Here is a 230,686-nt window from a genome sequence, read left to right on the forward strand (position 1 = left end):
CATCAGGATGCGGGTGAGCTGCAGACGACGGCGCTCGCCACCGGAGAGATCACCGACCGGGGTGCGCTGCCTTGCCGGGGTGAAGCCGAGCCGTTCGGCCAGCTGACCGGCCGAGATCTCCTTGTCGCCGAGCATGATTCGCTGCGCGATCTGCTGAACGGCCTCGAGCACCCGCAGCTCGGTCGGCAGGTCGTCCAGTTCCTGGCGCAGCCAGCCGATCTGCACCGTCTGCCCCTGGATGCGCTTGCCCGCGGCCGGTTCCGCGGCACCTGCCAGCGCGCGCAACAGGGTGGTCTTGCCCGACCCGTTGACACCGACCAGGCCGACCCGCTCGCCCGGCGCGAGCCGCCAGGTCAGGTCGTCGACCAGCACCCGGCCGTCGGGAGTGGTGAGGCGGGCGTCCTCCAGCTCGATCACCACGCGCCCGAGCCGCTTGCGCGCGAACGCCGCCAGCGATACCGCATCCCGCGGCGGCGGCACGTCGGCGATCAGGGCTTCGGCGGCCTCCACCCGGTAGCGCGGCTTGGACGTGCGGGCCTTGGCCCCGCGACGCAGCCAGGCCAGCTCCTTGCGGGCGAGGTTCTGACGGCGGGCCTCGGTGGCGTCGGCCTGGCGGGCCCGTTCGGCGCGGGCGAAAATCCAGTCGCCGTAGCCGCCCTCGTAGGTCTCCACCTTGCCGCCGACGACCTCCCAGGTGCGGGTGGCGACGGTGTCGAGGAACCAGCGATCGTGGGTGACGACGACCAGCGCGGTGCGCCTGGCAACGAGGTGTTCGGCCAGCCACTGCACGCCCTCGATGTCGAGATGGTTGGTCGGCTCGTCGAGGACGAGCAGATCCAGGTCACGCACCAGAGCGGCGGCGAGCGCGACCCGGCGGCGTTCGCCACCGGACAGGTTGGTGACCGGGGTGTCCAGTCCGAGGTCGGCGATGCCGATGCCGTCGAGCACCGCGCGGATGCGGGCGTCGGCGGCCCATTGGTGCTCGGCGATCTGGGCGGTGGACAGGTCGTCGGACAACCCGGCGAGCACCACCGATCCGACCGTCGCGTCATCGGGCAGTACGCCGCGCTGGGTGACCACAGCCATCCGCAACCCACCGACCCGGCTCACCCGCCCGCTGTCGGGCTCCTCCAGGCCGGTCAGCACTTCGAGCAGGGTGGTCTTACCACCACCGTTGAGCCCGACCACCCCGATCCGCTCCCCCGCGTGCACACCGAGGGAGACGTCGTCCAGGAGCGGCTTGATGCCGAAGCTCTTGGAGACTTGTTCGAGGTTGATCAGGTTGGACATGGATGTTCTTCGCCCGCCTTCCGCGTGGGTGTTCGGCCCCGGCGAGCCTACCCGTGGTCAGCGCTTGCCCTGCGACTCCGGGTCGAGCACGCGAGCGCCGGGGACCGGGCCGGTGGCGGTGCGGACACTGCGGCAGACGCCCGCGCCCGCCAGTTCGGCGGCGACCGCGATCGCGGATTCCTCGGACTCGCACAGGAAGGCGCAGGTGGGGCCGGAGCCCGACACCAGGCCGGCGAGTGCGCCCGCGCCGACACCGGCGCGCAGGGTGCGACGCAGGTCCGGTTTCAGCGAGAGGGCCGCGGCTTGCAGGTCGTTGCCGAGCAGGGGGGCGAGGGTGTGCGGGTCGCCCGCGGCGAGTGCTTGCAGCAGTCGCTGCGGGTCGCCGAGGCGCGGCGGCTCGCCCTCGGCGCGCAGCCGGTCGAGCTCACCGAACACCGACGGGGTGGACAGCCCGTCCTTGGCCAGCGCGAGCACCCAGTGGAAGGTGTTGCGCGACAGGACGGGGAGCAGCCGCTCGCCGCGTCCGGTGCCGAGCGCGGTGCCGCCGTGCAGGGCGAAGGGCACATCGCTGCCGAGTTCGGCCGCCACCGCGGTGAGCTCGTCGCGGCCGAGGCCGAGATCCCACAGTTCGTTGAGCCCGACCAGCGCCGCCGCGGCGTCGGCACTGCCGCCCGCCATCCCACCCGCCACCGGAATACCCTTGGTGATCGAGATCTCCACCAGTGGCGCGCGCCCGGCCAGGTGGGCCAGCCGCACAGCGGCCTTCCACACCAGATTGGTGCGATCGGTGGGCACCTCGGCGGCGCCCTCGCCGGTGACCCGGACGGTGAGCGAGGCCGACGGCGCGAGTTCGAGCTCGTCGGCGAGGGAAAGCGCCTGGAAGACGGTGGTCAGATCGTGATACCCGTCGGGGCGCAGATCACCGACTCCGAGATGCAGGTTCACCTTCGAAGGCGCGCGCACGACGACCGGGCTGGGCACAACTGACAGCACGATCACCAAGCGTAACGGGTGAGACCGATGAGTACGTGCGTCGAATCCCGGACCCGGCCGCCGCGCCGGGATTCCCGGCGGCGCGGGGTTGCGCAACATACCCATGGGGGGTATTTTGGCGATATCGGGGAACGCCCCCGGACCGGAGGATCGAACAGCGAAGGAGGCGGCCATGGCCACCAGCACCTACACCGTGACGGGGATGACCTGCGGGCACTGCGTGAGCTCGGTCAAGCAGGAGATCGGCAAGATCGACGGTGTCACCGGCGTCGATGTCGATCTCGCGAGCGGGCTGGTGCGCGTCGACAGCGCGGGCGAGCTCGCACCGGCCGATGTCGCGGCCGCGGTCGACGAGGCCGGATACGCCCTGGCGGCATCCTGACGCCTCGCGCCGATCATCGCCGGGCCCGAGGTGACACCGATTCCGGTGGCACCTCGGGCCCGAGTCGTTCACCAGCAGTTCACGCGCGGACCGCGCAGCCGAATCATCCACAGCAACATCCACATCTGCGTGCGGACGGCACCGGCACGCGATCGTGCCACGCAGCCGGGTACGCGCCGCCGCGCATCATGATCAACTCCGGAACCCGCGAAAACCGGTTGTCCACAATCGCTTTCACAGGCCGCGCCGCGGTCGCCCGGTGAACAGCCGATGTACTGCGGGTTCAGTCCTGCCCGGCCAGCCGGACGAAGGCCGCCGTGTCGAGGGTCTCGCCTCGCGCGGTCGGGTCGATTCCGGCCGCCACCAATCTGCGCTCAGCCGCCGCCGGCGAGCCCGCCCAGCCGGACAGCGCCGCGCGCAAGGTCTTTCGGCGTTGCGCGAACGCGGCGTCGATCACCTCGAACACCCGCCTGCGATGCGCGTCGTCCATCGGCCACGGCGGCTCGGCGTACCGATCGATCCGCACCAGTCCCGACTCGACCCGCGGCACCGGCCAGAACACCTGCGTACCCACCGCGCCCGCCCGCCGGACCGTGCCGAAGAAACCGGCCTTGACACTCGGCACGCCGTACACCCGGCTGCCCGGTTCGGCGGCGAGCCGGTCTGCCACCTCGGCCTGCACCATCACCAGCGACACCGCGATACTCGGCAGTTCGGCGAGCAGGTGCAGCAGCACCGGGACCGCGACGTTGTACGGCAGGTTCGCCACCAGCGCGGTCGGCGCGACGGGCAGCTGATCCGGACGCACCCGCAGCGCGTCGGCCTGCACCACCGCCAGCCGATCGGCCAGGCCGGGCGCGCGATCGGCGACGGTTTCCGGGAGGTGACCCGCGAGCACCGGATCGATCTCCACGGCCACCACCCGGTCGACCACGTCGAGCAGCGCCAGGGTCAGCGAGCCGAGACCTGGACCGACCTCGACCACGATGTCCGCTGGGCCGACACCGGCGGCCGACACGATGCGGCGCACCGTGTTCGCGTCGTGCACGAAGTTCTGCCCGAGCTGCTTGGTCGGCCGAACGCCGAAACGCTCGGCCAGCGTCCGCACCTCGGCGGGACCGAGCAGCGCGGCGCTGCCGCGCGCGGGAATCTCAGGTTCTGGCACCGCTAGAACCTACCAACCTCGCCGATCCGGCGACGTCAGCGCTGTGGTGGAGCGGCGTGCACCCTGGCGACGAAGGCGTCGAGCGCGTCCGACATCTGCTGATTCAGCACAGTGTGCTGCCCGAGCCCGGTGACCGTCTCGAACTCGACACCACCCGAACTGACCTACCAGTGCGGCGTGCAGCGGCGAGGGCACCACCACGTCGGCCGCGTTGAGCAGCAACAGGATCGGCGCGTCGTATCCGCTGGTCGGCAGGGCCATGTAGGAGGTGAGCGCGGCCCGCAGCGGACCTTCGGCGGGCGGGCCGGAGAACATGTCGCCCATCGCCAGGCCCTTGACGTTGCCCACCGTGTCATCGATGCATTCGGTACCGATCGCGTCGACGAGCTCGCGGCCGAGCGGGGTGAGGTAGGAGTCGACCTCGGCCTCGGGGTGAGTCTCGCGCAGTCCGGCGAGGATGCTCGGCGCGCCGCACCCGCGACAGGCAGCGCTTCGGTAACCCACTCACACCGCCTGGTCGAGGAAAGCGTCGATGGCATCCCACATCGCCGGATTCAGCTCGCAGTGGCTCCCGGTGCCGACGACCGACTCGAATCCGACCCCGTTCGCCGCGAACTGCGCGGCCAGCGCGGCGTGCAGCGGCGAGGGCACCGTGCGGTCGGTGGCGTTGAGCAGCAACAGGATCGGCGCGTTGTAGCCGCTGGTCGGCACGGTCATGTAGTCGGCCATCACCGACCGCAGCGGTTCCTCGCCGAGCGAGCGGGTGAGCATGGCTCCGAGCGTGAGGTCGGCGACCCGGTCGTCGATGGCGTCCTGGCAGCGGGTGCCGATGTCGTCGAGCACCGCGCGGCCCACCGGGGTCAGGTACTCGTCGACGTGCGCCTCGGGCCTGGCCGCCCGCAGACCGGCCAGGATGCTGGACGAGAAGCCGAGGACGCCGCCGCGCACCCGGTCGGGATTGCCGGGGCCGAGCAGCGGCGCCACCTTCTCCACATCGGAGGCGGGGTCGATCGCGATGGTGCCGCGGAAGTCGAGTTCGGGGGCGTAATCGGGCTGCCGGTGCGCGGTCGCGAGCGCCGCGTGCCCGCCCTGCGACATGCCTGCGGCCAGCCACACCGGCGACAGGTCGTCGCGCACCGAGCGCGCCGCGCGCAGCATGTCCAGGGTCGCGGTGGCTTCGGTGTCGATGTCGAGGTAGGGGTGCGGGCCGGTGTCGAACCGGCCGAGCCCCAGGTAGTCCGGCGCCACCACCGCGAAGCCCTTGGCCACGAGATGCCGCAGGAACACGTCCTGCGGCTCCTGCGATTCCGGCCACGGCGCGCCCGCCGGATCGGACTGCCCACCACACCCGGCACCGAGCCCGGTCGTGCCGTGGTCGTAGGTGATCACCGGCCAGCCACCGGCGGGCGCCTCCCCGCTCGGCAGATACAGCGCACCGCTGGCCGGCTGGGTGACCCCACCGACCCCGCGCGTCCAGTACTCGATGACCTGCGCCCCGGACATCCCGTGGAAGCCATCGGCCTGTGGGATCACCGAGATCGCTACCCCCGGCTCCGGCGCCTGCGCCTGCGCGACCGGCAGCCCCCCACCGATCCCCGTAGACAATGCCAGCGCGGCGACCACCCACCGCCAAGCCGAAACCGCACGCATCACAGCCACCCTCCGACTCGTCATCGAGCCGAGGCCACCGCACGAGCACAGCGGACCCGGCGAAACGCAAGCACGGTACCCCTCCCGCCCGAGCCCACCCCACCCGACAAGCCGAAACCCGACGGCACACCACCCCGATCCCGCCCGACTCGTGCCCAGGCACCGCAACGAAAGCGTCACCACTCAGCCAGCCCCCCCCCCCACGACCCGAGCCCGACAGAACCCCCGCCACGTCAGCGGCGATAACCGCCCGTCCCATCGATCAGGCGCCACTACACAAGCGACGAGAGAGTAAGCAACGGTGCCGGACCGACGAGACCAAGGAAGCCGCACCCCGAGCAAGCCAGCGGCCCACCAACCACCACAGCTCCACACCCCACCCAGCCCCGCACGACCCGACCTCGAGGAGGGTCACGCCGCGCAGCGGCGGTCGCGGCCCACCCCGTCGACCAGGCACCGTGGCGCATGCGACGAAGGAGCAAGCCAACGGCGCACGACCGACGAGCCAAAGACACCGCACCCCCAGCAGGCCAGCGGCTCAACCAAAACCTCGCAGCTCCACACCCCACCCAGCCCCGCACGACCCGACCCCGAGGAGGGTCACGCCGCGCAGCGGCGGTCGCGGCCGTCCCCGTCGATCAGGCGCCGTTTCGCAAGCGACGAAGGAGCAAGAAACGGCGCCTGATCGACGGGGACCAAGGGGCCGCGACACGAGCGCGCCAGCGCTCCAATCAACTCAGCCCGAGGCGTCCGGTGCAGGCGGGCCAGGCGCCCCAGCCCTGGCGGGCGCGGGTGATCTCGGCGATGGCGATCTGTTCCTCGCGGGTGGCCAGGTCGGCGCGCGGGGCGTACTTGAGGCCGCCCTGGCGCTCCCACGTGCTCTGGTCGAACTGGATGCCGCCGTAGTAGCCGTTGCCGGTGTTGATCGACCAGTTGCCGGTGGACTCGCAGCGGGCCAGCGCGTCCCAGATCTCGCCGTCGCGGACCGGCGGCACCTCGGTACCGGGCTTGGCGCCCTTGCGGATGACCTTGGGTTCGGCCGGGGTGATGACGTTGGAGTTGGTGAGCACGCGGTTCGATTCGACGCCGTTGGTCATGGTGACGGCGAAGGTGGCCTCGTGCAGGCCGGGTACGCCGGGGTTCTCGACGACGGTGCGGCTCATGTTCAGCGTCACGTCCTCGATCACCTGCTCGTCGGGTTCGAGCGGCAGGGTCTCGGTGCGTTCCTCGACGTGCTGCCGGGTGACGGTGACCCGCATGTCCGCGTCGAGCGGGGTGTCGGCGGCGGGCTCGGCGAAGTCCTCGTTGCGCAGTGGGACGCCGGCGGCGGCGAGGAACTCGCCGACGGTCGGGGCCGCGAGACGCACGTCGACGGGGTCGCCGCCGCCGTCGACCAGGGTGATCGTGCGCGGGGTGTAGACGCTGAGTTCGGCGCCGGCCAGTGGCAGTTTCTCGGTGCGGGTCGGCACGACGTGGGTGTCTGCCGGGATCTGCATCTGGGCGAGCGCCTCGCCCGCGGTGCTGCCGGTGGTCCATACCGTGCGCTCGGCGCCGTCGACGGTGATGGTGATCTCGCGGCCGCGGTTGAGGGTGATGGTGGCGCCGTCGCCCACCGTGGTGTCCGCGGCCGGGCGCACGTCGTCGTGGTCGGAGATCTCGTAGCCCGCGTCGGCCAGGATCGCGCGCACCTCGCGGGACATGGTGCTGTGCTCGATCCGCTCGCCGTCGACGACCAGCGCGACAGTCTTGTGGTTGACGATCGCCAGCGCCCCACCGACCAGGAGAGTCAGCAGCATGGCCGCCACCGCCGCGTAGAGCAGCGGCGAGCGAGACGAGTTGATCCGCGCGAAAGCCGACATGGTTACAGAACGATAACGGCAGGCTATGCGTGAGACAACACCCAGCCGTCCGATCAGCGGGATCCCGGATCACGATTCGGTATAGACATCGCTGGTAGATAACGGTCTGAGCGGCGACGTTGTGAACCGGAGCACGAGGATGTCCAGTCCCCTACCGACCGGACGAACCGGACTACCGGATGCGGTACAGCCGCCGCGCGTTCGCGGTGGTGAGCTCCGCGAGCTCGGCCGGGTCCTGCTCGCGCACCTCGGCCAGCGCGCGCACGGTGTACGGCAGGCAGTACGACTCGTTGGGCGCCCCGCGATACGGGTGCGGGGTCAGATAGGGCGCGTCGGTCTCGACCAGGATCTGCTCGTCGGGCACCAGCCTGGCCGCCTCGCGCAGCTCGTGCGCGTTCTTGAAGCTGACGGTGCCGGAGAAGCTGAGCACATAGCCCTCGGCCACGCAGGCCTGCGCCATGACCGCGTCGGAGGAGAAGCAGTGGAAGATCACCGTGTCCGGCGCGCCCTCGTCGAGCAGCACGGCGAGCAGGTCGTGGTCGGCCTCGCGGTTGTGGATCATCAGCGGTTTCCGTGCCCGCTTGGCCAGGTCGATATGCCAGCGGAAACCCTCGATCTGGGTCTCGATATCGGCGCAGCCGTCGAGTTTGCCCGGCCAGTAGTAGTCGAGCCCGGTCTCGCCGATCGCCACGACCCGCGGATCGGACGCCAGCTGTTCCAGTACGTCCTTCGCCTTGTCGTCGAGCGCGTTCGCCCTGGTCGGATGCAGTGCGACGGCGGCGTACACGCGCTCATCCCAGTGCGCGGCCTCGACCGCCCACTGCGCGGCGGCCAGATCGTCGGCGACCGTCACCACCTGGCCGACGCCCACCTCGGCGGCCCTGTCCACGATCGCCGCGGTGGTTGCGGCATCGGTCGCACCGCAGGCGTCGAGGTGGGTGTGTGCGTCGATCAGCGGCGCGAGCGGCGGCGGAAGGGGCGGAGCCGGACGATTCTGGTTTGCCACGCGGATTACAGTAGTGCTCATCATGAGCGAGCGAAGCGAGCGGCAAGCCTTCTACATCACCACGGCCATCGCATACCCCAACGGTGCGCCGCACATCGGCCATGCCTATGAGTACATCTCGACCGACGCGCTTGCCCGGTTCAAGCGGCTCGACGGCTACGACGTGTTCTTCATGACCGGCACCGACGAGCACGGCCAGAAGATGCAGCAGACCGCGGCCGCCGAAGGCATCCCGGTTCAGGACCTCGCTGCTCGCAACTCCGACGTCTTCGAGGCGATGGACAAAGCGCTCGACATCTCCTTCGACCGCTTCATCCGCACCACCGACGCCGATCACAAGGCCGCGAGCATCGCCCTCTGGGAGCGCATGCTCGCCAACGGCGACATCTACCTCGGCAACTACTCCGGCTGGTACTCGGTGCGCGACGAGGCCTTCTACACCGAGGAGGAGACCACCCTCCTCGACGACGGCACCCGCGTATCCACCGAGACGCAGACCCCGGTCACCTGGACCGAGGAGTCGAACTACTTCTTCAAGCTGTCGGAGTATCAGGACAAGCTGCTCGCGCTCTACGACGAGCGGCCCGAGTTCATCTCGCCCGCGACCCGGCGCAACGAGATCGTCAGCTACGTCAAGGCCGGACTGAAAGATCTGTCCATCTCGCGCACCACCTTCGACTGGGGTATTCCGGTGCCGGGCCACCCCGATCACGTGATGTACGTGTGGGTGGACGCGCTCACCAACTACCTCACCGGCGTCGGCTTCCCCGACACCGATTCGGCGGCGTTCCAGCGGTTCTGGCCCGCCGACGTGCACATCATCGGCAAGGACATCACCCGGTTCCACACGGTGTACTGGCCCGCGTTCCTGATGTCGGCCGGGATCGAGCTGCCGGACCGGGTGTTCGTGCACGGGTTCCTGTACAACAAGGGCGAGAAGATGTCGAAGTCGACGGGCAATGTCGTCGACCCGCTGGAACTGGTGGCCACCTACGGTCTCGACCAGCTGCGCTTCTTCCTGCTGCGCGAGATCTCCTACGGCCAGGACGGCAGCTACAGCAACGACGCGATCGCAGGCCGGATCAACGCCGACCTGGCCAACGAGTTCGGCAACCTGGTGCAGCGCAGCCTGACCATGGTCGCCAAGAACTGCGACGCCAAGGCGCCGACGCCCGGCGAGTTCACCGCGGACGACCGCGCCCTGCTCGACCGGGCGGGCGCCCTGCTCGACCGCTGCCGGACCGAGTTCGACGCGCAGCAGATGCACCTGGCACTAGAGGCGATCTGGCTGACGCTCGGCGAGACCAATCGCTATTTCTCCGCCAACGCGCCGTGGGCGCTGCGCAAGTCGGGCACCGAGGAGGATCTGGCCAGGATGGCCACCGTCCTCTACGTGACGCTCGAGGTGGTCCGCATCGTGGCGATCCTGGTGCAGCCGGTGATGCCGGGTTCGGCGGCGAAGATCCTCGACCTGCTCGGCCAGGAGGGCCGCACCTTCGCCGATATCGCGACACCGCTGGTACCTGGCACCGCGCTGCCCGCGCCGGAGCCGGTGTTCCCGCGCTACGTGGAGCCCAAGGAGTAACCCGTTGTCGTGCCGCGGCGGCGCCCCGATCAGGTGCGCCGCCGCTGTGTTGTTTCCGTCAGGCGGCTACTTCCAGCCCGCGAGCAGTGTGTTCGCCTCGGCACCGAGCGCGGCCTGCAGGAATGGGCCGAAGCTGATCCGGGCCACACCGAGTGCGGCGAAATGCTCCTTGGCCGGGGTGTCCGGCAGCCCGATCGCGTTGACCGGCAACGGCAGTTCGCCGGTGAGCCTGCGCAGGACCTCGTCGGTGTGCCTGCCCACCGGGTACAGCACGTCGGCGCCCGCCTCGGCGGCCAGGCCCAGCCGGGCGATCGCGCGGTCGACCCGGTCGGCCTCGTCACCGTCGGCCCGCAGGAACAGATCGGTGCGCGCGTTGACGACCACGTGCGCGCCCGCGGCATCGGCGGCCGCGCGCAGCCCACGCACCAGCTCGGCGTGTTCCTCGGGCGTGCGCAACCGCTTGCCTTCGCTGTGCACGGTGTCCTCGATATTGAGCCCGACCGCACCCGCGGTGAGCAGGCCCTCGATGAGCCGGGCAGGCTCGAGTCCGTAGCCCGATTCGATGTCGACCGATACCGGCAGGTCCACCGACGCGGTGACCTGGGCGACGCGCGCGAGCAGCTCGGCGTAGCTCATCCCCTCACCGTCACTGCGCCCGACCGAGTCGGCCACCGGGTGCGAACCCATGGTGAGCCCCGAGAATCCGGCGGCCGCAGCGATATTCGCCGACCACGCGTCCCATACGGTCGGCAGCACCACCGGGTTACCTGGCTGGTGCAGGGCGAGCAGGGTTTTCGCTTTCGCGTCCAAGGAGGTCATGCCGCGATCATGCCGTATCGGGCACACCGGAGCGGCGATTCCCTTCGCCGACGGCGTGGCAGATTCGCCGCGAGATAGACTGTCGCCCAGGCTATTCAGCCGCGTAAGGCGTACACACCGACCCCGCGGGCAGATCGGAATCGCCCTGGCCGGAGGCGCCGAGCGGGGGACGCGCGCAGTTCAACTGGACGTCGAGCACCCGGGCACCCGGACCTTCGGCACCGAGGCGGTCGTGTTCGTTGACGAGCTTGCAGGAGCCGAGCGAGAGGCAGCCGCAGCCGATACAGCCGGTGAGGTTGTCGCGCAGGCGGGTGAGTTGCAGGATCCGATCGTCGAGGTCTTCGCGCCAGGTCGTCGACAGGGTCTCCCAGTCGCGCCGGGTTGGCGTGCGGCCTTCGGGGAGGCGGTCGAGTGCCGAGCGGATCTCACTGAGCGGAATGCCGACCCGCTGGCTGATCCGGATGAAGGCGACCCGGCGCAGGGTCTCGCGCGCGTAGCGGCGTTGGTTGCCGCTGGTCCGACGACTCGATATGAGACCTTCGCGTTCGTAGAAGTGCAACGCGGAAACTGCGACTCCACTACGCTCGGAGAGCTGCCCTGGGGTCAGCTCCTTCGTTTGCCAATCGGCCGTCGTCATCTGCGCTCCTCCCGCTTACTCCCTCAACAATACTTGAGGTTTTTTCGTCATGGACGAAAACGGCCCGACTCCCCCCGGCGGGTCCACGCGGACTTGCGTGCCAAACACCCGCTCCCCGCATTACGGTTTTCGCATGGGAACCGCCCCCGACTCGCGTCTGGCCGTCACCTCCGAGGTCGGCACGCTGCGGACGGTGCTGCTGCACCGCCCCGGTGACGAACTGCGCAGACTCACCCCGAGCAACAACGATCAACTCCTCTTCGACGGCATCCCGTGGGTGGAGCGCGCCCAAGCCGAACACGACGCCTTCGCCGCGCTGCTGCGCGAACGCGGCGTGGAGGTTTTGCTGCTGGCCGACCTGCTCAGCGAGACCCTCGCGGTGAGCGGCGCGGCCAGGATCCAGGGCATCTCCGCGGCCGTGGACGCCCGCAGGCTCGGCCACGGCCTCGCCGACCAGCTCGCCGCCGAACTGCGCAAGGTGGACGCACCGCAGCTCGCCGACATCCTGATGGCAGGCATGACCTTCGACGAACTGCCCTTCGGCCCCGACACCACCTCGCTGGTGCGGCGGATGCATCACGGCGCCGACTTCGTGATCGACCCGCTGCCCAATCTGCTGTTCACCCGCGATTCCTCGTTCTGGGTCGGGCCCAAGGTCGCCATCACCTCCCTCGCCCTGCCCGCGCGCAGCCGCGAGACCTCGATCACCGATCTCGTCTACGCCTTCCATCCGCGCTTTCTCGGCGTGCGCCGGGCCTACGAGTCGCATACCGCGCCCATCGAGGGTGGTGACGTACTGCTGCTCGCCCGTGGTGTGGTCGCGGTCGGTGTCGGCGAGCGCACCACCCCCGCAGGCGCGGAAGCGCTGGCGCGCAGCCTCTTCGACGACGATCTCGCGCACACCGTACTGGTGGTGCCGATCGCGCAGAACCGGGCCACCATGCACCTGGACACCGTGTGCACCATGGTCGACACCGACGCGGTCGTGATGTATCCAGGCGTGCGGGACAGCCTGCGGGCGTTCACCATTCGCCGCGAGGACGGCTTCTCCGGGCGCAGCGACCTGGACCGCATCAGCATCAGCGGCCCCGAACCGTTCCTGCCCGCGGCCGCCGCGGCGATGGGAATTCCGCAACTGCGGGTGATCGACACCGGCCGCGACGGGCCCGCCGCCGAACGCGAACAGTGGGACGACGGCAACAACACCCTCGCCCTCGCCCCCGGCGTGGTCGTGGCCTACGAGCGCAACGAGATGACCAATTCCCGGCTCACCGACGCCGGGGTGGAGGTGCTCACCATCCAGGGTTCGGAACTGGGGTCCGGCCGTGGCGGTCCGCGCTGTATGTCCTGTCCGCTGGCCCGAGACGAGGTGTGAGTGTTCCACGTAGAGCTGTCCACCGATACCACTCAGCCGCCCTACGAGCAGCTGCGGATGGCGGTGATCGCGCAGGTCCGCGCAGGCACGCTCACCGCGGGCACCAAGATCCCCACCGTCCGGGCACTGGCCGCCGAACTCGGCATCGCGCCCAATACCGTCGCCCGCGCCTATCGGGAACTGGAAGCGGACGGGGTCCTCGAAACCCGTGGCCGCCAGGGCTCTTTCATCGCCTCCTCCGGCGACCCGACCCGCGATATCGCGGGCCGCGCTGCCGCCGACTACGTGGCGATCATCCGCAGACTCGGCCTCGACGACACCGCGGCCGTCGACTTCGTCCGCCGCGCCATCGACTAACGCCAGCTCGGTAGCCAGAGGTGGTCCTGCCAGTTGGCGGGACTGATCGGCTGGGCGGTGAGAATCGGCCACAGCCAGACGAAGTTCGCGATCACCAGCCCCAGATAAATGCTCACGATCAGCAAGCCGAGCGCGTACCGTTCGTGCACGGGGGCGGGAAGATAGGTGCCGTTGGGGCCGCGCGGTATCCCCGTCGGCCGCGCCGAACCGAGGATGTCGCCGAGGATCAGCGCGACGCCCATCACCAGGAACGGCGCGAGCACTACCGCGTAGAAGTAGTACATCTGCCGGTCGAGGGTGAGGAACCAGGGCAGCAGACCCGCGCCGTAGCCGACCAGGACGGCGGCATAGCGCCAGTCCCTGCGCACGACCGAACGCCACACCATCCAGCCGAGCGCGGGCAGCGCGAGCCACCACAGGGCCGGGGTGCCGACGGCCATCATGGCTTTCACGCACTGCGACTCGCCGCACCCGGTGACCGTGCCGTCGGCGTAGTAGTACAGCATCGGACGCAGACCCATCGGCCAGGTCCACGGCTTCGATTCCCACGGATGGTGATTGCCTGCCGAATTGGTGAGACTCGAGTGGAACTGCAGCGTTTCGCCCTGGTAGTACCAGAGCGAGCGCAGCGCGTCGGGCAGGAAGGCGAACGCGCCGCCGGCGCCGACCTGATCGCCCACCGCGTACCGGTACACCCCGGTCTCGCTGGCGAACCAGCCCGAGTACGACGCGAGGTACACCACCAGCGGAATGGCGACCAGCGCGTACAGTGCCGGTCCGACGTCCCGGACCAGGGTGCCCAGCCACGGCTTGCGCACCCCGTAGGCGCGCCGGGCACTCACGTCGAACGCCACACAGAGCAGCCCGAAGAACATGATGTAGTAGACGCCCGACCACTTGGTGCCGCACGCCAAACCGAGCAGTACACCCGCGCCGAAGCGCCACCAGCGCACGCCCAGCCGCGGCCCGAAGTCGGTGAGCCCCACCCGGCCTGAAAGATCGGCGCGGGCCATGCGTTCGCGCACTTCGTCGCGGTCGACGATGAGACAGCCGAACGCCGCGGTCACCAGCAGCGACATGAAGATGTCGAGCATGCCGATCCGGGAGGAGACGAAGGTGAGCCCGTCGGCGATGAGCAGGATGCCCGCGAACGCGCCGATCAGCGTCGACCGCGACATCCGCCGCACGATCCTGATCACCAGCAGCACCAGGATCGTGCCCGCCAGTGCCGCGGTGCCACGCCAGCCCCAGGCGTTGTAGCCGAACAATGCCTCGCTGATCGCGATGAACTGCTTGCCGACCGGCGGATGCACCACCAAGCCGTAGGCGGGGTTGTCCTCCACCCCGCCACCGGTCACCATCTGCCAGGCCTGTGGCGCGTAGTGCTTTTCGTCGAAGACCGGCGTGCGCGCGTCGGTGGGATAGTTCAGGTTCGTGAACCGGGTGATCGCCGCGATCAGCGTGAGCACACCGGTGACGGCCCAGCCCCGCGCGGTGTCGAGCGGACCGAAGTCCGGGGTAGGACGCAGCGGCCCCGGGGAGACCACTGCCGACACCTGGCGCGTCGCGCGAGTTTCGGTCACCGGGATCACGCCCCGATCGTATGCGGTGCGCCCGGTGAAGTCCGAGTCGACACCGTCGGGTCAGCCCGGCTCGGCCAGCCCGGCGATGAGCAGGGCGACCAGCAGGCGCGCGTCGTAGCGGGTATCGGAGTCGGCACCGATACAGAGGTTTCCGACGCCGCGCAGCAGTTGGTATGGGTCGAGGCCGGACCGGATCTCGCCCGCGGCCGCCGCCGCGTCGAGCAGTTGCGCGCAGACCGGGAGCAACCGGTCGAGGAAGTAGGCGTGCAGGGTGTCGAATCCGGCGGCGTCGTTGTGCAGGGCGGCGGCGAGGCCGTGTTTGGTGACCAGGAAGTCGACGAAGAGCTCGACCCAGCGACCGAGCGCGGCATACGGGGTCGGGCCTTGTGCCAGCAGTGCCGGGCCCGCCTCGGCACAGGCGTCGACCTGGTGCCGGAACACCGCGATCACCAGGTCGGCTCTGGTCGGGAAGTGGCGGTAGATGGTGCCCATTCCGACACCGGCCTCGGCGGCGATATCGCGGACCGGCGCGTCGACACCGGAGCGGACGAATACCACGGCGGCCGCGTCGAGCAGGGCCTGCTGATTGCGCCGGGCGTCCTTGCGTTTCGGCGCCGCGTCGTTGTCGGTGGCCACGGGTGTTCCTTTCCCAGGGTTGCAAAGCGGAGCAGCGCTCCGTATCGTTATCGGAGCGCCGTTCCGTTTTATTCATCATCGCAGACGCGGTCGCGCCGAACGAAAGGCACTCCCATGTCCGACTCCTCAGCACACACGGTGATCTCGGCCAAGCCCGTCGTCCTGCCCGCGCCGGGCCGCGGCACCGGCCTCGCGGTACGGGTCAGCGCACCCGCGTCCGGTGACGCACTGCCGGTCGTCGTGTTCTCGCACGGCTACGGCTGGTCGATGGACGGCTACGCGCCGCTGGCCGACTACTGGGCCGCCAACGGGTTCGTGGTCGTGCAGCCGACGCACCTGGATTCCAGGGCCATCGGCGTTCCGCCCGAAGACCCACGCACCCCGCAGATCTGGCGCATTCGCATCGAAGACCTGCGGCGCGCGCTGGACGGGCTCGACCAGCTGGCGGCCGCGGTCCCCGGCTTGCGCGGCCGGGTCGACCACAGCCGCATCGCGGTGGCCGGGCACTCCTGGGGCGCGCAGTCGGCGAGCACCCTGCTCGGCGCTCGGGTGCTCGATGCCGACGGCGGACCCGGCGACGACCTGTCCGATCCGCGCGTGCGCGCCGGGGTCCTGCTCGCGGTGACCGGGCTCGGCGACCAGCTCAGCCCGTTCGCCGCCGAGCACTTCCCGTTCATGCGGCCCTCGTTCGCGCGGATGACCACGCCCGCCCTCGTCGTCGCAGGCGATAGCGACGACTCGCACCTGTCCACTCGCGGCCCGGACTGGTTCACCGACGCCTACACCCACAGTCCGGGCGAGAAGTCGCTGCTCACGGTGTTCGGCGGCGAGCATTCCCTCGGCGGCATCGTCGGGTACGAGGTTGCCGAGACCACCGATGCCAGCCCGGCGCGGGTCGCGCTGATCCAGCAGCTGACCTGTGCCTATCTGCAGAGCGCACTCGGCGTCGACGACACGGCGTGGCAGGCCGCGAGTGCCGCGCTGGCAGCTGACCCCGATGCGGCGGGAGCACTGCGGAACAAGGAGACGGTGCCGGAATCGGTGTCGAGCTGACCTGACAGAATGGGCCGGCGCCACCAGCTGGCACCGCGCCGCACGCATCGGTACGGCCGAACTCCCGGAGAGGCGGAATCCCACCGTGTTGGTCCTAGCGGCAACCCCGATGGGCGATATCGGCGACGCGTCGCAGCGGCTGCGCGATGCGCTCGGCTCGGCCGATGTGATCGCCGCCGAGGACACCCGGCGGACCAGGTCACTGGCCAAGGCACTCGGGGTGGAGATCACCGGGCGGGTGGTGAGCTTCTACGACCATGTCGAGATCGCGCGGATCCCGGCCCTGCTCGACGATATCGCCGCCGGGCTGACCGTGCTGCTGGTGACCGACGCGGGCATGCCGTCGGTGAGCGACCCCGGCTACCGCCTGGTCGCGGCCGCGGTGGCGCGCGAACTGCCGGTGACCTGCCTGCCCGGGCCGTCGGCGGTCACCACCGCGCTCGCCCTGTCCGGTCTGCCGGTCGAACGGTTCTGCTTCGACGGCTTCGCCCCGCGCAAGGGCGGACAGCGCCGGGAATGGTTGCGCACCCTGGCCGCCGAACAGCGCGCCTGCGTGTTCTTCGAGGCGCCGCACCGGCTCGCCGACTGTCTGGCCGATGCTGTCACCGTCCTCGGTCCCGACCGCCGCGCGGCGGTCTGCCGCGAACTCACCAAAACCTACGAGGAAGTCGTCCGCGGCACCCTCGCCGAGCTGGCCGCCTGGGCCGTCGACGGCGCCCGCGGCGAGATCACCGTGGTCCTGGCCGGTGCCGAACCGGCCTCGGCCGACCCGGCGGATCTGGTCACCGAGGTGGAAACCCTGGTCGACTCCGGCATGCGGCTCAAGGACGCCTGCGCCGAGGTGTCCGCGGCCCGCGGCGCGTCTCGCCGGGAGCTCTACGACGCGGTGCTGTCCGCGCGTTCGGCCGGATAGCCCAGGTTCGGGTAGACCACGCTGCGCGTTCACAAATCGCTCGGATCGTCTCGTTTTCGACAGATCGGCGCAATTGTGAACGCTGAGCCCGGTCTTGGCCGTGTCACCGATCCAGCACCGCGAGCATGCCCGCGACAGCGCGGGGCCAGGTGAACTGTTCGGCACGGGTGCGGGCGGCCTCGCGGCGGCCGGAGGTCGGCATGGCGAGCACATCGGTGACGGCCTGGGCGAAGGCGCGGGGGCGGTCGGCGGCGATGGCGCCGCAGTCGGCGGTGACGATATCGGCCAGCGCCGACGAGCGGCTGGCGACAACGGGGGTGCCCGCCGCGAGTGCCTCCAGCGCGGCGAGACCGAAGGTCTCGTGCGGGCCGGGAGCCAACGAGACATCCGCGGTGGCGAGGAGTTTCGCCACCATCGCCCGATCGCTGATGAAACCGGTGAAGTGGACAGCGGGGGCGCCGCCCGGCAGCGCGGGCAGGGTGCGGGCCCGGCGTTCCAGCGATTCGCGGCGCGGCCCGTCCCCGGCGACGACCAGGCGCGCGGGCACCCCGGCACGGTGCAGCGCGCCCACCGCCTCGATGCTGCGATCCACCCGCTTCTCCACCGACAACCGCCCACAGTGCACCAGCAGTGGATGCCCGGCGACCCCGAGATCGGCACGCAATCGCCGGTCCCGCCTGCGCGGGCTGAACAGATCCAGGTCGACACCGAGCGGAACCAGCTCCACATTGGGCGCGCCGATCCGGTGGAACTCCTCACGGGCGAATTCGGTGGTGCACACCACCATGTCGTAGTCGTCGGCGGTGCGCCGGTTGGCCACGTCGGCGAAGCGCCGCGCCGTCGGACCGGGCAGGAACTGCCCGAGCAGCCGGTCGAGCCGCTCGTGCGAGATCATCACGCCTGCCACGCCACGCCGCCCGGCCCAGCGCCCGAACCCGCGCAGCGTGAGCCGGTCGGAGACCTCGAGCACATCGGGCCGCAACCCGCCGAGCACATCGGCCACCCGCCGCGGATCAGCGGCCCGGTAGCCGCCGGTGAACGGGATCGCCACCGCGGGCAGGGTGATCCGCAGGGCCCCGGTGGGCAGGACTTCCTCGCTGCGCCGCGGCCCCGGCACGATCAGCACCACTTCGTGACCCGCGGCGACATACCCCTCCCCGAGATGATGCAACGCGGTGCGCAATCCACCCGATCGCGGGCCGTAGAAGTTGGCGAGCTGCACGATGCGCACACCCTGATGGTTCAGCGACGGGGGTGCACTCCGGAACCGGCCGGGACAACGGCCGGTGAACAGCGGAGAAAGATGCGGCTAACCAGACGCCGGTTCGTCGGTCCAGACCCGGAGCAGCCCGTGGCCTGCGGCGGCGGAGCCGAGCGAGACCAGTTCGGCGGTCACGCTGATCCAGTCGCCACCGGCGAACCGGACTCGCAGCGTGAGCCTGCGCGCGGCCGCCGGCACCGCGGCGACCTCGGCGCATGCGGCGAGCAACGCGGCCAGATCGCTGGGATCGACAACGGGCCGTTCCACCGCCCATGGCGCGAGCGGCGGCGGCGGTTCGGCGACCCATTCGTAGACGAGGCCGCCGGACAATTCGATGACACCGACCCCGACGCCGACGCGCTGCGACACCGCGCGCAGCATCGCCAGTTCGGGATCCGACATCGGCTTCTCCCAGCCGTGTTCGGGCAGGGCGTGCATCAGCCCGCTCACCCGGCGCACCAGCGGCGCCGCCCGTGCCACCATCTGGAAACCGCGCAGCACCTCGTCGTCGCCGAGCATGTCGACCACGCCCTGCCAGCGCCCACCCGGTTCGAGCGAGGTGGCCATCGCGAAGTACTCCACCCGGCCGTCGAACCCCACCATGCGGCCGAACGCGTCCGGCGGCGTACGGATCACGCGCACGTCGGCCGGGTCGCGGGCGAAGATCAGCTCCTCCAGGCCGGGCCCGTGGTGCGCGAGCTCGGTGTCGGCGGCCCAGTCCCACGCGCCGACGCGACGCCGCGGCGGTACCGGCGTGTCGACCGTGCCGGTCCACACCTGCACGCCGTGGACCCCGTCGAACGCGCAGCGCACCGGCTCGGCGAGGACACGCCATCCGTCTGCCTCCTCGCGCACCGAGGCCCGCTCGGCCCGGCACCGGTGCACCGCCGCGGTCGCCAGCTGCGCGCGGGTCTTCCCGAACCTGCGGTTCAGCCAGCTCGCCCCGCTCCACTGCCGTGGCCGCGCGCCCTCGGCGACCACGGTCGGCGCCAGCTCCTCGACCAGGGTTTCCAGCAGCAGCCAGTCGCCGGTCGAGTCCGGCGTGGTCAACTCGGTGCCACGCCGCGACCCGCGCGCGGGAGATCGAGGTCGAGCGGGATCCGCCCCTGCCGCAGCTGGGCTTCGACTTCCTCGGCGGGCATCGGCCTGGCGATCAGGAAGCCCTGCGCGCGGTAGCACCCGAGCCCGACCAGGGTCCTGGCCGCCATCGGCGTCTCGACCCCCTCACCGACGACGCCGAGCCCGAAGGAACCGGCGAGCCCGATGATCGATTTCACGATCGCCAGGTCGTCGTTGCTGCTGCCGAGACGCTGCACGAAACCACGGTCGATCTTCACCGCGTCGACCGGGAGCGCCTTCAGATGCGACAGCGAGCTGTAGCCGGTGCCGAAGTCGTCGATCGCGATCTGCACGCCCATCCGCTTGAGCCCGCGCAGCGTGAGCCTGGTGCGAACCAGGTCCTGCACGACGACGTGCTCGGTGATCTCGAGGCAGATCGAGCTGCCGTCGATACCGAACAGGCGCAGGATGTCGTCGATGCGTTCGACGAAGTCGGCACTGACCAGCTGCACCGGGGACACGTTGATCCGCATCACCACATTGGCCGCGAGCCCACGCCGTCGCCAGTCGGCGAACTGGGAGCAGGCCGAGCGGATCACCCAGCGGCCGAGCTCGCCCGCGAGATTGGTGGCCTCGGCCACCGAGACGAACGCGCCGGGCGGCAACAGCCCGCGCGTCGGGTGCTGCCAGCGCACCAGCGCTTCCAGTGCCACGATCCGGCCGGTGCGCAGGTCGACCTCGGGTTGGTAGTGCAGGATCAGCGATCCGTCCGACACCGCGCTGCGCAGATTCAGCTCCACGTCGTCCTGGAGTTCGAACTGCGCGCGCATGGCGTCGGTGAACACCGCGACCCCGTTGCCACCGCCGGACTTCGCCGACAGCAGGGCGTGGTCGGCGCGGCGCAGCACGTCCGAGACCGAGGTCTCCCCCGGAATGCCGAGCGCGACACCGACACTGGCCCCTCGGCTCACCGACTCCTGCCCCACCGCGACCCGCTGGCTGATGACCTGCTGAATCCGGGTGGCCTCCAGCTCGGCGACGACCGCGTCCATCGTCGCCACCGGCACGATGACGAATTCGTCGCCACCGAGGCGGGCGATCATGTCACCGGGTTGCAGGCTCTCCTCCAGCCTGCGCGCCAGGGTGCGGATGAAGTCGTCGCCCGCGCTGTGGCCGAGGAAGTCGTTGAGCGCTTTGAGCCGGTCGAGGTCGAGGAAGAACGTGGCCACCGGGCCCGGCCGGCCGGGGCGCAGCCGTTCGTCCATGTACTCGAGCAGAGCGCGGCGGTTGGCCAGGCCGGTGAGGTCGTCGTGTAAGGCGATGTATCGCAGCCGTTCTTCGGCCACCACCCGTGCCTGTAGCTGGGCGAACAGGGCCGCGATGGCCTTGAGGACATTGAGTTCGCGATTGGTCCAGTCGCGGTCACCCATCTTCACGAACCCGAGGACACCGGTGGACACTCCGCGCGAGACCAACGGCACGCAGGCCATGGCGACCTCGGGGATGCCCGAGGACTTGCGGATGGTCTCCTGATAGTCGGCGCTGTCCCCGCTGGGGCGCACGATCAGCGGTTCGGTGGCGAATTCGAGGGCGGCGAAGACCGAGTCGGCGTGTTCGAACTCGACGGTGTGCAGCGGGTCGGGGTCGGGGACATCGGCACGATGCGGCCATTCGGCGACCAGGACGGTGGCCCGTTTGTCGCGGTCGGTGTGGCGCAGGTAGCTGAAATCGACGTCGAAATGATCGACCAGCTCGGCGAGCACCCGCTCGCTCGCCGCCACCATGGTGGTGGCGTCGACACCCATCAACTCGGAGGCGACCTGCGTCACCAGTGAGTCGAGCGTTCGCCGAGGCACATTGTCTCCGATCCGCGCTATCCGTCGTTTCTACTGCCGGGCACCGGCAACCGCCTGCTGCGCGTACTCGCAGCGGCGGCGTAGCTCAGACGAAGAACCAATGCCACGTTCTCATCATCGGGTATCCCCAGCAGGTTGTGGAAATGCCTCTGAATCCCGGCAAGTGTATCTGTGAACTCGGGAGAAACGCTCCGCAAATCCGCGCATCCGTCGGCGTAGAGGAACACCGGCGACACCGGCTGCACCGCGAGACCCAGCAGTTGGGCCCGCAACCACACCCGTTCCACCGCGGCCCCCGCCCGCGCGTAATCGGCCAGATCAGGGCCGTCACCGGCCCGCGCGCGGAAGCCGATCGCGATCAGCGCCGAGCTGGATCTGACCCGGTCGACGGTGAATTCGCCGAGCGCGGACCCGGCCGACCACTCGCGCAATCGAGCCATGACATCGGTGCGGCGACCGACCTGCAGCTTTGCCAGCTCGTCGGGGGCCGGGTCGAGGGTTCGCACGTCGATTCCGGTGCGCAGATCCTCGCCGGGCCAGCGCAACTCGGCGTAGAGCTGTGTGTGCAGCTGCGGGGTGAGATAACGCACCCGGTCGCTCGCACCGAGCAGCTCGGCCGCCGCCGCCAGCGCGTCGATGCCGGTGAGCGCGTGCACGGTGGCGTCCTCGGCGGCCGCGGCGGAGCGCAGGGCGGGCAGGACGGTGCCTGGCAGCGGCGCCGCGGTGCCGAGCCTGCGGTTGGTCTGGCGATTCAGGGCCAGCGGGTACTCGGCGGCCAGATCCGGGTCGGTGCCTGTGGCCAGCGGGAGCAGGGCCAGCAGCGGCGCCGCCGGGTCGTCGACGATCAGTTCCGGGGTCCCGAGCAGGCCGTGCGCCGCCGCCGCGACTCGCGCGTTGTGCAGCGCCGCGCCGACCGCGACGGCGCTGCCACGCAACCGCACGTCCATCGCGGTCGTGCCGCTCGGATCGAGCGCGATCTCGATCGACCGCGCGGTGCCGCGCAACCGCCACGGCTGCGCATTGCCGCCGGAGGGCGCGCGCTGGGCGCAGGCCAGGATCGCCGACAGCGGGTCGGCGGGCGGTTGCTCGACCGGGTCGGCGATGTCGGCGATGTCGTCGTCGACGTGCCCCGGTTCGGCCAGTGAGTCCAGCGCCGCTTCCAGGTCCACCCTGGTCCGGCCGGAGGACAGTTTGCCGCCGAGCCCGATCCGGCGCACCGCGGCGGTCACGATCGCGGCGCCGAGTTGCACCTCGCCGCCCAATTGCGGCCAGGTGGTGACGGTTTCGCCGATCTCGGCCAGGCTCGCGGCCATCCGCGCCGACAGCTGGCCCGGGTCGAGAATGCGCAGCACGTGCGGGGCCTTGGCCCTGGTCTCCAGGCCGGCGAGCTGGGCGCCGGTGGTCTCGCCGAGCAGACCGTGGAACGGCACCCGCCCCGGTTCGAGGTCATAGCGCTCGACGTCGAAGAGCCCGCGGTCGCTGGTGTCCATCAGCAGCGGGAGCTGCCGCCTGCGCGCGGCCTCGCGCACCGCGAACTTGATGTCGAGCGAATCGCATTCCTCCACAACGAGGGAGAGGCCGTCGAGGAATTCGTCGGCGGTGTCGGCGCGTACGCCCGCGGTCCAGATCTCCACGGGCAGGTAGGGGTCGAGTTCGGCGATCCGGCGGGCGGTCACCACCGACTTGTTCACACCTACGTCGAACAGGCCACCGGGGACCCGGTTCAGGTTCGACAACTCGATCGAGTCGAAGTCGGCCAGCCGCAGCCTGCCGCAGGAGGCCTCGAGCGCGAGGGTGAAGGCGACCGAGTGCCCGACGCTCTGCCCGACGACACCGATCGTCAGCTCGGCCAGCCTGCGCTGTTCGTCGCGGGTCAGCTTGTTGCGGTTGCGGTCCAGCCGGATCGCACGGAAGGCGGCGGGGCCGAGGATCGCGACGAGGCTGTGCCGCCACGGGTAGTAGACCCACCGTTCCGCGTCCGGGTCGAGGCCCGGCGGCGGCGCGGCGAGGGAGGCCAGCTCGGCGCGCAAGCCCGCGCGCAGGTCGACGGTGCGGATACCGGCGGTCTCGGTGAGTCGCCGCAACGTTTCCGCATCGGCTCGATCGGCCGGATCGAGCACGATGGGACGGTACGTGTTGTCGGGTGCATCCGGTTCGATCATTGCTGAGCCCGACCAGGGAATCGCGTGACCGCGTCGCATCCGCCGGCGCGGTGAACCCACCGCAACCGAGCACTGCCGCGCGCTGCTTCGACAGCCATCGTGTTCCTACTCCGTGCTACGCGCCCACGCGCGGTCCGCGTCCTACCGATGCCGACAGGTGCAGTATCCGCCATCGGCGTTCATTGCACCACAGGAGTGGCTAATTTTCCGATAACCTTCACATAGGTGTGGAGTATTAGCAGGTCAGAACCGGTAAGGTTAGGCTGAGCTGGTAAGTTCAGACCGGACGGTTTGAATTTAGCTAACACTCAGCTATCGACGGTGATCGACACGAACAGCTCGACGGTGTCGGGCCCGTGCCAGACCTCGACCTCCTCGCGGTAGGCACGCGAGATCTCCGCCGACGCCGTCGCGTCGTCGACCTGGGCCCAGACGTCCTCCGCCGGATCGTGATAGTCGCCATTGGGGACGAACCGGGCGTAGGCACCCTTGGGGACGTACACCATGAGGTCGCCGACCGGCACCTCCTCCGGCGCCGCGAACTCCCGCGCCACCAGGGCGTTCCAGTTGCCCGCCGAATCCGGGACATAGACCGTGCGCAGCGGTTCCGCGCCGCCGGGGCGGTCGCGCAGGCGATCCTTGAGGAAGTCGATGAGATCGCTGTTGCTCACCTTGAAGCTCGGATGCACGCGCGGCACGGCCAGCCCGCCGTACAGTGCGCCGGGGCGCACGACGATCGTGTAACTCATCGCGGCTCGACCGCCAGATACAGATCGATCTTGTAGGCGTGCGGGTAGCACTCGAAATCGCCGGTGTGCGTGCGTTTGATCTGGTTGTGCTCCTCGGCGTAGGCGATCTGGGTCCACAGATCCGTCATCACCTGCGGGAAGTTACCGATCGAGGAGAACCGGGCGTAGGTGCCACGCGGCAGGCGGGCCGCGAGGTGCCCGCGGGTGACCTGGGCGAGCGAATCGCACCGATAGCCGACGATCTGGGTGTTGTAGGTGCCCAGATCGCCGGAGAAGTCGGTGTAGGCACTGGCCAGCGGGCCGGCGAGATCCTGGTGCAGGACCGCCGACCACGCGGCCTCGAGATCCCGGTCGCGCAGCTCACCGAGCGCGCGCTTGGGACTGCGGACCGGTAGACCGGCCACCCATGTCTCGTCCCGCTCGACGATTTCGAACTGCATTGATGACTCTCTCGAAGGGTCGGCTCGGTGGTCGCCATGGTAGCAACTCCGAGTGGTACTGAGTCCTACCTAACCATATCTGAGCTGGTCAAACGTCCATCACCACGCCGCCGGTCTTCGGCAGCGATGTCAGGCGCCGATGGCGGCGGCCAGGTGCGGCCAGGCCTCGCGCAGATCCGTTTCGAACTGACCCCAGGTGTGGGCCCCGGTCGGCCGGTGGACGTGGACGGCTGGGATGCCGAGTTGCGCGAGCCGGCCGGCGAAGGCGGCCGTGCAGGCGCCCGCGATGGCTTCCACCGGTGGCATCGGCAGACCGTGATCGGCGGGTCCGGGGAGCCCGGTGGCGGCGGCGAGGAAGATCGTCTTGCCCGCGAGCCTGCCCGCGTTGGCGAACGCGTCGTGCGCCTGCCATCCCGGCCCGCCGGGCGCGCCCCACATGTTGCCGGGATTTCCGCCACCGCGTACCGCCTGCGCGCTCGCCAAGCCGATCCCGGCCGGGTCGGTCGACCACGGGCAACCGCTCAGTGCGGCGACGGCCGCGAACCGCTTACCACCGCGAATGGTCAGGTCAACCGCGGAGGCCGCGCTCATGGACACTCCGACGATCGCGTTGCGGCCACTCGCACCGAGCACCCCGTCGATGACGCGGGGCAGTTCCTGGGACAGATAGGTCTCCCAGCGCGGCCGCCCGAGGCTCGGGTCCTCCGACATCCAGTCGGTGTAGAGGGTGAACGCACCGCCAACCGGCATCACCACGTTCACATACTTGTCGGCGAAGAAGCCACGCACATCGGTGTTGTCCCACCAGGAGATCCCATCGGCTCCACCACCGGCGCCGGTGAGTAGATAGATGGTCGGCGCACCCGCGCCGACGGCCTTGATCACCTTGTTCTGGATCACCCGGCCCATCGCGGGCGAATACACATCGAGCTGCACCGCTCGCCCGCCGAGCGGAATCTCCCCCGCGACCCTGGCTCCCGGATCGGCGTTCGCGTCGGTCCCGCCCGACACGGCGACGAGGACACCCACCACAGCAAGCCACAGCCTCGATGCACCCATCACCCCGGTATACCCCGTGACATGGGCGAACACACCATGCCACGCCCCACCGAGGCCGGCTCGGCGATCAGCGTGACCAGGGTCACCAGCCAACCGTCCAGCTCGCAGAACACGGGCTCCACCTGTGCGTTCCCGTCATGCGTTCCGAGTACGACCGCCGAAAACCGGATGATTCTTGTCGGTGCCGACCGGAATACTGTCTCGCGCCCGATGAGTTGGACCGATCGACACCGTCACTGCTCATGAGGTGCCGAGGCCGCGCGCGTCCGCGACCAGGCATCGGGCGACCGCGCGCCCACCCGACCCCACCCGCTCCCGGAGGTACCCATGTCAGCCGATCTCTCCCCACCCGTGAAGGGTGGGACACCGACCGTCATCCGGGTACTCGTGCTCGCCACCTTCGTGGTGATCCTCAACGAGACGATCATGATCAACGCCATCCCGCGGTTGATGGCCGATCTGAACGTCACCGAGGTGACCGCGCAGTGGGTGTCCACCGCGTTCATGCTCACCATGGCGGCGATCATCCCCACCACCGGCTGGTTCCTGCAGCGCGTCTCCACCAGGCAGGCCTACGCGGTCGCGATGGGCGTGTTCATCGCGGGCACACTGCTCTCGGCACTCGCGCCGAACTTCGTCGTCCTGCTGCTCGGCCGGATCATCCAGGCCGGTGGCACCGCGGTGATGATGCCGCTGCTGATGACCACCCTGATGACGGTGGTCGCCGAGCAGGACCGCGGCCGGGTGATGGGCAATGTCACCCTGGCCATCTCGGTGGCCCCGGCGATGGGTCCGGTGATCTCCGGGCTCATCCTGCAGGTCGCCTCGTGGCGCTGGCTGTTCGTGATCATGTTGCCGATCGCGGGCATTGTCACCTGGCTGGGGCTACGGCAGCTGGAGAACGTCGGTGAACCGGAAGCGGGCGCGATCGACGTGCTCAGCGTGGCGCTGGCCGCGCTCGGTTTCGGCGGACTCGTCTACGGCCTGAGCAAGTTCCACGGTGGCGGCTACGCCGTTCCGTCGCTGATCGTCGCGGGCGGGCTGCTGCTGATCGGCGCGTTCGTGCTGCGTCAGCTCCAGCTGCAGCGCACCGGAACCCCGCTGCTCGACCTGCGGGTGCTGCTGTCGGGCACCTACACCAAGGCGCTGGTGCTCATGTCGGTCGCGTTCCTGGCGATGCTGGGTTCGATGATCCTGCTCCCGCTGTACCTGCAGAACCTGCGGCACCTCAGCCCGCTGGAGACCGGCCTGCTGGTGATGCCGGGTGGTCTGGCGATGGGCCTGCTCGGCCCGACCGTCGGCAGGCTGTTCGACAAGTTCGGCGGCCGCGCGCTGGTGATTCCCGGCTCGATCGCCATCACGGTGGCACTGGCCGGCTTCACCCAGATTTCGCTGACCACGCCGTACTGGCAGCTGCTCGCCCTGCACAGCCTGCTGATGGTCGCCCTGGCCGCGACGTTCACCCCGGTGTTCACCCTCGGCCTCGGCGCACTGCCCATGCACCTGTACTCGCATGGCAGCTCGATGCTCGGCACCCTGCAGCAGGTGGCCGCCGCCTTCGGCACCGCCCTCGTGGTGACGATCATGTCCGCCCGCAGCACCTCGCTGATCGACGCGGGCACCGATCCCACCACCGCCGCCCTCGACGGCATGCGCCTGGCCTTCGCCGTCTCGGCCGTCCTGGCCCTGGTGGTGATCGTCATGGCGGTGCTGCTGCCCAACCGGGCCGCGAATCCGCACGGTGCGCCGGAGGTCGACGAACCGAAGGCGCCGGAGCTCGCCAAGAGCTGACGAGTTCGAGCACGCGAACCCCCTGGTCACACCCGTGGCCAGGGGGTTCTTACGTGCGCGCGGAGGCAATCGACTCGCTCAGGTCCGTGGGTACGAGTACGCGAACGCGAACGCGAACGCGAACGCGAACGCGAACGCGGAGAATATGTCGCGCAATCGCGGAAAATAGTCCATGCAAACGCGGAAGAAAAATGACATACGCGCAGCATGGACGCGATTCTTACCGGGCTGGCGAAGCGGCGCCTTTGCCCTGTGATAGCAAGTCGCGTCGCGGAGGAGCCGGTGGTCGTTCTGAACGGTTCACGTACCGCGTCGGTAAGAGCACCCTCCTGAGCCATATTGCCGAGGTGACGGGGCGGCACGTCCTCGATTGCGACGATCCCGCCGTCCGCGCCGCAGTCCGCAACGACCCTGGTCGATTCGTAACCGGCCCCGGCCCCATCCTCATCGATGAGTATCAGCACGTGCCGGAACTCCTCGATGCGATCAAGTCCGAACTGAATCGCGATCTCAGCCCTGGCCGATTCGTCCTGGCGGGCTCGACACGCTACTCGACCCTGCCGCAAGCAGGCCGATCTCTGACCGGGCGGGTCGATATCGTCGACGTGCTCCCCCTGTCCCAGGGCGAGGTCGATGGGACGCGGGAAACACTCGTGCACCGGCTGCTGAATGGTGAGTCCCTGTCGGATTTCGTCATCACCAGCCGCGCTGGTCATGACGACTACGCCCGCCGGATCACTTCGGGGGAATGCCGTTGGCGTTGCGCCGCCCGGCCGGCCGATCAGGCGCCCGCTGGTATGCCAACTATCTCCAGCTCGTCCTCGATCGAGATGTGCTCGAACTCAGCCGAATCCGTCAACGTGAGATGATGCCCCGGCTCTTCGATCAGTTGGCCAGCCGTACCGGCCAGATCCTCAATATCGCCGGCGCCGCGCAGACAATCGGCCTGGAGAAGTCGACGGCCGAGAACTACCTCCGGCTACTCGAGGCTGTCTACCTCGTCTCCCGTCTACCAGCGTGGGGAACCACACTGGGTTCCAGAATCGCCCGCCAACCCAAACTGCACCTGGTCGACTCAGGTCTTGCGGCATGGCGGATGGGGCTGACCCCCGCAAAGATCGCCGCGGGTGATCCCTCGACGCTCACCGCGTATGGCCAGCTGACCGAGACCTTCGCCGTCGGCGAAATTCTCGAGCAGGTCAGCTGGTGGGACGGTCCGGTCTCCTTCGGCCACTTCCGAACCGCGACCGGCGACGAAGTCGATCTAGTCCTCGAAACCGATGACGGGCTCGTCATCGCGTTCGAGTTCAAGGCGGGTAGCCGAGTACACGGCGAGGATCTACGAGGTATCCGGAGCCTGCGAACCCGCCTCGGCCCGAGACTGTCAGCGGCAGTGGTGTTCTGCACCGGACCACGGATGTTCAGGCACGACGAAGGCGCATACATCGTGCCGCTCGATGCGCTGTGGACGGCTCTTCCCCTGACCTGACCCGGCGCCGAACGAGATCGGCGCATGCGTGCAACGCCATGGGCGCCCAACTCCGGAGCAGCCGCTCGCCGACCTCGAGATCCACGCTGGTCGGCGCAGCGATGGATCGGTACGGTTCTACTCGGGTTGTACAGCTGTTCCGAGGGGGAATCGTGGGTAGCGACGTAACGGTGATACCAGAGGAAGTTCGGGCGATCGGTCGTGTCGCCTACCAGGTAGCTACCAATCTGCGGTCCGGTGCAACCTCGCTGGACACTTCGGTCGTGCAACTGCTCGCGTCGCTTCGGACATGATTGATGGTGCGTATACATGCAAGTAGTTCGCAGGCGTAGCCTCATTCGCTGGGCAGCCTTCCTACTGCTCATTGCTACAGCTCTTGTCATCGCGATTTACCACTACGCCAGCAATACCCCAAACGCCGTCGCTCGGAGACATTCCGAAGAAATGACCGTAACTGGACACGAGCGTGTGTATTCTGGATCGATCTGTGGAAACAACGGCGGATGCGCCTACGAAGCCGTATATTTGGTTCCCGCAGTTGACGATTGGGTTAAGAGGATTTCCGGTCCCGGCTTGTCCATGGGTGGGCGATTCACTCTTGTTGGCCCAGAGCCCTACAACTGGGGCATCAGGGGAAAATACAAAGATGGCTGCCACATGACTGCTAGCCCGCTCGACCCAGCCTCAGCGGATATAGCGAAATGGGATATCGACTCCGCCAGCGTGCAGAACCTTCACGAAGGGACTATCACGGCGGTGAGGCTGGGTGTCGTCTGCGGCGAAGGATAGGATTCGATGCAGACCAGCCGGGAACCTTGGCGTCATGCGTGGCCGGTGGGCATAGGATCTCCGCAGGTGCAGGGCTGTACGGAACTGATCGGTGTTGCTGGTGGTGGGGCAGGTCGGTAGCGTGTGGGCCGAGAGGGGCGGGATGGCCCGGCTGACGTTCGGAGGGGCGCGATGAAGCGGGCTGTATTGGCTGTGGGGATGGCCTTGTCGGTGGCCGGGTGCGGGGGCTCCGGGGGCGGGGAGACGGCAGGGGGTGAGTCGACGACGAGTGGGCAGGGGATGGCTGCGGAGGTTCCCGCTGGGTTCGATCCGTGCACGGATATTCCGAAGTCGGTGCTGGATTCGGAGGGGCTGCACAAGGCCAGTTCGAACAACAACGCCGACTTCGACGGGGCGGGTGGGATCAAGTGGCGGGGGTGCAGCTGGGTGGTCTCCAATGGCTACGCGGCGGGTATCACCACAACCAACCTGACTGTCGAACAGGTTCGTGCCAATACGAAGCTGACGATCCGAGACGACTACCTCATCGATGGCCGGGCGGCCGTCGCCGCCAACCGTGCCGACCACAAGAATCCACGATCTGTCTGCACGCTCACTGTTGCGATGCAGGGGGGAAGTATCGAGTTCTCGCTGGACAATCCGGACTCGAACAGGCTCACCGGCGGGCAAGATACCTGCGTCCTGGCGCGAGGGCTCGCGGAGAAAGTCGTCCCGCTCGTTCCCGACGACGCCTGACGAGCAGATACACGAGATCGACCAGGGGAGGAAGCGAGCGATGACCGATGACCGACCGTTGCAGGATCTGCTGACGGAGGCACAGGAGGGGCGTCTGTCGGTGAGCTTCGGCGGCGGTGTCCGGTTGGACGCGGAAGAGTTCGTCTACATCGAGCGCGAATGCCAGACCTTCATCGACCTGATTCGCGAGCTGCAGCGAACAGCCACAGCGATCTCCGAGCGCGAAGTCTGGGGCCTGGGCGAAGCCGTCCCCGAACTGACTTCCGCCCAAACCCTGGTCCGCCGCTTCCGCGAAAAGGGTAGCGGTTCGGACAACAGCGTCCACGCCGTCCTCGAACAGCACTACCAGATCGTCGAAGACCTCCAGGTCCTCCACCGCACGATCGCCCAGAAACTCCAGGCGACCGACGCCGAATTCGCCACCAGGTACAACGAGATGATGGCCGAGACCCCACAACCAGGCACACCGGGCGGCGGCGACGCCCCGGAAGATCGAGTCTGAGGACGCGGCAATGGTTTTCGAGGATCCACAGATCACGGCGAAAGAATCGCCGAAAGAGTTCAGCCACGAGCAGATCAACAATGCGTTCAATCCGTTGCAGCCCACCGACAATGCGGTCGCGGCAGCCGGGCAGTATTCGCAGATCGCGCAGAAGTGGCGACAGGGTGTCACCGATTTCGCCGCGCGGATGAATCGGGCGAGCGCGGCCGCATGGGATGGCGTCGCGGCCGAGACGACGCGGACGGCGATCACCAACTACACCCAGCGTGCGGCCGAGCTGACCCCGGAGCTGGAGGCGCTGGCCACGCGGGTGGGCGAGACGGCGCAGGCGATCACCACGACGAAGGAGAATCTGCCAGAGGTGGTCGAGCCGTTCAGCTGGGGCTCGCCGACTACCTGGTTCGGGCTCAAAGACGACGAGCGTGACGACGCGGAGGAAAAGGCACGGGAGGTGATGGGCAACCACTACGTGACCCCGTTCGGCACCGCCGACGGCGGCGTCCCCAAGCTGCCGACTCCCATCAGTCCGACCAACCCGCTGCACCCCACGATCGACGACGACGGCTCAGGCGGCGGCAACACCGACGACAGCACCGGTGGCGGCACCGACGACGGTGACGATCCCGCCACCACCGATCCCGCCACCACCGAAACCCCCACCGACGAGCAGGAATCCACGACCGAGGACACCACCACCGACGACGAGTCGGAGTCGACCGACGAGGACGACACCGCAGGCGACGACGACACCACCGCGAGCAGCACCACCCCCACCGACACCTCGACCAACCCGGCCGGAACGAGCCCGACGACCCCGTCGACCCTCACCCCCGGTGGCACCACGGGTTCGCCCGGCGGCGGTGGCAGCTCGGGCGCACCCGGCTCGGGCAGTCCGTCGGCTCCCACACCGGGCGGCACCGTCGCCGGCTCCCCTGGCTCCGGCACCCCCGGGTCGAACGCGGCCGCGGCAGGTGCCGCACGCGGCGGCACGGGCCGCATGGGCATGCCCGGCATGATGGGCGCGCCGGGAGCGCGCGGCAAGGGCGAGGGCGACGACGAGCACAAGCTCCCGGACTACCTTGTCAACGCCGAGAACACCGAGGAGCTGCTCGGTGAGCAGCCACGCACCATCGCGGGCGGGGTGATCGGTGGTGACGCGCCGTCGGCGACCACCCCGGCACCCCCGCAGCACTGAGGAGCACACCCGTGGCCGAATGGGTTTGGGAGCCGGATGATTTCGCGGCGCTGTGGTACAGCGACGGTATCGACCGCTTCCCGCGGCCGCTGCACCTGCTCAGCAAGTACCGCACCGTGGAGGAGTACGAGGCCAATCGCGCTCGCGTGCTCGCCTCGTTCGACGCCGAGGAGATGGAGCTGATTCGGCTGGCTCTGCACACCCTGACCTTCGGCCGGTTCCGCATCGAGATCAGGGGCGGCTCCACCGCGACCGACCAGGGTGACCTGCGCGAGTACCGGATCGTCGGCGCCGCGAACCAGCAGCACGGCGTCGTCCTCGCACAGGCCACCGTCGACGAGGTCGACGGCCCGATCCACGCCCGCCTCTTCCCCGCCGACCAACTCGCGCAACGCCTTTCGGCACGCGTCCCGAACTGCCGTCCCGGCTCGCACTCGACCCTGGCCTTCCCCACCGCCGACCTGCAGTCCGCACCGTCGCCCACCTCCTACGCCCGGCGCACCCCGCGTGAACAGTACGAGGCCCTCACCCGCCGCCCCATCGACGGCAGCGGCTACGCCCGCCTGTTCACCGGCCACATCCTCGACCGCCCCGCCCCCTGGTTCACCACCCAGTGGATCGACGTCACCGACGACGGCCGCTACCTCCAGATCCGCACCCCCGACCGCCTCACCGTCCGCCCCGCCGCCATCCCCGACCTCACCGCCGGCTTCACCACCTGGATCGACCGCGCCGACCGCCGCCTCCGCGAGTCCGAACCCGCCACCTGGTGACCTCCCCTCACCCCTCGTCGAGCGACAACGCCCCGGACGGGCACACCGCCACCGCCTCCAGCACCGCACCGAGCTCACCCCGCGGCACCGGATCGAGCACCAGCACCCGGCCGTCACCGTCGTCCTGATCGAAGATCGAGCCCGCGAGCAGGGCGCACATGCCCGCGCCGATGCAGCGGTCGCGGTCGGCGGTGATGCGCCTGCCGTTCATCGGTCGGCGTCCGTCCAGGTCACCGGCAGTGCGTGGACGCCGTAGATGTTCATATCGCTGCGCAGCGGCACTTCGCTTGCGGGAACGGCGAGTTCGAGGTTCGGGAAGCGGCGGATCAGGGCGGCGAATCCGGCGCGCATCTCGATGCGGGCCAGCTGCTGGCCGAGGCACTGGTGCACACCGTGGCCGAAGGAGGTATGTCCGCGGGCGGTGCGGTATACGTCGAGTCGATCGGGGTCGTGGAAGCGCAGGGGATCGCGGTTGGCGGCGAGCAGCGAGATCACCACGGTCGAACCCTCGCCGATGGTCTCGCCGCACAGCTCGATGTCCTCGGTGGCGTAGCGGTAGAAGATGTCGGCCACCGATAGGTAGCGCATCAGTTCCTCGACGGCGTCGGGCACCAGGTCCGGGTCGGCGCGCAGCGCGGCCAGCTGTTCGGGATGTTCCAGCAGCGCGAAGGTCCCGAGGGCCAGCATGTTCGCGGTGGTCTCGTGGCCGGCGAGCAGCAGCAGGAAGGCGATGCCGACCAGTTCCTCGATGCTGAGATCAGCGTCGCGGGCCACGTCGGAGAGGATGTCCTCGCCGGGTTCGGCGCGTTTGCGGATGACCAGGTCGGCCAGATAGGCCGTCATCGCGCCGTAGGCAGCCATCTTCTCGGCCAGGTCCTGTTCGCGCACAAGGAATTTCGCCGTGTTCACCTGGAAGGTGGCGCGGTCCTCGTAGGGGACGCCGAGCAATTCGCAGATCACCAGCGAGGGCACCGGCAGCGCGAAGGCGGTCACCAGGTCGACCGGCGGGGTGAGTGCGGCCATCTCGTCGAGCTGCCGTTCGGTGATCTCGACGATGTGCTCCTCGAGCTGCTTCATCCGCTTGACCGTGAACGCGCCGGTGAGCTTGCGCCGCAACCGGGTGTGGTCGGGCGGATCCATGGCGATGAACAGGCCGGGGGTCTGCGGGGAGGGTTCGGTCTGGACCGGCATGCCGGGTGTCTCGTAGGGCACGTGGACGATGCCGAGATCCTGGCGCGAGCTGAACCGGGTGTCGGCCATCAGCCTGCGCACCGCCTCGTAGCCGGTGACCAGCCAGCCTGCGTGCCCGTCGGGAAACACCAGCGGGCTCACCGGGCGGGCCTCGCGCAGGCGGGTGATCGCGGTGGGCGGATCGAAGGGGCCCGCATCACGCTGCTGCGGAAGACCTTGGGGCACAGAGTATTCGGTATTCATTGCTTTCCTTTCGCGGGATACCGGCAACGGTGGACGGCGCGGCTGACACCGCCCTGATACGGCGCTGACACGGGCCGCGTCAGGTCGACGCGGCCCGTGGTCAGCCACGCGGCGGGCACTCACGCCGCGACGGTGTGCCGAATAGTGATGTCGCCGAGGGCGGTTCGCGCGTAGACCCGCACTTGGTCGTCGGCATCGGGCGACGGCACGACCGCGTCCATCAGGTTGCGCACGGTGCCGAGCGCGGTGGCGGTCTCGAGCCGCACCGAGCTGCCGGGCCGGATTCCCACCTCCAGCGCGCCCGCGCTGCTCTCCAGCCGCAGGTCACCGCGAACGGCCTCGCCGATGCGGATATCGCCCTTGGCGGTCTTGGCGACCACCGAACCCCGCGGGCGCTCGAGCACGATGTCTCCGAGCGAGATCTCCAGCTCGCACGAGCCGAGGTCACCCGTGCCGAGCAGCTGCCCAACCCCGGCGGTGCCGGTGAGGTGCGAGCCAGTCGGGACGTGCACGGTGACCTCGATCGACGGGTTGCCGCCGAACGGGGTGCTGGTGCGCCAGCTCTTCGGCGTCGTCACGGTCAACTCGCCGTCGGCGAACGCGACCAAGGTCTGCCCGGCGGCCCGCACGTCGGCCTTCTTACCGGGGTCGGTCGGCGCGATCTGAACGACGGCGTCGGCGCGGTCGGACGCGATGACGGTGACGCGGGCGGCGAGCACGTCGACGGTGACGGTGATCGGGGCTGCGGTCGGGAAGGTGTACATCTTGTGCTCCTCGGCGGGTGGTTCTGTTCGGTTGATGGCACTACTGTCGCGAGCCCCACTGATGCCGACCTGACACGCGGCTGACGCCCCCGCTGACACCGCGCCCGGTCGACTCGGACAGGTGTCCACCAGGGTGCGCGGGCCGTTGCCGTGCGAGGCACAATGGTCCAGGTGCAGATCGGAATCCTCGGACCGCTGGAGATCAGGACGCGAGACGGCGGTTCGATAGCGATACCGGGCACCCGCCTGCGGACGCTGCTGGTCGCGCTGGCGCTGGAACCGGGTCGCGCCGTGCCGAAGTCACGGCTGGTCGACCTGATCTGGGGCGAGCAGCCACCGGCCGAGGCCGCGAATGCCTTGCAAGCACTGGTGTCTCGATTGCGGCGGCTGCTGCCCGACGGCGCCGTCGAGGTGCACGCGGGCGGCTACCGGCTGACCGTGGACCCCGGCGCGGTCGACGCGGTGCGCTTCGAACAGCTCATCGACCTGGCTCGCGGCGGTGCCGACGCACGCAGGGCGGAGCTGCTGCGCGAGGCGCTCGGCCTGTGGCGTGGTGCGCCCCTGCGCGATGTCGGCGCGACCTTGGACCCGGTGAGCGCGCGGTTCGACGCCCTGCACCTGGCCGCAACGGAGGACTGCGTCGAGGCCGAGCTGCGGCTCGGTCGCGGCGCCGAACTGGTCGCCGAGCTCACCGATCTGGTGGCCGAGCATCCGGTGCGGGAACGGCTGGTCGCCGCCCTCATGCGTGCGCTCGGCGCCGCGGGGCGCGGGCCGGAGGCGCTGGTGGTGTATCAGCGTGCCAGGGAGGCACTGGCCGACGAATTGGGCGTCGACCCGTCAGCGGAGCTGTCCGACCTGCATGTCGCCCTGTTGCGCGGGGAGATCGGCACGCGGCCGACACAGCGCACCACGAACCTGCGGGCCGAGCTCACCAGCTATGTGGGCAAGCGCGCCGATATCGCGGCCGTCCGCGAGCTCCTCGCGGCGCACCGGCTCACCACCCTCACCGGGCCGGGCGGCGCCGGAAAGACCAGGCTCGCCGTGGAGACCGCGCGGACCATGCTCGGCGATCTCCCGGACGGCGCCTGGCTGGTGGAACTCGCCGGCACCGACGCAGGCGGCGATCTGGCGCAGACCGCGTTCGCGGCGCTCGGCCTGCGCGACGCGCTGCTCGGTGACGCCCCCGACGCCGAACCACTCGACCGGCTGATCGCCGCGATCCGGGACCGCGAGACGCTGCTCATCCTTGACAACTGCGAGCACCTGATCGACGCGGTGGCAGGCTTCGCCCACCGGCTGCTCGGCGAGTGCACCCGGCTGCGGATCCTCGCGACCAGCCGGGAACCGCTCGGCATCACCGGCGAGGCACTGTGGCAGGTCGAGCCGCTGACCGTGCCCGCCGACGACGCCGACCCCGCCACGATCGCGTCCGCGCCCGCCGTCGCGCTGCTGCGGGATCGGGCGGGCGCGGTGCGCAAGGACCTCGGCACCGATGCCGCCACCCTGGCGACCATGGCCAGGATCTGCCGGGCCATCGACGGCATCCCGCTGGCCATCGAACTGGCAGCGGCCCGGCTGCGCACGATGTCGCTCGACCAGCTCGCGCGCCGCCTCGACGACCGGTTCCGCCTGCTCACCGGCGGTAGCCGCACCGCGATCGCACAGCACAGGACGTTGCGCGCTGTCGTCGACTGGAGCTGGGAACTACTCACCGACGCGGAGAAGACGGTGCTGCGCAGGCTCTCGGTGTGTACCGGTGGCGCGAATCTGGAAGCGGCCGAACAGATCTGCGCGGACGGGACCGTGGTCGAGCGGTGGGAGGTACTCGACCTGCTCACCGCGCTGGCCGAGAAGTCGCTGCTGGTGGTCACCGCGGACGAGAACCCCCGCTATCGCATGCTCGAGACGATCAAGCAGTACGCGGCCGCCCGGCTCGACGAGGCAGGCGACACCGATTCCGCGCGCCGGGCGCACCTCACCCACTTCACCGCATTGGCAGACACCGCCGAGCCGCACCTGCGCCGCGCCGAACAGCTGACCTGGCTCGCCGTGCTCGGCGCCGAACACGACAACATCGCGACCGCCATGCGCGGCGCGCTCGTCGCCGCCGACGCGCAGGCGGCCATGCGCCTCGCCGCGGCCGCGGGCTGGTACTGGTGGCTGGCAGGGCACAAGGCAGCGGGCACCGAATTCGTGCTCGCCGCGGCCGCTGTCCCCGGCGAGGTGGACGACGAGACCAGCGCGACGGTGTACGGGCTGGCCGTGCACTTCCTCACCTCGGGCCGCGACGACGAGCACCGGGTCGAGGACTGGATCCACAAGGCGTACGCGCACAGCAGGAAGTCCACCGGCGGGCACCCGGCCCTGCGGTTCACCGGCGCGCTGGAACGCATGCTCGGCGGCCCCGGCGAGTTCTTGCCCGCGTTCGAATCGCTGCTCGCCGACGACGATCCGTGGGTCCGCGCACTTGCCCGGCTGCAACTCGGCAAGCTGCGCACCGTGCTCGGCCATTCCGGTTCGGCGGCCGAGGAACTGATCGCGCAGGCGCTCACCGAATTCCGGGCCATCGGCGAACGCTGGGGCATCTCGTTCGCGCTCACCGAGCTGGCCGACCGGATCGCCATGCGCGGCGAATTCGCCTCCGCGGTGGAGCTTTTCGACGAGGCGATCGCCGTGGTCACCGAGGTCGGCACGCTGGAGGACGTGGTCCGCATGCGCGCGCGGCAAGCCCAGCTGCACTGGCTGCTCGACGACGCCGAGGCGAGCGCGGCGGCCCTCGCCGAGGCGCAGCGGTGCGCTGACCGCTCCGGCTGGCCGACCGCGCTCGCCGAGGTCGAGTTGATCGGCGCGGAGCTGGCCAGATGGAGCGGCGACACCGCGCTCGCGCACACGCGGCTCGCACGCGCGACGACCCTGCTCGCCGCCGATGCCGACCAACCCGTCGTCGACGCCATGGTGCACGACCTGCTCGGCTACCTCGCCGCGGACTCCGACGCCGCGGGCGAACACCGGCGCAGAGCCTTTCGCGCCGCATCGATGGCGGGCCACGCGCCCTTGCTCGCGCAGGTCCTCGTCGGCATCGCGGACCTCGCCCTGCGCACCGGACAGGACGAGCGCGTAGTCCTGCTCTTGACCGCGGCCGACGCGATCAGAGGCATGCCCGACCGCTCCCTACCCGACGCCGCCCGCATCGAGCAGCGCGCGAGGCAGCGCCTCGGCGACGCGGAATTCGCCGAGGCACTTCGAGTGGGATCGGACGTCGATTTGGATGAGCTGGTCGAGGTCACGCTCGCCTCGTGAACAACGCTGTTGCGCTCGCCGTCCGGGCGGCATCGGGGTTCAGATCGGCCGGTGTTCGATCACCCAGCGCATCCGGGCGCGGTCACGGTCGAGCTTGCGGGCCTCGTAGGCGATCGGGAAATACCGCACACGCTCGGGCAACAGCGGGACCAGGCGCGCGATCACCCAGCCGAGCGCGCGCAATTTGCGTTCGTCGGCGGCGCTCCAGGTGAGGCCGAGCTTGCGGCGGGCCGCTTCCGGGGTGGTACCGACGGTGACGAAGTACTGCATGCGCCCGATCGGTGCCAGCAGCAGTTTCCACAGCGGGCGCAGTGGGCGGGGCAGCCAGGTCGGCGCGCCGATCGAGCGGATGGTGCGCAGATAGTCGCGGGCCGTGCCGGTGGCCTCGAGGTGGTTCTCGACCACGTCGGCGAAGAACTTCTCGAACTCGGCGTGGTCGGCCGGGATCTCCTTGGGCGCCACCGAGAAGTTGCGCATGAGCTGCAACGTCTCCTCGTAGTACGCGCGCTTCTCGGCCTCGCTGAGTGGCTTGCGGCTGAAGTACCGTGCGTTCTCGCTGAAGGCGAAGGTGCCGGTGTGCAGCACCCACGCCCACGGGAACGAGGCGAGGGCCTGATGTTTGACGCCGGTGGCGTCGGTGGTGTTGAGCGTGGCGTGCATCCTGCGCAGGCGATCGGCCTCCGCGACTCCCTCCTCGCCGCCGTAGACCCACATCATCACCGACGAGAGGCTGCGCACCGCCCGCCCGATCGGATCGGTACGGAAGGTCGAGTGCTCGTCGACGACCGCCGAGATCGTCGGCTCCATCGTCTGCAGCAGGAACGCCGACCCGGCCGTCAGCGAGAACGTGACCAGCCCGATCTCCTCCCAGGTGCGGGTCCCCGGGCCGAGGGCCCGGCGCGGGGGCAGTTCGGCCGGGGTATGGGTGCGTGCGGCGACGGACGCGGTCATCTCGATCTCCCTTGATCGGAGTCAAACAGGCAATGAGAGAAGTGTCGCTTCATTCTCTCATTTTCTCAAGTGTTCCCGGCCCGATCAGGGCAGTAACTGCTCGATCCTGGCGCAGCTTGCGCACCGGCACACCGCTGGCAGTACGAGCGACTCCGCCCTGCTCGCGTGCCGAGCAGGGCGGAGATGCCCCTCGAATTCGCTACTGGCCCAGCGACTCCTCAGGCGGGCGCCGCAACACCCGGCACCACGGTCGACGCCATCGCCGAACGCGCTGACGGACGTCCCGGCTCCGAGGTGAGCAGTGCGCGGCCCGCCAGCGCTTTGTCACGGAGCGGACGCACCGCCAAGCGCAGCAGCGCGAGGGCGTTGTCGTCGCCCGCGGTGCGGTTGACGCTCAGCTCACCACAGGCCAGGCACTGATGGACGAGCATCCATTCGCCGTCGGCACGCGCGGTCATGGCGACCGCTTCCATCCGGCCCCGGCAGGCTGCGGCACGGTCGCCGGGGATCCTGCGGTCCACGTGCAGTGAGGCCAGGCAGGTCGGGCAGTGGTTGCGGTGCGCGGTGCCCGGTGCGTGGATGGGGATGTCGAGCCGGCAAGCGACACAGCGGAAGTCGCCGTGACCATCGTGGCTGTGCCGCACCGTTTTGCGTCGCTGGGGACGGTGGCGGTCGCGGTTCGTGTGCCGTGGCATGGTCACCAACCGAGGGTTTCGAGCGGGAACGGCGGCTGCGCGAGTGGCCGTACCGCGATCCGGGTGAGCACGAGCTGGTTGTCGTCGGCGCAGACCGGGTTCGCGGTCAGCTCGTCGCAGCGGGCGCAACGGTGGATGAGCATCCAGTTCTCGCTACGCGGCACCGCGATGGCGATCGGTGACATGCGCGCCCCGCAGTCGCTCACACCGCCGTCGACCTGGTCGACGACATGCCGCGAGTACAGACAGGACGGGCAGTGATTGCGCCGCGCGCCGTCGGCGGCGTAGGTGGAGACGACAAGACCGCATCGAATGCAGCTGAACGTGTCGATGGTACGGAAGGTGTTGGTGGACACCCGGTTACTCCTTGGCTGAGGTCAGGCAATGACAGCAGGAGCAGGCCGAGCGGATCCTCGACGAAACCCGCGCGATTCACGCGAGTGAGTTCTTGGCACCGGAACACACACGTCCGGTCGCCGCCGAAGTCAGCGGCGGACAGGACGCGCGATCACACGGCGCGGCGAGGCGCGCTCGGCGCGTGCCGGGGCATCAACACCTCTTCCCGGGCAGATAGCCCGCTCACGATCAACAAGGAGAAGCGCACCATAACAATCCCCGGAAATCCCGCGCCACTCATTTTTCTCCGAGCACACGGCAAGCCACCCCAAGCGCCCCGAACCCGTACCAGGCGACAGTTCCGGGAAGCGGCGACCGAACAGGCCGAAACGAGGAAAGGCTCATGCTCTCCACGAGCATGAGCCTTTCCTGAGTGGAGCTAAGGGGAATCGAACCCCTGACCTTCTCGATGCGAACGAGACGCGCTACCAACTGCGCTATAGCCCCGTGCGGCTCTGGCGAACCGCGCTGTGACACTGTATCAGGCGTTGCGCCCGGATACCGAATCGGTACTCTGACCTGCTGTTTTAGCGTGGTTCTACCAGTTACTCGCCGACGGCGCGGCCGAGGTCTTCGACGCGGGTTCGCAGGGCACGAGCGGTGGCCGGATCGAAGGTTTCCAGGTGCTCGAACATCGGGTCCTCGTCGTCGGTGTCGAGCAGGCTGGAGCGGCGGCGCAGGGCGCGGGCGGTGTCGCGGTCCATGGTGCGCTTGGCGGTGGCCTCGGCGGGCGCGGGAACGGTTTCCTCGCGGCGCTTGCCACGGACGAGGCGGGCCGCGCGGCGGCGGCGGATCTCCTCCTCCACGTGCACCTGCTTACGCAGGTAGGCCAGGTAGCCGACCAGCACCGCGGTGGACAGGCCGCAGGCCCACCAGAACATCGAGTTCAGCAGCAGGCCGAAGGCGGCGAACAGGATGACGGCGATGATGAGGCCGAGCACGGCACGCTGGCGGAAGCTGTAGCGGGCGGCGCGGGCGATGGCGTCGGCTTCGGGGTCGTAGCCGCCGCGACCTCGACGGTTCGGCACGAAGTCGTCGTCCTCGGCCGGGGGCGGCTCGGCGACATCCTCCAACCGGGCCGGTGGCGCGGGTGGGATCCGTGCCGCCGCGACCGGCACGTCGTCGACGTCGGCGGCAACGCCGGGGTCGGTGGCCTCGGCCGGGTCGGCGGCATCCGAATCGCGCTCGGCGACAGCGTCATCGGCCTCGCCTACCGCGGAATCGGCTGCGCCGCCCGACTCCTCGGCGGCCAGGTCAGGTACCTGGTCGTCCTTGGCTGTGGCTTCGAGTTCCGGTGTGGGGGTGAGCGACTCGTCGTCAGCTTCGGTGACGGGCTCGTCGGCCGGTGTCGTCATCCGATCCTCCGAATCAGTGCGGTGGGAGCGCTTGGTCAGCACTCGGGGCCGATAGTCGGGGTCACTGTCGTGACCGCCTGCCGCCCCGATGCGAATCCGTCGCCGGTCCCCGCCACGGTGCAGCACACGCGTGGCGAGTGCGGCATCGGTGGTGCGGCGGATCCGGGGGTGCCGGTCCGCCAGGATCGGGAACAGGACGAAGACCCACAGCACGACGAGTCCGATCCACAAGATCGAATTCGGCATCGCGGTCATCACCTCCCGTCCCCGCCTGCGTGTTGTCCATCTGTGGACGCACTACCGACGTCCGTAGGTTAATTCGGGCGCGCCTGCCCGGGTGGCAGGCGCGCCGTGCACACCTGCCACATGAGTAACAGAATTTTCACGGCAGTGCCGCTCTACCCTCTCTGACCAGGCGATCGACCACCGTGGTGACGACCTCCTCGATCGTCAAGCCCACCAGCAGGTGATCCCGCCATTCGCCGTCCACATCCAGGTAGCGGCGCAGCATGCCCTCCTCGCGGAAGCCCACATTGCGCAGCACCGCCTGGCTGGCCAGGTTCTCCGGCCGCACCGTCGCCTCGACCCGGTGCAGGCCCACCGGTCCGAAGCAGTGGTCGAGGCCGAGCGCGAGCGCCGCCGTCGCCACCCCCTGACCGCCGAGATCCTTGGCCACCCAGTAGCCGATCCAGGCCGAACGCAGCGCGCCGCGCACGATATTGCCGATGGTCAGCTGGCCGCTGAACTGCCCGTCGACCTCGATCACCAGCGGGATCATCGCGCCCCGCCGCGCCTCGGCCTTCAGGCTGGTCCACAGCGACGGCCAGTTCGACGCGTGATTGCGCGCCTCCCAGCTCCCGCGCCCGGTGGGCTCCCAGCGTTCCAGGTGATCGCGGTCGCGTAGCCGGATGCGGCTCCAGGCCGCGGCGTCACGAAAGCGCACCGGCCGCAAAGTCACCTGGCCGGCCTGCACGGTCACCGGTCCGAGCCGGGCGGGCCAGCCGGGATGCTGCCCCGACCGGAAGACGTTCATCGACTCCACGTTTCAGCCGCGCTGCGCCAGGAACGCCACCCGAACCTCGTCGCCGGTGCGGAAATCGGTGTCGTCGGGGTCGACGACGATCAGGCTGTTCGCCTCGGCCAGCGTCGCGAGCAGGTGCGATGACCCACCGTTCCCGTTGCCGAGCGGCTGCACCAGATAGTCGCCGGTGGCCTCGTCGCGCAGCAGCTGCGCGCGCAGGTAACCCTTGCGGCCCGGCATGGAGGTGATCGGCGTGATGGTTCGGGCGTTGACGATCCGGCGCATCGGCTGCCTGCGCCCGAGCGCGATCCTGATCAGCGGACGCACCATCACCTCGAACACCACCAGCGCGCTCACCGGATTCGACGGCAGCAGGAAGGTGGGCACCTCGTCGCGGCCGAGCCTGCCGAAACCCTGCACCGAGCCGGGATGCATCGCCACCCGTTCGACCTCGAGCTCACCGAGCCCGTCGAGCGCCTCGCGCACCTGCTCCGACGCCCAGCCGCCGACCGCGCCCGCGATCACCACGACCTCCGAACGCACCAGCTGGCCCTCGACCACATCGCGCAACCTGCGCGGATCGGCGCTGACGATGCCGACGCGGTTCACATCGGCGCCGGCATCGCGCGCGGCGGCGGCCAGTGCGTAGGAGTTCACGTCGTAGACCTGGCCGGGGCCGGGAGTGCGGTCGATATCGATCAGCTCGCCACCGATGGAGATCACCGACAGCCGGGGACGCGGATGCACCAGCACTTTGTCCTGGCCGACTGCGGCCAGCAGGCCGACCTGGGCGGCGCCGATGATGGTGCCCGCACGGACCGCCACATCGCCGGGCTGCACGTCGTCACCGATCCGGCGCACGTAGTCGCCGGAACGCACCGGCTCGAAGACCTTGATCCTGGCGCGGCCGCCGTCGGTGAAGTCCACCGGTAGCACCGCGTCGGCGAGGGTCGGCAGCGGAGCGCCGGTATCGACCCGGACAGTCTGGCGCGGCTGCAACCGGATGGGCTGCCGCGAACCGGCCACCACCTCGCCGACCACCGGCAGGGTGAGGTCGATGAGCTCGCCCTCCTCGTCGCGCACATCGGTGCCCGCGGCGGCCACGTCGACGCTGCGCACCGCGTAGCCGTCGATGGCGGCCTGATCGAAACCGGGCAGCGGACGCTCGGTGACGACGTCCTCCGCGCACAGCAAACCCTGGGCCTCGGATATCGCGACCCGGACCGGCCGCGGTGCGACCGCGGCCGCGGTGACCTTGATCAGCTGATCCTCAACCGAGCGCATCGAGCTCCTGTGTCTATCGGCGTCTGCCTGCCTGCTGTACTACTCACTATGCGCTGGGCGACTGGGGATCCCATTCCGGGCTCAGCCGGAAGTTCAGCCACTCACGCAGTTGCGGACCGTATTCCTCCCGCTCGAGGGCGAAATCCACGGCAGCTCGAAGATAGCCGCCCGGGTTACCCAAATCGTGGCGCGACCCACGGTGCACGACCACATGGACCGGGTGGCCCTCGGCGATGAGCAGGGCGATGGCATCGGTGATCTGCAGTTCTCCGCCCGCACCCGGCTCGATCCGGCGCAGTGCGTCGAAGATCACGCGGTCGAGCAGGTAGCGACCGGCGGCGGCGTAGGTGGACGGCGCGTCGGCCAGGGCCGGCTTCTCGACCATGCCCCTGACCCGCAGCACATCGGCCTCCGAGCCCTCGGTGAGGTCTTCCACGTCGAAGACACCGTAGGCGCTGACCTGCGACTTCGGCACGTCGATGGCGCACAGCACCGAACCGCCGCGCTCGCGGCGCACCCGGCTCATCGTCTCGAGTACCCCGCACGGCAGCACCAGGTCGTCGGGCAGCAGCACCGCGATGGCGTCCTCGTCATCGTCGAGAACCGATTCGGCCTGGGCCACCGCGTGGCCGAGCCCGAGCGGCTCCTCCTGCACGACCGAGGTCACATCGAGCAGGGCAGGCGCCTTGCGGACCTTCTCGAGCAGGGCGAACTTGCCGCGCTCGGCGAGGGTGCTCTCCAGCACCAGATCCTCGACGAAGTGCGCGACCACGCCGTCCTTGCCCGGCGAGGTGACGATCACCAGCCGGTCGGCGCCGGAATCGGCGGCCTCGGCGGCGACCAGTTCGATGCCGGGGGTGTCGACCACCGGCAGCAGCTCCTTGGGCACCGTCTTGGTGGCAGGCAGAAACCGGGTCCCGAGTCCGGCCGCGGGTACCACCGCAGTGCGGAAACCGGAAGTCTTGGCTGTCATGCGTATACCCTATCCATTCAGCGTGGGGCGTCCGATCGTCTTGTCGCGACGATCCCGCGTCGGCAAGAGCTTAGGGTGGTCGCTGTGGAGATGCCCGGTGAGCGCACCAAATATGCGTGGCGTGACCGCATCCTGGCCGAACGTGCCCAGCTCGCGACCACCGAGCACGCCGCGGAGGCGGCCGCGCTCGCGGCGGCGATCGGTCCGCTGGCCGGGCCGGACGTGGTGGTATGCGCCTATGTCCCGATCCGGGGCGAGCCGGGCGATCTGCGCATGCTCGACGCGCTGCGCGAGCGCGACGCCACGGTGTTGCTGCCGGTGACCGGCGAGCCGGGGCCGCTGTGCTGGGCGCGCTACGAGGGCGCCGATTCGCTGCGCAAGGCGCGCTACGGCCTGCGCGAACCGACGACGCCCACCCTGCCGCCCGGCACGGTGGCCACGGCCGCCTCGATCCTGGTGCCCGCGCTCGCGGTGGACCGGCGTGGCGTGCGGCTCGGCCGTGGCGCCGGGTACTACGACCGCACGCTCGGGGCAGCCGATCCGGCGGCCCGACTGATCGCGGTGGTCCGCGACAGCGAGCTGGTCGATCGGCTGCCGGAGGAACCACACGACCACCGGATGGGCTGGGCGGTGACGCCCGGCGGCGGATTGCGCGAACTGGACCTTCGCCCGGAATGAAACGGCGATTGGCGAGGTTGGCACTGTCGGCGGTAGAGTGCTAGGTCGACGAGACTTGCGGAGGATCCTGTGCCAACTTATTCGTACGCGTGCACCCAGTGTGACAATCGCTTCGACATCGTGCAGTCCTTCTCCGACGACACACTGACGGAATGCCCGCAGTGCGCCGGAAAGCTGCGCAAGCTGTTCAACTCGGTCGGCATCGTCTTCAAGGGCAGCGGCTTCTACCGCACCGACAGCCGCGGCGGCGCGTCCACCGCCAGCGAGCCCGCCAAGTCCGCCGAGTCCAACGGCGGCGGCGACAGCAGTAGCAGCAGCAGTACTCCCGCGTCGAGCACGAGCACCGCGCCCGCCGCCGCAGGCTGAGCCGAGTTATCCACAGCCCGCTGGTTATCCACAACCAGCACTTTCGTGGGCTTTCACGGCCTGCCGCACTCCTAGGCTCTCGGTATGACCCGCAGTCTTGCCGATCTGGGCCGTGGTAGCTCCTGGCGCTCCGCCCTCGGTAACCGCCCCGCCTGGGCCGATGCCCTGCTCGCCCGGCGTGTGCTCGCCGCCGCCCTCGCACTCACCGCCCTCGCGCTGTTCGCGCGCGGCGATCCCGGCACGGCGCGGCAGCCGGTGGTGGTCGCCGCCCGCGAACTCACGCCTGGCACCCTGCTCACCGCCGCCGACCTGCGCGTCGACCGGCACGAATCCCGGTCGCTGCCACCTGGCGCCGTCACCGAGACCGCTCCCCTGCTCGGCGCCACCCTCACCGGCGCCATGCACGCCGGCGAGACCTTCACCGATCTGCGCGTCGTCGGACCGCGACTGGCCGCGGCCGCAGTCGGCACCCCCGACGCCAGGATCGTGCCCATCCGGCTCGCCGATTCCGCGGTGGCCGAGGTGCTGCGCGCGGGCGACCGGGTGGACGTCGTCGGCGTAGAAGACGCGGGCGCCCCCGGTGCGAGCGCACCGGCCCGCACGCTGGCCACCGACGCAGCCGTCGTCCTGGTCACCGCCCCCGGCGACCGGCGGCCCGGCGCCGAGCGGGTGGTATTGCTCGCGCTGGCCGCCGACTACGCGACCGCGGTGGCGGGCGCCTCGCTGCGGACCGCGCTCACCGTCGTCTTCCACTGACCCCACCGCGGCGAATGGCACGCATTGTCAGCGCCGTCACTCTTCGGTTCGCGGGCAATTTGCCGCACGGCTGATTACCATCAGCACGAACCAGCACGAACGTTCGCAGCTTTTTCCCGAGAATGGAGCGCAACGCCATGCTCAAAGGTTTCAAGGAATTCCTGCTCCGCGGCAACGTGATCGACCTGGCCGTCGCGGTCGTCATGGGTACCGCCTTCGTCGCGATCGTCACCGCGTTCACCGACGGGATCGTCAATCCCCTGCTCGCGGTGTTCGGTGGCAGCAACGAGATGGGCCTCGGGTTCCAGTTGGTCGCGGACAAACCGGCGACTTTCATCGAGGTCGGCCCGATCATCACCGCGGGCATCAATTTCCTGCTGATCGCCGCCATTCTGTATTTCGTGCTGGTGGTGCCCGCCGCCGCGGCCAAGAAGCGCTTCTCCAAGGAAGACGAGAAGCTCAGCGACAGCGAGGTGTTGCTGCAGATTCGCGATCTGCTCGCCGAGCAGCACAACAGCGCGGGCGGAAAGCGCGAATCCTGAATCAAGGCACGGCAATCGGGCCCCGGCCGAGACGACCGGGGCCCGAGATCGCACGCGGCGCCGTGTTCAGCCGAGGCTGAACGGCTGGCCCCACAGGGTGACCCAGCTGATCACATTGTCGGTCTCCACCTCGACGCTCACGAACGAGCGGGCCTGCGCGTAGCCGCCGCAGCCGCTCAGCGAGATGGTCTCGTCGGCCCAGGTCACCGAGCCGTTGGAACCCTGGAACTTGTTCCGTTTGTGGTGTGCTTCGTTGCCGTAGTCGTCCGGCGCCTCCAAGTCGAGGATGTAGAACGACTGGGCCTGGCCGGGGCCGAGCGACAGCTCACCACCGGTCGAGACACCACCGGAGCCCGCACCCGTGTCGTCGACCCCGCCTTCGGCTCCACCTTCCGTGCCGCCGCCGGCGATGTTCACCTGGCAGCCAACGGTGTAGCCCGGGTAGATCTTGCCGCCGGAGGCATCGCCCCCGCCGGACACCGACACCTGGGCGCTCCCGGAGACCCACGCATTGCGGTGCGCGGGAGTCGAACCCAGCGACGGATTGATATTGGCCGATTCGCCGACCAGCCGCACGGTCACCACTGTGCCGTCGGACAGCGTCCTGGTGATCTCGCCGCCGGGCAGCGGAACGAAGGTGTCGGCGTTGGCGGCCCCGGTCGAGAGCAAGCCGAACGCCACGGTCGCAGCGGCGGCGAAGCCTGCCGTCCGCGTCACGCTCTTGCGATTGATCATCTGAGTGGACCCCTCGAGGGTGAATTCGGTGAAGCGAGAATGGGATTCGGACGAGACGACTCAGCCGATGCTGAACGGCTGGCCGTACAGCGAGGTCTTGGAGTAGTGATCGCCGATGATCTCGACCACCGTGTAGGAACGCGCCTGGGCGTAGCCGCCGCAACCCTGGATCTGGATCTCGGCATCCTGGTAGTCGATGGCGTAGGTGCCGGGCTCGAGGATGTCCTTGGAGCTGATCTGGACGAAGCCGACCTGGCCAGGACCGAGATTCAGGCCGACGGAGCCACCCGCGCTGACACCGCTGGAAGAGACACCGCCGGAGAGTCCGGCACCGATCGCGTCATCGGCGATGCTCACCTGGCAGCCGACGATGTAGCCGGTGTTCAGCTGGGAGGCACCGTGGGTGGAGGAATTGTTGGAGCCGGGTCGATTGGACGGACCGTTCCACGGTCCGACCTCGCCCTCCGGAGTCTCGGTGACTTCGGCGATCGCCGTGCCGGACACCCAGGCCACCCGGCCCGCGCCGTTGGCGGCCAGGGAGGGTGAGATGGTGGCGCGCTCGCCGGTGCGGGTGATGGTCACGCCGGGGCCGAGCTTCTGGCCGTCCGGCAGCGGGACAAAGGTGTCGGCGTTGGCTGCACCGGCCGACAGCAGGCCCATCGTCACGGCGGCCACCGCGACGCCTGCGCCCACGGCGCCGCGACGCGAGCGGATGGTGCGGAACTCGCTCATACTTCCCCTCGAGGTATACGCAAATCGACCTCGACCGTCGAGGCCGATATCTGTTGCTGCGCCCGGACCCAGCCCAGACGTGTCCGCAGACAACGCCGCTGGCAACAGGGCGGATTCGCCCAGCCGGAAGGTCTATCGAGAAGCTGAAAACTGCGAGGCAGTCGATTCGCCACAAACATAATGAGCGGGTCCGTCGATGTCCAGCGCATACGGATCGACGACACAACGAAAGCGGGCCGGTCGCCACTGCGACCGGCCCGCGATACTTCGGGTTCGAGCAGATCAGCCCAGGCTGAACGGCTGACCCCACAGCGTCACCCAGCTGATGACGTTGTCGGTCTCGACCTCGACGCTCACGAAGGCGCGAGCCTGCGCGTAGCCGCCACAGCCGGTCAGGCCGATGGTCGAATCAGACCAGGTCACCGAGCCGGAACCGTTCGTGAAACCGTTGTTCGAGCTGTGCGATTCGTCGCCGTAGTCGTCGGGCTTCTCACGGTCGAGAATGTAGAACGACGCCGCCTGGCCGGGGCCGAGCGACAGCTCACCGCCGGCGCCGACGCCGCCGGCGCCGTTGCCTTCCCAGTCACTCTCGACCGAGCCGTCGCCGGAGACACCGCCACCGGCGATATTGACCTGGCAACCCACGGTGTAGCCCGGGTAGATCTTGCCGCTGCCGCCGTCGGAGACGGTGACCTGCGCGCTACCGGAGACCCACGCGTTGCGGTGGACCGGGGTGGAGCCCATCGACGGGCTGATGAGCGCCGACTCACCCACCAGGCTGATGTCGACGACGGTGCCGTCGGACAGGGTCTTGGTGATGTGGCCGCCCGGCAGCGGAACGAAGGTGTCGGCATTGGCCGCGCCCGTGGAGAACAGGCCGACGGCCACGGTGGCCGCGGCGCCGACGCCCGCCATCCGCGCCATGAACTTACGGTTGATCATAGGATTTGTCCCTCGAGGATTGAGTTCGCCGCAGCGAGAAGAAGATTCGTCGTGTCCGAAAGACGTCAGCCGATGCTGAACGGCATGCCGTAGAGGGTCGTCTTCGAGTAGTGGTCGCCGATGATCTCGACCACCGTGTACGCCCTGGCCTGCGCGTAACCCGCGCAGCCCTGGATCTCGATTTCCGCGTCCTGGTAGTCGATGGCGTAGGTGCCCGCCTTCAGGATGTCCTTCGAGCTGATCTGGACGAACTTGACCTCGCCGGGGCCGAGGTTGACGCCGATCGAGCCGCCCGCGCTGATACCACCGGTGCTGACGCCGCCGGACACACCGGCGCCGATCGCGTCATCGGCGATGCTCACCTGGCAGCCGACGATGTAGCCGGTGTTCAGCTGGGAGGCGCCGTGGGTGGAGGAGTTGTTCGAACCGGGGCGGCCGGACGGACCGTTCCACGGTCCGACCTCGCCCTCGGGGGTCACAGCGACCTCGGCGATCGCGGAGCCGGAGACCCAGACGACGCGACCAGCGCCGTTGGCGGCCAGGGACGGCGAAATCAGGGCGCTCTCACCCGTGCGGGTGATGGTCACGTCGGGACCGACCTTCTGACCGTCCGGCAACGGCACGAAGGTGTCGGCATTGGCGGCGCCGGTCGACAGCAGGCCGAAAGCCACGGCGGCCGCGGCAGCGCCGACGCCCGCGGCACGGGCGCCGCGGCGCACACCGGTGGTGCGGTTCTCGCTCATACTTCCCCTCATCAGGTGTAACAGCCGGCCCCGACTTTCGAGACCGGACGGTGGACCTCACAGGCCCAGCTCAGTGTGTCGCCCATTTGTTGCCGTTACGTAACCAACTGTTATTTCAACGATACGGCTGGGGCCGGTGTGGTGAACCCGAGCCACGGCTCCACCGGGTGGTTCAACGCATAGAAGTCAGGTACTGCGGGGACCAATAGTTGATGGCTCGCTGGCGAACATTAAACGCTCCATTGGTGGTCCAGCAACAAAACAGTTCGTAAATTTCATTGTGACGCCAGTCACAGAATCGACCCGACTCACATGCCCTGACGTGCATTTATCCCGCCAGTAACAAGGGAGTCAAGGGGTATCGACCAGCACAGTTCACGGCGGGCGTGCCGCCCGGAAACGACAAAGGACCACGCTTTCGCGTGGTCCTGGGGAATTGTCGGCGGGGCACCGGCGGGCCGGAACCGGCATTTCAGACGTGGCTTATTACGTAGCGGCTACGTAGATAACGGAATGGTCACCCGTGATGCGGTGGAACCTGCGAGCGTAACCATTCGTCGTTGTCCGCGGGCCCGGCGCCGCGTTCGTCGCCGGTGGTTTCGGGCAGCACATCACCGAAGATCCGGGCCAGCCGGGCGGCCTCGGCGGCCTTGCGCCGGGCGGCCTCGGGATCCGGCGGTGACGCGCTGTCCGACGGGTTCATCGCACGACCCTCACTCGTCCAGACCGGACAGCTCACCGATCACCCGGCTCGCCAGCGGGCCGAGTGTCGCCATGCCGTCGCGGATCGCCGAGCGGGTGCCGGGCAGGTTCACCACCAGGGTGCTGCCGGAGATCCCGGCGACGCCACGCGAGAGGCCCGCGTCGAGCGAGCCCGCCACCCGGCCGGACGCGCGCAGCGCCTCGGTGATGCCGGGCAGCTCCCGGTCGAGCACCTGATTGGTGGCCTCGGGGGTGACATCGCGCGGCGACATCCCGGTGCCGCCGACCGAGATCACCAGATCGACACCACCGATCACCGCGGTGTTGAGGGCATTGCGGATCTCGACCTCCTCGGCCTGCACCGTCACCGAGGCGTCGACGAGGAACCCTGCCTCGCTGAGCAGTTCGGTGACGAGCGGGCCGAGCGAATCCACCCCGCCATGCGCCGTCCGATCGTCGACGACAACAACCAGTGCCCGCCCTGCCACGGGAGCATCGATGTCCATGCTCATCACCGTAGCGCTTACACACGACAGCGCCGCGCTCGAACGCATCATCGCCCGCCTTCCGCCGCCGCGGCGGTGAGGGTGACCTCGACCGTCGTGGCGTTGCCGCCCTGCTCGTCGGTGTAGGTGAGCGACACCGTGTCGCCCGGTTGGTGCGAACGGACCGCGGCGATCAGCGCGTCGCCGGAATCGATCGGGCGGTCGCCGAGCCGGGTGACGATCGCGCCCGCGGGCACGCCCGCCTTTGCGGCCGGGCCGTCCTGGGTCACCTCGAGTACTCTGGCCGCGCTGTCCTGGGGCCGCAGTTTGATGCCGATCTGGGCGTAGGTGGCGCGCCCGGTCTTGATGAGTTCATCGGCGACCCGGCGGGCCTGATCGACCGGGATGGCGAAGCCGAGGCCGATCGATCCGCTCTGCGCGCCGGTCAGCTCGCCGCCGAGGCTGGCGATGGCGGTGTTGATACCGATCAGCTTGCCCTGCCCGTCGACCAGCGCGCCGCCGGAGTTGCCCGGATTGATCGCCGCGTCGGTCTGGATCGCGTCGATCACCGGGTTCACCTGGCTCGGGGTGCCCTGGCCGCTGGTGGAGACCGGGCGGTTGAGCGCGGAGACGATGCCGGTGGTGACGGTGCCCGCCAGGCCGAGCGGCGAACCGATGGCGATCACCGGCTGACCGACGGCCAAGCCCTCCGAGGTGCCGAGTTCGATCGGCGTGAGCCCGGTCTTACCACTGACCTTGATGACCGCCAGATCCGACACCGGATCGGCGCCGATCATGGTGGCGGGCGCGGAACTGCCGTCGCTGAACACCACTTCCATCTTGGCGCCGTTGCCCGCACCCGCCGCGACGTGATTGTTGGTGAGGATCAGTCCGTCGGAGGACAGCACGACGCCCGAACCCTCGCCCGAGGCGCGCGCGCCCGCCACCTTGATCATCACCACGCTCGGCAGCACCCGCTGAGCTACCGCCTGGGTGGACCCGGCAGGCGCGTTGGCGACCGAGTTGACATTCGGCTTCGGCGCATCGAGCGCGTTGGTCACCGTCCCCGGTTCCGACCCGGTCGCCAATACCCCGACCGCTCCGCCGACGCCACCGCTGACCAGCGCCAGCGCGACAGCACCCGCCACCAGGCCGAGCCGCATCGGCTTGCGCTGTGTCGACGCATCGGGGGTGTAGGGCGCCGCGGGCCCACCGTGATAGCCGGGGCCTGGCTGACCGCCGAACGACGGTTGCCCTGGACTGTGCCCGTATGCCGCGCCGTAACCGGGCAAGGCGGCCGTGCTCGCGGGCCCGGCGGCGCCGGGGTGCTGCTGCGCACCGGTTCCGTACGGCGGCGCGGCACCCTGCTGCGGCGAGCTCCCCTGGTACGGCGCCCCGGCCTCGGGTGCCACCGGGTACGGCGGCTCTGCCTCGCTCGCCGGGCCGCCTCGGTTCGGCGCCGCGGCGTGCGGCTGCGCGGCCGGGAACTGGTCCTGCCGGGCGGCGCCGGGATGATCCGCGCCGCCCGAACCGGGATCGGCGGCCTGATCGGCGGGTCGGTGCTGGGGATCGTCGGTCATGGTTGCTGTCTCCTCACGCTCGCTCACCAGCTTCGTGACGCGTACTGAGAGGCGGCTGAGATCGGCCCGTCAGTTCGCCGAGACTCGCCTGGCCGCTCATTCCTGGTCGGCCTCGTCCGGCACCGTCGGCGCCTCGCCGGGCAGCACTATCCGCACCAGGGCGCCGCCGCGATCGGAGGTGTCCACCGCGATGGTGCCACCGTGCTTGGTGACGACCTGCTTGACGATCGCCAGCCCGAGCCCCGAACCCGGCATCGAGCGCGAGGCGGTGGTGCGGTAGAAACGCTCGAACACCAGCTCGCGCTCACCGGCCGGGATGCCGGGGCCCGCATCGGCGACCGTCAGTTCCAGCAGGCCGGGCCCGGCCGGGCGCATGGCGATCCGCACCTCGGCATCGGGCGGGCTCCATTTGGCCGCGTTGTCGAGCACATTGAGCACCGCGCGTTCCAGCCCGGCCTCGTGCCCGTAGACGAACCACGGGCGCAGTTCGGCGGCGAAGGTGATGCCGGTGCCTCTGCGCCGCGCACGTTCCAGCGCACGCTCGGCCACCTCGCCCAGATCGACCCGCTCGTAGACGGTTTCGGGCGCGTCCTCCCGAGCCAGGTCGACCAGGTCGCCGACCAGCGTGGACAGCTCCTCGATCTGGGCGACCACATCGGCGCGCAGCTCGGCCATGTCCTCGTCGGGTAGCCGCGGGGCACCCGGCCTGCCGGAGGCGATGAGCAATTCCATATTGGTACGCAGCGAGGTGAGCGGGGTGCGCAGCTCATGGCCCGCGTCGGCGACCAGACGGCGCTGCCGGTCACGCGATTCGGCCAGCGCCCGCAGCATCGTATTGAAACTCTCGGTGAGCCGGGCCAGCTCGTCGTCACCGGTGACCGGAATCGGGGTCAGGTCGTCGGTGCGGGCGACGCGCTCGGTCGCCGCGGTGAGCCGGGCGATGGGGCGAAGGCCGGTGCGTCCGACGGCGGTGCCGGCCGCGGCGGCGAGCACGACACCGCAGGCGCCGACGACGAACAGCAGCCAGGCCAGCCGATCGAGCACCTCGCGGGTGCGGTAGAGCTTTTGCGAGATGATCAGCGTCGCGCCGCTGTTGGTGCGGGCCGCGAGCACTCGCTGGTCGCCGACGGTGCGCAGCGAGGAGCTGAGTTTGCCGTCGGCGACGGCGAGTTCCTGGGCCCCGACGGGGGGAATGGTGAGCTGCGGCGGCATATACGGCTTGTGGTCGGCGTAGATCAGCGCGACGCCGACGTCATTGGAGAACAGCCCGGCCAGGATGATCGACTGGAAACCGAGCGTCTCGAAGTTGTTGTTGATCATCGTCGCCGCCCGCGCCTCCAACTGGGCGTCGACATCGGCGTAGAGCGCGCGGGCCACCATCGCGTACGCCGCGATCGAGGTGACCGCGACGGCGATGAGCACCACCGAGGCGGCCAGCAGCGTCACCCGCCAGCGCAGCGAGATCGACCTGGTCAGCGGCATCGGCGGACGCATCTCGCCCGCGTCGGGCGGGCGCCGAAGGACCGCGACGGTCGGTTCCTTGTGTGCCATCCCGGCCGCCTAGGGAGGGGTCTCGCGCAGCACGTAACCGACGCCGCGCACGGTGTGGATCAAGCGTTCCTCGCCGTCGGCCTCGGTCTTGCGGCGCAGATAGCCGATGTAGACCTCGAGCGCGTTGCCCGAGGTGGGGAAGTCGTAGCCCCAGACCTCCTCGAGGATGCGGCCGCGGGTGAGCACCCGGCGCGGGTTGGCCATCAGCATCTCCAGCAACGAGAACTCGGTGCGGGTGAGGCTGATGGCGCGGTCACCGCGCGACACCTCACGCGTCACCGGATCCAGCGACAGGTCAGCGAACACCATGGCCTCGGAGGTATCGCCCGGATCGGGGGCCCTGCGGCGCAGCAAGGCGCGTAAACGGGCCAGCAATTCCTCCAACGCGAAAGGCTTCGGCAAATAATCGTCGGCGCCCGCGTCGAGCCCGGCCACCCGTTCGGAGACCGAATCGCGGGCGGTCAAAACGAGAATCGGCAGATCGTCGCCGGTGCTGCGCAGCCTGCGGCACACTTCGAGGCCGTCGAGCCGGGGCATCATCACGTCGAGTACGAGCGCATCCGGCCTGGCAGCGACCACTTTCTCCAACGCGTCCATACCGTCCACCGCCAGGTCGACGGTGTAGCCGTTGAAGCTCAGCGACCGGCGCAGTGATTCCCGCACCGCGCGGTCGTCGTCGACTACCAGAATGCGCATACGCCCAGTTTGCCGTGGCCGACTGAGAACGCACTGAGAGGGTGTCCCGGCGCGCCGGTCACAGGGTTCGCGGAGCGTCTTTGTGGCAGCGCATATTCGGCGAATTTCGAACTGGTGGGCCGGATTGCCGATACCTACCCGGCACGGTATCTTTCCTGCGGTAAATGAAGACCTCCAGTTGGTTCTGCGCTGCATCGCTCCGCGACCTCCCCGCGCGGGCCGGGGTCACACGTGGAAGCAGAGGCAACGCACGCGGATGGAACCTGCATCGCGCTCCTGGCAATTCAGCCTGTCGAACTGGTCGGTGACGCGCAAGGTCGGTGTGGTGCTGGTACTGCCGGTGATGCTGGCTACCACGTTCGCCGTCCTGCGGATCAACAACGAGCTGCAGACGATGTCGCAGCTCGGCGCCGCCACCGAGCAGGCGACCGTCATCCGTCCCGTGGTCAAGTTCGCCACCGCGACCGAGCAGCTCGCCATCGCGGCCACCGCGAACTGGGGTGCGATCGCCGACCCGCAGACCGACGCCGCGCTCACCACCTACGACCAGGCGCTCGCCGAGGTCCAGAACGCGCTGCGCTCGGCCAGGATCGATCCCGAGGTCGAGAAGGAACTGACCGCCGCCACCACCGCGGGCGCCAACCTGCGCAGTATCGTGCGCGGTGGCTCGCCGACGATGGTCGGTGAGCAGACCGACGAGATCGGCGAGCGGATCGGCAACGCGCTGTCGAAGACCCCGCAGGTCGACGACTTCCTCGTGCAGCGCTACTTCCTCCAGCTGACCGCGCTGCACCAGGCCCGCCGGGTGCTCACCCGCGAGCGCACGCTCGTCGTCCTGCCCGACGCGGGCAGCAGCCAGAGCGCACGGGCACAGATGCTGGTCGAGCTCGGCTCCGAATCGACCATGATCAAGACCTACGGCATGATCCTGCCGCAGAACGCGGGCAGCATGGCCTCGCTGCTGGACGCGGTGCAGACCAGGATCAGCGTGTTCAGCCAGAACAACGGCGATCCGACCACCAACGCCGCGGTGCTCAACACCCTGCAGGTCAGCGCCGACACCTACGCCTCGAGCATCGCCTCGCTGCTCGACCTCATCGATACGACGCTCGAGGAGAACACCGCGACCGCGCAGACCGGCGCGCTACGCGAGACCACCCTCGTGCTCGGTATGCTGCTCGCCGGCCTCGCGCTGGCGCTGGCCGTGGCCCGCACGCTGGTGGTCCCGGTGCGCAGGCTGCGCCGCGACGCGCTGGAAGTGGCGCACGTGAAGCTGCCCGACGAGCTGGCCGTGGTGCGCAGCGGCGGCGCGACGCCCGAGATCTCGCCGGTCGGCGTGCATTCCACCGACGAGGTCGGCCAGCTCGCGCGCGCGGTCGACGAGATCCACGAGCAGGCGCTGAACCTGGCCGCCGACCAGGCCAGGTTGCGGCTGCAGATCGGCAACATGTTCGAGACGCTGTCGCGGCGCAGCCAGTCGCTGGTGGAACAGCAGCTCGCGCTGATCGAGGAACTCGAGCACGAGGAGGACAATCCGTCCCGGCTGCAAACGCTGTTCCGGCTCGACCACCTGGCCACCCGCATGCGCCGCAACGGCGACAACCTGCTGGTGCTGGCGGGCACGGTGCTGCGCCGCGGGCACCTGCCGCCGGTGCCGCTGTCGGACATGCTCTGGAGCGCGGTCTCGCAGGTGGAGGACTACCAGCGCGTCGAGATCGGCAATGTGCCCGACGGCGTGGTCGCCGGTGAGTCCGCGGTCGACATCGAGCATCTGCTCGCCGAGCTGATCGACAACGCGCTGCGCTATTCGCCGCCGAGTACCTCGGTGGCGGTACTCGTCGGCCGCGCCGTCGACGGCGGCTATCTGATCGAGATCACCGACCGCGGTCTCGGCATGTCGGCCGAGGACCTGCAGACCACCAACGACCGGCTCGCCTCCGGCGGTGAGGTCACCATCGAAACCGCACGCCGGATGGGTCTTTTCGTGGTCGGCAGGCTGGCCAAGCGGCACACCATCACGGTCAGCTTGCGCCGCACCGCCGGCCAGGCACCGCAGCCGGGCATCACCGCGAGCGTGCATCTGCCCACCGCGCTCGTCGCGCCACCACCGACCGTCGCCGATCCGGTGACCGGGCCGAACCCGATCGTGTCCACCGGTTCGCACGTGGCGGCACCGGCCATCGGCCCGCATGCGCTGACCCCCGCCGACCTCACCGGCCCGAACCCGATCGTCGCGCCCAACGGTGCCGATGGCTTCACCGGTCCGCTGCCCGCCGGGTCCGCGCCGATCGGCCCGGCCATGACCCCGCTGACCAGTGCCGGGCTGCCGCAACGCCGTCCCTCGGCGGTGCCCGCGCCGCCGCAGCCACCGGTGCCCGCCGAGCCTGTGGACGCCGAGGAACCGACCGGCCTGTGGGCCGAGCACGAGCACGACACCGACGACCTGCCCGCGCCCGCCACCGACGGGGCCGCGTCGAACGGATCGGCGTTCACCGCCACCGGACCGGAGCCGATCGCCTTCCCACCCGCCGGCGCCGAGCCGAACGGCTTGCCCCCCGCACAGCCCGGCCAGGACTCGGCGGGAGCCACGAACACCGATCCGGCACCGCGCGAGCGGTCGTCGGACGAGTCGGCACCCCCGGAGCCCGCCGCGACCGACGCCGCGCCGCCGAAGTCCATCGGCCTGCCGCAACGTGTTCCGGCCTCGGCACTGACCGAACTCACCGAAGCGGGCCGGGTGCCCGCCGAACCGCCACGCGAGCAGGCCACCGCCACGGAGCCGAAGCCGCAGACCGGGCCGCGTCTGCAGCCGGTGACCGGCGAGGCCCCGACCCCCATCTACCAGCGGATGGTCTCGGAATGGCTGGTCGAACCCGCTTCCGCCGGTACCGAATCCGGCGGCACCAGCGCATCATGGAGTTCCCCCGGCGACGCGGGCTGGTCGGCAGCGGCCAGCGCGGGTAACCCGTCGACGTCCTCACGTACCGTCGGCGGGCTGCCGATCCGTAAACCGGGCGCTCAGCTCGTCCCCGGTGGACTCAGCCCCACCGAGGAAGCGGGCGCCCGCGATCCCGAGGAGATCCGGAACAACTTGACCAGACATCTCAGCGGCGTTCGCAGTGGCCGTGCCGAGATCCAGTACAACGACGGAGGCCTCGAATGAGCAACGCGCACCCCACAGACGAGAATCTGAACTGGCTGGTCGCCCGCTTCACCCGCGACGTGCCCGGCGTTTCACACGCGGTCCTGGTCTCGGCCGACGGTCTGCTGCAGGCGACGAGCCCGCACCTGCCCTCGGACCGGGCCGAGCAACTGGCGGCGGTGACCGCGGGCCTGGCGAGCCTGTCGGCGGGTGCGGCGCACCTGTTCGACGGCGGCAAGGTGATGCAGTCGATCGTGGAGATGCAGCGTGGGTACCTGCTGGTGATGAGCGTCGGAAACGGCTCGCACCTGGCGGTTCTGGCCAACAAGAGCCACGACATCGGCCGCATCGGCTACGAGATGGCGTTGCTCGTGGACCGGGTGGGCTCGGCGGTCACCGCCACCGCCCGCACCGCCGGCTGAGGTGAGATGTCGAGCCCTTACGGATCAGAACACCGGCCGACGACCAGGGTCAGGCCCTATGCGCTGACCTCCGGCCGGACCGAGCCCGCTATCGCGCTGCCGCTGGAAGCGGTCGTCGAAACGGTCTCCTACACCGCGCACCTGGAGTGGCCCGCCGGGGATCTGCGCACCGAAATCGTGCGTCTTGGCACACATCGGCTCTCCGTCGCCGAAATCGCGGCATACCTCGGGCGCCCACTGGGTATGGTCCGGGTAATGATCGGCGATCTCGTAGTCGGCGGAATTCTCCGAATGCACTCGACGCTGACCGAGCAGGCGAGCTACGACGAACGCCGATCACTGATGGAGAGGACTTTGCGTGGACTCCGTGGCCTCTGAGGGCATGCGCCCACCGGCACCCGATCAGCGGGTCGCGTCGACCAAGATCGTCGTGGCCGGTGGATTCGGTGCGGGCAAAACCACTTTCGTCGGTGCGGTGTCGGAGATCGTTCCGCTGCGCACCGAGGCGATGGTGACCCACTTCTCCGACGGTATCGACGATCTCGCCGAGACGCCGGAGAAGGAGACCACCACCGTCGCGATGGACTTCGGCCGCATCGTGCTGCCCGGCAACCTGGTGCTCTACCTGTTCGGCACGCCCGGCCAGAAGCGCTTCTGGTTCATGTGGGACGACCTCATCCGCGGCGCCATCGGCGCGGTGGTCCTGATCGATACACGCAGGCTGGAGGACAGTTTCGCGGCGGTCGACTTCTTCGAGGCGCGCAATCTGCCGTTCCTGATCGCGGTCAACCGGTTTCCGAACGCGCCGAGGTTCCCGATCGCCGAACTGCGCGAGGCGCTCTCGGTGCGTGAGGGCATCCCGATCGTCGACATCGACGCGCGCAACGCGGTCGAGGTCAGGCAGGCGCTGGCCGCGGTGACCGAATACGCGATCGCCCAACTGGAGCCGCAACAGTTCGAGGAGGCAGGGCGGCGTGGTTGAGCTGCTCGCCGCGGCCGATGCCGAGACCTTCGGCCGCGGTACCGGGGTCGCCTGGCTCGCGTACGACCTGTCGGTGCTCGGTGCACTGGTGGCCTTCGCCTGCGTGCGACACGCGAAGTACTCGTTGCGGTTCCGGTTGATCTGGCTGCTCATGGCGGCGGTGTCGCTCGGCGGGGTCGGGCTGTGGCTGGCGAACGCGGTGGCCCTGCTCGGTATCAGGGTGCCCGACGCCGCGATGCGGTACAACGTGGCACTCGGCGCGACAGGGCTGGTCATCGCGGTGGTCGGAGTGCTGGCCGGGCTGCTGATCAGCGGACGCACCCCGCAGCTGCCGCGCCTTGTCGTCGGTGGGCTCACCATGGGACTCGGGATCGGACTCTCGACGTTCCTGACGCTGGACGCGCTGCGGGTGCAGGGCTCGGTCGACGAATCGCTCGGATTCATCGCGATCTCGGTGCTGGTCTCGATGGCACTGAGCACGGCGACGCTGTGGGCCGCACAGGTGGTGCGCCCGGTGTGGCTGCGGGTGGTGGCCTCGCTGATGTTCGGCCTCGGCGTTGTCGCGGTGTACTACACCGCGGTCGCCGCACTGGAATTCACGATCGATCCGGGCAGCCGGATTCCGTCCGGGATCGCGCTGTTCGATCTGGTGTTCCCGATGTTCGTGATCGGCGCGCTCGGCCTGACGCTGCCGATCACGGCGGTGCTGATCGCCCCCGATCGCCGGGACTCGGCCGAGCCGAATCGGCCCGCGCAGCCTGTCGGCGCGCGCTGATCGAAACCGACGTCTGGTTTGCCGGTATTTCAGCGGATTTCGTCGGCCGAAACAGGCCCTGAAGTGGCGATGAGCGGGTTCTCCTGATCGGAGAACCCGCCCTCCCGCACGAGAGTACATACCCGACAAGGACTCCGCATCAGTAGTTGGGGAATTTTCTTGTGCCCCAAAACAAACCGCAAGTCGGTAATGCCGCCGACAGCAACCACTTGGCAAGCCGGACGGCACATTCGGCCCATGTGTCCCGCGCCACACGAGTAACCAGGAAATTGCCCCCACTCCGGCCACGGCTGTGACCAGGCCTGATTCGGACGGCGTAAGCCCCCTGGACACCGCTGGGCGCCGGAGCGGACACCCGCGGCGCATTCGACCCACACACCGCCGCCGTGCGGGTTATCGTCGCCCAGGGCGCGTACGTCTCGCCCGGCACATCCGAGAGGTTCGTTCGAAGGAGTTCGCATGGCCGTCAATGTGGTGCTCGACAAAGTTCTCGACAAGGAATTCGAGAACAAGACGCTGAAGGAAATCCTCGCCGCGCCGCCGTCGGCCCTGGCCGGTCTCACCGAGGCGCACGACAAGCAGCTGCTCGAGGCTCTCAAGATCAAGACCATCGCCGACCTGGGCAACAACAAGTTCTTCCAGCTCGCCGCCACCCTGGTCGCACTGGCCGAGCGCGAGGGCTGAAACATCTAGCGGCTGGCGCCGCGGGTTCGCGGCCGTCTGATGCCTCGCGTCCGAGGGGCGACACTGCGGCTTCGCCGTGACGTCTCGCCCCTCGGACGCGAGGGTGATCGCGACCCCGGCGCTCTCAGATCTTCGCCGGGTCGATCAAGCCCTTTCGGACCGCACCAACGATCCGCCGCGGCACCCGATACTCCACCCCGGCGACGGTCACCGGAACCAACTGCGGCACAGCCGCCTTCCACTGCGAACGCCTGCTGCGGGTGTTCGACCGCGACATCCTGCGCTTCGGGACCGCCACGACTCAGCCCTCCTTTCCCGCGCGGATGCGCTTGCCGTACTTGCGTTCGAACTTCTCCACCCGGCCCTGGGCGTCGAGTACGCGATTCGCCCCCGTCCAGAACGGATGCGAATCAGCGGTCACGTCCACGGTGATCAGCGGATAAGTGTTGCCGTCGGTCCACTCGACCGTGCGCTCGGCCGTCGCCGTAGAGCGGGTCAGGAACCGCTTGCCCGTGCTCGCGTCCTCGAACACGACGGGGTGGTAGTCGGGGTGGATGCCCGTTTTCATGCCGTTTCTCCTCTCGGATTGGTGCGCTCGGCCGCGGCCGGTGCCTCGGCGGGATCGGCGCAGGGGTCTTCGTGCCAGTCGCCGAAGGGGTCCTCCCACAGCGCGACCCGCTCCGGCGCCCGATCGACCAGCAGCAGCTCGTCGTCCTCGACGAGCGCCCAGTGCAGGGCGTGCCGGATCTCGGCCGGGTCGACATCGTGGGCCAGGATCACCAACGACACATCGCGGTCGCCGAAGCGCTCGTCCCAGCGCAACGCCGCCATCGCCCTACGGTCGGGATCGGCGGCGGCCTGTTCGTCTGGGGTCATCGCGGCCAGCCAGCGGCCCGCGGCGCCCACCCGAAGGCCACCGCCCGCCGACTCCAGCCAGACGACCTGGTCCGGCTGGGTGGCCAGCCAGATCCGGCCACGCGCGGTGACGACGCCGTCGAACAGCACATCGAGCGCGTCGTGCAGTCGCAGCGGATGGAAGGGGCGGCGCGCGGCGAACTCGATCAGGGTCACCCCGCAGTCTGTGGTCAGCGGCGGCTGACCACGCAGCAGCGGCGCGTGCGCGTCGAAGATGCGCCCGCGGCGCGCGTCGGCCGGAATCCGGGTGAGCAGCGCGCCGAGCTCCACCCCGTCGAAGCCGGGCAGCTCGTCGAGCCAGGCGACCGGTGCGGCGGGTGCCATCCTGGCCAGCACGGCGCCGAGCCGTTCCCGTTCCAGCATGTCGGTTCCCGCGTTCAGCACCACCAGCGCGTCGGCGAAGTCGACCTGGCCGACGGCGATCTGGGCGACCGTGCGTTCGTCGTCGGCCGCGGCGAGGCCGCGGTCGGCCAGCGCCTCGTCACCGGTGGCGTCGGCCAGCCAGTTCTGCCCGTCCAGGCAGGTCAGCACGGCTTCGATGCGCACATTCCTGGCCGCTGGACCGTCGACCCGGTCGGCGACCCCGCTCACCTCGACGGTCCCGATCGCGTGGCACAGCGCCTCGGCCTCGATGGCCGGATCGAGCGCGAGCACGATGCGGCGCACGTGGTCGCGGGCGGCCAGCGTGCACAGCATCGGCAGCAGGTCGGCGCGCAGCGTGCACGACACGCAGCCGTGCGCGAGCTCGAGCACGGTGGTGGTCACCGTGCCCGCGGTGCGCACGGTGCGGCGCACCACGCCTTCGCGCAGTTCGGCGAGGTCGTGGTGCACCACGACGGTGCCAGGGTTCTCGCTCAGTGTGGCCGCGATGTGCTCGACGCCGGTCATGGCGGGTCCGGCGAAACCGGCGAGCAGTACGACAGGCGTTCTCCGGTCGGACTGATCCAGCATCCGGCACCCCTTTCGATAACGATTTTCATTAGCTGCAGGACAACGGTACAGTCTGGAATAACCGTTGTCGAAAATGGTTGTCATACCCAAGGAGGGAGGTCGCATGTCGGCCCACTGCCAGGTCACCGGGCGCAAGCCCGGCTTCGGAAAAGCCGTCTCGCATTCGCACCGGCGCACCAACCGGCGCTGGAACCCCAACATCCAGCGCAAGACCTACTACCTGCCCAGCGAGGGCCGCCGCATCACGCTGACGGTCTCCGCCAAGGGCATCAAAACCATCGACCGGGACGGGATCGAGGCCGTAGTGGCCCGGATCCGGGCCCGCGGCGACAAGATCTAGGAGCAGCGCATGGCCTCGAAGTCGACCGATATCCGGCCGATCGTCAAACTCAAGTCCACCGCGGGGACCGGTTACACCTACGTCACCCGCAAGAACCGCCGCAACGACCCAGACCGGCTGGTCCTGCGCAAATACGACCCCGTCGTGCGCAAGCACGTCGACTTCCGTGAGGAGCGCTGACCAGTGGCGAAGAAATCCAAGATCGCCCGCAACGAGCAGCGCCGCGCGATCGTCGAGCGGTACGCGGCCCGGCGCGCCGAACTCAAGGAACTGATCCGCGCGCCGGGCACCAGCGACGCCGAGCGCGCGGCCGCGCAGGCCGAACTGCGCAAACAGCCACGCGACGCCAGTCCGGTACGATTGCGAAATCGGGATGCAGCCGATGGTCGGCCACGCGGCCATCTCCGGAAGTTCGGCCTCTCCCGTGTTCGTGTGCGCGAGATGGCCCACCGGGGCGAGCTCCCTGGGGTCCACAAATCCAGCTGGTAGACACCCACTGAACTCGTGAGAAGGAACATCACATGGCAGTGAAGCGAGCACCGTCCAAGAAGGCACGTGCCGAGCAGGGCCGTAAGCCGAAGAAGAACCCGCTGATCGCGGCGGGCATCGAGACCGTCGACTACAAAGACGTCAACCTGCTGCGCACCTTCATCTCCGACCGCGGCAAGATCCGCAGCCGCCGGGTCACCGGCCTGACCCCGCAGCAGCAGCGGCAGGTCGCCGTCGCGGTGAAGAACGCGCGCGAGATGGCACTGCTGCCCTTCACCAGCCGGTAGGCCCGCCGAAGCGAAAAGTGGCCCCGAAGCTGTTGCCTCGGGGCCACTTTCGTGCGCAGGCGATGAAACGCCGCTACTTCGTCACGGGATGGTCAGGACCTGACCCGCGTTGATGAGATCCGGGTTGTCGATCCCGGAGGCGGACGCGATCTCGTGGAAGCGGTTACCGTCGCCGTAGAAGCGCTCGGAGATCGCCCAGAGGGTGTCGCCCGGCTCGACCGTGTAGGTCTGCGCGGCAGGCGGCGGGGGCACCTCTTCGGCCACCGGCGCGGCGGCAGGCTCCGGCTCGGGGGCCGGGGCGGGCAGCGGGTTGTCGGTGTTGGTGGCGGTGGCCCACGCGACCGAGCCGTCGGTGCCGTACAGCACCACGTTGCGGTCGGGCTGCACCACCAGGCGGTCGACGTTGCGGCCGTTGGTCTCGGAGGACCAGGCGGCCGAACCGTCGCCCTTGTAGACGACGAAGTTGCCGTCGTTCTGCAGGGCCGCGCGCTGCACGTCCTGCCCATGAGTCATCGCGGCCCACACGACGTTACCGTCGGGCTCGGTCAGCACCAGGTTGCCGTCCGGCTGCAGGGCCAGGGTGTACGCACCGCCGGTCAGGGACTGTCCCAGTCCCAGTTCTTCGCCTACGCGCAGCGTGTCGCCCACGTTGTTCCTTTCGAAGATCCAGTTGCAGAGCATCCAACAGAATGACGCTCGCCGTGTGCACGGCGACGCATCGCAGCCGAATGTAGTCCCAGTCGAGGCGGAATGGGTGAGTTACGCGCAGGGTTCGCGGAAAGTTCACTGTGGCGAGTGTCGCGTTGGGAAACGCCAGCTCGCCGCCGCCGCCATCGTAGGCAACGGGACTAGGCTCGGCGGCATGCGAACGACCTCGCGCCGGAGCGCCGCCGCGGCGGCATTGGTGCTGCTGCTGTGCCCGCTCGCCGCCTGCTCCAGCAGCGATAACGCTGCGCCACAGCTGAATTCGACGACACCGAGCGTCCGGCCCGAGGACGGCACCGCCGCCGTCGGCCACCGCTTCACCCCGGACCCGACCATCGTCGACCCGCATCCACTGGCCTTCACGTCGTGGACCCGCCTGGCCGACAACCGGATCGGCGTCAACTTCCAGACCGGCAACCCGGAATGCTTCGGCATCGATGCCACCGTCACCGAGACCGAAACGCAGGTGCGGGTCGCGCTGCGCGGTGGCACCAGGGCCGATGCCGTCGGCAAGATGTGCACCATGAACCTTGTCTTCGGCACCGTCGAGATCACCCTCGACGCACCGCTGCGCGACCGCGAAGTGGTCGACGTCTCCTGACGAGAACGGGTGCCGCACCAGAGAATCCGGTGCGGCACCCGTTCGGGCTTCGCCGTGACTCAGTGCGCGAAGTGACGTGCCCCGGTCAGATACAGGGTGACACCTGCCTCGCGGCACAGCTCGACGGTGTCGTTGTCGCGGATCGAACCGCCCGGATGCACGATGGCCCGCACGCCGGCCGCCACCAGGATCTGCGGTCCGTCGGAGAACGGGAAGAACGCGTCGGACGCGGCCACCGAACCCTTGGCCCGCTCCCCCGCGCGCTCGACCGCGAGTTTGCACGAGTCGACCCGGTTCACCTGGCCCATGCCGACACCGACCGCTGCCCCGTCATCGGCGAGCAGGATCGCGTTCGACTTCACCGAACGACATGCGCGCCAGGCGAATTCGAGATCGGCGAGAGTAGCCGCGTCGGCCGGGTCACCCGCGGCAAGGGTCCAGTTCGCCGGATCGTCGCCGTCGGCGTCGAGCACGTCGCGCTCCTGCAGCAGCGCGCCGCCGCTGATCGGACGCAGTTCCACGCCCTTGCGCTGCGGCGGCTCCGCCACCAGCACGCGCACGTTCTTCTTGCGTTGCAGCACCTCCAGGGCGCCCGGCGCGTAGCCGGGGGCCACGATGACCTCGGTGAAGATCTCGGCCACCTGCTCGGCCATCTCCACGCTCACCTCACGGTTGGCCGCGATCACGCCACCGTAGGCGCTGACCGGGTCGGTGGCGTGTGCCTTGCGATGCGCCTCGGCGATGTCGGCGCCGACGGCGATGCCGCACGGGTTGGCGTGCTTGATCACCGCGACGGCGGGCTCGTCGAAATCGAAGGCGGCCCGCCAAGCCGCGTCACCGTCGGTGTAGTTGTTGTACGACATCTCCTTGCCGTGCAGCTGCTCGGCCTGCGCGATGCCGACAGCGCCGTCGTTGCCGGTGTACAGTGCGGCGGCCTGATGCGGGTTCTCGCCGTAGCGCAGCACCGCGGCGCGCTCCCAGGAACCGGCGACCCAGCCGGGGAACTGCTCGGTCTCGGGAACCACGGCGGGCACGGCCACCGAACCCATCCAGCTCGCGACGGCCACGTCGTAGCTCGCGGTGTGCTGGAAGGCCTTGGCGGCCAGCGCGGTCCGCTGGGCGACGGTGAAGCCGCCCGACTTCACCGCGGCGAGCACGTCGTCGTAGTCGGTGACGTCGACGACCACACCGACCGACGGATGGTTCTTCGCGGCGGCCCGCACCATCGACGGCCCGCCGATGTCGATCTGCTCGACGCACTCGTCGATGCTCGCGCCGCCCGCCACGGTCTGGGTGAACGGATACAGGTTCACCACCACCAGCTCGAATGCCTCGACACCGAGCTCGGTGAGCTGATCGAGGTGCTCGGGGCGCCGGGTGTCGGCGAGGATGCCCGCGTGCACGCGCGGATGCAGCGTCTTGACCCGGCCGTCGAGGGTCTCCGGGAAGCCGGTCAGGTCCTCGACCTTGGTGACCGGGATGCCCGCCTCGGCGATCTTGCCCGCGGTCGAACCGGTCGAGACCAGCTCGACGCCCGCGGCGTGCAACCCGGTGGCCAGCTCGATGAGACCGGTCTTGTCGTAGACGCTCACCAGCGCCCTGCGGATCGCCTTACGTTCACTCACCGCTGTGCTCGCTCACTGGAATTTCTGCCTTTCGTCCGTCGGAGACAATGCCTCGCGTCGCGACAGCGGCGATGACCTCGGCCAGCAACCGTCGCTCGACAATCTTGATGCGCTCGTGCAGCGTGGCTTCGTCGTCGCCGGGCAGCACATCGACCGCCTCCTGCGCGAGAATCGGGCCGGTGTCGACCCCACCGTCGACCAGGTGCACGGTGCAACCGGTGACCTTGGCGCCGTACGCGAGCGCGTCCCGCACCCCGTGCGCGCCGGGGAACGCGGGCAGCAGCGCGGGATGGGTGTTGATGAACCGGCCGCCGAAACGCTCGAGGAACCGGGGGCCGACGATCTTCATGAAACCGGCCGAGACCACCAGATCGGGCTGGTGCGTGTCGACGGCCTCGGTGAGCCCGAGGTCCCAGGCGGCACGGTCGGGGAAGTCCTTCAGCGCGACGCGGAAATGCTCGATACCGGCGGCCTCGGCGTATTCGGTGGCCTGGCACACGCGGTCGACGCCGACCGCGACGATCTTCGCGGGGAACCCGGGCTCGCGAGCCGCGGCGAGCAGTGCGTTGAGCAGCGAGCCGGTGCCCGAGGCGAGGACGACGACGGTGGCCGGGGTCCCAGCGGGCTTCCACTTGGCGAACGAGGACGTCAGCGTTCTACTCCTGCGTTGGTCGGGGGACGGCGATCGGCGATGCCGCCGGGGTCGAGCTTAACGACCGGTGTCGCGCTCACCTTCCGGCAGGTCCGCCTCGACGACCTCGGCGTCGACGATGTCGTCGGCGGGCGGTGCCGCCGAACCGGGGGCGGCGATGGTCACCTCGGTGTCGTCGTCGATGTCCTCGACCAGTTCGGCGTCGACCTCGACGGCGGTGTCGTCGAGGTCCTCGGTCTCGGTGTCGGCGTGGTCGTCGGTGTCTTCGTCGTCGAAATAGTCGTATTCGTCGTCGTCGTCGTCGAAATAGTCGTCGTCGAATTCGTCGACGACGGGCGCTGCGGGCGCGAGGAACCGGCGGGCGAACACCATGCCGACGAATCCGCCGACGCCGAACCAGGTGACGGTCAGCACCAGCAGCATCGGCAACTCGACACCCACCCGGCCGACGGCACCGAGCTGTCCACCGCCGACGAACGCGAGCAGCAACAGCGTCACCGTCGACAGCGCCGCGCTGGTGAGCGTCGCCCACGGCGCGCCGGGACGGTCGTCGCTGGTGCGGCCGAGTTCGATACCGCCGAGCACGCCGACGGCGATCGGCACCAGCAGCAGCACCGGCCACCAGGCCGCGGCCGGACCGGCGGGCACCGGGACGAGCGCCGGCAGCGCGGGCACCTGCGCGGCCGAGACCCCGAACAGGCCGACCGACCCCGCGCCGAACTGCACGGCGGCGCCGCTGAGCAGCCCGGCGGCGGCGATCACCACATTGGGCAGGTACAGCAGGGACAGCAGCGTCATACCGAGCACATCGGTCACGTTGTGCGCCTGCTGGTACGCGCCGTCGAGCCGGGACAGATGGAAGAAGAACGAGATCACCGTAGCCAGCGCGGCGCAGCCGAGCATCCGCAGCACGGTGCGTCGGGCGGCGCGGGCGCCGAGCACCGCCCAGCCGGGGATGTCCACCGGAAGCAGCGCGCACAGCGAAGGCCAGGCGCGGCTCGCGATCCCGAGGGCGGCGGCCACCAGGTACAGCACGAATACCCAGCCGAACGCGGTGAGCGGGCCCGGTGGCACCAGCGGCGTCACGCCGGCCGCGTCACCGGTGACGGCCAGGCAAACAGCGGTGAGCAGCAGTGGTCCAGCCAGCAGCGCGGCGACGAGCCAGCCGAGGTCGATCGGGGTGGGACGGGGCGGCACCGCCCGCGCGCATTCCCTGGCCGCCAGCCAGACCAGAACGGCGGTCGGCACCAGCGGCAGCAGACCGAGGGCGGTCCGGCCGATGGTGAGCGGAACCTGATGGGCGGCAAGCCAGGTCGCGGCGACCGCGCCGGGCGCGCTGGTCAGATCGGTGTCGGTGGTGAGCATGGCCACCAGCACCAGCACCACCGTCGCCGCGAGCCCGCAGATGGTCGGCCTCGCCGCGACGAGCAGCAGGGTGCGAGCCCGCTCCGGCGACAGCGACCACCAGGGCGGTTCCGGCTCGGCCCCGGTAATGACTGCGGACTCCTCGACACCGCGCGACCCGGAGGTCCGGCGTACGAGGGCGTTACGGGAACTCATGACAATTCAGCGTGGCAGCTTCCCCGGCGAGCGCGGGTCAGGCGCGCCGCGAGCCCACAGGCGGACCTGTGGGCTCGCGATCGTATCTGCGCCACCGCGCGGCGGCCGTCTTACTTGTTGTCGTCGCTCGGGCGGAACGCGGTGGTCGCGTCGGCGGCCGGATCGGAGGCCTGCTCGCCACCGAACGGCTGGCCCTGGCCCGCCTGCGGCTGCGCCGAGCCCGGCTGCGCGCCACCGTAGTTCGGGGCACCGAACGGCTGCCCCTGCTGCTGACCGCCGAAGTGCTGGGTCGCGCTCTCGTCGGGACGCTGCTGCGGCGCGGCACCATAGGGCGATGGCTGCTGCGGCGCACCGTACTGCTGACCGTAGGGCGACTGCGGCTGCGGCTGCCCGTAGCCGGGCTGCTGACCCGGCTGCTGACCGTAGGACGGCTGCGGCACCGCGGGCTGGCTCTGCTGGCCGTACGGCGACTGGGTCTGGTACTGGCCGCCGGTCGTGCTCTGGCCGTAGCCGGGCTGGCCGTAAGACGGCGGCTGCTGTCCGAAGCCCTGCTGGCCGTACCCCTGCTGGCCGAACTGGCCCTGCTGCTGGCCGAACTGGCCCTGCTGCTGCGGCTGCGCGGGCCGCGGCGCTGGCGCCTTCAGGATCCCCAGGTCGAACAGCAGCGCGACGACGGCGACGGCCGCGGTCGCGAAGGCGAAGAACAGCACGAGGAAGGCGCCGATCTCGAGCTCGGCGCCCTCTGGGGTGCCGACGAAGGTCGCGATGATCAGCGCGAGAAACCCGGCGACGGCCGTCGCCGCGGCGACACCGAGCAGCTTCTGCTTGGGTAGCAGGGACACACCGGCCAGCAGCCCGGCGAGCAGCAGCAGCGACAGCGTGGCGCTACCCGACCACTCGAACGCACTGAACGAGACATCGGTGCTGATGGTGGTGCCGCCGATGGTGGTCGGCTTGGAACCGAGGTACGGCAGGAAGCCGAGCAAGAAGGTCAGCACGCCGAGACCCGCGGTGGCCGCGGTCAGAATGAACGGCAGGCCTTTGCCTTCCGAGCCGGTCGCGGTCGACGGTGCTGCCGCGGCGGCGCCGGTGCTCGGACCCTGGCTGGGCGCGGCGGGTGTCGCGGGTGCGTTGTACCCGGAGCCCCCGGTCGGGTATGACATGTCGTCGTCTCCTTGATCGAGTCGTGCGCATCGGTCGCGTCAACTGACTGCGGCTGGTCCGGTCTTGACGCTACTGCACGCCACCCTCCCGGTCATCACCAACCGAGGGGGCTGTGGACAACCCGCTGCCTGTGGATGAGTCGGCCGAGGCCGCCTCCGGCGAACACCGGAGACGGCCTCGGTCGAAAGAAGCGCGGTGGAGCCCGATCCCTCGGCCCTGCGTGGGCTACGCAGGGCCCCGACGGATCATGCGCTCGCGATCGACGCCTTCTCCAGGATCTCGCGCGCCAGCGCGGCGGTGGCGGACGGCGTCTTGCCGACCTTCACACCGGCGGCCTCGAGCGCCTCCTGCTTGGCCTGCGCGGTACCGCCGCCGCTGGACACGATGGCGCCGGCGTGGCCCATGGTCTTGCCCTCGGGCGCGGTGAACCCCGCGACGTAGCCGACGACCGGCTTGGTCACATTGGCCTTGATGTAGGCCGCGGCACGCTCCTCGGCGTCACCACCGATCTCGCCGATCATAACGATGATCTTGGTCTCCGGGTCCTTCTCGAACGCCTCGATGGCGTCGATGTGGGTGGTGCCGATGACCGGGTCGCCGCCGATGCCGATCGCGGTGGAGAAACCGAAATCGCGCAGCTCGTACATCATCTGGTAGGTCAGGGTGCCCGACTTCGACACCAGGCCGACCGGGCCCTTGCCGGTGATGTTGTTCGGGGTGATGCCGACCAGCGCCTCGCCGGGGGTGATGATGCCGGGGCAGTTCGGGCCGATGATGCGGGTCTTCTCGCCCTTTTCGACGTTGTAGGCCCACGCGTAGGCGGAGTCCTGCACCGGGATGCCCTCGGTGATGACCACGAGCAGCGGGATCTCCGCGTCGATGGCCTCGATGATGGCGTCCTTGGAGAAGGCGGGCGGCACGAACGCGATGGAGGTGTCGGCGCCGGTCTTCTCCATGGCCTCGGCCACGGAACCGAACACGGGCAGCTCGACCTCGTTGCCGTCGGAGTCGGTGTGCTTGACGGTGGTGCCCGCCTTACGGGCATTGACGCCGCCGACGACGTTGGTGCCCGCCTTCAGCATCAGCGCGGTGTGCTTGGTGCCCTCGCCGCCGGTGATGCCCTGGACGATGACCTTGTTGTCCTTGTTCAGGAAGATGGACATGTTTGCGGTTCCTTACTTGGCTGCGGCGAGTTCGGCGGCCTTGTCGGCGCCTTCGTCCATGGTCTGGGCCAGCGTCACCAGCGGGTGGTTGGCCTCGGTGAGGATCTTGCGGCCCTCTTCGACCTTGTTGCCGTCGAGACGGACGACCAGCGGCTTGGTGGCCGCGTCACCGAGCACCTCGAGGGCGCCCACGATGCCGTTGGCGACGGCGTCACACGCGGTGATGCCACCGAAGACGTTGACGAACACGCTCTTGACCTGCGCGTCGCCCAGGATGACGTCCAGGCCCGCGGCCATCACGGCCGCCGAGGCGCCGCCGCCGATGTCGAGGAAGTTGGCCGGCTTCACGCCGCCGTGGTTCTCGCCCGCGTAGGCGACGACGTCCAGGGTCGACATGACCAGACCGGCGCCGTTGCCGATGATGCCGACCTCGCCGTCGAGCTTGACGTAGTTGAGGTCGTTCTCCTTGGCCTTGAGCTCGAGCGGGTCGGTCGCGTCGACGTCGGCGAACGCGACGTGGCCGGGCTGCCGGAACTCGGCGTTCTCGTCCAGGGTGACCTTGCCGTCGAGGGCGAGGATCTCGTCGCCGGGGGTGCGCACCAGCGGGTTGACCTCGACCAGGGTGGTGTCTTCCTTGGTGAAGACCTCCCACAGCTTCTGGATGGTCACGGCCGCGGCGTCGAGCACCTCGGCGGGCAGGTGGCCCTTCTCCGCGATCTCGCGGGCGAAGGCCAGGTCGACGCCCTTGACGGCGTCCACCGGGATCTTGGCCAGGCGCTCGGGGGTCTTCTCGGCGACCTCTTCGATCTCCATGCCGCCCTCGACCGAACACATGGCCAGGTAGGTGCGGTTGGAGCGGTCGAGCAGGAAGGAGATGTAGTACTCCTCCGCGATGTCCTTGGCCTCGGCGACAAGGAGCTTCTTGACGATGTGGCCCTTGATGTCGAGGCCGAGAATGTTCTGCGCGTGCGTGAACGCGTCCTCCGGGGTGGCGGCGTACTTGACGCCACCCGCCTTACCACGGCCGCCCACCTTGACCTGCGCCTTGACCATCACCGGCTTGCCGATTTCCTCGGCAATGGCGCGTGCTTCTTCGGCCGTGTCGCAAACGCGGCCCTCCGACGAAGGCACTCCGTGCTTAACGAAGAGCTCCTTCGCCTGATATTCGAAGAGATCCATGTACTCACCGTCTCGTCTGCGTTGCTATGACAACGTCTTTGTTGGCGGCCCGACGTCGGTAGCGGGTCGGGTCGGACTCTAACCAGTCACATGGAGGGCCAATCGGCCACGTTCATCCTAAGTGGCGCAGGTCACGGCACATGCGGAGAGGTCGGAAAAACGCCTGGCCAAGGCTACTGGCGAGTAGTTTCGTCGCTCGCCGGAGCGCCGTGGCAGGTAGGAACACCTAAAGCCGGAACACCCCTCGATCTACTACATAATGTCGTCGACGGACCTCACCCTCGGGACCGGAAATTGGTGAGATATTCCGCCGCGTTACCGTGACGAATCTCACATGAGAGTGTAGGTTTCCGGCCAGCGCTTGCCACTCTGCAATCGCTTCGTTACCGTCAAAGCGGTCGAAGTCACAACCAGGTCACGACAACCGGTCACGACTGGCAGGTCAGGACTGAGGAGGACGACAAGCTTGAGGCACGTCAGCGCTCGCTTGGAACAGCAGTCGGCGAATCGGCACGCCCGATGAACCACCGCTCCACCTTCACAGTCGAAGATCGCTCCACCGCCGGACACCGTTACCGGTACGCCGACGAGTACACCTCGCACCCGCAGGCCCGGCACGTGCCCCCTCAGCCCGCGTGGCCGCAGCAGGACGCCTGGAACGACCAGCACGACTGGTCCGGCCACAACACCTGGACGCCCGCCGAGGACGAATGGACTCCGGACGAGTCCGACACCTACGACTCCGGCAGCTACTCCGCTTGGACCCCGGCGGCCACCGCCGAGCCCGAAACCGAGCACCCGCCCCAGCGCGTCGAGCGCCGCGGCGGCGCGCATCGCGTCCCCGCACCGCCCGCCGCGCTCAAGGGCCGCGCCGCCGTCATCGCCGTCGCCGCGGGCGCTGTCGTCGCCGCCGGTCAGGCCGCGATGGCCGAGCCTGCCGCGTCGTCAAGCGGCCTGGACTACGAAGCCGCGGGCCAGATCCACGAGATCGCCGCGCAGTCGATGAGCACCGCCGAGATCGATGAGAGCGACACCGGCGCTTCGGTTCTCGAAGCCACCGCCATCGCGGACACGAGCCACTTCGACGACATCCTGGCCAAGGGCCAGAAGTGGGCCGAAGACCTCGCCGCGCAGGAAGAGGCGAAGCTGCGGCCGCTGTTCGCCAAATTCACCACCGGCAACTACACCTCCGGTTTCGGCGCCCGCTGGGGCGTGCAGCACCTCGGCATCGACGTCGCAGGGCCGATCGGTACCCCGATCTACGCCGTCGCCGACGGCACCGTCATCGAAGCCGGGCCCGCCTCCGGCTTCGGCATGTGGGTGCGCATCCTGCACGACGACGGCACCGTCACCATCTACGGCCACATCGACACCGCGACGGTCACCGAAGGCGAGCGGGTGCTGGCGGGCGACCAGATCGCCACCATGGGCAACCGCGGCTTCTCGACCGGCCCGCATGTGCACTTCGAGGTGTGGCAGAACGGCGTCGACAAGATCGACCCGGTGCCGTGGCTGGCTACTCGCGGCATCAGCCTCGGCTACCAACGCGACTAGCTCCCCGCCTCTCCGGGTATTCAGGCCAGACTCGAGCGCGGGGAGGGTCGCGTCGGCGGCCAGACTCGGGTGGGCGGTCGTGTTAGCCCGTGCCCGGCGAGTTACCCTTGTCCTCGCGAAATCAGTAGTCGCTGTTGGGTGAGTCGGGTGGTGATCAGCGGCACCCTTCCTATCCGTGTTGATCGCGGATAGCTTCGGACTATGGCTGGTACGACGAAGTACACGCAGTTCATCGCTCTTTCACCCGAGTTGGTGTGGAGTGTGTTGGGGGACGTCGCGCAGTGGCCGGAGTGGAATCCGGGGGTACGGGATGTGCGGATGCACGGGGCGGTTGAGGTCGGTGCGACCGGTGACTATGTGCCCGATGGCAGAATCGCCGCGCAGGTGCACGGGCGGCTGGGCAAGCCGTTCACGATCACCGCGCTGATCCCGGAGCGGGAGCTCACCATCGAGCAGCCGGAGCCCGCGGGCACGATGCGGCTCACCTGGCGGTTGACGCCACGCGACGGCGGCACCGAGCTCACCCAGGAACTGCGGTTCAGTGGTGCGTCGGCCGCGGCAATGCGGGCCGTGGTGCGGCCGTTCATCGAAACCGATGCGCGAGTGAACTTCTCCCGCCTGGCGCGGCTGGCCGGACTCGTCCCCGCCGAGGACGCGCTCACCGTCGTCATCGCGGGCGGCACCGGCGCGCTCGGTACCCAGATCGCCGCCGACCTGATCTGCCGCGGACTGCACGTCACCCTGCTGACCCGACGCCGGAACCGCGCGCTGCCGTTCCGGCAGACCGAATGGGATGGCCGCTCAGTCGGGGCATGGGCCGCCGAACTGCGCGAGCCGGGACCGCTCGCGGTGATCAACCTGGCGGGCAAACTCGTCGACTGCCGCCCCACCGCGGCCAATATCGCCGAACTGCGGTCCAGCCGGGTCGATTCCACCACCGCACTGGTCGCCGCGGCCGGGCTGCGCGACACCCCCGTCGACTACTGGGTGCAGGCGAGCACCACCGCGATCTGGTCCGACGCGGGCGAAACCCGCTGCACCGAAACCACGGCGCTGCCGATCGGGCTGCCGCAGATGACGGGCGTCGCCCAGCCGTGGGAGGAGGCATTCGACCCGGCCCGCGCCGACCACTGGACCGTCCTGCGCACCTCGATCGTCCTCGACCCCGACGCGCCCGCGCTCAAACGACTCTGCCAGCTCACCAAGGCCGGGCTCGGCGGCCGGGTCGGCCGCGGCGACCAGTGGTTCAGCTGGATCCACATCGAGGACTGGCTGGCCATCGTCCGCGCCGCGCTCGGTCTCGATCCCGAAGTGTCACTGCCCGACGGCATCCTGGTCGCCGCCACCGACAACCCGGTCCGCAATGCCGAACTCATGGCCGCACTGCGCAAGCACCTGCACCGCCCGCCGTCACCCCCGACTCCGGCGGCCGTACTCGGGGTCGGCGCGGTCGTACTGCGCACCGACCCCGCTCTCGGCCGCACCGGCAGACACGCCACTTCGGAAGTCCTGCCCAAGACCGGCTTCACCTTCCGCTACCCCACCCTGGCCGAAGCACTCACCGACCTCCTGCCCCACTAGCCCAGGCAACGCCGCACATTGCCGCACCACCAACTCGGCTACCCGGACCCGGCAGCGGTCACGCGGGTGCGGGTAGCTACAGGCGGGTCGGCAGGTGCTGTGCCTACAGTTTGACGATGGTCCGGCTGAACTGCGGGATGAGCCGGATCTTGCCCGCGGTGCCGAAGTCGATGGTGACGGTGGCGAGCGGGCCGACCCCGTCGGCGGCGACCACTCGGCCGAGGCCGTACTTGTCGTCGCTCACCCGGTCGCCGACGGCGAGCACGAGGTCGGTGTTGTTGCGCTTCACGCCGCCACCGGGCGCGGGCCGTCGACCGCCGGTGCCACCACGGATACCAGGGCGCTGATCCCAGCCGTCACCACGTGTCCAGTCTCGATCGAAGCCACTGTCCTCACCGCGGCGGCGCCCGCGCTGCACCGGCGAGACCACCGGCTCGAGCCGACGCCAGTCCAGCAGATGCTGCGGAATCTCCTGCAGGAATCGAGATTCCGGATTCGACACCGGCTGCCCCCACCCGGAGCGCACCACCGCCCGCGACAAATACAGCCGCTGCCGCGCACGGGTGATACCCACGTAGGCGAGCCTGCGTTCCTCGGCCAGCTCGGTCGGGTCGCCGAGCGCCCGCATGTGCGGGAACTGCCCGTCTTCCCAGCCGGTCACGAAGACCACCGGGAATTCCAGGCCCTTCGCGGTGTGCAGCGTCATCATGGTGACCACGCCCGATCCCTCCTCCGGGATCTGATCGGTGTCGGCCACCAGCGACACCCGCTCGAGGAACGCCGCGAGCGAACCGGGCTCCGGCTCACCGTCGCCCACCTCAGGCAGCAGCCCCTCCTCACGGGCAGCCTCGGCGTTGTTGAACGCCTCGGAGCTGAATTCGCGTGCCACGCTGACGAGTTCGTTGAGGTTGTCCAGCCGGGCGCCGTCCTGCGGATCGTCCGAGGACTCCAGTTCGGCCCGATAACCGGTGCGGTCGAGCACCGCGTCGACGACATTGCCGACGTCGGGGTACTCGCTGTCGGCGCGCTGCCCGGCCGCCCTGATCTCGTCGAGCAGCGCGAGGAATCCCCCGATGGCCCGCTGCGACCGGGTGTTGAGCAGGGCGACCTTGCCGTCGGCGGCATCACGCAGCGCGGCGGCGAACCCGATATCGCGCTGCTCGGCGTGCACCGCGACGCAGGCTTCGGCCCGGTCTCCGATGCCGCGGCGCGGCGTGTTGAGAATGCGGCGCAGGCTCACCGCGTCGTCGGGATTCTCCAGCACCCGCAGGTAGGCCACCACATCGCGGACCTCCTTGCGCTCGTAGAACCGCACGCCGCCGACCACCTTGTACGGCAGCCCCATCCGGATGAAGATCTCCTCCAGCGCGCGCGAATTGTTGTTGGTGCGGTAGAACACCGCGACATCGCTGTAGTTGGCCTCGCCCGCGTCGACGAGCCGGTCGATCTCCTTGGCGACGAAGGATGCCTCGTCGTGCTCGTTGTCGGCGACGTAGCCGGTGATCAGCTCGCCCTCGCCGGAATCGGTCCACAGCTTCTTCTCGCGCCTGCCCTCGTTGCGCGAGATCACCGCGTTGGCAGCGGAGAGGATGTGCTGGGTGGAGCGGTAATTCTGTTCCAGCAGAATGGTTTCGGCGTCGGGGAAGTCGCGCTCGAATTCCTCGATATTGCGGATGGTCGCACCGCGGAAGGCGTAGATCGACTGGTCGGCGTCACCGACCACACACAGCTCGCTCGGCTCGACACCGGCCTCGTCGTCGGTGCCGTCGCCCTGGCTGTGATGCCCGACGAGTTCGCGCACCAGTACGTACTGGGCATGGTTGGTGTCCTGGTACTCGTCGACGAGCACATGCCGGAACCGGCGCCGGTAGTACTCGGCCACCTGTGGGTGGTGCTGTAGCAGGGCGACCGTCTCACCGATCAGATCGTCGAAGTCGAGCGCGTTGGCCGCGCGCAGCCGCTTCTGGTACTCGGCGTAGACCCTGGCGACCAGGGCGGGCAGTTCGGTCTCGTCGGCCTCGGCGTCGGCCGCGGCCTGCGCGGGGCCGATGAGCTCGTTCTTGAGATTGGAAATGGCGGTGGCCAGCAGCCGGGCGGAGTACTTCTTGGTGTCGATGTCGAAATCGCGGCTGATCATCGTGAGCAGCCTGCGCGAATCGTCGGCGTCGTAGATCGAGAAATTCGAGTTCAGGCCGGGCAGCAGCGCGGCCTGCATGCGCAGAATCCGCACACAGCTGGAATGGAACGTGGAGACCCACATGCTGGCCGCGCGCGGGCCGACCAGCCCGGTCACCCGCTCGCGCATCTCGGCGGCGGCTTTGTTGGTGAAGGTGATCGCCAGGATCTGCCCGGTGTGCACGCCACGCGCGGCAAGCAGGTACGCGATCCTGCGAGTGAGCACCGCGGTCTTGCCCGAACCGGCGCCTGCGACGATCAGCAGCGGCGAGCCCGCGTGCACGACGGCGGCACGCTGCTGCGGATTGAGCCCGTCGAGCAGTCGTTCGGTCTCCTCGGCGCGGCGCTGCTCGCGTTCCTTGCGGCGCTGCTCCTGCTCGGCGCTGTGCCGGGCCGCGGCCTCGGCCAAACCGCCACCGGACGCACCGGAACCACCGCCGTCACGACGCGACGCCGCAGCAGGCGCTGGTTCGCTCGGATCGGCGGCTGAGGCATCTGAGCTCGAGGGAGCGACCGTGATATCCATCGTCTGTCCACGCTACCGGCGGGCACCGACAGGTCGCGAACCGCCGGGTTCTCAGCAGATTCACAAACACAACTGTTTTGCATAGGTATCGACCCGTGGCAGACTGGCGACATGGTGAGTGTTTCGCCGCGCGCCCGGATCGGCGCTCGATCCGATATCGTTGCGGTGAGCGCGGCTTTTGCGTACTCCCGGGGGGATCGGTTATCGCCTTTCGGGGAAGTTTCGCCGGTGATGGAACAGATCGGGTAACAGGGCCTCGGTCCGTACCGATCCAAGTTCTGACACGAGGAGATGAATGATGAGCACCCCTGCTACGACCACCGGGTCCGATTCGGCGCTGCCGCAATCCGAAGCGGAAATCGAGAAGCTCCGCCTCGAGATCGACCAGCTCGACGCCACGATTCTCGCGGCGATCAAACGCCGTAGCGAGATTTCGCGGATCATCGGGCGTACCCGGATGGCCTCCGGTGGACCTCGCCTGGTCCACAGCCGGGAGATGAAGGTGCTCGAGCGATTCAGCGAGCTCGGCCAGGAGGGCCACACCCTCGCCATGCTGCTGCTGCGTCTCGGCCGGGGCCGCCTCGGTCGCTGAGACCGCCGAACCACGCGACGCGCCGGTCGGTGCGCCGCCACCAGGAATCCGCCCCGGGTGCGTCACCATCCCCGGGGCGGTTTCGCGTCTCAGGCCAGGGCGATGTACTTCGTGTTCAGGTACTCCTCGATGCCCTCGATGCCGCCCTCCCTGCCGAAGCCGGACTCCTTGACCCCGCCGAAGGGCGCCGCCGGATCGGAGATGACCCCGCGGTTCACCCCGACCATGCCGGTCTCGACCGCCTCCGAGACCCGAAGCGCCCGGTCGAGATCCCGCGTGTACACGTAGCTGACCAGGCCGTATTCGGTGTCGTTCGCGGCGGCGATACCCTCGTCCTCGGTGTCGAACGCGACGATCGGGGCGACCGGACCGAACACCTCCTCGCGCAGAATGCGGGCGTTCGGGGGAACGTCACCGAGCACGGTGGCCGGGTAGAACCAACCGGGCCCACCCGGCTCCTTGCCGCCGAGCAGCAGGCGCGCGCCCTTGCCGACAGCATCGTCGACGAGGCCGCTGACGGTCTCGCGCTGCTCGGCACTCACCAGCGGACCGAGGGTGCTGGCCGGATCGGTGCCAGGCCCGAGCACCACGGTCTCGCTCATAGCGGCCACCAGCTTCTCGGTGAACTCGGCGAGCACCCCGCGCTGCACATGGAACCGGTTGGCCGCGGTGCACGCCTCGCCGCCGTTGCGCAGCTTCGCCTGCATGGCACCGGCCACCGCGGCGTCCACATCGGCGTCGTCGAACACCACGAACGGCGCGTTGCCGCCGAGCTCCATCGACGTGCGCAGCAGCCGGTCCGCCGATGCGGCGACGAGCTTCTTGCCGACCTCGGTCGAGCCGGTGAAGGTGAGCTTGCGCAGCCGCGGATCGGCGATCAGCGGCGCGGTGACGGCACCGGAACTGCGCGAGGTGATCACCGAGAGCACCCCGTCGGGCAGGCCTGCCTCGCTGCACAGCTTGGCCAGCGCGAGCATGGTCAGCGGGGTCGCGGACGCGGGCTTGACGATCATGGTGCAGCCGGCGGCCAGCGCTGGCCCGATCTTGCGGGTGCCCATGGCGAGCGGGAAGTTCCACGGTGTGATGGCAAGGCACGGCCCGACCGGCTGTTTGGTCACCATGATCCGCCCCGCGCCCGACGGCGCGTGTTGATAGCGGCCGTGTACCCGCACCGCCTCCTCGCTGAACCAGCGGAAGAACTCGGCGCCGTAGCGCACCTCGTTGCGGCTCTCGGCCAGCGCCTTGCCCATTTCGAGCGTCATCAGCAGCGCGAACTCCTCGGCCCGCGCGGTGAGCTCGGTGAACACGGCACGCAGGATCTCGCCACGCTCCCTGGCCGGGGTCGCCGCCCATGCCGCCGAGGCCGCGACGGCCGCGTCGAGCGCGCGCATCGCGTCGGCCGGGGTGGCATCGGCGACCCTGGTCAGTTCGGCGTCGTCGGCGGGGTTGCGCACCGCGAAGGTGCCGCCGCCGGTCGCCTCGACCGGTCCGGAACCGATCCACAAACCCTTCGGTACGAATTCGAGTACATCGTGTGGGGACACCATCACGCCAGCCTACGAGCAAGGCCGCCGCACCCGCCCGCGAAAGCCGCACGGCGTGCGCACCGCCGCGCCCCGACCACGGCACCGGACTCGCGCCGAGGCGGTAATGTCGGCTGTCGTGAGCAGCGACATCACCGCGTCGGCGGCCTGGCAGGCACTGCACGACAATCACCGCAGCGTCGCACCACTGCACCTGCGCGAGCTGTTCGCCGATGATCCGGCGCGCGGCAAGGACCTGACCCTGCGGGTCGCCGACCTGCACATCGACTACAGCAAGCATCGCGTGACCCGCGAAACCCTGCGACTACTCGTCGATCTCGCCCGCACCGCCGGCGTCGCCGAACGACGCGACGCGATGTTCGCGGGCTCGCACATCAACACCTCGGAGGACCGCGCCGTCGGGCACATCGCGCTGCGGCTGCCCGCCGGGCGACACCTGACGATCGACGGCGCCGAAGCCGGAGCGCAGGTGCACGAAGTGCTCGACCGCATGGGCGAATTCGCCGATTCGGTGCGGTCGGGCCGCTGGCGCGGTGCCACCGGCGAACGCATCACCACGGTGGTGAACATCGGGATCGGCGGGTCGGATCTCGGGCCGGACATGGTGTATCGCGCCCTGCGCCACTACGTCGACCCCGGCCTCACCGCCCGGTTCGTCTCCAATGTCGATCCCTGCGATCTGGTCGCCAAGCTCACCGGGCTCGACCCGGCGACCACCCTGTTCATCGTCGCCTCCAAGACCTTCACCACGCTGGAGACCCTCACCAATGCGACCGCGGCCAGGCGCTGGCTGGTCGACGCGCTCGGCGAGGACGCGGTGGCCAAGCACTTCGTCGCCGTCTCGACCGACGAGCGCCGGGTCGCCGGATTCGGCATCGACCCCGCGCACATGTTCGGGTTCTGGGACTGGGTGGGTGGCCGCTACTCGGTGGACTCGGCGATCGGGCTCTCGGTCATGGTGACGATCGGCAGGGAACGGTTCGCGGAGTTCCTGGCGGGCATGCATGCGGTCGACCGGCATTTCGCCACCGCCCCGCTGGAACAGAACGGCCCGGTCCTGCTCGGCATGCTCGGCGTCTGGTACTCGAACTTCTTCGGCGCCGAATCGCGAGCGGTACTGCCGTATTCGAATGATCTGGCCCGCTTCCCCGCCTATCTGCAGCAGCTGACCATGGAGTCCAACGGCAAGTCGGTGCGCGCCGACGGCACCCCGGTGACCACCTCGACCGGCGAGATCTTCTGGGGCGAGCCGGGCACCAACGGCCAACACGCCTTCTACCAGCTGCTACACCAGGGCACCCGGCTGATCCCCGCCGATTTTCTCGGCTTCGCCAGGTCCACCGACGACCTGCCGACCCGCGACGGCACCGGCAGCATGCACGACATCCTGATGAGCAACCTGTTCGCGCAGAGCAAGGTGCTCGCCTTCGGCAAGACCGCCGCGGAGATCACCGCCGAGGGCACCGATCCGAAGCTGGTCCCGCACAAGGTGATGCCGGGCAACCGGCCGAGTACCACGGTCCTGGCGCCGGAGCTCACCCCGGCGACGGTGGGTCAGCTGATCGCGCTCTACGAGCACCAGGTGTTCGTCGAGGGCACGATCTGGGGCATCGACAGCTTCGATCAGTGGGGTGTCGAGCTGGGCAAGCAACAGGCGCTTGCCCTGGCACCACTGCTGAGCGAGCCGGACGCGCCGGTGAGCCAGGGTGATTCCTCCACCGACGAGCTCATCGGGTGGTATCGGGCCCATCGTCGCTGACCTCGGCGGCCGCGGCCCGTTCGGCGGCGAGCACTTTCTCGGCGGTGCCGATCCTGGCGTTCACGCTCGTCGTGACGATGCTGACCAGGGTGCCGATGATGACCAGGTCGAACACGATCTGCACCATCGTCACGATCCGCGCCGCCTGGCCGACCGCGTGGATGTCGCCGAAGCCGACGGTGCCGAGGGTGACCAGGGTGTAGTACAGCGCGTCCGTGCGCGTCGACAGTCCCTCGAACTGACCGGGATGCAGCTGCTGCAATCGGTAGTAGAACAGCGAGAACACCACGCAGACGATGCACACCACGAGCAGGACCCCGTCGACGCGGCCGCCCGCCGTCGGCGGAGCGTGCAGGAAGTGCTCGATCCGGCGCCAGACCAGCCAGGCCAGCCCGGCTATGCCTGCGAGGAAGCCGAGGACGCCTGCCAGCCTGCCCGGCCACGCGTCGAGCTCGAAGACGACGCCGATGGGCACGCTGTAGTAGAGCAGCAGCGCGAAGGCCGCCGCGGCCCCGTTGCGCAGCGCATGGCCTGGCAATCGCACCCGCCGATCCCGCGTCATCACTCCATGATCGCGGTCTGAGGCGCCGATTCCGTCGTGTACGCGCCGAGTCCCTCGATATCCGCGCTACGCGCACACAAATGCCGGATTCGGTCGCCATCGCGACAGATCGACGGAAAAGTGGTGGTGCAGCGCGGGCACGAGACTCCGGGCTAGCCGATCCGGTATCCCGCGCCGCACCCGGTGAGTACGAGGTCGGCCCGCCCGCGGCTCGCGGCGACGAGCTCGGCATTGCGCAGATCGCTGTCGGTGACCTTCACCATGGCCTGCTCCGGCGACCGGCCGCCCCGCAGGTGCCGCGCCAGCAGCCGCTCGGTGAGCACCGCGCGGGGCGAGTCGAGATACCAGCAGGCGTCGAGCAGCGGGCGGACCTCGGCCCAGCCCGGCGCCTGCGCGTCGGTGAGCAGCAGGTAGTTGCCCTCGACCAGGACGACGTCTTCGTCACGCACGATCACCCCGGCCGGCGTCGGCTCGTCGACAGCGCGGTCGAACAGCGGCCACGGCACCGGTTCACCGATCCGCGACCGCCGCAGCAGGCGCAGGTCGGCGACGAAGCCCGCCGCGTCGAAGGTGTCCGGCTCGCCTTTGCGGGCCACCGCGTTCCTCGCGCGCAGTACGTCGTTGCGCAGGTGGTAGCCGTCCATCGGGGCGACGACCGCCACGCGGCCCGCACCGGTCAGCTCCGCGCAGAGCCGCCGGGCCAGCGTCGATTTGCCCGCGCCCGGCGGCCCGGCGAGACCGAGCAGGAGACGTCCTGGAGCGTGCGCCGCCGGAACGCGCCGGGCCAGGTCACGCACGGAGAGAACCTCGCGCGCCGTGCTCACGCACACACCCTAGCGTCTGCGCCCCCACCCGACCGCAGGCAATCGACTGATCCGCGGACCCCCGGATCAGAGGTCGACGAAGGCCCGTTCCACGATCGCGCCGGTGTCGACGCCCACGGGCAGGGTGCCGAAGGCGATGCCCCAGTCGTCGCCGAGCCGGGTGGCACAGAAGGCATCGGCGACAGCCGGATGACCGTGCCGCACCAGCTGCGCACCCTGCAGCACCAGGGCCATGAGCTCGACGATGCGGCGGGCCCGGTATTCGATATCGGACAGGTCGGTGAGTTCCTTGCCGACCCGGTCGATCGCGTCGTCGAGGCGTGGGTTCGCGCCGCGCGCCAGCGACACCTCGGCGAAGTAGGCTTCCACGCTCTCCGGCTGACGACCCATCGCGCGCAACGCGTCGAGCGCGGCGACATTGCCCGAGCCCTCCCAGATCGACATGAGCGGCGCCTCCCGGTAGAGGCGCGGCATCCCGGACTCCTCGGCGTATCCGTTGCCGCCGAGGCATTCCAGTGCCTCGGCGGCGTGCATGGGCGCGCGCTTGCACACCCAGTACTTGGTGACGGCGAGCGCGATGCGGCGCAGCGCGGCCTCTGCCGGATCGCTGCCCGCGCGGTCGGTGGCCCCGGCCAGACGCATCATCACCGTTGTCGCGGCGTCGGATTCGATCACCAGATCGGCCAGCACATTGCGCATGGCGGGCTGGTCGATCAGCTCGGCGCCGAAGGCTTCCCGGTGCCTGGCGTGGTGGACCGCGCTCACCGCGCCCATCCGCATGCCGGTGGCCGAACCTATCACACAGTCGAGCCGGGTCATGTTGACCATCTCGATGATCGTCTTCACGCCCGCGCCCTCGGCACCGACCAGCCATCCGGTGGCGTTCTCGTACTCGATCTCCGAGGACGCGTTCGACTTGTTGCCGAGCTTGTCTTTGAGCCGCTGGATGCGGATCGGGTTGCGGGTGCCGTCCGGCAGCACCCGCGGCAGCAGGAAACACGACAGGCCACCGGGCGCCTGCGCCAAGGTGAGGAACATGTCCGACATGGGCGCCGAGGTGAACCACTTGTGCCCGACGATCCGGTACGAACCGTCCGGCTGGGGTGCGGCGGTGGTGGTGTTGGCCCGCACGTCGGAGCCGCCCTGCTTCTCGGTCATCGACATGCCCGCGATCAGCCCGGCCTTGGTGGACGGTTCACGCAGGCCGAAGTCGTAGGTGCGCGAGCCGAGCAGCGGCTCGTAGCGGGCGGCGAGTTCCGGGTTGTGGCGTAGCGCGGGCACCACGGCGTAGGTCATCGAGATCGGGCACATGTGCCCGGCGTCGGCAACGCCCCAGGTGTAGAACTTGGCGGCGCGGGCGGTGTGCGCGCCGGGCCGGGAATCCAGCCAGGGTGAGCCGTGCAGCCCGTGCGCGACGGCCACGGTCATCAGGTCGTGCCAGTGCGGATGGAACTCCACCTCGTCGACCCGGTGCCCCCAGCGGTCGTGGGTGTGCAGCACCGGCGGGTACTCGTTGGCGAGCCTGCCCCATTCCTGGGCGGCCACGGCACCGGCGAGCCTGCCGAGTTCGCGCACCTCGTCCTCGGCCCAGCCCGCGCCCTCGCGGTGCAGGCCTTCGAGCAGCGCGGGGTTGCGCGCCGCGTCGAAGGGGACGAGCGGCGGGACCTGATTGAACACTTCATGGGTCGGCATGGCCGGAACTCCTTCGACTACGACGATTCCGTACGCGCACCGAGGGCGCGTACGGCGAAAGCAACCAATTCGGGGATGACGGTCTCGGCGTGCGGCGCGGCGGCCAGCGGGCCGACCAGTACCTCACCGATCGCGCCGACGAGCGCGGCCGCACTGAGCGCGGCGTCCTGGGCCGGCAGCCTGCCCTCGGCGATGCCGTGCGCGATCGCGGTCTCGAACGACGCGGCGAACGCGCGCCGGAACTGCAAGCGCTGCGCGTCGACGGCCGGGTCGACCGGTTCGGCCAGCAGCACATAGGCCAGCTTCGGATTCTTGAGCGCGCGCCCGGCGAAGGTCTCCACCGCCGCGCTGACCCGGTGCAGCACGTCACCGTCGGCGACGGCAGCGCGCACCGCCTCGACCTCGCGGGCGACCACGATCTCGAAGACGGCGGCAACGAGGGCTGCCTTGTTCTCGAACTGCTTGTACACGGTGCCGGTCGCGACCCCGGCCTCGGCGGCGACCGCGGCCATCGACAACCCGGCGAAGCCGTCGCGGGACAGCACCCTGGTGACGGCCTGCACGATCAGCGCCCGTTGCGCGTCGAGCCTGGCCTGTACGGCCGGGGTTCTGCGATACACCATATGAAGAAGTGAAGCACTAATTCACCTCTTCACACAAGACCCGGCCGGCCGTATGGTCGAACGATGTCGCACGAACAGCCGAATCCGGTCCGGGTCGAACACCAGGGCCCGGTCACCACGGTGATCCTGGACCGGCCGCACGCCCGCAACGCCGTCGACGGACCGACCGCGCGCGCCCTCGCGGCCGCCTTCCGCGCCTTCGAGGCCGACCCCGCCGCCTCGGTCGCCGTGCTGTGGGGCGCAAACGGCACCTTCTGCGCGGGTGCCGACCTGAAGGCGCTCGGCACCGAGGACAGCAATCAGGCCACCGTCGACGGTGACGGCCCGATGGGTCCGACCAGGATGCGGCTGTCCAAGCCGGTGATCGCGGCGGTCTCCGGCTACGCGGTGGCGGGCGGGCTGGAACTGGCACTGTGGTGCGATCTGCGGATCGCCGAACAAGACTCCACCTTCGGAGTGTTCTGCCGCCGCTGGGGCGTGCCGCTCATCGACGGTGGCACGGTCCGGCTACCGCGCATCGTCGGCGAGGGCAGGGCGCTGGACATGATCCTCACCGGACGGGCCGTGAGCGCGCCGGAGGCGTTGCAGATGGGGCTGGTCACCCGGGTCGTGCCAACCGGTGACGCCCGCCGCGTCGCCGAGGAGCTGGCCGCGCGACTGGCCGCGCTGCCGCAGACCTGCCTGCGCTCGGACCGCGCCGCGCTCTACGACCAGCACGGGCACCCCGAGGACGAGGCGATGCGGATCGAGTTCGGGCACGGCCTCGCTGCCCTGTCCGACGGCGCGCTCGACGGCGCCGCCCGCTTCGCCGCGGGCGCGGGCAGGCACGGCAGCCCCGAACGGTGACCGGCCGACTCACCGTCGTCGACGAGATCTTCCTGCGCACCCACCGCGGGATGGGCACTCCCATCGCCCTGCAGGGGCTGTGGCGCACCGATGGCGCGATGGACCCCGCGCTGCTGCGGGCGATCCACGAGCGATTGCGGGTGGGCGATCTCGGCCGCCGGGTCGCGCGTCCGCGGATCTACGGCGCGCGCCGACGCTGGCAGCCGAACATCTCGGCCCACCCGCTCGACCTCGGCCTCCCCATCGCCGAGCACGCGATCCTGGCTTGGGCCGATACGCTCGGCGCCGATCTCGATCCCGAGTGCGGGCCGGGTTGGCGCCTGTCCGCGACGCCGATCCGGGGCGGCGGAACCATTGTCGCCCTCACGTGTTCACACGCCTTGGCCGATGCCCGCGGCCTCATCCACGCGATCGCGCGTGCCCTCGCCGGGCTCACCGAAGCGCCGGTCGAGACCGATCCGGTCACCGGTGTCTCGCCCCGATCCTCGCGCGACCGCGATCAGGCACCGGCGCGGCCGGTCCCGGACCCGCGCGACGCCGAACCGACGCGGTCCTCGCTGTCGACATCACCGCCCACGGCCGCCTCCGACGGGAGTTCGGCCGCGCCGACCGCTGAGCCACCGCAGGGCTCGCCGAGGGGAGGCACCGCGGTCCGGCGACCGGAACCGGTATCGACGAAGCAGCCTGCCTGTGCCACCGATTCCGACTGGGCCGACGCACGCGACCAGTGGCGGACGATCCTCGTCGGCACCGCCCGCGCCCTCCGCCGTGGCATCCCGCACCGCCCGCCTGCATCCGATCCGGCACACGCCACCGGACGCGCGGTCCACAGCATCCTGCGCACCTTCGACGCCACCGCATGGGACGCGACCGCAGCGGCCGCGGGCGGCACCCCCAACAGCCTGTTCATCTACCTGGTCGCGAACATCCTGTGGGCGAACGGTTTCCCCCACTCCACGATCGCCGCGAGTCTGCCCGTGGACACTCGCGACGAGCCCCGCGTCGACAACGACCTGGCCGTGACCGAGATCGCCGTCGACCGCGCCGACACTCCGGCCACGATCCGCGACAAGGCCCGCGACGCCTATCGACGCCGGATGTCGAGCCCCGCTGGTCTGCCCGAGGAGATCCTCCAGGTACTGCCCGACCGCTGGGCCTACGCGCTCAGCAAGGGTGCTGGTGAACGCGACATCCTGTGCTCCAATATCGGCACGCTGCCCGACTCGCTGCGGTCGGTCGGCACCCACCACTGCGACCGGGTCGCCGCGCGCGCCATCCATCCGGGCCTCACCGCCTTTCCCCGCACCCAGCTCTCGGGGTACCTGTCCCGGCTTGCGGATACGTACACCCTGGCGCTGGTCGGCCTGACCGGCACCGATCCCGCGTTGCGCATCGCGCTGGATCGGGCATGCACCGAGATCGGCCTGCGACCCGAACCATGGTGAGCCGTCGGCGACTCGACCCGTAGGCATCACGATGAGCATTGCCGCACGCCTCGACGCCCTCGTCCGTCTCGATCCGCCGCCTCGATGCGGGCTCCGAGCGCCGCGGGCCGTGCTGGCCCGCGCGTCCGCGGCGGAACACCGGCTCAACCGGCGCTTTCCGGCGCGGCGGCGCACTCAGCTGACCGGCAGCGTGTCCGGCGCGACCCGGACAGCGACGTCATCCGGCACGGCGACGCCGGGTTCCAGATCATCGGCCCCGATCGGCTCGCCCCACACCTGCCGTAACGGCAGCACTCCGGCCCACACACCGCCCGCCGCGATATCGGCGGCGTCGTCGCCTGGCCCACCGGTGCGGACCTTGACCGATGCCTCGGTGAGGTCGACCGCCAGGACCATGGTGGCCGCCATCTCCTTCCGGTTGGGCGGGCGAACCCGATCCCACGCACCGGGCGCCGCGTGCTCGACGATCAGCCGCATGGCCGCCAGCCGTTCGGCTTCGTCGGTGACGAGCACGGCCTTGCCGCGCACGACCGCCGAGCGGTAGTTCATCGAGAAGTGCATGGCCGAGCGTGAATACACCACGCCGTCGACGTGGGTCACCGCGAGCGAGATCTCGGTGCCGATGGCGGCGCGCATGTTCCCGGCTCCGGTGGAACCGTGCAGGTAGAGAGTGTCGCCCGCGCGGCCGTAGATGGTCGGCACGACCACCGGCGCCCCGCCGAGCAGCACCCCGAGGTGGCACACCAGACCCGCGTCGAGCACCGCGTCCAGGTCGGCCCTGTCGGTCCGGCCACGCTCCTTCGAGCGGGTCAGGGTGGTGCGCGGCGTGGGTGACAGGGGCGGACGGGTGATGTCGTGCGTGGTCATGTCATCCAGCATCGCCGGTAGAGTGGACTACGCATAGGTCCAATTCGACAGAATTTCAACAGGCCAATTCGAGGTGCGGCGATGCTCGACGAACTACCGATCCCACTCGACCGGACCGCCGCCGAGCCACTGTCGGTGCAGGTAGCCGATGCCCTGCGGGCCGCGGCGACCGGCGGGGTGCTGCGGGTGAGCGACCGGTTGCCGTCCTCACGCGCGCTGGCCGAGCGGCTCGGCGTGAGCCGGGCCGTGGTCTCGGCCGCCTACGACCAGCTGCACGCCGAAGGCTGGATCGCCGGACGCCGCGGCTCCGGCACCTACCTGCGCACCGCGCCCGCCGCGGCACCGCCGAACAGCGCCCCCGTCGCCGGCGCCGAGCCCGACCCCGGACTCCTCGATCTGCGGCCGGGCGCTCCCTGCATCGAGGCCATCGACCCGGCGGCCTGGCGACGGGCCTGGCGCGCGGCAGGCGACCAGCCACCGGCCGCGGGCACGGACCGAGCTGGTGAGCCCACCTTCCGCGGCGCCGTCACCGAACACCTCCTCCGGCACCGCGGCCTCGCTGCCGAGCCGAACGCGGTACTCGCCACCGCGGGCACCGGCGCCGCCGTGGGCGAACTGGCCGCCGCGCTGCTGCGTCCCGGCGACACCGTCGCGTTCGAGGACCCCGGCTACCAGCGGGCGGTCGGCGCTTTCCGCGCCGCGGGCGTTCGCGTGCTTGCGGTCCCCGTCGACGACGACGGTCTTCGGGTCGAGGAGATCCCGCCCGGCGTACGCGCGGTGTATTGCACACCGGCGCACCAGTTTCCACTCGGCGCGAGAATGCCGGCGCGGCGCAGGGTGGAGCTGATCGAATTCGCGAGAGCGGCGGGCATCTTCGTCATCGAGGACGACTACGACGGCGAACTGCGCTACGACACGGCGCCGTTGCCGCTGCTCGCCGCCATGGCACCCGACGTGGTCGTTCACCTCGGCACCACCAGCAAGATCATCACCCCCACCCTCGGCACCGGCTGGCTGGTGGCGCGCCCCGACATCACCGCCGCCGTGCTCACCCACCGCGCCGACACCGGCACCGCACCGAGCCCGACCGGCCAGCGGATACTCGGCGAGTTCGCCCGCCACGGTGACCTTGCCCGGCATCTGCGCAGGCTGCGCCGGGTCGTACCACCACGACGCGGCCTCGTCGTCGACGCGCTCACCGCGCGCGGACTGCCCGTCCTCGGTGACGACGCGGGCTCGCACGTGGTGATCCCACTGCCCGATGCCGCCGCCGAACAGCGCGCGGTCGCCGCGGCCAGGAGCCGAGGCGTGTTGCTCAACGGCCTCGCCGCGAATCACCTGGCACGACAGCACCACTTCGGCGTCGCCATCGGCTACACCGCGCTGAGCTCGGCCGAGCTGGCCACTGCGGTGCCGATCGCCGCCGACTGCCTCGCCGCGGCCGCCGCGCGACCGCCCGCGCAGTCGTAGCATGGACCGGGACTCCACTGTTCGGCACGACTCCTCCGACCATCGAAGTGGTGACCACATGAACGATCAGGACATCCTGGCGCGAATCAAGCAGCTGGTCGACGACGAGCACGCCCTGCGGGCCAAGGCCGTCGCGGGTGAGATCGACCCCGTCGCCGAACGCCAGCAGCTGGCCCAACTGGAAGTGATGCTCGATCAGGCATGGGACCTGCTGCGGCAGCGACGCGCGCGCGGGAGCACCGACGGCTCGGCGAACGACACCGCGCTGCGGTCACCCCGTGAAGTCGAGGGCTATCTGCAGTGAGCGACGCCGAATACGACGTCATCGTCCTCGGCGGCGGTCCGGCGGGCGAGAACGCAGCCGCCTACGCCATCGCGAACAGCGACCGCACCGCCGCCATCGTCGAACGGGAACTGCTCGGCGGCGAATGCAGCTACTGGGCGTGTATCCCCAGCAAGGCCCTGCTGCGTCCAGGGGCCGTCGCAGAGCTGGGTCGGGCCATGCCCGGGGTCACCGTGAGCGGCCCGCAAATGGCCGATGTGCTCGCCCGGCGCGACGAGTTCATCCACCACCGGGACGACTCCGGCCAGGTGGACTGGGCGAAATCGGCAGGTATCGATCCCGTGCGCGGCACCGGCCGAATCGCGGGGGAACGGCTCGTCGAGGTCACCACCGACAATGGTGTTCGGGTGCTGCGCGCTCGGCACGCTGTCGTCCTCGCCACCGGAACCACCGCCGCGATGCCCGACATCCCCGGCGTCCGCGAGGCGCTGCCATGGACCTCCCGCGATGCCACCAACCTGACCGTGGTGCCGCGCCGGGTCGCGGTGATCGGCGGCGGTGTCGTCGCCTGCGAGGCGGCCACCTGGCTGGCCGAACTCGGCGCCGCCGAGGTGACCATGCTCGTCCGCGGCGACCGGCTGCTGCCACGTGCCGAACCGTTCGCCGCCGACATGGTGCTGCGCGGCCTGCGCGAGACCGGCGCCGTCACTGTGCGCCTGCACACCGAACCGCGGCTCGTGTCACGCCGCGATCCGCGAGACACCGGCATCGGACGCATCCACGGGGGGCCGGTCACCCTCGTTCTCGACGACGGCGAACTCGAGGTCGACGAACTGCTCGTCGCCACCGGCCGCGCCCCCGCCACCACCGATCTGGGGCTGGCGGCGGTCGGGCTGAAACCGGGCTATCTCGAGGTCGACGATCAGCTGACGGTGCGCGGCGTCCCCGGTGACTGGCTCTACGCCGTCGGCGACGTGAACCATCGCGCGGCACTGACCCACATGGGCAAATACCAGGCCAGAGTGTGCGGTGACGTGATCGCCGCCCGCGCGCAGGGCCGCCGCCTCGACAGCACACGTTGCACCGCGAGCGCCGACCATCAGCAAGTGCCGCAGGTGGTGTACACCGCGCCCGAACTCGCCTCGATCGGTCTCACCGAACAGCAGGCGCGCGGCGATGGGCACGCCGTCGGCACCGTCGAACTGGATATCGCCGTCGCCGGGTCGGCGTTGTCGCGCGACGGCTTCACCGGCCGCGCGAAACTCGTCGTCGACACGGCGTCCGAGCGGCTGCTCGGCGCCACCTTCGTCGGCCCCGAGATGGGCGAACAGCTGCACGCGGCGACGATCGCCGTCGTCGGCCAGGTGCCACTGGACACCCTGTGGCACGCGGTGCCCGCCTTTCCCGCCGTCAGCGAGTTCTGGCTACGGCTGCTCGAGGCGTGGCGCGAGCAGCGCGCTACTTGAGCAGGCGCGACATCCGCCGGTCGGCGAGCACCTTGCCGCCGGTCTGGCAGGTGGCGCAGTACTGGAACGACCGCTCGGCGTAGGACACCTCGCGCACGATGTCACCGCAGACCGGGCATTTCAGGCCGGTTCGCGCGTGCACCCGCATGCCGGAACGCTTCTCGCCCTTGAGCCGCGCCGCGTCCTGCCCGACCGACCGCTGCACCGCGTCGAGCAGTACCTCGCGCATCGCGGCGTACAGCCGGGAGATCGTTTCCGCCGACATGGTCTTCGTAGTGGCGAACGGGGAGATCTTGGCGGTGTGCAGAATCTCGTCGGAATACGCGTTGCCGATGCCGGCGAGCAACGTCTGGTCGACGAGCGCGGTCTTGATCCGCTGCGAGGTGCGGTGCAGCAGCGCCGCGAACTCGTCCTCGGTGACCGCGAGCGCGTCGGGGCCGAGCCGGGCGATGCCCGGCACCAGCTTCGGGTCGTCGACCACATACACCGCGAGCCGTTTCTTCGTGCCCGCCTCGGTCAGATCGATCGCCGGGGTCGCACCCTCGGGCGTGAAGAAATGCACCCGCAGCGCCAGCGGCGACTTCCCGCCCGGCTTGGGCGGTAACGGATTCGGCTCGTCGACCCACCGCAGCCAGCCGCCACGCGAGAGATGGGTGATCAACCACAGCCCGCCGCAGTCCATGCCGAGGAACTTCCCCCACCGCCGCGCCCCGGTGACATCGCGCCCGGACAGCGCCGTCACCGGCGGGTCGAATGTCTTCACCGCGCTCAGTGCGGCCACGTCGACGCGCCCCACCACCGCACCGACCGCATGATCCCGGAGGAACTGCGCCAGCGCCTCCACCTCGGGTAGCTCGGGCACAGCGTTAGTTTAGCGGCTGGTGCCGCGGGTTCGCGGCCCCTAGGTCCCGTCGCTCAGGCACCGTTTCTTGCTCCTTCGTCGCTTGCGAAACGGCGCCTGAGCGACGGGACGGCCGCGAACCGGCCGCTGCGCGGCCGCCCCTCCTCAGGGTCGGGGGTGCGGGGTGGGTTCCAGCGGAAGGCACGTCCTCGTGGACATGCGGGGGTGGGTTCCAGCGGACAGCGCGGGTCCTTCGTCATGCGGTCAGGTGCGGCGGAGCAGGTAGACGTCCATGATCCAGCCCTTGGCGGCGCGGAGTTCCGCGCGGCGGGTGACGATCCGCGCGGCTACCTCGCGCAGCGGGCCCTCGATCAGGGTCTCGTCGGGCATGCCGAGGTAGGCGCCCCACCAGATGTGCACATCGGGGTCGGTGAGTTCGGTGAACGAGCAGTCGCCGTCGAGCATCACCACCGTCGAACCGGCACCGAGACCGTCCTCGCGCAGCTTTCGGCCGGTGGTGATGTGGACGGGCTCGCCGACGCGGTGCAGCACCATCCGGTGCCTGGCCGCGAGCGCGGCGACGCTGGTGACGCCGGGGATCACCGTGTAGTCGAAGCGCACCCGGCCGCGCTCGCGCACATGGTCGAGCATGCGCAGGGTGCTGTCGTAGAGCGCCGGGTCACCCCACACCAGGATCGCGCCGGTGCCGTCCACCTCGCCGAAGGCGGCCTCCAGCAGTTCGGCGCGGCGTTCGTGCCAGTCGCGCACCACCTCGGTGTAGTCCGCGGGCGTCCGGTCGCGCGGCGGATCGGCGATCTCGACGATCCGGTGCGGACCGTCGACGTGCTCGGCCAGGATCGCGGTGCGCACCTCCACCAGCTCGCGCTTCCGGTCCCCCTTGCCGATGACGAAGAACACGTCGGCGCGCCGCATGGCCTTGACCGCCTGCATCGTCACCTGGTCGGGGTCGCCGGCACCGATGCCGATCACGTAGAGCTCGCGCATACGCGCAGAGCTTGCCAGGTGCCGCGCGCACTAGACTCGGCAGGCGTGGCCACCCCTGATACCCAATACGAGGATCTGCTCCGGCACGTGCTCGAGCACGGTACCCCCAAAGCCGATCGCACCGGCACCGGCACCCGCAGCATCTTCGGTCATCAGCTGCGCTACGACCTGGCCGAGACGTTCCCGCTGATCACCACCAAGCGGGTGCACCTCAAGTCCATCGCCTACGAACTGCTGTGGTTCCTGCGCGGCGATTCCAACATCGCGTGGCTGCGGGAGAACGGGGTCACCATCTGGGACGAATGGGCCGACGCCGACGGTGAGCTCGGCCCGGTCTACGGCGTGCAGTGGCGCTCGTGGCCCACCCCCGACGGCACCCACATCGACCAGATCGCCCAGGTCCTGCACACCCTGCGCACCGACCCGGATTCGCGCCGGATGATCGTCTCGGCCTGGAACGTGGCCGACCTGGACAAGATGGCGCTCGCACCGTGTCACGCGTTCTTCCAGTTCTATGTGGCCGACGGAAAACTGTCGTGCCAGCTCTACCAGCGCAGCGCCGACCTGTTCCTCGGCGTGCCCTTCAATATCGCCAGCTACGCCCTGCTCACTCTGATGGTGGCCCAGCAGACCGAGCTGGAACCGGGCGAGTTCATCTGGACCGGCGGCGACGTGCACATCTACGACAATCATGTCGAGCAGGCCCGCGAGCAGCTCAGCCGCACGCCGTACCCGTTCCCTGCCATGCGGCTGCGCCCGGCGACCAGCCTGTTCGACTACACCTACGCCGACTTCGAGCTCATCGGCTACCAGCACCATCCGGTCATCAAGGCCCCGGTGGCGGTGTGAACCGCATGATCGGCCTCATCTGGGCCCAGGCCGACGACGGCGTCATCGGTGCCGACAACGCCATCCCGTGGCGTGTGCCCGAGGACATGGCCAACTTCAAGAACACCACCATGGGCCATCCGGTGATCATGGGCAGGCGCACCTGGGATTCACTGCCCGCGGCGTATCGGCCGTTGGCCGGCCGCCGCAATATCGTAGTCACTCGACAGACTGATTGGTCGGCCGAAGGTGCTGAGCGTGCCCCCTCTGTCCCCGCCGCGCTGGCGCTGACCGACGGCGCCGATGTCTGGGTGGCAGGCGGTGCCGAGATCTACCGCGCCGCCCTCCCGCTGGCGACAACACTGCTGGTCACCGAGATCGACACGGCGGTCGACGGCGACGCGTTCGCCCCGGCGATCGGGCCGGAATGGCAGGCGCCCGACACGCCGTGGCTCGTATCCAAAAGCGGCCTCCGATACCGCATTCGCCGCTACGCCAGAGCCTGACAACGACCGGCTAACGGTCGCGCAAAACGCCCGACCGCGGGCGTGCTCTCGGGCATACTCACCGATACAGCCCGCGAGTAGCCTGCGAAAGGCGCGATGTCATGGACAAGAAATCGCTGACCGCGGTGGCCCGGCAACAGCTCAAGCTGGCGGCCACCACCACGAGTGGCCGGAGTTCGCAGACGGTCATCGGCGGCCACACCCACGCGCTGCGGCAGACCGTCGTCGCCCTCACCGAGGGCCAGAGTCTGGCCGAGCACGACAACTCCGGCGACGCCACCATCCAGGTTCTCAGCGGCACGCTCGTGCTGATCGCAGGCACCGACGAATGGAAAGGCTCGGCAGGCGATCTGATCGTGGTGCCACGGGCACGGCACAGCGTCAAAGCGATCGATGACGTGGCGTTTCTGCTGAGTGTCGCCAAGTAGCGGTAACTCGCCGGTCGCTGACACGCCACGGCGTGCGTGTCCGTGTCGGTGCGGCGCTCTAGGCTGGACGGCATGGGTGAGCCACAGCCGATCCTCGAACCGCTCACGCCGGCCGCAATTTTCCTCGTAGCCACCATCGACGAGGGCGGCGAGCCGGCGGTCCGCGATCTTCTCGCCGATATCTCCGGCCTGCGCCGTTCCATCGGATTCCGGGTGCCCGGTGACGGGCTCTCCTGCGTCACCTCGATCGGCTCGGCCGCCTGGGACCGGCTCTTCACCGGACCCAAACCAGCTGAGCTACACGAGTTTCCCGGATTCGTCGGCCCGATTCACAGCGCGCCTGCCACCCCTGGCGACCTGCTCTTCCACATCAGGGGTGAAACGCAGGGCCCGTGCTTCGAGCTGGCCATGGTGATCGGTGAGCGGTTGCGCGGCGCGGCGACGATCGTCGACGAGACCGTCGGCTTCCGCTACTTCGAACAGCGCGACCTGCTCGGCTTCGTCGACGGCACCGAGAACCCGGAGGGCACCGAAGCGGCGTCCACGGCGCTGATCGGTGACGAGGATCCCGAGTTCACCGGCGGCAGCTACGTGATCGTGCAGAAGTACACCCACCCGCTCGATCAGTGGAACGCGCTCTCGATCGAGGAGCAGGAGCGGGTGATCGGGCGCACGAAGCTCGCCGACTACGAACTGCCCGACGACGTGAAGCCGGCCAACTCCCACGTCGCGGTCAACACGCTGGTCGATCCCGACGGCACGGAACGGCAGATCCTGCGTGCCAATATGCCGTTCGGCACCATCGGCACCGGCGAGTTCGGCACCTACTACATCGCCTACGCCGCCACGCCGAGTGTCACCGAGCGCATGCTGGAGCGAATGTTCCTCGGTACCGACGAGGCCGCCTACGACCGCATCCTCGATTTCTCCTTCGCGGTCACGGGCACCCTGTTCTTCACCCCCACCGTCGACTTCCTCGACGAGCTGCCCGAGGCACCCGCCTCCGTCGCCACCGCCGAAACGTCCGATTCCCTGCCCGAATTCGCCCCGGTCGAGCAGGCGAACGCCGCCGCGGCCGACTACGACGGCTCGCTGTCCATCGGCACGATGAAAAGGAGTATCTGAATGAACAACCTGCATCGCGAACTCGCGCCGATCACCGGCGAGGCCTGGTCGCAGATCGAGGAGGAGGCCACCCGCACATTCAAGCGCAATATCGCAGGCCGCCGAGTGGTCGACGTATCCGGCCCGCACGGGATCACCTACTCGGCGCTCAACCGTGGCAGGCTCACTCCGATCTCCTCCCCGGACGAGGGTGTGCTCGCCCATCAGCGCGTGGTGCAGCCGCTGATCGAGCTCCGCGTGCCGTTCACGCTGCGGCGTTCCGAACTCGACGATATCGAGCGCGGCGCCCCCGACGCCGACTTCGACAATCTCAAAGACGCCGCCCAGAAGATCGCCTTCGCCGAGGACCGCGCGATCTTCGAGGGCTATGCCGCCGCGGGCATCACCGGTATCAGGGCCGCCGCGTCCAATGCGCCGGTCGCGCTGCCGAGCAATGTGGTCGACATCCCCGATGCCATCTCGCACGCCCTCACCGGCCTGCGCCTGGCCGGCGTGCAGGGCCCGTACTCGGTGGTGCTCAGCGCCGAGTTGTACACGCAGGTCAGCGAGACCTCCGATCACGGCCACCCGATCCGCACCCACATCGAGCGGTTGATCGACGGCGAGATCATCTGGGCGCCCGCGATCACCGGCGGCTTCGCGCTCACCACCCGCGGCGGCGATTTCGAACTCGCGCTCGGGCAGGACCTGTCGATCGGCTACCTCAGCCACGACGCCGAGACCGTACAGCTGTACTTCCAGGAGACCTTCACGTTCCTGGTGGAGACCTCGGAGGCGGCGGTATCGTTCGGCTCGTGAGCCGGCGCGGCGGGTAGCGTCTGCCGCGCATCGAGAGGAGGTCCGCATGGCGGTCGTGCGTGCCGGAGTCGTACCTGCGAGCCGGAGCCTGTTCTACTGCCTGATCGGACTGCTGGTCACCACGGGCGTCGTCGGGATGTTCCTGGCGATGTTCGGGGTGAACCGGGTGATCACCGGCTTCCTCGTCGGCGCGGTCGCCGGTGTCGCGACCGGGGTGGCGCTGTTCGTGCGCGACGTCGTCGAGCTCACCGAGCCCGCGATCTACGCGCGGACCCCGTTCCGGTCCAACACCGTCCCGTGGGACCGCGTAGTGGCGGGCCGCTTCACCCTCGACGAACACGGCCGCTGGTCGCTTGCCCTCGACCTGAACGGCGGACACCACGACGAACTGGTCCTGCTGTCCATCCCACCGGTCGTGCGCCCGGTCTCCGGCGCCTACGACATGCGCAAACGCGAACAGGTCACCGAGATCAGGGAAATGCTGCGCACCAAACGAATCCCGATCACCGTCCTACCGGAAATCGCGGCAGCCCTGAACGAACACTGGCAAATAGCCCCACCAACCGCCCACTGACCTCACCCGACGGGTCCTCGGACTCGTGACGACCGGTCAGTCGGATTCGGGGACTATGTCGCCCAGCCGGATCAGTAGTGCTTGGGCGGCTGTGCGGACCGCAGCGGGGTCGCCGGGGTGGCCGACTATGCGCACGATCGCGTCCGGGATCAGGCGCTCGGTTTCGGCGGCTGCCGACTCCTCGTCGGAGCGGATGCCGATCACCGTTTCGACCAGGCGGAACGGCAGGATCGCCACGTCACCGGGTTGCCCTGCCGCTGCGGCGGAATCGGCGGCGAGGAGTTCGTAGTGTTCGCGCAGGTCGTCGCGGTGGCGGCGGAAGGTGGCGAAGCGTTCGGTGCGCAGTTCGGGCAGTAGGTACAGCGCGCCGAGGTTCCAGCGTGCGGCGCGGAGCTGGCGTACGTCGAACAGTGCCAGCGCGTAGAGCTTGGTGACAGCGGCGTCGGGCTCCTCCGCCATGCGTCGTGCCAGTTCGGCCGGGCCTGCGATGGTCTGGGCCAGCAGCGCGTCGAGGATGTCGTCCTTGGCGGCGAAATGGTGATACAGCGAGGCCTGCCGGATACCGACCGCGTCGGCCACCGCGCGGGTCGAGGTGTTGGCGTATCCCTTGGTGGTGAACAGTTCCGCCGCGGCGTCGAGGATCTCCGCGCGCGGGGTGGTGCCCTGCCTGCGCCGCTGTGTCAGCCGGGGACGCCCGGGTCCGAGGTTTGCCACCCCCCGATTCTGTCATCGGTCACCGGCCGATCCGGAAGCGGGCAGCTCACCAGCGCCGATGCCATGCGGTCTAATTCCTGTCACTTGATAGAAACGTCGGCAACGCAGAAGTTACGACGGGCCGCACAGCCGATACACGACGGTCACCGTTCGAGCGATCGCACGCGCAAAACTATCGACTGATAGATATTTGGCCGCACCGCCGAAGGACACCGACATGGCCACCACACTCGAAAACCCCACCGCGCCAGCTGATTCCGGCCGCGACAGCGCCGATCTCGCCGCGTTCGGCTATCAACCGGTCCTGCATCGAAAGCTGGGGCGCTATGCCTCGTTCGCCGCAGGGTTCTCGTTCGTCTCGATTCTCACCACGATCTTCCAGTTCTTCGGGTTCGGCTATTCGTTCGGCGGCGCCGCCTTCTTCTGGACCTGGCCGCTGGTCTTCGCGGGCCAGTTCCTGGTGGCGTTGAACTTCGCCGAGCTGGCGGCCAGATACCCGATCTCGGGCTGCATCTACCAGTGGTCTCGGCGCCTGGCGGGCGGGCTGGTCGGCTGGTTCGCCGGGTGGATGATGGTGATCGCGCAGGTGGTCACGGCCGCGGCGGCCGCCATCGCCCTGCAGGTGGTGCTGCCCAGCATCTGGGGCGGATTCCAGATCATCGGCACCGACACCTCGCTCACCTCCCGCGACGGCGCGATGAACGCGGTGCTGCTCGGCAGCGTGCTGCTGGTGGTGACCACCACGATCAATGTCATCGGCATCGATCTGATGGCGCGGATCAACTCGATCGGGGTGACCATCGAGATCGTCGGCGTGCTGGCGATCATCGCCCTGTTCTTCACCGGCGCCGAACGCGGTCCCGATGTGGTGCTGAGCACCGATCAGGCGGTGCCGGGCCCGTACTGGGCCGCGTTCCTGGTCTCGGGCCTGATGGCCGCGTACGTGATGGTCGGATTCGATTCCGCCGGAGAACTTTCCGAGGAGACCAAGAATCCGCGCCGGGTGGCGCCACGCACCATCCTGCTCGCGCTGTCGGTATCGGCACTGGGCGGCGGGCTCATGCTGCTCGGCGCGCTGATCGCGGCCCCCAGTCTCGACGACGGTGAATTGGCTTCCGGCGGACTGGCTTACGTCATCACCGCGAAGTTGAACAGTCCGGCCGGGACCGTGCTGCTCGGCTGCGTCGCGGTGGCGGTGTTCGTGTGCACCCTGGCGATCCAGACGGCCGGGTCGCGGCTGATGTTCTCGATGGCGCGCGACGGCAAGCTGCCGTTCGCGCGGGCGCTGTCGACCGTGCACCCGCGCTTCGGTACCCCGGTGTGGCCCGCCGTGGTGATCGGCGCGCTCGGCATCGGTCTGCTGGTACTGAATCTGGGCAACCCGGCCATCTTCGCTACCCTCGCCAGCGTCTGCATCGTCAGCCTGTATCTGGCGTATCTGCTGGTCACCGTGCCGCTGCTGGTGCGAAGGACACAGGGCATGCCCGCACCGGAGGACAGCTCGCTGTTCACCCTCGGCCGCTGGGGCATTCCGATCAACGCCGTCGCCGTGCTGTGGGGCATCGCCATGGTGATCAACCTCGCTTGGCCGCGACCGGAGGTCTACACCCCCGAGGGCGGCGGCTGGTGGCAGCTGTGGGCCGGTCCGCTGTCGGTGGCCGTGATCGTCACCGCCGGCGCCATCGTCTACCGGTTCACTGTCGCCAAGAAGTCCGGCACCGAATCCCCGGACCTCGAATCAGCACCTGCCCCCGCGTGATTGCCACCGGAAGAGGCGAACAAGGTCAACCGTGACCAAGCGGCGCCCCGACTCGCGGCGCCGCTACACGACAAGGACTCACCACCCAACCCACCTCGCGCGACCCGACCTCGAGGACGGGCACGCCGACGAAGTCGGCGGTCGCGGCCCGTCCCGTCGATCAGGCGCCGTTGCGCAAGCGACGAAGGAGCAAGCAACGGTGCCTGATCGACGGGACCCAAGGGGGCCGCGACTCGAGCGCGCCAGCGCTCCAACAACACAGGAGGATTCGATGACGAGCACTCAGTCCACCGACGGCGCGCGTGCGCATGCGCGCGCCCAAGCGGCGGCGGCGACTGTCGAGCGACCTGAGATTCCCGCGGGTGTCGATCCCGCGACAGTGGTACTGGCCCAGCGTATTCCCGCTTCCGGCTACGCCAATGTGGTGCTGGGCCGTGGCACCAGGGTTCGGCTGTCGGATCCGACCGGGTCCGCAGGCGCGCATCTGTTCCTGCTGCGTGCCGAGGCACCGTGGGAGCGGCTCAATGTCGCCGACACGGTGAAGGTTCCGTGGCAGGCCTACCTCGGGGTGGGGCATCCGCTGCTGTCGGATCAGGGTCGGGTGCTGGCGACGGTTGTCGCCGATACCTCCGGGCACCACGACGTACTGTGTGGGCCGACCGCGGCGGGCCGCCGTCTGCTGTGGCTGGCCGGAGCCAAACAGGGGTTGGAGCCGCGGGATATCGGCCCCTCGATCGGGATGTTCCGCGGTGTGCGGGTCGAGTCGGACGGCGCGCTGACTACCACCGGCAATGCGCGGGCCGGGGCCGCCGTGGAGTTGCTCGTCCACCTTCCGGTGACGCTGCTCGTGGCCAATGCCGCGCATCCCCTCGACGACCGGCCCACCGGCGAGCTGGACCTGCTCGCCTGGCGCGCGCCCACCGATCGGGCCACCAACGACGACCCGGAGTACCAGCGGGCCGTGGCCAATACCGAGGCCGCGTGGACGGCCGCACTGAACACGGAGGTTCCGGCATGACCACGCCCACCCGCGTCGTCGTCCTCGACGAGACCGTTCCCGCCAACGCGCCGTGGTCGGCGATCGTCCGGGCCGGCGATCAGCTCGAGATCATCGACCTGCACGGCAACCAGGCCGTCGACTGCCTGCTGTACTCCGCCGCCGACCGGACCGACCGCTACAGTGCCCAGGCCACGGTCGCCGCGCAGCGGAACATCTTCCTCACCACCGGCAGTGTGCTGCGGACCGAGGCGGGAACACCGCTGATGACGGTGGTCGCCGACGAGGTCGGCAATCACGACACCATCGCGGGCGCGTGCTCGCAGGAGTCCAACACCCTGCGCTACGGTCACCACACCAGGCACCAGCACGCCTGTGTGGAGAACTTCCTCACCGCGGCGCTCGAATGGGGTTTGGGCAAGCGCGATCTGGTGTCGAACATCAACTGGTTCATGAATGTGCCGGTCGAGGCCGACGGCACCCTCGGCATCGTCGACGGCCTGTCGGCGCCGGGCAAGAAGGTGACCCTGCGCGCCGAGATCGACACCTTGGTCCTCGTCTCGAACTGCCCGCAGATCAACAATCCGTGCAATGGTTTCGATCCGACGCCGGTGCGTATGGTGGTGACCCGATGAGCCCGGCCGACGTGCGGACCGACCGACCCGCCGCATGCGCCGTACCCGAGCGGCACGCGGTGTCGGTGATCGCCGACGCGACGGTGATCGCTCGGACCGACCGCGCCCGTGCACATCCCACCGTCCGGCGGTGCGTCGAGGTCGTTCGCCCCGGTATGCAGACCACGGTGCAGGACTGGCCGGGCCGAACCGGCTACTGGCACATCGGTGTTCCGCCATCGGGCCCGATGGATGACCTGTCGTTCCGGTTGGGCAATCACGTACTCGGCAATCCGGAGGGCGCCGCCGGGCTGGAGTGCACTCTCGGCGGGCCTGCCCTGCGATTCAGCGAGGCGACCTCGGTCTGTGTCACCGGCGCGGTCGCCGATGTGCGGGTCGACGGGCGACCGGTGGAGCAGTGGCGCATCGTCGAGGTGCCTGCCGGCGGGGTCATCGACGTGGGCGCCATCCGCGGCCCTGGCATGCGCACCTACATCCTGTTCGCCGGTGGTATCGAGGTCGAGCAGTTCCTCGGCAGCGCGGCCACTTTCACACTCGGCAAGTTCGGTGGTGGCACCGGCGCCGCGCTTCGCGCCGACGACACGATCGCCGTCGGCGAACCGCCCGTTCGCCGCGCGGCCGCTGTCCCGATGTCCGGCATTCCCGCCTTCGGCCACCGCTGGGAACTCGCGGTCACCGAGGGTCCGCACGGCGCGCCGGAGTTCTTCACCCGCACCGATATCGACACGATTCTCGGTACCGACTACGAGGTGCACTTCAACTCCGACCGCACGGGTGTGCGGCTCATCGGACCCAAGCCGGAGTGGGCGCGTAGCGACGGCGGCGAAGCGGGCCTGCATCCGTCGAACATCCACGACAACGCCTATTCGATCGGCGCGCTCGATTTCACCGGTGACACCCCGATCCTGCTCGGGCCCGATGGTCCGAGCCTGGGTGGATTCGTCTGCCCGGTGACGGTGGTGGCGGCCGAGCGCTGGAAGCTGGGGCAACTCACGCCAGGCGACAAGGTCCGCTTCGTCCCCGTTCGCGCCGAACATGCCGCTCCCGCGGCAGACCTCGGGTCGCGGCGGCGCGCGTGGTTCGGCACCGTCCTGTCCGCTGGTCGCGACGCCGATGACGGCATCCTGCGCCGCACCGCGGTCGACGACGAAACCGGAGTCACCTACCGCAGGCAGGGCGACGACGGCGTGCTCGTCGAATACGGCACGCTCACCTTGGATCTCGGTCTCCGCGCCCGCGTGCACGCCCTGCACCAGCACCTGATCGCCATGGGCCGGCGCGGCGTCGTCGAGCTCACGCCGGGCATCCGGTCCTTGCAGATCCGAGTCGACCCGGCCGTTCTGCCGATCGGTCAGCTGCTCGATCTGCTCGCCGAAGCCGAAGCGCAACTGCCGGATTCCGATCAGCTGGTGGTACCGAGCCGGACGGTCCACTTGCCGCTGTCCTGGGACGACCCGTCCACCCGCGAGGCGATCACGCGCTACATGCACGGTGTCCGCGCCGACGCACCGTGGTGCCCGTGGAATATCGAATTCATCCGCCGCATGAACGGATTGGATTCGGTGGCGGATGTCTACCGCACCGTCTTCGACGCCGAGTACCTGGTGCTGGGCCTCGGCGATGTCTACCTCGGCGCACCCGTCGCCACCCCGACCGACCCACGCCACCGCCTCGTCACCACCAAGTACAACCCGGCGCGCACCTGGACGCCGGAGAACGCCGTCGGCATCGGTGGCGCCTACCTGTGCATCTACGGCATGGAGGGCCCCGGCGGCTACCAGTTCGTCGGCCGCACCACTCAGGTGTGGAACCACCGCGCCAGGCCCGCCGGTGCGGCGGGGCCCGGCGTCGACCGCTTCGCCACCGACGCGGAGACCCCGTGGCTGCTGCGCTATTTCGATCGCATCCGCTGGCATCCGGTCGAGGCGGGCGAACTCCTCGACCTGCGTGCCGATTTCACGGCGGGCAAGGTCGACATCACCACCGAGGACGGCGAGTTCCGCCTCGCCGACTACCGCCGCTTCCTCACCGACAACGCGCCCGCGATCGCGGACTTCCGCGCCGTCCAAGCCGAAGCCTTCGCCGCCGAACGCCAGTCCTGGCGCTCGGCAGGCGAACTCGCGGACTGATCAGCGCGTTGCGACCTCGGTCGCACCGGGTCAGCCCGCGACGGCGGCGACCGCCTCGATCTCGATGAGCGCGCCCTCGACGGCGAGGCCGGAGACGAAGGCGAAGGTGATGGCGGGCGGGTTGGGCATGGGGCCCCAGGAGGCGCCGAAGGCGGCGAAGCCCTCCTGGAGGCTCTGCCCTTCCTTGATGAGGAGGTTCCACTTGACCACGTCGCCGGGTTCGGCGCCCGCGGCGGCAAGGCAGGCGCGCAGGTTGTCGAGAGTCTGTTTCACCTGGGCGGCGAGGTCGGGGCCGACTACGCGGCCGGTGGCGTCGACGCCGTTCTGACCGCCGATGTAGACGAGGTCGGCACCGGCCGGGACCCGGACCACCTGGGAGAAGGCCGGGTTGGTGTGCAGGGCTTCGGGATTGAGGTAGGTCGCGATTGCCATGGGATTACCGTAACCAGTTAAACTGGTGTCATGCAAGGGCGGAAATCTCTCCCACCGGCCGTTCGGCGCCGGTTCCAGACGGGGCGCGTCTCGCTCGACCTCGTACACACCGGCGGCGAGGGCGAGCTCGCCGTGTGGGAGATCGTGCACACCGCGGCAGATCTGGGGCACTGGCTCGGCGTGATCCTCGAGCTGCCCGATCTCGCCGCGGACGACGCCGACCTCACCGCGTTCCACCGGCTCCGCAACGCCCTCTCCCGCGCAGCGTTCGGCGCCGCCGCGGGAGACCCGTTGGCACCCAGCGATATCGACGCGATCAACGCGGCCGCAGCGGAACCGCCCCTTGTCCCCCACCTGAACCCCGACGGCACCCGCGACTATCCCGCCGCCACCGCGAGGGGTGCCATGTCCACGCTCGCCCGCGACGCCATCGACCTGTTCGCGAGCCCGCTGGCCGCGCGCATCCGCGTGTGCGCCTCGCAGACCTGCGGGCTCCTTTTCGTCGACGCGTCCAGGCCAGGGCGGCGCCGCTGGTGCTCCATGGACCGCTGCGGCAATATCGCGAAGGTCCGCAAGTACCGCGAGACGTAGCGGCTCAGGACGACTCGGCGATCGCGGTAGCCGACGGATTGGTGGCGTCGCGGATGACTCGCAGCCCGGCGACGAGGCCGTCGAGCTGCTCGGGCGTCAGCAACCCGGTGAGCCAGCGTTCCAGCGCGTCGAGGTAGTCGGGGAGGACTTCCGCGAGACGCTCGGCGCCCGCGTCGGTGAGCGCCGCGTAGGAACTGCGGCGGTCGGCGGGGTCGAGTACGCGTTCCACCAGCCCCGCCGCGGCCAGCCGGTCCACCAGCCGGGTGACACCGCTGGTGGACAGTTCGGTCTGCGTGGCCAGGTCGGTCATCCGCAGCCGCTGCCGCGGCGACCGGCTCACCCGCAGGAGCGCGTTCAGATCCAGTCCGGACAACCCGTGCGCCTTCCACGTGGGCTCGAGCTTGGCCAGCAAGCCGCTGTGCGCCTCGAAGAGAAGGCCGGAGGTCGTCAGCCGGTGGTCGTCGAACAGTTCGCGCACGGACATGACACTCATCCTAGCCGATATTTGCTACGCGGATAGTTGACACGAGGAATACCTCGGAGTAGATCTATGCATAGGCAATATTCCTCACAGCAAGCAATGGAGTGATCGTGCAGGACAACACGTGGGTCGCCGGATTCCGGACCGGCGTCATCGACCCGAACGAGCAGATCAAGCTCGCCGAATCGCGCGAGTTCAGCGACGAGACCGTGCGCCACGTCGTCCACCTGGCCGGCGGCGGTGACGCGCTGCGCGTGCGGTTGACCAACCGCTACGGCACGGCTCCCCTGCGGATCGGGTCCGCCCGGATCGCCCGGCGCAAGCAGGATTCAGCCGTCGTCGCCGACACCGACCGCCCGATCACCGTCGGCGGCGCGGCCACATTCACCATCGATCCGGGCGCCGAGCTGCTGAGCGATCCGATCGACCTCGTGGTCACCGCGGGCGAGGACCTGCTGCTCAGCCTGTACTTGCCCACCGCGACCGGGCTCGCGACCTTCGCGCACCAACCGGCCGAGGTCGCCTACCTGGTCGCCGGCGAGCACACCACCGACGTGGAACTCATCGACGCGCAGGAACTTCCGTTCCGCTTCTTCGTGACGGGAATCGACGTGCTGGTGACCGATCCGCCGCCGATCGCGGTGGCCTTCGGCGATTCCTGGTTCGAGGGCGTCGGCACCACCATGAGTGCCAATCGCCGCTCGGTCGATGTGCTCAACAGCCGCCTCACCCGCGGCTGGGTGGTCAACAACGGCATCGCGGGCAATCGGCTCACCACCGAGCAGATCGGCGAATCCGGGCTCGGCCGTTTCGATTCCGACGCGCTTGGAGTCCCCGGTGTCACCGACGTGCTGGTCAACTTCGGGATCAACGATCTCATTCTCGGCGCGATGGGCGGGCAGCCGTCGGCGACCGCCGCGGAACTGATCGCCGGATTCACCGAGCTGGCCGCCCGCGCGCACACGGCCGGACTCCGCGTCCACGTCGCCACCATCGGCCCGTACGCGGGCTGCGTCTACCCTGGCATGCCGCTGCTGGAAACCCAGCCGACCCGCCACGCCGTGAACGAATGGTTGCGCACCACCGAGGTCTTCGACTCCGTCTTCGACGTCGACCGCGCGGTCGCCGACCCGGCGCGGCCCGACTACATCCGCCCCGAATTCGACAGCGGCGACGGTATGCACCTCAACGACGCGGGCGCCGCCGCCATGGCCGCCACGGTCGACCTCACCGCCCTGTTCACCTGACCGGAATCCCCCGACTGGTGGCGGCCACTCCTCGCAGGCCGCCACCACCTCCCGAACGGGTGCCCGAGCCGCTACTTCGCGAGCTGACCGATCCGCTGACGTGCCACGTTCAGCAGGGTCGCGACGTCGACGTCCGGGACCTGTTCACGACGGAGTTCCTTTACCAGAGAACGCTGCTCGGCGTTCAACTCCTCGGTCAGGCGCTCGATCTTCGACCGCAGGTCACCGATGTGCTCGACCCGGCCACTGACATCGCGAGCATCGCCGAAATCGTCCACGATCAGCTTCGTTTCGACCCGAGACAGCGGAACATCCAGCTTTGCGGCGATGATGGTGCGTGCCTCGTACCCCACATCGGTGAGATGCTTCGCCTGCCCGCACGGGTCCGCACCGTAGACGTCGGGAACGGTGATCTCCCACCACCGGCCGACTCGGCTCGCATGGACGTCGTAGGTGATCGCTGCGCTCATGATCCATCCTCCTTAGGGCAATCACACGCCGCTAGCGCTTTGCCGATGGTCCGTACCACTCCCGGCGAGATAGTTCGGTGTCCATCAGGCACACTCACGTCGTGCTTGCCTGTGCAGCAGCCGTAAATCGAGTGACTGCCCGCCCCATCACGTAGCTTCGACCAGCCCTTCTTCTTCAGGGCTTGCAGGACCTTCCTGGTCGGTTGCTCCGCAATCACCGATCTACGCTATCAAGATAGCAATAGTCGCGGCAAGGCATCTAGGCATAGATTGGGCTAGCCAACTAGCAATCGAGCTGACCCATGTCAGTGCCGAGCTGGTTGCTCACCTACCAGAAGAGTCTCGTAGGTGAGCAACCGGGACTACTCCACCACGATCACCGTGACCTCATCATCCGCGTCGGCGGTCGAATCACCTGGCACCACGAACCAGTGGGTGACCTCCCCGTCGGCCAGGTCGTCGGCGACCTCGGCTTCGGGCAGGACCGACAGGGCGCCCGCGGTGGCGGCGGCCAGGAACTCCTGGACGGCGGCCGGACCTGCGGCGTGGGTGGTGTAGGTGGTGGATTCGTAGTCGATGCCGTGTTCGGTGCGCAGGCGCTCGGCGAGGGCCACGGCGGCGCTCTGGGTGAGCGTCGACGTGGCCGTGCCGGTGACCGTGACGAAGGCCGGGTGGTCCTCCGCCAGCGGACGGACCCGGTCGGCGTAGGAGACCGGGTGCGCCGCCGCGGCGGCGATCTCGTCGGCCAGGTCGGGCAGCATCAGCCAGGTCCCCGCGGCACCGGCGAGCGCTTCGTCGCCGATCCCGAAGGACGCACCGGCCGCGGCGATCTCGACACCGGTGAGCTCACCGGCGAACAGCACCGCGGCGCCCGCCTTCTGCACCGCCCAGGCTGCCAGTACCGAATCCACGCCGCGCGGCAGCGAGATCGCGACCACGTCACCGGGACCAGCCCCGCGGGCGATGAGCACGCGGGCCAGCTGCGAGGATTTGCGATCCAGCGCGCTGTAGGCGATTTCGCTGTCCCCACGCAGCAGCGCCGGTGCCTGCGGATCAGCTTCGACGACCTCGCCGAGTACCTTGGCCACCGTCTGCGCGCCGACCCCGGACAGCCCGACCGGAGCCGACGCGGCCGCGGTCACCCCGGACTCGGCGAGCAGCGCGGCGCGTTCGCCCGCGTCGAGGATGTCGATATCGCCGACCAGCCCCGTCGAGTTCGCCAGCAGCTCGTCCAGCACCCGCAGCAGACGCTGTGACAGCGTGCGGACCTCGTCCTCGGTGAAGGTGCTGGTCAGGTACTTCATCGTGATCTCGATGGTCGACTCGGCCATCACCACCAGCGTGAGCGGGTAGTGCGTGGCGTCGTCGAGCCCGACACCGGTGACCTGCATGCCGTCGATCGAGCTCGCCGCGGTGACAGCGTCCTTGTCCATCGGGTAGGACTCGAACACCAGCAGCGTGTCGAACTGCGCGCCCATCCCGGCCACCCGCTGGATGTCGGAGAGGCCGACGAAGTGGTGGCTGAGCAGTTCGGCCTGCTCGGCCTGCACCCGCTTGGTGAGCTCCTCGGCGCTGATCCGGTCGTCGATCCTGATCCGCACCGGCAGGGTGTTGATGAACAGGCCGACCATCGACTCGACACCGGGCAGTTCGGCGGGGCGGCCGGACACGGTCGCACCGAACACCACGTCGTCGCGGCCGGTGAGCCGGCCGACGACGATGCCCCAGGCGGTCTGCAGCAACGTGTTCACGGTCGCACCGAGCTCGCCCGCGTGCTTGCCGAGCGCCCTGGTGCGCTCGGCGTCGATCTCCACGATCACCTTGCCGAGTTCGTAGCGCTCCTCGACGCGCGGCGCAGGCGCCAGCTGGGTGGGGCCATCGACCCCGGCCAGCGCTTCGGACCAGGCCCGCAGCGACACGTCCCGATCCCACCCGGACAGGAAGGACAGGAAGTTACGGTAGGACGCCACCCGCGGCAGCGCGGTGAGGTCACCGCGCACCGCGTAGAGCACGAGCAGGTCGCGCATGAGCAGCGGCATGGACCAGCCGTCGACCAGGATGTGGTGCACCGTGATCGCCAGGTGCGAGCTGCCCTCGTCGGTCTTGTACAGCCCGAAGCGGATCAGCGGCGCGGTCGCCATGTCGAACTGGTCGGCCTGGTCGGCCCGCAACAGCTCCTGCAGGCGCGGCAGCCGCTCGTCGACCGGCAGGTCGGTGAGATCGACCTCGCGCCACGGCACCTCGAGTTCCGAAAGCACGACCTGCACCGGCTGACCGGCCGAGTCGGTGACGAACGCGGTCCGCAGGTTCGGGTACCGATCGAGGACGGCCTGGGCGGCATTGCGCAGCCGCGCGGTGTCGACGGTGCCGGTCAGGTCGAGCACGGCCTGCACGGTGTACACGTCGACGGTCGCCGAGCTGAGCATGGCGTGGAACATCAGGCCCGCCTGCAGCGGCGAGAGCGGCCACACCTCCGACAGCGCCGGATAGGCACCTTCCCACAGCTCCAGATCGGACTGTTCGACCCGCACCAGCGGCATGTCCGACGGAGTGAAACCGCCGGCATCGGCGCGCTGCGCGTGGGTGGCGAGCGCGGTGAGCGCGGCAACGAACAGGTCGGCGAACTCCTTGGCCCGCGCGGCGGTGAGCAGTCCGGTCGGGAACGCGATGTTCGCGCCGAGCTGCGGACCGTCGTCGCCGTCGTCGACGATGGCGTTGATGTCCAGCGTCGCGTTGGCGGGCATGTCCAGGTCCATCTCGGCGTCGAGCTGACCGAGATCGGCCACCGGCACCCAGCCCAGTTCGGCGAGTTCGGCCGGGATCTCCCCCGCCGTGGCACGGCCGAGGTAGTTGAAGCTGATCTGGCCGACGCTCGGCAGCTCGGCGCCCTCGGCGGTGAGGTACTTGAGCATGCCGTAGCCGATGCCCTTGTCGGGCACGGCGAGCATCTGCTCCTTCACCGACTTGAGCACGGCACCCAGCGCGGCACCGCCTGCGAAGGCGTCGTCGAGATCGGCTCCGGCCAGGTCGAGCCGGACCGGGAAGGCGGTGGTGAACCAGCCGACGGTGCGCGACAGGTCGGCACCGGCGACGATTTCCTCCTGGCGACCGTGACCCTCCAGCTTGATCAACGCGGCGCTACCGGATTCGTCACCGCGCCACCGGGACACTGCCAACGCGAGCGCGGCGAGCAGACCGTCGTTGACGCCGCCGTGGTACAGGCCGGGGATGGCCGTGAGCACCGCGTCGGTGACCTCCGGCGACAGGGTGACCTGCACCCGGTCGACAGTGGCGAAGGTGTCGACCTTCGGGTCGAAGGCTCGTGCGCCCAACCGCGGGTCGGCGGTGGCCGAGACCTGGCGCCAGAACGGCAGTTCCGCGCGCCGGTCGGTGGCCTGCTCCACCAGGCTGTGCGCCCAGCGCCGCATGGAGGTCCCGTTGGCCGGCAGCGCAACCGGCTGACCGGCCGCGACCTGGCCCCAGGCCATGGCGAGGTCCGGGATCAGGATGCGCCAGGAGACACCGTCGATCACGAAGTGATGACCGACGATGAGCAGCGCGTCGCGCCTGCGCGGTCCGTTCGTGTTCGGGCCGAAGGCGAACCAGACGAACTGCACCATGGCGGCGTTGGCCGGATCGAGCCTGCCCATGGCCTCGTCGTATTCGACACTGGCCAGCTTGGACAGCTGCTCGTCGGTAACCTCGCCCGGCACCTCGACCCGGCGCACCAGCGTGGTCACGTCGACCTCGCCCGGCGCCAGCGCCTCGAACACCCACTCGGACCCGACGGCGTCGAATTGCTCCGCCGCCGCCTCCGCGCCCGCCGGTCGCGCTACGCGCACCACCCGCGAACGCAGCACGTCGTGATGGTCGAAGACCGCGCCGATGGTGGCGTGCAGTACCTCGTCGGTCAGGTTCTCCGGCAGCCGCAACACCATCGACTGGGAGAACCGGTCGTAGGTGGATCCGCCGGCCAGGATCTGGCGCATGATCGGCAGCATCGGGATCTCGCCGACGCCGCCACCGGGCAGCTCCGCCAGCACGACCTGCTCGGCATCGCCCGCGAGCACGGCGATTTCGGCAAGACCGGCGACGCTGCGCTTCTCGAACACATCGCGCGGCTTGAACAGCACACCGCGATCCTTGGCCCGCGAGACCAGCTGGATCGACAGGATCGAGTCGCCACCGAGCGCGAAGAACGAATCGTCGAGGCCGACCGCGTCCACGCCGAGCACCTCGGCGAAGACGGTGGCGATGATCGCCTCCACTTCGCCGGCGGGCGTGCGGAACTCGCGCGGGGCGAGCACCGGCTCCGGCAGGGAACGCCGGTCCAGCTTGCCCGCCGGGGTCAGCGGGATCTCGTCGAGCACCATCACCGCGGCGGGCACCATGTGCGCCGGCAGCTGCTGCGCCGCGTACTCGACCAGCGCGGCTGGGTCGGCGGCCGCTCCAGGAGTGGCCCGCACGTAGGACACCAGGATGGTGGCGCCGGCGTCGGTGGTGCGGCCGATGGTGGCCGCGAAGTCGACGTCGTCGTGCGCGGTGAGGACCGCGTCGATCTCGCCGAGCTCGATGCGGAAGCCGCGGATCTTCACCTGGAAGTCGTTACGGCCCACGTATTCCACGACCGGCGTGCCGTTGACGGTGCGCCAGGCGACGACGTCACCGGTGCGGTACAGCCGCTCGCCGTCACCGTAGGGGCTGGCGACGAAACGCTCGGCGGTCAGGCCGTGGCGCGCGTGGTAACCACGGGCCAGCGGCAGCCCGCCCAGGTACAGCTCACCGGCGACGCCGGCGGGCACCGGCCGCAGCCTGCTGTCGAGGACGAACACGGTCGCACCCGCGATGGGCCCACCGATGTTCATGGTGTCGCCCGGCAGCAGCGGATCGGACAGGTTGGTCGCGATGGTCGCCTCGGTCGGGCCGTAGGCGTTGTAGAACCGGTGCGTCGCCGGGTCGGTACCCGCGCTGTGCCAGTTCGCCACCAGATCGACGGGGGCCTTGTCGCCACCGACGATGAGCGCTTCCAGCCCGGCCAGCGCCGCGGGTTCCATCGACGCCGCGACCAGCGGGGTGAGGAACACGTGGGTCAGGCCGTTACCGACGATGATCTCGGCCAGTTCCTCGCCGCCGACCACGCCGACCGGCGTGATCACCAGGGCGCCCGCCGAGCCGACCGCGAGCAGGAACTCGAGGATCGACGCGTCGAACGACGGCGACGCGAACGCGAGTGTGCGCGCATCCGTGCCGAGGCCGAACCTGGCCACCTGGGCGGCGGCGAAGTTGGCCACACCCGTGTGGCTGACGACGACGCCCTTGGGCAGGCCGGTCGAGCCGGAGGTGTAGATCATGTAGGCCGTGTTGCCCGCGCGCACCGCACCGCGGCGGTCCGCGTCGGTGACCGGCGCGGCGGACTGCGTCGCTACCTCGGCGTGCAGCACCGTGTCGTCGAGCACGAGCCACTCGCCCAGTGCGGGCGCGGGCAGGTGGTCGGCTTCGGCGGCGATCGTGATACCAAGTGCCGCACCCGAATCCGACATCATGTGCGCGATGCGCTCGGCCGGGTACTTCGGGTCGACCGGCAGGAACGCCGCGCCCGACTTGATCACGGCCCAGATGGCGAGCGTGGTCTCCAGCGAGCGCTGCATGGCGATGGCGACGACCGTCTCCGGCGCGGCGCCACGCTCGATGAGCACGCGGGCCAGCTGCGAGGACGCCGCGTCGAGCTCGGCGTAGGTCAGCGAGCGCGCCGCGCCCGGCCTGCCACCGGTCTCGCCCGCCCGCGACACATCGTCCAGGTGCGCTGCGGCCGTGCCGACAACGCCGGCTTCGGCGAGCCGCGCCTCGTCCGGCGTGCCAGGCGCGACGAGCGCACCGAGCAGTCCGGGATCGACCTGGTCGCCGGGGGCGATGATGGCTGGTCCGGCCGGGTTGGTCGCCACGGCCTGCGCCAGCAGTTCCGGGAGGGTGCTCCTCGACGCGGCGGGACCGCCGGTGCGGGTGAGCAGTTCGGCCCGCTCGACGGTGTCGAGGAGTTCGAGATCGCCGACCGGGGTGGTGGTGTCGGCGACGACCTCGGCCAGCAGGCGCTGGAACCGCTGCGCGAATGTCTCGACTGTCGACTGATCGAACAGGTCGCTGGCGTAAGAGAACTCGGCGTAGGCACCGGCGTCGTCACCCGGTGCGGCTTCACGCACGGTGAGCAGCAGGTCGAACTTGGCGGTGTCGACGTCGAAGTCGACAGCCGAGACCGAGAGGCCGGGCAGCTCGAATCCGGCGTCGGGCAGGTTCTCGAACGACAGCGCCACCTGGAACAGCGGGTGCCGCGCGGTGGAGCGCTCGGGGTTGAGCAGTTCCACCAGCCGCTCGAACGGGATGTCGGCGTGTGCGAAGGCGGCCAGGTCGGCTTCCTTGGCGGCGGCGAGCAGTTCGGTGAAGCTGTGCTGGGCACCGACCTGGGTGCGCAGGGCGAGGGTGTTGACGAACATGCCGATGACATCGTCGAGTTCGGCCTCGCCACGGCCCGCGATCGGGGTGCCGATCACGATGTCCTCGGTACCCGACATCCGCGCCAGGAACACCGCGAGCGCGGTGTGCACGACCATGAACAGCGTCGCGTTCTGCTCGCGGGCGATCTCGATGAGTCCGGCGTGGATCTCGGTATCGATCGGGAACAGCACCCGGCCACCGGCGAAGGACTGCGTGCTCGGACGCGGCCGGTCCAGCGGCAGGTTCAGCTCGTCGGGGACGCCTGCGAGCGCGCGCTTCCAGTAGCCGGCCTGCTGGGCGATCAGGCTGGTGTCGTCGGCTTCGGAACCGAGCACCTCGCGCTGCCAGATGCTGAAGTCGGCGTACTGCACCGGCAGTGGCGCCCAGCCGGGGCGCTCACCGGCGGCGCGGGCGGCGTAGGCCAGCATCACGTCGCGGGTCAGCGGTGCCATCGACCAGCCGTCGGCGCTGATGTGATGGGCGACGAAGACGAGGACGTACTCGTCGGCGCTCGCCGCCTGGTCGGCGCCGGTGGCGACGACACGCAGCAGCTCGGCGCGCAGCGGCACCTGGTCGACCACGTCGAAGCCGGTCGAGATCAGCGCCGCGATCCGGTCCCGAACCTGTTCGGGGGCAACGGTCTTCGGCGTCAGATCGGGCACGTTGCCGTCGACCGGCAGGATCACCTGGTGCGGGGTGCCATCGAACACCGGGTACACAGTGCGCAGGGTCTCGTGCCTGGCCAGTACGTCGGCGACCGCCAGTTGCAGTGCCTCGACATCCAGCGCGCCCGTCAGGCGAACGGCGACCGGGATGTTGTTCACGGCGGAGCCGGTGTCGAACTGGTTCAGGAACCACATGCGCTGCTGCGCGAGCGACAGCGGCACCTGCGCCGGACGCGGTCCGGCGACCAGCGCGCGGCGCCCACCGGCCCCGGCGCCCTGCTCCACCTTCACCGCGAGACCGGCCACGGTCGACGCCTCGAACAGCAGGCGCACCGGCACCCGGCTGTCCAGGGCCGCGCCGAGGCGCGCCGCGACCTGGGTGGCCAGCAGCGAGTTGCCGCCGAGGGCGAAGAAGTCGTCGTCGGCGCCGACCCGATCGGTACCGAGGACATCGGCGAACACGCCTGCCACGATCTCCTCGATCGGGGTCGACGGCGCGCGGAAGGCCTGCGCCTCGAACTCCGGCTCCGGCAGCGCCTTGCGGTCGAGCTTGCCGTTGACGTTGAGCGGCAGCGCGTCCATGACCACGAACGCGGCGGGCACCATGTACGACGGCAGCTCGGCGGCCAGCGCCGACTTCACCCGCGCGACATCGACATCCCCACCGACCAGGTAGGCGACCAGGCGGTCACCGGTGCGCGGATCGGACTTGGCGATGACAGCGGCCTGCGCGATCTCGGGCAGCGCGAGCAGAGCGGCCTCGATTTCGCCGAGCTCGATGCGGAAGCCGCGGATCTTCACCTGGAAGTCGGTGCGGCCACGGTAGTCGAGCTCGCCGTTGTGCCAGGCCACCAGGTCACCGGTGCGGTACATGCGGGTACCCGGCGTGAACGGGTTGGCGACGAACCGGTCGGCGGTCAGGTCGGCGCGGTCGAAGTAGCCGCGCGCCAGCTGCGCGCCGGCGAGGTAGAGCTCACCGGCGACCCCGTCCGGCACCGGGCGCAGCCGTGCGTCGAGCACGTACACCTGGCTGTTCCACTCGGGCACACCGATCGACACCGAACCCTGGTCGGCCGCGCTCACCCGATGCGAGGTGATCGAGACCGCGGCCTCGGTGGGGCCGTACAGGTTGAACAGCTCGGTGCGCGGGAAGGCGGTGCGGAACCGCTGCGCGAGCGAACCCGGCAGCGCCTCACCGATGGCGAGCACCCGCCACAGCGAATCCGGCAGGCCTGCCGACAGCAGCGCGTCGAGCATCGACGGCACCACATGCAGCGTGGTGACCCACTCGTTCGACATCAGTTCGTTCAGGTACGCCGGGTCGCGATGACCGTCGGCGGCGGCGATCACCAGGCGGCCACCGCAGACGGCGGCCGACCAGAACTCCCAGACCGAGAGGTCGAAGGTGGCCGCGGTCTTGAGCAGCACGGCGTCCGCGGCGTCCATCCCGAATTCGACCAGCTTCCACTGCAACTGGTTGGCGATGGCGCCGTGCGGCACGGCGACGCCCTTCGGACGGCCGGTCGAACCGGAGGTGAAGATGACGTACGCGGTGTGCGCGGGGCGCAACGGCGCGATCCGCTCCGCGTCGGAAACCGGTGCGGCGTCGAGCTCGTCGAGCTCGAGTTCGTCGATCCGCACCAGCGGCGCGACCTCGGTGCCGAACTCGGCCTCGGCGTTGGTCAGCACGCAGACCGGTGCCGCCGTCTCCAGGATGTAGGTGGTGCGCTCGGCCGCCTGATCGGGGTCGACCGGCACGTAGGCACCACCGGCCTTGGCCACCGCGTACATCGCGACGACCAGGTCCACCGACCGGCGCAACGCGAGAGCGACGCGCTGCTCGGGGCCGACGCCCAGCGAGATCAGGTGCCGGGCAAGGCGGTTCACGCGGGCGTCCAGCTCGCCGTAGGAAAGCTGGGAACCGTTATCGGTCACCAGGGCGACGGCCTTGGGATCGGCGGCCACGGTGGCGTCGAGCAGCGAGACCAGGGTGGCCTCGGTGTCTACCCGCGCCGCGGTGGCATTGCGGGCGTCGAGCACCTGGGCGCGCTCGACCGGCGCCAGCAGTTCGATATCGCCCACCGGGACGCGCGGTGCGGCGACGATCACGCCGAGCAGCCGCACGAACCGCGCCACGAAGCTCTCGACCGTGGCGTGGTCGAACAGGTCGGTCGCGTAGGTGAAGATGCCCGAGATGCCCTCCGGCTCTCCGGCGTCGCCGTACCGGTCGGTGGCGATCAGATGCAGATCGAACTGCGAGAGCCCCGAGTCGATATCCAGCCCGGACACCGTCAGGCCCGGCAGTTCCAGGGTGGCGCGGCCGATGTTCTGGAACGAGAGGCCGACCTGGAACAGCGGGTGGCGCGCGGTGGAGCGGACCGGGTTGAGCACCTCGACCAGACGCTCGAACGGCACGTCGGCATTGGCGAAGGCGGCGATGTCGTCCTCACGCTGGCGGGCGAGCAGCTCGGTGAACGGCTCGCCACCGTCGACCCTGGTGCGGAACACCAGCGTGTTGACGAACATGCCGATCATGTCGTCGAGCGCCGCCTCGCCGCGACCGGCCATCGGGGTGCCGATGGCGATGTCGTCGGTGCCGGAGAGCCGGGCGAGCAGCACCGCGAGCGCGGTGTGCACGACCATGAACAGCGTCGCGCCCTCGGCGCGGGCCAGTTCGACTAGCGCGCGGTGGGTCTCGGCGTCGATCCGCACGTCGACCTTGCCGCCCGCGAACGTCTGCACCGCGGGACGCGGCCGGTCGGCGGGCAGGTCGAGCTGATCGGGCAGGTCGGCCAGCGCCCGCTGCCAGTGCGCGACCTGCTTGGCCGCCATCGAGTCCGGGTCGTCCTCGCTGCCGAGCAGCTCGCGCTGCCAGATGCTGTAGTCCGCGTACTGCACGGCCAGCGGGGCCCAGCCGGGCTCCTGTCCGGCGGCGCGGGCCGCGTAGGCGGTCATCAGGTCACGGGTCAGCGGGGCGACCGAGGAACCGTCACCGGAGATGTGGTGCACGACCATGGCCAGGACGAAGTCACCGGTGATGGTGCGGCCGGGGCCGAAGACGGTGGCCGAGCCCGTCGGCGGTTCGGCCTCGGTGCTCGCGGCACGCAGCAGCGCGATCCGCAGCGGCACCTCGACGGTGACATCGAAGACGGTCGACATCAGTTCCGCGACAGCCGCTTCCATCTCGTCGGCGGCGACGGTGCGCTCGACCAGTTCCGGCGCGGCCTGCGCGGGCGACAGGATCACCTGTGCCGCACCGGCTTCGGTCTGCGGGTACACGGTGCGCAGGATCTCGTGACGGGACACCAGGTCGGTGATCGCGGCACGCAGCGCGGCGATATCGAGTTCGCCGGTGAGGCGGACCGCGACCGGCACGTTGTAGGCCGCCGACTGGGTGTCGAAGCGGTTGAGGAACCACATCCGCTGCTGCGCCAGTGACAGCGGGATGTGTTCCGGACGCGGGCCCGCCGTGAGCGCCAAGCGAGCGCCGGTCTCGGTGTGCTGCTCGATGCGGTGCGCCAGCGCGGACACGGTGGACGCCTCGAACAGCAGGCGCACCGGGATGCGGGTGTCGAGCGCCTCGCCGAGGCGCGCGGCGACCTGGGTGGCCAGCAGCGAGTTGCCGCCCCACGCGAAGAAGTCGTCGTCGAGACCGAAGCGCTTGTCGGCTCCGAGCCGCAGCACCTCGGCGAACGTCGCGGCGACGAGCTGTTCGCTCGGGCTCACCGGCGCGCGGAATACCGCCTTCTCGACCTCGGGCTCGGGGAGGGCCTTGCGGTCCAGCTTGCCGTTGGCGTTCAACGGGAGCGCGTCGAGCCGCAGGAACACGGTCGGGACCATGTACGACGGCAGCTCGGCGGCCAGCGCGGCACGCAACGCCGACTTGTCGAACTCGGCCGCCCCGGCGACAACATAGGCGACCAAGCGGTCGCCGACAACGGGGTCGGTGTGGGCGAGCACCGCGGCGGCGGCGATGCCGGGCTGACGCAGCAGCGCGGCCTCGATCTCGCCGAGCTCGATGCGGAAACCGCGGATCTTCACCTGGAAGTCGGTGCGGCCACGGTAGTCCAGTTCGCCATCGGCGTTCCAGGCCACCAGGTCACCGGTGCGGTACATGCGGTCACCGGTTGTCGAGAACGGGTCGGCGACGAAGCGGTCGGCGGTCAGATCCGCCCGGCCGAAGTAGCCGCGGGCCAGCTGGGCGCCCGCCAGATACAGCTCACCCGAAACCCCGACCGGTACCGGCCGCAGGCGCGAATCCAGCACGTAGACACGGCTGTTCCACTCCGGCGCGCCGATCGACACCGACACCTGGTCGGCGTCGGTGACCGCGTGGCTGGTGATCGAGACCGCGGCCTCGGTCGGGCCGTACAGGTTGAACAGCTCGGCCGGGTTGGCGCCACGGAAACGCTGCGCGGTCGCGGCGGGCAGCGCCTCACCGATGGCGAGCACCCGGCGCAGCGTGCGCGACATCGCCGCACCCGACTCGGTGAGCAGCGCGTCGAGCATCGACGGCACCACGTGCAGGGTGGTGACGCCGGTGGCCCGCATCAGATCGTTGAGGTAGACCGGGTCGCGGTGGCCGTCGGCGGTCGCGACCACCAGGCGCCCGCCCACGGCGGCGGCGGTCCAGAACTCCCACACCGAGAGGTCGAACGTGGCCGCCGTCTTCAGCAGGACAGCGTCGTCGGCACCGATTCCGAATTCGGCCGTCTCCCACAGCAACTGGTTGACGATCGCGCCGTGCGAGACCGCCACGCCCTTGGGCTTGCCGGTGGAACCGGACGTGAAGATCACGTACGCGGTGTTCGCGGGGGTCACGGTACCGCGACGCTCGGTGATCGCGGCCGGGCTCACGCCGCTCAGCTCGAGCTCGTCGAGCACGACCACAACGGCCGCCGCGGTGCTGAACTCGGCGTTCGCCGTGGTCAGCACGACTGCGGGCGCTGCCGTCTCCAGGATGTAGTCGGTGCGCTCGGCCGGCTGATCGGGGTCGATCGGCACGTAGGCCGCACCGGTGCGCGCCACCGCGTACATGGCGATGATCAGCTCGGCGGAACGGCGAATGGCCAGCGCCACCCGATCCTCGGTGCCGATCCCCAGCGAGATCAGGTGCCGGGCCAACCGGTTGACCTCGGCGTCGAGCTCGGCGTAGGTGAGCTCACGACGTCCGCCGACGACACTGATGCTCGCAGGCTCGGCGGCATCGGTGGCGGTCTCGTCGACGACGAGCGCGACGGCATCCGGGGTAGCCGCCACGGTCGCGTCGAGCAGCGACACCAGGGTGGCGTCGGTATCCACCGGGTGCGCGGTGTCGTTCCACGCGGTGACGATCCGCTGCGCTTCCGCGGCGTCGAGCAGGTCGATATCGCCGACGGCGATGCTCGCGTCGGCGGCCACCGCGTCCAGCACGCGGACGAAGCGGTCGGCGAAGCCTTGCACGGTCGCCTCGTCGAAGAGGTCGATGGCGTACCCGAATTCGGTGACCAGCGCCGCCGGCGCGCCGTCGTCGGTGTAGCGGTCGTAGAGGGTGACGTGCAGGTCGGTCTTGGCCAGCTGCGCGTCGTAGTCGACCGAGCTCACCGTCAGGCCGGGCAGTTCGAAGGTGGTGTCGGCCAGGTTCTGGAACGACAGGCCCACCTGGAACAGCGGGTTGCGCGCGGTGGAGCGCACCGGGTTGAGCACCTCGACCAGGCGCTCGAACGGCACATCCGCGTTGGCGAAGGCCTCGAGGTCGCGTTCGCGCACGTCGGCGAGCAGGTCGGCGAACGAGGCCGCCGGGTCGATGGCCGTCCGGAACACCAGGGTGTTGACGAACATGCCGATCAGGTCGTCGAGTTCACGCTCACCACGGCCCGCGATCGGGGTGCCGACCGCGATGTCGTCGGTGCCGGACAGACGGGCGAGCAGCACCGCGAGGGCGGCGTGCACGACCATGAACAGCGAGGCGTTGTTGGCGCGGGCCAGCTCGTGCAGCGCGGCGTGCCGTCGCGGGTCGATCTCGAAGCGGATCGCCTTGCCCTGGAACGACTGCGCGGGCGGACGCGGCCGGTCGGCGGGCAGTTCGAGCTGATCGGGCAGGCCCGCCAGCGCCGCGGTCCAGTACGCGACCTGCTTGGCGGCCAGCGATTCCGGGTCGGATTCGTCGCCGAGCACCTCGCGCTGCCACAGCGCGTAGTCGGCGTACTGCACCGGCAGCGGCGCCCACTGCGGCGCCTCGCCCTGCACGCGCGCCACATAGGCGGCCATGATGTCGCGGGCCAGCGGGCTCATGGAGGAGCCGTCGGCGGAGACGTGGTGCACGGTGAACGCGAGCACGTGGTCGGTCTCGCTGAGCGCGAACAGCGCGACCTTCAGCGGCACCTCGCTGGTGACATCGAAGGTGGTCATCGCGAATTCGATGACGGCGCCGAGCAGTTCGGCCTCGTCGACCGTGATGTGGTGCACCACGGCACGGCTCTGCGCGACCGGCAGGATCACCTGCTGCGGGCCCTCCGGCGAGGCCGGGTAGGTGGTGCGCAGCATCTCGTGCCTGGCGAACACGTCGCCGATGGCCAGCTCGAGCGCGGGCACGTCCAGCTCGCCGGTGAGGCGGACCGCCAGCGGGATGTTGTCCACCGCGGAGGTGGAGGTGTCGAACTGGTTGAGGAACCAGTACCGCTGCTGCGCGGGCGAGAGCGGGATGCGGGCGGGCCGCTCCCCCGCGGTCAGGCGCGGACGGGTCCGGCCGGAACCGGCGTTGTGCTCGGCGCGGGCGGCGAGCGCGGACACCGTGGACGCCTCGAACAGGTCGCGCACCGACAGCTGGGTGTCCAGCGCCGCGCCGATACGGGCGGTGACCTGGGTGGCCAGCAGCGAGTTGCCGCCGAGTTCGAAGAAGTCGTCGTCGGCGCCGACCCTGGCCACGCCGAGCACGTCACCGAAGGTCCCGGCCACGATCTCCTCGATCGGAGTGGCGGGCGCGCGGAACACCTTGGCCTCGAACACCGGCGCCGGCAGCGCCTTGCGGTCCAGCTTGCCGGAGGCGTTGAGCGGGAAGGCGTCCAGGATCACGAAAGCGGTGGGCACCATGTAACCGGGCAGCGCACCGCCGAGTTCGGCGCGCACGGCGTCGAGATCGATCGACGCGCCGGCAGCCGGGACGAGATAGCCGACCAGCTGGTCGCCGAGCCGCTCGTCGGAGCGAACGACCACGACCGACTGCGCGATCGACGGCAGCGCGGTGAGCGCGGACTCGATCTCGCCGAGCTCGATTCGCAGACCGCGCAGCTTCACCTGGAAGTCGGTGCGGCCCAGGTACTCCAGTTCACCGTCGGAGGTCCAGGTGACCAGGTCGCCGGTGCGGTACATACGTGCGCCGCCCGCACCGAACGGGTCGGCGACGAAGCGGTCGGCGGTGAGATCGGGGCGTGCGACATAGCCGCGCGCCAACTGGACACCGGCCAGGTACAGCTCGCCGGGCACCCCGACGGGCACCGGGTGCAGTCGCGAATCCAGCACGTACACCTGGGTGTTGAACACCGGGGCGCCGATCGGCACCGTGGCGGTGTCGGCGTCGGTGACCTCGTGGAAGGTCACATCGACCGCGGCCTCCGTCGGCCCGTACAGGTTGTGCAGCGCGGCACCGGTGAGCTCACGCAACCGCTGCGCGGTCGGCGCGGGCAGCGCCTCACCGGAGGCGAAGACCAGGCGCAGGTCCTCGACCACGGTGCCCGCCTCGGCCAGTTCGGCCACGAACACCGACATCATCGACGGCACGAAGTGCGCGGTGGTGACGCGCTCCGCGGCGATGATCGCGGCCAGGTAGGCCGGATCGCGATGGCCGTCGGGCTTGGCCACCACCAGGCGCGCACCGATCTGCAAGGGCCAGAAGAACTCCCACACCGACACGTCGAACGTGGCCGGGGTCTTCTGCAACACCACGTCGTCGGCGCGCAGCTCGTACTGCCGCTGCATCCACACCAGGCGGTTGACGATCGCGCGGTGACTCACGGCCACGCCCTTCGGGCGGCCGGTCGAACCGGAGGTGAAGATCACGTACGCGGTGTGGTCCGGCCGCAGCGGGGCGATCCGCTCGGCATCGGTGACCGGCGCGGCCGAGTAGCCGGACAGGTCGAGGGTGTCGATGTGCAGCGCCCGCGTCGCGCCCGCGTCGAACTCGTCACCGGCGGTGGTCAGCACGCAGACCGGGGCCGCGGTCTCGAGCACGTAGTGGGTGCGCTCGGCCGGATGATCGGGGTCGAGCGGCACGTAGGCGCCACCGGCCACGCTCACCGCGTACATGCCGATCACCAGGTCGAGCGAGCGGCGCATGCCGAGCGCGACCGTGGTGTCCGGGCCGACGCCAGTGGCGATCAGGTGCCTGGCCAGGCGATTCACCGTCGCGGTGAACTCGCCGTAGGACAGAGTTGTCCCCTCGAACGTGAGGGCGGGCGCGTTCGCGCTGGTCGCGGCCTGCGTCTCGAACATCGACACCAGGGTCGCGGCCGGGTCGACCGGGTAGGCGGTGTCGTTCCAGGCGGTGAGCACCTGGCGGCGTTCGGCCGGATCGAGCAGCTCGACCTCGCCGATCGGCCGGGTCGGCGCGGCGACGACGGCGGTGAGCATCCGCAGCAGCCGCCCGGCCAGCGCGGCGATCGTCGCCGGGTCGAACATGTCGGTGGCGTAGGCGAATTCGGCGGTCATGCCGTCGGCGGAACCGTCGGCACGGTAGCGGTCGGTCAGGTTCAGGTGCAGATCGAACTTGGCGGTCACCACGTCCAGCGGCACCCCGGCCACCTCGAGGCCGGGCAGCTCGAACGATGCCTCGCCGGTGTTCTGGAACGACAGCATCACCTGCACCAGCGGATGACGCGCCTGCGAGCGGGCCGGATTGAGGATCTCGACCAGCCGCTCGAACGGCAGGTCGGCGTGGCCGAAGGCCGCCAGGTCGGTTTCCCTGGTCTGGGCGAGCAGTTCGGCGAACGGCTGAGCCGGGTCGATCGCGCTGCGCAGCACCAGGGTGTTGACGAACATGCCGATCGCGTCGTCGAGCACCGCCTCACCACGACCGGCCACGGCAGTGCCGATGGCGATGTCGTCGGTGCCGGACAGCCTGCCCAGCAGGGCGGCGAACGCGGCGTGCACCACCATGAACAGGCTCGCGCCGTGTTCGCGGGCCAGTGCGTTCAGGCTCGCGGCCAGCGCCGGGTCGATCGAGAACTCGTGCACACCACCGCGATTGGACGCCACGGCGGGGCGCGGCCGGTCGGTGGGCAGGTCGAGCTGATCGGGCAGCCCGGCCAGATGCCGCGACCAGTAGGCGACCTGCTCGGCGATCATCGACGACGCGTCGTCCTCGGCGCCGAGGGTCTCGCGCTGCCACAGCGCGAAGTCGGCGTACTGCACCGGCAGCGGCGCCCAGCCGGGCGCCTCGCCGCGCGAGCGGGCCGCGTAGGCGATCATTACGTCACGGGCCAGCGGTCGCACCGACCAGCCGTCACCGGAGATGTGGTGCACCACGAACACCAGCACGTGGGTGTCGGGCTGCGAACCGTCCATGGATCCGGCGATGCGGAACAGCGCGGCGTGCACCGGCACCTCGGCGGTGACGTCGAAGCCGATGAGCACCTGCTCGCTGATGCGTTCGCGCAGCTCGCTCTCGTCGACGGTGACCGGGGTGAGCGAAATCGGGGCCTGCCCGACGGGCAGCACCACCTGCACGCCATGACCGTCGGCGGTCTCGGGGTACACGGTGCGCAGCACCTCGTGCCGCTCGACCACGTCGGCGACGGCCTGGCGCAGCGCGTCGACATCCAGGTCGCCGGTGAGGCGGACGGCCAGCGGGATGTTGTTCACCGCGGAGCTGGTGTCGAAGCGGTTGAGGAACCACATGCGCTGCTGGGCCAGCGAGAGCGGAATCTGCTCCGGGCGCGGCCCTGCCACGAGCTCACGGCGGCTGCCGCTGCCCGTCTGCGATTCCACCTTGGCGGCCAGCGAGGCCACCGACGGCGCCTCGAACAGCACCCGCACCGGAACACGGGTGTCCAGGGCCGCACCGAGGCGGGCCACCACCTGGGTGGCGATCAGCGAGTTGCCGCCGAGGTCGAAGAAGTCGTCGTCGAGGCCGACCGCGCGATCCCCGGACAGGCCGAGCACCTCGGCGAAGGTGGTGGCGACGATCTCCTCGATCGGAGTGCTCGGCGCGCGGAACTCCCGCGCCTCGAACACCGGGTCGGGCAGGGCACGACGATCCAGCTTGCCGTTGGCGCTCAGCGGCATCTCGTCGAGCACGACGAACGCGGCGGGCACCATGTAGCTCGGCAGCTGCGCGGCGAGCCGGGTACGCAGCTCATCGATCTCGGCCGTCTGTCCGGCGGCGGGCACCACATAGCCGACCAGCTGGTCACCGGTGCGGGCGTCGGAACGCACCACGACGACAGCCTGGGCGACGGTGGCGTGCGCGGTGAGCGCGGCCTCGATCTCGCCGAGCTCGATGCGCAGACCGCGCAGCTTCACCTGGAAGTCGGTGCGGCCGAGATAGGTGATGACACCCCGCTCGTCGCGGCGCACGAGGTCGCCGGTGCGGTACATGCGCGCTCCGCTGCCCCCGAACGGGTCGGCGACGAAGCGGTCCGCGGTGAGATCGGGACGGCCGAAGTAGCCGCGCGCCAGCTGGGCACCGGCCAGATACAGCTCACCGGCGACACCGGCCGCGACCGGGTGCAGACGCGAATCCAGCACGTAGGCCTGCGAATTCCAGACCGGAGCGCCGATCGGTACGGCGCCGTCGACCTCGTCGGCCACCGGGCCGTGCGTGGCGTGGACGGTGAACTCGGTGGGGCCGTACAGGTTGTACAGCGCCGCGTCGCTCACCCGGCGCAGCGCGAGCACCGCGTCGGCGGTGAAGGCCTCACCGGCGATCAGCAGGGCCCGCAGCGAGGACAGAGCTCCGCCATCGGGATCGACACTGCCCGCGAAAACGGTGAGCATCGACGGGACGAACGAGGTCATCGTGACGCGCTGGGCGGCGATCACATCCGCGAGATACTGCGGATCGCGATGCCCGTCGGGGCTCGCGACGACCAGCCTGCCACCGGTGCTCAGCGGGCCGAACAGCTCCCACACCGACACGTCGAAGGTGGCCGGGGTCTTGAACAGCACCACATCGTCGGCGCCGATGCCGTATTCGCCGGTGATCCACCGGATCTGGTTGACCACGGCCGCGTGCGGCACGGCGACGCCCTTGGGGCGGCCGGTCGAACCGGAGGTGAAGATGACATACGCCGGGTGCTGCGGACGCAACGGCGCGAGCCGCTCCGCGTCGGTGACCGGTGTGTCGGAGTAGGCCGCCACCTCGAGCGTGTCGATGGCCAGCGTCGGCAGTTCACCGGCGTCGAAACCGGTACGGCCGGTGGTGAGCACGACCACCGGGGCGGCCGTGTCGAGCACGTAGGCGATGCGGTCGGCGGGCTGGTCGAGATCCAGCGGCACGTAGCCACCGCCTGCTTCCTGCACCGCGTACGCCGCGACGACCAGGTCGATGCCGCGGCGCAGGCCGAGCGCGACCAGGGTCTCCGGGCCGACGCCCGCCTCGATCAGCCTGCGCGCCAAACGGTGCACGCGCGCGGCGAACTCGGCGTAGGTCAGGGTGGCGCCGGAGGCCGGGTCGACGAGGGCGACCGCGTTCGGGGTGGCCGCGGCCTGACGCGCGAACTCGTCGACCAGCGTGCCCGCCGCAGGCAGCTCCCGTGCCGTGTCGTTCCAGCCACGCACCGCCAGCGCGGTCTCGGCACTGTCGAGCAGGTCGACATCGCCGACCGCGCGCTCCGGTGCCGCCGCGACAGCGGCGAGCAGCCGGGCGAAGCGGGCGCCGAAGCCGGCGATCGTCGCCGCGTCGAACAGGTCGGTGGCGTAGATCAACTCGGCGACGATGCCGCCGTCGGTTTTCTCGGTGAGCACCACCTGGAGATCGAACTTGGCCACGTCGATCGGCAGGTCGACGCCGCTGACCGTGAGGCCGGGCAGCTCCAGGCCGGTCTGGCCGGTGTTCTGGAACGACAGCATCACCTGGAACAGCGGGTGGCGCGCCTGCGAGCGGGCCGGGTTCATGATCTCGACCAGCCGCTCGAACGGCAGGTCGGCGTGGCCGAAGGCGGCGATGTCGCCGGTGCGCACCTCGCCGAGCAGGTCGGTGAAGCTCGCGGCGCCGTCGACCTCGGTGCGCAGCACCAGGGTGTTGACGAACATGCCGATCAGATCGTCGAGCGCGCGCTCACCACGACCGGCGATGGGGGTGCCGATGGCGATATCGGTCTCGCCGGACAGCCGCGCGAGCAGCAGGGCCAGCGCCGCGTGGGTGACCATGAACAGCGTCGCACCCCTGGTGCGGGCCAATTCGGCGAGCGCCGTGTGGGTTTCGGCGTCGATCTCGAAGGTGTGGGTGGCGCCGCGCCCGCTGGCGACCGCGGGACGCGGCCGGTCGGCGGGCAGGTCGAGCTGCTCGGGCAGACCACGCAGCCGCTGCGACCAGAACGCGATCTGCTGGGAGATCACCGACTTGGTGTCGTCCTCGTCGCCGAGCACCCCGCGCTGCCACAGCGCGAAGTCGGCGTACTGCACCTCGAGCGGACGCCAGGCCGGCTCTGCGCCCTCGACGCGCGCGCTGTAGGCGGTCATCACGTCGCGAGTCAGCGGGCCCATGGAGAAGCCGTCGGCCGAGATGTGGTGCACCACCAGGGCGAGCACATGCTCGGTGGGGCTGAGCTCGAACAGCGCCGCCCGGAAGGGCACCTCGGCGGTGACGTCGAACGCGGTCTGCACCAATTCCGAAAGCCGTTGCGGCAGTTCGTCCGCCGTGGTGTCGATCGGCGCGAGGTCGGGGATCACCTTGCCGGTCGGCACAATCACCTGGTGGGCTGCGCCTGCCAGCTCCGGGTAGTAGGTGCGCAGCGACTCGTGGCGGGCGAGCACGTCCGCGACGGCCACCTGCAGCGCCTGCCGGTCGAGCAGGCCGGACAGCCGCACCGCGGCCGGGATGTTGTCGACCGCGGATTCGGGATCGAAGCGGTTGAGGAACCACATGCGCTGCTGGGCCAGCGACAGCGGCACCCGGTCGGGACGCTGCTGCGGAACCAGCGCGGCGCGCCGGTCGGTGCCGGAGTGGGTCTCGGCGCGGGCGGCGAGACCGGCGACGGTGGACGCCTCGAACAGCTCGCGCACCCCGATATCGGAGTCGAGCGCGGCCGAAAGGCGGGCGGCGACCTGGGTCGCGGTCAGCGAGTTGCCGCCGAGGGCGAAGAAGTCGTCGTCGAGGCCGACCCGTTCCATGCCGAGCACGTCGGCGAAGGTGGCGGCCACGATCTCCTCGACGGGGGTGGTCGGGGCGCGGAACACCGCGGCCTCGAACACCGGGGCGGGCAGCGCCTTGCGATCCAGCTTGCCGGAGGCGTTGAGCGGGAACTCGTCGAGCACGATGAGCACCGCGGGCACCATGTAGGCGGGCAGGTTCTCGCCGAGTTGCTCGCGGGCGTCCTCGATGTCGACGGCGCGGCCCGGCGCGGCGATGACGTAGGCCACCAGCTGATCGCCGGTGTGCTGGTCACCGCGGACCACCACGACCGATTGGGCCACCTCGTCGAGCGCGGTCAGCGCGGTCTCGATCTCGCCCAGCTCGATCCGCAGACCGCGCAGCTTCACCTGGAAGTCGGTACGGCCCAGGTATTCCAGTTCGCCGTGCTCGGTCCAGGCGACGAGGTCGCCGGTGCGGTACATGCGTGCGCCGCCCCCGCCGAACGGGTCGGCGACGAAGCGGTCGGCGGTCAGGTCCGGCCGGGCGACGTAGCCGCGCGCCAGCTGGTCCCCCGCCAGGTACAGCTCACCCGCGACACCGACCGGCACCGGCCGCAGCCGTGCGTCGAGCACGTAGACAGCGGTGTTGAATACCGGGGCACCGATCGGGACGGTCTCGGTGTCGGTGTCGACGACCTCGTGGAAGGTGACGTCGACCGCGGCCTCGGTCGGCCCGTACAGGTTGTGCAGCGCGGCACCGGTGAGCTCACGCAGCCGGTGCGCGGGCTTGGGCGGCAGCGCCTCGCCGGAGGCGAACACCATCCGCAGCGACTCGCAGCGGGCGACCGCGGCGTCGGCGACGAAGACCGCGAGCATCGACGGCACGAAGTGGGTGACGGTGACGCCATCGCGCCGGATGATCTCGGCCAGGTAGGCCGGATCACGATGCCCGTCCGGCTTGGCGACCACGAGGCGCGCGCCGATCTGCAAGGGCCAGAAGAACTCCCACACCGACACGTCGAAGGTGGCAGGCGTCTTCTGCAGCACGACATCGTCGGCGGTGAGCTGGTACTGCTCCTGCATCCACACCAGACGGTTGACGATCGCGCCGTGGCTGACCGCCACGCCCTTCGGGCGGCCGGTCGAACCGGAGGTGAAGATCACGTACGCGGTGTTCGACGGCCGCAGCGGCGCCCGGCGCTCGGCATCGGTGACCGTGGTCTCGGCGTAGCCCGCCAGGTCGAGCAGGTCGATGCGGACCTGCGCGGTATCGATCTCCAGATCGGTGTCCGAGGTGAGCACGCAGACCGGATCCGCCGTCGCCAGAATGTATTCCGTGCGCTCGGCCGGGTGATCCGGGTCCAGCGGCACATAGGCGCCACCGGCCACGCTCACCGCGTACATGCCGATCACCAGGTCGAGCGAGCGGCGCATGCCGAGGGCCACATAGGTTTCCGGGCCGACGCCGCGGTCGATCAGCCAGCGGGCCAAGCGGTAGACCTGTTCGGCGAATTCGGTGTAGGAGATGCTCGTACCCTCGAAGGTGAGGGCGGTGGCCTGCGGGGTCGCGGCCAGCTGCGCCTCGAACATCGAGACCAGCGTGGCCCGCTGATCCACCTCGTGCGCGGTGGCATTCCACTCGCGGACGACCAGTGCGCGTTCGGCGGCGTCGAGCAGTTCGATATCGCCCACCGGCTGCGCGGGATCGGTGACGATCGCGGTGAGCACCCGGATCAGACGCTCGGCGATCCGGCGTACGGCGGCGGCGTCGAACAGGTCGCTCAGATAGCCGGCCCGAATCCGCAGCTGGGTGTCGAGCTGCGCGATCAGCGACAGCGGGTAGTGGGTGGCGTCGGCGGCGTCGAGGCCGGTCACGGCCATGCCGTCGATATCGGCGGCCTGCGCCTTGATGCCCTCGGCGTCGACCGGGTACGACTCGAAGACCACCAGCGAGTCGAACAGCCCGCCGATGCCTGCCACCGACTGGATCTCGGCCAGGCCGATGTAGTGGTGATCGAGCAGGTCGGCCTGCTCGCCCTGGGTCCTGGCGAGCACCTCGCGCGCCGACTCGGCGGCACCGAAACGCACCCGCACCGGCACCGTGTTGATGAACAGGCCGACCATGCCCTCCACGCCGTTCAGCTGCGCGGGGCGGCCGGAGACGGTGGTGCCGAACAGCACGTCGTCGCGGCCGGTCATCCGGCCGAGCACGATCGACCAGGCCACCTGGAGCACGGTGTTCGGGGTGACGCCGAGGTCGGCGGCCAGGGCGACCAGACGGCCCGTGGTCGGCTCGTCGAGGTCGAACAGGTATTCCTCGGACAGCGCCGCGATCTCGCGACCGGCGTCGGCACGGGCGAGCAGCGTCGGCTCGGTGACCCCGCGCAGCGCGTCGGACCAGGCCGCGACCGATACCGAATGATCCTGCTGGTCAACCCATTCCAGGAAGTGCCGGTAGGAGCGGACGGCGGGCAGCGCGTTCGCGTCGCCGTGTAGCGCGTAGAGCGCGAGCAGGTCGCGCATCACCAGCGGGGTCGACCAGCCGTCGAGCAGGATGTGGTGGTTGGACACCACGAAGCGCCATTCCCGCTCGGCGATCCGGATCAGGGTGAACCGGATCAGCGGCGGCGCGGCCAGATCGAAACGCGCCGTTCGGTCGGCCTCGACCAGGTCGGCGTATTCGCCTGTCCCACTGCGGTCGTGCTCGGTCCAGGCCACCGGAGTGTGTTCGAGGACGATCTGGACCGCGTTGCCGTCGTGGTCGGTGACGAACGCGGTGCGCAGGGTCTCGTGCCGGTCGAGCAGGGCCTGGGCGGCGGCACGCAGACGGGTGGCGTCGACCCGGCCGGTGAGTGTCAGCACCGCCTGCGCGGTGTACACGTCGACCGAGCCCGCGGCCAGCCGGGCGTGGAAGAACAGACCGGCCTGCAGCGCGGCCAGCGGCCACACCTGAGTCAGCTCGGGGTAGCGCCGCTCCCAGCCGTCGATGTCGCCTTGAGTGGCACGCACCAGCGCGAAGTCGGACGGCGTGTGGCCGCCCGCGTCCGCCGAGTTGGCATGCCGGGCAACGGCTTCCAGCGCAGCGACCCACAGGTCGGCGAACTCGCGCACCTCGTCGGCGCCGAGCAGGGTGCTCGGGTAGCCGATATTGGCACTGAGTTTGTCGCCGACGACGATCGCGTTGACGTCGAGCGGCGCCATCGCGGGCATGTCGGCGTCGTAGGCCCCGCCGAGCGCGGCGAGCTCCGGCGCCGGAATCCAGCCGAAGCCGCGCAGCGCGTCGGGCACATCGCTGTCGGCGACGCGGCCGAGGTAGTTGAAGCTGATCTGGCCGGGCAGCTGCGCGGGCAGCTCGGCGGCGGTGGTGTCGTTCAGGTACCGCAGCAGGCCGTAGCCGATGCCCTTGTCCGGCACCGCGAGCAGCTGTTCCTTGACCGCCTTGACAGCCTGGCCGATGGCGGGGCCACCGGCGAGCGCGGCATCGAGATCGATGCCTGCCAGGTCGAGCCGCACGGGGAAGATCGCGGTGAACCAGCCGACGGTGCGGGACAGGTCGGCGCCGGGCGCCACCTCTTCCTCACGGCCGTGGCCTTCCAGCCGGACCAGCAGCGCGTCGCCGTCCGGACGCGCGGTGCCGCGGCGGCCGTCGCGCACCGTGCCGGTGCCGAGCCCGTTGTCTGCCTGGCCGGTCGACGCGGCGGTGGCGCGCGTCGAGCGCCACTTGGCGGCGGCGATGGCGAGTGCGGTGAGCAGGCCGTCGTTGACGCCGCCGTGGAACAGCGCGGGAACGGTCGTCAGCAGGGCCTTGGTGACCTCGGCGGACACTTCCACCGGCAGCTTCTCGATGACAGCGGAGACGTCGAGGGCCGGATCCATCGGCCGCTCGGTGAGCAGCGGATCAGGGGTGGCGACGACCTCGCGCCAGAAGTCGAGCTCGGCGGTGCGCTCTCGGGTGCGCGCCTCGTCGGCGAGCGCGTGCGCCCAGGCGCGCATGGAGGTGGCCGGTGCGACCAGTTCGGGTTGCTGGCCCGCGGACAGCTGACCCCACGCGGCGACGAAGTCGGGCACCAGGATGCGCCAGGAGACACCGTCGACCACGAGGTGGTGCGCGACGACGATCAGCCGGCCCGCCCGCGCGGTGGGCTGGGAGCCTGCCTGCGCTCCCGCGGCACCGGAAGCGGTGACCTCGGCAGCGGACGGCCCAGCCGCGGCGCCGGATTCGCCGGTCGAGCCATCGGTACCGGTGGTCCCCGTCGACCCGGCTGTGCCCGTGGAGTCGCCGGGCAGCGAGATGGCAGGGGCCGCCGTCGCGGTCGGCTCCAGCCACACGAAGCGGACGACGACGCCGTCGGCCGGATCGAGCCGGTCCAGGCTGGTATCCAGTGCGGCGGAGGCGATCTCGACCAGCTCGTCGTCGGTGGCGGTGGCCGGGAAGGTGCTGTGGTCGATCAGCGCGTCGGCGTCGACGGCACCGGCGGGCGCGGTGTCGAGCACCCAGCTGCCGTCCACCCGACGCAGCCGCGCGCGCAGCATGTCATGCCGGTCGATGACGGCGCCGACGGTGGCGGCGATGCCGGCCCGATCGATGCCGACCGGCAGCTCCAGCGCCATGGTCTGGTTGAACCGGTCGAACGAACCGGAGCGCTCGGCCATGAACCGGACCACCGGGGTCAGCGGCATCTCACCGATGCCACCGCCGGGCAGCTCGGCCAGGTTCACCGCCGCAGCCGCTGCCACATCGGCGGTCTCGGCGACCGCGGCCAGACCGGCGACGGTGCGCTGTTCGAAGACGTGCCGTGGGGTGAACAGCACGCCGCGGGCCTTGGCGCGGGAGACGAGCTGGATGGAGACGATCGAGTCACCGCCGAGGGCGAAGAACGAATCGTCCACACCAACGCGCTCGACGCCGAGGACCTCGGCGAAGACCTCGGCGATGGTCTGCTCGATCGGGGTGCGCGCGGCCCGGAAGGTGACCTCGGTGGCGAACACCGGCTCCGGCAGCGCCTTGCGGTCGAGCTTGCCGACCGGGGTCAGCGGCACATGGTCGATCACCATGATCGACGAGGGCACCATGTAGGCGGGCAGGCGGTCCTCGACGTGCGCGGTCAGCGCCGCGACATCGATCGAATGCCCCGGCGCCGCAACCACATACGCCACCAGTGAGACCGCGCCCGCGGCGCTCTTGTGGCCGACGGTGGTGGCGAAGTCGACGGTCTCGTGCGCGGCCAGCGCCGAGTCGATCTCGCCCAGTTCGATACGGAAGCCGCGGATCTTCACCTGGAAGTCGGAGCGGCCGACGTACTCGACGGTCCGATCGGGGGTCCAGCGCACGACGTCACCGGTGCGGTACATCCGCTCCCCCGGCACGAACGGGTCGGCGACGAACCGGTCGGCGGTGAGCCCGGCCCTGGCGTGGTAGCCGCGGGCCAGCTGGATGCCCGACAGATACAGCTCACCCGCGACACCCACCGGCACCGGCTGGAGCTGGGCGTCCAGGATCAGCGAACGCATACCGCGGGTGGGACCACCGATGGTGACCAGCTCGCCCGGCGTCAGCGCGGCGCTGATGTTGGTCATGATCGTGGTCTCGGTGGGGCCGTAGCCGTTGTGGAAGGCGCGAATACCGCCGTCCGCCAGGGGAACCGCCCACTTGCTCACCAGATCGGCGGGTACCGCCTCACCACCGGCGACCAGCACGCGCAGCGAGTCGAGGCCGGTCGGGTCGAAGGTGGCCAGCGCCGCCGGGGTGATGAAGGCGTGGGTGACCCGCTCGGCGCGGATCAGCTCGGACAGTTCGTCACCGCCGTACACACCGGGCGGGACAACGACCAGCGCACCGCCGCGGGCCAGCGCCAGCAGCAGTTCGAGGATCGAGGCGTCGAACGACGGCGAGGCGAAATGCAGTGCGCGGGTATCGGAATCGAGCGCGTAGCGCTGCGCCTGCTCCTCGCCGAAGTTGGCAAGGCCCGCGTGGGTGACCACGACGCCCTTGGGCACACCGGTCGAACCGGAGGTGTAGATGACGTACGCGGGCTGCTCGGGCGTGGTCGCCCGCACCAGCTCGTCGTCGGCGATGGGACCGCCGTCGAAGCGAGCCAGATCGAGCTCATCGAGCACGAGCCAGCCGGCCGCGTCAGAGTTGCCTGCGGTTGCCCCGGACTCCTGCGCGCCCGTCGGCCCAGCCTCGGCGACCGCGGAGTCGCCGGACCGCGGGGCGATGTCGGGCAGCCCGTCCAGCACCGACGCGACGGTGATACCCAGTGGCGAACCGGAGTCGGTGACCATGTGGGCGATGCGATCGGCGGGGTAGGTCGGGTCGACCGGAACGAACGCGGCGCCGGTCTTGGCGACGGCCCATGCGGCCAGCACCGAGTCGGCCGAGCGCGGGACACCGATGGCGACGAGGTCTTCGGCGCCGATACCCTCGGCGATCAGCAAGCGCGCCAGGCGATTCGAGCGTTCGTCGAGGTCGGAATACGACAGCGTCGCGAAGCGACTCGATGGGGGGCGGTGGTCGGGCGACGGGTGGGCCATGGCTGCCCCCTGGAACACGACGGCATCGCCGGTCGGGTTCGTGGCGACGGCCTCGGCGAGCAGGGCGCGCAGGGTGCGCGCGGGCACCGGCGGTTCACCGACCCGGAACACCAGATCGGCCCGTTCGGCGGCATCGAGGACATCGATCGCGCCGACGGTCACCTCGGCATCGGCCGCCACCGCCGCGAGGACCCGCTCCCAGCGGGTCGCGATGGTGTCGACGGTGGCCTCGTCGAACAGTTCGGTGGCGTAGTTCAGCGCGAGCGCCATCCCGCCGCTGCCCGGCTCGCCCAGTTCGGACAGGGTGAACTGCAGGTCGAAGCGCGCGACGCTCTCGTCCAGATCCAGCGCCGACACGGCGAGGCCGGGCAGCTCGAGGGTGGTGCGGTCCAGGTTCTGGAAAGCCAGCATCACCTGGAACAGCGGGTTGCGGGCCTGCGAGCGTTCGGGGGCGAGCAGTTCCACCAGCCGCTCGAACGGCACGTCGGCATTGCCGTAGGCGTCGAGGTCGGTCTTGCGGGACTGCTCGAGCAGGTCGGTGAACGACTCGTCCGGGCGCACCCCGGTCCGCAGCACCAGGGTGTTGACGAACATGCCGACCAGGTCGTCGAGGGCCTGCTCGCCACGGCCCGCGATCGGCGTACCGATGGCGATGTCGTCGGCACCGGAGAGCCGGGCCAGCAGCACCGCGAGTGCGGTGTGCATGACCATGAACAGCGACGCGCCCTGACGGCGGGCCACCTCGTCCAGCTTCGCGATGAGGTCAGCAGGCAGCTCGCGGTGCACGGTGGCGCCGCGATGCGAGGCGATGGCCGGGCGAGCCCGGTCGAACGGCAGCGTCAGCTCGTCGGGGACGCCGGCCAGCCGGCGCTGCCAGTAACCGACCTGACGCGACAGCAGCGAGTCGGGGTCGTCCTCGGTGCCGAGCACCGCGCGCTGCCAGACCGCGAAATCGGCGTACTGCACCGGCAGCGGCGCCCAGCCGGGCGCGGTGCCCTGCGCACGCGCGGTGTAGGCGCGCATCACGTCGCGGGTCAGCGGTGCGATCGAGAACCCGTCGGCGGCGATGTGGTGGACGACGACGACCAGCACGTGCTCGACCTGATCCCCGGACCCGGCATCGACCCGGAAGAGCCGGGCCCGCAGCGGAACCTGTTCCGCAACATCGAAACCGGTGGAGACGAACGCGGTGACGGTGTCGAACAGCTCGCTCCCGGCGACCGTGACCGGCCGCAGGTCGAGCGAGATGCGTTCGGCGGCAACGATCTGCTGCACCGGAGTGCCGCCGTGCTCGGGGTAACGGGTGCGCAAGGACTCGTGCCTGCGCACCAGATCGGCGAGCGCGAGCGCCAACGCCTCGGTGTCGAGTTCGCCGGTGAGCCGGATCGCGACGGGCAGGTTGTAGGCGGCGGACGTGGTGTCGTACTTGTTGAGGAACCACATGCGCTGCTGCGCGAACGACAGCGGCACCAGCTCGCCCTCGGCGCGATCCCTGGCGACCAGCGCCGCACGCGCGGTGCCGCCGGTGTGCGATTCCACCCTGGCCGCGAGCGCCTCCACCGAGGACGCCTCGAACAGCGCGCGCACCGGCACGGTGGCGCCGAGGGCGGCGCCGATCCTGGCCACGACGCGGGTGGCGATCAGCGAGTTGCCGCCGAGGTCGAAGAAGTCGTCATCGACGCCGACCCGGTCCAGGCCGAGCACATCGGCGAAGACCGCGGCCACGGTCTCCTGCACCGGGGTGACCGGCGCGCGGAAGGCACGCGCCTGGACGGCGGGCGCGGGCAGTGCCTTGCGGTCCAGCTTGCCGTTGACGGTCAGCGGGATCCATTCCAGCCGCACCAGCGCGGCCGGAACCATGTAGGCGGGCAGTTGTTCGGCGGCCCCGCTGCGCACGATCTCCAGGTCGGGCGCCGCGTCACCGTCGGCGACCACATACGCGACAATGCGCTGGTCACCCGGCTGATCCTCGCGCACGATGACCGCGGCCTGGGCGATACCCGGCTGCGCGAGTACGGCGGCTTCGATCTCGCCGAGCTCGATACGGAAACCGCGGACCTTCACCTGATCGTCGGCGCGACCGAGGTATTCGAGCTCGCCGAAGCGGTTCCAGCGCGCGAGGTCACCGGAACGGTACAGGCGGGATCCGGCCTGGTTCGGGCCGGCGAGCGGGTTGGCGACGAAGCGGGTGGCGGTCAGGTCAGGGCGGCCGAGGTAGCCGCGCGCCAATTGCGGTCCGGCGACATACATCTCGCCTGCCACCCCGACGGGAACCGGGCGCAGCCGATTGTCCAGCACAGACACCGACAGCCCGGCGATGGCCCGGCCGACGACCGAACCAGCCGCGGCGGCAATGGTTTTCGCGTCCAGCGCGCGGAACGACACGTGCACCGTGGTCTCGGTGATGCCGTACATGTTGACCAGCGTCGGCGCGCTGTCACCGTGCCGGGCGACCCAGTCCGACAGGCGGCGCAGTTCCAGCGCCTCGCCACCGAACACCACGTAGCGCAGGGCGAGTGGGTCGAGGCCGGGACCGGCGATCCGGTCGGCCTCGGCGAGCTGGTAGAACGCCGACGGGGTCTGGTTGAGCACCGTCACCTGTTCCACCCGCAGCAGTTCCAGGAACTGCTCGGGCGAGCGCGAGGTGTAGTAGTCGACGACTACGAGCGAACCACCGAACAGCAGCGGACCCCACAGCTCCCACACCGAGAAGTCGAACGCGTAGGAGTGGAACAGCGTCCACACATCACGCGGGCCGAAGCCGAAATCACGGTCGGTGTTGGCGAACAGACGCACCACATTGCGGTGCGCGACCGCGACACCCTTGGGGCGACCGGTCGAACCGGAGGTGTAGATGACGTAGGCGACATTGTCCGGCGACAGCGGCGCCAGCCGGTCGGCGTCGGTGACGGGCAGGTCGTCGGCGTCCTCGATATTGCCGGTCTCCACCGCGAATCCGTCGAGCACCACCGACGGCAGGTGCGCCGGAACCGTCACCTGCACCGTGGAATCGAGCACGACACTGGTCGGCCGGGAGTCCTCGAGCACGTAGGCGATGCGCTCGGCCGGGTAGGTCGGGTCGACCGGTACGTAGCCCGCGCCGGTCTTCACCACGGCCAGCAGGGCGACGACCAGGTCGAGCGAGCGCGGCAGGATCACCGCGACCAGCGACTCCGGTCCGGCGCCGTCGGCGATCAGCCTGCGCGCCAGCACATTCGCGCGCCGGTCGAGCTCGGCGTAGGTCAGCGACTCCATGCCGAACTTGGCGGCGATGCGGTCCGGGTAGGATCCGGCCGCCGCGTCGAACAGGTCGACGAGGGTGGTGTGCTTGTTGCCGAACAGCCCGCGCCGGTAGCCGGCCGGGGTGCTGGCGTCGTGGATCACCGGCAGGCCGATCGCGTCGGCACCGGAGGACACCCAGCGCTGTGCGACGTCGCGCTGTTCGGCCTCGCCGAGCAGGTCGATATCGCCGACGATCACGTCCGGGTTCTCGGCGACGCCGCGCAGGATGCGTACCAGCCGGTCACCGAAGGCGGCGACGGACTCGGCGTCGAACAGATCGGTGGCGTAGTTCCACGACATGGCCAGCGAACCGTCGGCGGCCTCGCCGACGGTGAGCTGGATGTCGAATTTCGCGGTGCCGGGATCGAAGTCGACCACGTCGAGGTCGAGACCGGGCAGCGCGACGGTACCGGTATCGGCTGCGGTGGCCGCCTCGAAGGTGAGCGCCACCTGGAACAGCGGGTGGTGCGCCTGCGAGCGGGTGGGGCTGAGCACGTCGACGAGCCGTTCGAACGGCACGTCGGCATTGGCGAAGGCGGCCAGATCCACCTTGCGCACCTGGTCGAGCAGGTCGCCGAAACTCGCGCCAAGGTCGACCTCGCTGCGCAGCACCAGGGTGTTCACGAACATGCCGACCAGATCGTCGAGCGCGCGCTCGCCACGGCCGGCGATCGGGGTGCCGATCGCGATATCGGTGCTGTTGGACAACCGCGCGGCCCAGGTGGCCAGCGCCGCGTGCATCACCATGAACAGGGTGACACCGTGCGCGCGGGCGATCTCGGTGAGCGCGGTGTGCAGCCGGGCGTCGACCGAGAACCGGTGCAGGTCACCGGCATTGGTGGCGATCTCCGGCCGCGGCCGGTCGGCGGGCAGCTCCAGCTGATCGGGCAGGTCCCGCAACTGCTCGGTCCAGTAGCCGAGCTGGGCGGCCGCGATCGAGTCCGGATCGGACTCGGCGCCGAGCACTTCCCGCTGCCACAGCGTGTAATCGGCGTACTGCACCTCGAGCGGCGCCCAGGCGGGAACCTCGCCGCGGGCCCGCTCGGTGTAGGCGACGACCACGTCGCGCAGCAGCGGTCGCAGCGAGAAACCGTCGCCACTGATGTGGTGCATGACCAGGACGGCCACGTGGGTCCGCTCGTCGACCCGCAGCAGCGTGGCGCGGAACGGCACCTCGCGGGTGACGTCGAAGTGCACGCTCGCCAGCTCGACAACGGCCGCGAGCACGTCGGCCGCGGCGACCGGCCGGGCAGGCAACGCGAAGCGGACCTCGTCGACCGGCATGACCTGCTGGTACCCGGCGCCTTCGAGTTCCGGATAGAAGGTGCGCAGCGTTTCGTGCCTTGCCATCACGTCGGCGATGGCGGCTTCCAGCGCGGCCGGGTCGAGCTCGCCGGTGAGGCGGATGGCCACCGGGATGTTGTTGACCGCGGTGCGGTGGTCGAAGCGGTTGAGGAACCACATCCGCTGCTGTGCCTGCGAGAGCGGCACCAGCTCGGGACGTGGCTGCGGCTGGAGCGGGACCCGCCCGCCGCGACCGGTGGCCGTCTCCACCCTGGTCGCCAGCGCCGCCACCGTCGAGGCCTCGAACAGCGCGCGCAACGGCACCTGGGTGTCGAGCGCCTCGGACAGCCGGGCGGCCACCCTGGTCGCGACCAGCGAGTTGCCGCCGAGCTCGAAGAAGTCGTCGTCGAGACCGACCTGACCGGCACCGAGCACCTCGGCGAAAGTGGCGGCGACGATCTGCTGCACCGGCGTGACCGGCGGCTGGAAGGTCCGCGCTGCGAACACCGGCGCGGGCAGTGCCTTGCGGTCCAGCTTGCCGGAGGCGTTGAGCGGGAACGCGTTCAGCACCATGAACGCCGCCGGCACCATGTACACCGGCAGTTCGGCGGACAGCGCCGTCTTCACGGCCTCGGTGTCGACGGTCGCACCGGTCTCCGGGATGACGTAGGCGACCAGCTGGTCACCGGTCCGCTCGTCGGCACGCACGACGACCACCGACTGGGCGATCGACGGCTGCGCGGTGAGCGCGGACTCGATCTCGCCCAGCTCGATCCGCAGACCGCGCAGCTTCACCTGGAAGTCGGTGCGGCCCAAGTATTCCAGTTCACCGTCGGGGGTCCAGGTGACCAGGTCGCCGGTGCGGTACATGCGCTCGCCCGCCACGAACGGGTCGGCGACGAAGCGGTCCATGGTGAGGTCGGCCCTGCCGACGTAGCCGTGGGCCAGCTGCACGCCGGCCAGATACAGCTCACCCGCGACACCGACCGGAACCGGCCGCAGCCGCGAATCCAGCACATACAGCCGGGTGTTGAACACCGGGGCGCCGATCGGCACCGTGTCGACGTCGGCGTCGGTGACCTCGTGGAAGGTCACATCGACCGCGGCCTCCGTCGGCCCGTACAGGTTGTGCAGCGCGGCACCGGTGAGCTCACGCAACCGCTGCGCGGTCGGCGCGGGCAGCGCCTCACCGGAAGCGAACACATTGCGCAGCGACACGCATTCGGCCGCTTGGGGTTCGGTGACGAACACGGCCATCATCGATGGCACGAAGTGCACCGTGGTGACCTGCTCGGCCGCGATCAGCCGGGCCAGGTAGGCCGGGTCGCGGTGCCCGTCCGGCTTGGCGATGACCAGGCGCGCGCCGACCTGCAGCGGCCAGAAGAACTCCCACACCGACACGTCGAAGGTCGCCGGGGTCTTCTGCAGCACCACGTCGTCGGCGGCGAGCCCGTAGGCCGCGTGCATCCACACCAGGCGGTTGACGATGGCCGCGTGGCTCACCGCGACACCCTTGGGGCGCCCGGTCGAACCGGAGGTGAAGATGACGTAGGCGGTGTTGCCCGAGCGCAGCGGGCGGTGCCGGTCGGTGTCGGTGAGCGGCTCGGCCGACTGACCCGACAGGTCGAGCTGATCGATGCGGACCTCGCGCCCGCCCGCGGCGGGCAGGCTGTCGCCGGAGGTCAGCACGCAGACAGGTTGCGCGGTATCGAGGATGTGCTCGATCCGCTCGGCCGGGTGATCGGGGTCGAGCGGAACGTACGCGCCACCGGCGGCCGATACCGCGTACATGCCCACCAGCAGGTCGATCGAGCGCCGCATGCCGAGGGCCACATACGATTCCGGGCCGACACCGGCGTCCTTGAGCCAGCGCGCCAGCGTACGCACGCGGACGGCGAACTCGGCATAGGACAGACTTGTCCCCTCGAAGGTGAGGGCGGTCGCGTCCGGGGTCCGCGCGACCTGCGCCTCGAACACCGCGTTCAGGGTGGCCGGGTCGTCCGCGCTCGGGGCGCTCAGTGCGGCGTCGACGGCGAATTCGGTGTCGTTCCAGCGGTCGAGCACCAGGGTGCGCTCGGCGACGTCGAGCAGCTCGATATCGCCGACGGCGACCGTGGGGTCGGCGACGACGGCATGCAGCACCCGCAGCAGCCTGGCACCGAAGGTCGCGGCGAAGTTGGCGTCGAACAGGTCGGTGGCGTAGACGAGTTCGGCATCGAGATGGCTGTCCTCGCCCGCGGGCACCTCGCTCAGTACCAGCTGCAGATCGAACTTGGCCACATGCTGGTCGATACCGAGCTCGGAGACCGTGAGGCCGGGCAGCTCCAGGGTGGTGCGGCCCAGGTTCTGGAACGACAGCATCACCTGGAACAGCGGATGCCGCGCCTGCGAGCGCGCCGGGTTCAGCACCTCGACCAGCCGCTCGAACGGCACATCGGCGTGCGCGAACGCGGCCAGGTCGTGCTCGCGGACCTGGGCGAGCAAATCGGCGAAGCCGGCGGCGGGGTCGACCCGCGCGCGCAGCACCAGGGTGTTGACGAACATGCCGACAAGATCGTCGAGCGCCTGCTGACCGCGACCGGCGACCGGAATGCCCACGGCGATGTCGTCGGTGCCCGACAGCCGCGCCAGCAGTGTGGCGAAGGCGCTGTGCACCACCATGAACAGCGTGGTGCCGTGCTCGTGGGCGACTCTGTTGAGCGCGTCGACCAGCTCGCCGGGCACCTCGAAGCGGTGCGTGCCCGCCCGATAGGTCGGCTGCGCGGGCCTGGACTTGTGCCCGAGGCGCAGTTCGTCGGGCAGGTCGGCCAGCGCACCACGCCAATAGTCGAGCTGTTCGGAGATCAGCGAGGTGGGATCGGTTTCGTCACCGAGGATTTCCCGCTGCCACAGCGCGTAGTCGACGTACTGGACGGCCAGCGGCGGCCAGCCCGGCTCGGCGTTGGCGGTGCGGGCGACGTAGGCGGTCATCAGGTCGCGCACCAGCGGGCGCAACGAGAAACCGTCGGCGGCGATGTGGTGGACCACCATCACCAGCACGTGCTCGCGCTCGCTGAGCTCGTAGACCCGCAGGCGCACCGGCGGATGCGCGGTGACATCGAAGCCGCGGCCCGCGAACTCGTAGAGCGAGACCGACAGGTCCGTCTCGCCGGGGCGAGGTGCGGAGCGTGACCACGCAGCACCACCCGGAGCCCCGAGATCGGCGACAGCTTCGATGAGTTCCAGTTCCGGAATCGCGTTCGCGGCCGAAAGCACCTTCTGGTAGGCGGTGCCGTCGTGCGACGGGTAGACCGTGCGCAGCGACTCGTGCCGCGCGATCACATCGGCGGCGGCGCCGCGCAGCGCGGGCAGATCCAGCAGGCCCTGCAGCCGCACGGCCACCGGAATGTTGTAGGTGCCCGCGTCGGCGGTGTCACCGAGATCGAAGCGGTTGAGGAACCACATGCGCTGCTGGGCCAGCGACAGCGGCGGATGCTCCGGCCGCGGCCGCGCTGTCAGCTCGGCACGCAGACCGGTGCCTGCGTGCGATTCCACCCGCGCGGCGAGCGCGCCGACGGTGGGGGCCTCGAACAGGGTGCGCACCCCGACCTCGGCGTCGAGGGCGCTGCTCAGCCGGGCCGCGACCTGGGTAGCGACCAGTGAGTTACCACCGAGCGCGAAGAAGTCGTCGTCGACACCGACGCGCTCGGCGCCGAGCAGCTCGGCGAAGATCTCGGCCACGATCTCCTCGATCGGGGTCGAGGGCGCGCGGAACACCTTGGCCTCGAACACCGGCGCGGGCAGCGCCTTGCGGTCGAGCTTGCCCGATGCGTTGAGCGGGAACTCGTCGAGCACCACCAGCGCCGACGGCACCATGTAGGCGGGCAGCTCGGCGGCCAGACCGGCCTTGACCGCGGCCACGTCGACGCTCGCGTCCGCGGCGGGAACCACGTAGCCGACCAGCTGGTCGCCCGCGTGCGCGTCGGCACGCACCACCACGACCGACTGCGCGACACCGGGCTGGGCGAGCAGCGTCGCCTCGATCTCGCCGAGCTCGATCCGCAGACCGCGCAGCTTCACCTGGAAGTCGGTGCGGCCCAGGTAGTTCAGTTCGCCGTCGCGCGTCCAGGTGACGAGGTCACCGGTGCGGTACATGCGCGAGCCTGCCGCGCCGTAGGGGTTGGCGACGAACCGGTCGGCGGTGAGGTCGGCCCGGTTGAGGTAGCCGATGGCGAGCTGATCGCCGGTCAGATACAGCTCACCCGCGACTCCTGGCGCCACCGGATGCAGCCGCGAATCCAGCACGAACACCTTGGTGTTCCACACCGGACGGCCGATCGGCACCGACTCCACATCGGTGTCGACGACCTCGTGATAGGTCACGTCGACCGCGGCCTCGGTCGGCCCGTACAGGTTGTGCAGCGCGGCACCGGTGAGCTCGCGCAGGCGCTGCGCGGTCGGCGCGGGCAGCGCCTCACCGGAGGCGAACACCTGACGCAGCCGCACCGCGTCGCCGTTGCCGTTGTTGCCGAGCGTGGACACGAACACCGACAGCATCGACGGCACGAAATGCGCTGTGGTGATGGACCGTTCGGCGATGATCTGCGCCAGGTACACCGGGTCGCGGTGGCCGTCCGGCTTGGCGACGACCAGGCGCGCGCCGGTCTGCAGGGGCCAGAAGAACTCCCACACCGACACGTCGAAGGTGGCCGGGGTCTTCTGCAGCACCGCGTCGGCCGCGTCGATCGGGTACTCGTGCTGCATCCACAGCAGCCGGTTGACGATCGCCGCGTGGTCCACCGCGACGCCCTTGGGACGACCGGTCGAGCCGGAGGTGAAGATCACGTAGGCGGTGTTGCCCGCCCGCAGCGGCGCCCTCCGCTCGGCGTCGGTGATCGGCGCGCCGCTGAAATCGGCGGGCAGTTCCAGGTTCTCGACCGCCTCGACCGGCACACCGTCGGCCTCGAAGGCGTCGCGGCGGCTGGTGAGGACAAGGCGCGGGCGCGCGGTCTCGACGATGTGGCCGATGCGGTCGGCCGGCTGGTCAGGATCCAGCGGCACATAGGCGGCGCCGGCCTGCAGCACCGCGTACATAGCGACGACGAGTTCGCCCGAACGCCGGATCGCCAGCGCCACATGGTCACCGGGACCGACGCCGTCGGCGATCAGCTTGCGCGCGATCCGGTTGACCCGCTCCTGCAGATCGCGGTAGGTCAGCTCCTGCTGCTCGAAGACGAGCGCGACCGCGTCCGGCGTGCGCTCGACCTGGGCGTCGAACAGCGAGACCAGGGTGCCCGCGGGCACCTCACGCGCGGTGTCGTTCCAGTCGACGAGGACCTGCGCGTGCTCCTCGGGCGCGAGCAGATCGATGTCACCGACGGGCACCTGGGGATCGGCGACGACGGCGGCGAAGATGTTGTCCAGCCTGCGCGCGAACGCGGCGATGGTGGACTCTTCGAAAAGGTCGAGCGCGTAGGAGAACTCGGCCGACATGCCGCCGGTCTCACCGTCGGTGTCCTGGACCTCGGTGAGGGTGAGCTGCAGGTCGAACTTGGCCAGCTGCGAGTCGTAGTCGATGCCGCTGACCGAAAGGCCAGGCAGCTGCAGCGAGGCCTGCTTGTTGTTCTGGAACGACAGCATGACCTGGAACAGCGGGTGCCTGGCCTGCGACCGCGGCGGATTGAGCACCTCGACGAGCCGCTCGAACGGCACGTCGGCGTGCGCGAAGGCCTGCAGGTCGGTCTCGCGGGCCTGGTCGAGCAGCGTCGCGAACGACGTCGCGCCCTCGACCCGCGAGCGCAGCACCAGGGTGTTGACGAACATGCCGACCAGATCGTCGAGCGCCTGGTCGCCACGTCCGGCCACCGGGGTGCCGATGGCGATATCGCCGGTGCCGCTCGCGCGGGCCAGCAACACCGCCAGCGCGCTGTGCATGACCATGAACAGCGAGGCGTTGTAGCGGCGGCCCAATTCGACGAGGGCGCGCTGAGTTTCGCCGGAGATGACGAAGCTGTAGGTGCCGCCGCGGTAGGTGGCGACCGGCGGGCGCGGATGATCGGCGGGCAAGACGAGCTCGTCGGGCAGATCGGCGAGTTCGCGTGTCCAGTAGTCGATCTCTGAGGAGATCAGCGAGGCTGGGTCGTCCTCGGAACCGAGCACCTCGCGCTGCCACAGCGCGTAATCGGCGTACTGGACCGGCAATTCGGCCCAGGTCGGCGCCTCCCATGAGGTGCGCGCGGCGTAGGCGACGATGACATCGCGCGACAGCGGCGCCATCGACCAGCCGTCGGCGGAGATGTGATGCACCACCATGCCGAGCACGTACTCGGTGTCGCTGATCTCGAACAGCCGGGCGTGCAGCGGCACTTCGCTGGTCACGTCGAAGGCCATCGACGCGAGGTCGATCAGGTGGTCGATGAGATTGTCCTCGGTGACCCGGTACGGGGTCAGGTCGGGGACGATCTGCGCGGCGTCGAGCACCACCTGCACCGGACCTGTGCCGGATTCGGGGAACACGGTGCGCAGCGACTCGTGCCGGTCGATCACGTCGATGACGGCGACCTGCAGCGCGGCCACGTCGAGGTCGCCGGAGAGCCGGATGGCGACCGGGATGTTGTTGACCGCGGAGGCGGTGTCGAAGCGGTTGAGGAACCACATGCGCTGCTGGGCCAGCGACAGCGGCACCCGATCGGGCCGCTGTCTGGCGACCAGCGCCTTGCGGGCACCGTCACCGGCCTGCGACTCCACCCGCGCGGCCAGCGCGGCGACGGTGGGCGCCTCGAACAGCATGCGCACCGGCACCCTCGTGTCGAGGGCGATGCCGATGCGGGAGGCGACCTGGGTGGCGATCAGCGAGTTGCCGCCCAGTTCGAAGAAATCGTCCTCCACGCCGACCCGCGACAGCTCGAGCACATCGGCGAAGATCTGCGCCACGATCTGCTCGATCGGGGTGGTCGGCGCGCGGAACTCGCGCACCTCGAACACCGGGGCAGGCAGCGCGCGGCGGTCCAGCTTGCCGTTGACCGTCAGCGGGACGGCGGCGAGCACCATGATGGATGACGGCACCATGTACGCCGGAAGACGTTGCGCGACATGGTCGGTCAGCTCGGCGACGTCGATCGAGCGGCCGGGCACCGCGACGACGTAGGACACCAGCGAGGTGCTGCCGCCCTTGTTCTTGTGCCCGAGGCTGACGGCGAAGTCGACCGTCTCGTGCGAGGCGAGCGCCGAGTCGATCTCGCCGAGCTCGATGCGGAAACCACGCACCTTCACCTGGAAGTCGGAGCGGCCGACGTACTCGACATTGCGGTCGGCGGTCCAGCGCACCACGTCACCGGTGCGGTACATCCGCAGGCCGGGCGCGTAGGGGTTGGCGACGAACCGGTCGGCGGTCAGCGCGGGACGCGCGTGATAGCCGCGCGCCATACCGACACCGCCGATGTAGAGCTCACCGGCGACGCCGACCGGCACCGGGCGTAGCCGGTCGTCGAGGATCAGCGTGTGCACGCCGCGGATCGGGCCGCCGATGACGACCCGCTCCCCCGGGATGAGCCCTTCGGACAGGTTGGAGGCGATGGTGGTCTCGGTCGGACCGTAGACATTGCCGAGCATTCGCCGGTTGCCGTCGGGCAGCGGCACCGCCCATTTGTTCACCAGCTCCGGCGGCACCGCCTCGCCACCGGCCGCGAGCACCCGTAGGTGGTCGAGCCCGCGCGCGTCGAAGGTGGCCAGCGCGGCCGGGGTCACGAACGCGTGCGTGACCTCCTCGGTGATGAGGATGTCGCGCAGTTCCTCACCGCCGTACACCCCGGGCGGGACGACGACCAGGGTGCCGCCGCGACCGATCGCCAGTAGCAGCTCCAGCACCGACGCGTCGAACGACGGCGAGGCGAAATGCAGTGCGCGCGTGTCGGAATCGAGTCCGTAGAGGTCGATCTGCTCGGCGCAGAAGTTGGCGACGCTGGTGTGGGTGACCACCACGCCCTTGGGCACACCGGTGGAACCGGAGGTGTAGATCAGGTACGCGGGCTGGGCCGGATCGGTGGGGCGCACCAGCTCGCGCGGGGCCAGCGGGGCGTCGGAGATGTGGGCGAGCTCGATATCGTCGATCTCGAGCCAGCTCACCGTCGGCGGCAGGTCGGCCGCCTCGGTGGTCACCGTGATGCCGACGGACACACCGGCATCGGTGATCATGTGGGCGATGCGGTCGGCCGGGTAGTTCGGGTCGACCGGCACGTAGGCAGCACCGGTCTTGGCGACCGCCCACACCGCGAGCACCGATTCCAGCGAGCGCGGCACCGCGATGGCGACGAAGTCTTCGGCGCCGAGGCCCTGCTGAATCAGCATGCGGGCCAGCTGGTTCGAGCGGCGATCCAGTTCGCCGTAGGAGACAGCTGTCCCCTCGAACACGACGGCGGTCGCCTCGGTGTCGCGCGCGGCCTGCGCCATCAGCTGCGGCAGGGTGCGGGCGACGGCGGCCGGGGCGCCGTAGCGGGCGACCAGGTCGGCACGCTCGGCGTCGTCGAGGACGTCGATGGCGCCGACGGTGATCGCCGGGTCGGCCAGGATCGCGTCGAGCACGCGCCGCCAGCGCAGCAGCAGTTCCTCGACGGTCGACTGGTCGAACAGGTCGACCGCGTAGGTGAGCACGCCGGTCATGCCGGAGAGGGCGCCGGTGCTGGTGTGTTCCTCGGTGAGGGTCCACTGCAGGTCGAACTTGGCCATGTCGACCTCGACCTCGTCGGCGTCGACCGAGAGGCCGGGCAGCTCCAGGGTGCCGTGCGACATCTCCTGGAACGACAGCACCACCTGGAACAGCGGATGCCGCGCCTGCGAACGCGACGGGTTGAGCACATCGACGAGCCGCTCGAACGGCACGTCGGCGTTGGCGAACGCGCTCAGGTCGGTTTCCCTTGTGCGCGTGAGGAATTCGCTGAACGGCTGGGTGGGGTCGACATCGGACCGCAACACCAGGGTGTTGACGAACATGCCGATCAGGTCGTCGAGCGCCTGCTCACCACGGCCCGCGATCGGGGTGCCGACCGCGATGTCGGTGGTGCCGGACAGCCGGGCCAGCAGCACGGCCAGCGAGGCGTGCACGACCATGAACAGGGTGACCCCGTTGGCGCGGGCCAGCGCGGCCAGCTGCTCGTGGGTCCGCGCGTCGATGTCGAAACCGACGCGCGCGCCACGGAAGCTCTGCTGCTGCGGGCGCGGCCGGTCGCTCGGCAGATCGAGCTGGTCGGGCAGACCGTCCAGGGTGCGCTTCCAATAGTCGACCTGGCGCGCGGCCATCGACTCCGGATCGCTTTCGGCGCCGAGCAGTTCGCGCTGCCACAGCGTGTAATCGCGGTACTGCACCGGCAGCGGCGCCCAGCCCGGCGCCTCGCCCGCCGCGCGGGCCAGGTAAGCGGTGGCGACGTCGCGCGCGAGCGGACCGAACGAGAAGCCGTCGGCGGCGATGTGGTGGACCACGAAGGCCACCGCGAATTCCGGTGTGCCATTGGTCGTTCCGCCGGTCACCTGGAAGATCCGCACGCGGATCGGCAGTTCCAGGGTGACGTCGAAACCGGTGGAGGCGAAGGCGATCAGCTCGTCGTGCAGCAGCGCCTGATCGATCGGGGTCACCGTGATACCGAGGTCGAACTCGTCGGCACCGAGTACGCGCTGGTAGCCACCGTCGGAGTCGGGGAACACCGAGCGCAGCGATTCCTGACGCACGACCACGTCGTCGAGCGCGGTGATCAGCGCGTCGACATCGACCCGGCCCTTCATCCGCACCACGAACGGCAGGTTGTAGGTGGGCGCGGCGGGATCGAACTGGTTGATGAACCACATCCGCTGCTGGGCCAGCGACAGCGGCACCTGATCGGGATGGGCCTTGGCCACCAGTGCCGGGCGGGCGGCGGAAACATCGGCGGGCGTTGCGGATTCGGCACGGGCGGCGAGTCCGGCCACCGTCGGGGTCTCGAACAGCGCGCGCACGCCGAGCTGGATACCGAACGCCGCGCCGACGCGGGCCACCACCTGGGTGGCGACCAGCGAGTTGCCGCCGAGTTCGAAGAAGTTGTCGTCGGCGCCGACCCGCTCCTGGCTCAGCACATCGGCGAAGATGCCTGCCACGATCTGCTCGGCCGCGCTGCGCGGAGCGCGGAAATCGCCCGCGGCGGCGGAGAACACGGGCTCGGGCAGGGCCTTGCGGTCCAGCTTGCCCGAGGTGTTGAGCGGGAACGCGTCGAGCACCATGATCGACGCGGGCACCATGTAGGTGGGCAGCTTCTCGGAGACGAACCTGGTCAGCGTCGCCGGATCGGCCGACTGTCCCGGCGTCGGCACCACATAGGCGACCAGCTGCTGGCCGGTGGCGGTGTCGACCACGAGCACCGCGGCCTGGCTCACGGTCGGATGGGCGAGCAGGTCGGTCTCGATCTCGCCGAGCTCGATGCGCTGACCACGGAACTTCACCTGGAAGTCGGTGCGGCCGATGTATTCCAGCACGCCGTCGGCGTTCCAGCGCACCAGGTCGCCGGTGCGGTACATGCGCTCGCCGGGAGCGCCGACCGGGTTGGCGACGAAGCGGTCCGAGGTGAGGTCGGGGCGGCCGCGGTAGCAGCGAGCCAGCTGACGGCCGGCCAGATACAGCTCACCCGGCGCGCCGATCGCGGCCGGACGCAGCCGCGAATCCAGCACGTACACTTCGACATTCCACTCGGGAATACCGATCGGCACCGTCACGGTGTCGGCCTCGGTCGCCTCCCAGTAGGTCACCGAGACGGCGGCCTCGGTGGGGCCGTACAGGTTGTGCAGCCCGGCGGTGGAGATCGCGCGCAGACCCGCCGCGGTCTCCGGCGGCAATGCCTCACCGATCACGAACACCGCACGCAGCGTTTCGCATTGGGCCGCGGTGGCGTGCGAGACGAAGACGGTGAGCATCGACGGGACGAAGTCGGTCACGGTGACGCCGTGCCGCTGGATCATCTCCGCCACATAGAGCGGGTCGCGATGCCCGTCCGGCGCCGCGATCACCAGCTCGGCGCCCACCATCAGCGGCAGGAAGTAACCCCACAGCGACACGTCGAAGGTGGTGGCGGTCTTCTGCAGGTACACGTCGTCGGCGGTCAACCGGTACTCGTCGAGCATCCACAGCTCTTGGTTGACGATCGCGTGGTGGGTCACCGCGACGCCCTTGGGGCGGCCGGTGGAACCCGAGGTGTAGATGACGTAGGCCGTGTTGTCCGGGCGCAGCGGAGCCAGGCGCTCGGCGTCGGTGATCGGGGTGTCGGCGAAGGCGGAGGTGTCGAGGGTGTCGATCTGCACCCTGGCCACCGTGTCCGGCAGGTCGAGGTCGTCGCCGGTGGTGGTGAGCACGCAGACCGGTGCCGCGGACTCGAGGATGTAGGCGGTGCGGTCGGCCGGGTGATCCGGGTCGATCGGCACGTACGCGCCACCGGCCCTGAGCACCGCGTGCATGCCGATCACCAGGTCGAGCGAGCGGCGCATGCCGAGCGCGACCAGCGATTCCGGGCCGACACCGTCGGCGATCAGGAAGCGGGCAAGACGGTTCACCCGCGCGCCGAACTCGGCGTAGGTGAGTGTCGCGCCCTCGAAATCGAGCGCGATGTTGTCCGGGGTGCGCAGGATCTGCGCGTCCAGCAGGGCGGGCAGCGTGGTGGCGGGCACCTCGTGCGCGGAATCGTTCCACTCGGTCAGCGAGCGTTCCAGCTCATCGGAGCCGGTGACCGGCAGGCTCCACACCGGCGCCTCGGCCGCGGCGGCCAGGAACCGGTCGAAGAACTCCAGGAAGCGGGCGTGGTGGGTGGCAGCCTCGGTGGCCGAGTACAGGTTCGGGTTGGTCTCGAAGTCGATGTGCGAGCGGGTGCCGCCGTGCGACTGATAGAAGTTGACGCCCAGATCTTCGATCGAGCCGGTGGAGAGCACATTGAGGGTGCCGTCCATCTCGCCGAACCGCAGCGCGTTGTCGAACAGCATGATGTTGACCCACGGACCGAAGAACTCCGTGGTGACCATGCCCTCGCCCGCCGAATCACGGCGGATGTCCTCGTGCCGGTAGCGCTGGTGGCGCAGTGCACCGGAGACCTCGACGGTGACCGCGCGCAGCAGCTCGGCCACGGTGGTGTCGTGCCCGACGCGTAGTCGCAGCGGCACGATATTGGAGGTGACGCCGCCGGAGCGGCGCATGGCCGCGGTGGTACGGCCGGTCACCGGCAGGCTCAGGATCACGTCCTCGGTGCCGGTGATCTGGGCCAGATAAGCCGCGAAACCCGCGATCAGCAGCGGGGCCGAGGTGGTGTCGTGCCGGGCGACGGCCGCGCCGAGCAGGGCGTCCTGGTCCGAGGTCAGCGCCGCGCTGGTGACGTCGTTGACCGGCGAGGGCGGTGCCGACCGGCCCGCCAGACTGCTGCCCTCTTCGAGCCCGGCCACCCGCTGCGCCCAGTGCGCCTTGTCGGTCTCGAAGCGGGTGCTGTCGCGGTAGGAGATCTCCGACTCGTAGAGCGCGCGCAGGTCGGTGGACTTGTCGGCGGGCGCCTCGGTACCGGATACGGCCGCGGTGTAGAGCTGGGCCGTGCGATTGACGAAGTTGTTGGCGCCGAAACCGTCGAGCACGATGTGGTGCACCCTGGCATACCAGTACCAGTGATCGTCGGCGAGTTGCAGCGCGGCAGCCTGCACCAGGCGGTCGGCGACGATGTCGAGCGGACGGCTGTACTCGGCGCGCATCCACGCCGCCGCCGCGGCCTCGGGATCGGCCTCGTCGCGCAGGTCGACGTAGATCAGCGTGTCGTCGAGGGTGAGGTCGACGGTCTGCATCGGCTCGCCGTCGATCTCGGCGATCCGTACGAACGGCGACTGCTGCTCCGCGCCCGCCGCCGAACTGGCCCGCTCCAGCGCCGCGATATCGAGGTGGCCACGCAGGTCGACGAACTGGGCGATATTGATCGGCACCTGCGGGTCGACGTGCTGCGCGTACCAGATACCCAGCTGAGCAGGCGAGAGCGGGAAGTACTCCGCAGAGTCCCCACGCCCGTCACCAGTTTCGCCGTTTCCGCCGAAATCCAGCCGGTCCAACCCAAACCTCGCTTCCGGAACACCTGTCACAGCGCTCCCCGACGACACCGGAACGCAGGCGCCTGTCGCCCAAACAGCGTGGCGCCTGCGTTTCGGGTTCAGTTCTCGAAATCAATCAGGCAAAAATGTCCATTGGCACTATCTGTCGGCCCGACCGCTCTTGTTACATGGTTGAGACCATGTACATGATCGCTCGTCCGACTGCGCCGGTGTGCTCGTCGCAAACCATCGCACCAATCTACCGGTGCGCTCGCCCGGCAACCAACCACCTCCATAGCCGCAGGGCATCCGACCAGGTGAGGCCGTCGACCACCGTTTGCTGACGCTTGTCTGCGTTCTCACACCGCATGCGGACCCCCTGCAAGGCCTCGGGAATCGAGGCGTGGATCACACCGACCGGTCGGTGTCAGCTTATCGGTGGCCGCGCCCGCGCCGGGTCGTAAAGGTGGGACTGGGCGCACTCGATTCTCGGCGCCATCGCCCGCCCGACGAGGATGACCGCGGCCTGCCGCAAGCCGGCGGCCTCGACCTGGTCGGCGATATCGGTGAGGGTGCCGCGCAGGACCAGCTGTTCGGGCTGGCTGGCGCGGTAGACGACAGCGGCGGGGCAGTCGGGGCCGTACTCGGCCGCCAGTTCCGCGGCGAGGACGCGGATGCGGGTGATCGCCAGGTGCAGGACGAGGGTGGCGCCGGTGGCGGCGAAGCCGGCCAGGGCCTCACTGTCCGGCATGGCGGTGGAACGCGCCCTGGTACGGGTGAGCACCACCGACTGGACGAGCTCGGGGACGGTCAGTTCGGTACCGAGGGTGGCCGCGGCCGCCGCGTAGGCGGGGACACCGGGGGTGATGTCCCACGGCACATCGTGCGCGTCGAGGCGGCGGGTCTGCTCGGTGAGCGCCGAGTAGAGCGAGGGGTCACCCGAGCAGAGCCGGGCGACATCGTGTCCGGCCCGGTGCGCGCGGACGAGATGGTCGGTGATCTGATCCAGGTCGAGACGCTGGGTGTCGATGAGCTCGGTACCCGGCGCGCAGTGCGCCAGCACCTCGGGGTCGAGGTATGTCCCCGCGTACAGACAGACCGGGCTCTCGCGCAGCAGATTCACCGCACGCACCGTGAGCAGGTCGGCAGCGCCGGGGCCCGCCCCGATGAAGTGCACCGTCATGTCGCGCGAGTCTACGTGGCCGCCCCCTGGCCCGAAGTCCCCCCGACTGACATCATGTAGGTACATACCTGCATGGAGGTTGTCGTGACCAGCATGAGCGCACGGGATCTGAACCGCGATGTCAGCGCCGCCAAACGCGCGGCTCTGGACGGCCCTGTCTTCATCACCGATCGCGGCGAGGACGCCTTCGTCCTGTTGTCGATCGAGGAGTATCACCGGCTACGAGCTGACAGCCAGGATCTCGTCGCGCGGCTGAGCATGGACGACGACATCGATTTCGACCCCCCACAGCTCGAGATCCACCTGCGGGATGCGGACCTGTGACCTACCTCCTCGATACGAACGTCATCAGCGAACTACGCAAGCCCGAACGCAGGGCGGATCCCAACGTCCGGGCCTGGGTCCGCGCGCGGCGTCCGTCCGAGCTCTACCTGAGCGCGATCACGATCCTCGAGCTCGAGGTAGGAATCGGCAGGATCGAGCGACGAGAGCCCATCCAGGGCAAGCGCCTTCGGGCCTGGCTCGATGAAGCGGTACTCGCGGGGTTCGGCAACCGGATCATTCCCTTCGACCTTCCCGCCGCTCGCACGGCGGCTCGATTCCACATCCCCGATCCACGGCCCGAACGCGATGCGATGATCGCGGCGACCGCGATCGAACATCAGATGACCGTCGTCACCCGCAATATCGAGGACTTCGAGCCGCTCGATGTCCTGCTCGTCGACCCGTGGGTGGCCGCGAGCTAGCCGGAGCGAGCTCAGCTCAGGCGGGCCCGGACGAAGGTCGACGCGAGGTGGAGGTTGTTGGCCGGGTTGAGGTCGGGGCTGGTGCTCGAGACGTGCAGGAACGTGGTGATCAGGGTCAGGCGGGCGGGGACGGCGAGGACGATCTCGTAGGTTCGCGTTTCACCTGGGTCGAGCGTCGCGACGGGGAAGCGCAGGTGGGTGGGGTGGATTTCGCCGCCACCCGGGTCGACGACGCGGTCCCAGCCGCTGGTGGACAGCCGGGCCTCGACGCCGGTCGCGCGCTGGCCGCCGACATTGCCGACCGTGACCTTCGCGGTCACCTGGGTACCGGGGTCGGCGGTGCGTGGTAGCTCGAGACGCACGGTGACATCGCCGGGGAGATCGCCGGGTGACTGGCCGACCTTCAGTACCCACAACGTCATCGAGCCGCGGCTCGGCGCGGCGCCTGCGGCCGCGTCGCCGGAGTAGTCGGCGGTGACCAGATGGGTGCCGAAGCCGAGGTGGGAGACGTCGACGTCGCGGGCGACGGCGATGCCGTTGTCGACTGGAACCGCGGCGCCGAGCGGCTTTCCGTCGGCGGCGAACTGCACAGTGCCGGAGTCGATCTCCCCGGCCGGATCGCGACTCACCGTGGCGGTGAGGTCGAGTTGCTCGAAGTAGGTGACCGGGTTGTGGTCGGCGGTCACGGTGGTCGTCGTGGTCGCGGTGTAGACCGTCAGCTCGGCTTCGGCCCGTGCCGGTGCATAGATCTCGTCGCCGAGATAGTGCGCGGCGACCGTGCCCGAACCGGCACGCAGTGGTGGCGAAGTCGCGGTGCCGTCCACGGCGACGGTCACCGGATCGCCGAGCGGCGTGCCCTGCTGGGAGAACTGGATCACGCCGGTCGGATTCGGCGCGTCCGGCTTCGGAGTCGGCACCGTGACGGTGGCGCCGAGCACGGCACCGGCGAGTACCGGTTCCGGCGGCACCGTCAGGTGCACCTCGGTCGGCACCGCCTGCACCAGCAGCCCCACGCTGCCGAAGACCGGCGCGAACACCCTGGTCGGGTCGTCGGCCAGGTAGGTCGCCAGGATGTGATGCGGACCGGGGCTCAACCCGCTGACCGGGGGCAGCGTCGCCACCCCGTCGACCAGTTCGATCGGGCCCGGCGTCGCGACGCCGTCGATCTCGAAGCGCACATGCCCGGCCGGTGTGCCGAACGCCGGGGTGGTGCCCGGCTTCTGGTCGACCTTCGCGCTGAAGCCGACCGGCGCGCCGACCTGGGAGATCTGGTTCGGCGCGGTGGTCGTCACCTCGATCTCGGTCGGCACCTTGTCGTCGTGCAGGCGGAATACGGTGCCGCCGATCAGATGGGCCGGGTCGTCGGTGGCCGCCGCGTGCACCAGGAAGCCGCCACCGACTTCGCCCTGCTCGACGGCGGGCAGCGCGGTGAGCCGGGCTTCGGCGAAACCGTCGGCATCGGTGGTCACCTGGATCCGGTCGGTCCCGTTGGCGAACACCGCGGCCGGTGGCTGCCCGGCAGGCATCGAGAAGGAGACAGCCTTGCCGGCCTGTGGGCCGTGGATCGCGTCGACGAACCGCACCCGCAGCGGTTGCGCGAAAGGCTGTCCCGAATAGGCGCTCTGACTGTTGCCCGAGATCAACTCCACCCTGCTGCGTTTCGACGGGATCGGGACGATCAGCGAGACCTTGCCATCGTTGCGCCGATCGCGATTGCCGAAGGTTCCGTCGGGACCGTGGTAGAAGTGCGGCCGCTGGTTCGCGACCGCATCGACCATCGACTGCCCGCCGCCACCAGCGCCACCACCGCCGTCGTTGCCGTCCTGAGCGCCATGACCTTTGCCACCGCCGTGGCTGCCACCGCCACCGCCACCACCGCCGCCGCCGGTGGAACTACCGGTCGCGTGGCCACCGTCGACGCCGCGTTCGCTCCCGCCTTCCCCACCGAAACCACCACCGAAACCACCGCTGGTGCCGTTGCCCGGTTGCGGACCACCGCTGCCGCCGTCGCCACCACCCGCGCTGAATCCGTTGCCGCCGCCACCACCGCCACCACCGGCGACGACGATCGGTGTGCTGTCACGGGACGGCCGCGTCCCGCAGTCGGCGTCGTTCTGGCTCACCGCGGAGGCGCCACCGCCACCGGCGCCGCTGTAGGACGCGTCCGAGTCGGCGGTACCACGCGATCCCCCCTTGCCGTAGCCCCAGCCACCGCCCGCACCGCCGTACCGGCCCACCTCGATCTTCAGTTGCTTACGTTCCTCGACCGCGATCACCGCCTGCACGCCGCTGCCCGCGCCACCGGTGCCGACATCGCTGAAGTCGTGGCCGCCGCCCGCGCCAGAGGCGCCGAGCACATCGGCGAAGATCTCGTCGACACCGTCGCCGACGCAGTAGTACTGCGCCGAATCACCGTGCACGCCGAAGGTCGTCGTGCGGACGCCGTCCGCCGAGGTGAGGAACAGCACGTACCCGTCGCCGGAGACCGAGGCGGTGGTGACACTCGCCTTCGACAGGCTCGGCGAGGCATAGGAGGTTCCGCCGCCACCACCGGCCCCACCGGCGCCGGGCGCGGCGTGCGGACCGTGCGAGATCGGTGTCTCCGGCGCGGCCGCGCCACCACAACCACCGCCTGCGCCGGTGCCACCGCCGTATCCACCGCCACCGCCACCGCCGCCACCGCCGCCACCGGTCTTGTCGAAGGTGTGGCCCGCGCCGCCGGCGCGCGGACCGCCGCAGGTGAGTCCGCTCGGGGTGGTGCCCGCCGGATTGTTCTCCCCGGCACCACCGATCCACGGCGGTCCCTCTTCCCAGCCCACCGCGGCGCTGCCGTCGCCCCCGTCCCCGCCGTCGCGCCGGGAACCGCCACCGCAGTAGAAGAAGGTCGAATCCTGCACCGGCGACACCGAATAGCAGTCGGGTGCGTTGCCACCGGCACCACCGCCACCGCCCGCGACCAGGACCGGCGCGTTGTCGGCGGTGAGCACGGCCGACGCGCCACCGCCACCGCCACCGTCCCAGCCGCTCGAGTAGACGGTGCCGAAATCGGTGACCTGATCGATGGCCTCGCCCCTGGCCCCACCGGAGGCGTACGGCGAGAACCCGCCGTTCTCCCCACCCGCGCAGCCCACCTGAACCTGGAATTGCTGGCCGGGCGTCACCCGCAGACCACCGGTGACCTGTCCGCCCAGCCCACCGATGCCGGTGAAGTTCGGATTCGGCGTCTGCCCCTGACCGCCCACGGCCTCGATGTACAGACTGGTCGTCCCGGCCGGAACCTGGTACGTCTCGGTCCCCGAGCCGCAATAGAACACGTCGATGGACAGTCCCGACTCGGGATCCTCGAAATGCTCCGAGGCACCCTCGGCCTGCGGGCCGGGGGGCTGGGCCTGCGCGATCGTCGCGGTGCCGACGACGAGCAGGGCGCCGAGGGAGGCGGCGAGCGCCCGTATCGCAGTTCGTCCGGCCATGCCATCGCTCCGTTCGCCAGCACCGTTGCCTACGAAACCTGACGAAACGGTAGTCGCGGTTGATGCCTCAACTCAGCAACGACGCGCGACTTTCCACAGGTCACCACGCCCGCGAGGCTGCCGACGGGTACTCCGGGGCCGCAGCCGAGTAAGTTCTGCACCGGCGGCGGACGCCGACATGACGACAGGGGGCACCCGGTGCGGATTCCGGACATCACACGGCGCGTGTGCGCCACGGCGGTGGGCGTTGCCCTCGTCGCGGTCACGGCAGGCTGTTCGGTCGGCAAGACCGTGCCCGGCACCGCGGTCACCTCGATAGATTCGTTCGCGCCGTCGGCCGACAACCAGGATCCGGCCCGCGCGATCCCCGGCGTCGAGGTGGTCGAGTTTCCGCCCGGCCTGCACGTCTCCAGCACGCAGCGGGTCGCCTACCCCACCGTGCCACCGCTCGGCGGTCCGCACGACAGTTCGTGGGCGGCCTGCGACGGCGTGGTCTACGACAGCGGCGTACGCACCGAGAACGTGGTGCATTCGCTCGAACACGGCGCGGTGTGGATCGCCTACGACCCGGCCAGGATCGCCGGCGCCGACCGCGCGGCCCTCGCGGCGCGGGTACTCGACCGGCCCTACACCCTGATGTCACCGATTCCGGGCATGGCCGAGCCGATTTCCCTGCAGTCGTGGGGCCATCAGCTGACCCTCGACAGCGCCGACGACCCCCGCATCGACCAGTTCATCCTCGCGCTGCGCCAAAACCCCTACACCACCCCGGAACCTGGCGCGACGTGCTCCAATCCCCTGTTCGACACCGAGAACCCGCCCCCGTTCGACCCGACGGCACCGGGCCCCGGCGCCGTCGACGGCAGCCCGGACGCCACCCAGCCGAGCCAGGAGGGGCAGCCCGGATTCCCGGCGCCGAGGTGACCGCGCGGAGCCACCGCCGGACCGCGCCGTGGTCGGCCGGTCAGCCGGCCAGGTCGAACTGGGCGACAACCTTGGTCGGCCTGATGCGCACGACCAGCTCGCCGGGCACGCCGTTGCGCTTGCCGAACTCCTCGGCTCGATCCCGACCCATGTAGCGCCCGCCGAGCGCGGTGGCGGTGCGCAGCAATTCGGCGGGGTCCTCCGACAGCGTCACCGTGCCCTGCACCGTGACCAGCCCGTACGGTGGCTCCTCCAGGTCGACGCACAGCGTGATCCGCGGATCCCGCGCGAGGGACCGCCCTTTCGCGGAGTGCTTGCCGGTGTTGAAGACCAGTTCATCACCCTCGACGAGGAACCAGACCGGCGTGACAAGGGGGCGGCCGTCGGCGGCGGTGTAGGCCACCTTGCCGGTCCTGGTTCCGTGGGAGAGGAATTCGCGCACCTGCGGATCTGCGAGTGAGGCCATGCGGTTCAGGGTAGGCGCGGTGCGGTGGTGGGCGTACTACCACCGCGCGGCGCGTCAGATCGCGCCCTGCTCCCGCGCGGTCGCCACCGCCGAGGTCCGCGACTTCACGCCGAGTTTGGCGTAGATGTGCACGAGGTGCGATTTCACCGTTGTCTCGCTGAGGAACAGCTGTTTGGCGATGTCACGGTTGGACAGCCCCGCCGCGACCAGTCGCAACACCTCGACTTCGCGGGGACTGAGGGTGGTGTCGGCGCGACGGACTCGGGTCATCAACCGGGAGGCGACGGTCGGCGACAGCACGCTCTCCCCCGCGGCGGCCGCGCGGACCGCGGCGAGCAGGTCGGCGGGCGGGGTGTCCTTGAGCAGGTAGCCGACGGCGCCTGCCTCGATGGCGCCGAGAATGTCGGCGTCGGTGTCGTAGTTGGTGACAACGAGGACATTCGGCGGGTTCGGCAGGGCCCGCAGGCCCGCGGTGGCCGACGCGCCGGAGCGGCCGTCGCCGAAGCGCAGGTCCATCAGGACCAGATCGACCGGGGCGGCGGCGCAGAACGCCACGGCCGCATCGGCATCGGCGACGTCGCCGACCACCGTGAGGTCGTCGGCGGACTCCAGCAACGCGCGCAGCCCCGCCCGCACGATGGCGTGGTCGTCGGCGAGCAGCAACCGGATCACGCGGCGGCTCCCAACGGGAACGACACCGTCACCGCGGTGTGCCCCGGCTCGGACTCGATCGTCATCGCACCACCCTGTTGCTCGACGCGGCTCCGCATGGCGGCCAGCCCGAAAGCCCCCGCCCGCGGTTCACGCAGGACTTCCCGCGGGATGCCGATTCCGTCGTCGACGATATCGAGGTGCACGTCGGTGTCGGCGTAGGTCAGGGTGACCCGCATCCGTTCCGCCTCCGCGTGCTGGACCACATTGGCCACCGCGCTCTGCGCGATCCGCACCAGCGCCGCCTCCACCGACATCGGCAGCCGCTCCGGTTCCCCTTCGACCAGCAGTTGGGTCGACCGTGACGGCGACTGCGCGCGTTCGCAGATCCGCGCCAGCGCCTCGGCCAGCGACTGCCCATGCAGCGCGGCGGGCGAGAGTTCGTCGATCAGCCTTCGGGTTTCGGCCAGGTCCTCCGCGGCGGTCTCGCGGGCCAGCCGAATCCGGTCCAGCGCGGGATGATCGGGCGCCGCTTGTTCGGCGGCGTGCAACAGCAGCTGAATACTGCTGAGCCCCTGGGCGACGGTGTCGTGGATTTCCTTCGCGAGCCTTTCTCGCTCCGCGAGTTTGCCCGCGGTGCGTTCCTGCTCGGCGAGAACCGCTCTGGTACTGAGCAATTCGTCGATCAACCGTTCGCGCTCCACCGCTTCCCGGTACAGCGCCTGATAGCCGAGACCGATGCCGATGGCGACCAGGGCACCCAGCACCGGCCCGACGACGGCACCTACCGACCAGCCACGATGCGCCGCGAATCCGACGACCCCGACCGCCGTCGCCAGCAGCACCGCGGTCAGGTCCCACGGCCGTGGAAGCAGATGGAGGTAGACGAAGAACAGTCCGAACGCGAGATAGACCGCGTCCGGGGTGAGCGCGAGCAGCGCCAGCCAGAGCACGGTGAGACCGGCCAGCCACAGCAGCGCCTGCCGCGCCGCATCGCCAGAACCGGCCCGGCGGCCGGTGGCAGACGAACCACTCGGGATGACGGCATCCGCCGGGTTGCCGACCGACGCCCGAGCACCGGCGGCCCGGCGATCGCCCGACCGACGTGGCAACTCGGTGCCCGCGAAGTAGACGAGCAGCCAGACCGCCGTCAGCGCCATCACCGCCGCGACGTGCCCGCCGCCGGATACCAGCGCCCGCACCGCGACCACCGCGGCCAGCACCGTCACCAGCACATGCAGGCCGAGCCGCAGCGTGGTGACCACCGGAGTCAGAGGAGACGAGCGCACCCGACCAGCTTATGTGCGGCAACCGCACCGGCATCCATCGAAAGGTGTAAACGGGGCCCGACCTTGGGTGGAAGGAAGTTCGTCAGCCGGTGCGATGCCGCGGGCGCGCCGCGAGGCGAGAGTGGTGGCATGTTCGTCGCACTCCGAGATCTGCGGGCCGCCCGCGGCCGCTTCCTGTTGATCACCGCTGTCGTGCTGCTGGTGGCGGTGCTGGTCAGCTTCCTCAGCGGGCTCACCGCCGGGTTGGCGCACCAGAACATCTCGGCGGTCCAGGGCATCGCCGCCGACCGGGTGGTGTTCGCCGAGACCGGTGCCGATCCGTCCTTCGACTCCTCGGTGCTCACCGAGGAACAGGTGGCACGGTGGCAGTCGGCCGCGACGGTCACCCCGATCGGCATCTCCCGCGCGCGGGCCGAACACGCGGGTGCGAGCCCGGAGCAGGTCGCGGTGTTCGGTGGCGACGCTTCGGCTTTCAGCAATCATCCCGCTACCGCTCCGGGTTCGGTGGTGCTGAGTTCCGGTGCGGCCAGAGAGCTGTCCGCGGACACCGGCGACACCGTCCTGCTCGCCGGGCACGAGTTCACCGTCGCCGATGTCGCAGGCGACGAGTGGTACAGCCACACGCCGGTGATCTGGACCAGCATGGCCGACTGGCAGGCCGCGAGCCCACGCTCGGGCGCGGCGACCGTCCTCGCGGTGACCGGCGACGCCCCCAAGCTCGACGCCGAGGCCGGAACCCGCACGATTCCCGCGTCCGAGGCCGTCGAGGCGATCGGCTCCTACCAGGCCGAGAACAGCTCGCTCACCCTGATGACGGTGCTGCTGTTCGCCATCTCAGCCCTGGTCATCGGCGCCTTCTTCACGGTGTGGACGGTGCAGCGGCAGCCCGATATCGCCACGTTGAAGGCGCTGGGCGCGACCACCGGCTCGCTGGTGGTCGACGCACTGGCCCAGGCTGCGATCGTGCTGGTCACCGGCGTCACGATCGGCCTCGGGATCACCGCGCTCGCCGCACAGCTGCTCGGCGACGCCTTACCGTTCGTGCTCTCGCCCGCCACCACCCTGATGCCCGCGCTCGCCCTGATCGTGCTCGGTCTGGCCGGCGCCGCGGTGGCGCTGCGTTTCCTGTTCACCACCGATCCGCTGACCGCGCTCGGCGCGACCCGCTGAAGGACATCCCATGTCGCTCACCCTCACCGACATCACCCTCACCTACCCCGACGGCACCGACCGGCTCACCGCGCTCGACCGGGTGAACCTGCACGTCCCCGGCGGCACGATCGCGGCGGTCACCGGGCCGTCCGGTTCGGGCAAGTCGAGCCTGCTTGCCGTGGCGGCGACCCTGATCCGACCCGACTCCGGCACCGCGGTCCTCGAGACCAATTCCGGCACTATCGATCTCGCTACATTGAGCAGACGCGCCGCGGCCACCGCCCGGCGGACGGCGATGGGCATCGTCTTCCAGCAGCCCAATCTCGTCCCCGCACTCACCGCACTCGAGCAACTGGAGGTCACCGCACACCTCGGCGGCCGCGGCCTGTTCCGATCCGGTGCCGACCGCCGCAGAACCCGTTCCCACGCAACGGAACTCCTCGACGCCGTCGGCCTGGCCGACCAATCCGGCAAGCGCCCGGCCCAGCTCTCCGGCGGCCAGCGTCAGCGCGTCAATATCGCCCGCGCCCTGATGAACGACCCCGCCCTGCTCGTCGTCGACGAACCGACCAGCGCCCTGGACTCCGAACGCGGCGCCGCCATCATCGACCTCATCACCACCATCGCCCACGACCACCGCGCCGCCACCATCCTGGTCACCCACGACCCCACCCACCTGCACCGCATGGACGCGGTGTACCGGATGGTCGACGGACACCTGGCCCCGCTGGAAGTCCCGGCGATGACCTCGTGACCGCCACCGGCGAGACCTCGCGGTCGACCTGGGACCGACGCAGAGAGCCACGAACCGCGCCGTCGAACAGCAGGCGCCGGACACCGTCGGGGCGCCGGCGTGGGGCTCAGCGCTGCCGGAACGCGTGCGCGAGGTCGGCACCGGCGAAGGCGACCGGCACCATCCCGTCGACGCTGTAGCGGTACAGCGCGGTCTGGTAGATCCCGGACAGCGCGGACGTCACCACCGCGGCGGCGATGATCAACGCGATGCCGACCAGCACCAGCGCCAACGCACCGGCGATATTCACGCCGAGCACCATGATGCCCGCGATAACGAGCAGTCCGCCGGGAATGGCCAGCAGGAACCCGAACAGCCCGAGACCGGCGTTGCCGACCACGTTCTCGCCCCACGTGCGCTTCGTCGACGCGGCCGAGTCCCGCACCGCGTCGACGACGCCGCGGTCGGCCAGCACCATATGCGGCAGCACCAGGAACGTCACCACCTGCCAGGCGGCACCCACCAGTGAGACCAGCAGGTCACCGAGGAATCCCACCCGATCCTGCACCATCCGCAACAGCTGCGACACCGTCGCGGATACCAACGCCCACAACAGAATTCGTGGCCACCGCGCGGCAGCTGCCTGGATCCCACCGGCAGCGCTCGGATCGCCCCCACGCATCGCCAGATCCGCTTGCGAGATGAGCGCGGCGTTGAAGAACACGGTCACGAACGCCGACGCGAGATACATCAGCCCGAACAGCACATAGGTCACCGCCGACGATCTGTCCCACAGATCGACCGCAACGATCGGCACCACGAAACTCGCGGTCACCGCCACACTCGCCACCCCCGACAGCACCGGGAACACCGCGAGCTCCTTGCGTGTCCGCAACACGGCCGCCGACGTCTTGAACATCTGCCACGATTGCGCGAACGCCACCGTCATCCCCCTCATCCGGTAAATCAAAGCCGCGTACAGGCTATCGAGATCACTCCCGGCGTCAAACCGAGATGCGGTGCGCGATCGCCCACACGCGCCACGCCGGTCAGGGAATGGTTCCCGGTGCTGCGATCCATTGCGCCGGCTGTCCGGTCGCATTCGCCACCGTGTCGAAATCATGGTCGTAGTGCAGGATCGTGAGCCGGTTCGCTTCCGCCGTGCCCGCGACCACCAGGTCAGCGGCGCCGGCACTGCGATGGTGGCCTTGCTCGGTGAGCAGGAGCTGGACCTGATGCGTACGCACCCACACCCCATCCGGCGTCGGCACCCAGCCGAACAGATCGTTCAGCATCTCCTTCTTCCGCAGCCGGTCGGCCAATGAGGACGCCGTGAACAACAACTCCAGCTCGACGACGTCGCACACCGCGATGACGCCTGCCGTGACCGTCTCGTGCCAGCGCCGTCGCACATCAGGATTCAACAGCAGTCGCGCTGCGGCCGATGTATCGATCAACCGGCGTCAACACAGCCATGCCAATTCGATGGGGACCAGGCGTTCAGCCGGCTCTGGATGTGGGATAGTACTCTCGCACAGCAAGATTCGGTTGCACCTGGACGGTGTCCCGACGACCTGAAAACCCGGCCGACTGCTCGCGACACCCTGTCAGGTTTGGGGGCACCGACCGCGTGCAGAGCAGGACCGAGAGCTCTTCTGGGGCGTTGTAAGGTACCGCATCAACAAAGGCCTCGGTAATCCCTCCTTCCTCGGTGTTGGCATTGCCGGTTTCGATTCCATTCGTGTGCGCGTTCAGCGCAGCGTAGTTCTTGGCATCCTGGTCGACGTACATCCACGCAGCCTTGTTGAGCTCCGTGCCCGTATTCTGGAGAATTGTCGCCATCTTGCGCTGACGGTCGGCTGTCGCATCTCGCAGCGAAGTCAGCGGCGTAACCAGCAATTGCATGATGCCGGTATAGCCGTCATCGGCAGGACCACCCATGGCACCGGTCGTGCGCGTGAGATAGTCTGCGTTGGTGCCGATCTCATCGATCAGCCTTCCCAGTCCAGCTACTTCACCAGCCTTGACACTGAAAGTAGACCCCACTGCTCTTTGCCCCTCCCCGAATCGGTCCTACCGTCTGCTATTTCGCGCTATTCCCAGGGAATCTTGGCGAATGTCTGCTTGATCAGAGTTTTCGACCGCGCACATACGTCGTCGTCCGTGGACGAAGACCGCTGCTCCTTGGGCGGGTAAATCTTGAGGTCGACCATGCGATCTTCGCTAAACCACACATACGCATGACAAGACCCGGAAATCGTGCTTACTCGGGCCGGATGACCGATCTCCTCCGTCCAAGCCTTCTCCTGATTGGCAGCTGGCAAGGTAGGTGGCGCGGTGAAAGAGAGTTGCACTCCCAAGTCATTGGGAGGTCTCCATGAGCAAGCGGCCATTGATCCGGACTGTCCAGGGGCGACGATCCGCCGAGGAGCTTCGATGGTCGCGGCGCCGGTGGCAGTGCGTGCCTCTTCAGTAGTCAACAACGCGCATGGATCCAAGCCTTCGAACACGGCCGGAATCTCAGACGCGGGTTCACCTTCGACGACAGAGGGTGGTGTCGATGCCGCTGCGCCACTGTTGGATTCGCCTGAGCCGCAGCCAGCGGACAGGCCGGCGATCAACACGGCCACCGCAACTCCACAGGCCGCAGACACAATTCGGGCCACCCGTACTACCCCCAACGCGCTAGGACCATGCAACGACGCTCATTCCAGCAGGCGGTCCGGCCGCGGGCAAACGCTACTCCTCCGTATCGGGCCCGTCAACGACCTCATCGGTCGGTCCGGCAACCGACCCGGTCACTGAGCACCCCTCCGCCTCCATGGATCATAGGTCGCTGTCGAGCCGATCCATCCGACACACCTGAGCCACGGGATGCTGATGGATCTCCGTCTAGGGCAGTCGGCTCGATACACGCGGTCGGCAAGTGTGACGAGATCAGATGGATGATTCGGGGGTTGTGCGGGTGGACGAGGTCGAGTTGGTCACTGTTCCGCTGCGCCGTGCCGGCGAGGCGCGGATGCTTGTCGAGCGGAAGTGGGCGCGTGATCCGGCGCGGTGGGCGGACCATTACTCGCTCGAGTTGGCTATGGAACTGCCCGCTGTGTGTGCGGCGCACGGTCGGCCGACCACCGATTCGGGTCGTCGGCCGTTGATGTTCCGTGGGCCGTCGTTCACTCCGGCCAGTACCGGTTCACTGTTGACCGATCTTCGGGGGTTGGTTCGCTTGCGGCGGAGCGGCTCGGGTGAGATACGGGGGTACGTGTGGGGCGAGTGGCCGGTTTGTGATCGGTGCGCTCGGCGCAGCCGGTTGCCGAGGTTTCTCGGGCACGCGCTGCTTGCGCTGGTCCTTCCGCTGCTCGGCGCCCTGTTCGCCGCCTACCAGACCGATACGCTGAATCTGTTCCTGATCCTGCTGTTCTTTCCCGGCTGGCTGCCGGGCTGTGTGATGGCCGCCGTGTTCTGCTACACCTCGGCGTCGACCTATGTGCGGTGTCAAGCGCTGGAGAACCCTGATCACTTGACTATTCGAGGCCATCCGAAGTTCGTCGCCGCTGTCCACGCGATGGCGAACTGATCGCCTCGCTGGGCGACTTCTATCGCCCGTCTGCGCGACGCGAGCGGCGGCCGGCGCGCGAAGTCCACGGATCCGGGGCAGACTGGGTCGATGAGTGATCCGCGACAGGTGATCGTGGTCGACGCGGCCAATGTCATCGGCGCCAAGGCCGATGGGTGGTGGCGTGATCGGGCCGGTGCCGCGCGGCGGCTGCTGGCGGGGATCGCGGAGTGGACCACCCGACTGCCGGAATCGACCGAGGTGGCCGTGGTGCTCGAGGGGGCGGCGAAGGCCGCGGTCGACGGGACCGAGCCGAGCGCGCCACGGATGACGGTGATCCTGGCCGAACGCTCCGGCGACGACAAGATCGTCGACGTCGTCGGCACCAGCGAGCACGAGCGGATCACCGTTGTCACCGCGGATCGGGAACTGCGCCGCCGGGTCACGGTCCTCGGTGCCGATACCGCTGGGCCTGCCTGGTTGCGACACGAACTGGAGTAGCGCGCACGGAGGCGAACAGCGCTGCGCAGCCACAAACTCGCCGATCGGTCGAGATTCGAGCGTGCAGGGTGATATGTGTTGGCGCAGCGTGGAGCTACCCGCCTCGGCCGTCAGCCCGACAGCGCGGCCAGGGCCATTGCGCGCAGCACCGGCCTGGCCTTGGCCGCGCTGGTCGACGGCGCGCTGTGCGGGGTGGAGTTGATCAGGCCGAAGGCCGCGTGTGCCTGGATGCGGGCGGTGTCCTCGGCCAGCTCGGGGTCGAGGTCGCGGAGCACGCCGACCCATACCTCCACATAGCGGCGCTGGGTGCGGCGCAGGACGCGGCGCTCGGCGGCGGGGACATTGTCGAGGTCGCGGTCCTGGATGCGGATGAGTTCGGGGTTGCCGAAGGCGAAGTCGAGATGGAAGTCGACCAGGCCTTCGAGCGCACGCTCCGGTGTCTCGGCCGCCGCGACCACGGCCTGCCCACCGGCGAGCAGCCGCTCACTGATGCCGACCAGCAGTTCGACCAGCAGCGCTTCCTTGTTCGCGAAATGCCGGTAGACGGCGGGGCCGCTGATGCCGACCGCGGCACCGAGATCGTCGAGGCGGACACCGAGGAAGCCCCGGTCGGCGATCAGCCTGGCACCGGCGTCGAGCAACTGCTCGCGACGCTGGGCCTTCAACGCTTCGCGCCTGGTCACCGGGGCCGGATCGATCGTGGCCACACCGACCTCCTTCCGCGGGTCTGGACAACTCGGTTAATCAACATTAACCTGAATCTCAGTTATTGGCGATTAACCGGATGGCAGGATGGCGTGATGACGGTTACGCACGACCTCGACAGCGGCACCGCGGCCGCGACGAGCAATCGGGCCGCCCACCAGGCGCTCGTCGACGAGTTGCGGCAGCGTTTGGCCACGACCGCGCTCGGCGGCCCGCAGAAGTCCCGCGAACGGCATGTGGCCAGGGGCAAGCTGCTCCCTCGTGACCGGATCGAGGAGCTGCTCGATCCCGGCAGTCCCTTCCTCGAGCTGGCGCCGCTTGCGGGCAACGGCATGTACGACGACGAATGCCCCGGCGCGGGCGTGATCGCAGGCATCGGCCGCATCGCGGGCCGGGAATGCCTGGTGCTGGCCAACGACCCGACGGTCAAGGGCGGCACCTACTACCCGATCACGGTGAAAAAGCATCTGCGCGCGCAGGAAGTGGCCGCGCAGAACAATCTGCCGTGCGTGTACCTGGTGGAGTCGGGGGGCGGGTTCCTGCCACGGCAGGACGAGGTGTTCCCCGACCGCGAGCACTTCGGCCGCATCTTCTACAACCAGGCGAACATGAGCGCCAAGGGCATCGCCCAGATCGCGGCGGTGCTCGGCTCCTGCACCGCGGGCGGGGCGTATGTGCCTGCGATGGCCGACGAGGCCGTCATCGTGCGGGACCAGGGCACGATCTTCCTCGGTGGACCGCCCCTGGTGAAAGCCGCGACCGGGGAGGTGGTGACGGCCGAGGAGCTGGGCGGCGGACTGCTGCACTCGCGGACCTCGGGGGTCACCGACCATCTGGCCGAAGACGACCGTGACGCGCTGCGCATCGTCCGCAATATCGTCTCGACCCTCGGGCCGCGCCCCGAGGCACCGTGGGAGGTGCTGCCGAGCACCCCGCCCGCCAAGGCCGAGGACGAACTCTACGACGTCGTGCCCGTCGACCCGCGCACCCCCTACGACGTGCGCGAGGTCATCGACCGGATCGTCGACGGCGAGGCCGGATTCCACGAGTTCAAGGCCGAATACGGCAAGACCCTGGTCACCGGGTTCGCGCGGATCCACGGGCACCCCGTCGGCATCGTCGCCAACAACGGCGTGCTGTTCAGCGAATCCGCCATGAAGGGCGCGCATTTCATCGAGCTGTGCGACAAGCGCAAGATCCCGCTGCTGTTCCTGCAGAACATCACCGGTTTCATGGTGGGGCGCGACTACGAGGCGGGCGGGATCGCCAAGCACGGCGCCAAGATGGTCACCGCGGTGGCGTGCGCGCGGGTGCCGAAGCTCACCGTGGTGATCGGCGGTTCCTACGGCGCGGGCAACTACTCGATGTGCGGGCGCGCGTATTCGCCTCGCTTCCTGTGGATGTGGCCGAACGCGCGGATCTCGGTGATGGGCGGTGAGCAGGCCGCCTCGGTGCTGGCGACGGTGCGCAGCGACCAGCTCGACAGCGCGGGTAAGCCGTGGTCGGACGAGGATCAGGAGGCCTTCAAGGCACCGATCCGGGAACAGTACGAGACGCAGGGCAATCCGTACTACGCGACCGCCCGCATCTGGGACGACGGCGTGATCGCGCCCACCGACACCAGAACCGTGCTCGGCCTTGCCCTTTCGGTGTGCGCGCAAGCGCCGCTCGAACCCGTTTCCTACGGCGTCTTCCGGATGTGACAGACATGCTGAACAAATCCCACCCCGTCGAATTCGACACCGTCCTTGTCGCCAATCGCGGCGAGATCGCGGTACGCGTGATCAAAACCTTGCGCGCCATGGGAATCCGCTCGGTGGCGGTGTACTCCGATGCCGACGCCGGTGCCCGCCACGTGCGCGAGGCCGATGTCGCGGTGCGGCTCGGCCCCGCGGCCGCCCGCGAGAGTTACCTGTCGATCGAGAAGGTCGTCGACGCCGCCGTGCGCTCCGGTGCGCAGGCCGTGCATCCGGGTTACGGGTTCCTGTCGGAGAATTCGGCGTTCGCCGCCGCGCTGGCCGACGCGGGCATCGTGTTCCTCGGCCCACCCGCCAAGGCGATCGAGGTGATGGGCGACAAGATCACCGCCAAGAACACCGTCACCGCCTTCGGCGTGCCGGTGGTGCCCGGCATCGCCGAACCCGGCCTCACCGACGACCAGCTGATCGCCGCCGCCACCGAAGTCGGCTATCCGGTGCTGGTGAAGCCGTCGGCCGGTGGCGGCGGCAAGGGCATGCGGCGGGTCGATCGGCCTGAGGAGCTGCCCGCCGCGCTGGTGAGCGCGCGCCGTGAGGCCGCGGCCGCCTTCGGCGACGACACCCTGTTCCTGGAACGCTTCGTCACCCGCCCCCGCCATATCGAGGTGCAGGTGCTGGCCGACAAGTTCGGCAATGTGGTGCACCTGGGCGAACGCGAGTGCAGCCTGCAGCGCAGGCATCAGAAGGTGATCGAGGAAGCGCCGTCGCCGCTGTTGGACGCGCAGACCAGGGCCCGCATCGGTGCCGCGGCCTGCAATACCGCGCGCAGCGTGGACTATGTGGGCGCCGGCACGGTGGAGTTCATCGTCTCCGCCGACAGGCCCGACGAGTTCTTCTTCATGGAGATGAACACCCGGCTACAGGTGGAGCATCCGGTGACCGAGCTGGTGACCGGCGTCGATCTTGTGGAATGCCAGGTACGGGTGGCGGCCGGGCAGCAGCTGGCCAAGGCACAGGACGAGATCCACCTTGTCGGACACGCCATCGAGGCGCGCGTCTACGCGGAGGACCCCGGCCGCGGCTTCCTGCCGACCGGCGGCACCGTGCTCGCCCTCGCGGAGCCGGAAGGCCAAGGAATACGGGTGGATTCGGGTCTGGCGGAGGGCACCGTGGTCGGCAGCGACTACGACCCGATGCTGTCGAAGGTGATCGCCCGCGGCACCACCCGCGCCGACGCGCTCGCCGCGCTCGACCGGGCACTGGAACAGACCGTGCTGCTCGGCGTCACCAGCAATATCGAGTTCCTGCGCTTCCTGCTGGCCGACGACGACGTCCAGGCGGGCAGGCTCGACACGGCGCTGCTCGACCGCAGGGTCGCCGACTTCCGGCCTGCCCCCGTCACCGACGACGAATTCATCGCCGCCGCGACGTATCACTGGCTGCGCCGGTGGCCAGGCCCCGGCGGCGACCCGTGGTCGGTGCCGTCGGGCTGGCGGCTCGGCGCACCGGCACCGACGGTGCTACGGCTGGCCGCCGGCGATCGGATTCGCCATGTATTCCTCACTGGAACACCGGAATCCGCCATCGTGCGCCTCGAATCCGACGGCACGTCCGGTCAGCCGGAACAGCCGTCCGGCGCGGCGAACACCGGGACGGCGGGCCCGGCGGGCACCTCGGCGCGGTCGGGCGAACTCGCCGACGACGCCGACGTCGGTTCGCTCACCGCCGCGCTGATCGACGACCGACTCACCATCGCCGTCGACGGTCTGCGCCACGTGTATCGCGTCGCCGAGGCCGACGGCCAGCTGTGGGTGAACACCGGCGGCAAGGTCGCGGTGCTGCGTGAGGTCGCCGAGGCGAGCGTGCGTGGCACTGCCGCCCATGTGGGTGACGCCGAGATCCGCAGTCCCATGCCGGGTTCGGTGATCGCCACGCCGGTCGCCGACGGCTCGACCGTCGAGGCAGGCGACCCGGTGATCGTCATCGAGGCCATGAAGATGGAGCACACCCTCACCGCTCCCGTCGCGGGCACCGTCGAGGTGCTGGAGCGGCCCGGCGCCCAGGTGAAGCTGGACCAGGTGCTGGTGCGAGTGCTGGCCCATCCCACGGATACCGCCGAGGGCGGCACGCACCGCACTGCCACCACCGATACCGAAGCGTCCGAGCCCGCCGACTCGAACACCGAGCGAGAAGGAACCCCCGCATGACCGACTACCTGTCCACCGGTTCGCTCCCGGAGGAGTATCGCCAGCTCGCCCTCACCGTGCGCGACTTCGCCAACCACGTTGTCGCGCCGGTCTCGGCGAAACACGATGCCGAGCACAGCTTCCCGTACGAAGTGGTCGCGGGGATGGCCGAGATGGGCCTGTTCGGCCTGCCGTTCCCGGAGGAGTTCGGCGGCATGGGCGGCGACTACTTCGCCCTGTGCCTGGCGCTGGAGGAACTCGGCAAGATCGACCAGAGCGTGGCGATCACGCTGGAGGCGGGCGTCTCGCTGGGCGCCATGCCGATCTACCGCTTCGGCGACGACAAGCAGAAGACCGAATGGCTGCCCCAGCTCACCAGCGGTCAGGCGCTGGCCGGGTTCGGGCTCACCGAGCCCGACGCGGGCAGCGACGCGGGCGGCACCCGCACCACCGCGGTGGAGGACGGCGAGAGCTGGGTGATCAACGGCGCCAAGCAGTTCATCACCAACTCCGGCACCGACATCACCCGGCTGGTCACCGTCACCGCGGTCACCGGGCAGACCGGCGGCAAGAAGGAGATCTCCACCATCCTGGTGCCGACCGCCACGCCCGGTTTCGTCGCCGAACCGGCCTACAACAAGGTCGGCTGGAATGCCTCCGACACCCACCCGCTCAGCTTCACCGACGTGCGGGTGCCCAAGGAGAACCTGCTCGGCGAGCGCGGCCGCGGCTACGCCAACTTCCTGCGTATCCTCGACGAGGGCCGCATCGCCATCGCCGCGCTCGCGGTGGGTGCCGCGCAGGGCTGTGTCGACGAGAGCGTGCGCTACGCGGGCGAGCGACAAGCGTTCGGGCAGGCCATCGGCCGTAACCAGGCCATCGCGTTCAAGATCGCCAGGATGGAGGCGCGGGCGCATGTCGCGCGCACCGCCTACTACGACGCGGCCGCGCTGATGCTGGCGGGCAAGCCGTTCAAGAAGGCGGCGTCCATCGCCAAGATGGTGGCCAGCGAGGCCGCGATGGACAACGCACGTGACGCCACGCAGATCTTCGGCGGCAACGGTTTCATGAACGAGTACCCGGTGGCGCGGCACTACCGTGACAGCAAGATCCTGGAAGTCGGTGAGGGCACAACGGAGGTGCAGCTGATGCTGATCGCACGGGAGCTGGGGCTGTGACCGCGCCTGATCACGACAGCCCGGCGGCGACAGCGCAGGCGCCATCGAGCACCGAACGGCGCGTCGTCCAGCGTGGGCTGTGGTTCGAGGAGTTCGAGATCGGCACCATCTACGAGCACCGGCCGGGCCGCACCATCACCGAGGCCGACAATGTCCTGTTCACCACGCTGACCATGAACACCCAGGCGCTGCACCTGGACGCGAACTTCGCCGACGCGCAGCCGCCGTTCAACCAGCGGCTGGTGAACTCGATGTTCACGCTGTCCACGCTGGTCGGGTTGTCGGTCGCCCAGCTCACCCAGGGCACTCTGGTGGCCAATCTCGGCTTCTCCGAGATGTCGCTTCCCGCGCCGCTGTTCCACGGCGACACCATGTACGCCGAAACGCTGGTCACCGACAAGCGGGAGTCCAGGAGCCGCCAGGGTGAGGGGATCGTCAGCCTCACGCACACCGCGCGCAACCAGGACGGCGTGATCGTGGCGAAGGCGGTCCGGCAGACCTTGGTCAGGAAGGCGCCGACGGCATGAGCGGGCGCACCGTGCCCGCCGCGGCTACGGGCAGGCCAGGCGCGGGCACGACCGGACAGCGGGCGAGCGATCCCGCGCGGCCGCCGACGCGTCGAGCAGAGGAGCGAGCATGACGATGACGGGCGACACCGAGCGGCCGTGGGAGCCCACCGGACCCGCCTGGCTGTTCTGCCCGGCCGACCGCCCCGAGCGGTTCGCCAAGGCAGCCGACGCGGCCGACGTGGTGATCCTCGACCTGGAGGACGGCGTGGCCGCAAGCGACAAGGACACCGCGCGGCGGGCGCTGCTCGAAACTCCGCTCGACCCACAGCGCACGGTGGTCCGGGTGAACGCGGTCGGTACCGAGGAACACGCGGCAGACCTCGCCGCGCTCGCGCGGACCGCCTACCGCCGGGTCATGCTGCCGAAATGCGAATCGGCCGAACAGGTGCGGAGCCTGTCCGGCTACGAAGTGATCGTGCTCATCGAGTCGCCGCTCGGCGCGGTGCGGCTCACCGAGTCGGTCGCCGCCGAGAACGCGATCGGCGTGATGTGGGGCGCGGAGGACCTGGTCGCCGGACTCGGCGGCAACTCGAGCAGGCACGCCGACGGTAGCTACCGCGATATCGCCCGGCACGTGCGTTCGTCGAGTCTGCTGACGGCCAAGGCATTCGGCCGGTTCGCCCTGGACTCGGTCTATCTGAACATCGGTGACCTCGCGGGGCTGGCGGTGGAGACACTCGACGCGGTGGCCGTCGGCTTCGACGCCAAGGTGGCCATCCACCCGAGCCAGGTGGCGGTGATCCGCGAGGGCTACGCCCCAGCCGCCGACGAGATCGATTGGGCACGAAGAGTACTCGCCGAGGTTCCGAACCATCGCGGGGTCTTCGCGTTCGAAGGACGCATGGTCGACGCACCGGTGCTGCGGCACGCGGAGCGGATCGTCCGCCGGGCCACCCGGCCCCGCTGACCGGCGGGCCACCGCGCTGGGCTGACCACCACCCGGCGATCGGCCCGAATACCGGTCGCGGGCCGGGGTAATCATCGCCTCGGGCAGTTCCGGCCCGCACAACCCACTCACGAGGAGGACATCCGGTGCAACCGCAATGGGAACCAACCGCCCAGGACATCGCGTCGGCGCGGATCACCGACTTCGCCGCCTTCGTCAGCGCACGCACCGGTGCGCAGTTCCCGGACTACCGGGCGCTGTGGCAGTGGTCGGTCGACGATATCGCCGGATTCTGGCAGGCGCTGTGGGACTACTTCGAACTCGGCCCGGTCGCCGACGGTGTGCTCGGTTCGCGCACGATGCCCGGCGCGCGCTGGTTCCCCGGCACGCGACTGAACTACACCGATCAGGTCATCCGGCAGGTGCGACCGGACCGGCCCGCCGTCATCGCGCTACACGAGGACGCCGAGCCGGTGGAGATCTCGTGGGCCGCGCTGATCGACCAGGTCAGCGCGTTCGCCCATACGCTGCGCGGCTTCGGCGTCGGCGCGGGTGACCGCGTTGTCGGCTATCTGCCGAACGTCCCGGAGACGATTGTCGCCTTCCTCGCCACCGCGAGCATCGGCGCGGTGTGGAGCGCGTGCGGGCAGGACTATTCGGCCAAGGCGGCGCTGGACCGGCTCGGTCAGCTGGAGCCGACCGTGCTGGTCACCGCGGACGGCTACCGGTTCGGTGGCAAACGACACGACAAGCGCGACGATATCGCCGCACTTCGCGCCGGCCTGCCCAGCGTGCGGGCCACCGTCGCGGTGTCCCAGCTCGGCCTCGAGGTGCCGGACGCCACGGCCTGGCCGGACGCGGTCGCCGACGCGGGCAGCGGCGTCATCGAGACCACCGCTGTCGACTTCGATCATCCGCTGTGGATCGTGTTCTCCTCCGGCACCACCGGCCTGCCGAAGGGCATCGTGCACGGCCACGGCGGCGTGCTGCTAGAGCACTTGAAAGCCGTTGCGCTGCACTCCGATATCGGCCCCGACGACACATTCTTCTGGTACACCAGCCCGAGCTGGATGATGTGGAATTTCCAGGTGGCGGGCCTGCTCACCGGTGCGACCGTGGTCACCTACGACGGCAGCCCGGCCGCAGGCGCGCCCGATGCGCTGTGGCGGCTGGCCGCGCGGGTGCGGGCCACCGTGCTCGGCACCAGCCCCGGCTATGTGCTCGGCTGCATCAAGGCGGGTTCGGTGCCGCGCACCGAGCACGATCTGTCCGCGCTGCGCACCGTCGGGATCACCGGTTCGGCGCTGCCGGTGTCGAGTGCGCTGTGGCTCGACGCGAACGCGGGCGAGCACGTGCAGGTCAGCTCGATCAGCGGCGGCACCGACGTGGTGTCGGCGTTCATCGGTGGGGTGCCTACCGTCCCGGTGTGGCCCGGCGAGCTGTCGGCGCCGTACCTCGGGGTCGCGCTCGACGCGTTCGACGAGTCGGGCAGGCCGGTGCGCGGCGAGGTCGGTGAGCTGGTGGTGACCGAACCGATGCCGTCGATGCCGGTGAGCTTCTGGCGTGATCCGGACGGAAAGCGTTACCACGACGCGTATTTCGATACCTACGTCGGCGTGTGGCGGCACGGCGACTGGATCACCGTGACCGAGCGGGGCAGCGTGGTGGTGCACGGCCGCTCCGATTCCACCCTCAACCGGCACGGCATCCGGATGGGCAGCGCCGATATCTACCAGGTCGTCGAGCAGTTCCCGGAGATCACCGAGGCGCTGGTGATCGGCGCCGAACAGCCCGACGGCGGCTACTGGATGCCGCTGTTCGTCGTGCTCGCGCCCGGCGCCGAACTCACCGAGGACCTGCGGACCAGGATCGCCACCGCGATCCGCACCGAGGTGTCCCCTCGGCACGTGCCCGACGAGATCCGGGTGGCGCCCGGCGTCCCGCACACCAGGACCGGCAAGAAGCTCGAGGTGCCGATCAAGAAGCTCTTCCAGGGCGCCGACCCGGACCGCGTGGTGGAACGCACCGCTGTCGACGACCCGGAACTGCTGGACTGGTATGCCCGGATCACCCCACCCCACAAGGCCTAATAGACTGCTCGCATGAGTGTCGGCGAGTCTCGTGCAGCGCGTGGATCGGTAGTCGGCGGAACCAAGGACGGGGTGCGGCGGCGCCCCAAGAATCGGCGCGCGCAGATCGCGGCCGCCTCGGCGTCGGCGTTCGGTGCCGCCGGGTATCACGGGGTGAGCATGGAGGACATCGCCGCCGAACTCGGGATCAGTTCGGCGGCGCTGTACCGCCACTATCCGAGCAAGTACGCGCTGTTCCGGGAGGAGCTGCTGCGGGTAGGACAGGCGCTCACAGCCGCCGTGGTGGTGTCGGCCGAGGTGACCCCCACCGCGGCGGACCGGTTGCGGCACATGCTGAGCGGGCTGGTCGGCGCGACGCTGGAGAACCGGTCGACGGTCACCCTGGTCCGCTGGGAGGGCCGCTACCTCGAACCCGCCGATCGGCTCGTGCTCGACCAGCAGCGGACCGCCGTGCTCGTCGCACTCGACGCTCAGCTCGCCGCGCTGCGTCCCGAGCTGACCGCGCCGGATCGGCGGCTGGTGTCCACGGCGATGCTCGGGGTGATCACCAGCATCGCCGACCATCACGCCGCCATGCCGGCCCGCGCACTGAACCGGCTGTTCGGCACCGCCTGCCTGGCCCTGGCCGAGACCGGATTGCCACCGGCGGCAACGGTTTCCGAACCTGCGGTACAGGTGGAGATCCCGGATTCGTTCAAACACGAACTGCTGCTGCGCAAGGCGGTCGAGCTGTTCCACGAGCGCGGGTACCCGAACGTCAGTGTCGAGGACATCGCCTCGGCGGCGGGGCTTTCGGCGGCGTCGGCGGTGTATCGGTTCTATCGCGGTAAGAGCGATATCCTCGCCGCCGCTTTCCGTCGTGCCGCCGACCGGGTGTCCGCCGCGATCGGTCCGGCCGTCGCGGGCACTCCCGACAGCGCCGGCGCGCTGGATGTGCTGATCGACCAGTTCGTGTCCGACACCTTCGACGAGCGCGCACTCGCCGTCGTCTACTACGCCGAATTCGGCCACGTGCCCGCCGAGGAACGCGCTGTCCTGCGCAATATCCAGCGGCTCAGCGTCCAGGAGTGGGCCCGCCTCGTCCGCGAGGTCCGTCCCACCCTCACCGCCGCCGAGGCCCGTTTCCTCGTCCACGCCGCGTTCGCCATGATCATCGACCTCGGCCAGGCCTTCCCGGACAACCCCCTCGCCTCGAGAGCCCGCGCCGACCATCTCATGCGCCGCGTCCTCCTCGGCTGAGTCACCGGGCCCGCGACCACGCATTTCATCCTTCGCGCATGAGGGAGGGGTGGATCGGGGCGGGATAGCGTGACCGTTCGGACCTTCGGACGGAGGGTACGTGTGGGTGGTTCTGCGGCGGAATTCGGTGAACTGAGCAGGCGGCGGCTGCTCGGGCTCGGGGTGGTGGCCGGGGTCGGGGCGGTGCTGCCAGGGTGCGGTGGCGGGGCGCCGGTGTCGTCGCAGGCGCGGACGACCGGGCCGCCGGATCCGCTGGCACTGGCGACCGAGGCCTACATCTACGGCTACCCGCTGATCATGCTGGACATGATGCGGGCGGCGAGCGCGCCGACGAACACGCTCGATCACAGCGTGCTGCCCGATCCGCTGGATCGCGGGGTCGCCAGGCTCAGTCACGACACGCTGTATTCCCAGGCCTGGCTCGACCTGGCCGACCAGCCACTGGTCCTGCAGATCCCCGAGATGGAAGCGGACCGGTTCTGGCTGTTCCAGCTGCTGGACGGCTGGGGCGACACGGTGCACGACCTGTCCAGCGAACAGCCCCGGACCACGGTCGATGCCGCGGGCCCGCCCTACACCTATACGCTCGTCGGCCCGAAATGGACCGGGGCGGTACCGCAGGCCACCACGCTGTTGCACCTGCCGTCGAACCTGGCTACGGTGCTCGGGCGCATCCAGGTCAACGGTCCGGTGGACGCGACGCGGGTCAACGACCGGCAGCAGCGGATCCGGCTGATCCCGGCCGATGCCTGGCAGCGCGGCGACCACGACGGCACGATCAGCCGGAGCCGTCAGATCGATCGGGGCATGGAGCCGCCCGCGAAACGCATCGCCGCCATGGACGGACGCACCTACCTCGACCGATTGTGCAGACTGCTGATCACCAATCCGCCCGCCGCGGCCGACGCGCCCCTGCTCGATAGGCTGGCTCGGATCGGCGTGCTCCCCGGCGGCAGTGTCGATGCCGTACCGATGGCGGTCCTCGACGAGGCGGTCCGTGCGGCGCGGCGCCGGATCGCGGAATGGACCGACCCGACCGCCCGCCGGGTGAACGGCTGGGAGGTGCCGGTTGACCGCGGCACCAGCGGCACCGACTATCTGCGCCGCGCCGCGACGGCCAGGCGCTCGCCGGGCCAGGCACCGATCCACGACATCCTCTACGCCGAACTCTGGGCACCCACCACCGACGACAGCGGCCGCCCGCTGCGCTATCGCATCCGCTTCGCCCCCGACCAGTGGCCGCCCGCGGCCTTCGCCTCGCTCACCGCCTACGGCCCCGACGGCTTCCTCGTCCCGAACTCCGCGGGCATCTACACCGTCGGCCACTCCCCACCCGTGATGGCCGCCCCAGACGGCGCGGTGGACATCGCCGTCCAGCACGCCGACCCGCGTCCCGAGATCCCCGCGGGCAACTGGCTCCCCATCCCCGCCACCGGCGAATTCTCGCTCACCCTTCGCCTCTACGCCCCGCGCGAGGCGGCGATCGATGGCACCTGGGAACCACCGCCGATGACGCCCCTGACTACCTGACGGGTTCGGTCGTGTCGCTGGCCATGGCGGCGATGAGGGAGTTGGGGCGCATGTCGAGCCAGTGGGACTCGACATAGTGCAGGCAGGCCGAGCGGGGGGCGGCGCCGAAGGCGACGGTCCAGCTGCCGGGGACGGCGGCGAAGGTGGGCCAGAGGGAGTGTTCGCCTTCGGCGTTGACCAGCACGTAGAACTGGGCGCTCTCGTCGTCGAACGGGTTGGTCATGGCAGTGCCTTTCTGCGTTCGGCGGGGGTGTCGAGGTCGAGCGACGCGATCGCCGCGTCGGGCGAGGTGGCGAGCAGGCCGAGCGTACGGGCGTATCGGCGCAGCAGGGCGGCCGCCGCGCAGTCGTCGAAACGGTCGGTGCTGTATTCGATTTCGAGCCCGAGATGAGCGGTGTCGTGGGCGGTGACGATGAAGTGCACACCGTCGGCGACCGGTCCGTCGAAGTACATGGCGGTGAGGTCGAGCCCTGGCACACCGAACGATTCGGCGCCGGTGTCGAGATAGCTGAGGGTGACCGCGCCGAACGGGCCACCGAGCGCGCAGGATTCGCTGGTCGCCGTCGCGGTGGACGCCACCATGGGATCCGGTTCCGCGCACAGCATTTCGGTGAGCGTTGCGCCTGCCGTGGTCGCACCGGACTGCCGGTCGAGCAGGACCGTCATCGCCGCGCGGACCACCGCGAACGGCGGCACGGCATACCGGTGGGTGAGTTCGGCGATCCGCGCGCCGATGCCCGCGCCGAGCCGCGCCCGCATGCTCGCGCCGTGCCCGAGGACCGATTCGGGCGCGGCGGCGGGCCTGGCGTCGGCGCCGAGCCGGACCAGTGACGCCGCGGTGCCGTCGATTTCCCAGCGGGCATGCTCGCCGGTACGGAACATCCGTTCGCCGGGGATCCCGAAGGGATTGGCGACGAAGCAGTCGGCGGTGGCGACCGGGTCGTCGCGGTAGCCACGCGCCAGCTGCGCGCCGGACAGATACAGTTCGCCCGCGACACCCGGACTGGTCGGGCGCAGATCAGCGTCGAGGACATAGACACGCCGGTTCCATTCCCGCACCCGCACCGCGGTCGGTTCGGCGGCATCGGCGCGCGGCGCGGCCGGGTAGGTGAGGGTGACGGTGGCCTCGGCCCTGCCGTAGTCGTGGTGCAGCCGGGCACCGGTCACCGCGCCGAACGCGCGCACCTCGGCGGCGGTCAGCGGCGCACCGAGCACGACGACGCTGCGCAGCGAGCCGATCTCGGCATGCGCGCCCATGCCGTCGACATAGTCGGTGAACGCCGACAGCCGCGCCGGGGTGAACTCGGCCGCGGTGACGCCGTAGTCGGCGACCAGCCTGGTCAGCCGCTGCGCGTCGGGAGGTTCGGTGAGCACCACGGTCGCGCCGACCCGCAGCGGCAGCACATACCCGTGCCAGTCGGTGACCTCGCCGAGCTCGGACTGGTGCAGGTACACGTCGCGTCCGGTGAAACCGTGCCGCCCCTGGATCCCGGTGAGCCGGTGGACGGCGGCGAGGTGGCTGATGGTGATGCCCTGCGTCGCGCCGTGCGGGTAGAGCACGAACGCCGGGTGCTGCGGGAGCACCGGGGCGTGGCGCTCCGCGCGGGTGAGGGGCTCGTCGGAATACCCGGTGAGCGCCACCTCGTCCAGGACGACGGCCGGGACGTCGTACCCGGCGGCGCGCTCGCGTACCGTCAGCACCAGCGCCGGATTCGCGGCGGGCGGCAGGAACGCCGGAATATCCACGGGCACAACGGCTCCACCGGCCTTGAGCACCGCGTACACCCCGACGACGAGCTCGACCGAGCGGGGCAGGTCGACGAGGACGGCCGATTCCGGCCCTACCCCGAGCGCGGTCAGGTGCCGGGCGAGCTGGTTGGTGCGCCGGTCCAGGTCGCCGTAGGTGATGATCGAGGCCGCGTCACCCGTGCCAGGGGCGTACACGACCGCCGGGTCGAAAGGGGTCGCGGCGGCCTGCGCTTCGAACTCGTCGAGGAGCAGTTCCCCTGGCAGCCCGCCCGGTCGTGGTGGTTCGCGCACCGCGCGGTCGTCTACGCGGCCGACGTATTCGAGTTCGGCGGTCCAGCCGTCGCCGGGTGGCCTGCGCCGCACCAGGTCGCCGGTGGCGAACATGCGATCGTCGACCGGGCCGATCGGGTTGGCGAGGAAAGTGGCCGCGGTGGCCTGTCTGCCGAGGTAGCCGCGGGCCAGCTGCACGCCGGAGACATAGAGTTCGCCGACCTCGCCGTCGGGCACCGGGCGTAGGTGCTGGTCGAGGACGAGCAGTTCCACGTCGTCGGCGGCGCAGCCGAGCGGGACCGACTCGAGGTCGGCGCCGGTCACCTCGTGCGCGACGACCTCACCCGCGGTTTCCGGCCTGCCGTACACGTGCCACAGGGTCGCGCCGCTGACCGCGCGCAGGGCGGCCGCTGTCTTCGCGGGCAGCGGCGCACCGCAGCTGAGCACCACCCGCAACGAGTCGAGCCGGTCCTCCGCATCGGGAAGAGCGACGAGTTCGGCCAGCTGATCGGGTTCGAAAATGGCTGCGGTCGCGCCGGTTTCGGCGATCGAGCGGGCCGTGGCTCCGCTCGTCGGCAGGACCAGGGTGGCGCCGGTCTGCAGGGCGAGCAGCAGCTCACCCACCGCCGCCTGCGCGGCAAGCGGCGCGTGCCACAGCACGCGGTCACCTGGACCGACACCGCACAGCCGTTGCCGCCACACCGCATTGGCCTGCGCGGCCCGGTGCCCGACGACGACGGCGGCACCGGCGGCGGCGACATCGACGACCAGATAGGCCGGGTTGTCCGCGGACGGGCCAGGCAGCTCGTCGACGTCCTCGCCCACGTCGATCCCGGTGTGCAGCAACGGAACACCGTCGGGATGCGGCAGACCGGGCGCGGTGACGACCACGACCGGCGCGGCCAGCGACACCGTGCGCTGCCACACGTCCGGCTGCGCGTCGGGATCGAGCAGCACGAAGGCGCCGCCCGCGGCGATCACCGCGTGCACGGCCACCACCAGGTCGACCGAGCGGGGCAGCGACACCGCGACCACGGTCTCCGGCCCGACCCCGCGCGCGACCAGCCGGACCGCGAGCGCGGCGGCGCGCGCCCCGAGTTCGCCGTAGGTGAGTTCGAGCCCGCCGTCGGTGACCGCGACGGCATCGGGGTCCTGCCGGACCGAGGTGGTGAAGGCGGCGAGCAGGGTCGCCGGATCACGCTGGAGTTCGTTCGCTGGGTCACCCGGCAGCGCGTCGATCGAGAGCGCGGCCGTGACCGAATCCGTGTGCGACATCAGAGTTGTCCTTCCGAGTCGTCGGCCGACCCCGACCCGGCGATCACCGCGGCGGCATCGGTCACCAGTGTGTGCAACGTGGTGGTGAGTCCGGAGGCGCCGAGTGCGGCGAGCACGCCGGGCACCAGCCCGGCCAGCGCGACGTTCACCAGCGCTTCTGGTTTCATCGCGGCGCCCATCGCCTTGCGCACCGCGGTGAGCTTGGCGTCGAGGGCCGCGAACGAGATGGCGTGCTCGCCGTGGGTGAAAGCCACGGTCGCCGGCGCGAGCCGGGCCGCCGAGCCGATGAGGCCAGGCAGATCGGCAATGGTGTAGTCGCGCGGCGGCGGTGTTCGCTCCGCTGCCGTGCGTAGATCGATCGCTCGCACCGGCACCGCCGGATCGGCCGCGATCGCCGCGAGGATCAATTGGAACCGCTGCGCCATGACCTCGACGGTGCTCGCGTCGAACAGGTCGGTGGCGTAGCCGAAGTGCAGGTCGAGGCCGTCGAGCGCACCGTCGGCGGTGTAGCGCTGCATGGCGGTGAGATGCAGGTCGAATTTGGCCTCGGTCAGGCCGGGATCGAGGACCCGGACCCGCAGTCCCGGCAGGTCGACGGCGCCGGGCGGCATGTTCTGGAAGGTGAGCATCACCTGGAACAGCGGGGTGTAGGCACCGGACCTGGTCCGGCCCATGGCGTCGACGACCTGCTCGAACGGCACGTCGGCGTGTGCGATGGCCGCGAGGTCGCGCCGTCTTGCCTGGGCGAGCAGATCGGTGAACGGCGCGCGGGAGTCCACCTCGGTGCGCAGGGCCACCGTGTTGACGAACATGCCGACCAGGTCGTCGAGTTCGCGCGCGCCGCGCCCGGCCACCGGGGCGCCGATCGTGATGTCCCCGCTGCCGGACAGCTTGGCCAGCAGCACGGCCAGCGCGCTGTGCACCACGGTGAACAGCGTGGTGCCGTTGGCTCTGGCCAGCTCGTCCAGCGCGCGGGTCGAGGTGGCGTCGAGGGCGAACGGCACTGACGCACCGCGCATCTCGCGGCGGGTCGACCGAGGGCGATCGGTCGGCAGGGCGAGGAGTTCGGGCGTGCCCGCCAGTTCGCGGGTCCAGTAGGTCAGCTGCTCGGTGAGCACGCTGTCCGGGTCGTCGGCGGTGCCGAGCAGCTCGTGCTGCCAGGCGCTGAAGTCGCGGTACCGGATCTCCAGTGGCGCCCAGCCGGGTTCGCAACCGGCGTGCCGATCGCTGTAGGCGCGCACCAGATCGCGGGTGAGCGGGGCGATCGAGTAGCCGTCGGCGCTGATGTGGTGCACCACCACGACGAGAATGTGGTCGGCGGACTCGGTCGCGGACGGGCGGTCTGTGGCCGCGCCGGCATCAGGTATCGCGGTGGCATCCGGTTCGATGCGGTACAGGGCCGCGCGGACGGGTGGTGCGGCGGTGATGTCGAAGGGCTGGGCGACCAGCGCGGCGATCCTGGTTTCGGCATCGTCGGCGCGCACGGGGATCGGGGTCAGCTCCACCGCGGCTGCCCAGGCGGGCATCACCTGCTGGATCGGGCCGTTCGGGGAATCCGGGTACCGGGTGCGCAGGGTGTCGTGGCGGGCGAGTACGTCGCCGATCGCGGCCCGCAGGGCAGGCAGGTCGAGCTCGCCGGTGAGCCGGATCGCGGCCGGGATGTGATAGGCCGCGGACTCGGCCGCGAGCTGGTGCAGCACCCACATGCGTTGCTGGGCGGGCGCAAGGGCAACGGGGCCGTCGTCACGGCGTCGGGTCAATGGCGGGCGGGCGCCGGTGCGATCGAGCTGGTCGAGCTGGTCGGCCAGCGCAGCCACGGTCGGCGCCTCGAAGACGGCGGCCACCGGCACCTGGGTACCGAGTGCGGCGCCGAGCCGGGCCGCCAGCCTGGTCGCCATCAGCGAATTGCCACCGAGGGAGAAGAAGTCGTCGTCGAGACCGATCTCGGCGCACCCGATGACCTCGGCGAAGGTCCGGGCCACCAGCTGTTCGGTGCCGGTGACCGGGGCACGGTAGTCCGCCTCGGCGAACTCCGGTGCGGGCAGCTGGGCCCGGTCGACTTTGCCGTTGGCATTGAGTGGCAGGGCATCGAGCACGACGATCGCGGCGGGCACCATGTAGGCGGGCAGCGCACCGCCGAGCTCGCCGCGCAGCCGGGCCGCGATCGCGGCAGCCGTGTCTGGTGTCAGGTCGGCGACGGCCGCGTAGGCGATCAGCCGCGCGCCCACCCGGTTGTCGTCGGTGGCGATCGCGACGGCGGCGCGCACGCCGGCGCACCGCAGCAACGCGGTCTCGACCTCACCGAGCTCGATGCGGAACCCGCCGATCTTGACCTGGAAGTCGGCGCGTTCGAGGTATTCCAAGGTGCCGTCCGCACGCCACCGGACGATGTCGCCGGTGCGATACATCCGACTGCCTCGACCCGAGATCGCGCCGGTCCGCGCCACACCGGCTGCCTCGGCGCCGGTCGCGCCCGCCGCCGTCGCGGGGCTGGCCTCGCCCGGTACCGGCCATGCCGGACCGGTCCCGATGATCGCGCTGTCTGCCGACGGCGCGGCGAGGTGATCGTTCGCGCCGAACGGGTCGGCGACGAACCGGTCCGCGGTGAGACCGGCGCGGCCGTGATAGCCCCTGGCGAGCTGCGCGCCGGTGAGGTACAGCTCGCCGGCGACACCGATGGGCACCGGCCGCAGCCGGGAGTCGAGCACATACACCCCGCTGTTCCATGCGGGTGCGCCGATCGGGACGACCTGCGCGGGCTCGTGCGTCACCTCGAATTCGGTGATCGACACGGCGGCCTCGGTCGGACCGTACAGATTGTGCAGCCTGGCCCCGGCCGTACGGGCGCGGAACTTCGCTGCCGTCGCGGCGGGCAACGCCTCACCGATGGCGAGTACCGCGCGCAGCGAATCCGGCAGTGCCGGTGCGGATTCCGTTTCCAGCAGCATACCGACCAGCGACGGCACCGCGTGCAGCACGGTGACTCCGTGCGTGGTCATGGTGGCGCGCAGGCGATCCGGATCGCGCTCGTCGCCCGGCCTGGTGACGACAAGCGCGCCGCCGGAGGTGAGCGGCGAGAAGAATTCCCACACCGACAGGTCGAAGGTGGCCGGGGTCTTCAGCAGTACCCGGTCGGCGCCGGTCATGGTGAAGCGGTCGTGCAGCCAGGCCAGCTGGTTGACGATCGCCGCATGCGGCACGCTCACCCCCTTGGGGATACCGGTGGAGCCGGAGGTGAAGATCACGTACGCCGGGTGCTCCGGCCGCAGCGGCGCGAGCCGTTCGGCATCGGTCACCGGCTCGTTCGACAGGTTGTCCAGGGCACGGTGGTCGAGCTGGAAGACCGGCACGTCCACCGGGATCGGCACACCGTCGGCAGCCGTGCTGAGCACGCACAGCGGCGCGGCGGTCGCGACGACATGGGCGATGCGCTCGGCCGGATGATCGGGGTCGATCGGCACATACGCACCGCCTGCCCGCACCACCGCGTGCATGGCGATGACGAGGTCGAGCCCGCGCCGCATGGCAAGCACCACGGTCCGCTCCGGGCCGACCCCCTCGGCGATGAGGAGCCGGGCGATCCGGTTGACGCGGGCATCGAAAGCGGCGTAGTGGAGGGTTTCGCCGCTGTCGGCGTCCACCAGGGCAGGTGCGTCGGGGGTGGCGATCGCCTGGCGGGCAACGAGGTCGGCGAGGGTGATCCGCTCGACCGGATGCGCTGTCGCGTTCCAGGTGTCGAGCAGCAGCGCGCGGTCGCCGCCGAGCAGGTCGAGCTCGCCGATCACGGTTTCCGGTGCGGTGGCGATCGATTCGAGAATCCGCCGCAACTGTCCGGCGAAGCGCCGGACAGTGTCCGCGTCGAACAGATCCGTCGCGTAGCCGAGCGTGAACTCGACACCATCGGGCGCGCCGTCGGCGGTGTAGTGATCGAAGGCGAACAGATGGAGGTCGAATTGTGCTACGCCGGAGTCGAATTCGATATCCGAGACGGTGAGCCCGGGGAGTTCGAGGCGACCACGCTCGTGGTTCTGGAAGGAATAGCCCACTTGGAACAGCGGGTGCCGCGCCGTGGAGCGTGCGGGGTTGAGTACCTCGACCAGCCGCTCGAACGGTACGTCGGCGTTGGCGAGCGCGGCGATATCGGCAGTCCTCGCGGTGCCGAGCAGGTCGGCGAAGGGCCCATCGGTGGCCACCTGGGTGCGCAGCACGACGGTATTGACGAACATGCCGATGACCTCGTCGAGTTCGGCCTCGCCGCGGCCTGCGACCGGGGCGCCGAGCGCGATGTCGGCGGTCCCCGACAGCCGCGCGAGCAGCGCGGCGAAGGCCGCGTGCACCACCATGAACAGCGTGGCGCCGTGGCCACGGCCGAGCGCGACGAGCGCGGCGTGCAGATCCGCGTCGACGGCGAAGCCCACCTTGTCACCGCGCAGGCTCTGCCGGGCCGGGCGCGGCCGGTCGGTCGGCAGGGCCAGCTGGTCGGGCAGTCCGGCCAGCCGCGCGCGCCAGTAGGCGACCTGCCGCGCGGCGAGCGACGCGGGATCGTCCTCGTCGCCGAGCAGCTCGCGCTGCCACAGGGCGTAGTCGGCGAATTGCACCGCGGGCGGCGCCCAACTGGGGGTGGTATCGGCACGGCGGGCGGTGTAGGCGCGCATCAGGTCTGCGACGAACGGCGCGATCGATGAGCCGTCGGCGGCGATGTGATGCAGCACGGCCGCGAGCACGAATTCGTCGGCGGCGGAGTTCTCCGCCGTGTCGCGGTGCGGCCCCGCATCGGCCACCGGATCCCCGACCACCTCGAACAACCGGAACCGCACCGGGATCTCGGCGGTGACGTCGAAGGTGGTCGCGGCGAGCTCGCGGATCGCGCCGGGTAGCTCGGCTTCGGTCACCGCGACCGGCTCGAGCACCGGAATCGCCTGCGCGGCAGCGATGATCGACTGCACCGGCGTGCCGTCGGCGTCCTCGCCCTCGCATACCGGGTAGACGGTCCGCAACGATTCGTGCCGGGCGACCAGATCGGCGAGCGCCGAGCCGAGGGCAGCCACGTCGAGCGCGCCACTGAGCCGCAGCGCGAACGGGATGTTGTAGGCCACCGACGACCGGTCGAAGCGGTTGAGGAACCACATGCGCTGCTGGGCGGGCGAGAGCGGCAGCCGCTCCGGACGCGCCCGGCCGACCAGCGGTGGCCGGTTCTCCTTCGCCTCGGCGTCCACGGTCGCGGCCAGGTCTGCGACGCGCGGTGCCTCGAAAAGGGTGCGCACCCCCACCCGCCGGTCCAGCGCCGCGCCGATGCGCGCCGCCGCCTTGGCAGCGAGCAGCGAGCTGCCACCGAGGGCGAAGAAGTCGTCGTCGGCGCCGATCGGGTCGTCGACGCCGGTCCGGCCAAGCACCTCGGCGTAGACGGCGGCCACGATCTCCTCGGTGACCGTGGCCGGCCTGCGGTAGGCGGTGGTCTCGAAGACCGGGGCAGGCAGCGCGGCCCGGTCCAGCTTGCCGTTGACGGTGAGCGGGATGCACTCGACGGCAACCACGGCGGCCGGGAGCATGTGCTCGGGCAGAGTGCGGCCCAGTTCGTGGCGCAACGCGGCGGCATCGATGCGACCGGTGTCGGCGCCTGCGACCAGGTAGGCCACGATGCGCGGTTCGTCGACCACGTCGGTGCGCACCAGCACCGCGACCTCGCGTGGCGCCACCGAGCTGGCGAGCAGCGCGGCTTCGATCTCGCCGAGTTCGACCCGGAAGCCGCGCAGGTTCACCTGCTGATCGGCCCTGCCCAGGTATTCGAGCTCGCCGTCGGCGGTCCAGCGGGCCAGGTCACCGGAGCGATAGGTGCGGGTACCCGGCGCCCCGTACGGGTCGGCGACGAACCGGCTCGCGGTCAGGTCGGGGCGGTCCAGGTAGCCGCGCGCCAGCTGCGGGCCGGAGACGTAGATCTCGCCGGGCACCCCTACCGGCACCGGGCGGAGGCGCGAATCCAGCACGCGCACCGTGAGTCCGGCGAGCGCGCCACCGATCACGCTGGCCGACCCGGTGTCCGGGGTGATCTCCCGGTAGGAGGCGTGCACGGTGGTCTCGGTGATGCCGTACATGTTCACCAGGCGTGGCCGGTCGGGGTGCCTGGCGAACCAGCCGGTGAGTCGCTGCGGTTCCAGCGCCTCACCGCCGAAGATCACCGTGCGCAGGGCGTAGTCACCGGCAGCCGGGCGCGCGTCGCCCGCCGCCCTCGACACGGCGGCCTGATCGGCGGCGACGAGCTGGTAGAACGCCGACGGCGTCTGATTGAGCACGGTGACGCGCTCGGCGATGAGCAGTTCCCGGAACTGTTCGGGCGAGCGCGAGGTGTAGTAGTCCACCAGTACCACCGAGCCGCCGTGCAGCAGCGCTCCCCACAGCTCCCACACCGAGAAGTCGAAGGCGTAGGAGTGGAACAGTGTCCACACGTCGTGCGGGCCGAAGCCGAAGTGCCGTGCGCTGTTGTCCAGCAGGGCGAGCACATTCGCGTGCGGGATCACCACGCCCTTCGGCCTGCCGGTGGAGCCGGAGGTGTAGATGACGTAGGCGGTGTTGGCGGGGGCCAGTGGTGCGCGGCGGTCCGCCGGGGTGAGCGCGGTGTCCGCGAAATCGCCGAGGTTCTCGGCCGCGGGGTCGAGGACGGGGCCGCCGAACCAGTCGCGGGCGAGTCCGGTGTCGGCGTTGGCGATGGCGCACAGCGGGCGCGCGTCGTCGAGCAGGTACTCGATGCGGTCGGCCGGATAGTTCGGGTCGATCGGCAGGTAGCCACCGCCCGCCTTGAGCACCGCGAGCAGGGCGACGACCAGTTCCGGTGTCCGTGGCAGCGCGACGGCCACCAATGCTTCCGGGCCGACACCCGCGCCGACGAGCCTGCGGGCGAGCCGGTTCGACCATGCGTCGAGCGCACCGTAGGTGAGCGAGGTGCTACCCGCCCTGACCGCCACCGCGTCCGGGTGCGTGGCGGCGACCTCGGCGAACCGGTCGAGCATGGTGTCGGTGCCGGGGGTCACCGATCCGCCGGTGGTGGCCCAGTCGTGCAGGGTCCGCTGCTGTTCCTCGGCGCTGAGCAGCTGGATGTCGCCGACCACCACGGTCGGATCGGCGACGACGGCGGCGAGCACCTGGGCGAAGCGGCGTGCCAGCACCGCGATGCTGCCCGCGTCGAACAGGTCGGTGGCGTAGGCGATCTCGATGCCCATGCCGTCGGCCCTGCCGTCGACGTCGTCGGATTCACGAACGGTGAACTGCAGGTCGAACTTGGCGACCGCGGCATCGATGTCGACCGGCGCCGCGGTGATCCCGGCCATCGCAAGGGCGGGCACGGTGAAGTTCTGCAGGACGAGGGCCACCTGGAACAGTGGATGGCGGTTGCGGGCGCGTGCGGGGGCGACCGCGTCGACGACCTCCTCGAACGGGATCTCGGCATGGGATAGCGCGTCCAGGTCGGCGGCACGAACGGTATCGAGGGTGCTCTCGAACTCGGCGCGCGGATCGATCTGCGTGCGCAGGACCAGGGTGTTGACGAACATGCCGATCAGCCCGTCGACCGCCGCGTCACCACGGCCTGCCACCGGGGTTCCGATGGCGATGTCGCCGGTGCCGGACAGCCGGGCCAGCAGCACCGCCAGCGCGGCGTGCAGGGTGCTGAAGAGGGTGGCCTCGTGCTTGCGCGCCAGTTCTCGCAGCTCACTGTGCAGATCGGAGTCGATCTGGAACCGGTGCACGCCGCCGCGGAAGCTGGACTCCTCGGGACGGGGGCGGTCGGCAGGCAGCTCGAGCTGTTCGCCGAGCCCGGCGAGTTCGCGCCGCCAGAACGCGAGCTGACCGGCGGCGGTCGAGGTGGGATCGGTTGCTGTGCCGAGCATTTCATGCTGCCACAGGGTGTAGTCGGCGTACTGGATCGGCAGCGGCGCCCACGCGGGTACGCTGCCTGCGCGCCGGGCCGCGTACGCGGTCATGAGGTCGGTGGCGAGCGGGCCGAGGGAGAACCCGTCGGCGGCGATGTGGTGGACCACCAGGACCAGGACATGCTCGGCCGGGCTGAGCGTGAACAGTGCCGCGCGCAGCGGGATCTCGGCGGTGAGATCGAAGCGCACGGCCGCGAGGGACCGCAGCAGGCCGGGGAGCTCGGCCGGGGTCGTCGGTTCCGGACGCAGGGCGATGGCGGTGGCGTCCGCGACCAGCTGTTCCGGCCCGTCGGGGCTGTCGGGATAGCTGGTGCGCAGGGTTTCGTGGCGGGCGATCACATCGGCCAGCGCCGGTTCCAGCGCGGCGAGGTCGAGGTCGCCGGACAGCCGCAGGGCGATCGGGATGTTGTCGACGGCATCACCGGGACCATCGGCATCGGCGAGGTAGCGATTGAGGAACCACATCCGGCGCTGCGCCGCGGACAGCGGGATCCGCCGCGGCCGTTCGTACTTCGTCAGCGCGAGCCGTCCGCTCCCCCGCCGCCCCGCGCAGCGCTCGGCGAGCGCGGCCACCGTCGGCGCGTCGAACAGCAGGCGCACCGGGATCTGGGTGTCGAGCGCGGCGCCGAGGCGGGCGACGACCTGGGTGGCGGTGAGGGAATTGCCGCCGAGCGCGAAGAAGTCGTCGTCGAGGCCGACCTCGCGGTCGGCGGGGAAGCCGAGGACCGTCGCGAAGGTCGACGCCACGATCCGTTCGGCCTCGGTGCCTGGCGCACGGAACACCGCCGCCTCGACCACCGGATCGGGCAGCGCCCTGCGGTCCAGCTTGCCGGAGGTGTTGAGCGGGAAGGCGTCGAGTACCACGAACGCCGACGGGACCATATAGGCGGGCAGGGTGCGCGCGAGCGTATCCCGCACCGCGGCCGAGTCGAGGTCGGCGTCGGCGACGAGGTAGGCCACCAACCGGTCGTCGCGGACGAGTACCGCGGCCTGCGCGATCTCGGGCAGCGCCGACAGCGCGGCCTCGATCTCACCGAGCTCGATCCGCAGCCCGCGCAGCTTCACCTGGAAGTCGGTGCGGCCCAGGTACTCCAGTTCACCGTCGGCGGTCCAGGCGACGAGGTCACCGGTCCGGTACATCCGCGAACCCCGCGCGTGGTCACCGGTCACGAACGGATCGGCGACGAAGCGATCGGCGGTGCGGTCGGCGCGCCCCGCGTATCCACGGGCCAGCTGGGCACCCGCCAGGTACAGCTCACCGGGCACCCCGACGTGCACCGGGCGCAGCCTGCCGTCGAGCACGTAGACGCGGGTGTTGTGCACCGGCGCGCCGATGGGAACGGTCAGCACATCCGCGTCGGTCACCTCGTGGAAGGTGACGTCGACCGCGGCCTCCGTCGGGCCGTACAGGTTGTGCACCGCCGTCCCGGTGAGTCCACGCAACCGCTGCGCGGGTCCGGGCGCCAGGGCCTCACCCGACGCGAACACCATGCGCAGCGAACCGCACCGCGCGGCATCGACAACGGCACCACCGTGGGTTCCCGCCGATTCCGGCTCGAGTGCGGCGACGAACACCGACAGCATCGACGGCACGAAATGTGCCACCGTGACCGACTCGGCGTCGATCAGGTCGGCCAGGTAGGCGGGATCGCGATGCCCGTCCGGGCGGGCGAGGACAAGTCGCGCACCGATCTGCAAGGGCCAGAAGAATTCCCAGACCGAGACATCGAAGGTGGCCGGTGTCTTCTGCAGAACGGTGTCGGCCTGGGTCAGGCGGTAGGCGTCCTGCATCCAGACCAACCGGTTGACGATCGCGCCGTGCGAGACGACGACGCCCTTCGGGGTTCCGGTCGAGCCGGAGGTGAAGATCAGGTAGGCGGCAGCGGCCGGGGTAAGAGTGGCGAGCCGGTCGGCGTCGGTCAGCGGGTCGGCGGCATGGTCGCCGGTGTCGAGCTGTTCGAGATCGAGCACCGGAGCCCGTGTCATGGCGGGCAGGTCGAGGCCGTCGGTCGCTCGGGTGAGCACGCAGACCGGGTCGGCCGCGGCCAGCACCTGGGCGAGGCGGTCGGCCGGATGGGACGGATCGAGCGGCACATAGGCTCCGCCTGCGGCGAGCACGGCGTACATGGCGACGACCAGGTCGAGCGAGCGGTCCATCCCGAGCGCGACCGTGCGGTCGGGTCCGACTCCGAGCGAGATCAGCAGGCGGGCAAGCCGGTTCACCCGCGCGGTGAACTCGGCGTAGGTCACCGACACGCCGTCGGTAGTCACCGCGATCGCCTCAGGAGTGCGCGCGGCCTGTGCGGCGAACAGCGAGACCAGCGTCATCGACTCGGCGCCGGGGTATTCGGTGTCGTTCCATTCGCGCAGGATGCGGGTGCGTTCGGCCGCGGCGAGCAGGTCGATGTCGCCGATCACGACGCTGGGATCGGCGGACACCGCATCCAGCACCCGCAGCAGGCGGGTGCCGAAATCTGTGATGGTGGTGGGGTCGAAGAGGTCGGTGGCGTACTCGAACCGGGCGAGCAGGCCGTCACCGGCTTCGCGCACGGTGAGGTGCAGATCGAATTTCGCGGTCCCGGTATCGATCTCGATCTCGGATGCGGTGAGCCCGGCGAGTTCGAGCCGGGTCTCGGCGTTGTTCTGGAAGTCGAACATCACCTGGAACAGCGGGTGTCGCGCCGATGAGCGCTCCGGGTTCAGCGCTTCGACCAACCGGTCGAAGGTGACCTCGGCATGGGCGAGCGCACGCAGGTCGCCGTCGCGAACGGTGGCGACGAGCTCGGCGAAGGTGGCGCCGGGGCGAACCTGGGTGCGCAGCACGAGGGTGTTGACGAACATGCCGACGAGTTCGTCGACCGCCTCGTCACCACGGCCCGCGACCGGGGTTCCGATCGAGATGTCTTGCTGGCCGGATAGTTTCGCCAGCATCGCCGCGAACGCGGCGTGCAGGACCATGAACAGCGACGCATTGGCGTCGACGGCGACCGTGCGCAGCCGGTCGGCGAGCGCGGCGGGGACCGCGAAGGTGTGCCTGGCCCCGCGCCCGGAGGCGACGGCGGGCCGCGGCCGATCGGACGGTAGCGCGAGCAGGTCGGGCAGATCGGCGAGTTCGGCTGTCCAGAAGTCGATCTGGCGCGCCATCGGCGAATCCGGATCGTCCTCGGCGCCGAGGACAGCCCGCTGCCACAGGGCGAAGTCGGCGTACTGAACGGGCAGCGGGGACCACTGCGGCGCGGTGCGGGCGAGGCGGGCGGCGTAGGCCACCATCAGGTCGCGGGTCAGCGGTGCCACCGACCAGCCGTCGGCGGCGATGTGATGCAGCACCAGGACCAGCACGTGCTCGTCGGCACCGGTGCGCAGCAGGTGCAGGCGCACCGGCGGTTCCTGGTCCACCGCGAAGGGGACCGCGGCCACGGCCCGGATCCGGTCGGCCAGGTCAGCCGGGTCGAGCGGCTGTGGGGTGAGGCTGATGGTCAGCTGTTCGGCGGCGAGCACCTGCTGGAACGGGATGCCGTCCACGGCCGGGTAGCGGGTGCGCAGCGCCTCGTGCCTGGTGAACACGTCGGCCACCGCGGCAGTGAGGGCGGCGGGGTCGAGCGGGCCTGCGAGCCGGATGGCGGCGGCGATATTGTCGGCCACCGAATCGGTGTCGAACTGGTTGAGGAACCACATCCGCTGCTGGGCGTAGGACAGCGGAATCCGTTGCGGCCGTTCGGCCGCGACGAGAGCAGGCCGCGCGGCCACGACCTCGGCGCCGTTCAGCAGGGCGGCCAGCTCGGCGACCACCGGCGCCTCGAACAGTGTCTGGAGCGGCACCGTCACCCCGAGCGCCGCGCCGAGCCGGGACACCACCTTCGTGGCGATCAGCGAGTTGCCGCCGAGCGCGAAGAAGTCGTCGTCGGCGCCGACCCGCTCGACTCCGAGCACGGCACCGAACACCGCGGCCACCTCGGCCTCGGCCCCCGCGGCGGGCGCGCGGAAGGCGCGGGCCGTGAACACCGGCGCCGGCAGCGCACGCCGGTCCAGCTTGCCGTTCGGGGTGAGCGGCAGCGCGTCGAGCACTACGAACGCGGCCGGCACCAATTGCGGCGCGAGGGTGCGGCGCAGATGCTCGGCCAGCGCGTCCACATCCAGCGTCTGCGAGGGCTGGACCACGACGGCGGCCTGCGTCGGGACCTCCGTCGACTGCCGTTGTGCCGCAGTGGTATTCGGTACCGAAGACGGCACCAGGTACGCGACGAGCTGGTCGCCGCGGTGGCCGTCACGATGGATCAGCGCAACGGCCTGCCCGACACCGGGCCGGGACAGCAACGCGGACTCGACCTCACCGAGTTCGACGCGGAAGCCGCGCAGCTTCACCTGATCGTCATTGCGGCCCAGGTACTCCAGGGTGCCCTCGGCACTCCATCGCACCAGATCGCCAGTGCGGTACATGCGAGCACCCGGCTCCCATGGGCAGGCGACGAAACGACCGGCGGTGAGCGCGGCGCGGTCACGGTAGCCGCGCGCCACCTGGGCACCCGCGACGTAGAGCTCCCCCGCGACCCCGACCGGCACCGGCCGCAGACGCGCGTCGAGCACCCACTGCGCGATGCCGCGCAGCGGGGCACCGAGCGTCAACGGGGTCGACGCGCTGAGCGGGGCGCTGATGTTGGTGGCGACCGTGGTCTCGGAGGGGCCGTAGGCGTTGACGAATCGGCGCCCGACCGTGCCGCCGGTCCAGCGGGCCACCAGTCCGGGTGGGCACGCCTCGCCACCGACCATCACCATGCGCAGCTCGGGCAGCCGCTCGGGATCGAGCACGGCCAGCGCCGACGGCGTCATCAGCGCGTGGGTGACACGTTCGGAGACCAGCAGCCGCGCGAGATCGTCGCCGACGTGGCTGCCCGCCTGCGCGATCACCAGCGTGGCTGCGGAGTTCACCGCGAGCAGCGTTTCCATCACGGAGATGTCGAACGACGGCGAACCGACCTGCAGCACTCGCGCATCCGGGGTGCCGAACATCCGCTCGGTCTCCTCGGCGGCGAACCCGGCGATGCCGGCCTGGGTCACCAGCACGCCCTTGGGCAGGCCGGTCGACCCCGAGGTGTAGATGACATAGGCCAGATGCCGCGAGCGCAGGGGCCGGATCCGGTCGGTATCGGTGACCGGATCGCTGGAACTGGCGGCGCAGTCGGCCATCAGCTTCAGCTCGTCGAGCACGAGCCAGTCGGCGGGGCCGGGCAGCGCGTCCCGGCAGCCGGACACTGTAAGACCAAGGCGCGCACCGGAGTCTGTCACCATATGGGTGATCCGGTCGAGCGGATAGGCCGGGTCGACGGGCAGCCAGGCCGCGCCCGCCTTCGCGATCGACCACACCGCGAGCACCGACTCGATCGATCGCGGAATGCCGACCGCGACGATGTCGTCGGGGCCGGCCCCGGCATGGATGAGGACCCGGGCCAGCCGAGACGACGCGCGATCGAGTTCGTGGTAGGTGAGGTGGCGGTCGCCGTCGGTGACGGCGACCCGGTCCGGCTGGTCGGCCACCGCGCGCGCCAGCAGCTCGGGGAGCAGTCCGGTCGCGGTCACGGGCCCACCGCGCATGCTGGTCAGCTGTAGGTATTCCGGTGCCGACAGGAGCGCGAGGTCCCCGACCGCGGTGCCGGGCGCCGCGACGGCCGCGGCTAGTAGTCGCAGGTAGCGGGTGCCGAAGTCACGCATCTCGGCCGCGTCGAACAGGTCGGTCGCGTACCGGGTGACCGCATCGATGCCCGCCGGATCACCCGCGTCGTCGCGACGTTCGTCGAGGGTGAGCTGTAGATCGAATTTGGTGCTGTCGAGCCCGATCTCGCGCACCGATACCGGCGTTCCGGCCAGCTCGAAGCTGGTGTCGAGCCCGGCCTGGAAGTTCAGCGCCACCTGGAACAGCGGGTGCCGTGCCTGCGAACGCGCCGGGTTCACCACCTCGACGAGACGGTCGAACGGGACGGTGGCGTGGGCGAAGGCGGCGAGGTCGACCTCGCGGGTGTGCTCGAGCGCGGCGGCGAAGCTGGTGGCCGGGTCGATCTCGGTGCGCAGCACCAGGGTGTTGACGAACATCCCGATCAGATCGTCGATGGCCCGGTCGCCGCGTCCGGCGACACCGGTGCCGATCGCGATGTCGGTGGTGCCGGCGAGCCGGGCCAGCAGCACCGCCAGCGCGGTGTGCAGCACCATGAACAGCGAGGCACCGGCCTGGTTCGCGAGCTCGGTCAGCCGCCGGTGCAGCGCCGGGTCGATGGTGAACTCCACCTGCGCGCCGCGCAGGCTCGGCTCGGCGGGTCGCGGTCGCGCGGACGGAAGTTCCAGCTGTTCGGGCAGCCCGGCCAGCGTCCGCTCCCAGAACGTGAGCTCCCGTGCGGCCAGTGAGCGCGGATCGGACTCGGCACCGAGCAGTTCACGCTGCCACAGCGCGTAGTCGGCGTACTGCACCTGCAGCGGCGCCCATGCCGGCTCGGTGCCCGCCACCATCGCCTGGTACGCCGTGAGCACATCGCGTACCAGTACCCGCAACGAGACGCCGTCCGCGGCGATGTGATGCAGGACCACCGCGACCGCGTACTCGAGCGGGCCGTCCCGCTCCGGTCCGGCCGCCCGCACAGCGAAGATCCGCGCACGGAACGGCACATCGTGTGCGAGTTCGAAGCCGGCGCTCGCGAATCGGGTCACCTCGGCATCCAGGTCGGTGGCCGCGAGCGCGACGGGGTCGCCGATCCGCACCGACCCGGCCGGGCGGACCACCTGCTCGGCCACCTCGCCGCCGGGCACGTCGACCGGAGGGAATACCGTGCGCAGTGCCTCGTGCCGGTCGACGACCGCGGTCAGCGCGGCGACGAGGGCCGCCACGTCGGCGGTGCCGGGCAGCCGCACCACGAACGGCATGTTGTAGCCGGGGGCCGACGGGTCGAAGCGGTTGAGGAACCAGATCCGCTGCTGGGCGGGCGAGAGCGGGACGAGCGCGGGTCGCGGCCGAGCCGACAGCACCGGCAGCTGGTCGGCGATGCCGGTATCGGCGCCGATCGCGGCGGCCAGGCGGGCAGGCGTCGTCGCGCCGAAGAGATCGCGCACACCGAGCCGGCAACCCAGGTCGGCGCCGAGCCGGGCGGCGACCTGGGTGGCGACCAGGGAGTTGCCGCCGAGGGCGAAGAAGTCGTCGTCGCGGCCGATCCGGTCGATCCCGAGCACCTCACCGAAGACCCTGGCCACCGCCTGCTCCACCGGCCCTACCGGCTCGGCGTATTCGACGACGGCGCGATCCGGCGCGGGCAGCGCCCGGCGATCCAGCTTGCCGGACGCGTTCACCGGCAGCGCGTCGAGCAGCACGAACGCCGCGGGAACCATGTAGGCGGGCAGCGCGCGCAGTGCCGCCTCGCGCAGCTGCGCCACCGCGACCGCACCCGGCTCGGCCTCCACCACATAGGCGACCAGCTGTTCGCCGACGCCCGCGTCGTCGCGGACGACGACCACCGCGCGCACCGCGCCCGCGACGCTTTCCAGCACCGTCTCGATCTCGCCGAGCTCGATTCGCAGGCCGCGCAGCTTGACCTGGAAATCGGTGCGGCCGAGGTATTCCAGTTCCCCGCTCGTTGTCCAGCGCACCAGGTCGCCGGTGCGGTACATCCGCGCGCCCGCCGCATTCGGGTCGGCGACGAAGCGACCGGCGGTGAGCTCGGGCCGACCGACATAGCCCCGGGCGAGCTGTACCCCCGACAGATACAGCTCACCCGGAGCCCCGACCGGAACCGGCCGTAGCCGCGAGTCGAGGACATGGAGCCGGGTGTTGTACACCGGCGCACCGATCGGCACCGTCACCCGGTCCGCGTCGGTCACCTCGTGGAAGGTGACATCGACGGCGGCCTCGGTGGGGCCGTAGAGATTGTGCAATCGCGCCCCCGTGAGCAACCGTAGCCGCTGCGCGGGCGCCGCGGGCAGTGCCTCACCGGACGCGAAGACCAGCCGCAGCGAACCACGCTCGGTGATTTCCTGTTGGGCGAGAAAGGCTTCCAGCATGGAAGGCACGAAATGTGCCACGGTGACGCCGTATTCGGCGATGATCCGCCGCAGATATCCCGGCTCACGGTGCCCCTCGGGCTCGGCGAGCAGCAGGGTGGCACCGATCTGCAAGGGCCAGAAGAACTCCCACACCGAGACGTCGAAGGTCACCGGGGTCTTCTGGAGCACCACATCGACGCCGTGCAGGCGATACGCCTGCTGCATCCACACCAGCCGGTTGACGATCGCCGCGTGCTCGACAGCGACGCCCTTCGGCAGGCCGGTGGAGCCGGAGGTGAAGATGACGTAGGCCGGGTGCGCGGGCCGCAGCGGCGCGGTGCGCTCGGCATCGGTGAGCGGAGTGCCTGCGAAACCGGTGAGGTCGATGGTGTCAACGAACAGCACCGTCGGCGTGTCCATGCCGGGGACGTCGTCGCGGGTGGTGGTGAGGACAGCGGCCGGAGCCGCGGTACCGAGGATGTGGGCGATGCGCTCGGCCGGATGATCGGGGTCGATCGGCACGTACGCCGCGCCCGCCGCGAGCACCGCGTACATGGCGACGACCAGATCCGGTGAGCGCCGAATGCTCAGCGCCACCAGCGATTCCGGGCCGATACCGTCAGCGCGCAGTCGCCGGGCCAACCGGTTCACCCGCGTGGCCAGCTCACGGTAGGTCATGGTCGCGCCGTCGTCGCCGGCCATCCGCACCGCCACATCGTCGGGGGTGCGCGCGACCTGCGCCTCGAACAGGGCGGGCAGCGTCGCCGTCGCCACCCCGCGCAGGCCGGGCGCGGTGCCGATGTCGAATTCGGTCGAGTTCCAGATCTTGGTGCTGACCTGAAGTTCCAGCTCGGTCGCCACCTCGATCGCGCCGACCGGGGTGCTCAGGTCGGCGGCCGCGAGACGCTCGAGGAAGCCGAGGAACCTCGCGTGGTGCCTGGCCAGGGTGTCGGCGTCGTAGAGGTGGGGATTGGCCTCGAAGTCGACGTGCACGCGATCGCGGTCGCCGTAGTAGACATTGAGGCTCAGGTCCTCGATCGGTCCGGTGGACAGGACCCGGTACCGGCCGGTGGTGGTACCGAGCGTGAGATCGTTCTTGAAGAGCATGAAGTTGGCGAGCGGGCCGAACAGGGCCCTGCGGGCGGGGCGGCCGTCGTCCTCGGCATCGCGGCGAATGTCCTCGGCCCGGTAGCGCTGGTGCCGTAGCGCGCCCGCCACCTCCACCCTGGCGGCGCGCAGCAGCTCGCCCCAGGTGGTGGTGGCCCCGGCGGCGCCGGTCGGCAGCCGCAGCGGCACGATATTGGACAGCATGCCGGCCGAGCGGCGCATCAGCGCGGTGGTGCGGGCGGTGACGGGCAGGCTCAGTACCGCGTCGGAGCGGTCGGTGAGCCTGCCGAGATAGGCGGCGAAGGCGGCGAGAAGCACCGCCGAGATGGTCGAATCATCGCTGGCCGCAATGGTTTCCATGCGGTCCACCAGGTACTCGGACAGCCTGCCGCCGGTCACCAGGTTGTTGGCGGCGCGCGGTGCGGTGCGGGCCTGCAGCCCGGTCGGGCTGTCCAGTCCGGCGATGCGCTGCGCCCAGTGCGCGCGATCGTTGGCGAACCGGGTGCTCGCGCGATAGCGCTGCTCGCCCTCGACCAGTTCGGCCAGGTCACCGGGCACGGCCTGGCCCACCTCGGTGCCGAGGACCCGGGCGGTGTACAGCTCGGCGATCCGCTGGGAGTTGACCAGCGCGCCGTATCCGTCCAGCACGATGTGATGTCCGCGCAGGTACCAGAACCAGCGCCGCGGTCCGACGCGCAGTACCGCACCCGCGACCAGCCGGTCGCGCAGCAGGTCGATCGGGGTGCCGAACTCGGCGCGCATCCACTCGTGCGCGGCGGCGATCGGGTCGTCGTGGTGGCGCAGATCGATCAGCGGCAGCTCAGTGTGGATGGGGATGGTGTGGTCGACGAACTGGTGCGGAACACCGTCGACCTCGCCGAGGCGGACCAGCGGCGAACCGTACGCGTGCGCCGCCTCGGCCGTAACCTCCTGCAGCACAGCTGGATCCAGCTCACCGCTGATGTCGACGTACTGCGCGATGGTGATCGGGACCTCGGGGTCGAGCAGCTGCGCGTACCAGACTCCCAGCTGGGCGGGGGTCAACGGGAACGGCGCCGACACCGTGTCGATCTCACCGGCCCGCGGTCGCGTGCTGAACCCACCCAACTCCGTACCGTGCACCAGAGCCTCCTCGAATCGCGAAAAAACAGCACCACGAACAGCTTTCGGGCAGCACGAAGACACCTCAGGAGTGCTTCGCCGACCGAAGAATTCGCTTCAGAGCGCAGTGGGCACGACGCCACACCCGCGCAGGATCCCCGACAGATCATGTGAACGAGAGCGACGACCCGGCTGGGCCGTCGGTTTCTAGCTGCTGATCGTTCCTCCAACATCGCGGCCGCGACGCATACCCGGCGTCTCGGCTTTGTCACTTACATCACATGGATGCCGTCCATGTGATGCAGACACTAGGCGCTCAATTAATAAAAGGGAACTTTTTCCACTAAAAAAATCGGTCGGCCGTCCAGTCTGTTCTGGGGGGATCTCCCGACCTGGGCATGCGTGTGCGCCACACCACATCGGCCACGAATGTGTGAGCTACCACACTTTCAGAACCGGAGACTATGAGCCGAAACGTTGCATCTGCGTTGCATCGGCACCGAGCCTGCGGTCGAGCACCCGGATCTTGGCCTCGATCTGCGCATACAGGGGCGAGTCACGGTCGACGGTCGCCCGGTACGCGGCCCAGGCGGCGGCATCGTCGCGGCCTTCCGGGCCCGCCGTCCACCGGCGCAGCACCGCGGGGTCGGCCGAAGCCAGCACCGCGGTCCGCAATCGGACCCGAAGTTCGTCACGGATGTCGCAAATGCCCGGCGCCGCGGAGCGCGGCAGCACCGGACCGGCGTACAACCGTAATGCGGATTCGATATCACCGGAGTCGAGCGCGGCCCGCAGCGCCTCCACATCGGTTGCGACATGCACGCACAGACGGTAAGGACGCGATCCGACGGCGGCGGCACCGACAACCGCCCGCAATCGGGACATCGCCGCCCGGATCGTGCCGTTGTCCAGATCGGTGTCGTCGAGCAGCAGGGCGAGATGATCGGCGCCGAGCCCCTCCGGATGCTCGGCGAGCAGCAGCAGGATCTCGGCATGACGTTGCGACAGCGACACCCGATCCCCCGCGACACTCAGTTGCGGCTGCCCGAGCCCGAGCACATCGAGCGCGAGACTCGCGGGTTCGGCGGCCCGGTCCGGCACCGCGGCGGTGTCCCGCCCCGCGCGCATGGCACGCAGCACCAGATCCATCTCGGCGGCTGTCGCGGCGGCTTTGACCAAGGCGAGGATCTCCGGCTTGGCCACCCGCATCCCGCCGGCAATCATCAACACACCGATCAACCGGCCGTCCGGCTCGTGTACCGGCGCCGCGGCGCCGGTGATCTGGTGCATGCGATGGAGGAAATGTTCCGGTCCGTGAATCCAGGTCGCGCGCCCGGTGCGCACCACCAGCCCGACGGCATTGGTGCCGATGCGGCGCTCACTGAGATCGTCGCCCTCGCGCAGCCCGATATCGGCGGCCGCGGCGACCTGTTCCGGGTGGCCATGCACCGAGAGCACCCGGCCGAACTGATCGGCCACCGCCACGATCAACCCGGCCCGCGCCGCGTCCTGGACCAGCAGTTTGTCGATCAACGGCATGAGCACGGCGATGGGGTGGGCATCGCGATAGCGCACCAGATCGGCGCCGCGCAGGCCACGCCCGTCGAGGACGTCCGCCGGATCGATGCCGCCGCGCACACTGCGCAACCACGACTCGAGTACGAGCGGACGCAACAGCCCGGCCAGCTGGGTCAGCTGTTCACCACCGGCGCTGAGAAAACCATGGGCCTGTGCGGCATAGGATTCCAGAGCCCCGAGCTGTGCGCCCGACTCCGTCACCTGCCGTGGGGGCCGCCCACCTGCAAGATTGCTGACCATTTGCCTTTCTTTCCCGCTACAAACTGTACCGGTGAGTTATGTGGCAGCTCGTCAGAAGTGCGGGTTTGTCCCGCAGGTCACATTGTGGTAGCGAATGTCAGTTCGTCACACCGTATGGCGGTCGGCTATCACCGCTGCCAGCATGAGCACCGTCGCCTGCGGGCCGCGGCGGATCGGCACCGGTACGACCGACAGATCGGCCACGATCAGCCCCTCGATGCCGTGCACCCGGCCACAGTCGTCGACCACGGCCCGCTCGGCACCGGCGGGTCCCATCGGGCAGGTGCCCGAGAGGTGCTGGGACGTGCCCAGGTTGGCGCGCAACCAGGCGTCGTCGATCGCGCCGGTCCGTACCCGCAGCAGCTCGGCCGCCGCGCGCGCACCGGTGCGGAGCCGTTCCCGGTCCCGTCGCTCGCGCAGATAGCCCTGGTCGATGCGCGCCGGAACCGCCGGGTCGGCCGACACCAGGGTCAGCTGCCCGCGGCCCGCCGGAGCCATCAGCGCGACACCGAGTCTGCGCAGGCCAGGACTGAACGCCGGGGTGTACGGGCGGAGTTCGAGATCGTCCCATTCCAGGACGTATTCGAGCGGCACCGTCGATCCGGTCGGCGTCGCTCCCGGATACTCGAGGCCGATCTCGGGATGATCGGTGCATCCGGCGCCGACCGGCGCGGGCAGCACCACCGGGATGCCGAGCGCGCGCAGCAGCGGCTCAGGACCTATCCCGGATCGGATCAGCAGCGCCGCCGACTCGATGGCGCCCGCGCAGACGATCACCCGATCAGCGAAGGCCGTTCCCCGTTCGCGACCGCGCTGCCATCGCACGCCGACGACCCGTGAGCCACGCAGCAGCAGCCGGGACACGGTGGTCCCGCCGGTCACCGTCAGATTGGCCCTGGCGAGTGCCGGGTACAGATGGGTGCGGGCAGGCCCCGCTCTGCGGCCGTCCGATACCGCGAGCGGCACCCGGCCGAAACCGTCATCCACCTCGGTCGCGGCCGCGCTGTTCCGGTCAGGTGCCTGCCCGCGCCGAACACCTGCCTGGTTCACCGAAACCGCGTTGAGATCGGCGATCTCGGCGAATCCCGACGCGGCGCAGGCGGTGGCGAATTCCACGCTGACCGGCGCCGGTTCGGTGGTGCGCTGGACCGGGACCGGGCCGTGCGTGCCGTGTCCCGGCGCGGTCCCGAAGTCGCGGTCGGCCTCCAGCGCAGCGAAGACCGGCAGCACCGCCTCGGCCGACCACAAGCGGCTCCCGGCCGCCGCGCTCCACTCCGCGAAATCCACGGCGGGGGGACGGACGAAGTAGCTGCCGTTGATCGCGCCCGATCCTCCGATCAGCCTGCCACGCACCAGGTTTGCCGGATACCGCCAGACCACGGCCGACTCGGGCCCGACCGGCAGGTGACCAGGATCGAGCAGCCGTGCCGGAATCGCGGCGGCCGATGCCCACACCGGCCCGGACTCGAACACCAGCACCCGGTGAACCGGGTCGGCGCTGAGCCGGGCCGCGACCACACACCCGGCCGACCCGGCACCGACGATGATGGTGTCGGTCACCAAGGGCTCAGCGCGGCGGAACCGTCGGTTTGAGCGCCTCGAAGCTGCGTGCCCTGAGCACTCCGAGCCACAGCCCACTGCCGTAGGCGATGTCGTCGATCCGCCTGTAGGCCACGTACCGCACCGGATCGAGGCCGCCCGCGTCGCGGTGGGTGAACCAGTCGGCGAGACCGTCGGCCAGCGCCATGGTGATCGCGATCTTCCTGATCCGCCGCGAGGCGAGCACCGCGAGCAGTGTCACCGGCCAATAGTCCCGGCACATCGCCGAGGCCAGCCGCCACATGCCCGCGAAATAGCCGCGAGCCAGGTACAGCGCCGCGATGCGGGTCGGGTTGTCCAGTTCCTTGAATACCCGCCGCATCCGCATCAGCGCGGTGGCCAGGGTGACGAGTCCGCCGAGCAACCCCCACTTCGACAGGGTCGCGAAGAGCAGGCTGGCCAGCACCGTCCAGGTCGGCACCGACAGCGGCGAGACCATCCCGGCGTGCCGTTCGCTCAGCGGCGCCGCACCGGTGCCGTAGAACAGTTTTCGGCCGAACCAGGCCCGGAACGCCACCCGGTGATCGTGCGCCACGCGCGCGGCGGGCTCGTAGCGCAGCCGCCAGCCCGCCCGTTCCAGCCGCCAGCACAGATCGACGTCCTCGGCCACCTGCATCGACTCGTCGAAGCCGCCCTCACCGAGCAGGGCCGCCCTGCGCGCGAGCAGCGCGGCGCTCGGCACGTACGACACCACGCCGCGCGCGTGCACGGCGGCCTCACGTCTGCCCAGGTCCAGGGAGGACCTGGTGTGCTCGTAGCGGGCCAGCGCATTGGATTCTTTGTCGAGCGCGACGATCCGCGGCGCGACCAGCGCGACCTGCGGATCGCTGAAATGCCCGAGCATCACCTCGAGCCAGCCGCTGCGCGGCACCACATCGGAGTCGAGAAACGCGACGAAGCCCGTTGTCGCCGCCCGTAATCCGGCATTGCGGGCGGCGGCGGGGCCGAGCGGGGTGTCGTGCCGCAGGACCGTCACCTGACCGCGGCCCGGCCGTGGCGGGATCCGCACCGGCTCGTCGGAGCCGTCGTCGACGACGATCACGGTGTGTCCGCGCAGGGTGGCGAGCAACCGCAACAGTCCGTCGGCGTTGTTGTGCAGCGGGATGACGACGGTGACGTCGTCGAGCGAGGGCAGCAGCCGCGGCCGCGGGTTCGCGACGCCCGAATCGAGCAGGCGGCGCGCGACGATCGCGGACTTGGTATCGGTGACCTCCAGGTACCCGTCGCCGATCAGCTCGGCGGCTTCCGGGGCGAGGCGCAGCATCCGCGCCGGCGATCCGCCGATCAGGATCCTGCCCCCGGAAAATGCGCGTACCCGTGGATCGATCCGTACCCCGAAGCCGTCGGGCAGACGATCATGGCGCATTCCTCGCATGCTATTCGCACTCGGCCCCGCAGACATCATCACCCCACAAAAAAGGAGGAAAGTCCGCCTGAAATGCCGCCGTGACCGGGATACGGACGCGTCGACAAGATCGGCAGCGCACTTTCGGCAACCGTGTTCGACTAGCCGAGCGGACTCTCGTTGCACGCCTTGGCGGGCGCCCGCTTCACCGTCAGCGGCAGCGACACCCGGCCGCGCCCGCGGACCGGCCGCGAGTGGTCGACGGCAGGCCGTGGGATCGTGCGACCCGGCATGGCCAAGGCCGCTTCGCCATAGCCCTGGACGCACTCCGGGTCGGGACCGTTGGCAGGCAGTCCGGTGAAGAACTTGGCCGCCATACAGCCGCCGCGGCAGGCGTCGTAGTGTGAGCACTTGGTGCAGGCACCACCGTCGACCGGTTCGCGCAGTTCGGCGAACAGCTCCGAGGTGGTCCACACCGCGTCGAAACCGCCGTCGGAGACGATGTTTCCGGCCTTGAACCGGTCGTGGATGGCGAACGGGCACGCATAGACGTCACCGACCGGATCGACAAGACACACCACCCGGCCCGCACCGCACATGTTCAGGCCGGGCAGTGCCGAGCCGAACGCGGACAGATGGAAGAACGAATCGCCGGTGAGCACGCCATCGCCGTTGCGGACCAGCCAGTCGTAGAGCTCGCGCTGCTGTTCGGGCAGTGGGTGCAGCTCGTCCCAGACGTCGGCGCCACGGCCGGACGGGCGCAGCCTGGTCAGTCGCAGGGTCGCGCCGTAGCGGTCGGCGATGGCCTTGAACTCGTCGAGCTGGGCGATGTTGTGCCGGGTCGCGACGACGGAGAGCTTGGCATCGGTGAAGCCCGCGTTCGCGAGGTTCTCCAGCGCCTTGATGGCGGTGGCGTAGGAGCCGGGACCGCGCACGGCGTCGTTGACCTCCGCGTCGGCGCCGTCGAGGGAGATCTGCACGTCGACATAGTCGCTGGCGGCCAGCCGGGCGGCGACCTCCTCGGTGATCCGAACACCGTTGGTGGAGAACTTGACTCCCACGTGGTGGGCGGTGGCGTAGTCGACCAGTTCCCAGAAGTCCGGGCGCACGGTCGGCTCACCGCCGCCGATGTTGACGTAGAAGATCTGCATGCGCTCGAACTCGTCGATCAGCGCCTTGCACTGCTCGGTGGTGAGCTCGTCGGGGTCGCGGCGGCCTGAGGAGGACAGGCAGTGCACGCACGACAGGTTGCACGCGTAGGTGAGTTCCCAGGTCAGGCAGATCGGCGCGGCCAGCCCCGATTCGAAGCGGTCGATCAGCCTGCCGCCGGTGGCGGTGTCGGTGGCGGCAGGCATGATCAGCGGTGCCACCTCGGTGACCGGGCCGGGCGCGGGCACGATCATGTCGGTGTCGGCCAGCTGGGCCAGCGCCTTGATGTGCGTATCGGACTCGCCGAAGCCAGTGGCCCGCAACGCCTCCCGCACCGAGGTGTGGGCAGGTAGCGACCGCACCACGTCGACCAGGTCGCGGCTCTTGAGGAACGAGAGCTTGCGAGTGCCGAAGTGATACAGCAGCGCGCCGAAGGATTCCGGTCGCAGCGAGACCCTGGGATGCAGCGCCCAGCGGGTGTCGAGATCGAGCACGCCTGCCGCCATGGTCAGTACACGCCGCACATGCCGTCGATGCTGACCTCTTCGATCAGCGTCTCGGTGACCAGGTCATCGCCGGTTTCGGCGGTCTCGCGGGTGACGTTGTCTGACATGACTTACCTCCATGGTGTTGCCGGTCACTCGCGACTTTAACGTCAGTCACTGCCATAAAAGACCGGAATCGAAAAATTCCGCTGCGCGAACTCCGGCGGCGCACAGTCGCCCCACGCTTGCCGAGCACCCCTCTAGACTTCCTGGCGAGCAGGACGGAACGGGGCCGACGTGGCCTGATGGCAGTAGAGGTGAGGCAGAGGTTGCGGAACGACGCAGGAGCGAGCGGTGCGAATTCCACCCTCTCGGAGTCCGAGATCGTCGAGGCGGCGCTGCGGGTGGTGCGCTCGGACGGTGTGGAGAAGCTCTCGATGCGACGGCTATCGCGCGAGCTCGGCGTCTCCCCCATGGCGCCCTATTACTATGTGGCCGACAAGCGTGAGCTGCTCGACCTGGTCGCCAGCGCCGCCCTGGTCGGCGTGCGCAAGCCGCCGCGGGAGTCGGGGCCGTGGCAGCAGCGGCTGCGTGATCTGATCGATCAGATCGACGATAGACTTCGCAGGCATCCCGGCCTGGGCGACATCCTGCTCGAGCAGATGCTCGGCAAGCAGCTCGACCTGATCGACGCGGTGATGGAGATCCTGTTCGACGCGGGGTTCAGCGACCGCAACGTGCTGGCCGCCTACGCGACCATCCACACCTACCTGTTCGGCCGCTCCAGAGTGAATCCGCGCGACCGTTCCGCCCCGGCGGACGTCCTGCTGCCCGAGGCGGTGGCGCGAGCCACGAAGTACATGGCCGACTTGCGCGGCAAGTACTCCTACGACTTCGGGATGGAGGTGCTGGTCGCCGGACTCGAGGCACAGCTTGCCCTGCAGCCACGTCCCGACCTAGCATGAAACTGAAACACGTTCTAGTTTTGTTCGAGAGGACGACATGACCACAGTCGAGGTTCCGCACGGTTCGCGTTCGGTGGTGCTGCGGGTCGCCGCGGTGATCGCCGAAACGACCGACACCAACTCCGTGGTCTTCGAGGTGCCCGCCGACCTCCGCGAACGCATGCAGTACGCGCCGGGCCAGTTCCTGACCCTGCGCATCCCCAGCGAGCGGACCGGCTCGGTCGCCCGCTGCTACTCGCTGGCCAGCTCGCCGTTCACCGACGATCTGCCCAAGGTGACCGTTAAGCGGACCGAGGGTGGCTACGGCTCGAACTGGCTGTGCGACAACATCCGCGCGGGCGACGAGCTGGAGGTACTTCCGCCGTCGGGCGTGTTCACTCCCAAGAGCCTCGACGAGGATCTGCTGCTGTTCGGCGCGGGCAGCGGGATCACGCCGGTGATCTCGATCCTGAAGTCGGCGCTCTCGCAGGGCGCGGGCAAGGTGGTGCTCGTCTACGCCAACCGCGATGCCGAGTCGGTGATCTTCGCCGCCGAACTGCGCGACCTGGTCGGCAAGTACCCGCAGCGGCTCACCGTCATCCACTGGCTGGAGCCGTTGCAGGGCCTGCCGACCGCCGACATGCTCGCGGGACTGGTCGCGCCCTACACCTCCTACGAGGCGTTCATGTGCGGCCCGAAGCCGTTCATGGACCTGGTACACGACGCGCTGGCCTCGCTGGACGTGCCGCGTGCCCGCACCCACGCCGAGGTGTTCAACTCCCTGGCCGGTGACCCGTTCGCCGACCACGCGCCGGTGCAGATCAGCGACGAGGAGGCGGCCGCCGCGGCCACCGTTGAGGTCGAGCTCGACGGACAGGTGCACGAGCTGTCCTGGCCGCGCAAGCAGACCCTGGTCGACATCATGCTCGACAAGGGTCTCGACGTGCCCTACTCCTGCCAGGAGGGCGAGTGCGGGTCGTGCGCCTGCACGGTGCTCGAAGGCAAGGTGGAGATGGACAACGCCGAGATCCTCGACCCCGAGGACATCGAGAACGGCTATATTCTCGGCTGCCAGGCGCGGCCGGTCACCGACCACCTCAAGATCCAGTTCTGAAACCCGGTCAGCGCATCGCGCGGTAGGCGGCGCGCTGGTCGGGGTCGAGGTGTTCGGTCGCGTAGCTCAACGCGGTGCGGCCGAGTTCGGGCGCGTGCGCGTCGAGGAAGTCGGTGAGCACCGTCGGGTCGGTGCGTTTGCCGATCTCGCGCAGCATCCAGCCGAGCGCCTTCTGGACGAGATCGCGGCGGTCGTCGAGGAGCGGCAGCGCCAGTTCCAGCGTGGTGCTCGGATCGCCCGCCTTGATGAAGGCGAACGTCGACAACAGCGCGACCCGCCGCTCCCACAGCGAATCCTGGTGCGCCAGTTCGAACAACAGCCCGCGCTCCCGGTCCAGGAGCCAAGCACCGACGACATGCTCGGCGGAGGAATCGACCAGGTCCCAGTTGTTCACCCGGCCACGGCGCACCGCGTCGAGATAGAACTCGACCATCTCGGCGCGCGCCCGATCATCCCTGGTGCGCGGTTTCGACGCGGCGGCGAAGCGGGCGTTCAGGATGAACAGCGCGGCCAGGCGTTCCTCGTGGACGGGGCCGTCGAGCAGCTCGCGGACCTGCGCGAGCGGGAGGCCGGCGAACTGCTTGGCAATCTTCCTGGTGGCGGGGACGCGGACACCGATGAACACATCGCCGTCACCGTATTCACCGGGTCCGGTCTTGAAGAAGCGCTGCAGGTGCAGCGCGTCGGCGGGGTCGGCCTTTTCGGCAAGCGCCGCCCGGACCTGCGCTGCGGTGGGTTCACCTGGCACGACAGACCTCCGATCGACGGATTACACCAGTACCGGACATTCAACACCGGCCCACCGACCAGTTCGGAGACATCCGCCACGACCCCGATAGCACGTGCCGTGATCGGCAGGCTCCGATAGACATTCGCCTGCCCGACGACCTACGCGCCGCCGGACAGAAAGCCGATGTCAGCTGCCGACGCCGACTACCCGACCCGACTCGAACGCGGCTGCGCTCGAAGGCAATTCACCCGGCACGCCGCTAAGCCGGACGGCGACCGAGCCGGTTCCCGCGGTCGGTGTGCCGAGCTCGTCCATCTTGCGGATGGTCTGCGCGGCCACGGCCTGCGCGCTGTCGAACAGGCGAACACCGTCGGGCAGCGCGGCGACGATGGCATCGATGACCAGCGGATAGTGGGTGCAGCCGAGAACGACGCCCTCGACATCGGCGGGGGTGCGCGCCACCGCGTCGGCGATCGCGTCGCTGATGGCGGGCAGGTCGCCGCGATCGATCGCGTCGGCAAGACCGTGGCAGGCGACCCCGACGACCTTCGCGTCACCGGCGAACCGGGCGATCAGGTCGGCCTGGTAGCGGCTGGCCGTGGTCGCCGCCGTCGCCCACACCGCCACCGACCGGCACTGCCCGGCGGCCGGCTTGATCGCAGGCACGGTCCCGATCACCGGCACCGAATCCCCCACCGCCGCCCGCACCTGCGCGAGCGCCGTCACGCTCGCGGTGTTGCACGGCAGCACGATCACCTCGGCACCCAGCTCCAGCGCCTGCCTCGCCGCCCCGAGCACCCGCTCGACCACCCAGTCCTCCGGTTTGGGCCCCCACGGCGCGCCATCGGGGTCGAGCTGCAGCAGCAGATCCACATCGGGACGCAATGTGCGCAACCACGCGGCCGTCGGCAACAGACCGAGACCGGAATCGATAAGCGCGACGATCACGGGGTCCACCGTATTACAGGCCGCCGAGCGGCCCGGCCCCGACCGGATCGCTCCCGGCGGGGTCAGACCAACTCGATCTCGTCGAACCCGACCGTCAGCCGGTGCCTGCGTTCCCAGAGCACGCCGCCCTCGCGGTGCGTTGTTCCCTCGGCGAACTCCAACCGCACCGTCGCACGCCCGGTATCGACCTCGCGGACGACTCCGCATACACCGCAGAACGGACCGGCGGGGAAATACACCACATCACCGGCCGAGAACTCCCTGATCCCCACGCCGCCAGCGTAATTCAGTTCCGCCGGGGCCGTCGGGTGTGCGCCCGTTCAGGGGCGGCGGGTCGACCGCCTCGCGCAGCGGCGCCGGATCACCGATGACGTGTGTCGGGTCGACCGCCTGGCCAGCGGCGCCGGGTGAGCCGTCGGCAGGCCGGGGTCAGCCCGCGGCCGCGAGCAGGTCGGCTACCGGGGTGGGGGTGGCCAGTTTGGCGCGCAGCTTCATGACCTGGCCGGTGAGGCCTGCGCCGAGGACGGCGGTGAGGATGCCGTCGCGGGAGTAGTAGACGAGGAACTTGCGGCCGTCGTCGGTGACCACGGTGACGTCGTCGGCGGGCGACGGGGTGCCCAGTGCCTGGATCTTCACGTCGTACTGGTCGCTCCAGAAGTACGGCACCCTGGCCGCGGTGGGGGCCGTGCCGCCGAGCAGGGCGGTGACCAGCAGCTTGGCCTGTTCGCCCGCGCTGGTCCAGTGTTCGACGCGCTTGCGCTCGCCGGTGTCGTGCTGCCAGGCGGCGACATCGCCGACCACCCAGACGTCGGCCGCGGAGGTGCGGCCCACCTCGTCGGCGAGCACCCCGCCACCGGCAGCGGGCTCGGCCAGTTCGATGCCGGAACCGGCCAGCCAATCGGTGACCGGCACCGACCCGACGCCGAGCACGACCACGTCGGCATCGATCTCGGTGCCGTCGGTGAGCAGCGCGCCGCGGACGTGACCGGTGTCGTCGGCGCGCAGAGTGTCGACGCCGATACCGCAGCGCAGGTCGACGCCCTCGGCGCGGTGCATCCTGGCCACCAGCTCGCCGATCCGCTCACCGAGCACCGAGGCCAGCGGGGTCGGTTGCGGTTCGACCATGCTCACCGCGATCCCGGCCGCGCGGAAGCTGGCGGCCAGCTCACAGCCGATGAAGCCGGCGCCGATGATGAGTGCCCGCGCGGTGCCGTCGAGTTCGGCGCGCAGGGTTTCGGCATCCTCATGGGCGCGCAGCACGTGCAGGCCGGCCATTTCAGGCAGGCCAGGCAGCCTGCGCGGGCGCAGACCGGTCGCGATGATCAACTGGTCGTAGGCCAGCTCGCCGCCGTCTGCCGTGCTGATGGTGTGCGCGGCGGTATCGACGCCGGTCACCGCGGTCCCCAACCGCAGTTCGATGTTCTTCTCCGCGAAGAACTCCGGCGGGCGAAGCGTGGTGTCGTCGGTCTCGCCGCGGACGAACTGCTTCGACAGCGGAGGGCGGTCATAGGGCGGACGCGACTCGTCACCGAGCAGCAGCACCCCACCTTCGTAGCCGGCTCGTCGCAGTTCCTCCGCGGTGCGCAGGCCTGCCAGACCCGCTCCGACGATCACGATGGGCGCGCTCATACCTGTGTCCTCTCGGCATGTGCGGCGCCCACCGAGCTCGCGCGAGCCATCGCCGCCGGAAGCTCACCGCCATGCTGTCTCGATTCGGCACGCCGCGTCCTGCGTGGTGCGGCGAGGTGCCGTCGCCAGGCGCCGACCGCGTGTGCCTTGTCTGTGTGTCGGGGGCCACTACAGCCCCCAGATGTTTGTACCAGTGCGGTGGGCGACCAGCGACACCCACGTCGCAACCCAACCGTGCCCGAGCTGTTGCCGACCGGGCGGTCAATCAGGAGTAGACCGAGGTCAGCAGTATTTTTCGTCTCATCGAGGAGGCATTCCCCATGTTCACCGACAGCCGTGCACAGGATTTACTCGCCGTGGTGCTCGGCGCATTCACCGCGTTGTCGCCCCTGTGGCTCACCACCAACGACAACGCCCGCTGGACGCTCATCGTGCTCGGCGTGCTGATCGCCGCGACCGGGTTGATCCAGATGGCGCGCGCGAGCATGTCCAGCGCCGATTACGCGATGGGCCTGTTCGGCGTCCTGCTGTTCATCTCGCCGTGGGCGATGGACTTCACCGCCTTCCGCGGCGCGTCCTGGACCGCCTGGGTGGTCGGCGTTGTCACCGCGGTGGTCGCGGTCGCCGCGCTGCCCGCGATGAACGAGCGTCTGCACAAGATGGTCCCGCATCACTGATGCCGGGCCGACGGGTCGGGCGCCGCTGCGCGAAACGCGATGGCGACGCCCGGCAACTCATTCTGGATGCCGCCGAGAACCTCTTCGCCGCACAGGGTTTCGACGCGACGCCGACCGCGGCCATCGCGGCCGCCGCCGACGTCCCGAAGGGTCTGGTCTTCTACTACTTCCCCACCAAGAACGCGATCCTGTCCGCGTTGATGCGCGAGCGCGTTCCCGAGCAGCCGGTGGCCGATCTGGGCGGGGTGATCACGCCTGGCGATCCGGCGGCCAGCCTCGTCAAGCTCGATTCCGCGATCAATCTGCGCGACCACCATTCCTCGGTCCTGCGCGTGATCATGTGGCGCGAGGCCGACACCCACCCCGACGTCCGGCGCAGGCTGCGGGCACTACGTGACCAGCTGCTCGACATCACCAGCAGGGTGCTCCAGGAAAGCGTGCCAGCCCCGGTGCGCCCGAGCACCCTGCACGCGTGCGCGGCCGCCTGGGTGTCGGCCATGTTCGCCATCGCAAGCAGCGACCGGCTGCACGCGCTCGACGGCCTGCCCGTCCCGTCGACCGACGACCTGTTCCCGGTGGCCCAGGTGATCGCGGCCGGGATGACCCAGCTGGGGTGACCTGCCGGTGTGGCGAATCGCTGCCCGCCCCCGGCTCTGCTGCAATACCGGGATGACCCCGGACTTCGAGGTGAAGCGGATCTACGAACCGCCTACGGCCGATGACGGCACGCGTGTGCTGGTGGACCGCCTCTGGCCACGCGGCACCAGCAAAGCCGAGGCACACATCGATCTGTGGCCGAAACAGATCACCCCGTCGACCACCCTGCGGCAGTGGCTGCACGCCGACCGTTCGGCCAGGGAACCGGAGTTCGCCGAGCGGTTCCGCGCCGAGCTGGCCGCACCCGAGGCTCAGCGTGAGCTCGACCGGCTGCGCGCTCTCGCCGGGCGGGGCCGAGTCACCCTGCTGACCGCGGTCAAGGAAGCCGACCTGCCGAATTCACACATCCCGGTGCTGCTCGACGAGCTCCGCGAACGCCACCAGAACGCCGCGGGATAGCGGCCGCGGGCGGCGCGGGGCCGGGGACGCGGCGATCCGATCCCGATTCCGTATCGTCACGCGTGCCGAGGCGGCGCCACGCTGTCTGCGCTGGTAGATCTGCACGGCGTGCAGCTGCGACGAATCATTCGGGATTTCGCTGGCCTGCTGGCCAGATGCATGCTGATTACCGGCGCCGTGACCGGCGCGACGGTGCTTGCGAGCGCGGGCACCGTCCAGGCGATCCCGCTCTATCCCACCCCAGACCCCGATCCGTTCTACGCGGCGCCGCCCGATCTGGCTGCCAGGAAACCAGGTGAAGTGCTCGCCACCAGGGCGATGCCGCCGTTGCTCATCTTCCCCGGCACCACGGTGACGCTGGTGAAGTTCCGGTCGACCAGTTCCCTCGGGCAGCCGATCGCGGCGACGACCACCGTGCTCACCCCGCCCGCCCACCGCACCGACGGCCCGGTGCTGTCGTATCAGCACATCATCAACGGCCTCGGCACCAGGTGCGCGGTCTCGCGGGTGCTGTACTCCGGTGACCCGAACGTGCAGATCCGCGAGGCCATCGCGTTGAACGCGGTGCTGGCGCGCGGCTGGAGTGTGGCGCTGCCCGACCATCTCGGGCCCACCTTCGCCTACGGCGCGGCCCGGCTCGGCGGGCAGATCACCCTCGACGGTGTCCGTGCCCTGCGGCAGGCACCCGACCTGCGCATGGCGGACAGCCCGGTGGTGCTGGCAGGCTACTCCGGCGGCGGGATGGCGACCGCGTGGGCGGCCGCCCTCGCCCCGACCTACGCCCCCGAACTCGAGATCGCCGGCGCCGCGGCCGGTGGGGTGCCGATGAACATGGTGACGATGCTGGAAGCGCTCAACTACCGCAGCCATCCGGCCTTCGGGCTGGTGCTGGCGGCCGGGATCGGGCTCGAACGCGAATATCCCGACCGGTTCCCGATCAGTGAGTCGATGAACAGCCGCGGCCTGGCCGCCAGGGCGGCGGTGGCCGACGGCTGCACCAACGAGATCCTGGCGGCCGGTGCGGGCCACAGCGTCCGCGATTTCGCGGCGAGCATGTCGCTGGTCGCCGATCCGGCCGCGCGGGCCGTCGTGGAGGAGAACAGCCTCGAACTCTTCGACGGCATCCCCACCATGCCGATCTTCGAATGGCATTCGCCATCGGACCCGCTGATCCCGATCGCCGCCATCGACAATGTCAACCGCCGCTACTGCGCCGCCGGGGTGCGCCTGTTCTCGCACCACACCTTCTCGCCCGAACACCTCAGCGCGGCGGTGCTCGGCATTCCGGCGGCACTGGGCTGGATCGACGCCAGGTTCCGCGGCGACCCGGCACCGTCTACGTGCTGATCGCGAAGGCTGGGCCACGCTGAGCGGCCACTTCCGCACCGATTGGCACCATCGCGCACCGTTCGTTCGATTTGTGTGGGCGCAGCGCGGGCACGCTGCTAGCTGCCGCTACCGCCACGCCCACCCAGGCCGCCGCGCTGGATCACGGTGCCGCTCTTGGTCTTGATCTCGACATCGCGGGGGCGCAGGGTGGTGCCGCCGCTCGGCGCCTTGCCGATCATGGTGTCGCCGCCGTAGTAGTAGTGGTACTGGGTACCGCTGGACGACCAGCCACGGCCGCCCGATCCGCCACCCACCGAACTGCATTCGTGATCGGCGACCACGGTCTGCGTGCCGTTCGCGTCGGTACGCACGCAGGAGGCCACCACCGGATCGCGGCCGGGATCGTAGGTGAGCAGATACCCACCGCCGACCAGCGCGGCGATCCCGGCGACCGCGATCAGCCCGACCTTCCGCGCGGTGCTCGACGAATGGCGGGACTCGGCCAGGACGGCCCTGACCGCACGCTGCCGGTCGTCCTGTTCCCGCATCTCCGCCGCGGTCGCGGGCACCGGGTTCTTCTCCCACCGGATCGGCTCGAACCGCCGGAACGGTGTATCCGATCCCGACGCGTCCTCCGCCGACCGCGAATGTGATTGGGCCCCATCGTTCATCGTCCCCCCTTACCGCACCTTCACCATAGTGCCGGATCCGCACGGCCGATTCCGGCCCCCGCGCACTACCGCGGCGCGAGCTCCGCGGCGGGGCCGTGGCGATCCCGATCGCGCAGCACCCGCACCGCGATCACGCCGAGCAGTGCGTGCAGCAGCGCACCGGCCAGGGCCACCGCGCGGAGACCGTGGACGAACGCGGCGCGCGCGTCGTCGAGCACGGCGGGCGCGATACCGGGTAGCGCCAGGGTCTCGCCGAGGGTCGGCGCGAGCTCGGGACCATTGAGCCGGAACAGTACGGCGGCCAATGATCCGAACAGCGCGATGCCGAGGGCATTGCCCAGCTCGTTGCCGGTTTCGGCGAGTGCGGCCGCCGAGCCGGCCCGCTCGGCGGGCACCGCGGCGACCGCGATGTCGGCGACGACACTGAACGAGATGCCGTAGCCGACGCCGGCGACGGCGGTCGCGAGGACGTACCAGCCGACACCTCCATCGGACCCGGCGGGCAGCAGCAACAGCAGTCCCACGGCGATACCGCCATGCGCGGTGATCAGCGCCGCCGGCCGCCCGACCCGCGCGACGACGGCAGGCGTTCCGACCGCAGCCACCGTGAGCACGAGGGCGCCTGGCACCGCGAGCAGCGCCGCGTCGGCGACCGACATGCCGAGCACCGACTGGAGATAGGTCCCGGTGAGGTAGGCCGTCGCCGACCACGCGGCCAGCGGCAGGAACGCCGTGACGATGGCAACGGCGAACACCCGGTTGCCGAACAGCCCGAAGTCCACGAGCGGGTTCGCGATCCGCCCCTGCCTGCGCCCGAACCAGCCGAGCAGGACGACACCGGTCACCCCGAACAGCAGCACACCCGTCGAGAACCCTTCCGCCGCCATGTGCTTCACCGCGTACATGGTGGCGAGCAGGCCCGTCGCCGAGCTGAGCACGCTCAGCACATCGATGCGCCCGCTCCCCACCGCGCGCACCTCACCGAGCAACATCGGCGCGAATATCAGGAACAGCGCGACCACGGGAACGTTGATCAGCAGCACCGAACCCCACCAGAACCGGCTCAGCAGCTGACCGGCGACGACGGGCCCGATGGCGAAGCCGGCCGCGAAGGTGGCGGCGAAGATGCCGATGGCCTGCGCCCGGCGACGCGGATCGGGGAACAGGGTGCCGAGCACGGCCAGCGCCGACGGCAGCAGGGTGGCACCGGCCACGCCCATCAGCACCCGGAAGGCGATGAGCGATTCCGGGCTCGTCGCCAGCGCGGCGCCCACTGAGCCGAGACCGAACAGGGCGGCGCCGATCAGCAGCAACCGCTTCCGGCCGTACCGGTCGCCGATGGTGCCGAACGCGATGAGCAGCGATCCGACCGCGAAGCCGTAACCGTCCAGGATCCACAGGGATTGGTCGGCCGAGGGCGCCAGCGCGGCGGTGACTGCGGGCATGGCGAGAAACAGCACCGAACCGTCCATCGCGACCAGCAGCACCGGGCCGAGGACGACGAGCAGACCGAACCAGGCCCGCAATTCGCCGGATTTCAGGGGAAGTCGTGTCATGGCACCCACCCTGCGGCGGTCCGGCGCGGGCAACCAGACACCTGTCATGGGTACACCTCGCCGGGATACCCGCGCCACGCCGATGCCCCCTACCCTCGACGGTATGGAGTTGGAGACCCTCGGCACGTTCCTCAAGAACCGGCGCGACCGGATCACCCCCGATCAGATCGGTCTGAAGACGTTCGGGGTGACCCGCCGGGTGCCTGGGCTCCGCAGGGAGGAACTCGCGCAACTGGCCGGGGTGAGCGCCGGATATTACACGCGGCTGGAGCAGGATCAGGCGGGCACGGCGTCGGCGCAGGTCATCGAGGCCATCGCGCGGGTGCTGCAACTCGATCCGGCCGAGACCACCCACCTGCGCAATCTCGCGGGCCGCTCCGGTGCACCCCGGCTGGTGCGTGAGGCACCGGAGCAACCGCACGAGCGGGTACTCACCCTGCTCGCCTCCCTCGGTGACACCGTTCCGGCGGTGATCCTCGGTCGTCGCGGCGATGTGCTGGCGTGGAACCGCCCCGGCCACACCCTTGTCGCCGAACATCTCGACTTCGACGCTCCCCGCGACCTGGACCGGCGACCCTCGATCCCGCGCATGTTCTTCCTCGACCCGCTCACCCGCGACCTGTACCGCAACTGGACCGACCTGGCCCGCATCCATGTGGCCTACCTGCGGCTCACCGCGGGCCGCCACCCCACCGACGCCGACCTCGCCGAGCTGATCGGCGAATTGGCCATGCGCAGTAGCGAATTCGCGACCATGTGGGCCACAGGCGAGGTCGCCGACTGCACGGTCGGCCCGATGGACCTGCGCCATCCGACCATCGGCCGCGTCGATGTCGACTACCAGGTGTGGCTGCAGCCCGACAGCCCCGACCACCGCCTCGAGATCTACACCGCGCGCGACGCGGCTTCGGCCGACGCGTTGCGTCTGCTCACCACTGCCGGCCTGCCGCGCGGACTGGACCCGGCGGAAAGCCCGGTCAACCGATGAGCCGATCCCGCGTGGACCGACCCGGCTGATCGGCGTCCATCGCACGAAGGGTGGCTTCGAGCGCGAGGCGGGTCGGCGTCGGCTCGATGCCGAATCGCTCGGTCGCCGCCGACGAGTTCAGGACGAACGGGCGGTCGAATTGATAACGCAGTTCGCGGATTTCGCGAGCGTCGGCATTGACGAGTCCGGCCGTCCACAACAGTGCCGACGGCATGCGGCGGACCCGCGCCGGGGGCGCGCCCGCGAGGGTGGCGGTCAGCGCAGCCAGCGATCGAACCGACATCGGGGCCGGAGTCGGCACGTGCCACGGCCTGCCAAGGGCGGCTTCGTCGTCGGCCAGTGCGACGAGGGTCCGGGCCACGTCGTCGACGGCGGTCCAGCTGTGCGGGACGTCCGGGTCGCCGGGGAACATGGCCACCTTGCCCGCGACGACCGCGGGCAGGACCACCGCCGTGAATGTCGAGTTCGCGCCTGCGCCCAGGTAGTCGGAGCCGCGCACCTCCGCGGTGCGAATGCGGCCTTCCTGGTGCGCGGACAAAGCCTCGTTCCAGAGATCGGCTCGCACGCGCCCCTTCGCGGCGATGGGGCGCGATGGACGCGATTCGTCGACCGGGCCGTCGAATTGCCCGTAGCCGTAGAGGTTTCCGACGGTGAGCAGGACCGCGCCGGAGGCTTCGGCGGCACCGATCGCGGCGCGGATCAGCGGAGGGAAACCGGCGGCCCACCGCGCGTACGGGAGGCCCGCGCACTGGTGGATGGCGGTCGCTTGCGCGCAGTGCGGCGCCAGAGCCGCGGCGTCGGCGGCATCGACGGGGATGCGCGTGATGCGTGGCCGCTCCGGCCCTGATCCGCTGCGTGTGAGGAGGCGAACGTCGTCGCCTCGCGCAGCCAGGAGTTGAGCGGTGGCAGACCCGACGGGTCCAGCTCCGATGACGACGTGCAGGGACATGAGGATCCTCGATCCAGACAGGTGTTCCTATTCGAGAACAGCGTTCTCTACCGGTTTCGACACTATGCGCGGATCAGCACACTGTCAAGAACAGCGTTCTCGAAAGAGGCAGATGTTCTCGAATCAGCCAGGCGTTCTCTACACTGGTCTCATGTCCGCCCCCGCACTGCGAGCCCGCGTCCGCTCGGAAATGATCGAGGAGATCAAGGCCGCCGCCCGCCGACGCCTGGCGACCGACGGGGCCGACCTCTCGCTGCGCGGGGTCGCTCGCGATCTCGGCATCGTCGCCTCCGCCCTCTATCGCTACTTCCCCAGCCGAGACGATCTCCTCACCACCCTGATCCGCGAGGGCTATGAATCCCTCGGCGCGGCAGCAACTTCCGCTGCCGCGAAGCTTCCCGGCGACGACTACCGTGGCCGCTGGCTCGCGGCCTGCGGTGCCATACGCGACTGGGCGCTGGCCCACCCCGCCGAGTACGGCTTGCTGTACGGCAGCCCGGTCCCCGGCTACAAAGCCCCCGCCGACACTGTCGGCCCGGCCTCGATCGTGGTCCTCCTGCTCTCCGATATCGCCGCCGAGGCGGTCGCTGCCGGACACCTCGAGCCCCCACCGGCGGCCACTCCGCTCCCCACCGCCGTCAGCGCCGACCTGCGCGCCCTGATCGAGCGGCGCTCACAGACCGAACAGGTGACGGGCGACCTCCCGGCGGAGGTCCTCGACCGCGTATTCGCCGGCTGGACACAGCTTTTCGGTCTGGTCAACTTCGAGATCTTCGGCCGGCTGGACGGCGCGATCGAGTCGCGCGCGGAGTACTTCGCCCACCACATGGCCCTCATGGCAGATCTCGTGGGGCTGCCCCACCCGATGAGTTCGGGGGCCCGGGCATAAATCGACAGTGGCCGGGGTTCGTCCCGACGACAGGTCATTCGCGTCCGCCCCAACCAGGAGTCCTGACGATGCCGGAATCCCCGCTCGACCCGCACGCTCTGCTCGCCGCGGCCCGGCTCGGCGTGCTCGCCACCATCAAGTCCGACGGGCTGCCCCAGCTGTCCCCGGTCACGCCGTACTACGACCGGGAGGCGGGCGTCGTCTACGTTTCCATCACCGAGGGCAGGGCCAAGACCGCCAATCTGCGCCGCGATCCAAGGGCCGCCATCGAGGTCACCAGCGCCGACGGCTGGTCGTGGGCCACCGCCGAGGGCGCCGTCACCCTCATCGGACCGGGGACCGACCCCGACGGGCCGGAGGTCGACGCCCTGGTCGACTACTATCGCGCCGCCGCGGGCGAGCACCCGGACTGGCGGGAGTACCGCGAGGTCATGGTTTCGGATCGGCGGGTGCTGATGGCATTGACCGTCTCCCACGTGTACGGCGCCTCGGTGCGCTGACCACCCCGGATCGCTTCGGCACCAGCGCCGTTCGGCACAGTGCCGCATTCCTCGGTACCGTGGATTCGACGGGGGTTGTTCTTGTGAGGACAGGAGAATCCGATGAATCAGGGATCATTGCTGCGCAAGGCCGTCGGCGGATTCAACACGGGCATCGTCGCGCTCACCGAGGCGCCCGGCATCGGGAAGGTCCTCGGCAAGGCCTTCGCGCAGATCACCTACGTCGGCCGCCGCTCCGGCCGCACCTTCAGCACGCCGGTCAACTACCGCCGCTCCGGGACCGACTACGTGATCGGCGTGGCCATGCCCGACAAGAAAACCTGGTGGCGCAACTTCCTCGGCGATGGCGGACCGGTCACCCTGCGCATCGCAGGAGTCGACCACCGGGGGCATGCCGTGGCGGTCCGCGACGAGCGCGGCGGGGTGACGGTGCGCGTCCGGCTCGACGGCACCGCCTGAGACCTGTCAGGTCACGAGCTGCTGCCGCCGCGGCCGCCGAGCCCGCCGCGCTGGATCACCGCACCGCTCTTGGTCCTGATCTCGGCGTCGGAGGGCTTGATGGTGGTGCCGCCGGACGGCGTTCCCCCCATCGGCGCGGTGCCGCCGTAGTAATAGCGGTACTGCGGCCAGTTCAGGGTCGTCTTGCCGACATAGGATCCGCCGCCCGACCCTGAGCTCTGGCACAGACTGTCGGACACGACTGTCCGCTGCCCGCTCCGCTCCTCGCGCACGCACGACGCCACCACCGGCTCGGGGCTGTCGCCCTTGTCGAACAGATAGGCCCCGCCGATCAGCGCCGCGATCCCCACGCACACAAAGGTGCCGACCATCGCCGATGACCGATCCGCCTCGGCCTCGGCCTCACGCAGCTGCCGTCTGGCCCGCTCGTCGGACCGCCCTTCCGAGGGAAACCGGAACGGTTCCGGCGGCGGGGGCCGCTGCGGCCAACGCGGCGGCCGCGCCCCGCCGTCGGCCCCGCGGACGCCACCTGAATCTGCCTGTCCCCCAGCCTTGTCCAGAAATCCGCGATCGTCCGACACCGCTGCCACCCCCCTGCGCCGTTCTCTACATAGTGCCACGTCGGACACAACTGCCAGCACGATTTTCCGCCGCCCTTGGAAACTCCTTGCGACGCAACCTCCCCCGGAAACGCCGAACGGCGCCGCTCCCGAAGGAGCGACGCCGTAGGCGGTGTCAGTGACTACTGAATCACTTGACGATCTTGGTGACGCGACCGGCACCGACGGTGCGGCCACCCTCGCGGATCGCGAAGCGCAGGCCCTCGTCCATGGCGACCGGCTGGATCAGCTTGACGCTCATCTCGGTGTTGTCGCCCGGCATGACCATCTCGGTGCCCTCGGGGAGGGTGACGACACCGGTCACGTCGGTGGTGCGGAAGTAGAACTGCGGACGGTAGTTGTTGAAGAACGGGGTGTGGCGGCCGCCCTCGTCCTTCGACAGGATGTACGCCTGGCCCTCGAACTCGGTGTGCGGGGTGGTGGTGCCCGGCTTCACGACGACCTGGCCGCGCTCCACGTCCTCGCGCTTGATGCCACGAACCAGCAGGCCGACGTTGTCGCCCGCCTGGCCCTGGTCGAGCAGCTTGCGGAACATCTCGATACCGGTGACCGTGGTCTTGGTCTTCTCCGGACGGATGCCGACGATCTCGACTTCCTCGTTCACGTTGATGATGCCGCGCTCGACGCGACCGGTGACGACGGTGCCACGACCGGTGATCGTGAAGACGTCCTCGACCGGCATCAGGAAGGGGAGCTCGGTCTCACGGACCGGGTCCGGGATCGACTCGTCGACGGCGTTCATCAGCTCGAGAACCGACTCCGACCACTTCGCGTCGCCCTCGAGGGCCTTCAGGCCGGAGACCCGCACGACCGGCGCGTCCTCGTCGAACTCCTGCGAGGCCAGCAGCTCGCGGACCTCCATCTCGACGAGCTCGAGGATCTCCTCGTCGTCGACCATGTCCGACTTGTTCAGCGCGACCAGGATGTAGGGCACGCCGACCTGACGGGCGAGCAGCACGTGCTCACGGGTCTGCGGCATCGGGCCGTCGGTGGCGGCGACCACGAGGATGGCGCCATCCATCTGGGCCGCACCGGTGATCATGTTCTTGATGTAGTCGGCGTGGCCAGGGGCGTCGACGTGCGCGTAGTGGCGCTTCTCGGTCTGGTACTCGACGTGGGAGATGTTGATCGTGATACCACGAGCCTTCTCCTCCGGCGCCTTGTCGATCTGATCGAACGCGAACGTCTCGTTCAGGTCCGGGTACTTCTCGGCCAGCACCTTGGTGATAGCAGCCGTCAGCGTGGTCTTGCCATGGTCGACGTGACCGATGGTGCCGATGTTGACGTGGGGCTTCGTCCGCTCGAACTTCGCCTTCGCCACTGTGGTCCTCCTGGACTAGTTAGTGCGTGCTTTTGCAGCAGTGCGGTTATTAAGGGGGGTCGTGCTGACGCCCGGTTGCCGCGGCCTAGCGTACAAGGCCGCGGCAAGCGAATTACTCGCCGGTCGCCTTGGCGATGATCTCCTTGGACACGTTGGCCGGAACCTCCGCGTACTGGGCGAACACCATGGAGTAGTTCGCGCGACCCTGGGTCTTCGACCGCAGGTCACCGATGTAGCCGAACATCTCCGAGAGCGGAACCAGCGCCTTGACGACACGGGCACCACTGCGTTCCTCCATGGCCTGGATCTGGCCACGGCGGGAGTTGAGGTCGCCGATCACGTCGCCCATGTAATCCTCGGGCGTGATGACCTCGACCGCCATCAGCGGCTCGAGGATCACCGGACCGGCCTTGCGGGCCGCTTCCTTGAGGGCCTGCGAGCCCGCGATCTTGAACGCCATTTCCGACGAGTCGACGTCGTGGTACGCGCCGTCGAGCAGAGTGACCTTCAGGTTCACCAGCGGGTAGCCGGCGAGCACGCCGTACTGCATGGCGTCCTGGGCACCCGCGTCGACCGACGGGATGTACTCACGCGGAACGCGGCCACCGGTGACCTTGTTCTCGAACTCGTAGTGCGCGCCGTCCTCGCCGACGAACGGCTCGACCGCGATGATGACCTTCGCGAACTGGCCGGAGCCACCCGTCTGCTTCTTGTGCGTGAACTCGAGCTTCTCGACCGGCTTGGTGATCGTCTCGCGGTAGGCCACCTGCGGCTTACCGACGTTCGCCTCGACCTTGAACTCGCGCTTCATGCGGTCGACGAGGATGTCGAGGTGGAGCTCGCCCATGCCGCCGATGACGGTCTGGCCGGTCTCGGCGTCGAGCTTGACCGAGAACGTCGGATCCTCGCGCGCCAGCTTCTGGATCGCGGTGCCGAGCTTCTCCTGGTCGGACTTGGTCTTGGGCTCGATGGAGACCTCGATGACCGGGTCCGGGAAGGTCATCGACTCGAGGACGACCTGGTTCTGCGGATCGGACAGGGTGTCACCGGTGGTGGTGTCCTTCAGGCCGATCACGGCGTAGATGTGACCGGCGGAGGCGGTGCCGACCGGGTTCTCCTTGTTGGAGTGCATCTGGAACAGCTTGCCCAGACGCTCCTTCTTGCCCTTGGTCGAGTTGACGACCTGGGCGCCGGAGGCGACCTCGCCCGAGTACACGCGGACGTAGGTGAGCTCACCGAAGAAGGGGTGCACCGCGATCTTGAACGCCAGCGCCGAGAACGGCTCGTCGACGTTGGGCCTGCGGGTGACGGTCTCTTCCTCGTTGCCGGGCACGTGGCCTTCGGTGGCCTCGACGTCCAGCGGGGAGGGCAGGTAGTCGATGACCGCGTCGAGCATGGGCTGCACGCCCTTGTTCTTGAACGCGGAACCACACAGCACCGGGTACAGCTCGGAGGCGACGGTCATCTTGCGGATGGCGCCCTTGATCTCCTCGACGGAGAGCTCCTCGCCACCGAAGAACTTCTCGAGCAGCGCCTCGTCGGACTCGGCGACGGTCTCGATCAGTTCCTGGCGGTACTGCTCGGCCTTGTCCTTGAGGTCGGCCGGGATGTCGATGACCTCGTAGGACTCGCCGAGCTTGGTCTCGCCCTTCCACACCTTGGCATTGTTCTCGACCAGGTCGACGATGCCCTCGAAGTCGTTCTCCGCGCCGATCGGCAGCTGGATGACCAGCGGCTTGGCACCGAGGCGGTCCTTGATGGTCTGCACGGTGAAGTAGAAGTCGGCACCGAGCTTGTCCATCTTGTTCACGAAGCAGATACGCGGCACGTCGTACTTGTCGGCCTGACGCCACACCTGCTCGGACTGCGGTTCGACGCCCTCTTTACCGTCGAACACCGCGACGGCACCATCGAGCACGCGCAGCGACCGCTCCACCTCGACGGTGAAGTCGACGTGCCCTGGGGTGTCGATGATGTTGATCTGGTTGTCTTTCCAGAAGCAGGTGGTAGCGGCGGAGGTGATGGTGATACCACGCTCCTGCTCCTGCTCCATCCAGTCCATCGTGGCCGCGCCGTCGTGGACCTCACCGATCTTGTAGGTGATACCGGTGTAGAAGAGGATGCGTTCGGTAGTGGTGGTCTTGCCCGCATCGATGTGGGCCATGATGCCGATGTTGCGGACCTTGTTCAGGTCGGTGAGCACGTCCTGTGCCACGGAAATCTTCCCCGCTCGTTAGCTAGTTGGGATTCTCGGGAACGACCCTGGTTCGGGTCGTCACAATGTCAACGCCGGGGGCGGCACCGAGGTGCCGCGTCCCGACTGAAAGCCTTCCGGCGCCGACACTAGCGACGGGCCGGGCGGCAATCACCAGCGGTAGTGCGCGAAGGCCCGGTTCGACTCGGCCATCTTGTGGGTGTCCTCGCGACGCTTCACCGAAGCGCCGAGGCCGTTGCTGGCATCGAGGAGCTCGTTGGCGAGACGCTCGACCATGGTCTTCTCGCGACGGGCGCGCGAGTAGCTGACCAGCCAGCGCAGCGCCAGGGTGTTGGCGCGGCCGGGACGGACCTCGACCGGCACCTGGTAGGTGGCGCCACCGACACGGCGGGGCTTCACCTCGAGGGCGGGCTTGACGTTGTCCAGCGCACGCTTGAGGGTGACGACCGGGTCGGTGCCGGTCTTCTCGCGCGCCTGCTCCAGCGCACCGTAGACGATACGCTCGGCGGTGGACTTCTTGCCGTCCAGCAGGATCTTGTTGACCAGCTGAGTGACCAGCGGGGACCCGTAGACCGGGTCGTTGATCAGCGGACGCTTGGGTGCGGGGCCCTTGCGTGGCATATCAGCTCTTCTCCTTCTTGGCGCCGTAGCGGCTGCGAGCCTGCTTGCGGTTCTTCACACCCTGGGTGTCGAGCGAGCCACGGATGATCTTGTAGCGGACACCGGGGAGGTCCTTCACACGACCGCCACGCACGAGCACCATCGAGTGCTCCTGCAGGTTGTGGCCCTCGCCGGGGATGTAAGCCGTGACCTCGACCGCGCTGGTCAGGCGAACACGCGCGACCTTACGGAGCGCGGAGTTCGGCTTCTTCGGGGTCGTGGTGTACACGCGAGTGCACACGCCACGACGCTGCGGGCTCCCCTTCAGGGCCGCGGTCTTGGTCTTGGCGACCTTGTCGCGGCGACCCTTGCGGACCAGCTGGTTGATGGTTGGCATATACCGGCTTTCTGGCTCATCCCCGCCTGTGCGGGGACCCCTTTGGTGTTGGTCAACTTCTAACCTGCACGTCCAGCCACGTTTCCTTTGACCCGCGGTCGGGCGTGTCGCGCGCAGGTCAGTGGCCCTTCTCAGGGCACGCTGGAACGCACCGGCCGCTCTCGCTGGCCTACGTTCACGCACGAACTTGCCCGTAGCAATCCGGGCACAGCGATCCACGATACGCGCCCGCCCGAACCGGGGTCAAAGCGGGGGCCAGGTCACGGCGCTACCTGGCCCTGTTCAGGGTCAGTTCGACGAGCTTGGCCGCCACCGGACACGGGTCGGGGTGCGCGGATCCCGCACGGTAGTTGATCCACCAACCGACCACGCCTGCATCGGCGGCCTTCGCGGTGACCCCGCAGGAATCCGGGTCACCCGGCCGGCGGATCTCGACGGCCGACGCGCCTTGGATCGTGGTGATCGCCGAGTCGTACCCGAGCTTCTGATAGGTCTGCCGCTCGACATTGAGCGACCCGTTCTCATACCAGTTCAAGGTGAGCTTGGCATTGCCACCCGGCGCGCCCTCGACGTCCCACATGCACACCGCCCCGACGAACGAGTCGTTGAAATACGCGTTCCCGCCGACGGCGTCGGCCATCTGCGCCAGCGTCAGCACTTCGCATTCGCGCAGCAGCTTGTCGAAGTCCATGTTCACCGCACCGCTGCCGCCACCACCGGCACCGACCTCGACCGGCGTGCCGGGCACGGTCCGGCCGCAGCCGGCCAGCACGGTGCCCGCGGACACCATCGCGAGCACGACCGCCGCCGCGCGCATCGTCGCTCTCGTCACCGCAACCGCTCCAGCGTCAGTTCCGCGAGCTGCTCGGCCGCCGCACACGGCTCGCGGCCCGCGACGGTGTAGCCGAAGGTGGACCACTCGAAGAAGTCGTCGCCGAGGCTGATGGCGTAGTCGCACGTCGTGGTGCCGAGGCTGGAGCCGTGCGACTGGAACCCGGTGCGGCCCCGCAACGTGATGGACTCGGTCACCCGGTCCTTCGACTCCACCCAGGCCCGCTCCCGCTCGATCGGGCTGCCGCGATACGAGGCGAACGTCACCACGGCGGAATCCAGACCGGCCGACTGCCAGTTGCACCCGACCGCGTTGCGAAACACCGCCGACACCTGCGACAGCCCGGCGATCGATCGCACCTCGTCGTCGCTGACATGTCCGCACTCGCCGACGAAGGGGCCGAGCGCGGCGACCTTCGGCGGATTCCCTCGCGGACCCGACGCGTCGCCGGAGTCTCCCGATCCGCAGCCGGCGAGCGCCACGCAGGCCAGCCCGACCGCCACCGCAGGTTTGAACCGCATAGCCGAAACTCTACCTAGCGCGGTCGACGGCGGCAGACGCGAACAGGCGTGCGACACGACAACAGCTACCGATTCAGGCGAGCCGCCCGCCACCTCGCGGAGCCCGACAACCGCGCGATCTTGCCGCTGCCGCCAAAGGAACGCACGCCTCACCGACCGGGGACACCCGCCGAACAACGGCGTCCACAACAAAGTTTCCCGATTTCGGGGGCCTCCTGGGACCTCAGAGATCGTCACGACAGTGAGCCCCTTCACCCCTTCCACAGCGGCTTTGACACCTGCGTTCCTAAAGAACCCCGATCACCTTGACGAGTCGGGCGGTCAGCCGGGACAGCAGCGCAACCTCCAACTCTGGCGCCACATGCCCCCAGCAGCGTGACCGTTTCCGCAACGCACCACCCCAGGCAGTACCAGGTCGAGACCTCGGACCGGGCCCGAGCGCAGCAACCGGACCGCCGTAGCGGAGGTAGGCCAACATGAGCATGCTGTGTTGACCAGGATCCAGTGCCACCATCGTTATCCGCTCTCTGCGCAATGCCAGCTGATCACACCGGCGGGGAACATGCAGGGCCGAACGACGACTAGGGCACCGCCGCAGAGCAGAACCGTCAAGGAGGGCTCTGGTAGATGACCGTTCGTTCTGGACAAGCCCTCACCAGGCGATCCGCCGACTCGCACGCCACCCTACGATCAAACACCTTGCTGGGCAGCACGGTTCAGCTACCTATCGACATCGGCCCGGCGACCACCGGACCTTCTTCCACGTGTTTGGCACGCTTCCACGCCGAATGTGATGTGACTCACCATTCTTGTCGGGAACCGGAGTCCGTGGAGTCCCGTCCAATCCATATGAAGCCCAAAACAACTGCACCGCAACGGTTCCGACGGCGACGGCTGCTCGCTGCCTTGCGTGGTGAGTCCTGTACAGCCGCTATGTTCCTGTGTCACCGGGGGATTGGGAGAGATTGTCATGATGGTTGATCCAGATGAGTTGCGTGCGCTCTCTTCGTCCTTGACGAGTGTCGCGGCGTCGGCAGTAGACCTGAAACTGTCCGATGCGGTGCCGGAGACCACCGGGCTGACATTGTCGAGCGCGGTGGTCCGCTCAGTGGTCTCGGCGGTGGAATCGGTATGGAGAGGCTACGGGAGCCGGTGCCAGGAGGTTTCGACACTCGCGCGCGGCGGGGCGGATGACTATCAGATCACCGATCAAGAATTCTGCACGAGCATGAATAACGTGGAGGTCGCGCTGTGAGAAGTTCAAACGAACAGGCAGCAGGAACCGGCACCGCGGCGGAAACCCAGGTCGGCGCCTTTCCCACGTTGACCGAGGTCCGATCACAATGGCAGCCGTGGCAGCTAACGGAGGTAGGTCAATCAATTCTCAACCGGAACGGTCATTTCAGCGGGATTACAGACTCAGCGGTGACCTACATCCGCAACGCGGGCTCGCATTGGTCGGGGGATGCTTATCTGGCCGCCTACGATCGGGTTGCCGGTGACCGAGCCGCGGCGACGCGGGCAGCGACGTTGGTGAACGAGCTGGGCCAGCAACTGATCGATGGCGGCAATACCATGACCAGCCACCGCACGACGGTATTGAGTAAGGTCGACGATGCTCTCAGCGCGGGTGCAGATGTCTCCGACGACTGGGCAGTGACCGCAGCTACGGGTTCGTCGATCAGCGCTGATGATACCGCATACCACCAGTCACAAGTAACTTCAGCTTTGTCCGCAC

General features: G+C 69.7%; 171 protein-coding genes and 1 tRNA gene (2 of these 172 only partly in view). 77 read left to right on the top strand and 95 right to left on the bottom strand.

Features of this window, described 5'->3' with window-relative positions; translation table 11 throughout:
* Positions 1–1,290, bottom strand: partial view of an ABC-F family ATP-binding cassette domain-containing protein gene (locus ACFOW8_RS12430; protein ID WP_378550286.1) — the 5' portion only. The gene continues 495 nt to the left of window position 1, outside the view; only the first 1,290 of its 1,785 coding nucleotides appear in the window; it begins with the start codon at positions 1,288–1,290; the stop codon falls past the left edge of the window.
* Between the two features lie 57 nt (positions 1,291–1,347).
* On the bottom strand, positions 1,348–2,283 hold the full coding sequence (locus tag ACFOW8_RS12435; RefSeq protein ID WP_378550289.1) for a 4-(cytidine 5'-diphospho)-2-C-methyl-D-erythritol kinase: 936 nt from the start codon (positions 2,281–2,283) through the stop codon (positions 1,348–1,350).
* 172 nt (positions 2,284–2,455) lie between these two features.
* On the opposite strand from ACFOW8_RS12435, the gene ACFOW8_RS12440 reads away from it, so the two are divergent.
* On the top strand, positions 2,456–2,665 hold the full coding sequence (locus ACFOW8_RS12440) for a heavy-metal-associated domain-containing protein (protein WP_378550292.1): 210 nt from the start codon (positions 2,456–2,458) through the stop codon (positions 2,663–2,665).
* A gap of 283 nt (positions 2,666–2,948) precedes the next feature.
* Here the strand turns inward: ACFOW8_RS12440 and rsmA are convergent, their stop codons facing one another.
* The 5 genes from rsmA to ACFOW8_RS12465 all read right to left on the bottom strand — a co-directional run bounded on the left by rsmA (position 2,949) and on the right by ACFOW8_RS12465 (position 8,345).
* Positions 2,949–3,830 (bottom strand): 16S rRNA (adenine(1518)-N(6)/adenine(1519)-N(6))-dimethyltransferase RsmA, encoded by an 882-nt coding sequence (gene rsmA / locus ACFOW8_RS12445; RefSeq protein WP_378550295.1) that lies wholly within the window; start codon positions 3,828–3,830, stop codon positions 2,949–2,951.
* Positions 3,831–3,839: 9 nt separating this feature from the next.
* Positions 3,840–4,334 carry a hypothetical protein gene (locus ACFOW8_RS12450; protein ID WP_378550298.1) on the bottom strand — a complete coding sequence of 165 codons (495 nt, stop codon included), beginning with the start codon at positions 4,332–4,334 and terminating at the stop codon, positions 3,840–3,842.
* Positions 4,335–5,480: an alpha/beta fold hydrolase gene (locus tag ACFOW8_RS12455; RefSeq protein WP_378550301.1), complete on the bottom strand. Its 1,146-nt coding sequence runs from the start codon at positions 5,478–5,480 to the stop codon at positions 4,335–4,337.
* A 731-nt stretch (positions 5,481–6,211) separates the two neighbouring features.
* Positions 6,212–7,339, bottom strand: coding sequence for a transglycosylase family protein (locus ACFOW8_RS12460; RefSeq protein ID WP_378550304.1), 1,128 nt, complete (start codon positions 7,337–7,339; stop codon positions 6,212–6,214).
* A gap of 172 nt (positions 7,340–7,511) precedes the next feature.
* Positions 7,512–8,345, bottom strand: a complete 834-nt coding sequence (locus ACFOW8_RS12465; protein ID WP_378550307.1) for a TatD family hydrolase — start codon at positions 8,343–8,345, stop codon at positions 7,512–7,514.
* A gap of 22 nt (positions 8,346–8,367) precedes the next feature.
* On the opposite strand from ACFOW8_RS12465, the gene metG reads away from it, so the two are divergent.
* A complete protein-coding gene (gene metG, locus ACFOW8_RS12470; RefSeq protein ID WP_378550310.1) occupies positions 8,368–9,930 on the top strand; it encodes a methionine--tRNA ligase in 1,563 nt (520 codons plus the stop codon).
* A 66-nt stretch (positions 9,931–9,996) separates the two neighbouring features.
* Here the strand turns inward: metG and ACFOW8_RS12475 are convergent, their stop codons facing one another.
* Together ACFOW8_RS12475 and soxR are read right to left on the bottom strand one after the other, a co-directional pair.
* A complete protein-coding gene (locus tag ACFOW8_RS12475) occupies positions 9,997–10,749 on the bottom strand; it encodes an isocitrate lyase/PEP mutase family protein (protein ID WP_378550313.1) in 753 nt (250 codons plus the stop codon).
* 91 nt (positions 10,750–10,840) lie between these two features.
* On the bottom strand, positions 10,841–11,386 hold the full coding sequence (gene soxR / locus ACFOW8_RS12480) for a redox-sensitive transcriptional activator SoxR (protein WP_378550316.1): 546 nt from the start codon (positions 11,384–11,386) through the stop codon (positions 10,841–10,843).
* Positions 11,387–11,519: 133 nt separating this feature from the next.
* Between soxR and arcA the strand changes: the two genes are divergently transcribed.
* Positions 11,520–12,761 (top strand): arginine deiminase, encoded by a 1,242-nt coding sequence (gene arcA / locus ACFOW8_RS12485; RefSeq protein ID WP_378550319.1) that lies wholly within the window; start codon positions 11,520–11,522, stop codon positions 12,759–12,761.
* Positions 12,762–13,118 (top strand): GntR family transcriptional regulator, encoded by a 357-nt coding sequence (locus ACFOW8_RS12490; protein WP_378550322.1) that lies wholly within the window; start codon positions 12,762–12,764, stop codon positions 13,116–13,118.
* Here ACFOW8_RS12490 and ACFOW8_RS12495 read toward each other — a convergent pair.
* Positions 13,115–14,710, bottom strand: coding sequence for a dolichyl-phosphate-mannose--protein mannosyltransferase (locus ACFOW8_RS12495; protein WP_378550325.1), 1,596 nt, complete (start codon positions 14,708–14,710; stop codon positions 13,115–13,117). The genes ACFOW8_RS12490 and ACFOW8_RS12495 overlap by 4 nt on opposite strands.
* A gap of 51 nt (positions 14,711–14,761) precedes the next feature.
* Complete coding sequence (locus ACFOW8_RS12500) at positions 14,762–15,337, bottom strand: TetR/AcrR family transcriptional regulator (protein WP_378550328.1); 576 nt, start codon at positions 15,335–15,337, stop codon at positions 14,762–14,764.
* Between the two features lie 114 nt (positions 15,338–15,451).
* On the opposite strand from ACFOW8_RS12500, the gene ACFOW8_RS12505 reads away from it, so the two are divergent.
* Entirely contained in the window at positions 15,452–16,390 is a 939-nt protein-coding gene (locus tag ACFOW8_RS12505) for an alpha/beta hydrolase family protein (protein WP_378550331.1), read from the top strand.
* 85 nt (positions 16,391–16,475) lie between these two features.
* Complete coding sequence (gene rsmI, locus ACFOW8_RS12510; protein WP_378550334.1) at positions 16,476–17,303, top strand: 16S rRNA (cytidine(1402)-2'-O)-methyltransferase; 828 nt, start codon at positions 16,476–16,478, stop codon at positions 17,301–17,303.
* Positions 17,304–17,406: 103 nt separating this feature from the next.
* On the opposite strand, the gene ACFOW8_RS12515 is transcribed toward rsmI, so the two are convergent.
* The 7 genes from ACFOW8_RS12515 to ACFOW8_RS12545 all read right to left on the bottom strand — a co-directional run bounded on the left by ACFOW8_RS12515 (position 17,407) and on the right by ACFOW8_RS12545 (position 25,889).
* Positions 17,407–18,534 carry a glycosyltransferase gene (locus tag ACFOW8_RS12515; RefSeq protein WP_378550337.1) on the bottom strand — a complete coding sequence of 376 codons (1,128 nt, stop codon included), beginning with the start codon at positions 18,532–18,534 and terminating at the stop codon, positions 17,407–17,409.
* 78 nt (positions 18,535–18,612) lie between these two features.
* Positions 18,613–19,614 (bottom strand): GAF domain-containing protein, encoded by a 1,002-nt coding sequence (locus ACFOW8_RS12520; protein WP_378550340.1) that lies wholly within the window; start codon positions 19,612–19,614, stop codon positions 18,613–18,615.
* A complete protein-coding gene (locus tag ACFOW8_RS12525) occupies positions 19,611–21,428 on the bottom strand; it encodes a putative bifunctional diguanylate cyclase/phosphodiesterase (protein ID WP_378550752.1) in 1,818 nt (605 codons plus the stop codon). Before ACFOW8_RS12525 ends, ACFOW8_RS12520 begins: the two co-directional genes overlap by 4 nt.
* Before the next feature lie 68 nt (positions 21,429–21,496).
* Positions 21,497–23,641, bottom strand: a complete 2,145-nt coding sequence (locus ACFOW8_RS12530; protein ID WP_378550343.1) for an Rv1355c family protein — start codon at positions 23,639–23,641, stop codon at positions 21,497–21,499.
* A gap of 308 nt (positions 23,642–23,949) precedes the next feature.
* Positions 23,950–24,390 (bottom strand): AraC family transcriptional regulator, encoded by a 441-nt coding sequence (locus ACFOW8_RS12535; protein ID WP_378550346.1) that lies wholly within the window; start codon positions 24,388–24,390, stop codon positions 23,950–23,952.
* Positions 24,387–24,830, bottom strand: coding sequence for a GyrI-like domain-containing protein (locus ACFOW8_RS12540; RefSeq protein ID WP_378550349.1), 444 nt, complete (start codon positions 24,828–24,830; stop codon positions 24,387–24,389). Before ACFOW8_RS12540 ends, ACFOW8_RS12535 begins: the two co-directional genes overlap by 4 nt.
* Before the next feature lie 129 nt (positions 24,831–24,959).
* Positions 24,960–25,889, bottom strand: coding sequence for an alpha/beta hydrolase (locus tag ACFOW8_RS12545; protein WP_378550352.1), 930 nt, complete (start codon positions 25,887–25,889; stop codon positions 24,960–24,962).
* A 327-nt stretch (positions 25,890–26,216) separates the two neighbouring features.
* Between ACFOW8_RS12545 and ACFOW8_RS12550 the strand changes: the two genes are divergently transcribed.
* The 7 genes from ACFOW8_RS12550 (at position 26,217) to ACFOW8_RS12580 (ending at position 33,163) form a co-directional block, all read left to right on the top strand.
* Positions 26,217–27,680: an MDR family MFS transporter gene (locus tag ACFOW8_RS12550; RefSeq protein ID WP_378550355.1), complete on the top strand. Its 1,464-nt coding sequence runs from the start codon at positions 26,217–26,219 to the stop codon at positions 27,678–27,680.
* A 191-nt stretch (positions 27,681–27,871) separates the two neighbouring features.
* Positions 27,872–28,549 carry an AAA family ATPase gene (locus ACFOW8_RS12555; RefSeq protein ID WP_378550358.1) on the top strand — a complete coding sequence of 226 codons (678 nt, stop codon included), beginning with the start codon at positions 27,872–27,874 and terminating at the stop codon, positions 28,547–28,549.
* Complete coding sequence (locus ACFOW8_RS12560) at positions 28,513–29,169, top strand: DUF4143 domain-containing protein (RefSeq protein WP_378550361.1); 657 nt, start codon at positions 28,513–28,515, stop codon at positions 29,167–29,169. Before ACFOW8_RS12555 ends, ACFOW8_RS12560 begins: the two co-directional genes overlap by 37 nt.
* Before the next feature lie 987 nt (positions 29,170–30,156).
* Positions 30,157–30,693: a DUF3558 domain-containing protein gene (locus ACFOW8_RS12565; RefSeq protein WP_378550754.1), complete on the top strand. Its 537-nt coding sequence runs from the start codon at positions 30,157–30,159 to the stop codon at positions 30,691–30,693.
* Positions 30,694–30,751: 58 nt separating this feature from the next.
* Positions 30,752–31,195, top strand: a complete 444-nt coding sequence (locus ACFOW8_RS12570; protein ID WP_378550364.1) for a hypothetical protein — start codon at positions 30,752–30,754, stop codon at positions 31,193–31,195.
* Positions 31,196–31,205: 10 nt separating this feature from the next.
* Positions 31,206–32,390: a WXG100 family type VII secretion target gene (locus ACFOW8_RS12575; RefSeq protein ID WP_378550366.1), complete on the top strand. Its 1,185-nt coding sequence runs from the start codon at positions 31,206–31,208 to the stop codon at positions 32,388–32,390.
* Between the two features lie 11 nt (positions 32,391–32,401).
* On the top strand, positions 32,402–33,163 hold the full coding sequence (locus ACFOW8_RS12580; RefSeq protein WP_378550368.1) for an ESX secretion-associated protein EspG: 762 nt from the start codon (positions 32,402–32,404) through the stop codon (positions 33,161–33,163).
* A gap of 7 nt (positions 33,164–33,170) precedes the next feature.
* On the opposite strand, the gene ACFOW8_RS12585 is transcribed toward ACFOW8_RS12580, so the two are convergent.
* The 3 genes from ACFOW8_RS12585 to ACFOW8_RS12595 all read right to left on the bottom strand — a co-directional run bounded on the left by ACFOW8_RS12585 (position 33,171) and on the right by ACFOW8_RS12595 (position 35,361).
* Complete coding sequence (locus tag ACFOW8_RS12585; protein ID WP_378550371.1) at positions 33,171–33,374, bottom strand: ferredoxin; 204 nt, start codon at positions 33,372–33,374, stop codon at positions 33,171–33,173.
* Positions 33,371–34,597, bottom strand: coding sequence for a cytochrome P450 (locus ACFOW8_RS12590; protein ID WP_378550374.1), 1,227 nt, complete (start codon positions 34,595–34,597; stop codon positions 33,371–33,373). The genes ACFOW8_RS12585 and ACFOW8_RS12590 overlap by 4 nt, the downstream gene beginning before the upstream one ends.
* 119 nt (positions 34,598–34,716) lie before the next feature.
* The gene (locus tag ACFOW8_RS12595; protein WP_378550377.1) at positions 34,717–35,361 is read right to left on the bottom strand and encodes a hypothetical protein; all 645 of its coding nucleotides are present in this window, start codon (positions 35,359–35,361) and stop codon (positions 34,717–34,719) included.
* A gap of 162 nt (positions 35,362–35,523) precedes the next feature.
* Between ACFOW8_RS12595 and ACFOW8_RS12600 the strand changes: the two genes are divergently transcribed.
* A complete protein-coding gene (locus ACFOW8_RS12600) occupies positions 35,524–38,661 on the top strand; it encodes a BTAD domain-containing putative transcriptional regulator (RefSeq protein ID WP_378550380.1) in 3,138 nt (1,045 codons plus the stop codon).
* 39 nt (positions 38,662–38,700) lie between these two features.
* Here ACFOW8_RS12600 and ACFOW8_RS12605 read toward each other — a convergent pair whose 3' ends face one another.
* From ACFOW8_RS12605 to ACFOW8_RS12640, 8 genes are all read right to left on the bottom strand, one after another.
* The gene (locus ACFOW8_RS12605; protein ID WP_378550383.1) at positions 38,701–39,612 is read right to left on the bottom strand and encodes an oxygenase MpaB family protein; all 912 of its coding nucleotides are present in this window, start codon (positions 39,610–39,612) and stop codon (positions 38,701–38,703) included.
* A 218-nt stretch (positions 39,613–39,830) separates the two neighbouring features.
* Positions 39,831–40,307: an RNHCP domain-containing protein gene (locus tag ACFOW8_RS12610; protein ID WP_378550756.1), complete on the bottom strand. Its 477-nt coding sequence runs from the start codon at positions 40,305–40,307 to the stop codon at positions 39,831–39,833.
* 2 nt (positions 40,308–40,309) lie between these two features.
* On the bottom strand, positions 40,310–40,663 hold the full coding sequence (locus tag ACFOW8_RS12615) for an RNHCP domain-containing protein (protein ID WP_378550386.1): 354 nt from the start codon (positions 40,661–40,663) through the stop codon (positions 40,310–40,312).
* 414 nt (positions 40,664–41,077) lie between these two features.
* Positions 41,078–41,150 (bottom strand) — tRNA-Ala (locus ACFOW8_RS12620).
* A gap of 98 nt (positions 41,151–41,248) precedes the next feature.
* The gene (gene sepX / locus ACFOW8_RS12625) at positions 41,249–42,304 is read right to left on the bottom strand and encodes a divisome protein SepX/GlpR (RefSeq protein WP_378550389.1); all 1,056 of its coding nucleotides are present in this window, start codon (positions 42,302–42,304) and stop codon (positions 41,249–41,251) included.
* Between the two features lie 136 nt (positions 42,305–42,440).
* Positions 42,441–43,091 carry a GNAT family N-acetyltransferase gene (locus ACFOW8_RS12630; RefSeq protein ID WP_378550392.1) on the bottom strand — a complete coding sequence of 217 codons (651 nt, stop codon included), beginning with the start codon at positions 43,089–43,091 and terminating at the stop codon, positions 42,441–42,443.
* Positions 43,092–43,103: 12 nt separating this feature from the next.
* On the bottom strand, positions 43,104–44,363 hold the full coding sequence (glp, locus tag ACFOW8_RS12635; RefSeq protein WP_378550395.1) for a molybdotransferase-like divisome protein Glp: 1,260 nt from the start codon (positions 44,361–44,363) through the stop codon (positions 43,104–43,106).
* A 46-nt stretch (positions 44,364–44,409) separates the two neighbouring features.
* Entirely contained in the window at positions 44,410–45,336 is a 927-nt protein-coding gene (locus tag ACFOW8_RS12640) for a UTP--glucose-1-phosphate uridylyltransferase (protein ID WP_378550398.1), read from the bottom strand.
* Between the two features lie 90 nt (positions 45,337–45,426).
* Between ACFOW8_RS12640 and ACFOW8_RS12645 the strand changes: the two genes are divergently transcribed.
* The 4 genes from ACFOW8_RS12645 to mscL all read left to right on the top strand — a co-directional run bounded on the left by ACFOW8_RS12645 (position 45,427) and on the right by mscL (position 47,678).
* A complete protein-coding gene (locus ACFOW8_RS12645) occupies positions 45,427–46,014 on the top strand; it encodes a 5-formyltetrahydrofolate cyclo-ligase (RefSeq protein ID WP_378550758.1) in 588 nt (195 codons plus the stop codon).
* A 69-nt stretch (positions 46,015–46,083) separates the two neighbouring features.
* The gene (locus ACFOW8_RS12650) at positions 46,084–46,380 is read left to right on the top strand and encodes an FmdB family zinc ribbon protein (protein WP_378550401.1); all 297 of its coding nucleotides are present in this window, start codon (positions 46,084–46,086) and stop codon (positions 46,378–46,380) included.
* A gap of 84 nt (positions 46,381–46,464) precedes the next feature.
* Positions 46,465–47,136 (top strand): SAF domain-containing protein, encoded by a 672-nt coding sequence (locus ACFOW8_RS12655; protein WP_378550404.1) that lies wholly within the window; start codon positions 46,465–46,467, stop codon positions 47,134–47,136.
* A 137-nt stretch (positions 47,137–47,273) separates the two neighbouring features.
* Positions 47,274–47,678 carry a large conductance mechanosensitive channel protein MscL gene (gene mscL, locus ACFOW8_RS12660; protein ID WP_378550407.1) on the top strand — a complete coding sequence of 135 codons (405 nt, stop codon included), beginning with the start codon at positions 47,274–47,276 and terminating at the stop codon, positions 47,676–47,678.
* A 66-nt stretch (positions 47,679–47,744) separates the two neighbouring features.
* Here mscL and ACFOW8_RS12665 read toward each other — a convergent pair whose 3' ends face one another.
* The 9 genes from ACFOW8_RS12665 to ACFOW8_RS12705 all read right to left on the bottom strand — a co-directional run bounded on the left by ACFOW8_RS12665 (position 47,745) and on the right by ACFOW8_RS12705 (position 55,844).
* Positions 47,745–48,413 (bottom strand): MspA family porin, encoded by a 669-nt coding sequence (locus ACFOW8_RS12665; protein ID WP_378550410.1) that lies wholly within the window; start codon positions 48,411–48,413, stop codon positions 47,745–47,747.
* A 60-nt stretch (positions 48,414–48,473) separates the two neighbouring features.
* Complete coding sequence (locus tag ACFOW8_RS12670) at positions 48,474–49,145, bottom strand: MspA family porin (RefSeq protein WP_378550412.1); 672 nt, start codon at positions 49,143–49,145, stop codon at positions 48,474–48,476.
* A 282-nt stretch (positions 49,146–49,427) separates the two neighbouring features.
* Positions 49,428–50,087: an MspA family porin gene (locus ACFOW8_RS12675; RefSeq protein ID WP_378550415.1), complete on the bottom strand. Its 660-nt coding sequence runs from the start codon at positions 50,085–50,087 to the stop codon at positions 49,428–49,430.
* 65 nt (positions 50,088–50,152) lie between these two features.
* Positions 50,153–50,830 carry an MspA family porin gene (locus ACFOW8_RS12680; RefSeq protein WP_378550418.1) on the bottom strand — a complete coding sequence of 226 codons (678 nt, stop codon included), beginning with the start codon at positions 50,828–50,830 and terminating at the stop codon, positions 50,153–50,155.
* A 517-nt stretch (positions 50,831–51,347) separates the two neighbouring features.
* A complete protein-coding gene (locus ACFOW8_RS12685; RefSeq protein ID WP_378550421.1) occupies positions 51,348–51,533 on the bottom strand; it encodes a hypothetical protein in 186 nt (61 codons plus the stop codon).
* Between the two features lie 10 nt (positions 51,534–51,543).
* Complete coding sequence (locus ACFOW8_RS12690) at positions 51,544–52,089, bottom strand: MogA/MoaB family molybdenum cofactor biosynthesis protein (RefSeq protein ID WP_378550424.1); 546 nt, start codon at positions 52,087–52,089, stop codon at positions 51,544–51,546.
* Positions 52,086–53,597 carry a S1C family serine protease gene (locus tag ACFOW8_RS12695; RefSeq protein ID WP_378550427.1) on the bottom strand — a complete coding sequence of 504 codons (1,512 nt, stop codon included), beginning with the start codon at positions 53,595–53,597 and terminating at the stop codon, positions 52,086–52,088. Before ACFOW8_RS12695 ends, ACFOW8_RS12690 begins: the two co-directional genes overlap by 4 nt.
* 96 nt (positions 53,598–53,693) lie before the next feature.
* The gene (locus tag ACFOW8_RS12700) at positions 53,694–55,148 is read right to left on the bottom strand and encodes a HAMP domain-containing sensor histidine kinase (RefSeq protein ID WP_378550430.1); all 1,455 of its coding nucleotides are present in this window, start codon (positions 55,146–55,148) and stop codon (positions 53,694–53,696) included.
* Between the two features lie 9 nt (positions 55,149–55,157).
* A complete protein-coding gene (locus ACFOW8_RS12705) occupies positions 55,158–55,844 on the bottom strand; it encodes a response regulator transcription factor (protein WP_378550433.1) in 687 nt (228 codons plus the stop codon).
* 256 nt (positions 55,845–56,100) lie between these two features.
* Here ACFOW8_RS12705 and ACFOW8_RS12710 point away from each other — a divergent pair, with 256 nt between their 5' ends.
* The 6 genes from ACFOW8_RS12710 to ACFOW8_RS12735 all read left to right on the top strand — a co-directional run bounded on the left by ACFOW8_RS12710 (position 56,101) and on the right by ACFOW8_RS12735 (position 61,849).
* Entirely contained in the window at positions 56,101–59,007 is a 2,907-nt protein-coding gene (locus tag ACFOW8_RS12710; RefSeq protein WP_378550436.1) for a sensor histidine kinase, read from the top strand.
* Positions 59,004–59,408, top strand: coding sequence for a roadblock/LC7 domain-containing protein (locus ACFOW8_RS12715; RefSeq protein ID WP_280348778.1), 405 nt, complete (start codon positions 59,004–59,006; stop codon positions 59,406–59,408). The genes ACFOW8_RS12710 and ACFOW8_RS12715 overlap by 4 nt, the downstream gene beginning before the upstream one ends.
* Before the next feature lie 6 nt (positions 59,409–59,414).
* Positions 59,415–59,786, top strand: a complete 372-nt coding sequence (locus tag ACFOW8_RS12720) for a DUF742 domain-containing protein (RefSeq protein ID WP_110039717.1) — start codon at positions 59,415–59,417, stop codon at positions 59,784–59,786.
* 4 nt (positions 59,787–59,790) lie between these two features.
* On the top strand, positions 59,791–60,390 hold the full coding sequence (locus tag ACFOW8_RS12725) for a GTP-binding protein (RefSeq protein ID WP_378550760.1): 600 nt from the start codon (positions 59,791–59,793) through the stop codon (positions 60,388–60,390).
* Positions 60,383–61,165, top strand: coding sequence for an MHYT domain-containing protein (locus ACFOW8_RS12730; RefSeq protein WP_378550440.1), 783 nt, complete (start codon positions 60,383–60,385; stop codon positions 61,163–61,165). The genes ACFOW8_RS12725 and ACFOW8_RS12730 overlap by 8 nt, the downstream gene beginning before the upstream one ends.
* Positions 61,166–61,624: 459 nt before the next feature.
* The gene (locus ACFOW8_RS12735) at positions 61,625–61,849 is read left to right on the top strand and encodes a hypothetical protein (protein WP_378550443.1); all 225 of its coding nucleotides are present in this window, start codon (positions 61,625–61,627) and stop codon (positions 61,847–61,849) included.
* 124 nt (positions 61,850–61,973) lie between these two features.
* Here the strand turns inward: ACFOW8_RS12735 and rpmF are convergent, their stop codons facing one another.
* From rpmF to mrf, 3 genes are read right to left on the bottom strand one after another with little or no spacing between them, the layout of a single operon-like run.
* Positions 61,974–62,147 carry a 50S ribosomal protein L32 gene (gene rpmF, locus ACFOW8_RS12740; RefSeq protein WP_378550446.1) on the bottom strand — a complete coding sequence of 58 codons (174 nt, stop codon included), beginning with the start codon at positions 62,145–62,147 and terminating at the stop codon, positions 61,974–61,976.
* Between the two features lie 3 nt (positions 62,148–62,150).
* Positions 62,151–62,417 carry a type B 50S ribosomal protein L31 gene (locus ACFOW8_RS12745; protein WP_378550449.1) on the bottom strand — a complete coding sequence of 89 codons (267 nt, stop codon included), beginning with the start codon at positions 62,415–62,417 and terminating at the stop codon, positions 62,151–62,153.
* The gene (gene mrf / locus ACFOW8_RS12750; protein WP_378550452.1) at positions 62,414–63,715 is read right to left on the bottom strand and encodes a ribosome hibernation factor-recruiting GTPase MRF; all 1,302 of its coding nucleotides are present in this window, start codon (positions 63,713–63,715) and stop codon (positions 62,414–62,416) included. Before mrf ends, ACFOW8_RS12745 begins: the two co-directional genes overlap by 4 nt.
* Positions 63,716–63,818: 103 nt before the next feature.
* Here mrf and rpmB point away from each other — a divergent pair, with 103 nt between their 5' ends.
* Genes rpmB through rpsR form a run of 4 tightly spaced genes read left to right on the top strand, consistent with a single transcriptional unit; the run spans position 63,819 to position 64,831 of the window.
* Positions 63,819–64,055: a 50S ribosomal protein L28 gene (rpmB, locus tag ACFOW8_RS12755; protein WP_019049258.1), complete on the top strand. Its 237-nt coding sequence runs from the start codon at positions 63,819–63,821 to the stop codon at positions 64,053–64,055.
* 9 nt (positions 64,056–64,064) lie between these two features.
* On the top strand, positions 64,065–64,235 hold the full coding sequence (gene rpmG, locus ACFOW8_RS12760) for a 50S ribosomal protein L33 (protein ID WP_019049259.1): 171 nt from the start codon (positions 64,065–64,067) through the stop codon (positions 64,233–64,235).
* Positions 64,236–64,238: 3 nt separating this feature from the next.
* Entirely contained in the window at positions 64,239–64,544 is a 306-nt protein-coding gene (rpsN, locus tag ACFOW8_RS12765) for a 30S ribosomal protein S14 (protein WP_378550457.1), read from the top strand.
* A gap of 32 nt (positions 64,545–64,576) precedes the next feature.
* On the top strand, positions 64,577–64,831 hold the full coding sequence (rpsR, locus tag ACFOW8_RS12770) for a 30S ribosomal protein S18 (protein WP_378550460.1): 255 nt from the start codon (positions 64,577–64,579) through the stop codon (positions 64,829–64,831).
* 81 nt (positions 64,832–64,912) lie between these two features.
* Here rpsR and ACFOW8_RS12775 read toward each other — a convergent pair whose 3' ends face one another.
* Positions 64,913–65,479 carry a LysM peptidoglycan-binding domain-containing protein gene (locus ACFOW8_RS12775; protein WP_378550463.1) on the bottom strand — a complete coding sequence of 189 codons (567 nt, stop codon included), beginning with the start codon at positions 65,477–65,479 and terminating at the stop codon, positions 64,913–64,915.
* 214 nt (positions 65,480–65,693) lie between these two features.
* On the opposite strand from ACFOW8_RS12775, the gene ACFOW8_RS12780 reads away from it, so the two are divergent.
* Positions 65,694–66,137 carry a hypothetical protein gene (locus ACFOW8_RS12780; RefSeq protein WP_378550466.1) on the top strand — a complete coding sequence of 148 codons (444 nt, stop codon included), beginning with the start codon at positions 65,694–65,696 and terminating at the stop codon, positions 66,135–66,137.
* Between the two features lie 59 nt (positions 66,138–66,196).
* Here the strand turns inward: ACFOW8_RS12780 and purH are convergent, their stop codons facing one another.
* The 6 genes from purH to sucC all read right to left on the bottom strand — a co-directional run bounded on the left by purH (position 66,197) and on the right by sucC (position 73,480).
* Positions 66,197–67,762, bottom strand: a complete 1,566-nt coding sequence (gene purH / locus ACFOW8_RS12785) for a bifunctional phosphoribosylaminoimidazolecarboxamide formyltransferase/IMP cyclohydrolase (protein WP_378550468.1) — start codon at positions 67,760–67,762, stop codon at positions 66,197–66,199.
* The gene (purN, locus tag ACFOW8_RS12790) at positions 67,755–68,414 is read right to left on the bottom strand and encodes a phosphoribosylglycinamide formyltransferase (RefSeq protein WP_378550762.1); all 660 of its coding nucleotides are present in this window, start codon (positions 68,412–68,414) and stop codon (positions 67,755–67,757) included. The genes purH and purN overlap by 8 nt, the downstream gene beginning before the upstream one ends.
* Before the next feature lie 57 nt (positions 68,415–68,471).
* Positions 68,472–69,974 carry a cell division protein PerM gene (locus ACFOW8_RS12795; RefSeq protein ID WP_378550470.1) on the bottom strand — a complete coding sequence of 501 codons (1,503 nt, stop codon included), beginning with the start codon at positions 69,972–69,974 and terminating at the stop codon, positions 68,472–68,474.
* Positions 69,975–70,084: 110 nt separating this feature from the next.
* Positions 70,085–71,137, bottom strand: coding sequence for a DUF5336 domain-containing protein (locus tag ACFOW8_RS12800; protein WP_378550473.1), 1,053 nt, complete (start codon positions 71,135–71,137; stop codon positions 70,085–70,087).
* 246 nt (positions 71,138–71,383) lie between these two features.
* Positions 71,384–72,301, bottom strand: coding sequence for a succinate--CoA ligase subunit alpha (sucD, locus tag ACFOW8_RS12805; protein WP_378550476.1), 918 nt, complete (start codon positions 72,299–72,301; stop codon positions 71,384–71,386).
* A 12-nt stretch (positions 72,302–72,313) separates the two neighbouring features.
* Positions 72,314–73,480, bottom strand: coding sequence for an ADP-forming succinate--CoA ligase subunit beta (sucC, locus tag ACFOW8_RS12810; RefSeq protein ID WP_378550479.1), 1,167 nt, complete (start codon positions 73,478–73,480; stop codon positions 72,314–72,316).
* 519 nt (positions 73,481–73,999) lie between these two features.
* Between sucC and ACFOW8_RS12815 the strand changes: the two genes are divergently transcribed.
* Together ACFOW8_RS12815 and ACFOW8_RS12820 are read left to right on the top strand one after the other, a co-directional pair.
* Positions 74,000–75,034, top strand: a complete 1,035-nt coding sequence (locus ACFOW8_RS12815) for a M23 family metallopeptidase (RefSeq protein WP_378550482.1) — start codon at positions 74,000–74,002, stop codon at positions 75,032–75,034.
* Between the two features lie 201 nt (positions 75,035–75,235).
* Positions 75,236–76,615 carry a DUF1731 domain-containing protein gene (locus tag ACFOW8_RS12820; protein ID WP_378550485.1) on the top strand — a complete coding sequence of 460 codons (1,380 nt, stop codon included), beginning with the start codon at positions 75,236–75,238 and terminating at the stop codon, positions 76,613–76,615.
* A 103-nt stretch (positions 76,616–76,718) separates the two neighbouring features.
* On the opposite strand, the gene ACFOW8_RS12825 is transcribed toward ACFOW8_RS12820, so the two are convergent.
* Positions 76,719–79,316, bottom strand: coding sequence for a UvrD-helicase domain-containing protein (locus tag ACFOW8_RS12825; RefSeq protein ID WP_378550487.1), 2,598 nt, complete (start codon positions 79,314–79,316; stop codon positions 76,719–76,721).
* Positions 79,317–79,614: 298 nt separating this feature from the next.
* Here ACFOW8_RS12825 and ACFOW8_RS12830 point away from each other — a divergent pair, with 298 nt between their 5' ends.
* Positions 79,615–79,908: a chorismate mutase gene (locus tag ACFOW8_RS12830; protein WP_022566231.1), complete on the top strand. Its 294-nt coding sequence runs from the start codon at positions 79,615–79,617 to the stop codon at positions 79,906–79,908.
* An 89-nt stretch (positions 79,909–79,997) separates the two neighbouring features.
* Here the strand turns inward: ACFOW8_RS12830 and ACFOW8_RS12835 are convergent, their stop codons facing one another.
* Positions 79,998–81,455: an NAD-dependent succinate-semialdehyde dehydrogenase gene (locus ACFOW8_RS12835; RefSeq protein ID WP_378550490.1), complete on the bottom strand. Its 1,458-nt coding sequence runs from the start codon at positions 81,453–81,455 to the stop codon at positions 79,998–80,000.
* Positions 81,456–81,570: 115 nt separating this feature from the next.
* On the opposite strand from ACFOW8_RS12835, the gene pgi reads away from it, so the two are divergent.
* Positions 81,571–83,211: a glucose-6-phosphate isomerase gene (pgi, locus tag ACFOW8_RS12840; RefSeq protein ID WP_378550493.1), complete on the top strand. Its 1,641-nt coding sequence runs from the start codon at positions 81,571–81,573 to the stop codon at positions 83,209–83,211.
* Here the strand turns inward: pgi and ACFOW8_RS12845 are convergent.
* From ACFOW8_RS12845 to ACFOW8_RS12860, 4 genes are all read right to left on the bottom strand, one after another.
* Positions 83,180–83,773 carry a potassium channel family protein gene (locus ACFOW8_RS12845; RefSeq protein WP_378550496.1) on the bottom strand — a complete coding sequence of 198 codons (594 nt, stop codon included), beginning with the start codon at positions 83,771–83,773 and terminating at the stop codon, positions 83,180–83,182. The genes pgi and ACFOW8_RS12845 overlap by 32 nt on opposite strands.
* Before the next feature lie 152 nt (positions 83,774–83,925).
* Positions 83,926–84,597 carry a nucleoside/nucleotide kinase family protein gene (locus tag ACFOW8_RS12850; RefSeq protein ID WP_378550498.1) on the bottom strand — a complete coding sequence of 224 codons (672 nt, stop codon included), beginning with the start codon at positions 84,595–84,597 and terminating at the stop codon, positions 83,926–83,928.
* A 66-nt stretch (positions 84,598–84,663) separates the two neighbouring features.
* Positions 84,664–86,289, bottom strand: a complete 1,626-nt coding sequence (locus ACFOW8_RS12855; protein ID WP_378550500.1) for an acyl-CoA dehydrogenase family protein — start codon at positions 86,287–86,289, stop codon at positions 84,664–84,666.
* A gap of 17 nt (positions 86,290–86,306) precedes the next feature.
* Positions 86,307–86,912 (bottom strand): TetR/AcrR family transcriptional regulator, encoded by a 606-nt coding sequence (locus ACFOW8_RS12860; RefSeq protein ID WP_378550502.1) that lies wholly within the window; start codon positions 86,910–86,912, stop codon positions 86,307–86,309.
* A 63-nt stretch (positions 86,913–86,975) separates the two neighbouring features.
* Between ACFOW8_RS12860 and ACFOW8_RS12865 the strand changes: the two genes are divergently transcribed.
* Both ACFOW8_RS12865 and ACFOW8_RS12870 read left to right on the top strand, forming a co-directional pair.
* Complete coding sequence (locus tag ACFOW8_RS12865; protein WP_378550504.1) at positions 86,976–87,758, top strand: crotonase/enoyl-CoA hydratase family protein; 783 nt, start codon at positions 86,976–86,978, stop codon at positions 87,756–87,758.
* The gene (locus ACFOW8_RS12870; RefSeq protein ID WP_378550506.1) at positions 87,755–89,203 is read left to right on the top strand and encodes a hypothetical protein; all 1,449 of its coding nucleotides are present in this window, start codon (positions 87,755–87,757) and stop codon (positions 89,201–89,203) included. The genes ACFOW8_RS12865 and ACFOW8_RS12870 overlap by 4 nt, the downstream gene beginning before the upstream one ends.
* Positions 89,204–89,377: 174 nt before the next feature.
* On the opposite strand, the gene ACFOW8_RS12875 is transcribed toward ACFOW8_RS12870, so the two are convergent.
* Complete coding sequence (locus ACFOW8_RS12875) at positions 89,378–90,082, bottom strand: pyridoxamine 5'-phosphate oxidase family protein (protein WP_378550508.1); 705 nt, start codon at positions 90,080–90,082, stop codon at positions 89,378–89,380.
* Positions 90,083–90,151: 69 nt separating this feature from the next.
* Here ACFOW8_RS12875 and pdxR point away from each other — a divergent pair, with 69 nt between their 5' ends.
* Genes pdxR through ACFOW8_RS12890 form a run of 3 tightly spaced genes read left to right on the top strand, consistent with a single transcriptional unit; the run spans position 90,152 to position 93,289 of the window.
* Positions 90,152–91,540, top strand: a complete 1,389-nt coding sequence (pdxR, locus tag ACFOW8_RS12880; RefSeq protein WP_378550510.1) for a MocR-like pyridoxine biosynthesis transcription factor PdxR — start codon at positions 90,152–90,154, stop codon at positions 91,538–91,540.
* A gap of 58 nt (positions 91,541–91,598) precedes the next feature.
* Positions 91,599–91,844: a DUF2630 family protein gene (locus ACFOW8_RS12885; protein WP_378550512.1), complete on the top strand. Its 246-nt coding sequence runs from the start codon at positions 91,599–91,601 to the stop codon at positions 91,842–91,844.
* Positions 91,841–93,289 (top strand): dihydrolipoyl dehydrogenase family protein, encoded by a 1,449-nt coding sequence (locus ACFOW8_RS12890; RefSeq protein ID WP_378550514.1) that lies wholly within the window; start codon positions 91,841–91,843, stop codon positions 93,287–93,289. The genes ACFOW8_RS12885 and ACFOW8_RS12890 overlap by 4 nt, the downstream gene beginning before the upstream one ends.
* Here ACFOW8_RS12890 and ACFOW8_RS12895 read toward each other — a convergent pair.
* Both ACFOW8_RS12895 and cobF read right to left on the bottom strand, forming a co-directional pair.
* Positions 93,282–94,151, bottom strand: coding sequence for an Fpg/Nei family DNA glycosylase (locus ACFOW8_RS12895; RefSeq protein ID WP_378550516.1), 870 nt, complete (start codon positions 94,149–94,151; stop codon positions 93,282–93,284). The genes ACFOW8_RS12890 and ACFOW8_RS12895 overlap by 8 nt on opposite strands.
* Positions 94,152–94,394: 243 nt before the next feature.
* Positions 94,395–95,135 (bottom strand): precorrin-6A synthase (deacetylating), encoded by a 741-nt coding sequence (cobF, locus tag ACFOW8_RS12900; protein WP_378550517.1) that lies wholly within the window; start codon positions 95,133–95,135, stop codon positions 94,395–94,397.
* Positions 95,136–95,180: 45 nt separating this feature from the next.
* On the opposite strand from cobF, the gene ACFOW8_RS12905 reads away from it, so the two are divergent.
* From ACFOW8_RS12905 to ACFOW8_RS12930, 6 genes are all read left to right on the top strand, one after another.
* On the top strand, positions 95,181–95,984 hold the full coding sequence (locus ACFOW8_RS12905; RefSeq protein WP_378550519.1) for a thymidylate synthase: 804 nt from the start codon (positions 95,181–95,183) through the stop codon (positions 95,982–95,984).
* A 5-nt stretch (positions 95,985–95,989) separates the two neighbouring features.
* Positions 95,990–96,469: a dihydrofolate reductase gene (locus ACFOW8_RS12910; RefSeq protein ID WP_378550764.1), complete on the top strand. Its 480-nt coding sequence runs from the start codon at positions 95,990–95,992 to the stop codon at positions 96,467–96,469.
* Positions 96,470–96,570: 101 nt separating this feature from the next.
* Positions 96,571–96,897, top strand: a complete 327-nt coding sequence (locus ACFOW8_RS12915) for a cupin domain-containing protein (protein WP_378550520.1) — start codon at positions 96,571–96,573, stop codon at positions 96,895–96,897.
* Positions 96,898–96,969: 72 nt separating this feature from the next.
* On the top strand, positions 96,970–98,022 hold the full coding sequence (locus ACFOW8_RS12920; protein ID WP_378550522.1) for a Dyp-type peroxidase: 1,053 nt from the start codon (positions 96,970–96,972) through the stop codon (positions 98,020–98,022).
* Complete coding sequence (locus ACFOW8_RS12925) at positions 98,023–98,820, top strand: family 1 encapsulin nanocompartment shell protein (protein ID WP_378550525.1); 798 nt, start codon at positions 98,023–98,025, stop codon at positions 98,818–98,820.
* A gap of 46 nt (positions 98,821–98,866) precedes the next feature.
* On the top strand, positions 98,867–99,394 hold the full coding sequence (locus tag ACFOW8_RS12930; RefSeq protein ID WP_378550527.1) for a hypothetical protein: 528 nt from the start codon (positions 98,867–98,869) through the stop codon (positions 99,392–99,394).
* A gap of 36 nt (positions 99,395–99,430) precedes the next feature.
* On the opposite strand, the gene ACFOW8_RS12935 is transcribed toward ACFOW8_RS12930, so the two are convergent.
* Positions 99,431–100,108 (bottom strand): TetR/AcrR family transcriptional regulator, encoded by a 678-nt coding sequence (locus ACFOW8_RS12935; protein ID WP_378550529.1) that lies wholly within the window; start codon positions 100,106–100,108, stop codon positions 99,431–99,433.
* Between the two features lie 217 nt (positions 100,109–100,325).
* On the opposite strand from ACFOW8_RS12935, the gene ACFOW8_RS12940 reads away from it, so the two are divergent.
* The 4 genes from ACFOW8_RS12940 to ACFOW8_RS12955 all read left to right on the top strand — a co-directional run bounded on the left by ACFOW8_RS12940 (position 100,326) and on the right by ACFOW8_RS12955 (position 105,628).
* Positions 100,326–101,867, top strand: a complete 1,542-nt coding sequence (locus ACFOW8_RS12940) for an amino acid permease (protein WP_378550531.1) — start codon at positions 100,326–100,328, stop codon at positions 101,865–101,867.
* A 271-nt stretch (positions 101,868–102,138) separates the two neighbouring features.
* Positions 102,139–102,885: a DUF1989 domain-containing protein gene (locus ACFOW8_RS12945; RefSeq protein ID WP_378550533.1), complete on the top strand. Its 747-nt coding sequence runs from the start codon at positions 102,139–102,141 to the stop codon at positions 102,883–102,885.
* On the top strand, positions 102,882–103,499 hold the full coding sequence (locus ACFOW8_RS12950; RefSeq protein ID WP_378550535.1) for an urea amidolyase associated protein UAAP2: 618 nt from the start codon (positions 102,882–102,884) through the stop codon (positions 103,497–103,499). Before ACFOW8_RS12945 ends, ACFOW8_RS12950 begins: the two co-directional genes overlap by 4 nt.
* A 155-nt stretch (positions 103,500–103,654) precedes the next feature.
* Positions 103,655–105,628: a 5-oxoprolinase/urea amidolyase family protein gene (locus ACFOW8_RS12955; protein WP_378550766.1), complete on the top strand. Its 1,974-nt coding sequence runs from the start codon at positions 103,655–103,657 to the stop codon at positions 105,626–105,628.
* A gap of 30 nt (positions 105,629–105,658) precedes the next feature.
* Here ACFOW8_RS12955 and ACFOW8_RS12960 read toward each other — a convergent pair whose 3' ends face one another.
* Entirely contained in the window at positions 105,659–106,060 is a 402-nt protein-coding gene (locus ACFOW8_RS12960; protein ID WP_378550537.1) for a RidA family protein, read from the bottom strand.
* Positions 106,061–106,090: 30 nt separating this feature from the next.
* Here ACFOW8_RS12960 and ACFOW8_RS12965 point away from each other — a divergent pair, with 30 nt between their 5' ends.
* Complete coding sequence (locus ACFOW8_RS12965) at positions 106,091–106,651, top strand: CGNR zinc finger domain-containing protein (protein ID WP_378550539.1); 561 nt, start codon at positions 106,091–106,093, stop codon at positions 106,649–106,651.
* Positions 106,652–106,655: 4 nt separating this feature from the next.
* On the opposite strand, the gene ACFOW8_RS12970 is transcribed toward ACFOW8_RS12965, so the two are convergent.
* Positions 106,656–107,135 carry a MarR family winged helix-turn-helix transcriptional regulator gene (locus ACFOW8_RS12970; protein ID WP_378550541.1) on the bottom strand — a complete coding sequence of 160 codons (480 nt, stop codon included), beginning with the start codon at positions 107,133–107,135 and terminating at the stop codon, positions 106,656–106,658.
* Positions 107,136–107,242: 107 nt separating this feature from the next.
* On the opposite strand from ACFOW8_RS12970, the gene ACFOW8_RS12975 reads away from it, so the two are divergent.
* Positions 107,243–108,379 (top strand): GDSL-type esterase/lipase family protein, encoded by a 1,137-nt coding sequence (locus ACFOW8_RS12975; RefSeq protein ID WP_378550543.1) that lies wholly within the window; start codon positions 107,243–107,245, stop codon positions 108,377–108,379.
* Positions 108,380–108,450: 71 nt separating this feature from the next.
* On the opposite strand, the gene ACFOW8_RS12980 is transcribed toward ACFOW8_RS12975, so the two are convergent.
* The 4 genes from ACFOW8_RS12980 to cobM form a co-directional block, all read right to left on the bottom strand.
* Positions 108,451–108,849, bottom strand: coding sequence for a hypothetical protein (locus ACFOW8_RS12980; RefSeq protein WP_378550545.1), 399 nt, complete (start codon positions 108,847–108,849; stop codon positions 108,451–108,453).
* Positions 108,846–109,067: a type II toxin-antitoxin system HicA family toxin gene (locus ACFOW8_RS12985; RefSeq protein ID WP_378550547.1), complete on the bottom strand. Its 222-nt coding sequence runs from the start codon at positions 109,065–109,067 to the stop codon at positions 108,846–108,848. The genes ACFOW8_RS12980 and ACFOW8_RS12985 overlap by 4 nt, the downstream gene beginning before the upstream one ends.
* Before the next feature lie 144 nt (positions 109,068–109,211).
* The gene (locus tag ACFOW8_RS12990) at positions 109,212–153,437 is read right to left on the bottom strand and encodes a non-ribosomal peptide synthase/polyketide synthase (RefSeq protein ID WP_378550549.1); all 44,226 of its coding nucleotides are present in this window, start codon (positions 153,435–153,437) and stop codon (positions 109,212–109,214) included.
* 406 nt (positions 153,438–153,843) lie between these two features.
* Positions 153,844–154,599 (bottom strand): precorrin-4 C(11)-methyltransferase, encoded by a 756-nt coding sequence (gene cobM / locus ACFOW8_RS12995; protein WP_378550551.1) that lies wholly within the window; start codon positions 154,597–154,599, stop codon positions 153,844–153,846.
* 93 nt (positions 154,600–154,692) lie between these two features.
* Here cobM and ACFOW8_RS13000 point away from each other — a divergent pair, with 93 nt between their 5' ends.
* Together ACFOW8_RS13000 and ACFOW8_RS13005 are read left to right on the top strand one after the other, a co-directional pair.
* Positions 154,693–154,923 carry a type II toxin-antitoxin system prevent-host-death family antitoxin gene (locus ACFOW8_RS13000; protein WP_449289769.1) on the top strand — a complete coding sequence of 77 codons (231 nt, stop codon included), beginning with the start codon at positions 154,693–154,695 and terminating at the stop codon, positions 154,921–154,923.
* Entirely contained in the window at positions 154,920–155,345 is a 426-nt protein-coding gene (locus tag ACFOW8_RS13005; RefSeq protein ID WP_378550555.1) for a type II toxin-antitoxin system VapC family toxin, read from the top strand. The genes ACFOW8_RS13000 and ACFOW8_RS13005 overlap by 4 nt, the downstream gene beginning before the upstream one ends.
* 11 nt (positions 155,346–155,356) lie before the next feature.
* Here the strand turns inward: ACFOW8_RS13005 and ACFOW8_RS13010 are convergent, their stop codons facing one another.
* Complete coding sequence (locus ACFOW8_RS13010) at positions 155,357–158,815, bottom strand: Ig-like domain repeat protein (RefSeq protein WP_378550557.1); 3,459 nt, start codon at positions 158,813–158,815, stop codon at positions 155,357–155,359.
* Positions 158,816–159,013: 198 nt separating this feature from the next.
* Here ACFOW8_RS13010 and ACFOW8_RS13015 point away from each other — a divergent pair, with 198 nt between their 5' ends.
* Positions 159,014–159,739: a DUF3105 domain-containing protein gene (locus ACFOW8_RS13015; RefSeq protein WP_378550558.1), complete on the top strand. Its 726-nt coding sequence runs from the start codon at positions 159,014–159,016 to the stop codon at positions 159,737–159,739.
* Between the two features lie 40 nt (positions 159,740–159,779).
* Here ACFOW8_RS13015 and ACFOW8_RS13020 read toward each other — a convergent pair whose 3' ends face one another.
* Genes ACFOW8_RS13020 through ACFOW8_RS13030 form a run of 3 tightly spaced genes read right to left on the bottom strand, consistent with a single transcriptional unit; the run spans position 159,780 to position 162,145 of the window.
* Positions 159,780–160,205 (bottom strand): PPOX class F420-dependent oxidoreductase, encoded by a 426-nt coding sequence (locus ACFOW8_RS13020; RefSeq protein WP_378550560.1) that lies wholly within the window; start codon positions 160,203–160,205, stop codon positions 159,780–159,782.
* A gap of 54 nt (positions 160,206–160,259) precedes the next feature.
* The gene (locus ACFOW8_RS13025) at positions 160,260–160,877 is read right to left on the bottom strand and encodes a LuxR C-terminal-related transcriptional regulator (RefSeq protein ID WP_378550562.1); all 618 of its coding nucleotides are present in this window, start codon (positions 160,875–160,877) and stop codon (positions 160,260–160,262) included.
* The gene (locus ACFOW8_RS13030) at positions 160,874–162,145 is read right to left on the bottom strand and encodes a sensor histidine kinase (protein WP_378550564.1); all 1,272 of its coding nucleotides are present in this window, start codon (positions 162,143–162,145) and stop codon (positions 160,874–160,876) included. Before ACFOW8_RS13030 ends, ACFOW8_RS13025 begins: the two co-directional genes overlap by 4 nt.
* A 129-nt stretch (positions 162,146–162,274) precedes the next feature.
* Here ACFOW8_RS13030 and ACFOW8_RS13035 point away from each other — a divergent pair, with 129 nt between their 5' ends.
* Both ACFOW8_RS13035 and ACFOW8_RS13040 read left to right on the top strand, forming a co-directional pair.
* Positions 162,275–163,315 (top strand): ABC transporter permease, encoded by a 1,041-nt coding sequence (locus ACFOW8_RS13035; RefSeq protein WP_378550566.1) that lies wholly within the window; start codon positions 162,275–162,277, stop codon positions 163,313–163,315.
* 10 nt (positions 163,316–163,325) lie between these two features.
* Positions 163,326–164,051, top strand: coding sequence for an ABC transporter ATP-binding protein (locus ACFOW8_RS13040; protein ID WP_378550568.1), 726 nt, complete (start codon positions 163,326–163,328; stop codon positions 164,049–164,051).
* A 106-nt stretch (positions 164,052–164,157) separates the two neighbouring features.
* On the opposite strand, the gene ACFOW8_RS13045 is transcribed toward ACFOW8_RS13040, so the two are convergent.
* The 4 genes from ACFOW8_RS13045 to ACFOW8_RS13060 all read right to left on the bottom strand — a co-directional run bounded on the left by ACFOW8_RS13045 (position 164,158) and on the right by ACFOW8_RS13060 (position 166,660).
* A complete protein-coding gene (locus ACFOW8_RS13045) occupies positions 164,158–164,979 on the bottom strand; it encodes a DUF6159 family protein (protein WP_378550570.1) in 822 nt (273 codons plus the stop codon).
* Positions 164,980–165,079: 100 nt separating this feature from the next.
* Entirely contained in the window at positions 165,080–165,487 is a 408-nt protein-coding gene (locus tag ACFOW8_RS13050; RefSeq protein WP_378550572.1) for a PIN domain nuclease, read from the bottom strand.
* A 43-nt stretch (positions 165,488–165,530) separates the two neighbouring features.
* On the bottom strand, positions 165,531–166,076 hold the full coding sequence (locus tag ACFOW8_RS13055; RefSeq protein ID WP_378550574.1) for a hypothetical protein: 546 nt from the start codon (positions 166,074–166,076) through the stop codon (positions 165,531–165,533).
* A gap of 47 nt (positions 166,077–166,123) precedes the next feature.
* Positions 166,124–166,660 carry a DUF3558 family protein gene (locus ACFOW8_RS13060; protein ID WP_378550576.1) on the bottom strand — a complete coding sequence of 179 codons (537 nt, stop codon included), beginning with the start codon at positions 166,658–166,660 and terminating at the stop codon, positions 166,124–166,126.
* A 680-nt stretch (positions 166,661–167,340) separates the two neighbouring features.
* Here ACFOW8_RS13060 and ACFOW8_RS13065 point away from each other — a divergent pair.
* Together ACFOW8_RS13065 and ACFOW8_RS13070 are read left to right on the top strand one after the other, a co-directional pair.
* Entirely contained in the window at positions 167,341–167,607 is a 267-nt protein-coding gene (locus ACFOW8_RS13065) for a hypothetical protein (protein ID WP_378550578.1), read from the top strand.
* Positions 167,608–167,697: 90 nt separating this feature from the next.
* Entirely contained in the window at positions 167,698–168,087 is a 390-nt protein-coding gene (locus ACFOW8_RS13070) for an NYN domain-containing protein (protein ID WP_378550580.1), read from the top strand.
* Positions 168,088–168,197: 110 nt separating this feature from the next.
* Here the strand turns inward: ACFOW8_RS13070 and ACFOW8_RS13075 are convergent, their stop codons facing one another.
* Positions 168,198–168,794, bottom strand: coding sequence for an SACE_7040 family transcriptional regulator (locus tag ACFOW8_RS13075; protein WP_378550582.1), 597 nt, complete (start codon positions 168,792–168,794; stop codon positions 168,198–168,200).
* Positions 168,795–168,887: 93 nt separating this feature from the next.
* On the opposite strand from ACFOW8_RS13075, the gene ACFOW8_RS13080 reads away from it, so the two are divergent.
* The 8 genes from ACFOW8_RS13080 (at position 168,888) to ACFOW8_RS13115 (ending at position 180,167) form a co-directional block, all read left to right on the top strand.
* Positions 168,888–170,495 carry a carboxyl transferase domain-containing protein gene (locus tag ACFOW8_RS13080; protein WP_378550584.1) on the top strand — a complete coding sequence of 536 codons (1,608 nt, stop codon included), beginning with the start codon at positions 168,888–168,890 and terminating at the stop codon, positions 170,493–170,495.
* 5 nt (positions 170,496–170,500) lie between these two features.
* Positions 170,501–172,696 carry an acetyl/propionyl/methylcrotonyl-CoA carboxylase subunit alpha gene (locus ACFOW8_RS13085; protein WP_378550585.1) on the top strand — a complete coding sequence of 732 codons (2,196 nt, stop codon included), beginning with the start codon at positions 170,501–170,503 and terminating at the stop codon, positions 172,694–172,696.
* Positions 172,693–173,853, top strand: coding sequence for an acyl-CoA dehydrogenase family protein (locus ACFOW8_RS13090; RefSeq protein WP_378550587.1), 1,161 nt, complete (start codon positions 172,693–172,695; stop codon positions 173,851–173,853). Before ACFOW8_RS13085 ends, ACFOW8_RS13090 begins: the two co-directional genes overlap by 4 nt.
* Positions 173,850–174,380, top strand: coding sequence for a MaoC family dehydratase (locus ACFOW8_RS13095; protein ID WP_378550589.1), 531 nt, complete (start codon positions 173,850–173,852; stop codon positions 174,378–174,380). The genes ACFOW8_RS13090 and ACFOW8_RS13095 overlap by 4 nt, the downstream gene beginning before the upstream one ends.
* Positions 174,381–174,489: 109 nt before the next feature.
* The gene (locus tag ACFOW8_RS13100; protein WP_378550591.1) at positions 174,490–175,329 is read left to right on the top strand and encodes an HpcH/HpaI aldolase/citrate lyase family protein; all 840 of its coding nucleotides are present in this window, start codon (positions 174,490–174,492) and stop codon (positions 175,327–175,329) included.
* 125 nt (positions 175,330–175,454) lie between these two features.
* Positions 175,455–177,398, top strand: coding sequence for an acetoacetate--CoA ligase (locus tag ACFOW8_RS13105; RefSeq protein WP_378550593.1), 1,944 nt, complete (start codon positions 175,455–175,457; stop codon positions 177,396–177,398).
* Positions 177,399–177,410: 12 nt separating this feature from the next.
* Positions 177,411–178,637, top strand: coding sequence for a TetR/AcrR family transcriptional regulator (locus ACFOW8_RS13110; protein ID WP_378550595.1), 1,227 nt, complete (start codon positions 177,411–177,413; stop codon positions 178,635–178,637).
* A 102-nt stretch (positions 178,638–178,739) separates the two neighbouring features.
* Complete coding sequence (locus ACFOW8_RS13115) at positions 178,740–180,167, top strand: DUF1254 domain-containing protein (RefSeq protein WP_378550597.1); 1,428 nt, start codon at positions 178,740–178,742, stop codon at positions 180,165–180,167.
* On the opposite strand, the gene ACFOW8_RS13120 is transcribed toward ACFOW8_RS13115, so the two are convergent.
* The 8 genes from ACFOW8_RS13120 to mftA all read right to left on the bottom strand — a co-directional run bounded on the left by ACFOW8_RS13120 (position 180,160) and on the right by mftA (position 208,131).
* Entirely contained in the window at positions 180,160–180,390 is a 231-nt protein-coding gene (locus ACFOW8_RS13120) for an MbtH family protein (protein ID WP_378550599.1), read from the bottom strand. The two genes, ACFOW8_RS13115 and ACFOW8_RS13120, sit on opposite strands and share 8 nt — an antisense overlap.
* On the bottom strand, positions 180,387–183,461 hold the full coding sequence (locus ACFOW8_RS13125; protein WP_378550601.1) for an AMP-binding protein: 3,075 nt from the start codon (positions 183,459–183,461) through the stop codon (positions 180,387–180,389). The genes ACFOW8_RS13120 and ACFOW8_RS13125 overlap by 4 nt, the downstream gene beginning before the upstream one ends.
* On the bottom strand, positions 183,461–201,628 hold the full coding sequence (locus ACFOW8_RS13130; RefSeq protein WP_378550603.1) for a non-ribosomal peptide synthase/polyketide synthase: 18,168 nt from the start codon (positions 201,626–201,628) through the stop codon (positions 183,461–183,463). The genes ACFOW8_RS13125 and ACFOW8_RS13130 overlap by 1 nt, the downstream gene beginning before the upstream one ends.
* 441 nt (positions 201,629–202,069) lie before the next feature.
* A complete protein-coding gene (locus tag ACFOW8_RS13135; RefSeq protein WP_378550605.1) occupies positions 202,070–203,425 on the bottom strand; it encodes a GAF domain-containing protein in 1,356 nt (451 codons plus the stop codon).
* A gap of 105 nt (positions 203,426–203,530) precedes the next feature.
* Positions 203,531–204,985, bottom strand: coding sequence for a mycofactocin dehydrogenase MftG (gene mftG / locus ACFOW8_RS13140; RefSeq protein WP_378550607.1), 1,455 nt, complete (start codon positions 204,983–204,985; stop codon positions 203,531–203,533).
* A 7-nt stretch (positions 204,986–204,992) separates the two neighbouring features.
* Positions 204,993–206,390 carry a mycofactocin biosynthesis glycosyltransferase MftF gene (gene mftF, locus ACFOW8_RS13145; protein ID WP_378550609.1) on the bottom strand — a complete coding sequence of 466 codons (1,398 nt, stop codon included), beginning with the start codon at positions 206,388–206,390 and terminating at the stop codon, positions 204,993–204,995.
* 140 nt (positions 206,391–206,530) lie between these two features.
* Positions 206,531–208,024: a mycofactocin radical SAM maturase gene (gene mftC / locus ACFOW8_RS13150; protein WP_378550768.1), complete on the bottom strand. Its 1,494-nt coding sequence runs from the start codon at positions 208,022–208,024 to the stop codon at positions 206,531–206,533.
* A 2-nt stretch (positions 208,025–208,026) separates the two neighbouring features.
* Entirely contained in the window at positions 208,027–208,131 is a 105-nt protein-coding gene (gene mftA / locus ACFOW8_RS13155; protein WP_378550611.1) for a mycofactocin precursor MftA, read from the bottom strand.
* Between the two features lie 201 nt (positions 208,132–208,332).
* Between mftA and mftR2 the strand changes: the two genes are divergently transcribed.
* A complete protein-coding gene (mftR2, locus tag ACFOW8_RS13160; protein ID WP_378550613.1) occupies positions 208,333–208,968 on the top strand; it encodes a mycofactocin system transcriptional regulator MftR2 in 636 nt (211 codons plus the stop codon).
* Between the two features lie 37 nt (positions 208,969–209,005).
* Positions 209,006–210,061, top strand: a complete 1,056-nt coding sequence (locus tag ACFOW8_RS13165) for a 2Fe-2S iron-sulfur cluster-binding protein (protein ID WP_378550615.1) — start codon at positions 209,006–209,008, stop codon at positions 210,059–210,061.
* A 7-nt stretch (positions 210,062–210,068) separates the two neighbouring features.
* On the opposite strand, the gene ACFOW8_RS13170 is transcribed toward ACFOW8_RS13165, so the two are convergent.
* The 4 genes from ACFOW8_RS13170 to ACFOW8_RS13185 all read right to left on the bottom strand — a co-directional run bounded on the left by ACFOW8_RS13170 (position 210,069) and on the right by ACFOW8_RS13185 (position 213,368).
* Entirely contained in the window at positions 210,069–210,809 is a 741-nt protein-coding gene (locus ACFOW8_RS13170) for a DNA alkylation repair protein (RefSeq protein WP_378550617.1), read from the bottom strand.
* Positions 210,810–210,977: 168 nt separating this feature from the next.
* Entirely contained in the window at positions 210,978–211,739 is a 762-nt protein-coding gene (locus ACFOW8_RS13175; protein WP_378550619.1) for a glutamate racemase, read from the bottom strand.
* Positions 211,740–211,801: 62 nt separating this feature from the next.
* Complete coding sequence (locus ACFOW8_RS13180; protein WP_378550621.1) at positions 211,802–212,011, bottom strand: hypothetical protein; 210 nt, start codon at positions 212,009–212,011, stop codon at positions 211,802–211,804.
* A 157-nt stretch (positions 212,012–212,168) separates the two neighbouring features.
* Positions 212,169–213,368: an NAD(P)/FAD-dependent oxidoreductase gene (locus ACFOW8_RS13185; protein ID WP_378550623.1), complete on the bottom strand. Its 1,200-nt coding sequence runs from the start codon at positions 213,366–213,368 to the stop codon at positions 212,169–212,171.
* Positions 213,369–213,688: 320 nt separating this feature from the next.
* On the opposite strand from ACFOW8_RS13185, the gene ACFOW8_RS13190 reads away from it, so the two are divergent.
* The 4 genes from ACFOW8_RS13190 to ACFOW8_RS13205 all read left to right on the top strand — a co-directional run bounded on the left by ACFOW8_RS13190 (position 213,689) and on the right by ACFOW8_RS13205 (position 216,448).
* Positions 213,689–214,045: an SPW repeat domain-containing protein gene (locus ACFOW8_RS13190; RefSeq protein ID WP_378550625.1), complete on the top strand. Its 357-nt coding sequence runs from the start codon at positions 213,689–213,691 to the stop codon at positions 214,043–214,045.
* Positions 214,045–214,662 (top strand): TetR/AcrR family transcriptional regulator, encoded by a 618-nt coding sequence (locus tag ACFOW8_RS13195; RefSeq protein ID WP_378550627.1) that lies wholly within the window; start codon positions 214,045–214,047, stop codon positions 214,660–214,662. The genes ACFOW8_RS13190 and ACFOW8_RS13195 overlap by 1 nt, the downstream gene beginning before the upstream one ends.
* Before the next feature lie 52 nt (positions 214,663–214,714).
* Positions 214,715–215,101, top strand: coding sequence for a DUF488 domain-containing protein (locus tag ACFOW8_RS13200; protein ID WP_378550629.1), 387 nt, complete (start codon positions 214,715–214,717; stop codon positions 215,099–215,101).
* Positions 215,102–215,260: 159 nt separating this feature from the next.
* On the top strand, positions 215,261–216,448 hold the full coding sequence (locus ACFOW8_RS13205; protein WP_378550631.1) for a lipase family protein: 1,188 nt from the start codon (positions 215,261–215,263) through the stop codon (positions 216,446–216,448).
* A 98-nt stretch (positions 216,449–216,546) separates the two neighbouring features.
* Here ACFOW8_RS13205 and ACFOW8_RS13210 read toward each other — a convergent pair whose 3' ends face one another.
* Together ACFOW8_RS13210 and ACFOW8_RS13215 are read right to left on the bottom strand one after the other, a co-directional pair.
* On the bottom strand, positions 216,547–217,101 hold the full coding sequence (locus ACFOW8_RS13210) for a hypothetical protein (RefSeq protein ID WP_378550633.1): 555 nt from the start codon (positions 217,099–217,101) through the stop codon (positions 216,547–216,549).
* A gap of 65 nt (positions 217,102–217,166) precedes the next feature.
* On the bottom strand, positions 217,167–218,657 hold the full coding sequence (locus tag ACFOW8_RS13215; protein WP_378550635.1) for an MFS transporter: 1,491 nt from the start codon (positions 218,655–218,657) through the stop codon (positions 217,167–217,169).
* A gap of 103 nt (positions 218,658–218,760) precedes the next feature.
* Between ACFOW8_RS13215 and ACFOW8_RS13220 the strand changes: the two genes are divergently transcribed.
* Positions 218,761–219,645, top strand: coding sequence for a helix-turn-helix domain-containing protein (locus ACFOW8_RS13220; protein ID WP_378550637.1), 885 nt, complete (start codon positions 218,761–218,763; stop codon positions 219,643–219,645).
* Here the strand turns inward: ACFOW8_RS13220 and ACFOW8_RS13225 are convergent.
* The gene (locus tag ACFOW8_RS13225) at positions 219,635–220,594 is read right to left on the bottom strand and encodes an NAD-dependent epimerase/dehydratase family protein (protein WP_378550639.1); all 960 of its coding nucleotides are present in this window, start codon (positions 220,592–220,594) and stop codon (positions 219,635–219,637) included. The two genes, ACFOW8_RS13220 and ACFOW8_RS13225, sit on opposite strands and share 11 nt — an antisense overlap.
* Positions 220,595–220,745: 151 nt before the next feature.
* Between ACFOW8_RS13225 and ACFOW8_RS13230 the strand changes: the two genes are divergently transcribed.
* The 3 genes from ACFOW8_RS13230 (at position 220,746) to ACFOW8_RS13240 (ending at position 222,442) form a co-directional block, all read left to right on the top strand.
* Entirely contained in the window at positions 220,746–221,483 is a 738-nt protein-coding gene (locus ACFOW8_RS13230) for a TetR/AcrR family transcriptional regulator (protein WP_378550641.1), read from the top strand.
* Between the two features lie 68 nt (positions 221,484–221,551).
* The gene (locus tag ACFOW8_RS13235; RefSeq protein ID WP_378550643.1) at positions 221,552–221,983 is read left to right on the top strand and encodes a PPOX class F420-dependent oxidoreductase; all 432 of its coding nucleotides are present in this window, start codon (positions 221,552–221,554) and stop codon (positions 221,981–221,983) included.
* 102 nt (positions 221,984–222,085) lie between these two features.
* Complete coding sequence (locus tag ACFOW8_RS13240; protein WP_378550645.1) at positions 222,086–222,442, top strand: nitroreductase/quinone reductase family protein; 357 nt, start codon at positions 222,086–222,088, stop codon at positions 222,440–222,442.
* 11 nt (positions 222,443–222,453) lie between these two features.
* Here the strand turns inward: ACFOW8_RS13240 and ACFOW8_RS13245 are convergent, their stop codons facing one another.
* From ACFOW8_RS13245 to ACFOW8_RS13275, 7 genes are all read right to left on the bottom strand, one after another.
* Positions 222,454–223,023 (bottom strand): hypothetical protein, encoded by a 570-nt coding sequence (locus ACFOW8_RS13245; protein WP_378550647.1) that lies wholly within the window; start codon positions 223,021–223,023, stop codon positions 222,454–222,456.
* 169 nt (positions 223,024–223,192) lie between these two features.
* On the bottom strand, positions 223,193–224,383 hold the full coding sequence (tuf, locus tag ACFOW8_RS13250) for an elongation factor Tu (RefSeq protein ID WP_378550649.1): 1,191 nt from the start codon (positions 224,381–224,383) through the stop codon (positions 223,193–223,195).
* A gap of 112 nt (positions 224,384–224,495) precedes the next feature.
* Positions 224,496–226,598 (bottom strand): elongation factor G, encoded by a 2,103-nt coding sequence (gene fusA, locus ACFOW8_RS13255; protein ID WP_378550651.1) that lies wholly within the window; start codon positions 226,596–226,598, stop codon positions 224,496–224,498.
* Between the two features lie 150 nt (positions 226,599–226,748).
* Positions 226,749–227,219, bottom strand: a complete 471-nt coding sequence (gene rpsG / locus ACFOW8_RS13260; RefSeq protein ID WP_019049358.1) for a 30S ribosomal protein S7 — start codon at positions 227,217–227,219, stop codon at positions 226,749–226,751.
* Position 227,220: 1 nt separating this feature from the next.
* Positions 227,221–227,595 carry a 30S ribosomal protein S12 gene (gene rpsL / locus ACFOW8_RS13265; RefSeq protein WP_014353064.1) on the bottom strand — a complete coding sequence of 125 codons (375 nt, stop codon included), beginning with the start codon at positions 227,593–227,595 and terminating at the stop codon, positions 227,221–227,223.
* Between the two features lie 268 nt (positions 227,596–227,863).
* Positions 227,864–228,427 carry a DUF3558 domain-containing protein gene (locus tag ACFOW8_RS13270; protein WP_378550655.1) on the bottom strand — a complete coding sequence of 188 codons (564 nt, stop codon included), beginning with the start codon at positions 228,425–228,427 and terminating at the stop codon, positions 227,864–227,866.
* A complete protein-coding gene (locus ACFOW8_RS13275) occupies positions 228,424–228,948 on the bottom strand; it encodes a DUF3558 domain-containing protein (RefSeq protein ID WP_378550657.1) in 525 nt (174 codons plus the stop codon). The genes ACFOW8_RS13270 and ACFOW8_RS13275 overlap by 4 nt, the downstream gene beginning before the upstream one ends.
* 970 nt (positions 228,949–229,918) lie before the next feature.
* Between ACFOW8_RS13275 and ACFOW8_RS13280 the strand changes: the two genes are divergently transcribed.
* A complete protein-coding gene (locus ACFOW8_RS13280) occupies positions 229,919–230,203 on the top strand; it encodes a hypothetical protein (protein WP_378550659.1) in 285 nt (94 codons plus the stop codon).
* A 170-nt stretch (positions 230,204–230,373) separates the two neighbouring features.
* A protein-coding gene (locus tag ACFOW8_RS13285; RefSeq protein ID WP_378550661.1) for a hypothetical protein crosses the window boundary here: on the top strand, positions 230,374–230,686 show its beginning. 923 nt of this gene lie beyond the right edge of the window; only the first 313 of its 1,236 coding nucleotides appear in the window; it begins with the start codon at positions 230,374–230,376; the stop codon falls past the right edge of the window.

This window comes from Nocardia rhizosphaerae (assembly GCF_042650365.1).
Lineage (GTDB): Bacteria > Actinomycetota > Actinomycetes > Mycobacteriales > Mycobacteriaceae > Nocardia > Nocardia rhizosphaerae.

Bases quoted from the DNA above. Each gene is read 5' to 3' on its own strand.
- ACFOW8_RS12440 (WP_378550292.1), top strand. From the start codon at position 2,456: ATGGCCACCAGCACCTACACCGTGACGGGGATGACCTGCGGGCACTGC.
- ACFOW8_RS12455 (WP_378550301.1), bottom strand. From the start codon at position 5,480: ATGCGTGCGGTTTCGGCTTGGCGGTGGGTGGTCGCCGCGCTGGCATTG.
- ACFOW8_RS12460 (WP_378550304.1), bottom strand. From the start codon at position 7,339: ATGTCGGCTTTCGCGCGGATCAACTCGTCTCGCTCGCCGCTGCTCTAC.
- metG (WP_378550310.1), top strand. From the start codon at position 8,368: ATGAGCGAGCGAAGCGAGCGGCAAGCCTTCTACATCACCACGGCCATC.
- ACFOW8_RS12475 (WP_378550313.1), bottom strand. From the start codon at position 10,749: ATGACCTCCTTGGACGCGAAAGCGAAAACCCTGCTCGCCCTGCACCAG.
- soxR (WP_378550316.1), bottom strand. From the start codon at position 11,386: ATGACGACGGCCGATTGGCAAACGAAGGAGCTGACCCCAGGGCAGCTC.
- arcA (WP_378550319.1), top strand. From the start codon at position 11,520: ATGGGAACCGCCCCCGACTCGCGTCTGGCCGTCACCTCCGAGGTCGGC.
- ACFOW8_RS12505 (WP_378550331.1), top strand. From the start codon at position 15,452: ATGTCCGACTCCTCAGCACACACGGTGATCTCGGCCAAGCCCGTCGTC.
- ACFOW8_RS12525 (WP_378550752.1), bottom strand. From the start codon at position 21,428: ATGGGTGTCGACGCCACCACCATGGTGGCGGCGAGCGAGCGGGTGCTC.
- ACFOW8_RS12530 (WP_378550343.1), bottom strand. From the start codon at position 23,641: ATGATCGAACCGGATGCACCCGACAACACGTACCGTCCCATCGTGCTC.
- ACFOW8_RS12535 (WP_378550346.1), bottom strand. From the start codon at position 24,390: ATGAGTTACACGATCGTCGTGCGCCCCGGCGCACTGTACGGCGGGCTG.
- ACFOW8_RS12540 (WP_378550349.1), bottom strand. From the start codon at position 24,830: ATGCAGTTCGAAATCGTCGAGCGGGACGAGACATGGGTGGCCGGTCTA.
- ACFOW8_RS12545 (WP_378550352.1), bottom strand. From the start codon at position 25,889: ATGGGTGCATCGAGGCTGTGGCTTGCTGTGGTGGGTGTCCTCGTCGCC.
- ACFOW8_RS12550 (WP_378550355.1), top strand. From the start codon at position 26,217: ATGTCAGCCGATCTCTCCCCACCCGTGAAGGGTGGGACACCGACCGTC.
- ACFOW8_RS12555 (WP_378550358.1), top strand. From the start codon at position 27,872: ATGACATACGCGCAGCATGGACGCGATTCTTACCGGGCTGGCGAAGCG.
- ACFOW8_RS12565 (WP_378550754.1), top strand. From the start codon at position 30,157: ATGGCCTTGTCGGTGGCCGGGTGCGGGGGCTCCGGGGGCGGGGAGACG.
- ACFOW8_RS12575 (WP_378550366.1), top strand. From the start codon at position 31,206: ATGGTTTTCGAGGATCCACAGATCACGGCGAAAGAATCGCCGAAAGAG.
- ACFOW8_RS12585 (WP_378550371.1), bottom strand. From the start codon at position 33,374: ATGAACGGCAGGCGCATCACCGCCGACCGCGACCGCTGCATCGGCGCG.
- ACFOW8_RS12590 (WP_378550374.1), bottom strand. From the start codon at position 34,597: ATGAATACCGAATACTCTGTGCCCCAAGGTCTTCCGCAGCAGCGTGAT.
- ACFOW8_RS12595 (WP_378550377.1), bottom strand. From the start codon at position 35,361: ATGTACACCTTCCCGACCGCAGCCCCGATCACCGTCACCGTCGACGTG.
- ACFOW8_RS12600 (WP_378550380.1), top strand. From the start codon at position 35,524: ATGGTCCAGGTGCAGATCGGAATCCTCGGACCGCTGGAGATCAGGACG.
- ACFOW8_RS12605 (WP_378550383.1), bottom strand. From the start codon at position 39,612: ATGACCGCGTCCGTCGCCGCACGCACCCATACCCCGGCCGAACTGCCC.
- ACFOW8_RS12610 (WP_378550756.1), bottom strand. From the start codon at position 40,307: ATGCCACGGCACACGAACCGCGACCGCCACCGTCCCCAGCGACGCAAA.
- sepX (WP_378550389.1), bottom strand. From the start codon at position 42,304: ATGCCGAATTCGATCTTGTGGATCGGACTCGTCGTGCTGTGGGTCTTC.
- ACFOW8_RS12630 (WP_378550392.1), bottom strand. From the start codon at position 43,091: ATGAACGTCTTCCGGTCGGGGCAGCATCCCGGCTGGCCCGCCCGGCTC.
- glp (WP_378550395.1), bottom strand. From the start codon at position 44,363: ATGCGCTCGGTTGAGGATCAGCTGATCAAGGTCACCGCGGCCGCGGTC.
- ACFOW8_RS12640 (WP_378550398.1), bottom strand. From the start codon at position 45,336: ATGACAGCCAAGACTTCCGGTTTCCGCACTGCGGTGGTACCCGCGGCC.
- ACFOW8_RS12645 (WP_378550758.1), top strand. From the start codon at position 45,427: ATGCCCGGTGAGCGCACCAAATATGCGTGGCGTGACCGCATCCTGGCC.
- ACFOW8_RS12655 (WP_378550404.1), top strand. From the start codon at position 46,465: ATGACCCGCAGTCTTGCCGATCTGGGCCGTGGTAGCTCCTGGCGCTCC.
- mscL (WP_378550407.1), top strand. From the start codon at position 47,274: ATGCTCAAAGGTTTCAAGGAATTCCTGCTCCGCGGCAACGTGATCGAC.
- ACFOW8_RS12665 (WP_378550410.1), bottom strand. From the start codon at position 48,413: ATGATCAATCGCAAGAGCGTGACGCGGACGGCAGGCTTCGCCGCCGCT.
- ACFOW8_RS12670 (WP_378550412.1), bottom strand. From the start codon at position 49,145: ATGAGCGAGTTCCGCACCATCCGCTCGCGTCGCGGCGCCGTGGGCGCA.
- ACFOW8_RS12675 (WP_378550415.1), bottom strand. From the start codon at position 50,087: ATGATCAACCGTAAGTTCATGGCGCGGATGGCGGGCGTCGGCGCCGCG.
- ACFOW8_RS12680 (WP_378550418.1), bottom strand. From the start codon at position 50,830: ATGAGCGAGAACCGCACCACCGGTGTGCGCCGCGGCGCCCGTGCCGCG.
- ACFOW8_RS12685 (WP_378550421.1), bottom strand. From the start codon at position 51,533: ATGAACCCGTCGGACAGCGCGTCACCGCCGGATCCCGAGGCCGCCCGG.
- ACFOW8_RS12690 (WP_378550424.1), bottom strand. From the start codon at position 52,089: ATGATGCGTTCGAGCGCGGCGCTGTCGTGTGTAAGCGCTACGGTGATG.
- ACFOW8_RS12695 (WP_378550427.1), bottom strand. From the start codon at position 53,597: ATGACCGACGATCCCCAGCACCGACCCGCCGATCAGGCCGCCGATCCC.
- ACFOW8_RS12700 (WP_378550430.1), bottom strand. From the start codon at position 55,148: ATGGCACACAAGGAACCGACCGTCGCGGTCCTTCGGCGCCCGCCCGAC.
- ACFOW8_RS12705 (WP_378550433.1), bottom strand. From the start codon at position 55,844: ATGCGCATTCTGGTAGTCGACGACGACCGCGCGGTGCGGGAATCACTG.
- ACFOW8_RS12710 (WP_378550436.1), top strand. From the start codon at position 56,101: ATGGAACCTGCATCGCGCTCCTGGCAATTCAGCCTGTCGAACTGGTCG.
- ACFOW8_RS12715 (WP_280348778.1), top strand. From the start codon at position 59,004: ATGAGCAACGCGCACCCCACAGACGAGAATCTGAACTGGCTGGTCGCC.
- ACFOW8_RS12720 (WP_110039717.1), top strand. From the start codon at position 59,415: ATGTCGAGCCCTTACGGATCAGAACACCGGCCGACGACCAGGGTCAGG.
- ACFOW8_RS12725 (WP_378550760.1), top strand. From the start codon at position 59,791: ATGCGCCCACCGGCACCCGATCAGCGGGTCGCGTCGACCAAGATCGTC.
- ACFOW8_RS12735 (WP_378550443.1), top strand. From the start codon at position 61,625: ATGGCCGTCAATGTGGTGCTCGACAAAGTTCTCGACAAGGAATTCGAG.
- ACFOW8_RS12745 (WP_378550449.1), bottom strand. From the start codon at position 62,417: ATGAAAACGGGCATCCACCCCGACTACCACCCCGTCGTGTTCGAGGAC.
- mrf (WP_378550452.1), bottom strand. From the start codon at position 63,715: ATGCTGGATCAGTCCGACCGGAGAACGCCTGTCGTACTGCTCGCCGGT.
- rpmB (WP_019049258.1), top strand. From the start codon at position 63,819: ATGTCGGCCCACTGCCAGGTCACCGGGCGCAAGCCCGGCTTCGGAAAA.
- rpmG (WP_019049259.1), top strand. From the start codon at position 64,065: ATGGCCTCGAAGTCGACCGATATCCGGCCGATCGTCAAACTCAAGTCC.
- rpsR (WP_378550460.1), top strand. From the start codon at position 64,577: ATGGCAGTGAAGCGAGCACCGTCCAAGAAGGCACGTGCCGAGCAGGGC.
- ACFOW8_RS12780 (WP_378550466.1), top strand. From the start codon at position 65,694: ATGCGAACGACCTCGCGCCGGAGCGCCGCCGCGGCGGCATTGGTGCTG.
- ACFOW8_RS12795 (WP_378550470.1), bottom strand. From the start codon at position 69,974: ATGAGTTCCCGTAACGCCCTCGTACGCCGGACCTCCGGGTCGCGCGGT.
- ACFOW8_RS12800 (WP_378550473.1), bottom strand. From the start codon at position 71,137: ATGTCATACCCGACCGGGGGCTCCGGGTACAACGCACCCGCGACACCC.
- sucD (WP_378550476.1), bottom strand. From the start codon at position 72,301: ATGTCCATCTTCCTGAACAAGGACAACAAGGTCATCGTCCAGGGCATC.
- sucC (WP_378550479.1), bottom strand. From the start codon at position 73,480: ATGGATCTCTTCGAATATCAGGCGAAGGAGCTCTTCGTTAAGCACGGA.
- ACFOW8_RS12815 (WP_378550482.1), top strand. From the start codon at position 74,000: ATGAACCACCGCTCCACCTTCACAGTCGAAGATCGCTCCACCGCCGGA.
- ACFOW8_RS12820 (WP_378550485.1), top strand. From the start codon at position 75,236: ATGGCTGGTACGACGAAGTACACGCAGTTCATCGCTCTTTCACCCGAG.
- ACFOW8_RS12825 (WP_378550487.1), bottom strand. From the start codon at position 79,316: ATGGATATCACGGTCGCTCCCTCGAGCTCAGATGCCTCAGCCGCCGAT.
- ACFOW8_RS12830 (WP_022566231.1), top strand. From the start codon at position 79,615: ATGAGCACCCCTGCTACGACCACCGGGTCCGATTCGGCGCTGCCGCAA.
- ACFOW8_RS12835 (WP_378550490.1), bottom strand. From the start codon at position 81,455: ATGGTGTCCCCACACGATGTACTCGAATTCGTACCGAAGGGTTTGTGG.
- ACFOW8_RS12845 (WP_378550496.1), bottom strand. From the start codon at position 83,773: ATGACGCGGGATCGGCGGGTGCGATTGCCAGGCCATGCGCTGCGCAAC.
- ACFOW8_RS12855 (WP_378550500.1), bottom strand. From the start codon at position 86,289: ATGCCGACCCATGAAGTGTTCAATCAGGTCCCGCCGCTCGTCCCCTTC.
- ACFOW8_RS12860 (WP_378550502.1), bottom strand. From the start codon at position 86,912: ATGGTGTATCGCAGAACCCCGGCCGTACAGGCCAGGCTCGACGCGCAA.
- ACFOW8_RS12865 (WP_378550504.1), top strand. From the start codon at position 86,976: ATGTCGCACGAACAGCCGAATCCGGTCCGGGTCGAACACCAGGGCCCG.
- ACFOW8_RS12875 (WP_378550508.1), bottom strand. From the start codon at position 90,082: ATGCTGGATGACATGACCACGCACGACATCACCCGTCCGCCCCTGTCA.
- pdxR (WP_378550510.1), top strand. From the start codon at position 90,152: ATGCTCGACGAACTACCGATCCCACTCGACCGGACCGCCGCCGAGCCA.
- ACFOW8_RS12885 (WP_378550512.1), top strand. From the start codon at position 91,599: ATGAACGATCAGGACATCCTGGCGCGAATCAAGCAGCTGGTCGACGAC.
- cobF (WP_378550517.1), bottom strand. From the start codon at position 95,135: ATGCGCGAGCTCTACGTGATCGGCATCGGTGCCGGCGACCCCGACCAG.
- ACFOW8_RS12910 (WP_378550764.1), top strand. From the start codon at position 95,990: ATGATCGGCCTCATCTGGGCCCAGGCCGACGACGGCGTCATCGGTGCC.
- ACFOW8_RS12915 (WP_378550520.1), top strand. From the start codon at position 96,571: ATGGACAAGAAATCGCTGACCGCGGTGGCCCGGCAACAGCTCAAGCTG.
- ACFOW8_RS12920 (WP_378550522.1), top strand. From the start codon at position 96,970: ATGGGTGAGCCACAGCCGATCCTCGAACCGCTCACGCCGGCCGCAATT.
- ACFOW8_RS12925 (WP_378550525.1), top strand. From the start codon at position 98,023: ATGAACAACCTGCATCGCGAACTCGCGCCGATCACCGGCGAGGCCTGG.
- ACFOW8_RS12930 (WP_378550527.1), top strand. From the start codon at position 98,867: ATGGCGGTCGTGCGTGCCGGAGTCGTACCTGCGAGCCGGAGCCTGTTC.
- ACFOW8_RS12940 (WP_378550531.1), top strand. From the start codon at position 100,326: ATGGCCACCACACTCGAAAACCCCACCGCGCCAGCTGATTCCGGCCGC.
- ACFOW8_RS12945 (WP_378550533.1), top strand. From the start codon at position 102,139: ATGACGAGCACTCAGTCCACCGACGGCGCGCGTGCGCATGCGCGCGCC.
- ACFOW8_RS12950 (WP_378550535.1), top strand. From the start codon at position 102,882: ATGACCACGCCCACCCGCGTCGTCGTCCTCGACGAGACCGTTCCCGCC.
- ACFOW8_RS12955 (WP_378550766.1), top strand. From the start codon at position 103,655: ATGCAGACCACGGTGCAGGACTGGCCGGGCCGAACCGGCTACTGGCAC.
- ACFOW8_RS12960 (WP_378550537.1), bottom strand. From the start codon at position 106,060: ATGGCAATCGCGACCTACCTCAATCCCGAAGCCCTGCACACCAACCCG.
- ACFOW8_RS12965 (WP_378550539.1), top strand. From the start codon at position 106,091: ATGCAAGGGCGGAAATCTCTCCCACCGGCCGTTCGGCGCCGGTTCCAG.
- ACFOW8_RS12970 (WP_378550541.1), bottom strand. From the start codon at position 107,135: ATGTCCGTGCGCGAACTGTTCGACGACCACCGGCTGACGACCTCCGGC.
- ACFOW8_RS12980 (WP_378550545.1), bottom strand. From the start codon at position 108,849: ATGAGCGCAGCGATCACCTACGACGTCCATGCGAGCCGAGTCGGCCGG.
- cobM (WP_378550551.1), bottom strand. From the start codon at position 154,599: ATGACGGTGCACTTCATCGGGGCGGGCCCCGGCGCTGCCGACCTGCTC.
- ACFOW8_RS13000 (WP_449289769.1), top strand. From the start codon at position 154,693: ATGAGCGCACGGGATCTGAACCGCGATGTCAGCGCCGCCAAACGCGCG.
- ACFOW8_RS13010 (WP_378550557.1), bottom strand. From the start codon at position 158,815: ATGGCCGGACGAACTGCGATACGGGCGCTCGCCGCCTCCCTCGGCGCC.
- ACFOW8_RS13020 (WP_378550560.1), bottom strand. From the start codon at position 160,205: ATGGCCTCACTCGCAGATCCGCAGGTGCGCGAATTCCTCTCCCACGGA.
- ACFOW8_RS13035 (WP_378550566.1), top strand. From the start codon at position 162,275: ATGTTCGTCGCACTCCGAGATCTGCGGGCCGCCCGCGGCCGCTTCCTG.
- ACFOW8_RS13040 (WP_378550568.1), top strand. From the start codon at position 163,326: ATGTCGCTCACCCTCACCGACATCACCCTCACCTACCCCGACGGCACC.
- ACFOW8_RS13045 (WP_378550570.1), bottom strand. From the start codon at position 164,979: ATGACGGTGGCGTTCGCGCAATCGTGGCAGATGTTCAAGACGTCGGCG.
- ACFOW8_RS13070 (WP_378550580.1), top strand. From the start codon at position 167,698: ATGAGTGATCCGCGACAGGTGATCGTGGTCGACGCGGCCAATGTCATC.
- ACFOW8_RS13080 (WP_378550584.1), top strand. From the start codon at position 168,888: ATGACGGTTACGCACGACCTCGACAGCGGCACCGCGGCCGCGACGAGC.
- ACFOW8_RS13085 (WP_378550585.1), top strand. From the start codon at position 170,501: ATGCTGAACAAATCCCACCCCGTCGAATTCGACACCGTCCTTGTCGCC.
- ACFOW8_RS13090 (WP_378550587.1), top strand. From the start codon at position 172,693: ATGACCGACTACCTGTCCACCGGTTCGCTCCCGGAGGAGTATCGCCAG.
- ACFOW8_RS13100 (WP_378550591.1), top strand. From the start codon at position 174,490: ATGACGATGACGGGCGACACCGAGCGGCCGTGGGAGCCCACCGGACCC.
- ACFOW8_RS13110 (WP_378550595.1), top strand. From the start codon at position 177,411: ATGAGTGTCGGCGAGTCTCGTGCAGCGCGTGGATCGGTAGTCGGCGGA.
- ACFOW8_RS13120 (WP_378550599.1), bottom strand. From the start codon at position 180,390: ATGACCAACCCGTTCGACGACGAGAGCGCCCAGTTCTACGTGCTGGTC.
- ACFOW8_RS13125 (WP_378550601.1), bottom strand. From the start codon at position 183,461: ATGTCGCACACGGATTCGGTCACGGCCGCGCTCTCGATCGACGCGCTG.
- ACFOW8_RS13135 (WP_378550605.1), bottom strand. From the start codon at position 203,425: ATGGTCAGCAATCTTGCAGGTGGGCGGCCCCCACGGCAGGTGACGGAG.
- mftF (WP_378550609.1), bottom strand. From the start codon at position 206,390: ATGCGCCATGATCGTCTGCCCGACGGCTTCGGGGTACGGATCGATCCA.
- mftC (WP_378550768.1), bottom strand. From the start codon at position 208,024: ATGGCGGCAGGCGTGCTCGATCTCGACACCCGCTGGGCGCTGCATCCC.
- mftA (WP_378550611.1), bottom strand. From the start codon at position 208,131: ATGTCAGACAACGTCACCCGCGAGACCGCCGAAACCGGCGATGACCTG.
- ACFOW8_RS13165 (WP_378550615.1), top strand. From the start codon at position 209,006: ATGACCACAGTCGAGGTTCCGCACGGTTCGCGTTCGGTGGTGCTGCGG.
- ACFOW8_RS13185 (WP_378550623.1), bottom strand. From the start codon at position 213,368: ATGAGCGCGCCCATCGTGATCGTCGGAGCGGGTCTGGCAGGCCTGCGC.
- ACFOW8_RS13190 (WP_378550625.1), top strand. From the start codon at position 213,689: ATGTTCACCGACAGCCGTGCACAGGATTTACTCGCCGTGGTGCTCGGC.
- ACFOW8_RS13195 (WP_378550627.1), top strand. From the start codon at position 214,045: ATGCCGGGCCGACGGGTCGGGCGCCGCTGCGCGAAACGCGATGGCGAC.
- ACFOW8_RS13200 (WP_378550629.1), top strand. From the start codon at position 214,715: ATGACCCCGGACTTCGAGGTGAAGCGGATCTACGAACCGCCTACGGCC.
- ACFOW8_RS13205 (WP_378550631.1), top strand. From the start codon at position 215,261: ATGCTGATTACCGGCGCCGTGACCGGCGCGACGGTGCTTGCGAGCGCG.
- ACFOW8_RS13210 (WP_378550633.1), bottom strand. From the start codon at position 217,101: ATGAACGATGGGGCCCAATCACATTCGCGGTCGGCGGAGGACGCGTCG.
- ACFOW8_RS13215 (WP_378550635.1), bottom strand. From the start codon at position 218,657: ATGACACGACTTCCCCTGAAATCCGGCGAATTGCGGGCCTGGTTCGGT.
- ACFOW8_RS13220 (WP_378550637.1), top strand. From the start codon at position 218,761: ATGGAGTTGGAGACCCTCGGCACGTTCCTCAAGAACCGGCGCGACCGG.
- ACFOW8_RS13225 (WP_378550639.1), bottom strand. From the start codon at position 220,594: ATGTCCCTGCACGTCGTCATCGGAGCTGGACCCGTCGGGTCTGCCACC.
- ACFOW8_RS13230 (WP_378550641.1), top strand. From the start codon at position 220,746: ATGTCCGCCCCCGCACTGCGAGCCCGCGTCCGCTCGGAAATGATCGAG.
- ACFOW8_RS13235 (WP_378550643.1), top strand. From the start codon at position 221,552: ATGCCGGAATCCCCGCTCGACCCGCACGCTCTGCTCGCCGCGGCCCGG.
- ACFOW8_RS13240 (WP_378550645.1), top strand. From the start codon at position 222,086: ATGAATCAGGGATCATTGCTGCGCAAGGCCGTCGGCGGATTCAACACG.
- rpsG (WP_019049358.1), bottom strand. From the start codon at position 227,219: ATGCCACGCAAGGGCCCCGCACCCAAGCGTCCGCTGATCAACGACCCG.
- rpsL (WP_014353064.1), bottom strand. From the start codon at position 227,595: ATGCCAACCATCAACCAGCTGGTCCGCAAGGGTCGCCGCGACAAGGTC.
- ACFOW8_RS13275 (WP_378550657.1), bottom strand. From the start codon at position 228,948: ATGCGGTTCAAACCTGCGGTGGCGGTCGGGCTGGCCTGCGTGGCGCTC.
- ACFOW8_RS13280 (WP_378550659.1), top strand. From the start codon at position 229,919: ATGATGGTTGATCCAGATGAGTTGCGTGCGCTCTCTTCGTCCTTGACG.